The sequence below is a fragment of the Paludisphaera rhizosphaerae genome (assembly GCF_011065895.1).
Taxonomy (GTDB): domain Bacteria; phylum Planctomycetota; class Planctomycetia; order Isosphaerales; family Isosphaeraceae; genus Paludisphaera; species Paludisphaera rhizosphaerae.
The window spans coordinates 56,964-284,995 of the sequence record NZ_JAALCR010000002.1; the positions used below are offsets into that span (position 1 = coordinate 56,964).

Genomic DNA, 228,032 nt, shown 5'->3' on the forward strand with positions numbered 1-228,032 from the left:
CTGAGGCCGCTCTCCGTAACGTCCCAGCCTAGGCAGGTGCAATCGTTTCCCCTTGTCTCCTTGGGAAGCGGGCGGGGACGATCGGCGGCGATGGATTTTCGACGTGGCGGTCTGGCGTCCCGATTGGGTCGCGGACCGCTTTTTCGTTGATGGAGCGACGATGGCCGAATCTGCGCCCACCCCGATGATGCAGCAGTACCGGGAGATGAAGGCGCGCGATCCTGACGCCCTTCTGCTCTTCCGGATGGGCGACTTCTACGAGATGTTCGGCGACGACGCCGTTCGCGCCTCGGCCCTGCTCGGGATCGCAGTCACGACGCGGGACAAGGACAAGGGAGACCAGGCCATGCCCATGGCCGGTTTCCCCCACCAGGCGCTCGAAACGTACCTGGCCAAGATCGTCCAGGCGGGTCAGCGGGCCGCTGTCTGCGAGCAGGTTGAGGACGCCAAGCAGGCCAAGGGGTTGGTCCGTCGCGACATCGTCCGCGTCGTCACGCCGGGGACGCTCACGGACGAGGCCCTCCTCGACCCTCGGACGGCCAATTTCCTGGCGGCCGTGGTTGAATCCGGCTCGAAGATGGGCCTCGCCTGGGTGGAACTCTCGACCGGCCGATTCTCGCTCACGAGCCTCCTCCGCACCGAGCTGGCCGACGAACTGGCCCGGCTCAATCCGGCCGAGACGATCGCCTCGGAACTGGCCGTCGACACTCCCTGGCTCCGAGCGCTGAGGGCCCAGCCAAACCATCCGGTAACGATCCGGCCCTCGTGGGACTTCCAGGTCGAACAGGCTCGCAAAACGCTCTTCGACCAGTTTGGCGTGGCCACCGTCGAAGGCTTCGGAATCGACGACCGGAGCCCGGAGATCCAGGCCGCCGGCGCGTTGGTGGCCTATCTCCGCGATACTCAGAAATCGTCGCTCGGCCACATCGCCCGTCTGACTCCCTACCGCCGGGCCGACGTGCTGGCCCTCGACGAGACCACGCGCCGAAGCCTGGAATTGACCCGAACGCTTCGCGAGGGGAAACGTGAGGGATCACTCCTCCAGGTGATCGACCGCACGTCGACGCCGATGGGCGCGCGGCTCCTCTCCGAGTACATCACCTCGCCGTTGACCTCCCCTGCTCTGATCGATGAGCGGCTGTCGGCCGTGGATGAGCTGTTCCAGGACTCAGCGCTCCGCGGCGACCTCCGCCACGCGCTGGGCGAAGCGTACGACCTTGAGCGTCTTGCGGCCCGCGCTGCGACCGGTCGGGCCACTCCTCGGGATCTCGTCGCCCTGGCCCGGACGCTCGCTTTGCTTCCGAAGGTCAAGGCGAGGCTCTCGGCGCGGCGTTCGAAGCGGCTGACCGAGCTGGAGGCGGCCCTCGAACTTTGTCCCGAGGTCCGTTCGGCCATCGAATCGGCCCTCGTTGAGGATCCTCCGCTAGCGATCAAGGAAGGCGGATTGATCCGTCAGGGGTTTCATGAGGAGCTGGACCGCCTGCGGTCGGCGTCGAAGGACGGCAAGTCGTGGATCGTCCGGTATCAGTCCGAGCAGATCCGCCGAACGGGGATCCCCGGGCTGAAGGTCGGTTTTAACAACGTCTTCGGCTACTACATCGAGATCTCTCACGCCCAGTCCCAGCGCGGGGAGATCCCGTCCGAGTACATCCGGAAGCAGACCGTCAAGAACGCCGAGCGTTACTACACGCCCGAGTTGAAGGAATTCGAGAGCGAGGTCCGCAACGCCGACGAACGCGCCAACGCGCTGGAATATGAACTCTTCATCGCCCTCCGCGATCGAGTTTCCGCCGACGCCCCCCGGTTGATTCAAGCGGGTGCGGCTCTGGCCCAGGTGGACGTCCTGACTGCACTCGCGGAGCTGGCCGCGAGGCAGGGCTACTGCCGTCCTGAAGTCGTCGCGGAGCCCGTTTTCGAGGTCGAGGCCGGCCGTCACCCTGTCCTGGACGCGATCCTCCCCCGCGGCGAGTTCGTCCCAAACGACACGAGCCTGAGCCCCGAGGATGGGAACCTGCTTCTCATCACCGGCCCCAACATGGCTGGCAAGAGCACCTACATCCGCCAGGTGGCGTTGATGGCGATCCTGGCCCAGATCGGCTCCTTCGTGCCGGCGAAGCGGGCGCGGATCGGCGTGGTCGACCGGCTGTTCGCCCGGGTCGGCGCCACCGACGAGCTTTCGCGCGGGCAGAGCACGTTCATGGTCGAGATGACCGAGACGGCCAACATCCTGAACAATGCAACGCCTCAAAGCCTGGTCATTCTCGACGAGATCGGTCGCGGCACCAGCACCTTCGACGGCGTCTCGCTTGCGTGGGCGATCGCCGAGCACCTGCACGACGTCGTCGGCTGTCGGGCGCTCTTCGCCACGCACTATCACGAGCTTGTCGAACTGGAGAAGACCAAGTCGAGGCTTCGCAACGCCAACGTCGCCGTCGCCGAGAGCCAGGGGGAGATCGTCTTCCTCCACCGGATCGCCCCCGGCGGGGCCGACCAGAGCTACGGCATCCACGTCGCGAGGCTGGCCGGCGTTCCGACCCCGGTTCTCGATCGGGCCCGCGAGATCCTGGCGTTCCTGGAGAAGCAGCACGGTCCCGATCCCGGCCTGCCCGATGCGCCGGGGCCGATCAAGCGGAAGGTCAAGTCCGGACGCTCGCTGCAGGGGAGCCTGTTCTCCGCCTTGCCGGAGCCCCTGCTTGAAGAGCTTCGAAAGGTCGACCCTGCGGGGATCTCTTCCGAGGAGGCTCTGACCCTCGTGCGTCGCCTCCGCGAACTGGCGGGCTGATCATGAATCCCACCTCCCACGAATCCGGCGATCTCCCCGAGGCGAGGCAGTCCCTGGAGAACCGCAGCCTCGGTCGGCTTCGGCTGGACGCCGAACCGCTGGAGGTGCAGCTAGCTCGACATCGGGCGGCCTTCCACGTCCTTGCCGGGGTCACGACGGCGATCGCCGCGGCTTTCTTCGCTCTCTTCGCGGCCTTCGACCGCCCTGGCGTCGGTCTGGTGGTGGGGGCCCTGCTCTGGCTCCCGATTGTGGGAGTCTCCTGGCGAGATCACCGTCGACTCGCAAGAGCCGTCGAACACCAACTGCAAGAGCGGGCGAGGCTCGATCGGGACCAAAATCCTTGAACTGAGCGAGGATCGGCGCGTGATCGAGCAGACGCCGTCAACCGAGATCCGCCCCGAGTCGCATCGCCTCGAAGGCGTGGATCTGCTTCGCGGGCTGGTGATGGTGCTGATGGCCCTCGATCACACGCGGGACTACTTCCAGGACGGCTCAATCGACCCGACCAACCTCACGCAGACGACTCCCGCGCTGTTCATAACGCGGTGGATCACGCATCTCTGCGCGCCGACGTTCGCTCTGCTGGCCGGTGTGGGAGTACGGCTTGCGTCGGACCGGGGACGAGACCACTGGGCGATGTTCCGTTACCTGGTCACGCGAGGCCTATGGCTCATCCTTTTGGAGCAGACGGTCGTCAAGCTCGGCCTCTTCTTTCGGCCGAATCCCTCGCTCCTGTTGGGGCTGGTCTTTTGGTCGCTCGGCGGGTCGTTCGTGATCCTGGGAGTGCTTCTCGCGTTACGCGCTCCGGCGTGGTTCGACGGCCTGCTCGGGCTCGCGATCGTCGTCGGCCATAACGCCCTGGATGCGCTGTCGCCGGGCGTTGGCGGTGTCTTGCGTCCGGCGGTGAGCTTTCTGTTCCGACCAGGCGTCGTCGGCCTGCCAGGGGGAGTGACCCTGTTGGTGGGCTATCCCGTGCTTCCCTGGTTCGGCGTGGTGGCTCTCGGCTACTGGTTGGGCGGCACCTATCGAATGGGGGCGCGTTCCAGACGCCTGCTCATGACGACCCTCGGCCTGGCGTCGATTGCCTTGTTCGTCGTTCTGCGGGTGAGTCGCTCGTATGGCGATCCCTCGACCTGGCAATCGGGAGGCGATGCGATCACCTCTACCCTGTCATTTCTGAACTGCACGAAGTACCCGCCTTCCTTGCAGTTTCTCTTGATGACTCTCGGGCCAACCCTGCTGTTGCTCGCGGCCTTTGACGGTGGGATCGGCAGGGTAGGAGAGCCGTTGCTCACGTTCGGCCGGGTGCCGTTGTTCTTCTACCTGTCGCAGTGGTACGTCGCGCATGGACTGGCCCTGGCGGCGGCGTGGATTCAGGGGCAACCAACCGCCTGGCTTTTCGTGGAATCCCTCCCGGTCAAACCTCCTCTCGGCTGCGTCTACGGCCTGCCGGCGGTTTACGCCTGGTGGGGGCTGGTGGTCTTGTTGCTGTACGGCCCCTGCTTGTGGTTCGCCGCGTTCAAACGGCGGCATCGCGATTGGACGTGGCTCGGATACCTGTGACGAAGACCGGCGCACGGAAATACGAAGCCGGATGAGGGACGAAGCGCTTTCGACGCCTCGTGCTCTCATCCGGCTTTTGCTTTGGCGATCAAAACTCACCACCCGCGGGAAGCGCCGGCTCCGACGCAGTCCAGGGCTTCCTCATCCTCGTCCTCGCGGTCGAAGGGGAGACCTTCGGTCCACTCGTCGTCGGGAGCGGTCGCCTCCAACTCGGCGCGGAGCCGCTTACGGGCGGTGTGCAGCCGGCGCTTGATGGTGCCCAGGGGGACGTCCAACTCCTCGGCCATCTCGATCAGCGACAGGTCGCGGATGTAGAAGGCGACGAGGGTCTCGCGGTCCAGATCCTTGAGCCGGCCCAGCGCCTGCCACAGCCGCTCGGCGCGTTCGCGGGTGATCATTGCTTCGATCGGCTGCTCGGAGGGCTCGAAGGCCCCCTCCAGCACGACGGCCTCGACGGTGAACGGGGTCGGCCGACGGGTGACGTGGTTGATCGCCATCCGGACGGCGACCTGCCGCAGCCAGCCGGCGAACCGCTCGGGCTCGCGGAGCTGGCTGAGCCGCCGCATGACGTGCAGGAAGACTTCCTGCGTCAGCTCCAGCGCCTCGCCGACGTTTCCCAGCCGACGGAGGGCGATCGCCCGCACCGTGGGCTCGAACTGCTCGACCAGGCGGCCGAAAGCGTCGCGGTCTCCGGCCTGAGCCTTCCGGACCAGGGCCGCGACTTCGATCCACCCCTGAGTTTCTTCCTCTCGCGTCTCCAGCATGGCGACCACGGGACCCACCTTCCCCACTCCGGGGAGCTGCCGGCCTTCTCGCTCGTTCGACCCGATGTCCATGGGCCGAGTTGTCGAGCGAGCCTCCGGCGACGTCTCGAACCTGAAACGCTCGCGAGCGGACGCGGAACAGCCTGCGCGGGGGCCCCCGCACATCGCGGGGGGCGACCGTGGGCGTTCGGCGCGTCCGTAACGCGGCGACGCAAGGAAAAGCGCGTGCGCGGCGCGACCGGTTCGAGTCCGAGAAACCCGATTCGATCACATCCGCTTGAGTCGTGGCTCGTCAGGAGTCTTCAGCGGCCGCAGAGGTATGCAACGGGGAAGGCGCAGGCGAACGGGACCAAAGGCCCTTTCGGCGTTCATCCCCGCCGGCATGCTCCGGCGGCGAGCTTCAATTCAGGACGAACCGACTCGTCATAACCCGGCGGTCGCTGCTATGGCGGCAGCGGCGCTCGCCGACCGACTGCTTGCGGCCCCCGCCGCGCCGGCCTTCAGACCCGCGAAGGTTTTTCGCGATCCTAGGGTCGACGATCGGGACCAGGACGATCCGGAACCTGAGGACTGGCGAAGTCGCCAGCTTCTGGGTTGCTGGAGGGTCCTGAGGGACGCGTCGGCCGACGCGGCGGTATCACAGGCCCCGAAGGGCAAGGAATCCGCCGGCGCCGGGTCGGTAATTGGGGGCGCCGGATAGACGACCCGTACGGGTTCGCCTACGAAATGCACCCCCATGCGCTCACGCATGGCGTCTTGATGGGCGTGACGAATGCGCAGGGCCGTACCGTTGTTGACGCTCGTGTTAAGGACGAGCGACCGCGTCCCGAGATTCAGCCGGTTGGAAAGAGCCGACAGCGTCAGGTTGGTGCGGGTCAACATGGCATTACCCTCGCATCCGCCTTCAGGTGGGGCGGGTTCACGGGGCGAGGCGTCGTCGGGATCGTCGCGTTTCCGTTCCGGTCGATGAAACCGGAGACGGCGGTCGCGACGGCGTCGAGGCCCCGCGAGGAAGGGGGCGGTTCCTGGCCGCCCCCGAGAGCATTCACCGAGACGGGATCTTCTGACCTCCCGATTCTCGATCGGACCAGGCACACGCCCGGATTCCGTGGATTCGTTCAAGCGTCGTTGGGAATGGGCCGCGATCCGCGCACAAGCTGCACGGCGACTCTTGATGGAGAGTCCACGGCCGATTCAAGCCCGTAGACATCTTAACTCGGGAACAAGTTCGCGCGAAATCGAAAAAAAAGTCAGGCAAACCTGATCGACGGGGGAATGCAGGTTGGCGACGGCCTGAGAGGGTGCTGGATAATGGCGACGAGGCCACGCGTTACGACGAGACCGATGCCTGGGCCGTGGGGGAGGTGGGATGATCGGGATTGGATGGCGACGTGCGGGTCTAATCGTGGCCTGCTACGGAGCGGCTGCGTTCGCCTGGTTTCTTTTTTCCACCCGGCTCGGCCCCTCGCTCGTCGCATCGGGATACGACGCCGCCGAAGCGACGGCCTGGGGACGGCTGGTGACGTTCTACGCGAGCGGCCTCGCTCGCGACGCCACCCTCGCCAAGTGGGAGATGGTCCGACCGGCGGTCGTCGCCGCCCTGGCGATCCACGCCTTGCTTCTGTTCACCGTCATCCAGTGGACCCGAAACGCCGAGCCCTCGACGACGTCCCCTGAGGGATGGTGCGGTCGGGCGGCGACGATCGCCGTTCTCCTCGCGAGTTTCGTCCTACTGGTCCTGACGGCGCTCTTCGGCTCGATTCAAGACTACACCCTGTTTCGGGACATCTGGCGCGAGGTGCTTCGCGGCCACGACCCCTGGTTCATGGTTCCGGGAGGTCCTCGCGACGTTTATCCGCTCAACGCCTACGGCCCCTTCTTTAACGTCTTAGCGGTCCCCACGATCTGGCATCCGCTGGGGCCGAAGCTGCTCTTCGCGGCGGCCTACTGCTTCTTCGTCGCCCACCTCTTGCTCGTGGTCGGGAGGCGAACCCTGCCCTCCTGGGTGCGACTGGCGGCGGCCCTTTGGTTCTTCTCGCCCTATCCGGTGGTCGAACTCGCCCTGATGGGGCACTTCGACGTGCTGGTGGCTCTGCTCGCGATTGCGGCGATCGAGGCTCGCGCCCGCGACCGATGGCGGGCGAGCGCCGGCTGGCTGGCCTCGGCCGTGCTGTTGAAATACTACCCGGGAGTCCTCGCTCCCTTCCTGGCTCTGGACCGAGGGCGAGTCCGTTGGCGTTATCTCGCGGCGTCCGGCGGTCTTTCCCTGGCTGGGCTGGGGATCGCCTGGCTGATCTGGGGGAACTCGGTGGGTCGACCGCTCTGGCTGGCGGTCGAGCGCCAGTCGATGTTCCTCTCGATCTTCCGCTTCCTTCGCGGCCCGTATTCACCCGTCGGTCATGAGACGCTCGTCTTCACAACCGACGAGTACGCCACACCGCTGATGTTGTTCGCCCTTTACCAGGCCTGGCAGTGGTCGAGGCGCAACGAGGTCTCTCCCAGAGCCGCGTGCACCTTGGCGGCGGCGACGACTCTGGCTTTGTACAAGGTGGGCTTTCCCCAGTACTACATGCTTCTCTTCCTGGCGGCAGCCGACTGGTTCGTCCGCGAGTACGCGACGATTCGCCGCCGCCTTCCGCTCGCCGCGGCTTATCTGGGACTCTTCAGCTGGATCGGCTGGTTCGATCAGTTGATCGTCCGGCGCGATCCGGCTCCGCTCGATGATTGGGTCGGCGTTCCAACGTTCATCCTGATGGTCTCGTTGATCGCCGCGACGATCGTGGAGACTCGAAAGGCGGACTAGCGGTCGGGGTGGTCGCCTTCCGTGAGGACGACGGGGGTCATCGGGATCGTCGACGCGTGTTCGTCGGCCAGCTTCTGGAATTCGAGCTGGCAGCGGACGACCGGCGCGCCAGCCTTCGGTTTGACGCGGCGATAGGTTCCGTCCGCCTGAAGCTCGCGGGCCTTCACGTTGTCGGTCAGCGTGATGGCCAGGATCTCATCGACGATTCGAGCTTTCAGCGCGGGGGACTCGATCGGGAACATCAATTCGACCCGGCGTCGGAAGTTCCGGGGCATCCAGTCCGCCGACGAGAGGAAGACCTCGGGCTGTTCGGCGTTGGCGAAGTAGGTGATTCGCGAGTGTTCCAGGAATTTGTCGACGACGCTGCGAACCTTGATGTTCTCGGAGAACCCCGGAACGCCCGGCCGGAGACAGCAGATGCCCCTGACGATCAGGTCGATTTTCACGCCGGCCTGGGAAGCCTCGTAGAGCGAGGCGATGATCCGAGGGTCGACCAGCGAGTTCATCTTGGCGATGATCCGCGCGGGCACGCCGGCCCGGGCGTGATCGGCCTCGCGCCGGATCAGGACGGAGAGCCGATCGGCGAGATCCATCGGCGCGACGACCAGCCGCTTCCAGTTGTGGCCCTGTGAGTAACCTGTCAGCAAGTTGAAGAGCGCGCTGGCGTCTTCGCCGATCTCAGGTCGGCAGGTGAAGTAGCTGAGGTCGGTGTAGAGCCGGGCCGTCGTATGGTTGTAGTTGCCGGTCCCAAGGTGGATATAGCGTCGGATGCCGTCGTGCTCGCGGCGGACCACCAGCGCGGCCTTGCAGTGCGTTTTCAGTCCGACGATGCCGTAGACGACGTGGACGCCCGCCTTCTGGAGCATCCGGGCCTTGTCGATGTTGTTTTCCTCGTCGAGCCTCGCCTGGAGTTCGACGAGAGCCGTGACCTGCTTGCCGTTCTCCGCGGCGCGGGCGAGGGCGGTGATGATCGGGTTGGAGTCGGCCGTCCGATAGAGGGTCATCTTGATGGCCAGGACGTTGGGGTCCTCGCTGGCCTGCTCGATGAGCTGGACGACGGTGCCGAATGATTCGTAAGGGTGATGGACGAGGAAGTCCTGATCGCGGATCGCCCGGAAGACGCTGTGCCTTCCCGTGAAGGCCGGCGGCATCTTGGGCTCGTAGGGGGGCTCCCGAAGGTCGCGGAACCCTTCCAGCTTGTACAGGCCGTTGAGGACGGTGAGATCCACCGGCCCCGGCACCTTGTAAACGTCGCGCTCTTCAAGCTCCAGAGCCGAGCCGGCCAGGAGCTGAGCGAGGAATTCGTTGTCGGCCCGTTCGGAGATCTCCAGACGGACCGGGGCCCCCCACTTCCGCTGGCGCAGCGTTTCTTCGATCGTCGACAGAAGGCTGCTCTTGACCTCGTTCTCCTGGATCGAGAGGTCGCTGTTGCGGGTGGCCCGGAAGGCGACGCGCTCCACGGTCCGATAGCCGCCGAAGAGGGCGTCGAGCCGAGGGCCGATCACGTCCTCGAGGAGGACGAACCGCTTGCCGCCGTCGGGTTCGTCCGGGAGCGGGACGAGTCGGCTGATGACCGACGGTACCTGAAGCACGGCGTAGAGGTTTCTGCCGTGCTGGTTCAGAGGCTCGATCCGCAGGAGCAGGTTGAGGCTCTTGTTGTGGACGTGGGGGAACGGGTGGGCCGGGTCGATCGCCAGCGGCGTGAGGACGGGATAGACCTGGTTTTGGAAGTAGTCGTCCAGGAAGGCGTTCTGGGTGTCGGTCAACTCCTCAGGGGAGCAGATCCGAATGCCGTACCCTTCCAGCTCCGGGCGGACTTCATGGAGCCAGACGTCGTACAGCCGCGCCACGAAGTCATGAGCGCGTTTGGCGATTTCCTGCAGTTGGGCCTGCGGTCCCATGCCGTCCGGAGGCGGATCCTGGGGCTCAAGGCTCTCGTAAAGCTGGGCCTGGAGACCGGCGACGCGGACCTCGAAGAACTCGTCGAGGTTCGAGGAGCAGATGGCGAGGAACTTGACGCGGTCGAGCAGCGGGTTGGAGCGATCGCGGGCCTCTTCGAGGACGCGCTCGTTGAACTCCAGCCAGCTCAGCTCGCGGTTGATGAACAGGCTCGCGTCGACCACGACCGCCGGGGGGGCGGCCGGTGACGCCTTCTCTGCCTCTAAGGCGTTCTTCGTCTTTCCCACGCGATGCCCACCGTCGCTGTTGTCAAAAAAGCAGGAGCCCGACGGCCCCCGTCCGCGATCCGCGTTCTCAAGAGTCCAGCAGACCGCGCAGGATCCGCCGGTTCCGCGCGTCCAGCTCCTCACCGTCCTCAATTCCCTTGGGGGTTTCCAGGATCATCGGCAGACCCCGGAACCGCGGGTCGTTCAAGACGAAGCGGAAGGGCTCCAGGCCGATCATCCCCGCCCCGATGCCGGCGTGGCGGTCGACCCGGCTGGCGAGGCCCCGGACGCTGTCGTTGAGGTGCCAGACCCGGACCTGCCGCAGGCCCACAGTCCGGTCGAGCGCGTCGAGGGTGTCATCGTACATTCCCCGCCCGGCGAGGGAATAGCCCGCCGCGAAAATATGACAGGTGTCAACGCAAACGCCCAGGCGCGGCCGATCGGACGCAAGCTCAAGAATCGTTTGGAGATGCTCGAAACGGTGGCCCAGGCAGGTCCCCTGGCCCGCCGTCGTTTCCAGGTCGATGGTCACCGCGAGCCCCGCCGTCCGCTCGGCCACTCGATCGAGGGCCTGCGCGACTCGCTTCAGGCCGGCCTCCTCCCCGGATCCCACGTGAGCGCCTGGGTGCATGACGAGGTCGGCGATGCCGAGTCGGGCGCAGCGCTCAACCTCCACCACCATCGCGTCGATCGATTTCATCCAGAGCGCGTCATCGGGGCTCGCGAGGTTGATGAGATAGGAGGCGTGCGACACCGGATCGACGATTCCCGTCTCCTCCAGCGCGGTGCGAAAGGCGGTGACCTGCTCGTCGGTGATCGGCGGACCTTTCCACTGGTTGTTGTTTTTCGTGAATAGCTGGACTGTCTCGAATCCGACGGCGTGCGCGGCGCGGACCGCCCGGTCGTAACCCCCGGCGATCGACATGTGCGCTCCCAACTTGAGGGGGGCCGGGGACTTGGGGCTCGTCGACGAGTTTTTTCGGGGCATGGGGCGGGTCGATCCTCTTCGAGAAGCGGGAATTCCACGGCGATCTTGGCGGAAGCGTCCTTGCGAATCGACGCCGTGTGTCTCTACAATGCATCATCCTGCCGACCTGTCCAGGGCCAGGGACGAGGGTTCTTCTCATGGGATGGCTGATCGGGGCCGGCGTCCTTCCCCTCTGCATCATCGCCGCTTGGTGCATCCTGCACCGACCATTGCGGATGTTTTTCGAGGATTTGCACGTCGACCAGGCTCGGGAGTCGTTCCGACATCGTCGAGAGCATCTCGAGGCGGAGTTCGTCACCAGCCTGGCTCGATTCGATCGCGAGGAAGGCCTGCGCTGGGAGGACGCCCAGTGGCATGACGAGATCCTCTGGGCTCGCGACCGCCAGACCCGCCATTTCCTCGCTCTGGTCTGCGTCCATTTCGAGCCGGATCCTTTTGAGGAGCCGCAGATCCGTCGTCACGCCACGGCGGTCTTCGATTTTCACAAGGGCCGCTGGAGAGCGGAGGGGAAACGGCTCGATCAGGTCCGCCCCGACGAGGCCGTGGGCCGAAACCGCCGCTACGAGCCCGTTGCGGTGGTTCATCACCCGTCGCCGCGTCAGGTCGACTGAAGGCTGCGGCGGTTTCACCCCCTAGGGACCTCGCCTTGGCTCGGCGCGGCCGAGCGGATAGGCTCGACGGTTGAATTTGAGACGAGGCGTCTCTGCCGTCACCGGTTGAGCGTCGTCGTTTCAGCCATGTTCTCGCCAGGAAGACGGACCCGACCCATGCCCGACGAATCGAACGCCTCGATCACCCCCGGCACGGCTCCCAAGGCCGGCCCTGACGCCCCCGCCCCGCTCTCCCGGGAATCGCGCAACGCGGCCATCGACCAGGCGATGGAGCAAGCCATGGGGGCCGCGAAGCCCCACGCGGCGGAGGGCCCTCTCAAGCGGCAATGGGACGACGAGCTGGAGGCGGAACTGGAGGCCGCGCTCACCGGCTTCGACCCCCACACGTTCGACGTCGCCCCCGGGCGTCGGCCCCGCGAGCAAAGGCTGCCTGCCGACGGCCGCGACCGTGGCCAGGAAGGCCGTCAGGGCCCGCGCAAGGGGAAGGTGATCGGAGTCCGCGGCAAGAGCCTGTTCATCGACCTTGGCGGTAAGAGCGAAGGCGTCGTCCCGCTCGACCAGTTCGAGGGGGAGATTCCCGCCGCCGGCGCTGAGCTCGAGGTCGTCGTCGACCACTTCGACCGCTCCGAGGGGATCGTCCACCTGCGCCTCAAGGGGGCTGCGGTCGAGGCCGATTGGAGCAACCTCCGCGAGGGCGTGATCGTCGAGGCCCGTGTGACGAAGACCGTCAAGGGGGGCGTCGAGGTCGACGTCGACGGCATTCGCGGCTTCATGCCGATCAGCCAGATCGACCTCAACCGCGTCGAGGACGGCTCCGACTACGTCAACCAGAAGCTCAAGGCGATCGTCACCGAGGCCAACCCGCGCGAGAAGAACCTGGTGATCTCGCGCAAGGCCCTGCTTGAGCAGGAACGGGCCGAGCTTCGCGTCAAGACCTGGGCGACCCTGGAAGAAGGCCAGACCCGCGAGGGCGTGGTCCGCTCGGTCAAGCCCTTCGGCGCCTTCGTGGACGTCGGCGGCGTCGACGGCCTGCTGCCCATCGGCGAGATGAGCTGGATCCGCGTCGCCAAGGTCGAGGACCTCATCCGGCCCGGCGACAAGGTGCAGGTCAAAATCCTCCGGATCGACCGCGAGGCCCAGAAACTCACGTTCGGCCTCAAGCAGCTTCAGAAGAACCCGTGGGACGATGCTGAGCGCAACTATCCCCGGGGGACGATGGTGAAAGGGAAGGTCTCCAAGCTCATGGAGTTCGGCGCGTTCGTCGAACTGGAGCCGGGGGTCGATGGGCTGATCCACGTTTCCGAACTCTCCCCCACCCGGGTTCGTAGAATAGCTGACGTCGTGCAACCCGGTCAGGAGGTGGAGGTCCGCGTTCTCAAGGTGGACGCCGACGACCGTCGCATCAGCCTCTCGCTGTTGCCCCTGGCGAAGGATCAGGTTCCCGAAGAGGATGAAGAGGAAGACGCGACGCCTCCGCCGCCCAAACCCGAGCGTAAAGTTCCTCTGAAAGGCGGCCTCGGCGATCGAGACCCGTTGTTCCCGAAGCTGGGCTCGTGATTTGCAACGACGTTAGTTGAGCGTCGCCTCGGCCGCTTGAATCGAGGGCCGGCGCGACGTATCTCTAAGATGGCGGGGGCCTCTCTCCGGCCCTCCGCCCCATGCAGTGACTGTGAGGATTACGATGCATATTCACGTCATCACCGACAACCACATCCACGCCGGCGAGCATCTCGTCGCAGGCATCACCCAGGGGCTTCAGGACTCGTTCCAGCGGTTCGAGCACCAGCTCACCCGCCTGGACGTCCACCTGGCCGACGTCAACGGCCCGAAGGGTGCCGGCAACGATAAGCGTTGTCTCATCGAGGCCCGCCTCGCCGGCCACCAGCCGATCGTCGCCAGCCACCAGGCCGCCACGGTCGACGAGTCGGTCGACGGCGCGTCGGAAAAGCTCTTCCGCGCCATCGAGACGACCCTGGGACGCCTCCACCACGCCAAGGGGAATCAGACCTCGGCTGGCGGGGATCAGGTGATTTGACGTTTTTCCGCGACTGAGCTACCTCGAATGGACCGGTCGGCCGAAGCCCACGCGGCGCTCTGGTACCGCCGCTTCGGCCCGCCGGCCGAGGTCCTCTCGCTTGAGCAAGCTGATCGGCCGGCTCGCATCCCGGGACGCGTCCGCGTTCAGATGACGGCCGCGCCGATCAACCCTTCCGATCTCATCCCCATCACGGGCGCCTATCGCCATCGCGTTGAGCCGCCGCAGGTCGCCGGCTACGAAGGCGTGGGCGTGATCGTCGAGGCCGACGACACCCACTTGCTCGGTCGTCGGGCTCTTCCGCTTCGCGGAGAGGGCACCTGGCAGACTTCCGTCCAGGTCGTTCCCGAGCGGCTCATCCTCGTGCCCGACGACATTTCAGACGATGTCGCCGCGCGAGCCTACATCAATCCGCTCGCAGCCCTGCTGATGCTGGAGCGGTGGCCAGCGACCGATCGGCGGATTCTGCTGACGGGCGGCGGTTCGTCGTGTGCGCGACTGCTCGGCGCGTGGGCGCTCGCCGATGGCGCCCGCGAGGTGGTCGCCGTTCATCGCTCGCCCGGCCATTCTGCCGCACTCGCCGGCCTGGGCTTTCGCCCGATCGCGGAGGACGATCTCGCGTTGCCCGCGATTGCTCGTGGGTGCGACCTCGTCTTCGATGCCGTGGGAGGAAACGTCGCGGCCTCGATCCTCCCTTACATGGCGCGCGGCGACTTCGTCTCCTACGGCCTGCTTTCGGGCCAGCCGTTTGGGTGGCGAACCGACGGGGTGAGGATCCACCGGTTCCACCTTCGCGACGGCTTCGAGAGCATGGCGGACTCGGTCTGGCGCGGCTGGTTCGATCGGCTTTGGCCGCGACTTCGCGTCGCCCCCATGCCGGCTGTGCGCCGCTTTCCCATCGAAGAATGGCGAGCGGCGCTGGCGGCCTTCGACGAGCCTGGGAGGAGTTTCAAACCGTTGCTGGAGTTTGGATCAGAATAGGGCGGCCGTTTCGGGGGCACCGATCATCAGGTTGAAGTTCTGCACGGCCACGCCGGCAGCCCCCTTGATGAGGTTGTCCAGGCAGGAAAGGACGAGGATCCGACCTCGGACGACGCGAACCGTGATGTCGCAGAAGTTGGTGTAGGCCGAGTCCTTCGTCCCCGGCAGGTGGGTGACCACGCGGACGAAGGGGCTGTCGGCGTAGAACGAGCGGTAAAGCTCGATCAGGTCGTGCTCGACGGCCGTTCCCAACGGCCGGGCGTAGATCGTGGCGAAGATGCCGCGGTCCATGGGGATCAAATGAGGCGTGAAGAGCACCTCGACCGGGTCGCCGCCGCCGGCCGCCGTGGAGAGAATCTGGTCGATCTCCGGCGTGTGGCGGTGTCTGCCGACGCTGTAGGCCGAGACGCTCTCATTGCATTCGGGGAAGTGGAAGTTGAGCTTCGGCGACCGCCCGCCCCCCGAAACGCCGCTCTTGGCGTCGATGACGATGCTGTTTCGCTCGACGAGGTTTTTCGCGACCAGCGGCGCAAGGCCCAGAATGCTCGCCGAGGTGTAACAGCCGGGATTGGCGATCAGCGAGGCCGACGGAATCCGGCTGCGGAACAACTCGGGCAGGCCGTAGACGGCCGTTTCGAGACCCTCGGCGTCCGTGTGGGCGTGGCCGTACCAGTCCTCATAGACCTGGGCGTCGTTCAGTCGATAATCGGCGCTCAAATCGATCACGCGGACGCCGCGCTCGCGGAGCGACGGGACGATCGCCATGCTCGCCGTGTGCGGCAGGGCCAGAAAGGCGAACTTGGCCTTCTCGGCCACGCGATCGGCGTCGAACGGCTCGCAGGTCAGGTCGATTCGCCTGGCCAAGCTGGGGTGGAGCGCGTCGAGCCGCTCGTCCTGGCGCGAGGTGGCGACCGTCACCTTCGCCGACGGATGCTTCAGCAGGATCTGGATCAGTTCGCGGGCCGCGTATCCCGAGGCCCCGACCACCGCCACGCCGACAGGTTCCGCCACGTCTCGATCCCTTTCCCCGCGTTCCTGGTTCAGACCGTCGCCGGCCGAGCGCCCCGGCGCTCACGCCTCATTGCGTAGAGTATCGCCAAGGTCCAGGCCGTCCAGCAAGCTCCCGAGGCCCACAGCCCCTGTCGAACGTCGATCGCATCATACCGAAGTCGCAAAACGCGGCCGGATTCAGCGCCGGGGTTCCAGGTCACCCCGATCCAGGCGCCGCCCCCCTTCCCGACCCGGAAGACCGGCAGGATGTTCGCGATATCCTCCGATCCGTTCGGCGAGACGAGCGAAGCCCGCCACTGTGGATCGTAGAGAACCGAGAGCATCACAGTTCCCGGCGAGTCCACGTGGATCTCCCATTCCGTAGGCGAAGGAGCCTTCGCGGCGAGCGGCCGAGCGGTGTCGAGAACGCCCATGACGGTCCTCGGGTCGCCGTTGAACTCTTCGGGAAGGCTGTCTGTGGTGGACCACGCACGAGGCGCCTCGGCTGTCGTCAGAACCTGGAATGAATCCGCCCAGGGCAGCCGGTCGGGGTTCCAGTCGTCGCCAAAGAGCCAGCGGGCGAGGGCTGGATCGGCGATCGTCTCATACGGCTGAGGAGGACTGATCCCGCGAGCCTGCATCGCGGCGACTTCGATCGGATCAAGCACGCGGAGGCTTGCCCCCGTCGCACGTATCGCCAGGAGCGCGAGATCACGATTGAGGCCGGGATCGAGCGAGCCTCGCGCGACGTTCCCCAGCAGCGTCTGGGCCGGCAGGTCGAGCGTCCGATACGCCTGGACGGGGGCCTGCGCCGCGGCCATCCCCAGATTCCGCATCGGGTCGATCAGCCTCGTCCCCCGAGGCTCGCGGCCGAGCCGGGCCAGTACGGGGCTTTGCTCTGCCAGCGACCGCAATGGACCGACTTCGACGTAGCGATGGCTGCCCAGCAGGAGCAGATCGACGACCGTCAGCAGGACCAGGATTGCCGGAACGTGGGGTCGCAGCCGCGGCAGAGTCGCCGCGACGAGGACGGCCGACAGGATCGCCAGTGACGCCCACAGCTCGTCGCGGTAGATCTCGAACCGGCGCTGTTCGAACGATCGAACGTCCCGCGGGGTGTTCGACCGCCGAAAGCCCGCTCGCTCCAGGACCGCTGGAATCTGGGGATCGGCCGTCGGCCGTCGCGCCAGGGCTGCGACGCTCCGGAAGTCGGGGTCGCCTTCCCAGGGGCGGAGCGCGAACGCTCGCTCGAACAGGCCTGCGGCGGCTCGGCCCGCCGAGGGGGCTGTCGTCATCAGGCCCAACTCGATGAGTCCCAGAACTATCCCGATCCCGATCAAGGCCCCAGCCGACCCCAGAAGCAACCCGGAGATGGGCCGAGCCCACGTCCGCCAGCGGTCGACGCCGATGCCGGCCAGGATCGCCAGGGATAGGGACATCGGCAGCCCCCATCGTGCAGGGGCGCGGAAGAACGAGAAGCCGGGGAGCCGAATCAGCCAGCCGAAGCCCGGGACGTATGGTCCCAGGCTCAGGATCAGCGTGACGATCGCCACCACGGCGAGGCAGCGCACGGCTGCCTCACGTCGCCACTCGCGCCGGACCGTCATCAGGGCCAGGAACAGCGGGGCGATCCCGACGTACGCCAGATACTCCTCGGGAGACGTATGGAACGGGTCCCAAACGAGAGGTCGCCAGAGCGGCGAGCCGTGAAAGAGCCTGGGCGCGACCAGGCTGATCAGGTGAAAGGGCGTCGCCGCGAAGCCGGAGAGATACTCGTAATCCCGGCGATCCGCGGCCATCCCCGCCAGTCGGGCCGTCGGCCAGACCTGGGCGGCGGCCATCGGCAGCACGACCGCCAGGGCAAGCATCACCAACCCGATGCATCGGATCGACCGGGTTTCGAGCAGCCTCCAGGCGGCCATCATGCCGACCGTCGCCTGCGTCATGAAGGCGATCTGGAAGTGGCCGGGGAGGACCTGGATCGCCAGTACGGCGGAGAGTAACAGGGCGTCGCGAAAGTGCGATCGTTCCGACGTCTTCCCTCCTGGAGGGGGAAGACAGACCGCGAAGCGGTCAGATGAGAGGGACGATCGGCGTGGGGGATCTGAAGACGAATCGGACGCAGCGCCTCCTGGATCTCCCCCCCTCATCCGGCCCTTCGGGCCACCTTCCCCCTCAAGGGGGGAAGGCCGTTGATCGTGTCGCCGGGCTGCCCCGTTGAGGATCAACCACGCCAACCCCCAGGCCCAGGGCGTCCAGGATCCGGTCGTGTACCCCCAGGGATGCGGCATGTGGATGACGAAGAACCCCGAGGCCGCGTATACGAAGCCCGCCAGACCTGCACCCAATCGACCAGCCCCAAACACGCGGGCCGCCCAGCAGGCCCCCAGGCCGGCCCAGAGCGTGTGTAACACCAGGCTGAGGACGTAGGCCCTCTCGACGCTCAGCAACCCGTACAGAACGACGTGCGGCGGGTAGAAGGCTCCGATCTGGCTCTCTCCGACTCCGGGGAAGCCGTAGCCCCATAGGTCGTTCCAAACGGGGAGCCGGCGCTCGGCCAGGGCCGAGGAGAGGGTGGCCATCAGGCCCAGGAAGAACTGGGTCGCGTCGCCGCCGACGGGCATCGCGGTTCCCAGACTGAACGGCGTCAGCCAGATGAGAAGGGCGAGGATCACAAACCCGACGCTCCACGCCGGCAGACTGCCGCCAGGCGGCGTGGAGTCGTCACGTAGCGTCGTCGCGGCCTGTTGCACCCGTCCTCGCCCTTTTCTGGAGGTAACTTTTGCAATTGTCCGGGCGATCTTACAGAAATCCGGCTTGACCGTCACGGACGCGGCCATGCAGAAGCCGTCTAGACTCCAGTTTTTCCTGCGAAATCTCAGAAGAAATCGAACTATCGCAACGTTCGCGACGTCTTGGCATGTGAGGTGCTTTAAGTCACACCATCGAGCCCGAGACGTTCTGGAGAATGTCGCGGGACGCAACCCGAATCCGATCAAACTCGTAAGAACCCAACACGGAGGATAAGTCATGCTGGTCCTGAGCAGGAAGTCGGGCGAGGCCATCCAGATCGGCTCGGACATCCGGATCGTGGTCGCGAAGATCGAGGGCCATCAGGTCCGCATCGGCATCGAGGCCCCGTCGAGCGTCTCCATCAAGCGTCAGGAGATCTGCTTCGAGCTGCCGAGCGAGCGCGAAGCCGAGCGGCTCATGCAGGCGGTCAGCGCTTGACGCCCGCCGGTCGGGCGCGCCCAAACTGGAGGGGATGACGGGCGTCGACACCCGACGCCGCATCGCCTTCGGCGCGGGTGGAAATCGATGCGGTTCTTGATCGCCCCGGACAAGTTCAAGGGGAGCCTGACGGCCTCCCAGGCCGTCGAGGCGATCGCCCGAGGCGTCCGCTCAGCAGACCCCTCGGCGGAGATTGTGAGCGTTCCCATGGCCGACGGCGGCGAAGGCGTCGTCGAGGCACTGGTGACGGCCACCCAAGGCGAATTTCGAGTGACCCGCGTCACGGGCCCGCTCGGCGAGCCGGTACAGGCCCGTTACGGACTTCTTGGCGACGGCCACACAGCCGTTGTGGAGATGGCCCAGGCGGCGGGGCTGGTGCTCGTCCCGAAAGAACGTCGCGACCCGGGCAAGACCACGACCCGGGGCGTGGGCGAATTGATCCGCGAGGCCGTCAAAACCGGGGCGCGTCGCATCATCGTCGGCATCGGCGGCAGCGCGACCAATGACGGCGGCGCGGGGATGGCTCAGGCGCTCGGCTACCGCCTGCTCGACGCCCAGGGCCGTGAGATCGGCCCCGGCAGTGGTGCGCTTGCGGACCTCGACCGCATCGAACCGGGCGACGGCGCGAAGGCCCTCGAAGGCATCGAAGTGGCCGTCGCCTGCGACGTGACGAATCCCCTCTGCGGCCCGAAGGGCGCCTCTGCGGTCTACGGCCCTCAGAAGGGCGCAACCCCGGAGATGGTCGCGCGTCTCGACGCCAACCTCGCACGTCTGGCCGAAGTCGTCGCGCGCGATCTGGGACCCAGGATCGCCGATCTCCCCGGCTCGGGCGCGGCCGGCGGGCTTGGCGGCGGACTGGTCGCCTTCGCGGGCGGGAAGCTTGGGCCGGGGATCGACCTCGTCGTCGAGGCCGTCGGGCTCAACGAGGCAATGCAACAAACGGATCTCTGCCTGACCGGCGAGGGCTCGCTCGACGCTCAGAGCGCCTTCGGCAAGACGGCGGTGGGCGTCGCGCGCGTGGCCAGGCGGCATGGCGTTCCCTGCTTCGCCCTGGTCGGCTCGATCGGCGAAGGGGCGGCGGAATGCCTGGACGCTGGGCTGACCGCCTACTTCCCGATCCTTCCCGGGCCGATGGATCTCGACGACGCGATGGCCCGTGCCTCGGAGTTGCTCGGGGCGGCGGCCGAGCAAGTGGCGCGCGGCTTCCTCGCCGGTGCGCGGGCAGCTTCCCGGAGGAGCGCCGGTTGTGAGTGACCAACCCCTCGGCGAGTTCGGTCTGATCGACTGGATCCGCTCGCGACGCTCTCCGCTCACCGCCGAGCAAGGCGTCGTCGCCGACATCGGCGACGACTGTGCAACGGTCCGTTTTCGCGATCCCTATACGGTCGTGACCACGGATATGTTGATGGACGGCCGCCACTTCATCCTCGACCGCGACGGACCGGAGGCGGCCGGTTACAAGGCGATGGGAGTGAACATCTCCGACGTCGCCGCGATGGCCGCGACTCCCCGCTTTGCGACGGTCGCCGTCGCGTTGCCGAGGCGTGACACCGTGGCGATCGCCCGAGGGTTGGACGCGGGGCTCCGTCGCATGGCCGACCGGTTCTCGGTCCACATCATCGGCGGCGACACCAACGCCTGGGACGGCCCGCTCGTCGTATGCGTCACCCTGTTGGGGGAGACCTCGCATCTGGAACCGGCGAGGCGGTCCGGGGCGAAGGTCGGCGACGTCGTCTTCGTCACGGGTCCGCTCGGTGGCAGCCTTTTCCGAGGGCGCCACCTGCGTCCCGAGCCGCGCGTGGACGAAGCTGGGGCCTTGCTCAAGGCGGGCCCGATCCACGCCATGATCGACCTGTCCGACGGCCTCTCCTCAGACCTTGGGCACATCCTTGAAGAGAGCGGAGGCCTGGGAGCGGTCCTTGACGAATCGGCCGTACCGATTCATGCCGACGCCGTCGACATGGCACACGAGGACGGCGCTCCGCCGCTTCTTCACGCGTTGAACGACGGCGAGGACTTCGAGCTTTGCTTCACCGTCCCTCCCGAAACGGCCGACCGTCTGTCGACGAGTCCGCCCCAGGGTTTGACGCTGCATCGCCTGGGCGTCATCACGCGCGAGCCTGGCGTCCGCCTCAGATCGGTCGACGGCCGTGTTTCGTCAGTCGAGCCCCGGGGCTTCGACCACTTCCGGGAGGCCGACGTCCGATGAACATTCGCAATGGCGACGACCACCTGGGGATCGACCTCAACGACGAGGCCGACACCGAAACGCTCGGCCGTGCTCTGGCCGACGTGGTGAGCCCAGGCGTGGTGATCGGCCTGGTGGGAAACCTGGGAGCCGGGAAAACGCGGCTCGTCCGGGCACTCGCCGAGGCGCTCGAGGTCGACCCCGACGCCATCGCCAGTCCGACCTTCGTCCTGATTCACGAGTACGAGGGGACGATGCCCGTCTACCACTTCGACGTCTACCGCCTCCCCTCCCCCGCCGCCTTCGAGGATCTCGGGCCGGCCGACTACTGGTCGGCCGGGGGGGTCTGTCTCGTCGAGTGGGCCGACCGCGTCCCCGACTCGCTCCCCCCCGACGCCTGGTGGATCACCCTTCAGGCCGTCGATCCAACCCGCAGAACCGTGCGAATCACCGCTCCTCCGAGCGTCAGGGAACGACTGGCCGCTCTTCTTGAAGCCGCTCCGCATTAGGCTGTCGTCACCGGAAGAATCGGCGGAATCAGTCCGGGAGCGCGTTCAGCATCCCCGATTCATCGCACAGAATGCGAGAATAGAAACCCTAGTTATCTGAGGCGCGGGAACTCTCCTCGGCGACGTCGTGGATTGCGATCGTCCGCGACGTGGAAGCTTCTCACGCCAGCCTTGCCGATTGCTGCGGAACGAAGGCTAGGATGAATGAAAAGCCCCTGCGAAGCTGTCGAACGAACCCAAGCTCGATTCGCGGAATCCGAAGTCTAAGTCATGTTAGAATATTTAATTGCGACGAACCGGGGCGGGCGTTGGGACTCGCAAACGAACCCGCTTGGGCGAGAGCCCCAGCATCGCCACAGAGATGCGGCTCTCGTTCGATCTGAACGCTTCTCACTCGCCACCACCAGAACCCACCAAAGGCCATTTCAGGATGACCGACTGGAAACGAGTGCCATCGCCACGCTGGCGTGGCGATGGCACCCAGATTCGTTTTCCGTCGGTGGTGTTGAGGGAGGAGTGGCCCGCTTCGGGATGCGAGTCGACCTCAGCCACCGGTCTGAGGCGTTTCCACAGCCTTCGCCGATCGCAGTGCCAGGCAAGCGAAGCCATGGCGCTCAGGCCCTCTCCGCTTTCCTTGCCGATCGGCGAGTCGTGGTCAAAAAGTGGACGAGCGAACCCAATCGGCGAAGGGGTGGATTCGGCTCTTACACTCAATTGTTAAAAGGCTTGCGGCGATCGGCCTGGATTAATGTCGCGGCGGAACGAACCCAATCGCCGGCTTCCTTTCGCGGAACCTGCGTCGAACGCGAATCTCGGCCGGAGTGCCTCTCGGGGAGCCCCTGCGATGTCGCTTGAGGCCGACCCCCTTCGGTATGACGTGGCCGTCCTCGGCGCGGGGGCCGCCGGCTTGATGGCCGCAGCGCGGGCCGCGGAGTGTGGGGCTCGCGTGGTTCTCCTGGAGAAGAACCGCAAACCCGGCGTGAAGATCCTGATGTCCGGCGGCACGCGTTGCAACGTGACCAACGTCGGCGGGCTGTACAACCGAGGCCGGATCACTGGTCCCGTCGACCCGGCGATCGACGTCGCCAAACGCGGCGACGTTCGGAGGATCCAGGCCGCCTTCAGCCCCGCGGCGGGCGCGTTCCTCGGTCCGGCCCTAAGAAAGTTCGACGTCGACCGGACCGTCGCCATGTTCGAGGAGGAGGGAGTCCCGCTGAAGGTCGAGGCTAACGGCAAGATCTTCCCGGCATCGGACAGGGCCGTCGACGTTCTGGCAGCGTTGATGAGGCGGTTGGAGCGCTCGGGGGCTGAGGTCCGATATCTCAGTCCCGTCCAGAGACTGGAGCGAGTCGATGACGGGTTCCGAATCGAGCCGCCAACTGGGGCGCTGATCGCGGGGCGGGTGATCCTGGCCATCGGCGGCCGATCGTATCCCGGTTGCGGCACGACGGGGGACGGCTACGCGATCGCCCAGGCGTTCGGACATACGATCGTTCCGCCGCGCCCGGCTCTCGTCCCTTTGAAAGTCGGAACCGCGTGGGCGACGGAGCTTCGCGGCATCAGCCTGCCGGACGTCGTGGTCTCGGTTCACGATTCGTCTGGGAGCAAGCTGCTGGAGCGTCGCGAGGCGATCCTCTTCACCCACGCCGGTTTGAGCGGGCCGGCGGTCATGGACGTGAGCCGGGAGGCGGCGGCCGACGCTGGCGATCGGCGCGAGCTTCGGATCGACTTCTTTCCCGACGTCGCCCGTGAGGAAATCGATCGACGCCTTCAGGCCGGGGCTCGGAAAGGAAAGTCGGCCGTCGCGTCGATCCTTTCGGCGGATCTCCCGCATCGGCTGGCGGAGTGCATCCTGGACGAGTGCGGGATCCCTCGGTCACGAACGGGGCCGGACCTTTCACGGGACGAGCGGCTACGGCTCGCCTCAGCGTTGAAGGGGCTGGCGATGCCCGTCGTCGGCACGTTGGGTTACGAGAAGGCCGAGGTGACGGCGGGGGGCGTCGAACTGGCGGAGGTCGACGGGAGGACGATGGAGAGTCGGATCGCGCCCGGGCTGTTCCTGGCGGGTGAGGTCCTCGACGTCGACGGCTGGATCGGGGGCTACAACTTCCAGGCCGCGTGGAGCACGGGCTGGCTGGCGGGGGAGTCGGCGGCGAAGGGCCTGACGTAAGGCTCAGGGTTGCAAGGCGCCCTTGGCGATGGCCCCCGGATTGCGCGAGACCTTGTCGGCGAACTCGCGGAACGAGACAAGCGCCAGGCGGAGTTGGGCCAGGGCCTGATTCGCGGAGACGGCCATCGTGTTGAGGTTCTCGTACAGGTCCCCCTGCGTCAGCAGTCGCTGGAGCGAGCCCGCCGTGTTCAGCCCTCCTTGCTTGTTGCGCAGGGCGTTCGAGAGCAACTCCATGTCGGAGGCGATCCGGTTGATTCGGCGGATCGTCTGGCCGAGGTCGGTCGTCGGCGTCCGATCAACGGCCGAGCCCAGGTCCTTCATCAAGGGGGAGGCGTCGGCGAGCGCGCCGTCGAGGCGTCCGGAGGCGGTTGAGAGCTTGGCGATCGCCGTTTTGAGCGCGTCCTGCGTCGGCGCGTCGAGGGTGCTGTTGAGGCTGTCGGAGACCTCCTGGATGTTCTTCAGCGTCTTCTTCACGCCGGCCTGGTTCTCGTCGATGAAGCTGCGGATGCCGACAGAGGCCGTCGACAGATCCTTGCCGGTGGTGCTCCAGGTGTCGAGGAACCCGTCAAGCTTGCCGGCGCTGGCCGAGAGCTTGGAGAGCCCGGCGGCGGCTTCCTGGATCGTTTTCAGGGTGTCGCCGGCGTTCTCGAAGACGCGGGTCGCGGCCTGGAGCGCCTTCGAGGGATCGGTGGCGACTTCGCCCTCGATGATCGGCGCGTCGGTGGGGGAAGAACTGGTCTCCAGCAGGCCTTCGCCTTCGCCGGGAAGGAGGTCGACCGTGACGTCGCCGATGAGCGAGCGCGTCAGCTTGGGGATCGATCCCTTGCGGATCTTGTACTGGCTTTCCAGAGCCAGGGTGACCAGGACGCCGTCGGGCTGGTTCGGTCGGTCGTCGAAGACGATGTCGACGACCTCGCCGACCCGAATGCCGCTCTTGCGGACGGCCACTCCCTGCTGCACGCCGGGGGCCTCCGAGTAGTGGACGCGGATGTATCCGCGTTCGCGGAGGAGTTGGGGAGATTCGCCGAACCAGACGACGAGCATGGTCAAGACGAGGCCCGCCACGATGACGAACATCCCGAGCCGAAACTGCATGACGCGTTCGTTCATGAGCAACCTCGAATCCTTCTCGGCGCCTCGGCTCTCAGCTCTCCGCTCGATTCTGGGCCGCCAATTCGCGGAGCCGCTCTCCGGCCTCGCCGCGAACGAACTGGCGGACGCGCGAGTCGGGGGCGTCCTCCAAACCCTGGGGAGGGCCGTCGTAGATCAACTGCGGCTCGCCCCGACCCAGCCGAGCGAGCGGAAAGAACATCACGACGCGGTCGGCGACCTTGGTCACCGTGCGCATCTCATGGGTGACGATGATCCCCGTCTTGTGGCCGCCCCCCTGGGTCTGGAGGATCAGCTCGTTGATGACGTCGGTCATGATCGGGTCCAGGCCCGTCGTCGGCTCGTCGTAGAGCATGACCTCGGGATCCAGGGCCAGCGCCCGGGCGAGGCCCACGCGCTTGCGCTGGCCGCCGGAAAGCTCGGCAGGCTTCTTGCGTTCGAGGCCCTGGGGAAGTCCGACGTCCTGCAGCCGCTCGGCCACGATCTTGGCGACCTCGTCCTCGCCGCAGACGGAGTGCTCGCGGAGGCCGAACGCGACGTTGTCGTAGACGCTGAGGCTGTCGAAGAGGGCCGCCATCTGGAAGAGGAAGCCGAAGCGGAGCCGAAGCTTGACCAGCTCTCCCGGAGTCATTGCGGCCACGTCGCGGCCCTCAAAGAGGATCCGACCGCTGGTGGGCTTGAGCAGCCCGATGATGAGCTTCAGAAGGACCGTCTTGCCGCAGCCGCTCTCGCCGATGACGCAGACCGTTTCGCCCCGGCGGATCGTCAGGTTCAGACCTCGCAGAACGCGCTGATGGCGGAACTGGATGGAGACGTCCTGGAATTCGATCAGGTCCATTCCCGGCTCGCTCATAGCAGTCCCGTACTTTGCGGCCAGATCGAACGGTAGGCGGTATTCCAGGCCAGGCCGAGGACGAAGTCCAGGAAGAGGATCGCCATGAACGAGAAGACGAAGGCCTCGGTCGCGGCCTTGCCCACTCCCTCGGCCCCAGCGCTGGAGTTGAAGCCGCGATGACAACTGATCAGCGCGATCGCCGCCCCGAAGAAGAAGCTCTTCAGGACGCCGCAGAGGATGTCCAGACCCTCGACGAAGGCTCGCGAATTCGCCCAGTAGGCGAACGAATCAACCCCCATGACCTGGGTGCAGATCGCCGCTCCTCCGATGACCCCCATGAAGTCGGCCATGAGCGTCAGCAGCGGGATCAGCAGGAGACAGGCCAGGAATCGGGGCGTCACCAGGTAGTAGATCGGGTCGGTCCCCAACGCTCGAAGAGCGTCGATCTGTTCGGTGACCCTCATGGTCCCCAACTCGGCGGACATCGACGATCCGACGCGGCCGGCGAGCATCGTCGCCGCGAGCACCGGCCCCAACTCCTTGACGAGGGAGCTGTTGATTACCGAGCCCATCTTCGTCGCGAGGCCCATCAGCTTGAACTGGTCGTAAGCCTGGACGGCCAGCACCATGCCGATGAAGGTGCCGGTGATCGCGACGACCGAGACGCTCTGAACACCCACGGCGTAGAAGATCGGCACCATCACCGACCATCGCGGACGACGCCGGGCGACCCAACTGAGAGTTTTGAACGAGAAGGAGGCGACGTCGCCGACCTCGGCGACCTTGTCGAAGACGTGTCGACCCAGGCGATGGACGGCCGTCTCCGGGCCTCCAACAGACTCCGCCTCGGGACCGAGAACCGCCACGGCCATCTCGCCACTCCATTATGCGACCGCGGCCCCATCCCGGCCCGGCGCAGGCAGCGACGAAAGACCGGCTACGGCCCGGCCATTCTCAACTTTCCCCCTCGCCTTGGCAAGCCCGACCGCCCTCGCCGTCATCGGCGGGTGCATGGTCAGGGCTTTGAGCCCGTTCCACGAAGGTCGGCGTTCAGCGGGCGACCCGGACGAAAACACATCCGTCGTGGATGCAGATGTCGGCTTCGATCCCCTCCAAACCCGGCAGAACGACTTCCATGTAGCTGAATTCCGAATCGCGATAGCGTCGAACGGTCCGCCCCTGCGGGCGCGAGTTTTTCAGCGGTTTCAGCTCCGCGAGACGCTCCATCAACTCCTGAACGGCCTCCGCCACACTGTTCAGGGGCGGGGCCTCGGCAAGGGCGGGCCGGGCGGCCGATGGCAGCCCGATCGTACGGGGAAGCGGCTGTGGCATGACGAAGTCCTCAAGAATTGACGCGATCGAGAGGTGGAGACGACGCCGGCGCTTAGGGCCGACAGGGGCGGAGACAGCCTGAGGCGACGACCGGATCGGTCTTCGCGCGAACGACTGAGGGTACTCCGACGCTGGTCTGGATTAATTGCGGTTGTCCAGGGTCGTGTGCATGCGATCGAGTCTGAGGGTTCCATCCCACAACGACACTTCCGACTAACCCCCCCTGCCATGGGGCGGCGACCCGGTCGTATCACTCAAATCAACGCGAGAATTCAAGCTTAGGATCGGGACTTAATATAACGCACGCCATCAAGGAGTGAAGCGCAAAATCCAGAATCCATCCAAATAATCTCGCATGGCTCGTCGTAAAGCCAGAAGACTCTGAACAGATGTGTCAAGCGAGCATGGAAGCGGGGGGGAGTCCAAGCTCATTAAGGCGATGGATGAGCATCCGCTCGATCGCTTCGGCGGTGCGGCGATAGGTGATTTGGTCGGAACCAATCGGATCGGGAACATCGTTCCCTTCCGGGTCCAGGAGTCGAGCGGATGGTTCAACGTCGGGGGCGGCGTCGAGAAGTGCGTCGAGGTGGTCGCCGGTCATGGCGAAGAGGTGATCGGCCTGGCGGACCAGCTCAAGGGTGGCGGGACGGCTGCGGTGGGCGTCGAGCGAGCCCCCCATCGTGCGGAGGACCTCCATGGCGTGCGATGCGGCTGGGGCGCCGTGCGACGCCGCCACGCCGGCGGAGACGACCAGGAATCCACGCTTCTCCAACTCGCCGATCGGACAGCCGAGGCGGCGGGAGAGGAGCACCTTGCAAATCGCCTCGGCCATGGGGCTTCGGCAGGTGTTTCCGGTGCAGATGAAGGCCAGGATGATCCCGGAGCGTTTTGTGAGCGTCCCCTCGTCGATGGCGCCTTCGCGGATCATCGTCCAGCGATCCTCGTCGATCCGGACCGCGGTGGCGACTCGGCCGAGCCGCGTCGGGCCTGAGTCGACCGCCATGTCGACGCCGCTCATGGTGCGCAGCGGTTCGGCGGTCGTGGCGGGAGTGAGATCGGCGTTGCGCACCAGGCTGAGCACCAGCGGAGCCGGGCAGAACTGGAGGATGTGTCGCATGAACAGGTCTTCTGGGCACCGTAACGCGACGTCTCCCTCCGGGGAGATCATGGCCTGGACGTCGGCCGGAAGGCGCGCAAACAGGCCCTCGGCGCCGGGACGACGGAAGACGAGCGCCAGCGGGCCGGGCCAGGACCGGCGAGCGAGTCGGGCGCCGACATCGGGCAGTCCTGGGATCCAGTCGGCGGCCTCGTCGGCGCCCTTGACCAGGATCGTCAGCGGCCGGGGTTCGGCGTCTCCCCTTTGGGCGCGAATCCGAGCGACGCCCTTCGGGTTGAGGGCGCTGGCGGCCAGGCAGTAAACCGTCTCAGTCGCAAGGCCGACGACGCCGCCTTGCGCCAGGCAGGCGACCGCCTGATGCACCGCGTCACGAGGGTCGTCGCATTGCGACAGGTCGAGCCAGAGGGGCGAAGATGGGCTGGCCGTCATGGCGTTCCCGAAGTCCGGCGACGTGGTCAGAGCAGAAGCGTCAGGCCGCTGACGCCGTGAATCGCGGCGTAGATCGAGCGGACCTGTTCGGCGTTCTGGACCGTGAGATGAAGGGTGACGGCGATGTGCCGACCTCCCTTCGTTCCTCGCACGGAGTAATCCAGATCCGACGCCGCGGGAAGGTGCTCGGAGACCGCCGCCACCACCCGATCGGCGAAGTCGCCCTCGGCCGAGCCGATCGCCTTGATGGTATACGTCCCGGGGAACGAATGGGTCGATTCGAGGAGGTCCACCGAGGGCCGATGGTCCGGGTGCTTGTCCATGGCTCTCCTCCTCCGCAAAGGCTGGCGACGTGTCCGCATCACCGCGTTCGTCCCAATCATACGCCCCAAACCACTCCTCCGAAAACCCGCCACGGCGATTTTCGGTTCGGAAGAATGCAAACGCCCGGCGCGACCGGCTTCAACGCAAACAGCCTCGGCACCGAGCGAAGGCTCGGGGCGAGGCTGTACGCGAATGTCTCGGGAGAGAGGGCGGCGGCAGTCCTAACTGCGACCGGCCGGCAGGAGCGAGGCGTCGTCCTAAAGGCGGCTGCTGCGGGGACTGGATACGCCGCCAGCTTATTTCTTGCGGTGCCGGATCCGGCTGCGCATCCGGCGCTTCTTGCGACCGACCTTCCGGCGACCTTTGCCTCGACGACGACTGGCCATGCGTTCTCCTTGGGTTCCAAGACCGACGCGGACGAAGGGGCCGGCGCGACGGCTGGTCCCTCGATGCAAAACCCTATTCTATACCGCAAGAAGCCTTTCGGCTCAAGCGCCCTTCCATTCGACTCGCGACAGATCGGCCAGAGCCAGCACCAGCGCCTGCGTTCCTTTGCGGGCCATTCCCTGAGCGGCGACGGCCCGATAAAGCTGCTCCGCCAGGGCCAGACCAGGGAGCGAGAGGTTCATCCGACGCGCCTCGCCCAGGGCGATCCCCATGTCCTTCAGGAAATGCTCGACGAAGAACCCCGGCTCGAAATCGCCGGCGACCATCCTGGGGGCGAGGTTGCTCAGGCTCCAGGAGCCAGCCGCCCCTCCCGAGACGCTTCGGAGCACCGTCTCGACGTCCAATCCCGCCTTGTGGGCGTAAAGCAAGGCTTCGCAAACGCCGACCATGTTTCCGGCGATCAAGGTCTGGTTAACCAGCTTGGTGTGCTGGCCCGAACCCGGCCCGCCTTGATAGACGATCGTCTTTCCCATGGCCTCGAAGAGGGGGCCAACCGATTCCGCGACCGACCTCTCGCCGCCGATCATGATCGACAGCCGACCCTCGCGGGCGCCGATGTCCCCGCCGGAGACCGGGGCGTCGAGCGAATAGACCCCCCTCTCCTTGGATCGATCGGCGATTTCGACGGCCAGGGCCGGCTCGCTCGTCGTCATGTCGACGAGGACCGAGCCGGCGGCGGCTGCCGAAAGCGCCCCCTGCTCGCCCAGGATCACCTCGCGCACGTCGCGGGGATACCCCACGATCGTGAAGATCACGTCGGACGCCTGGGCGACCTCGGCGGGCGAGTTCGCGGCCCTGGCGCCCCTGGCGACCAGCCCTTCGGTCTTCAAGCGTGTCCGGTTGAAGACGGTCGCCGAGTAGCCCGCGTCGATGAGCCGGCCGCACATGGACGAACCCATGACGCCTGTTCCGATCCAGCCGATTCGCGTCTTCCCCGGCTCAATGCTGATGTTCATCCGACGCCTCCGCGCGTGACCAGATACCTCGCGGCCTTGAGGCTCGCGAGCGCCGGCCGATACAATCTAGCTTTGCGACGGGACGATTATAGCCCGGCCCTGCCTCTGCGCCAGTCTGCGGCGGTCGGCCTCCCCCCGGCTCGTTCGATTCAAGGGACGACATGCGACCTTCTCTGATCCAGAGCTACCTCTCCGGCAAGTCGGCCGGCGACGTTTCCCCCGCTTTTCTCGCCTACCTCGCCAGTCTGGAGACCGTCGCCGGCGTGGCGCCCGACGTCGCCCGAGCGATCGTCCAGGAACTCGCCGACCAGCGTTCGAACATCAAGCTGATCGCCAGCGAGAACTACTCGTCGCTCGCCACCCAACTTGCGATGGGGAACCTTCTGACGGACAAGTACGCTGAGGGTATTCCGCACCACCGCTTCTACGCCGGCTGCGACAACGTCGACACCGTCGAAGATCTCGCCAATGTTCGGGCCCGTGAGCTGTTCGGCGCGGAACACGCCTACGCCCAGCCCCATAGCGGCGCCGACGCCAACATGGTCGCTTTCTGGGCGATCCTTCGCGCTCGCGTCGAACTACCGAAGATGGCCGAGGTGCTCGGCCTCGAAGACGCCTCGAAGCTCGTCCCCGCCGACTGGACGAAGATGCCGATCGAGCAGTGGAACAAGGTTCGCCACGCGCTTGGCAATCAGCGGTTGCTGGGGATGGATCTGGCCTCGGGCGGCCACCTGACGCACGGCTACCGGCTGAACGTCTCGGGCAAGATGTTCGAGTCCCACGGCTACGTCGTCGACCGCGAGACCTTCCTGCTCGACTACGACGCCATCGAACGACAGGCCGTCGAAGTCAAGCCGCTGATCTTGCTGGCCGGCTTCAGCGCCTATCCGAGGAACATCAACTACCGCCGGATGCGCGAGATCGCCGACAAGGTCGGAGCCGTGCTCATGGTCGACATGGCCCACTTCTCGGGCCTGGTCGCCGGTAAGGTCCTGACGGGGGACGAGAACCCGCTGGCTTTCGCCGACGTCGTCACGACAACCACCCACAAGACCCTGCGTGGGCCTCGCGGCGGGCTCGTCCTCTGCAAGAAGGAATTCGCCGAGCACGTCGACCGGGGATGCCCGCTCGTCCTGGGCGGTCCCCTGCCCCACGTCATGGCGGCCAAGGCCGTCGCCTTCACCGAGGCCCTCAAGCCCGAATATCGGGCCTACGCCGCCAAGATCGTCGAGAACTCGCGGGCTTTGGCCGAGGGCTTCAAGGCCGCCGGCCTGAACGTCATCTCGGGTGGTACGGACAACCACCTGATCGTGGTCGACGTGGCCTCGACTCTGGGCGTCACCGGTCGTCAGGCCGAGGACGCCGTCCGGCGCTGCGGGATCACCCTGAATCGCAACCCGATTCCCTTCGACCCCAACGGCCCCTGGTACACCAGCGGCCTCCGCTTCGGCACCCCCGCCGTGACCACGTTGGGCATGGGGACCGCCGAGATGAAGGAGATCGCCGAGGTCGTCAAGCTCGTCGTCACCAACATCGTTCCGGCTGAGGGCAAGTCGGGCGGCAAGGACAAGGCGAAGTATTCGCTCGACGCCAAGGTCGAGAAGGACGCGAGCGACCGGGTCGCCAAACTGCTCGGATCGTTCCCGGTCTATCCGGAGCTGGACCTGCCCTTCCTCAAGTCCCAGTTCGACGCGAGCTGATTTGATGCCGACCGGAGTTCCCGGCCCGATCATCGAACTTGCACCGACGACGCTTCGTGATCGGCTCGCTGCTGGCGAGCCGATCACGCTGCTGGACGTTCGTCAGCCCGATGAACGGACCTTTGCGTCCATCCCCGTCCCAGCCACGGCCGGCGACCTGTTCATCCCCATGCGAGAGGTCCCGGATCGCATCGATTCGATCCGGGAAGCCCTCGAACGCGGGCCGGTGGTCGCCTACTGCCATCACGGCGTACGGTCGATGAACGTCGCGCAGTGGCTCGCCGCCCAGGGACTTGAGGGAATCCTCAACCTGGGCGGCGGAATTGACGCCTGGTCGATCGCGGTCGACCAGGCCGTCCCTCGTTACTTCTGACTGGCGGTCACCGAGGCCCCTTCGGGCTTCGGCGCCTTCATCGGCTCCAGCGACTTGATCATCCGAAGCAACTCGCCGTCGGTGGTGAGGATGAGCCGCGTGTCTCCCTTGAAGGCTTCCTTGTAAGCGTCAAGGGTTCGGCTGAAGTTGTAGAACTCGCCGGCCTCGCTGATGGCCTTGGCGTAGTCGTCGATGACCTCGGCGTCGACCTTGCCCCGGATGACGTTCGCTTCCTGCTTTCCCTCGCCTTCGATCTTCTGGACCTCGGCGTTGGTCCGGTTGATGATCTCCTTCTTGCGCTGTTCTCCTTCGGCGATGGTCCTCGCGGCGATGGCCTCCATGAGCGAGATCGCCCGGTCGAAGGCCGCCTCACGGACCTGAGGAACGAACTCGATCCGGGAGATGCCGACGTCGACAAGCTCGATGCCGCGGCCCTTGGACTGGCCGTCGTTCGTTCCGTCGGCGGCGAGCGCTCGCTGGGCGGTCTTCTTGATCTGCTCCATGATTCGTAGACGCCCCAGGGCGACGGGTTCGCGGGCCTCGGGCGGGACCAGGAAATCAGGCACGTCGGGATCGGTAGGAGCGGCCGGCTGCTTGGCCGTGTCTTTGGGGCGAGTCTGAGCGTCGAGCGCCGCGGCGGCGACGACTTCCGGCGGCAGGCCGAGGGTGTAGGTCATTTTGCGGTCGGTGCTGCGGATGATCTCGGCCAGGTTGTGGGTCGTGATCGTGTCGCGGGCCGTGCTGCGGACGAACTCCTTGACGCGGGATTCGCCGTTCGGGAGCGTTCGGAGGGTTCGAACGAACTGCGCTGGGTCGGTGATCCGCCAGACGGCCCAGAGGGTGACCTCGATCTTCTTGCCGTCGGCTGTGGGGACGTCGACGAGCTTGGCCGATTCCGTCCCGTGCCAGATCTGGAGCGTCTTCGGCAGGCGGAGCACCTCCTGGATGAAGGGCGCCTTGAAGTAGAGCCCCGGCTTCGTGACGCTGGCGACGGGCTCGCCGAACTGGAGCAGCACGGCCAGCTCGCGCTCGCTGACGATGTAGCAGACGCTTCGGAAAACGGGGATGGCCAGAACGAGGGCCAGGCCGATCACGGCGACGAGTTTTTGGCGGGGAGTCACTTGGCCGCCTCCGGCTTCTGGTTCAGGTTGAGGATCGGCAGCGCTTTGTTCAGGTCGGCGTCGACGATCGTCTTGTCCTTCACGGATTCAAAGAGCGTCTGCATGGCCTCCAGGTAGAGCCGCTGACGGGTGACGTCCGGGGCTCGCTGGTACGCGTGGTATCTGGCCAGCAGGGCCTCGATTTCCCCCTGGGCTTCGGCCTTGGTACGGGAAGCGTAGCCTTCGGCCTCGCGGATGAGCTGGTCTCCGCTGGCGCGGGCCTCGGGGATGAGTTTGTTGCGCGTGGCCTCGGCCTCGTTCTCGAGTTTCTGCTTGAGCTGGATCGAGGCGTTGACGCGATCGAACGACGGCTTCACGCGGTCGGGCGGGATCACCTGCTGCATCTGGAGAGCCGTCACGGTGATGCCGCAGTCGTAAGCGTCCAGCATCCGCTGGGTGTCCTCGCGGGCCTGCGCGGCGATGTCTCCTCGCTTGGGACCGATCATCTCGTCGAACGAGTAGTCGCCGACGAGGCGGTTCATGACCGTCCGAGCGACGAAGGTGAGCAGGTCTCGGGCCGACTGATCGTCACCCTCGCCAGGGAACCGAAAGAGATAGCTCGACGGCTCGCTGACGCGCCATTGAACGGTCCACTCGACGGAGGCCGTGTTGAGGTCGCCGGTGAGCATCAGCGTCTCGTCGTCGTCGGGATCGGCCGGCTTTCGTGCAACGGATGAGGTCGAGATCATGTTCGACCAGCCCGCAGCCGGCTGAGGCGGCGGCCCGAACGGCAGCGAGAGCCCGTGCTCCTCAACGCTCACCTTCATGACCTGGTCGACGATCGGCAGCTTGAAGTGCAGCCCCGGCGGGGTCGTCGCCTTGTACGCGCCAAACCGCAAGACGACGGCCTGCTCGTGGGGTTCCACGGTGTAGCTGAAGTCCGAGATCAGGAACAACGCGATCAGAGCCCCCAGCAGCCAGGGGATGATCGGCAGATAGCGCCGCCAGGCGTCGGAGGGGGGCCCACCGCGCCGGCGTCGCATGGCTTCTTCGAAGGAGAAGGAATCCATGGAAAGACAACCTCTGTTTCGATTCTGGGCTTCATAGGGCGGTAAACCGCTGTCTGAAAGAGCAGTTCGTCGGAGAAGCGTCGTCCTTATCCAGGGCCAATCCGATTCCTCTCGATGCTCAACAGCGGATCGAGTGCGAAACGAGCCGGATTTGCGCGGCGTCGCTGCCACAGGCCGCATCGGGAAGACGCTTTCTTCCTAAATAGGATAAAGAATCCTTGAGATCGATCGTAACTTGGACTGGAATCCAGGAGGAACAAGCATTGATCCACCGAAGGACAGCGGACTTCTAACGGAAGGTTTGGGACTCGCTTCCGGGAGGGCCATCATGAACGCGATCGGCAGGCGGTTCCGTTGTTTCATGGCGTCTGGTCTCGCGATCATTCTGGGGGCGCTCGCTCCAACAGCACTCGGCGGCGATCTGCACGTGATCTTCGCGGCCGACAGGAAGGCTGAGAACGTCGGTGATGATCTCGACTGCATGGTGCTCAACTTCGTATGCGCCGCGAACCTGCCGAAGTCGCAGTGGAAACCGCATTTTCTCGACTACCGAAGACCCATGAGCGAATCCGATATTCTCACCGCGATTCGGAGCGTTCCGATAGGGCCAGACGACACGCTGATGTTCTACTACGTTGGCCACGGCGCATACGCCGATCCTGTGAATGGGACGTATCTCACTCCCTCGGGATCGTCGGGGCGGGTCCTCTTCGCGAGTCGGCTGGTCGAGGAAGTGAAGGCGCGCGGCCCTCGGTTAGCCGTCGTCGTGCTCGACTGCTGCAATCGAAAGAAGGCGCCGCCTGCGTACGCCGCACCGGCCCCGGCACTACCAGGAGAGCTTCAGCAACCAACCCCCCTGTTCGACGAATTGTTCTTCAAGAGGTCGGGGGTAATCCTGGCGCTGTCATCGTCGCCGGGGGAGTATGCGCTCGTCAAGCCGGCGGGCGACGTAGCCGATGACGGCGTTCCCCCCGGGCCGATCTTCACGAATTCCCTCGCCGATACGCTCTCGCGAAACGCTCAGACCCCGATGGAATGGTCGCAGATGTTAGGGCTGACTCAACAACAGGTCGATCAATACTTCAATGCGATGATGGGGGCTGGAAAGACGCTGCAGCTTCAAACCGGTGAGATCATTCGACAGGAGCGGCAGACGATCCAGCTTCGCTTCTACCGCTGAGCGAGCAGCGCTCGAGGAGGCGACGTGCGGCATACCGTATGGATCGGCGCTCTTGTGGGCTTAATCGCCGGCCTGCTCCTCTGGCTCGATTCCGCCACGCGTGAACAGGGGGCGGGAGCGACCAGGATCGATCGCTCTTCGCCTCGGCGCTCGACCTCGAGCGGGACCGGCGGCGTTCTCGGGGCGACCGAAGAGGACGATAAGAGCGCGATCCCACCCAAGACTCCTGCCGTCGATGAACCAAGGGCCGCAGCCGTCCGCTCGGTTTGGAAGGCTCGGTTGCTGCTCCACGATTACCGCGGAGCGCATGAGATCATCGAGAAGGGGGGCATGAAGGAGTCGTCCCGCGACGTCCAACTCGGTGATTTGGCCGATGGTCTCATCCCGGACTCGTGGATCGCGACCCCCAATTTCCCCCGCTCCCAGATCGTCCGTGACATCATGTCAACGACTCGGGGGACAGAGGACCTTTCCGATCGCTGGCGAGTGGCGAACGAAGTGATCGATGGCATGCCGCCCGGACCCAGGAAGGTCGGACTTCTCACACGACTGGAGCTGGCGACTCAGGTCGTCTCCACGGCGATCAGTGACGCCCGCAGCATTCCGGCGCTGCAAGAAGTCGATGCCGTTGGACGCCCCAAGACGAACCCCGCAGCCTCGGGCGTCGACCGAACGTCGGTCGCCCCATTCGAGACAGAAAAGGAGGCGGCCAGGCTGAGGAAGCGTATCGTGGAAGAGGTCGAGAAGGTCCACGACGACTCGTTCCTTACGGCCTGCTGGAACGAAATGTGGGCAAGTTGGAATTTCATTCGAACCTGCCTTCTCACCGCCGCCGGCGCTGGGCTCATGCAGTTGTTCAAGACCGCTTCCGAGTCCCTGGGAACGCGCGTGGGTCAAATCAGCCCTCTGGCGTTGAAGTCGCCCGAGCCGAAAACCGGCTCGGGCGACTCCAAACCTAAGGACTGAAAAACTCTGGGCGGCTGAATCACTCGGGGAGTGGCTTTCCCTTCGTCTCCGGGGCGAACGGCAAGACGAGCAGGCCCAGGAAGAACACGCCGCACATGGTGATGCCGGCGTATCGCATGGGTTCGGGATAGTCCTTGAACACGACGCTCGTCAGGTAACCGAGCGCGAACGGGCCGGAGGCGGCGACGAACCGACCGACGTTATAGCAGAACGAGATGCCGGTGCTTCTGAGCCGCGTGGGGAACAGCTCGGGGAAGTAGATCGCGTAGCCGCCGAAGAGGGCGAGTTGGCAGAAGCCCATGAGCGGGATCAGCACGAAGATGTGCCAGAAATCATTCATGAGCCAGAACGCCGAAGAGGTGGCCGCGGCCGCGGCGACGAAGGAAATGGCGAAGGCCGGTCGGCGGCCCAGTCGTTCGGCGAGGAAGGCGTATCCTTGAATGCCGAAGAAGGCCCCGGCGTTGAACATCAGCAACGTCATGCCGGCCCAGAACGTCAGCTTGCCGGTGATCTCTTGCGCGGTCAGTCCCTGCGCCTCATAGTGCTTGCGAAGCACCGTTCGGGTCAGGTCGTTGCTGAAGACGCCGATCCCCCAGAGGCCGACCACGCCGGCGAAGGCGAGCACCATCCCCACGATCGTGTTCCGCCGCCATCGCGGATCGCCGAACAATTCCGAGATCGACCCTAGCTTCTGGGTCGCTGGCGTACCGAGATCCTCGTCCGTCTCCTTGCGGACCGCGGCCTTCCAGCGCTCGGGCTCCTTGAGCCGGAGGAAGATGGGAATCGCCAGCAGCGAAGGAAGCAGGCCGACGAGGAACATCGCCCGCCAGGCGCTGCCGACCGCGCCCGATTCCTCAAGCTTTCCAAGCCCGATGCCGATCATCCCCGCCATCATATTGCCGACGGCGGAAAGAGCCTGGAGCCAGCCCAGTGCGTGCGGTCGAGCGCGATCCGACATGACCTCGGCCACGAGAGAGACGCCAACCGCGAACTGGCCCCCGACGCCGAGCCCTGTGAGAAAGCGGTAGAAGGAGAAGTCCCAGACCCCCCGGGAGATCGCACTCAACCCTGTGAATGCGGAGTACGTGAGGATCGTCAGCATCATTGTCTTCGCCCGGCCGAGCTTGTCGCCAAGGATGCCGAAGAAGATGCCGCCCGTGGCCCAGCCCAGCATGAAGATGCAGGTCGTCACGCCCGAATAGTAGTCGACGTCCGAGGCGCTGGCCGGCGTTTCACCGCCCAGCAGTTGCGTTACGGCGGGCTTCCGCGCCAGGTTGAACAATTGCTGGTCCATCGTGTCGAACAGCCAGCCGAGCGACGCCACCAGGAAGACGAACCACTGATAGGAAGACAACTCGCGCCACCAGGGGGCGCCGTCCGTGAGCGGAGTGGAGGAGGGCGTAACATCAGGCGAGGCATGCATAGGGCTGGCTCCGAGCGAAGCGGACGGGCGAATCAGAACCGACCCGCGAGCGCGACGGGACGGCGAAGGCGGAAGCGGGTCGGACGAGCTTCGTCGCGGAACCCGAAACACGATCAAACCATGAAGGAACGCCGAGGGCAACCGGTCGGCGTCTCCTGGGCGAAAGCCCCCTCGCACGACGCCATGACCACCGCTAAGATCGTTCGGCATGAAACGGATGATCGGAACGGCGCTAGGCGTCTCGGCGCTCCTCGTCGCGGGATTGCTCGCGGGTATCAAGACCGGCCGCCTCCCGCTGGGCGTTGCGGGCGAATGGGAGTGGTCTCGGATCACCGTCGCGCTCTCGCCGCTCTGGTTGCTGGTCTCAGCGGTCGGGGTGGCGGCATACGGCGGCTACGCCGCACTGGGATTCCGCGCGCTGGGCGTTCCCTCGCGTCGAGGTTGGCGTGAGACGGGCTGGGTGACCGGACTGACGGCGTCCGCGGTGCTGCTTCAGGTTCTCATTGCGACCGGAGCCCCGGAAGGGTACGACCTCACGCGCTGGGGGTTCGTCCACTGCACCAAGGGAGCGACGGGCTATTACGATATCGCCCGAGAACAGGCCGCGTCCGACCCCTGGAAGTTTCTGGCCGACTATCCGACCTGGATCGAATCGCAGGACGTCTTTCACATCGGCACCCATCCGCCTGGGTTGATCGCGACCCATGCTCTGCTTCTGAACCTGATGGGTCGCCACCCATCGGCGGCCGATTTCCTGTTGGCGACGGCTCCCCCGTCGGTCATCGCGGGATTTCAACAGGCAGCGATCGCCAGCGAACGGACCATCCCGCGCGCCGATCGCGCCGAGATGTATCTGATCAGCCTTTTGACGCTGCTGGCCGCGGCGGGGGCGGTCGCACCGCTTTATTTGATGGCTCGCGAGTCGCTGCCGCCTCAGCTCGCGTGGGCCTCGGCGGCTTTCTGGCCTCTCGCTCCTGCGTTGAACCTCTTTCAGCCGGGAGCCGATGCAGCCTACCCGTTCTTCTCGGCGGGTGCCCTGGCCGCGGCCGCATGGGCGGTGCGGATCAACGGGGCTCCAGGATTTCTGGGCTGGCTATCGATTCTCCTGGGGGTTGTCTCAGGTGCGGTGATGGCCTTCGGGATGATGTATACGCTCGCTTTTCTGCCCGTCGGGTTGATCGTCGCACTTGTCGTTCTGTCGAGACTCTCGACGCTCTGGCGACGGCGATTCGCGACGATCGCCTGGATCGGGGTCGGGTTTTTGACTTTCGTCGGGCTCGCATGGCTCATCACGAGCGCCGACCCAATCGTCGTGTGGCGCTGGAATCTCCACCACCACGCGCGGTTTTACGATTCCTACCCGAGGTCGTATCTCCCCTGGCTGCTCATCAATCCAGTCGAGCTGGCAATCGCTGCGGGGATTCCGACGGCCCTGTGGTGCTTGACGGGCGCCCTGGCCGATCACCGCTACGTCCCCCGCGCCGCCTGGTCGGCGATCGCCGTGGTGACGCTCGCCAATCTGACGGGGCGAAATATGGGGGAGGTGGCCCGGCTGTGGATGATCTTCCTGCCCCCGCTTCTCACGGCGGCCGGCCTGGGCTTGACCCGGCTGGGAGGGGGCTCACGGACCGTCTTCGCGACGATCCTCCTGCTTGGGATTCAGACGCTGGGCCTTCAGTGCCTGATCCAGGTCGTCTACCCGTTCTGACCGCGCCGAGGGTCAGAGGAAGACGCTGGTGACGCGGACCCCCAACTCATCGCCGATCAGAACGAGATCGCCTCGGGCGACGATCCGACCGTTCGAGGAGATCTCCACAGGTTCGCGGCTGTGGCGGTTCAGTTCCAGAACCTCGCCAGCTTTGAGGTCGGCGAGACGACTCAGAGGAACCGTCAGACGTCCCAGTTCAATCGTTAGCGTCACGGGGGCGTCGAGCGGATCGACGACGGGGACGGCAGCGCGAGGGGGCTCGACGCTCATCTCGACGTCTCCAGGTGGGGAGGGGATGTGTTCCAGCGATCCGACGACTCGGACGCGGCGGCCCGAGGTCGCGGGCTCGATCCGAACGGCGATGCGATAATTGGCCCCGACGCCTGCCGTCGTGAGCCAGAGATCTCCCTCGGGGGCCTCGGGAGTACCCGTCAACGGCGAGCCGGAAAGCGGTAGCACGCCCCCGACACGAAGACTGGCCAGACCTCGAGACATCAAGGACGAACCGGCGACGGCCCGCCATTCCGACGCTGTTTCTACCACGGCTGGAGTGATCGGACGCCGGGGTTTCGGCGCGGGTTCTGAATCGATCCAGTAGGATGACAGCGAGGACGGCAGCCAGAGCCTGACTGTACCAGCCACGCCTCCCACGTTCACGGCCCAGCGGATCGTGGTGATCTCGCCGAGCCCCTCGATCTCGAAGGCGCTTGGGCCGACGCGGTCGATCGAAACGTCGAAAGCGTCTTCCTCGGGGCGGCCGCCGAGATGGAAAGGGCTGGCGCCCGCAGCGGCGATCTCCTCGACCGACCGAACGACGAGATACGTCCAGACGCCCCACTCAACGGGAGTTGTCTGGAGTCGTGCTTCCTCGAACGGTCTGTCGAACCCCAGCAGGCGGTCGACGACCGCATGGACGATCGGCACTTCAACCCCGATCGCCAGTCTCGTGCGGAGCCTGGGCCATCGAAGTTGAGCCACAAGGCCAGGCCTTGCCAGTCCTGATCCACGGAATTCGACCTCTGGTCGATCGAAGGTCACGTTGAGACCGTCGTGGTCCAACCAGGCGAAGGCTGCCTGAACCGCTGAACTCTCCAACCAGGCCCCCGCGCGACGTTCCAGTTCCAGGCCTTTTCGCGAGAGGCGAGGAAGGCCCTCCCACACATCGACTGGCGGGGGAGAGTCAACGCTCATCCTCGCCTCCGTTCGCTCGCGAGGGACGTCGAGTTCTGATGCGGCCTTCAGCGGAGAGTCTGTCCCAGGCCGTTTTGAGGATGAGGGTTTCCAGGCGGACGACGGCCGGCGACCGTCGGGACGACGGAGACACGATTCCACGGGCCTGGCGGACGATGGGGTAAGGCAGCCGTTGGAGGGCCCATCGCATGACGAAGGGGTCGCATTCCGGCAGCAGTCGGAAGGCCGTCGCGAGACCTAGAAGGCCCTCGGTGCGGAAACGGGAGAGCCGCAGGGCAAGCGCTGATTCAACGTCCCGCGCAGCCCAGGCCCGGGTTTCCGAAGTAGACTCGCCCAACCGCTCGCGGATCCAGGCGGGACCTCCCACGCCTGCGAGGGATTTCTTGACCATCCCAACGGTTCGCCAGAGCCTGTAAGACTCGCGTGGAGACGTCCGCGTTAGCGCGGCCACGACGGGAGGGTGGTCGTCCCGGTCGGACCCGCCGACGAGGCGCTCGGTCCAAAGGGAGAGGACCCAGCGGAGGATTTCGGGGTGCGGATCTATCTCGGGCGTTCGCACATCCGAGGCTCGCAAGAGCTTCGCGACGGCCTCCGGGCCATGAGCGGCGACGACCGACCGAACGGCTGGCGACTCGTCCTGAAGCGCACGAATGAGCCAACTCGGGTGGATCGAGTGCACGTCGATCCGCGCTTCTTCGTGGTGCCGACGTCTCAGGCGGCTCATCGCCTGGGGATCTCTGAACGATCGGGCGACGTCCTCAGGGATCGTCACGCCCATCGTTTGACCAGCGTGAGCCGGCCCTCGCTTCGGTCGACGGAGGCTTCGTCGAAACAGCCGACCTCGGCAGCGAGCGTCTCCCCCGGAGCTTCGAACCAGTCGATCCCCCGGCAGTCGAGCACCAGGCGATCCGAGTCTAACTCATAATCCAGCGTGGGGGCCGGAGCCTGGGGATGGGCGGTCGACCAGGACTCGATGGCTGCCTCCGCCCGTTCGATCACCCCGTTGATGCGGCCCGCATCCGTCTGGCCGAGCGGAGTGCGACCCAAAATGAGGCTTCTCAGCCGCGCCAGTTTCCGTGCTGTATCGTCGGCCGCCGTGGCGTTGAATCGAGCAGAGCCTTCGATCCGGTCTCGTCCGGCCTGTTCGCGGAGTCCCTCGGCTCGCTTGAGGGCGTCGAAGATCTGGTCGGGCATATAAGGCTTAGGGACGAAGTCGTCGGCCCCGGCGTGAAAGCTGTCGAGCCGATTGCGTTCGGCGATTCGAGCGGAGACGACCACAACGGGTATGAGACAGGTTTCCTTGGCCGACTTCGCGGCCCGGCAAACCGAGAAACCGTCGACGTCCGGCAGCATCAAGTCGAGGAAGAGGACGTCAGGGGTCGCCTTCTCCAGGTGTTCCAGCGCCTCGCGGCCGTTGAACGCCGAGGCCGAACGGTAGCCGCGCAGCTTGATGAGCATTCCCAAGAGCTTGTTGGCTTCTGGTTCGTCTTCGACGATGAGAGCTGTGGGCATCGGGGTCTCATGGAACGAGGAGAGCGTCCGGGGCTCGGCCGGCGCGGGCTAAGTCGAGGACGACGCCTCTCCATCATCGTCTGAGGCGGGGATGGTCGTCGAGGGTGGTGAGGATTCGGACTCCACTTTCGCATGACGTGGAAGGTGGACGGTCATCAGGGTCCCGCCGGCTTCCAGCCTCTCGGCGGAGACGGAACCCCCGTGCATCTCGACGAACTGCCGAGCGATGCTCAGACCCAGACCCAAACCTCGCTTCTGAAAGCCAAACTCACCCGACGAGTGGCAACTTGGGTCGAGTTGGGTGAAGAACGGCTCGAACAGGTGGCGGAATGCTTCCGGATCGATGCCGACACCGTGGTCCTCGACCTCGATGACAGCCCCCTCCGGGCCGTCGAGTCGCGCTTTCAAGGCCACGTCGCCGCGATCAGGAGTGAATTTGATCGCGTTGGTCATCAGGTTCACAAGGGCCGCTGCGATCTTATCCGCGTCGATCTCAAAGTCGCCGAGCTGTGGGTCGATCTCCAGAGCAAGACGGATCCCTCGGGCGTGCATGAACGGACGAACCTGATCGACCACCCCCTGAATCACACTCGCCAATTCGACCGGCCGTCTTTGCAGCGTGCGGCGGAAATCCTCGGCGCGGAGGAGCGTCAGCATGCTCGTGACCAACCTGGACAACTGTCGCCCGCTGGCCGTGATCTGCCGCAGGATTTCAGCGTCCTCGTCAGACCGATTGCTCGACGACAGGCGGAGAAGCTCGGTCAGGCCCAGGACGAGCGTGATCGGCGTGTTGAACTCGTGGCTGGCGACTTCGATGAACGCCGTTTTCAACCGGTCGACGCGCGACAACTCCTCGTTGGCCTCAACGAGGCGGGCGTTGGCGTCGCGAAGCTCCGCAATCAGGGCCTTGCGTTCGGAAAGAAGGTCGTATTTCTCCGCGGCCTCGCGAATCACACCCTCCAGTTCGACGGCGTCCCAGGGCTTGAGGATGTACCGGAAGATGTGGCCTTCGTTTACGGCGTTGATCACCGCCTGGATGTCGGCGTACCCCGTAAAGAGCATTCGGATGGCGTCGGGTTGGAGCTTGCGGGCCTCCGCGAGAAGGACGTCGCCCGACATGCCGGGCATCCGCTGGTCGGAGAGGAGGATGTGGACCTCGTTCTCCTTCAAGAGGTCCAGCGCGGCGCGAGCGTTGGGTGCAGTCAGCACCTTGTAGGTGCGATGGAACTGGTGGCGCAGGCTCTCGAGCACGTCCACTTCATCGTCGACGATTAGAAGGGTGTGCCGCCGCTTCATCCCATTCGCTCCGACCGCCTCCAGAGGGGCTCTCTTGTCGTCTCGCTGTCGCCGTGCGTCTGGGGTCTCACGACGCCCGGGGGCCTGGACTCGAATCTGGGGTGTGCTCGGCTAATCGCTCCACCAACGATTCCAGGCAGGTCACCCGGCTCTTGAGGCCCTCGATCTCGTGCAGCAGGGTTTCGCGTTCGGAAGCGGCCTCAGCCAGCCGGTCGTACTCGTCGGCGGCCTGGCGGACGGCCTCCAGCAGTTCTTCGGGCTGCCAAGGCTTACGGATAAACTGGAAAACGTGCCCCTGGTTGATCGCCGCGATCACCGACTCCAGATCGGCGAAACCCGTGAAGAGCATCCGAACCGCCTGGGGGTAACGCGACTTCAGCCGCGTCAGCAGCTCCACCCCCGTGATCTGCGGCATCCTCTGGTCCGACATTACGATGTGGACCTCTTCCTCCTGCATCAACCGATAACCCTCCTCGGCGCTGTGCGCCTTGAGGACTCGGTATTCGCGACGGAGAAGATCGTGGACCGAATCGCAGACGTTCGGCTCGTCGTCGACGATCAGGAGGCAGTGCTTCGGTTTGGACATGGCCGCCTCATCCCCCGAATGGCCGGCCCGCGACGGCTCGCGGCGCTAGCTCGATTCACCCCAATGTAACATCTTCGGGGAGTCCCGAAACCCCCGCCGAAAGCGAACTTCGCTCAACGACGAAGGCCTGCCGGAGCCCCCTCCGACTGCGGCAAAAGAATTCGGAAGCAAGTGCCGCGCCCCGGCTCGCTCTCGACCTCGATTCGGCCGCCGTGGCCGGTGATGATTCCGTGGCTGATCGCCAGGCCCAGGCCGGTCCCCTCGCCCACCGGCTTGGTGGTGAAAAAGGGGTCGAAGAGACGACCTACGTCATCGGGGGCGATTCCCTCGCCGTTGTCGCGGACGCTGATCTCGACCCAGTCCCCGGTCGTCCTCGTCTCGATGTCGATCCGCCCCCCCTCCGACTTGCCGGCGGCCTCGACGGCCTGCAGGGCGTTGATGAGGAGGTTGAGGAGCACCTGAGAGATGTCCGAGGGCACGCAGTCGATGCACTCCGCCCCCAGGTTCTGAACGCCTACCTCGATTTTATCCTTCTTCAAGCGGCCGCGGGTCATCTCCAGGGCGCTCTCGATCAGTTCGGTCAAGGAGGCCCGCTCCCATTTCGGCCTTGAAGTCCGGGCCAACCCGCGCATTTTCTGGACGATATTGGCGACCCGGCGCACTCCCTCCATCGTCCGATCGAGCATCGGTTCAAGGTTCTGACGAATATAAGGCCAGTCGATCTCCTCCGACATCGCGGCGAGCTGTTCGACGGCCTCGGGGGATCGCTCGGCGGAGGTTGCGGTCGTCTCGGCGAGGATCAACATCTCCATCAGCCCTTTCACGTCGCGCCGTAGGACGGCCAGGTTGTTGGCGACGTAGGAGAGCGGGTTGTTGATCTCGTGGGCGACTCCGGCGCTCAGGAGGCCGATGGAGGCCAGCTTGTCGGTATGGGCGAGCATCGCCCGCATTCGCTGGCGTTCGGTCTGGTCTCGAATCGAGGCGACGTATTCGAGCCGGCCTCCAGACGACACCTGGCTGAACGAGATCTCGATTGGGAACTCAGTCCCGTCGTGGCGGCGGCCCGTCAACTCGACCGTCTTGTTGAGGATCTCGGCGGCGTCGAAGACGGCCGGCCCTGTTTCCTCGCCGCGTGCTCTTGCGGTCGAGGGAATCAGAATGTGCAAGGGCTCGCCCAGCACCTGGGGAGCCTCGTAGCCGAAGACCGCCTCGGCCGACGGGTTGAAAAGGAGGATCCGGCCGCCGCCGTCTGTGACGATGATCGCGTCGAGGCTTCCCTCGGTCAATCGGCGGTAGCGTTCCTCAGACTGGGTCAACTCTCGATTCTTCGCCTCGAGCGCCTGGGCCGACTTCATCTGAACCTCAGCGAATCGTCGGCGGGTCCGATCCAGGGCGATCCGGTCGGTGATGTCGCGGATGATCGCCAGGTAGGCGGGTTGTCCGTCGATCTCAATCGTTGATGTGATGATCTCGACGGGTATCGTCCGACCGGATTTGGCGCGGTAGGTGGTCTCCGAGGTGAGTTGTCCGTCCTCCTGGACTCGCTCCAGACGTTCTCGAAAGCCCCTGGCGAATTCAGCGTCGTCGATTCGGCCCAGGTCCATCCCCGTCAACTCGCCTCGGGCGTAGTCGAGCAACTCGGAGGCGGCTCGGTTGGCGTCGAGGATTCGGCCTGCGGCGTCGTGGACGAGGACGGCGTCGTGGATTCCTTCGAAGATCGTCCGCGCCCGTCGCTCAGAGGCCGCAAGAGCCTCCTGCGCCTGGATCCGTTCGCTGATCTCGGTGATGAAGGCGAAGAACCCGTCGACTCGGCCCTGATCGTCCCGGCGAGCGTCGATGAGCAGTTCCACCGGCACCAGCCGGCCGTCCTTGCGGTGATATCGTTTGACGATCGTCGTCCGCCGACCGCTCTCCAGGATCTCACGATGGGCATCGAGGGTTGCGTCGCGATGGTGGGGATCGGTCAGGTCCACCACAGACCTTCCGAGCAGCTCTTCGCGGGAGTAGCCCATGAGGTTGCAGAAGGCGTCGTTGACGTAGTCGAGCCGACGATCCATATCGATGGTCGCGAACGGCTGGGGGCCCTCCTGGAGCATCCGATGGTGCTGCCGCATCAACTGCTGCTCATCGTCGGCAGCGCGCGAGCCGGTTGACGCCGGCGCGCCTTCCACGGCCGGCCCGGGCTCTCGATCGCTGGCGTCGAAGCTGGAAGCCAATGCCGGCCTCTCAAACCCGGTTCTGATTCGCCCGTACTTCCCTCTACCGCAATAATATAGCTCAGCGGTGAGAATTCCACGCTGCGGCCGTCGCTGACAGACAAGGTGCGGCGTGGTATTCTGGCGTCCAGGTGCTCAGCCTGCGTCGCACGAGGTATCGTTCAACCGATCGAGTCGCCATAATAACCATGTCCGTCTTCACCCATCACGTATTCATTTGCGGAAACGTCCGCGGGCCCGGCCATGCTCGTGGTTGCTGCGATCCGGACGGCCGCCAGACGCTCAAGGATGCATTCAAGGCCGAGCTGAGGAAAGCCGGCCTGGGACCGTTGGCCCGAGCCAATCACGCCGGATGCCTTGACCAGTGCGAGCACGGCCCGGTGGTGGTGATTTACCCCCTGGGAGTCTGGTACGGCAACGTGACGATCGACGACGTTCCCAGGATCGTCTCCCGGACGATCCTCGGCGGCGAGATCATTCCGGAGCTTCAGATCTCCGACGAGTGTCTCAACAATCCCAAGTGTCCACATCGAGCCGGCGGTCGGCCGAAGGGGTGATTTAATGCAGGTGGCGACCACGATCCCCTCGGCGCGCCAACTCGTCGAGCAGGCTCGCGAGGACGGCCGACGGATCGGCCTCGTCCCAACGATGGGGGCTCTGCATCGGGGCCACGTCGCGCTGGTGGAGGAATGCCGGCGGCTGGCCGATTTCACGGCCGTCTCAATCTTCGTCAACCCCGCCCAATTCGGCCCGGGCGAGGACTACGATCGCTATCCTCGGATGCTGGAAGAGGACCTCCGAAAGTGCGAGGCCGCCGGCGTCGACCTGGTTTTCAAGCCCTCGGCCGAGGAGATGTACCCTCGCGGCGTCCCCAAAGCGACCTTCGTTGAGGTTCCCGGGCTCTCACACGTCCTGGAAGGGGAGATTCGGCCGACCCATTTTCGAGGTGTGGCGACCGTCGTCCTCGCTCTCTTCGAGATCATTCGACCAGACGTCGCCGTGTTCGGCCAGAAGGATTACCAGCAACAGGCCCTCATTCGGCGGATGGTCGAGGATCTTCACATGCCCGTGGAGGTCGTCTCCCACCAGACCGTCCGCGAGTCGGACGGTCTGGCGCTCAGCAGCCGCAACGCCTATCTGGACGCCGAGCAGCGCCGGGGATCTGTTGCGCTATACAAGGCGCTTGAGGCGGCGTGCAAGGCGGTCGCCGGCGGCGAGTCGGACGCCGACCGGGTTCGACAGATTCTGCGTTCCCCGATAGAATCCGAAGTGGGGGCGACCCTCGATTACGCCGAGGTCGTGGACGCCGAGACGCTGGAATCGCTCGAACGCATCGAGCCCGGTCGGGCCTCGGTGGCCTTGCTGGCCGCGCGGTTCGGCAAGACCCGCCTCATCGACAACGCCCGCCTGACGGAGTGAGACGACTACGTATGCAGCTCAAGGTGCTCAGGAGCAAGCTCCATCTCGCCACAATCACCCGGAGCGACCTGTATTACCACGGCAGCCTGACGATCGACCCCGATCTCATGGACTCCGTTGGTCTGCTGCCCTATGAGGCGATCCTCGTCTCGAACGTCGCCACGGGAGATCGGGCCGAGACCTACATCCTGCCCGGCGTGCGAGGCTCCGGGGCCATCGAGCTGAACGGAGCGATGGCCAGGCTCGGCGCCGTGGGGGATCGTGTCATCGTCATGGCGTTCGCCATGATCGAGGCGGCCGAGGCGGAGGCCCATCAGCCCCGGGTCGTCGCCCTCGACTCCAAGAACCGGATCACCCAGAGGATCGATTATCCGCCGCTGGGCGAGGCGTCCGACGCGCCCTTCCAGAACGGTAGGGAAGCCTGGGCCGAGATGATCTAACCGGTGCCCGCCGGGACGCGAGAGGAACGCCATGCGACAGGTTCTGTTCACGATCCCGTTCCTGGGACTGAAGGTCTACGGCTACGGGGCCATGCTCGTTCTGGCTTTCGCCTCGTCGACCTGGCTTGCCGTCCGTCGGGCGCGTCGCGAGAAACTTGATCCCGAACTCGTTCTGGACATGGCCTTCTGGCTGTTCGCGGGCGGCTTGATCGGCGCTCGTCTCTTCTACTGCGTCCAGTATTGGGGTCGCGGCATTGACAGCATCCTCGACGTCTTCCAGTTCTGGAAGGGGGGGATCGTCTATTACGGCGGCATCTTCGGCGGCGTATCGGCGTTCTTTCTCTACAACCGCGTCAACCCGTTCCCTGTCCGTCCTTACCTCGACGCGCTGGCCCCGTCGATCGCCGTCGGCACTCTCTTCGGCCGACTGGGATGCTTCCTCAACGGGTGTTGCTTCGGCGACGTCTGCCACACCGCGCTCGGCGTGCGTTTCCCTCAGCACACCGACCCCTGGAATTCTGAGGTCCGTCTGGGACTGATCCCCCCGGATGCGGTTTACTCTCTCCCGCTCCATCCGACTCAACTCTACTCGGCGCTTGACGCGCTCGTGCTCCTCATCGTCCTGACTGCGTACTATCCGCTCCGCCGTCGTGACGGCGAGGTGCTTGGCGTTCTCATGCTCGCCTATCCGATCACCCGATTCCTCATCGAATACCTTCGCAACGACGAAGGGATTTTCTTCGCCGGCCTGACGATCTCCCAAACGATCAGCGTCTGCCTGCTCGCCTCGGCGGCGCTGTACTGGTTCTGGCTCTCACGCCTGCCGAAGGGGCGATACGCGGATCTCCCGGTCGCGCACGAGACCGAGGCTTCCGCCCTGACCGCTGTCGGCTCCTGAAGCCTGCGGTCGCTTGCCATCGCTCGGCCTCCCTAGCAAGATGGATCGCCGCCAGTACTCGACGCCTCGACGTCGAGAGACTGTGCGGATGGGAGGCAAATGCGATGAGGAAGCGACTCGGTTTCGGTCTCTGGTTGGGTCTCGCAGTGTTTGCAGGGAGCGGTTCGCGGGCGGAAGAGCTCCCCATCGGGGTCGCTCGCGTCGACGTGACTCCCACCGGCCCGATCCGCTTGCACGGTTATCTGGCCCGGTCGACTGAGACGACGAGCATCTCACATCCGATCTTCGCCAAGGCCCTGGCCGTTGGTTCCGATGCTGACAAGCCGGTCGTGCTCGTGTCGGTCGACAGTCTGGGCGTGTCCGCGGAGATCGTCGACGAGGTCGCCGCGCGGTTGAAGAAGAAGGCCGGACTGAGCCGTGAGCGGCTGGCGTTGGGAGCCAGTCACACCCATTACGCCCCCCTCCTGACGGGCGTCGCGCCCAATATTTTCGGGAAGCCGATCCCCGCCGATCAGCAAGAGCGAATCGACGCTTATACCCGAGAGTTCACCGACAAGCTGGAAAGCGTCTGTCTCGCCGCATTGGCGGATCGCAGGCCGGCGACCCTCTCATGGGCGCAGGGGACTGTCGGATTCGCGGCGAACCGGCGAAATCCTCCTGGCGGGCCGGTGGATCACGCGCTCCCTGTGCTCAAGGTCACAGCGCCCGACGGTAAGGTCAGGGCCGTCGTCACCAACTACGCTTGCCACTGCACGACCATCAAGGCCGAGGACAACAAGGTCGACGGTGACTGGGCCGGCGCCGCCCAGCGCGGGATCGAGGCCGACAATCCCGGATGCATCGCCCTGACGGTCGTCGGATGCGGCGCCGACTCGAACCCCAAGCCCCGCGGAACTCAGGAGGACGCTGAGAACCACGGTCGCGCCCTTGCCGACGAGGTCGCCCGGCTCATGAAAGGGCCGTGGAAGCCTCTGACGGGGAAGGTGGAAGCGGCGATGGACCGATTCCCCCTTTCGTATGACACCCTGCCGAACCGAGCCGATCTTGAGAAACTGATCGCCGCTGGCGGGCCGCCAGGCTACAACGCCTCGAAACAACTCGCCCGCCTCGAGCGCGACGGCAAGCTCGCCGAGACGCTCCCCTACTCCGCCCAGGCCTGGCGGTTCGGCGACGGCCTGATGATGGTCTTCCTTCCGGGCGAGGTCGTCGTCGACTACGTGTTGCGGTTGAAGAAGGAGTTCGACTCGTCACGTCTCTGGGTCACGGCTTACGCCAACGACGCGCCTTGCTATATCCCCTCCGAACGCATCCTCAAGGAAGGCGGATACGAAGGGGGCGGGGCGATGGTCTACTACGATCGCCCGACGAGGTTCAAACCCGGCTTGGAGCAGGTCATCATCGACGGCGTCCGTCGCGTCGCCGGCCAGAATTTCGAGGCGCCCGCGAAGGCCGCACAGGCTGACGACGACCACATCCCAGCCCTTTCTCCTCAGGACTCGCTCGCGAAGATCCGCACGAAGCCAGGGCTGAAGGTTGAGCTTGTCGCGGCCGAGCCGCTGATCGAGAGCCCCGTGGCCGTCGACTTCGGTCCCGACGGTAAGCTCTGGGTCTGCGAGATGTTTGATTATCCGGCCGGCCTGGACGGCAAGTACAAGCCCGGCGGCCGCATCAAGGTCCTAGAAGACCGCGACCATGACGGCAAGTACGACACGGCGACCGTCTTCCTCGACGGCCTCCCCTTCCCCACCGGCGTCACCTCTTGGCGGAAGGGCGTGCTGATCTGCGCGGCTCCGCAGATCATCTACGCCGAGGACGCCGACGGCGACGGCAAGGCCGACGTGCGCAAAACCTTCTACGAAGGGTTCGCCACCGAGAATTACCAGGCTCGCGTCAACGGACTGGCCTACGCCTCGGACGGCTGGGTCTATGGCGCGAACGGCCTGATCGGCGGCAAGATCCACGGCCGGGCAGACGGCCGCGATGTCGAGATCGGCGGTCGGGACTTTCGTTTCAAGCCGGATCTCGGGGTGTTTGAACCTGCCTCGGGACTAACCCAGCAGGGTCGTGTTCACGACGACTGGGGGAACCAGTTCGGCGGCAGCAACAGCGTCCTCATCCAGCACTATCCGCTGCCCGATCACTATGTCCGGCGCAATCCACGGGCGTCGTCCCCTTCACCGGCCGTGACCCCCAAAGGGGACGCAGACCAGGCCAAGCTCTACCCCGACAGTCGAACGCTAACCCGCTTCAACGAGCCCCAGAACGCCAACCGGGTCACCAGCGCGTGCAGCCCCCTGGTTCATCGCGACCCCCTGCTGGGCGAGGAATACCTGGGCAACGCCTTTGTCTGCGAGCCTGTCCATAACCTCGTCCGACGCATGGTCCTGACGCCCCAGGGAGCGACCTTCGCGGGCCGCCGGGCTCCGGACGAGCAGGATCGCGAGTTTCTGGCGTCGACCGATTCCTGGTTCCGGCCAGTCCAGGTGCGGACCGGTCCCGACGGCGCACTGTGGGTCGTGGACATGTATCGATTCATCATCGAGCACCCGCGCTGGATCAGCCCCGACCGGCTGGCCAAACTGGACGTCCGCGCGGGGGCTGACAAGGGCCGGATCTACCGCGTCGTCCCCGAAAAGGGTTCGCTCCGACCCGTGGCCACGCTCGAAACGCTCGGCACGCCTGAGCTGGCCGCCGCCATCGAGACCCCCAACGGTACGGTGCGAGACACTGTCCAACGCCTGCTGGACCATCGTCAGGACCATTCCGCCAAATCCGTCCTGATGCGGATCGCCCGAGAGAGCAAGATCCCCGAGGCCCGCGCTCAGGCCGTCGCCGCCCTGGATGTGACGGGCGATCTGGATTCCGACGTTCTGGTCGCGGCCCTCGGGGACGAGAAGCCGATTGTTCGGCGTGAGGCGGTCCGAATCGCCGAGTCCCGGCTCGCGAAGGACTCAGCCGTCGGTCAGGCCGTTGTGCGTCTCGCGGACGACCCGGACGTTCGGGTCCGCTATCAGACGGCGCTGAGTCTCGGTGAGTGGCCTGCTTCCGAGGCAGGCCGAGCGCTGGCGGCGATTGCGGTCCGCGACGGCAGCGATACCTGGATTCGCGCCGCGGTGCTCACCTCGGCCACGCCGCACGCTCATATCGTGCTGGAGCGTCTGATCGCTGAGGCCGGTCCCGCCGGCCCGCCGTCGACGTTCGTCGGGCCGCTCATCGCCACGCTCGCTCGAAGTCGGGACCGTGAGGCTGTCGCGAAGGCTTTGGCCGTGGTCGCTTCCTCCTCTGAGCCGGAGCCCGCGCGGTGGCGACTGGCGGCCGCTGCCGAACTCCTGGACGCGGCGAAGGAGACGGCACTCGCCGCGGACCCTCGCGTCCTCCCCTTGATCGCTTCAGCTCGAAAGAAGGCGGCTGATGCCAAGGCGTCGCCGGCCGACCGCGTCGCCTCTCTACGTTTGTTGGGACGAAGCCCCGCCGATCGGGACTCGGATCGCGGTTTGGTCGCGGATCGACTCGACCCGGCCGAGCCGGCCGAAGTCCAGACTGCGGCCCTTCAGGCGCTGGCACGGCTGGCTGATGCGGCCTCCGACGATGCGATCATTGTGCGTTGGAATCGACTCGGCCCTGGCGCGAGGTCGGCCGCGATCGACGCCCTGGTGGCTCGGGACGCTTCCGCCGCCTCGCTTCTGACCGCCGTCGAGGCCGGTCGCATTCCTCCTTCACAGATCGGGGCCCAGCATCGGGAACGGCTCCTGAAGAGTGGACCCGAGTCGCTGCGTAAGCGCGCCGAGGCCGCGTTTGGGACTCTTGCGATTGGCCCTCGGGCCGACGTCCTCGCCCGCTACGAGTCGGTGAAATCGAATCCTGGCGACCCGATCCGCGGCAAGGGCGTTTTCCAACGCGCCTGCTCCGTCTGCCACAAGCTTGAAGGAGTCGGCGTCGAGGTGGGTCCGGATCTGGGGGCGCTGACGGACCTGTCCCCAGACGCGTTGCTGACGGCGATCCTCGACCCGAATCGCGAAATCGACGCCCGCTACGTCAGCTACAACGCCGCGCTGAAGGACGGTCGCACCATCTCGGGGCTGATTGCCAGCGAAACGGCCAGTTCCTTGACCTTGAAGCGTCAGGAGGGGGCGCTCGATGTGGTGCTCCGCGACGACATTGAAGAGATCGCCTCGTCCGGCCGATCGCTCATGCCGGAGGGTTTGGAGAACGACCTGAAGCCCGAGGAAATCGCCGATGTCATCGCCTACCTTGGCAAGGGGGCGTCCCGGCCGAAGGTTCAGGACGGAAATCGTCCTCTGATCGTCAAGGCGGGCCCTGGCGGCGTGATCCGCCTGACCGCGGCGACGGCCGAGATTTACGGTCCCAGCCTCGTCTTCGAGACCGAACACGCGAACCTCGGCTACTGGCATGCTCCCGCCGACCACGCGGCGTGGACGGTGGAAGTCGATCACGGCTCAATGTTCGACGTGACTCTCGAATGGGCCTGCGACGACGCCTCAGCCGGCAACGCCTACCTGCTGAACCTGGGGAGAAAGTCGTTCCGAGGCGTCGTCCCGACGACCGGCGGATGGGGGAGTTACCGCAAAGCCTCGGTCACGCACGAGGTTTTCCACAAGGCCGTCCATCGGGTCGAGATTCGACCCGATGGTCCGATTCATGGAGCGCTCGCAGACCTCCGCGCGATCATCCTGACTCCAGCCGAAGCCGGCGATTCCGGCCCCGAGACGCCGGCTGAGGTGGCGCAGGCGATTCTCGACCCCAAGACGACCGCGGCGGAGAAGCAAGCCCTCATCGACCGCAACTCCGAAAGGTCGGCCGCTCTCATCGCCGCAATGGCCGAAGGTTTGGACGCCGCCGATGAAGCGGAGGAGTATCGCCGCATCCCCTGGATCTGGCGCGTCGCCATCGCCGCGGGCAAGCGCGACGATGCCTCCGAGATGAAGAAGATCCTGGACGTCTCGCTTCCGACCGACGCTCCCGACGCCAAGCTCCACGACTGGCGCGCCGTGGTTCTGGGCGGCGGCCTCATTAACGGTGTGAGCATGACCGGCCCGATGCCCGGGGCACGTTTCGCGGAAGTTCTTCGCGACGAGCCTGCTCTCAAAGCCCGATGGGACCGCTCGATCGCTCTGGCCGCGAAGATGGCCGACGATGCGAAGGTTCGCACTGGAACCCGCTATGACGCCCTCCGGATGCTGGGCGTCGAACCCTGGGAGAAGCACGGCGAGCACCTGACGCGCTACCTCGCCGCCGGCATCGATCCTGAGTTGCACCAGGGGGCCGTCTGCGCGTTGGCGGACGTCCCGTCGACCAGGGTGGTCGCCCCCTTGCTGGATTGCCTCGGTCGTCTCACGCCGGGAAATCGTAAGTTTGCGATGCAGGCGCTCGTTCGCGACGCCGACCGTCGCGAGGCCCTCGTCGACGCCCTCGAAGCCGGGAAGGTCAAACCGGCGGATCTCAGTGAACAGGTTCGAGCGGTCCTCGTAACCCCGGAGAAGACGCGATCGGCCGACCGAGCCAAGCGTCTGCTGTCCCCCTCGACCGAAAAAGCCGATCCCGGCGCCGCGCTTCTCATACCCTTCGACGCCCTTGTCGCCCGGCTCCACGATCGAGGCCTGCGCATCCTCGACGCTCGTCCCAAGGCCGAATACGAGAAGGCGCACATCCCGGGCTCGGTCTGGGTGGACGTCAAGAAGGCTGAGGCCCTGGCGGCCGCTCCCGGTGGGTTGCAGGACGCAGGTCGGTGGACGGGTTGGATCGCCGATCTCGGGATCGATCCGATGGCCGAGATCGTCGTCTACGACGCGAAGCGTCAACTTGACGCCGCCCGCGTCTGGTGGCTGCTCAGTTATCTGGGCGTCGGGCGCGTGGCCCTCCTCGACGGCGGCTTTCCGCTCTGGGAACGGGAGGGACTGGCCGTCGATTCGGAGCCTGCCAAGGTCACAGCCTCGCCTTTCCCGATCTCCTTGCGCAAGGATCGCCTGGCGACTCGCGAGGACGTGTCGGACGTCCTGAAAGCGCAGTCCGCCCGAATCGTCGACGCCCGAAGCGAGGCTGAATACGTCGGCGATCGGGTGCTCTCGATGCGAGGGGGGCGGATCCCTGGCGCCTGTCCGGTCGAATGGGTTCGACTGGTCGACGCCGACGGCCGATTTCTCAACCCCGAGGCGCTTCGGGAACAGTTGCGAGCCGGCGGCGTCCAACCGGGCTCGCCGGTGGTCGCTCATTGCCAGGGAGGCGGCCGAGCCTCGGTCGACGCGTTCGTCCTTGAACGGTTGGGATACTCGACCCGAAACTACTACCTTGGTTGGTCCGACTGGGGAAACGCCGAGGACGTGCCGATCGAAACGGGGCCGTCGAAGAAGTGATCGCTCAAACTGTTCGTCGGGCGACCGCGAATAGCGACGTTCCAGTCGGCAGCCAGCCACGCAGGGCCAACGGCTGCTCCATCGTGTAGACCGCACTCAGGAGCAGCGAGCCCGGCCATGGAGGAAGCCGAAGGTAGCGAAGGTAGACTTCGGCGGGATCTTCACCGGGCCCCGCATCACGTCTCCCCAACCGTCGCCGGAGAATCGGGGTCATCCAGGAGCCCCACCAGAAGATCGATTCGATCGACAATCCCGAGGCGTCGAATGCGGAACGGAGCCCTTCCGGCAGGTAGCGCCGACGGTGCCCCTGGACGGAGTCGAATTCCGAGAACAGCGACGGCTGGGCCGGGACGCTGACCACGAGCAAACCGCCCGCCTTGACCAGACCTGAAAGGGTGGCGACGGCGGCCCGGTCGTCGTCGAGGTGCTCGATGACATCGAGCGCCAGGACCGCGTCGAACGTCTCGGGGGCCGAGGTTTCGGGCCAAGCTTGCGTGAGATCGGCCTCGACGAGCCGGCGGCCGGGGGTGTCGAGCCGACCCAGGATTTGGGGAGAGACGTCCAATCCGATCGCCTCGTAACCGGCCGTTTCGAGCGATTCGAGCGTCACACCCCAGCCGCAGCCGGCGTCGAGAACCCGATTCGGCGGGCGGATCCCATACCGCTTCAAGAGGGCGAGTGTTAGTCTTGCACGCGCGGTCCACCAGGGGTGACGCCTCACGGCGTCTCCCGTCCTCATGAGGATTTCTTCGCTCATGTGGTCGTCCGCGACTCCTCGCGACCAGGTGCGGATCATCGGAAGTCTCTGTTCCCTCGAGCGAGGCGGCGAGTTTCACGGACCGATTTCGCTCCGTCTCGATCCGAGCGGACAGCATACACAATCGTAGCATTAACCCGATCTGGAGTTTTCTCCTGGCGCGACGCGGGCCGGTCGGCCGAAAAAAATGAAATGCGAGGCGCGCGACTCCGCCCGACCGCGAATCCATGTTGCGATCTGTAAACCCGCTCGGATGGATGTGAGTAGGGGGTTGGACTTACGAAGGAATCCGTTAGAATATCGCTGGACCCTTCCCGGCCTTCTGCTTGCGGTCGTCGGAAGGGGGGTCATGTCAACAATCTCCGGTCGGCAGGCGTGTTGGATGGGGAACTCGAGACGACCCTTGAAGCCCTCAGCCGACCTCCTTCGGCAGAGTTCGATCGTCGAATGGGCGTTACGGCGCGCCATCCTTCGATGTGGGACATCACTGCGCCTCGGAAAGAAGTAGGACGCGACTCCGTCGCGGCGACTCTTCGCCCGCGGCTTCGGTGACGCTCGGTCCGGACGTGCAACGACCTCGGTACGTGGATGTCAGCTTCCCCACTCGTTGTTGACCGGGAAGGTCGGGACGGTTCTCCATGAAAGTGAAGCTCATCGTCGTTCGGGGAAAGCCGGAGGGTAAGGAGATCCCCCTCTCCGGCACGAAGTTCAAGATCGGGCGTGGCGAAACCTGCCACCTCCGGCCCAACAGCGAGCAGGTCAGTCGCGAGCACGCCGAGTTCAACATCAACAACGGCGTGGTCACAGTCGCCGACCTGGGGAGCCGCAACGGCACGTTGGTCAATGGCAAGGCGCTGACCGAGGGCCCTTGCGTTCTGAAAGACCGCGATCTGGTCCAAGTCGGTCCGTTGACGTTCGCCGTCTCGATCGAGCGGGTGCCCGGCGCTGCGGCCGCGACTCCCGCCGCCCCCAAGCCGGTCGAAGCTGCCGCCGCTCCAGTCCCGAAGGCCCCCGGCAAACCTGCCCGCTCTGCCCCCGAAGACGTGCTGAACGAGGATATCGACGCCTGGCTGGTAGGTGAACCAGGCGGAAGCAATCCCGAGGTTCCTACGACTGTCTACGGCGGTGAAACCCTCACAATCGCAGCTTTCAAGGACAATCCGGAAACGCCGGCCGCTCCGAAGCCCACTCCCGTCCCAAGTGCCAAGGTAGAAGACGACGAAGAGGAAGAGGAAGAAGAGGACGAGGACGAGGACGAGGACGAAGAAGAGGAAGAAGAGGACGAGGAACTCGAGGATACTCTGGAAGACGAGGAAGAGGACGAGGACGAAGAAGACGAAGAAGGTCAGCCCGCTGAGGAGTTCGTCGACGAGTCGAATCCCTTCTACGCTGCCAAAAAGGCTCAGCAGCAGGCGACCAAGGCTCCCCCGCCAGGGTCAGGCGGAGCCAACCAGCAGTTCAAGGACACGAGCGATGCAGCCGGCGAGATCCTTCGGAAGCTGATGGAGAAGCGTCGGGCGTCCAAGTAAGGTCGTTTCGCCCGCCTTAATTCGTCACGCCTGTGCCGGTGACCGTTCGATATGTCCAGTCCTGAGATCCTCGCGGAAGAATCGCCGTTCGAAGACGCTCATCGCGGGGTTTCCCGGCTGATCGAGCGTCTCGAAACGGTGGTTGTGGGTCAGCGTCCGCTCATTGAGAAGCTGATCGTCGCACTTCTTGCCGGGGGACACGTTCTTATTGAAGGCGTCCCCGGCCTCGCCAAGACGCGGATGGTTCGAGCGCTGGCCCAGGCGCTCGACCTCCCGTTCCGTCGAATCCAGTTCACGCCAGACTTACTTCCGGCCGACCTGACTGGAACTCAGATCTATCGCCCCTCGACCGGCTCGTTCGACGTCCGGCCGGGCCCAATCGTCACCAGCGTCCTACTCGCCGACGAGATCAACCGCGCTCCGGCCAAGGTCCAGAGCGCCCTGCTAGAGGCCATGCAAGAGGGTCAGGTCACCGTTGGGGACGAGACGATTATCTTGCCCGACACCTTCTGGGTGTTGGCGACTCAAAACCCGATCGAGCATGAAGGGACCTACCCCCTGCCGGAAGCGCAGCTCGACCGCTTTCTGCTGAAGGTGCTGGTCGGCTACCCCGGTCGTGATGCCGAAATGGCCATGCTCGACCTCCCCAACATCGCTGAAGCGCCGCACCCAGAATCCTGGGCGGACGACGAGCAGCCGCTCTTCAACCCGGACGAAGTGATTCGACTTCGCCGATTGACGGCCTCGATCCGCGTGGCCGACTCGATCAAGGAGTACATTGTCGACCTCGTCCGGGCGAGCCGTGATCCTGAGCCCTACGGTCTGGGGCTCGCGCCTTTCATCGATCTGGGAGCAAGCCCCCGGGCGACGATTTCACTCGTGCGCGCCGCAAGAGCCCACGCCCTGCTCTCTCAGCGGGATTACGTTACGCCCCATGACGTAAAATCTCTCGCGCGCGACGTCCTCCGCCATCGGATCGTGATCAGTTACGAGGCCGACGCCGAGGGGATGTCCGTCGACGAGATTCTCGGCAAGATCCTGGATCACATTCCCGTCCCCTGATCCCCGTCAGGTGTGGGGCCACCATTCCATGTAGCCCTCCCAGATCCGATCGAGCGCCGCGGCGGCTCGCGCGTGGAGCTTGATCTCGACGAGTTCGGACATCGCCGTGAAGTCGGGGTTGATCTCGACCGTCGTCTTACCCGCCGCCTGGGCGATTCGAAGGGGGGCGACGATGTAGTCGAAGAGGCTGCTCGTCCCGATGCTGAAGACGACGTCGAAGCCCGTCCACAACTCGGTTTCCAGCCGACCCAGCTTCTCGGGATCGAGAGACTCCTCGAAGAGGACGACGTCGGGACGGAGGACCGCATCGCAGATGGGGCAGAGCGGCAGGTCAGCGAGGCCCTGATAGTCCTCGACTCGTTCTCTGTAGTCGCATCGAGTGCACTTGATAACGTGGAGGTCGCCGTGGACGTCCAGGACGTTTCGCGAGCCCGCTGCGCTGTGGAGACCGTCCACGTTTTGAGTCAGGATCCAAACGGCGTCGAAGTAGCCGTCCATTTCGGCCAGCACCTTGTGGCCACGGTTCGGCTGGGCACCCCGACTGGCTCTCTCGATTTCCCGGAGATAGTTCCAGGTGAGTTCAGGACGGGCTCGGAACATCGGGCCTGACAGGATCTGCTCGATCGTCAAGCCGTGCGGCGTGGCGGTCTCCGACCGGTAAAGACCCCCAACTCCGCGGTAGGTCGGCAGGCCGGAATCGGCCGACATCCCGGCTCCGGTCACAGCGAGGATCCTGTTCGCTTTCCGAAGTCGCTGGACGACGTGGCGGATTCCTCGCGTATCGTCTTCGGAGAACTCGTCGGCGGGTCGTGGGGAGCGGGAGGGCTCCATGATCGGCCTCGATCGGATGCTAAGGCTGTGCGAACGGCGATCAAGTATGGCACGGAACCGCCCCCCTCCGCCAGACCACCCCTCCCGGCGACTCCGCCTTGACGAGAGGGACGGTCCGGCCTAGATTCCGGCGCCCGAAGGCGCAGCCTCGGGAGGCTCTCGATCTCGCGGGGAGACGGAATGACGCGGCACAGTCAAGAAAAGATCCAAGAGCCTGCCAGCCCGATCACGGTGCCATTCAACCGGCCGTTCATCGCCGGCAAGGAACTGTTTTACATCGCGCGCGCCGTGACTCAGGGGAACATCGCCGGCGACGGCGAGTTCACTCGCCTTTGCGCTCGCTGGATGGAAGAGCGATTCGAGATCCCCAACGTTCTGCTGACCCCCTCCTGCACGGCGGCCCTGGAAATGGCCGCCATGCTCTGCGACCTTGGGCCGGGGGACGAGGTGATCATGCCCTCGTTCACGTTCGTCTCGACCGCCAACGCAGTCGCCCGCCTGGGGGCTCGACCCGTATTCGTGGACGTTCGCGAGGACACGCTCAACCTGGACGAGACTCTCATCGAAGAGGCCGTGACCGAGCGGACGCGGGCGATCTTTCCGGTGCATTACGCCGGAGTCGCCTGCGACATGGACGCCGTGATGGAGATTGCTCGTCGTCGCGGTCTGAGGGTGGTCGAGGACGCTGCGCAGGGGGTCGACGCCTCGTACAAGGGACGAGCGTTAGGCTCGATCGGCGACCTTGGCGCTTACAGCTTCCACGAGACGAAGAATTTCATCTGCGGCGAGGGAGGCGCGCTCTGCGTCAACGATCCTGAACTGCTCATGAGGGCGGAGATCCTGCGCGACAAGGGGACGAACCGCCGCCAGTTCTTCCGAGGCCAGGTCGACAAGTATACCTGGGTCGACGTCGGCTCCAGCTACGTCCCCAGCGAGATCTGCTCGGCCTTCCTGTACGCGCAGTTGGAGATGGCCTCCGACATCGGAGCCTCGCGCCGAGAGAAATACGAAGAGTACGTGGCTCGGCTCGAACCCCTGGAACGAGAAGGCCGACTCCGCCTGCCGCGGACGCTGGAATCCTGCCGCAGTAATCACCATCTCTTCTACATCCTCTTGCCCGATGAGGCGACTCGCGACGCCCTTGCGGCCCATCTCCGGTCTCACGGCGTTCTTGCGGTATTCCACTACGTGCCGCTCCACACGTCGCCGATGGGTCGGTCGTTCGGCGGCCGCGATGGGGATCTGCCCGTGACCGAGGATGTCGCAAGGCGATTGCTGCGACTCCCTCTGTTTCACGAAATGACGTCTGATGAGCAGAACTACGTCGTCGAGCAGATCGAGGGGTACTTTCTTCGATGCAAGCGACGGCCCGCGGCCTGACCGCCGAATCTCTCGCCTGGGACACGGCCCACTTCGGCCTCTCGATCGCCCGCATCCAGATCGGTTGCGACGATTCGGGGCTGGGTCAGGCGTTGACCAGCGCGCGACGCGACGGCCTGGAACTGGTCTACGTCTTTACGCCTCCCGAATTCTCGATGCCAAACGATCTGTTGGCTCGATTCGATGGGCTCAAGGTCGATGAGCGGGTTGTGTTCTCGATCGACCTGGAGGTTCCGCACAGCGACGTGGCCAGCTCGGATTCCTTGCACCTCTCCGAGGCTCCTTGCAGGGAGCCCTCGCCGGCGTTGATCGAACTGGCGGTGGCCGCGGGAGAATACTCGCGGTTCGCCGTCGACCCTCGTATTCCCGAAGACCGGTTTCGTCGGTTGTATGAAGTCTGGATCGCTCGGAGCTGCCTCCGTGAAGCAGCGGACGTGGTGTTCGTCGCAGAGGAGCCAGTGACGAACCCTGAGCCGTTAGGGCTCATAACGGCGTCCGTTCGCGATGGGACCGGCGTGATTGGACTCGTCGCCGTCAGTCCCACAGCGCGAAGGCGCGGCGTTGGCCGGGCGATGATGAGTCGCGTTCAGGAGTGGCTGGCCGCCCGAGGCGTGAAGCGGTCGTCGGTCGTAACCCAGGAAGCGAACGGCCCCGCCTGCTCTCTTTATCGATCATGTGGTTACAGCCCGATCCAGCGGGAGACCATCTACCATTTCCGACCGTGCGGGTCATTGGCATGAGTACGAGCGAACGTTACTGCGGGAGTCGGCCATGATCGACGAGGCCGACGACCCCCGGCCCTGGGAGGTTCTGTCGTCACGCTACCTGAGCCGTAAACCCTGGCTCACACTTCGTGAAGATCGAGTCCGGCTGCCCAACGGGACCGTGATCGAGGACTACAACGTCCTGGAGTATCCCGACTGGATCAACGTCGTGGCGCTGACGACCGACCAGCGGATGGTCCTGATCCGGCAGTATCGCCATGGGAGTCGGGCGGTGCACTACGAGCTTCCGGCCGGCGTGTGCGACCCGAGCGATTCTGATCCTGAAACTACAGCTCGACGCGAGTTACTTGAGGAAACGGGTTACGGCGGCGGGTGTTGGTCTCCGCAGATCTCACTCTCGGCTAACCCGGGAACCCATGCCAATCTGACGCACTCTTTCCTGGCGGAAGGGGTGGTGCTGCAACAGGCTCCGACTCCCGAGTCGACGGAAGATCTCCGAGTCCATCTCGCGACTCTCGATGAGGTCCTCGCGATCGTCAAATCGGGCGGCGTGCTCCAGTCCTTGCATACGGCCGCCATTCTTTTCCACAAGATCCAGGAACGTCCCTAGGCTTTGAGGGATCGCGATGTCCATGGTCGACGTCTCCGTCGTGGTTCCCGTCTACAATTCCGAGAAGACCCTCCACGCGCTCGTCGAGCGACTGGTCGACGTCCTTGAAGCGGCCGGGACGACGCACGAATTCATATTCGTCGACGACGGCAGCGCCGACGGTTCCTGGCGCGTCCTTCAGGCGATACGATCCAAACGGCCCGATCGGGTCGTCATCGTTCAACTCATGCGGAATTACGGTCAGCACAATGCGCTCATGTGCGGATTTCGGAGGGCCCGAGGTGCGGTCGTCGTGACGATGGACGACGATCTGCAGAACCCGCCCGAAGAGATCCCGAAGCTGTTGAAGGCTCTGCGCGAACGAGACCTCGATCTCGTCTACGGCGGGTACGAATCGAAACGCCACAGCTCGTGGCGGAATGCCGGCTCGCTGATGGTGAACGTGTTCTACAGGGCCGTCTTCCGCAACGACGTCACGGTAACCTCGTTTCGAGCCATTCGGTGTCCACTGCTCGACGCCATCCTGGAATACGACCTGAATTACACGTTCGTCGACGGCCTGCTGGCGTGGAACACACGGCGGATCGGTCAGACTCCCGTCGTCCACGAGGCACGACGCGAGGGTCGCTCGGGATACAACGTCCGCAAGCTGTCGCTGCTGGCGCTCAACCTGTTCACGAACTTCTCCCTCATGCCGCTCCAGATCGTCTCGGCGTGCGGGTTGTTCGTCTCGACGGTCGGATTTCTGCTGGCGTTTTACTACCTGGCCTGCGCCCTGGCGTCCGAGATCGTTGTGCCTGGATACGCATCCACGATCATCGCGATCCTGATTATTGGGGGCACGCAGCTTCTGGGCTTGGGAATCATCGGCGAGTATCTCGGTCGGCTGCATCTCAACGTGAACCGAAAGCCGCAATATCGCGTTCGTGAGGAGTCGAGTCCGCGCCAGGAGATTGCCGCCAGCGGTGCACGGAACATCCGCCTGGACGAAGCTCATGGCCGGGAGCCGCGTTCACACTCCACAACGGGGGAGCGTTCGCATGTCGATTGAGACCGCCGCCGCGGCGGCAGAGGTCGTTCACCGGGACGACGAGTACGACAGCCGCGAATTCGCCATGCTCCGGCGGATGCAGGAACACCACTTCTGGTATCGCGGCCGTCATCGCTTCCTGCTCGACGCGGTGCGTCGGCACATCGAGACTCCCGCTCGGATCGTCGATCTGGGCGGCGGCTGCGGCGGGTGGGTTGATTACCTCGCCGGGCGATCGGGCTTTCCGATCGAGGAACTCGCACTCGCGGATTCGTCGCAGGTTGCGCTCGATCTAGCGGCAGACGCCCTTCCTCCCCAGGTCGCAAGGCTCCGCGTCGACCTGCTGAACCTCCCCTGGACGAATCGCTGGACGTCGGCCTTCCTTCTGGACGTCATCGAGCACATCCCCGACCATCACGAGGCGTTGCGACAGGTCTACCACGCGCTAAAGCCGGGCGGAACGCTCTTTATCACGGTGCCGGCGCTTCGCCAGTTCTGGAGCTGGAACGACGACTTCGCCCGTCATCAACGCCGGTATCACCGGCGGGAAATGATCGAACTCGGGATCGAGTGTGGATATGAAGTCGTCGACGTGCGGTACTTCATGTTCCTCCTGAGCCCGATTCTGCTGCTGAGCCGGGCGCTGACCGGGCGTAAGATCGACAAGGCGACGGAGGAAGAACGTCGCGAGTTGGCGACGAAGATGCACGCCGTCCCCGCGGCTCCAATCAACGAACTCCTGTCGGCGGCGTTTGGGCTGGAGACGCCGCTTGGACGGCTCGTCCGCTTCCCCTGGGGGACCTCGTTGCTGGCCGTCCTGCGGAAGCCTAAGGCCTGAGTCGACCGACGGTTCACCGCGTTAGCACGGCCGAACGTCCATCGTCGTACACGGTTTTCGGGTAGTTCTCTCGGATGTAGCGATCCAGATAAGCGTGCGCGACCTTGCCCCGGCGCGCCAGATCGTCGCTCGGCCAGGCGGAGCCGTTCGGCGGGCACTTGCTCGACGGAACAATGACGACCGCAGGAGGATCGGCCTGGATCGCGGCGAGATTCGCCGCTGCGTCCTCCGGCGCATCGAACACCCCCGCGTAATAGCCATGCAGCCGGCCGCTCATGGGTCGTTGCGCGATCGTGAGGAGCTGGGAGTCGAGCGGAAAGACGAGAACCGAGTCGTTCGGTGCAGTCTGCTCGCGAAGATACCTGGCGACGGCCGTCGCCGGGGCGTCGAACTCAAGCGGGCGTGCGAGGCCGGCCAGTCGCGCTCCGGGGGTAGGGCCGATCGGTACGAGGTCCCAGCGCGAGTACGGCGTCATCCCGTAAGCCGCGTAGGCCAGAACGCCCCCGGCGAGGAGCCCGCAGGTCGCGGCGCTTGCGCGGAGGCTAGGCCGATTCGTCGGATCGATCGCCGCGGTTCGAAGCATCCCCAGAAGTTCGAACGCCGCCACGATGACGGGTGGAATGACCTGAAGCAGGTGAGCCGGATCGCGGCGGTGCATCGCCTGGTGAACCACAGCCAGGCCGACGAGCGCCGAGGCGAGCAGGAACAGCGATTTTGGGGTTGCGCCTCGTCTCCACGAGCGGACCAATCCCACCAGTAAAGCGATGCCCAGAATCAGAGCGGCGGATGCGTAGCCCAACTGAATCGCGAACAAGGGGGCCATGGGCGCAGCCATCCCCCGAGAGACGACTAGCGCCCCATGCAACGAACTCGCCAGAAACTGCCAGGGTGCTGTTAACCCGCCGACGTAAGCCAGGTAAATCAGCCACCCGATCGGAAAGCATGCGGCGACTGAAAGGAATGTTGCGGAGGAGCGGACGAATTCGCGGCGATCGCGTCGAAGCTCGACGAAGGCGATCATCGCGCTGACCGCCGCCCCGGCGAACGTTCCCATGTCCAGCCGGAAGAGCCAGCCCAGTCCAACGATCGCACCGGAAGCCGCTAGCCAGCTTCGTTTTCGATCGTCTGCCGCATATAACCAGCCCTGGATCGACCAAAGCGTGGCCAGCGGGATCAACCACACGTACCACTTGTAGTAGCGTGCCATCAGCACGTAGCCGACGATCGCCGAGGCCACTCCAGCCCATCGAGACCATTCCCGCCTCGAGAGGGAGTAAAGCAGTGTGAAGCAGAGCGAATAGCCCCCGGCGCACAGCAGCGTTTCACCCCAGAGCGACCCGCTCAAACGAAGCCCGAGAGCGCTTGTGAGCATGGCCATCGGCCCGTAAACCGTGACGATGTCCAGCCCCGGAGTTTTCCCCAGCAACGCCTGGCCCCCGATCGCGAGTTGATACCCGTGGTCTCGGCTGGTCAGGTAGTAATCAACCCCCGGCGCTTTGAGCAGAATCAAGGCCAGGAACACGGTGAATATGGCGATCGTCGCGAAGGATTCCGCTAGACCTGAAGGCTGCGTGGCGCCGCCCTCCGAGGCGAGGCGAAGAAAACGGCGGTGGATCATCCGGCGAGGTTCGGAGAGTTGGACCTGACGATCGAGCATGACGGAGCCTCTGACCCGGACATGAGGAGCCTCGAACGACTTCGAGAGCCCTAGCCGGCGGCTTCTTACCTCAAGTCGGAGTGAGACGCAACGCCAAGGCCGTGCCATGGATGCTTGCCCGGCTCACGCGTGAGGACTACGATGATCGCCAAAACGATCTCAGTCCGATTGCCGAGGGCGAGGCGATGAATCGGTTGGCGGAACGGATCGGCTCTTCGTTCGACCCGGTTTCGGAAAACCCCGCGCGACGAGGCGTTCAGTGGGCGTTGGTCGTGGTGGTGGGGCTGCTCGGCGTTTTCGCCGCGCATCATCCAATGATCTTCTCCGGCTTCAGCCGGATTCAGACCGACCTGGGCGATTCAAGGCTTCTGAACTACCTGCTGGAGCACGGCTGGCTTTGGGTTAATCGAACGCCGGGCCACGATCGGTTTTGGGACGCCCCCTTCTTCCACCCGGTCAAGAACGTCATCGCGTACACCGACTCCATGTTCAGCTACGGCCCCTTTTACTGGCCGTTTCGCCTGGTCGGCTTCTCTCCTGAGGTCTCCTTCGGCCTCTTCCTGATCACCTCGACGGTCTTGAACTATGCTGCGGGAGTGCTCCTCTTTGGGCGAGGACTGGGTTTCGGCGCGCCGGCAACGGCGGCGGGAGCGGGTTTGATCGCTTTCGGCGCGCCACGAATGAATCAGCTAATGCACGCGCAGCTGGTCCCGTTCTTCTATCTACTGATCGCCCTGTACGCGCTCTGCCGAATCATCCGCGAGGGAACCGCAAGTGCGGCCGAACGCGCGTCGTGGTGGATTGTCTTTGCCCTGGGTGTCGCGGCGCAGTTCTACGGAGGCGTCTACCTCGGCTGGTTCTTTGGTGTGGCTCTCGCGCTTACGGCGGTAACCGCCCTGGTACTTCGAACGAGTCGTGACGAAGTCGTCTCGTTGATTCAACGCGACTGGTGGGCTGCTGTGCTGGCTGCAGCGGTTGGGATTCTCGTCCTGATTCCGTTTCTCGCTCACTATTTGCCGGCTGCTCGGGAGTTCGGCGGCACGTTCAACGATGTCCAGGCTTACGGGCATCCCACGAACTGGTCGTGGTGGAACGTCGGTCCGAACAACTGGTTCTGGGGTTGGATCGATCGGCGATGGCCGATCGGTCCCCATCCGTTCCCCTGGGAGTTGAACCTGGGAATCGGCTTCCTGACCACGGCAGCCTGCGGAGTGGGTCTCTATCTGAGCAAGAACTCACCGCTTGGACGGGTCGCTCTGGCAACGATGCTTCTGGTCTTGATCGCGATGACGTTGGTTCGGAACGATCGCGTCGTCTTGCTCGCTGGGGCAGCGGCCTGCTTCGCCTTCGGTTGCCTTTTCCGAGAACCGGATTGGACGGAGCGAGGTGCGGGGGCCTTTGCTTTGGCTGTGGCTGTGCTGCTAGCCTGTCCTCCATACAACGACGCGATCAGAACGCTGACGCTTGTCCTCATGGTCTTCTGCTGGGTGCGTCTCTGGGAGCGACGCTCACGGCCCGACGGTCTTCTGGCTCCGGGGGTAGGGCTGTTTCTGCTGACGTTGCATCTGTTGCCCTGGTCGACGATGTCGCTGATTGCGCCGGGAGCGGTCGCGGCTGGAGCCATCCTCTGCTACTTCCGGCCGAAACACCGAACGGAGATCGTCCTGGCGAGCGTCGGCCTGTTCTTGATCGCAGGCGCGTTGCTATCGCTCGAGAGTCGTCCGGAAGTTCTCTACCACGCCGCCCTGGGTGTGGCTTTCGGCTGGGTGTGTTCGACGACGCTCCCGCAGGTTCGTCTGAAGCCGTCGCAACTCGTGCCGATTCTCGCGGTCTCTTTCGCGCTTGTGATTCTGCTGTATGGCAAAACCTCCCTCTGGTACGCGCTCTCGCCCTACATCCCGGGCGCCAAAGCGATCCGCGTGCCAAGTCGCGTGGTTCTCATCCTCCTCGTTCCGGCAGCGTTCGGTCTCGCCTCGTTAGTCGAACGGCTGGATCGAAGTCTCTGGGGGATGGCGGCCTGGTGCCTTGCCCTGCTCTGCCTCGTCGAGCAGAGCGGCACCACCGACTGCTATTCCCTGGCCGAGAGTCGGGCCCGGATCGCGGTGATCTCGCAACAGATCGACCCGAGCATGGGGACCTTCTACTATCGACCAGAGTCCGAGGAGTCCGGCTTCGTCCAGTACAACCTCGACGCCATGTGGGCTTCGCTGAATACCGGCATTCCAACGATCAACGGAAACTCGGGGTGTTTCCCGAAAGATTGGTGGCCCTTCCCGCAGGCCGACGCTCCCAATAAGGCGACGACCGAAGCGGTCCTTCGCGCATGGTGCGAGAAATTCGGACTGGACCGTCGACGAGTGCAACGGATCGGTCGGCAAGCGGGACCGGACGAAAACGAGAAGCCCGTCAGCGATTCTGCTGAATGACGCGATCCTTGACGTCCCACGATCCGAGTTCCCCGCCCTGTCCAGCGTGGAGGACGTCGATTCGGAGAGGGGCGGCGGCTTTCGAGGGTTTCAAGACGACGACGTAAGAGGCTCCTCCCACCTCCCAGCGTTTGGCTCCGAGATCGACGATGAGCGCCGTGGACTCGTCGATCGCCACCCCCGCGGCTACTTCCGGATGGTCGCCCAGGACGCCGAGGAGCCGGTTGAGCCGGCTGCGTCGAAGCGCGTGCTGATCCACGACGACGCCGGGCAGGAATCCGAATCCGGTTCCAACGGAGGCCTTCTCGGTTCCGCCAGTAATCATCACGCGGGTCATCAACGCCGCGCCGGCCGAGGTCCCGCCGAGGACCCCCCCGCGAGCGAGGACCTTGCGGAAGGCGGCGTCGGTGGCGGTGCCGAGATAGGCGTCGGTCACACGCGACTGGTCGCCGCCGCTGAACCAAACGGCGTCCGCATCGTCGAGAGCGGCGACGAACTCGGGTTTATCGGCCTCGGCCCGCGATCGAGTGTGGAGGAGCTTGACGGAAGCGGCACCGTGCTTGCGCCAGGGCGCCAGGAACTCGTCCAGAGCCGGGCCGTCGGCGTCGGCGTCCTCGCTGGCCGTGGGGACGACGACGATCCGGGCCTTCGGACCGCCCGCCAGTTCGACGAACTTGCCGCGGACGGCGTCGGGCAGTCCGCCCCCGCCGCAAATCACGAGATGGCCGACGAGCTCTTCGCTCCGGCCTTCCGATCCACCGAGGATCGCTCCGAGCCCAAGAATGATCACCAGACTACGGACGAATACATCGTTCCTGGTCATGGGAAGTTCCGTGGGGTGGGCCGAGAAGAGGAGGAGCCCATCGGAAACGCCACGTCCCCGTGCGTCAGCTGATGCGACGGAAGGAGCGGCGGGCGAGAGAGATACGGTGAGAGGCGCCGCCGAGATTCGAACTCGGGGTGGAGGTTTTGCAGACCTCTGCCTTACCACTTGGCTACGGCGCCGACGTTGGAGGATCACGGCTCGGCCGGGTCGTCCTCGTCGAGAGGGCTCTAACTTACCCGAGCCCCCGACAAAGGGCAAGGACACTTACCTCCCCATTGGCTCAACTGTGGGGCGGTCAGCGGGGTGATGAGGATTTCCCAAGCTTCTTCAGTTCCTCCTCGAGGATGGCACGGTGGCTGGAGGTGTTTTTCGATGCATCGAGTTGGTCGCGCGCCGAGGTCAGAAGGCGTCGGAAGGGCTCGGCTCGATCGGGGCCTCCGGCCTGGGCCGCCGATGCGAGCCGGCGTGTGAGCCGGTCCGGAAAGTCGGAGCCCGGCGGCCAGGGACCCACAACGATCGGATACCAAAGATCCAGGGCCCTGGAGAAATCCTCCTTGCGAATGCTGTCGGAGATTCGATGCAAAACCGCCGACTCGATCGCACGCCAGACGAACGGCGACCGTGAACGAGCGGGCGATTGAAGGAGCTGTTTGAGGAGGCCTTCGTAATCACCCGTCGCAACAAACTGATCGATCAACAGGGCGTCGTATTTCACCCGGCGTTGGGGATCTAGTCGTTCGGGATCCATGATCGTAAGGAGGTCCAGGATTTCTCTCGTTCGGCTAGCGGGCTGAATCTCGCTCACTGGGAGCGTCATCGACACGAGTGCAACCTCGTAACACCAGTCGAGCGTCGCTCGCTGGTCGCGAGGATCAGGCCGGTCGCTCATCGCGAGCGGGCTCGCACCGGCGGGAGGCTCACTGGGAGCGACCCGTTGGGGGGCGTCCTTGTCGGACCACGTCTCGAGCCGATAGAGCGGATCCCCCAGATAGACCAATTTCCAGGGCTGCCCATAAGCCTCGTACGGGCCCTGTCGAAGGGCGGCGGAAAGCGGCATCTCAACGGACATCATCTGCGTCACGAGGTACGGAGATCGGAAGGCCGTCAGGAACGGCTCGTTCATGGAACCGAAATAGGAATAGGCGCCTCGTTCCAGAAAGCGCCCGGCGATGGTCGTCGGATCGTTGGGGTACGCGGCGGAGAAGCTGTGGATCAAGGAGATGACCGACGGGGGGCCGAATGGAACGTCCCCGGCGAGGCCCGGTCCTCCCGGAATCGAAAAGTCCCTTGGTGCGCCCGAGGAGTTCATAAGGATTAGCCCCCGAGCGTTCGGGGCAGCCGTGGCTTCATGCCAGGCGTTCAGGTCGGCGGCGTTTCCGGAGCGAGCGAGGACGGCGTCGGGGTCTGGGCGAACCAGTTGCAGGATCGATGTCGCGCCTGTGACATCGTATTCCGACCAGGGTGGACCGCCCGAATAGGTGTTCCAAAGGAGCGACGATCGTGGCTGGAGGAAAAGCGAGGCCATCGCTCGGTACACCGACGCTGGCGCGTCGCCGAGCAGTCGGCCGGCATAGGCCCAGCGGAGACGCAGGGAATCCGGGTCGACCGAGCCGCCGGGGAGATTCCGGCCAAGTAGGTCGTCCAGGGCCCGATCATCCTCACCGCTCGAGCCGTCCGCCGCTCGATAACGATATGGCCAGTCGCCTGCCAGGGTGAGGAAGTCCACCTGGTCGCCGAGTTTCCCGGATTGTGGTGCGATCGAGGCGACACGGGAATCGACCCGCCGCGCGAAGTCCAGAGCCTGCGCCAATGTGGGGACGTCGTCGAATCCGAGCGTCTTCGAGGGCTTCCCCGGGGCGGCCTCGATCGTCAGGGGGTCGAGACGAAGCAAGGGCTGAAATCGACCTGCGGCCAGCGCCGCAGCCCCACAAAGCGAGGCGCTCCCGGGATGACTCAGGACGACTCCTGGCGGCGTCGGCCCCAGATCGCGAGGGAGTGAGCCGGCCGGCGGCGGATCGGCCGATTCGTCCTCGGCCCCCATCCAGGACCGCCCGACGGCACGTTCCGCCACTCGCCACTCGTCCATCGGCCCCGATCGAGTCGATTCGGCCGACGCCTTGAATCGGACGATCCTCGACGGATGAAAGGCCCGGACGAAGGCCGGAGTCCATATCGGGTCGTCGAGGAGAATGGGGAAGAAGGTCGTTTGGTTCCAGACCTCCAGCGCCGAGAAGAAGCTCGGAACGTCGTCCACTAGAACGATCTGGTCGACGACGCTGCGTCTCGGTCCCCGCGCACTTCGCCAGTAGGCCCCGGCCTCCACAAGATCCTTCAACTGGGGAACGTCCAGTGACTCGATTGGTACGACAGAGACGGCGATCGACGGGTCAAGCTCAGAGCTCGTTGAAACGCCCTGCGCCGGCCCTCGGGAGCAGCCTGTGAATACACTCAAGACAATCGACACTAGCGCCGTATATGTGGTGCGTCGGATGCGCATCGGGCCTCGGGGTCGTCTCAAGGGATGTGCGGGGACGCCGTTCGGGTGGAGCCAGGGTTCTTCACCCGTTATAATGTACGACGTGGAGGGGGCTCAAATCCTCCTCGGGCCGTGCGATCGGGCCGACGAAGTATCGAACGAGGAGGCTGCAACCGAGCGCCTTCGCGCTGGCGATTTCCCGATCGACGAGCCGCACGCGGTTTCAGGACTCTCTTTCAGGAAGGAAGGCGTGCGCGATGAAGCGAGGAGGCATTCTCAATCCGGCGATCTGCTCACTGCTCGCCGAGCTGGGGCATACCGATGAGCTTCTGATCGTCGACGCCGCCTATCCGCTGCCCGGCGACGCCCACGTCATCGACCTGACCCTTACGCCTGGAATACCCCGTCTGCTGGACGTGCTTCGCGCCGTGGCTGAGGAATTGGTCATCGACGCGATCGCAGTCCCCTTTGAGATCAAGGACCATAGCCCCCGGCTGTTCCAGGAGATCCTCAAGTGCGTCGGCGAGGTCGACGTCGACGAGATCCCCTACCACGAGTTCAAGGAACAGTCGCTGGACGTCAAGGGGATCATCCGGACCGCCGAGTTCAGCCCCTACGCGAGCGTCCGAATCGTCGCCGGGAGCGCCTATTGAGCCGCGAGGGACTCAGCGAATGAGCCGCCGAGGCTGGATAGCCTCGACGGCTCGAACGCCGGTCATTGCGGGGTCAGCGAGTCCTTCCATTCAGTCCCGAGGTCGGCCAGCGCCTTCCCGGTCGATTCCTTGAAAAGATCTTCAGAATACTTCCCTTCGCGCATGGCCTTGTTCAGCTTGAGGACAAAGTCCTTGTCGTACTTGCGCGAAACGTAGTCGAGGAACCGAGCCGTCACCCGATAGCTCTGATCGTGACGGGCCGTGTTGACGTTCAGGCGGCCGATGTTGGCCGGCTCGTACAGAACGAAGCGGACGTAATCCGCGACGCCCTCGACCAACCAACCTGGGTTGCGCCGGCCTCGGTATCGCTGAACGACGTGAGTCGACTCGTGGATCATGGCTCCCACGTCGCCAGGGTGGTCCTTGAACCACTTGGCGGACCCGGTGATCCTGCTGCCGGAGGCATACGCGGGAACGTCGATCCCGTTCTTGATTGAGAGATGGACGACACGAGCCGGCGTGTAGCCGTCGCTCTTGAGGGCCTCGTTGATGAGGTCGTAAGACTTCTCGCATTCGCGGGCGGCCTTATCGGCCCAGGGCTTCAACTCAGGGTCGTCCACCTCGTCGACGACGAATTCGACGGGGAACGCGAACCGATGGACGGCGGGATCGGAGTCGACGGAGATCTCGGCGATCTGCAACGGCTCCTTGGCGTCCTTCGCAGGCACGAAGCGGACCGCCTTGAGCGACTTCTTGGGCTCGGCGTTTCCAGTCCCGTCATGGACGCCCGTCAAAGACTCGAACGCCTGGCCGTCCGTCGATCCTTCGAGCGTTCCGCCGTCAAGGCCGCGCCCCTTGATGGAGACGGATCGAACCAGGACCGGTTCGTCGAACGTCAGAGTGACGGAGTCGCCCTCCGCTGGAGGCTTGTCGGTCGTGTAGGTCGTCGCGTCGTCGCCGTCGAAGGCGTACTGTCGGATGTGGTCTCCGGATGTCGGGAGCAACGAGACGACGGTGGCCGCGATGGGCGATTTCTTAACAGGGGCGTCGGGTTCGGCGAGGATCAGGGAGAGGCCGAGGGCGATCGGGAGCATCGGCGTTCCTTCAACGGCAGGGATCGGGCGGTGGATTCCAGAATCTCAGGATAACCGGCGGCCTCCCTCCGCCGCGAGGTGACAGTTCGCAGGACGAACGGAGGCCCGTGCATGCCGAGGCGGAACCGAGTGGCTCCCGATGGAGTGATCCTCGCGGCGCCTGATCGCGGAACGTTCATGGGGAATCGGGGAAAGCTCCACGACGCCGAAGGCCGTATTTGTCGAGACTGGCGTGTCCAGCGATGGTTGATTTGCGATCTGGACTTCAACGAACGACGGCGCACGGTGATGGCTCCCGATCGCTACACCGAGCTCTTCTTCCTCGACGAAGCGACAGCCCTGGCCGCGGGCCACCGGCCCTGCTTCGAATGCCGCCGCCCCCGATTTCTGGCGTTTCAATCGGCCATGGAAGCGGGGCTCGGCGCTCCCTCCCTTGCCGCCAGCGACATCGACGATCGCTTGCACCGGGAGCGCCTCACGCCGGAGGGGGCGAAACGTACCTTCGTCGCCGATCTGGAACGGCTGCCGGATGGCGTCTTCGTTGCACTTCGGGGCCGGCCGCATCTGGTCTCCGGTGAGTCGATCTTCGCCTGGTCTTTCGGCGGCTACTCGGAGCCTCGACCGAGACCAGCCGGCCAGGTCGTCGTTCTGACACCTCCCTCAACCGTCGCCGCGCTCGCGGCGGGATATCGGCCAGTCCTCCACGCTTTGATCAAGGGGATGGACGAGGAATAAGGCGTCGGATCGCGTGCTCCGGCGCCGGTTGCCTCAACCGATCCGAGGCGGACTCGTCTCGAACCACAGACGCGCGATCGGTCGACGCCACGCGGGGACGTGACTGGAGAGTCGACGGATCGTCCGCCGCCAGGCGCGGAGGGCAAGTTTATGGTCGATTGGGTCCACCCTGTGTTTCTGAGCCAGTTGCTTGAGGGCTTTTCCGGCACGGGTGGCGGCTCGCGACCGATCCGAGGGCTCGGCTCTTTCGACGTTTGTAAGGAGTTGCGCCAGCCCCTGGACGTACGCGTGCAGGCCGTCGAAATCGGCGGTGATCTTCGGCTGGGCGAACTTCACGGTCGCGTCGAGGTCGCCTCGCACCGCCGCGTCGAGCGCCAGCCAGACCGAGTGCCAGGGCGAGCGACCGTCTTCCGGCAATTCGAGAGCCGCGCGGGCGATCGCATTCGCCTCGGCCTCGTTCCCGATCGACCTCTGGGAGAGCGCGAGGCTGATCAGCATCCAGGGGGTTACGCCTTCTCTGTCGCGCCAATCGCTGATCCACTTCACAACGGCGCGGGGACGGCCGGTCCGTCGCAGGGCGTAGCCAGTCATTGCCCAGGCCTCAAGGTTGTCGCGGATCGTGGCCCCGTGTCGACGGAGGCAAAGCCTGAGGGGGACGGCCTGCCGCAAGTTCCCCAGATGCCGGATGTGGGCCGTCAACGCCCTGATCGTCGCCTCGCCGCCGTTCGGGACGATCCGACGGAGGGCGCGACCGACTCGCAGAGCGCGCAAGAGGCCGCCCCGCCTGGCCCACGTTTCGCCGGCCCTGGGCGCTGCGTCAGGCTGAGCGAGCGCCGACTCATAGACCGCGTCCGCCGCGCGAGCCCACCCTGCCGCGACGATGGTCTCGTCGGCCGAAGTCCAGGGCCAGGTGGATTCGACGTCGGGGGCGATGAGGAGTCTTCTGAGTGCGTCGAGCGCGGCACCCTTTTCCTTCCTCACGGCGAGAAGCTGGATCTCCCTGGCCAACACGAACGCCAGAGCGTCCTGGTCCGGCCGCTGAAGCCTGGCGAGCGTCGCACCGGCTTCGTCCAACTCACGACTTTCGAGCTGAAGATCGAACAACTCCATCAGGGCGTAGTCGTACTCGGGGGCGAGGTCCACGGCGCGGGTGTAAGCTTGTTTCGCCCCAGCGCGATCGCCGCTGGCCAGGCGAGCCTGGCCGAGCAAGCCGAACACCCACGGGTCGTCAGGATAGAGTCGCGCCGAGTTCTCCGCGGCTTCTAGGTAGGCGTTGTTATCCTCGTCGTCGCGAGCCCATTCGGTGAGCCGACGCCATCCCCAGGCGTAGTCCGGATCTTCGTGGAGGAGGCTGCGCATGAGGGTTCGGGCCAGGGCGCGGTCGCCGCTCTTCGCAGCGACCCACGCGGCACGGCCGCGAAGGATCAACGGCGTGCGGTCTCCGAAGACGGCCGGGGCGCATGCGGCCTCGGCCTCGTCGAACCGGCCGGCGTCGGCAAGGATCTCCGCCTTTCGGTCATGGATCTCCAGGTCGCGCGGCGAGATGGCGGCCGCCTGTTCCAGCGCCTTCAGTCGTTCATCAAGGTCGTCGGCATCCGTCAACTCGGCTTCCAGGGCCTTCCACGCTCGAGCATCGCCGGGGCGAGCGGCGACGATCTCTCGCGCAAGCTTTAGGGCTGCGTCAGACTCGCCGCACTCGTTCGACCATTCGGCGTAGGAGCGCCAGGCCCAGCTGTAAGCCGGGTCGAGCCTCAGGGCGACTTCGAGTCGGCTGCGCGCGGATTCCTTCTCACCGAGGTGCCACAGTGCATCAGCCAGGTGGCCATTGACGATGGGGTCCATCGGCGAGGATCGGACGGCCCGCTCCAATACCGCACGCGATTCCTCATAGAGTCCCGATGCTTCCAGCGATTGAGCCAGCGAACAGGCCGCGCGTCCCCAGCCCGGGTTGATCGCCAGGGCCCGGTTCAAGGCTGCCCGTTCTCCCTCGACGTCATTCCGTGCGCGGAGCACCGTCGCCAGATCCAACTGGACTCTGGGGAGCAGTGGGAACCGATCGGCGGCGCGACGAGCGAGCGACTCGGCCTCTTCCAGTTCCGAGCGGGAGACGTGTTCGTCGATGACGGCCGACCAGGCGTGCCAGAGGTCGGGACGGGCTTCCCAGGCTTTGATCAGGACTTCGAGGAGTCCATCCGATCCCAACGTCCAGCGGGCGTGTCGCGCGAACGCGAGAAGTCCGTCGCCGTAGATGACCTGCCGCTTCAACTCCTCAGCGACGAACGCGAGCACCTCTCGACGCTCGGACTGCGTCTCGCTGGTCGATACGAGGCGGGTGATCGGGTGTTCGTTGTCCACGTCGCGCCGGACGGCTTCTCGATACGCTTCGCGCGCCTCGGCGAGCCGGCCGGCGTTTTCCAGGAGATAGCCACGGATGCCGGCCTCGAAGGTGGATTCGGGTTCCAGGGCGGTTGCTCGGGCCATCTCGGCGAAGGCCTCATCGTGACCACCCGCCCGACTGAGGAGCATCGCTAGCTCGCGCCGACCCCACGCCGAGGCCGGGTGGACGTCCAGCAGCCGACGGAGCGCAGGCTCCACGACCTCCGGTCCTTCCCCTCGGAGGAATTCCACCATTGTCTGGTGCATCGAGTAATTGTGGGGGGATCTTTCGCAGGCGGCCCTCAACTGGTCGAGCGCGGCCGCGCGGCCTTCCGTGTCGTCGAGCAGCGACGCCGCGGAACGTACTGCATCGACGGCGGACGGTTCGGACTCCAGGACCTCCCGCCAGAGCGTCAACGCCCCAGCCAGGTCGCCCCGGCCCGACGCGAGGGTTGCGGCTGCGCGAAGCCAATCGCCTCGGCGGCACCAGGTTCGCGCCTGCTCAAGGAGATCGGAAGCGTGGTCGAACCGACCGATCGTGGCGTTGGCTTCCGCGGCGAAAAGGAGCAACTCGCCGTCGTGGGGGCGCACTCTGAGCGCCGAATCAAGAACCTCCTGAGCCTCGGTCGCCCGATCGAGCGACATGAGAGCCGTGTGCAGCGTCCGCGCGGGCTGGGACGATTTCGCGGAGTGCCGGCGAACGCGATCGCGCATGAACTGGAGGGCTTCCTCCTCACGGCGAAGCATCCGGGCGGCGGAGAAGTACGTCCGCGCGAGCCATTCATCCTTATCGCTGAGACAGGCAGCGAGCCGGTGAAGCTCGACGGCTTCCTCGCGACGCCCAGCATTCCAGGCAATCCGGGCGAGGATCGACACCGCGGCGGCGTCCGTCGGCCTGGCGCGGAGAGCCAGTCTGGCTAGCCGCTCCGCATGCTCTTGCTCGCGAGCGTCGGCCAGCAACTCCTCGGCGTACTGGCGATGAAGGATGGGGTCAGCCTTGGGGGCTGCGCAGGCCTCCTGGTACAGGGCCAGACGGTCGTCGCGACGTCCAAACTCCCGCAGGCAAGAAAGCTGGAAGAGTCGCAAGTTAACGTCGTTCGGGAACTGACTCCGAAGCGAGACGAGCGCGCCGAGATTCGCCGAGGTGTCGGCGTCGTAGATCGCCACCACGCGGCGGGCCTGAAGCGTGAGACGATGGTCGGGAGCCTCTGAGGTCAACGCCTGTAGCTCGGACGCCGCCGCTTCGCGGTCGTGTCTCGCGAGAGCGACCTTGATTCGGTGCAGTCGGTCGTACAACTCTTCGTCGGGGAGCCTCAGATCCGCCAGCAACTCCGGGCGATCTGCGGGCGCAAGAGTCATTCCGCGCGGGCCGACGGACCGGTAACGCTCAAAAAACGGGGCGGCGAGCGCCTCGCCCTCGTGGGGGAGCGAGGGGTCGCGGATCAACAACGTGCCGCGGCGTGCGTCGTAGCCGATCGCCGCCTGAAGGTGGGCGCTGCCGGGCTCGACCGTAGTGAGCGTGAACGGGACGCCCCGGTCCAGCAGCGCGACGGCCGCATCCCAGGTCACGGTGAACTCGCGGGCGATCCAGCCGTGGTTCGCGGCCCACGACCGCTCGCGGTGGTCGGGGGTGCCGTCGTAGCAGATCGCTTCCGCCACTTCGAGATGGTCCGCCGGTCGTCCCCAGAAACGCGCGAGCGCTGAGAGCGTCGCCGGGGCGCAGGTTTCGTGGTGCTGCCGGACGAACGGGACGGCCAGCTTAACTCGACGAGCGTCCGCCTCGGCGGCCTCCATACGATCGGCGACCTCCTTGAAGAAACCCTCGCCGGCCTCGCGAGCGTACTTCACCGCGCCTGCCACATCTCCCAGTCGGTAGGCAGCGTCGGATCGTCTTGCAGCCAGCCACCGAGCCGTCATGGAGTCCATCATCGGCGAGAGCTCGACGTAGCGGTCGAGCGTTGCCATGGCGTCGGCGTTCAGGCCGGCCTCGACCTGCAGAGCGGCCAGTTGCGAGGCGATCACGCCCGAACACATCCGGCGGTCCGCCTCGGTGAGAAACTCGATCGCGTCCGCCTCGCGATCCAGCAATTGAAGCAGATGGCCGTAGGCCTGGACGGCCGGGCGGTACCAGGGCTGGACGGCCAGGGCTTCCTTCGCGGCGGCCAGAGCTTCCTCGTATCGATCTTCCATCTCCAGCAGGCTCGACCGCTCGACGAGCAGCCAGGCGCGACCAGGGGTCATCCGTTCGGCCGCTTCCAGACGACGCTCGGCACGCTCGAAGTCGCGCAGGCCGCCCAGGGCGGCGGCGTAGGTGGCTTCCCAGTCGGCGCGGATTTCGTCCGAGGCATCGTCGAAACCGCCGGTTCGATCAAGGAAGCGCAGCGTCGCCAGCGGCCCTCGACGACCGAGCATGGTTCGCGCCCGATAGTAACGGGCTTCTGGGTCGTGCGGGTCGTCTCGCCAGGCGCGAAGCGGCAACGCCAGCCCAAGGCGGACGGCCCCGAGCTGCCAGGCCAGTCGACCGGCCAGCACCTTGGCGGCCGCTCCAGGCCACCGCGTCATGGGGCCCAGGCGTTTCGCGATCTGGAAGGCCCCGAGGTAGTCACCGGCCTCGTAGAGTTCCCGGAGTCGGCTCAGCGCCTCGGGGGGCGTGGCGGCCGGCTTTGCCTTCTCTGACGTCGTCGTGCTCGTCATCGCTGAGGGTCTCGGGGACTTCCCTTGTGGGCTTCCTTCCGCACCGTCCATATCGGAGTATATGTCCGACACCGAATCTTGTAGTTGGGTTCTGATTTCCCCGGCGAATGTGACGATTAGGGACGGTCGACTCTGGCGTCGCCGGTTGGCAGCCGGCGTTCATTACACCGACGACCCCCGCTCTGTGTCTGAGAAAGTGGGTTGCGGAGATCTTTCCGGCGGAAACTTCCGAGTCGATTGGCGAGTCTGAAGATTGGGGGGTATATTGAACTGTGTCACCGACCTCCCATCCCAAGTGCGCCTAGGGCCGTCGCCCGAGCGCACGCGGACGATTCTCTGTAAGCGATTGGCGACAGGAGACGTGCGATGTCGACCGCGGGCAAAGTGCTCAGCGTATTGATTCTCCTGGCCAGTCTCGGCTGGATCTTCCTCGGCGCCGGCGTGGCTCAGTTGAACCGCGGCTGGAATGAGAAGCTGGCCAAGCTTGCGGACGAGCTTGAGAAGGCCGAAGTCGGACTGCTGAAAGCCCAGGCCGATCTGATCCTGGTCAAAGACCAGACCGCGAACTTCCAGAAGGGAATGGACGCGAAGGTCGCCGTGATCCGCGCTCGCATGGGAGACGTGGAGGCCGCCAACTCGCGGCTGAAGTCGATTCTGAACAACATGCAGGCGCAACTCGGCACGATGGAATCGACCGTCGCCCAGGCGCGGCATGATCTGGAGGTGCGGAAGCAGGAAAAGGAGACGGAATCCAACCTGCTCGCCGACAGTCGCACTGAGGTTCTCCGGCTTCGGGGCGTGGACGATGAACTCTCCAAGCGTCTTGCCGACCTCCGCGACACGTTCAAGAAGACTTTCGACTACAACGTGGGGAGCGTGGGCGGCTCGACCCACTGATCGGCCCAGATCGTCTGGACGGAGCCTTCTGAGTTTCGACCCTTATGATGCGACCAGCGGACGGGCCGATAGGAGCGCCCGGGCCGCCCGCGGTCGAAGCGACCGCCGGCGGCTGGGTCGGAGTGGTGGCGAATCCGGCCTCAGGCCTGGGGCTGAGTCGTCGCAAGGCCGATCGACTCATCGCCGCACTTCGCGAATTGGGGTTCGACGCCGAACCCGCCTGGACGCCCGCCGACCGCGCATCAATGGTCGCGCGGGCCAACGCCGATTCGTCCTGCCGTTGCCTGGTGGCGGTGGGAGGCGATGGCACAGTCTCGGCTCTCGTCAACGAGAGGCCGCTCGTCCCGATCACCATCCTCCCCACGGGGACCGAGAATCTCGCCGCTCGCCATTTCAGGCTAAAGGGCGATCCGGTGGGACTTGCTGGGACGATCGTGGAGGGGAAGGTCGTCCCTGTCGACGTCGGCCTGGCGAATGGGCGTCGATTCTTGCTGATGACCGGATTCGGGTTCGACGGCGACGTCGTCACTCGCCATCACGGGACGCGGACGGCCTCGGGGTACGTCCGCACCACCCACCGCGCCGCCTACGTCGAGCCCATCCTCCGAGCCAGCTTTTCTTACGCCTTCCCCAGGATCGCCGTTCGGATCGAGGATCCCGGCGCGGAGGAGACGCTGGTTGGGACCACGATCTTCGCCTTCAATCTCCCTCGATACGCCCTGAACCTTCCGTTCGCCCCGGCTGCACGTCAGGACGACGGGTTTCTGGACCTGGTCGTCTTCCGGGATCCCGGACCGTTCCAGGCCCTCTATTATCTTTGGCGGGTCGTGCGGGGGACGCATTTGCAGCTTTCCGGCGTGTATCATCGTCGAGTTCGGAAGATCACGCTTTCGTCGAGGGGGGTCGTCCCGGTTCAGATCGACGGCGACCCCGGGGGACGGCTCCTCCCGATCTCGCCGGCTTCCGGACGTCTTCACACGGTCGATCGGGACTCTCCCACGACCTGCGATCTCTGGTCGATCGAGGTTTTGCCAAAAGCGCTTAGCGTGATCGTTCACCCCTCGTGGACGCCTGCGTCCCGCCGGGCTGCCCTCGCCGGTGGCGGCCTCTTCGGTTAAGATTCCGCCAGACGGAACGCCACGCTATCGCAAGAGCAGGAGTCGAAACGTTGAACGTCCCCAACCCGGTGACGATCGGCCCGGTCCAGATCGGAAACGGACGTCCTCTCGCCCTCATCGCCGGCCCCTGCGTCATGGAGCCAGGCGACATGACGCGGCGGATCGCGGGGCGGCTCGTCGAGATCTGCGGCGAACTCAAGATCCCGCTGATCTTCAAGGCGTCGTTCGACAAGGCCAACCGTTCGTCGGGCTCCAGCTTCCGGGGGCCGGGGCTGGAAGGCGGCATGGAGATCTTTCGTAAGATCAAGGCGGAAACCGGACTTCCGGTGACGACCGACGTCCACGAGACGATTCAGGCCGCCCCCATCGCCGAGACCGTCGATCTGCTGCAGATCCCCGCGTTCCTGGCCCGCCAGACCGACCTTCTTGAAGCCGCCGCCGTCACTCGCAGGCCGGTGAACGTCAAGAAGGGGCAGTTCATGGCCCCTTGGGACATGAAGAACGTCGTGGACAAGCTCCAGGAGTTCGGAGCGGCCGGGACCCTGTTGACCGAGCGGGGCACGACCTTCGGATACGGTCGGCTGGTCAATGACATGCGGGCGATCCCCCAGATGCAGGCGACGGGCGCGCCTGTGGTCTTCGACGCAACTCACTCCGTTCAACTCCCCAGCGCCGGGGAGGGGGGAAAGACCAGCTCCGGCCAGCGCGAGATGATCCCGACTCTCGCCAGGGCGGCCGTCGCCGCCGGCTGCGACGCCCTTTTCCTGGAAGTTCATCCCGAGCCCGACAAGGCCCTCTCCGACGGCCCCAACTCGCTTCGTTTGGATGATCTCCCGGGCCTCCTGCGATCGCTGCTTCGGATTCGCGAAGCTCTCGCCGGCTGATTCGGGCGGAATCCGCCCCTTTCGACCGAACCAGGCGGAGCTTTCGACCGTATTTCTCCGGGGGAACCCCGGACAGGACTCGCGAACCCCGAGGCTCGGCGACACAATAGAGTGTATGGCCGAGGATCAAACCACATCCTCGGCCGCTGGACGTCCTCCTGCGAGGATCGTCCGTCGACGGCCCGCGACCGGCTCCAATCGATCATCCCCCCGGGGCGCGCGGCTCGAGCAATTCACCAGGAGCGACCGACTTGATGGGGTCCATTCGTTGCGCAGGCGCCGCCCGGGCCGCCCTGCTCGGCTTCACGTCCGTAGCCGTTTTGCTCGTCTCGGGTTGCAACTACACGCCTCCTCCGCGCACGGTCAAGCAGACCGGGACGTTCAGTCCCGGCGCGTCGGCGGTGAAGAACAAGCCGAAGACCAAGGCTCAGGGGGCGCAACGCCGGGAGGACGCCGAGCGCGCGGCCATCCTGGAAAGCTCGATCCAGCTCATCAAGACGGCCGCTCTTAAGCCGGGCGGCGACAACTTCCGGCTGGCGACTCAGAAGCTGACCCAGTATTTCGACGGAACCTCTCAGGTCGAGTACCTCATCAAGCCCGAGGTGCTTCGGTTCCTCGGCCGCCAGCTTCCCCGAAAGATGCTGGAAGAGATCCAGGCGACGGCTTGGTCCGAGGCTCGCGACGCGCGCCACATCGAAGACTGCATGATGTACAACGACGTCGCCACTCGAGTCGGCGGCACGGGGGACGATCTCGCTCGCGTCGGCCGCGTCTTCGATTGGGTCGTCGAGCAGATTCAATTGGTGCCCGCCGGCAGCATGGGGACGCCGCAGCTTCCCCAGGTTTATGCACGCCCCTACGACCTCCTCCTGCGCGGGATGGCGACCGAGGTTCAAGGCTACTGGGCTGAGCGCTCCTGGTTGTTCATGGCCCTCTGCCGACAGCTCGGCGTGGACGTTGGACTGTTGACCTACTCGCGTGGAAACACCGTCGAGCCGGTGATTCCCAAGACGGGAGACGCACTTCAGCCCCTGGGCCCGCCGAGGGAGGACCGTCCCCCCAATGTCTGGATTTGCGCCGCCCTGATCGACGGCGAGGCGTACCTCTTCGACGCGCGAGCCGGCGTACCCGTCCCCGGGCCCGGCGGCCGAGGCGTCGCCACGCTCCGCCAGGCGGTGAACGACCCTTCGATCCTGGAAGCGATGCAGCTTCCCAACCTCTCCCCTTATGACGTGAGCCGGGCGACGTTGCTCGCCAGCCCGACGAGAATCGGCGTAAAGCTCGACTCCAGCCGGGGATACTACACTCCGAAGATGCGGCTGCTTCAGAACGAGCTGGCGGGGACCAATAGGACCGTCCTCTACCACGATCCGGCCGTCCAGGAGGAGCACTTCGCCAAGGTGCTTGGCTCGGCGTTCGGCGGGGCCTCGTTCTGGACGCTCCCGCTTGAGGTCGAGACCCGCCTCTTCACGGACCCTCAGTTCGTCGCCGCGACTCAGCAATCGCTCCTCTTCTTCCGTGGCGAAATGCCCCTGCTCTACGCCCGAATCAAGCAGCTTCGGGGCGATCTGGCTGAGGCCGTCTCGGATTACGTCTCTTTCCGCTTCTCTGAGGGCGAGGTTTTCGTCACGAACAAGAACCAGGTGATTCCTTCCGCGATCCAGGAAGGCCTGGACGCTTACGCGACCTATTACCTGGCGCTGGCTCACCTGGAACGCAAGGATCTGCGGCAGGCCGAGTTGATGTTCACGAAGGTCCTTGAGATTCTCCCCGAGCCGACGCCCGAGGCGGCTCCTTACTTCATGTTCCGCTGGGGGGCGCACAGCAACCTCGCGCGGATCTACGAGTCTCAGGGGGATTCTCGACGGGCGATCGCCCACTACACGGCGATCGATCCCACGATGCAGTTCCACGGGAATCTGCTTCGGGCCCGTTCCCTTGTCTTGAAGGACCCGATGCAGGAGGTGCCGGAGCCGCTCCCCCCTGCTCCCAAGGAGTTCAGCCGGATCAACGCCTCCAAGCCTGAGGCCGCCCCGGCCGCCGCCGATCCGGCCGCCGCACCCGCCGCGCCGACTCCGTCGGAAACGCCGGCGACTACGCCGTCGAGTCCGACGGGAAATCCTGATGCGCCGCAAACTTCGACCGCACCGAAAGGATCGGGTGTGGTAGAATAACGGGGAGTCGCCGAGCCTCCCCGAATTCCATCGTCATTCGTCGCGTTGAGAGGCCCATGATTGACGACCTCTCCGAATCCGGTCCGTATTCGAATGGATCGTCACGACCGTCCGGGCGAGCCGTCAATGGGTCCTCGCCGGACGGCGGAGTTTCGCTGGCGTCTGGCGACGGGGATGATGCGGGTTGGGTCGTGGAGACGGTCGTCAGCCCGTTCCACTGCCTTTACCAGGACGCCCTGCACTTCCACACGCAGAGCCGCCTCGCCTATTCCGAGGCCGAAGCGTCTCGACTGGCCCGCGCTGCGTTCATGTTGTACATCGCTTCGGCGGAGGCTCTGGTCCGGCAGGCGGCCGTCGAGTTAGGCAGGCCCGAGCTACGGGGACTTCTCGCCGATCCAAGCCGTCCCCTTCCGCCTGCGGAAGCCTGGCGGCTTTTGCCGGCGATCGTCGCCGATCCCGGCGTGCCGACCCAGCCGTTCAACCCTGAATCCCCCCCCTGGCCGCAGTTCGCCGAACTGTTGATGCTGGAGACCTCGTGGGTTTATCCGGGGGCCGCCTCCACTCGTCGGGCCTACTATCACTCCTCGCGCCGCGACGGCGACTACGAGCCGATGGAGCCGCACAAGGTCCCGGCCTCGGTTCGTCGGATCGTCAAGACGGACTCGTTGAGCTTCCCTCGCACGGGTCTTCCTCGCGATCCCTACGCACTCCGACCCCGCCACCTTGATACCGCTCGAGGCGTGCTCGACGCCGCCATCGAGGCCCTGGATCGCCGGATGGGCGGCGCACTCTGCCAGAACAAACGCCACCGCGGCGAGCCCACCCGGATGATTTCGCCCTCGGGCGAGTCGGCCTGAGCGGCCGCTACCGGGTTCGCGCCCGCATCGTCAGCTACTATCCTTGATGCCCCGGGCTGGGAGGCCCGGGTCAAGGAGGAGTTGCATCGATGCGCGTTCTGATGGTGACCTCGTTCCCGATCCCCGGCGAGTACGACGGCACGGCGATGTTGCCGATCAAGATCCTCCGGGCTCTCAAGCCGCGCGGGGTCGACGTGGTCGTCGCCTACCTGCGGCTCCGGCCTCCAGCGGGGTTCTCAGCGACTCGGGAGGACTTCGAGGGGACGCCCGTCTACACGCTCCCTCCGTCGTCCTGGGTGGCTGGTCGAGGTCTTGAGCGGATCGCCCGCGAGCATCCGTTCGACGTGGTCCACGCTCAGCACTACGGCGGAGCCACCCGAGCCTACTTCGCCTGCCGCCGCAACCGCTGGCCGATGGTCTACGAGATCCACTCGCTCCTAGGGGAAGAAGTCGAACGCGATCGGCTCGGACGGGGGCCCGTCTTCCGGGCGTACCGTGCGTTGGAACGTCGCGTCGTCGCGCACGCCGCTCAGATCATCGCACTGGGCGAGCCCGTGAAGGACGTCGTCGTCCGCGAGAAAGGCGTCCCCGAGGACCGCGTGAGAGTCATCTACCCCGGAATCGATCTGGGTGAGTACGAACGCCCTGTCCCCGATGTCCCGATTCCAGGGATCGGACCTGATCACCGGGTGGTGATGTACATCGGCAGCATCGTGCATCCCAACCAGGGAGTGCCTGTCCTCGTTGATGCGCTGCCCCAGATCTTCGCCGCCCGCCCAGACGCGCGCTGCGTCCTCGTCGGCGGGCCGGCCTCCGCGGGGGACGAGTATCGGCGGAAGCTCGGCGAATATGGGGATCGACTGACCGTCATTACGGGGACGACGCCCGAACAGGTGGTCGCCCTGAGCCGTCGAGCCGACGTATTGATCCATCCTCGCCTGGCCTGTCGCGAGAACTACTCGGTCCAGAGCAAGCTGGCGGTCTATTTGGCGGCAGGTCGTCCGATCGTCGCGACCGATTTCGGCGACTACCAGCGCCTGCTGGGCGAGACCGGAGCAGGAGTGCTCACAGAGGTCTCTCCCGAGGGGATCGCCGGCGGCGTTTTGAAGGTGCTTGACGACCCAGTTCTCGCGTCGCGACTCGCCGAGGCGTGCCGGCCGGTGGCCGAGGAATACTTCGGAATGGACCGCAACGTCGACCGCTACCTGGAGGTCTATCGCCGAGCCATCGACCAGGGGCCTCGTTGATCGGTCGCCCTTGACAGAATCGACGGTCCTTGTAACATTAAGACTCGCGTGTCGGGACCAACCACACGCGTCTCGCCTCGCCACCTTAGCTCAGCTGGTAGAGCGCAGCTTTCGTAAAGCTGAAGTCCAGGGTTCGAGTCCCTGAGGTGGCTTTCCCTCCTCTTTTCGAGCGTTCCAGCTCGATCCATCAATCTCGCCCAGCAGGTCGTGCCGACTTTGGGGCGGCGAGCAGAAGCCCGTCTACGTTCGCGCCGAAACGCATCAGCGCGCAGAGACCGAATCAAGCGGTCAACGCACCGGTCGTTTTCTGCCACGTGGAGCCATCAGCCGTCGCGCCCTCTCGGACGCGACGGCCGTGAGTTCATCAGCCCAGGAAGCCCTTCGACTTCATCAATTCAATGATACGGTCGACGCTCGCGTCCACGCTGATCTGCTCGGTCTGGAGGACGAGGTCTGGCGACTTCGGCTCCTCGAAGGTCGCGGTCACGCCGGGCATCTGCGCGATCTTGCCTTCATCGGCCAGGCGGTAGGCGCCGCTCTGGTCGCGAGACCGAAGGACTTCCATCGGCGCTGTGCAGTAGACCTCCAGGACGCGGTCGCGTCCGATGAGGTCCTTGGCCTTTTCCCGGACCGACTCATGCGGAGCCACGAACGCCGCGATGGTGGTCAGACCCGCGTCATTCATGAGCTTGGCGACTTCGGCCGACCGCCGCAGGTTCTCGGATCGGTCGTCGGCGGTGAAGCCCAGGTCGCGGTTCAGGCCCTGTCGCATGTTCTGGCCGTACAGGACGGTCACGGCCTTCCCCTCGTCCCAAAGCCGGCGTTCCAGCTTGTAGGCGATTCGGCTCTTGCCGCTGCCGGTCAGGCCGACGAGCAACACCGTCGCTGGCTTCTGTGAGTATCGCTCCGCACGTTCGGCGGGCGCGACCAGGCTCTCACGGAACTTGAGGCGAACGGTCGATTCCGCTTCCCAGACGTCGCCCGGCGCACGTGTGCCGCCGGCTTCCAGAATCATCCCCGCGCCGACCGTGTTGTTCGTGAGCCGGTCGATCAGAATGAACGCGCCGGTCGAGGCGTTCGTGCGGTAAGGATCGCACGCGAGAGGCTGCGTCAGACTGAGCTGGACGTGGCCGACCTCATTCAGCCCAAGTCGTGGAATGGGCCGGTGTTCCAGCGTGTTGACGTCGACCCCGTAGCGGAACGAGGAGACCTCCGCCGCCACCTGTCGCGTGGTCTGTTTCAGCGTGTAAGTCCGGCCGGGCACCAGGGGCTGCTCGGCCATCCAGACGACCATCGCTTCGATTTCGTTGCTGACGTGCGGCGGACTGTCTGGATGAACCAGCATGTCGCCGCGGCTGACGTCGATCTCGTCGGTCAGCGTGACCGTCACGGCCTGGGGCGCGAAGGCTTCCTCCAGCTCGCCGTCGTAGGTGACGATCGACTTGACGCGGCTGCGCTTGCCCGAAGGCAAGACCATCACCTCGTCCCCCTTGTGGAGGATCCCGGACGCCACCGTGCCGGCGAAGCCGCGGAAGTCGAGGTTGGGGCGGATGACGTACTGCACGGGGAAGCGGAGGTCGGCCAGGTTGCGGTCGCTGGCGATGTGGACCGTCTCCAGGTGATCCAGGAGCGCCGGGCCGTGGTACCAGGGCATGGCGTCGCTCTTGGAGGCGACGTTGTCCCCCTTAAGAGCCGACATCGGGATGAAGCTGATGTCGCGCAGGCCGAGCTTGGCGACGAAGCCCGTGTACTCGTCCTTGATCCGCTCGAAGACCTCCTGGGAGAAACCGACGAGGTCCATCTTGTTGATGGCGACGACCACGTGGCGAATGCCCAGCAGCGACACGATGAACGAGTGCCTGCGCGTCTGGGTCATCACCCCGTGGCGGGCGTCGATGAGGATGATGGCCAGTTGGCACGTCGAGGCGCCGGTGGCCATGTTGCGGGTGTACTGCTCGTGGCCGGGGGTGTCGGCGATGATGAACTTGCGGCGGTCGGTCGAGAAGTACCGATACGCCACGTCGATCGTGATCCCCTGCTCTCGCTCGGCCTTCAGGCCATCGGTCAGGAGCGCGAGGTCGACCTCCCCTGCGCCAGTGGTGCCGACCTTCTCGCTGTCGCGTTTCACGGCGGCGAGTTGGTCCTCATAGATCATCTTCGTGTCGTGCAGCAGGCGGCCGATGAGCGTACTCTTGCCGTCGTCGACGCTGCCGCAGGTCAGGAAGCGGAGCAGCTCCTTCTTCTGATGGCGGGCGAGGTAGGAGTGGATGTCTTCCTGACTCAGATCAACCTGTTGCATCTCAGAAATAGCCCTCGCGCTTCTTCTGCTCCATCGACCCAGCCTCGTCGTGGTCGATCACTCGGCCTTGCCGCTCGGAGTTCTTGGCGAGCAGCATCTCCTCGATGATCTCGGGGAGGGTCGTCGCGTTGCTCTCGATGGCCCCGGTGAGGGGGTAGCAACCGAGAGTCCGGAAGCGGACGCGTTTGATCATCGGCTTCTCGCCGGGCCGCAGCGGCATCCGCTCGTCGTCCACCATGATAAGCGTGCCGTCGCGCTCGACGACCGGGCGGTCGTCGGCGAAATAGAGCGGCACGATGGGGATATTCTCCAGGTGGATGTACTGCCAGACGTCCAACTCGGTCCAGTTGCTCAGGGGGAAGGCTCGGATGCTCTCCCCCTTGTCCACCTTGCCGTTGTAGAGGTTCCACAACTCCGGCCGCTGGTTCTTGGGATCCCACTGGTGAAGGCGGTCGCGGAAGCTGTAAACGCGTTCCTTCGCCCGGCTCTTCTCCTCGTCGCGGCGTGCGCCGCCGAAGGCCGCGTCGAACTGGTAGTGGTTCAACGCCTGCTTCAACGCCGCCGTCTTCATGACGTCGGTGTGCTTCTTCGACCCGTGGTCGAACGGGTTGATGTTCTGGGCCTTCCCCTCGGGGTTGATCCAGACCTTCAGGTCGAGCCCCTGCTCGCGACAGTACTGGTCGCGAAACTCGATCATCGCCCGGAACTTCCAGGTCGTATCGACGTGCAGCAGTGGGAACGGGAGCCGGCCGGGGTAGAACGCCTTCTGCGCCAGCCGGAGCATGACGGCGGAGTCCTTGCCGATCGAATAGAGCATCACCGGCCGCTCGAACTCGGCGGCGACCTCGCGGATGATGTGGATGCTCTCCGCCTCAAGAACCTTCAAATGGGTCAGATTGTAACTGCTGCTGATCATTCGTCCTCCTGCTTGGCCTCGCTCCTATCGATCTTATAGATCCTCTTCTCGATCGACTAGGGCGACATCTTGAGCCGCTCGCGTAAACGCCGGTCTCTCGGACGCTTGCGGGGCTTGATCGGTCGGGCTAACGTGGGGCGGAACGTGCTGGCGATTTCCATTCTCTGACGGGGGTTGGCCATGAAGTTTGTCGTGTATCGCGATGGAACGGGCGAGTACCGCTGGAGGCTGATCGCCTCAAACGGTCAGATCGTGGCGAGCGGAGAGGGCTACAAGAACAAGGCTGACTGTCTCTCGACCATCGCTTCCATCCAGAAAAACGCGCCGTCCGCCCCCGTTGAAGTCGAGACCGAAAAACCCGCCTGAGACGCACTCAACTCGATGGTGGAGAATGCTCTAGGGGCGGAAAAATCGGGACGATCGTCGAGAACAGTCGGGCGTCTCGAACGTACTAGTAGTATGAACACCAACGATCGTCCGACCACGAAATCGCCCGTGGCCCTCGCTCGGGCGGCCCTCGACGTTGCGGGTGAGTCGCTGCCGGCGTACTCGTCCAAATATTCGCGCAAGGATTTCACGCAGCACCAGCTCTTCGCGATGCTGGCGGTGCGAAAGTCCTTGAAGCTTGACTACCGCGGCCTGGAAGTCCTTTTGCGGGACTGGGCCGAGCTGCGCGAGACCCTGGGTCTCCGCAAGGTTCCCGATCACTCCACGATCCAGAAGGCGGCCGCTCGCCTGATCGCGACCAAGGCACCGGTGCTTTCGTGGCTCCGCGGCCCTCGGTCCCCGCGCCCCCGACATGCCGCCTGAAAGGATGCAGGCGGTCAACCTAAACGCAGGGAGGCGAGGATCGACTCGGCGGCCCAGGCTCGGAGAGCCTCCGGGTCGCCGAGAACGTCCGGAGGGACCTCGAAGTAAGACTTGAGCGTCAAGCCCTCCCACGGCTGAAACGGGCCCATTCCCCGGGCCCGGAAGTCTCCCTCGGTCTGCTCATCCGCCTTCAAATAGAGCCTGCCGTTGCCGGCGAGCGCGAAAATACGGCCTCTCTGGTAGATCGCATATCCGCCGAACATCGCCCGCGAGGTGATCTCTCCCAACGGATCCAGCGCGGTGAGGACGGCCTCCAACCAGTCCGGGCGGTTCGGAGGCTTCTTTCGTTTAGTCATCGGCTCGAATGAACTCCGGCGAGGCGTCGGCCGAGCGCAAGAGGCAGGCGGTGGGCCTGCCGTAGCCGCCGCTCGTGTCGAGGCGAATGCGGACGGCGTCGACTTCGGGCTTTCGGACGCGGTCGTGGCCCGTCACCTGGATCTTGCCCGGGAACCGAAGAGGAGACTCGGAGAGCGACCGGTCGGCGCCAAGCCAGACGGGGTACTCGTCCAGCCAGAGCAACTCGGTGTCGGAGCCGATCGTGGGCTTCAAGAACTCTCGTTCCCACTCCCGGGCGCGGAGGGCGATCAACTGCTGTCGTGCGTCGGCGGTCAGTTCTGGCGAGAGGCCGCAGTGCAAGAAGAGGTGGCCCTCAGCCTCGACGACCCATCGAAGGTTCGTTAGAAATGCGGCGTGCTCGGGGGGAATCGTCTCGCGGAACTGGCGAACATCGTCCAGCCAGCCGGTGCCTCGGGGGCGAGCCGCTCGACCCAGGTAGGATTGAAACGTCGGATCGGCGTCGTAGGCGATCCGGTAGCGAACCGACCAGTAGAACGAGGGTTCGCTCCCGTCCAGGCCAGCGGCCCGGACGAGAGCCAGGTCGTGGTTCCCCATCACGGCCGAGCCCCCCGCGGGACGACGCAGCAATTCCATAACCAGGTCGATCGTCCCCCGTACATCCGGTCCCCGGTCGACGAAATCACCCAGAAACACCAGCGAGCAACTGGACCAGTCCGGGAGCCTTTCGAGCAACTCCACCAACCGCTCCAACTCGTCCCGCTGCCCGTGGAGATCTCCCACGGCGATGATCGGATACTCGACGTCGTCAGGCAGAATCATGTCGCGTCCGAACGAAGGTCCGCTGGTTGGATTCCCGAATTCAGCCCAAAGCGCTCAGGGCTAGATCCGGGCACGTACTTCGCCCGATTCGACGCGGCTTTCCACCACGTTCGCCGACTGGCCGGGCATGTCCAGACAACGTCCGTCGCGCAGGCGGAATCGCCAGCGGTGCAAGGGACAGACCACCGCCCCCTCTTCGATCCATCCCGACCCGAGCGATCCCCCGGCATGGGGGCAGCGATCGAAGAGGACCGCTACGGTCTCGCCCGAACGGACGACGGCCAGCCGCGCACCCGCGGCTTCGATCGCCACGCCTCGGCCGTCGGGGATTTCGTCGAACCGGCACAGGTAGGTCCATTCCGCCATTGCGATGAATCCTCGTCGCCGGCTACCTAGGACTTGCGTCCGAGGTCGCGCGGCCATTACATTCTAGCAGGCGTGGGGACGGACGTGCGTCGAGGACCGTGTAAGCCACGAAAGGCGGATGTGTGGAACGGGCGGCGGTCAAGATCCGAGGCTGTTTCCGTTGGCTCGTCTGGGGCGTCATCGCGTCGTCGACGGCCGGCTGCGGCGGGGCGGGTTCGTCGATCCCAGAACTGGTCTGGGGGATCCACGGCACGAAGCCGGGCTGGATCCACAAGCCTCGGGTCGCGGCCTTCGATCACGAGGACCATCTCTACGTCGCCGACCTCACCGACCGCATCCAGGTTTTCGACCGCGACGGCAAGTATCTCCGGGGCTGGCGGACGCCCGAGTTCAACGTCGACGGCCCCAGCGGATTGACCGTCGACCGTTACGGCCGGCTTCTCGTCGCCGACACCCACTTCTATCGCGTCCTTGTCTACGACCCGAGCGGTGAAATCCTGTTCCAGATCGGCGACGGCGTGCAGGGAACCACGCCCGGTCGGTTCGGCTACCCGACCGACGTGGTCATCGATAAGGCGGGGAACTTCTACGTCTCCGAGTACGGTGAGAACGACCGCATCCAGGTCTTCTCTCCCAAGGGGGAGTGGATCCGCCAGTGGGGAGGCCACGGCTATGAGCCCGGCCAGTTCCTCCGGCCTCGCGCGATGGCGATCGACGAGGACGAGCGGATCTACGTCGCCGATTCGTGCAACCATCGCATCCAGGTTTTCGACACCCAGGGGAAAGTGCTGAAGGTCTGGGGCGAGCGCGGGACGGGTCCCGGCCAGATGAGCTATCCGTACGACCTGTCCCTTGACTCCGATGGCTCGCTGTACGTCTGCGAGTACGGCAACAGCCGGGTGCAGAAGTTCTCCCGCGACGGCAAGCCGCTGGCGATCTGGGGAGGCGCCGGCCGCAAGCCGGGCGAGTTGTACAACCCCTGGGCGCTGGCCGTCGACTCTCGGGGGCTGGTTTCGGTCGTCGATTCGAACAATCATCGCGTTCAACGGTTCCGACTCTGAGGAGACGATGCGATGAAGACGGGCGTCTGGATTCGGTCGAAGGCGAGACCGCTCGGATACCTTCTGATTGGGATGTGCATGGTCGGTTCGCTTGCCTCGCTGTTCGTCCTCCTGGTTCGAGTGCCGGCTCTGGCCGTCTCCAGGATGGATGAACTCTACGGGACGCTCCTGGGAGCGGCCGTCGCCATGGCCTTCGTGATCGCGGCGCTGCTGATCAATCTCACGCTCATGGTCTACACCGCGACGAATGCGACGGTCCCGCAAGGCCCGCGAAGCTGACCCTTGAAACAACGTCGAGGTCGTCTGGGGAGGGCGTGGCGAGGATGCTGGGAAATCTCTCGATCAGCTTCGGTCAGCCCTGGTGGCTGATCCTGATCCCGCTGATCCTGGTCCCGCTGATTCTGATGGGCCGGGGCGGCCTGTCGGGGATGGGCAAGGGCCGCCGCGCGCTGGCGATCCTTCTGCGTTCGCTCATCGTCACGCTGATCGTGCTGGCGCTCGCCGAGTTGCAGTCGGTGCGGCGATCGGAACGATTGACGACGATGTTCCTGGTCGACGCCTCGCACAGCATCCCGCGCGAGCAGGAGAAGGCCGCCCTCGACTACGCCGCCGAGGCCTCGAAAAAACGACGCAAGGACGACCTCGTCGGCGTCGTCGTCTTCGGATCGTCACCGCGAGTCGAGGTCCCGCCCGCACCGAGTGAATTGAACCTGATGGGGATCGAATCCTCCATCGACGCCGAGAACACCGACCTCTCATCGGCCCTCAAGCTCGCGCTCGCCTCGTTCCCGGACGACACGGCCCGTCGCGTCGTGATCCTCTCCGACGGCAATGAGAATCGAGGCAAGCTGCTGGAGCAGGCCCTCGCGGCCAAGGGGCTGAACGTCCAGGTGGACGTCGTCCCGATCGACTACCATTACGACAAGGAGGTCCTCGTCGAGAAGGTGGCGATCCCGCCCGACGTGAAGAAGGGGGAGACGGTCAACATCAACGTGGTCGTCCGCGCCAGCGAGCCGACGCGCGGCAGCCTCCAGGTCTTCCAGAAAGGCGACGGCCACACCGCCACCGCGACCGGCGAGGACAAGCCGACCCCCGTGGAGCTGGAGCGCGGGCTCAACGTCTTCACCCTCAAGAAGGAAATCACCGAGCCGAACTTCTATACCTTCCAGGCCGAGTTCACCCCCGAGGCCGGCTCCGGCGACAAGCGGGCGATCAACAACGTGGCCGAGGGTTTCACCCACGCCCGGGGCAAGGCGCAGGTGCTCCTGATCGAGGGGACGGCCGGCGAGCACGTCGAGTTGGTGAAGGCGCTCCGCGAGAAGGAAATCGAGGTTAAAACCCTCGTCGCACCCCGAATCGACGGCTCGGGCGGGGTCGGCGGCGACGCCCTGCCGGTCGACGTGGCCCAACTCCAGCCCTACGACGCCGTGATCCTGGCCAACGTGCCGAAGGAGTCGTTCACCGAGTCGCAGCATCAGTTGCTCGCCTCCAACTGCCACGACCTCGGCGCGGGGCTGATCATGCTGGGCGGTCGCGACAGCTTCGGGGCGGGGGGCTGGATGAACACCCCCGTCGAGAAGGCCCTGCCCGTCGACATGCAGATCAAAGCTCTGAAGGTCCAGGGCCTGGGGGCGATGGTCCTGATCATGCACGCCAGTGAGATTCCCGAAGGGAACTACTGGCAGAAGGTCGTCGCCAAGGCGGCGATCAACGCCCTCTCGACGTACGACTACGCGGGGATGCTCCACTGGGAGGGCCAGGAGGCGTGGCTCTTCACGCTCCGGCCGATCGGGTCGGGCCGGCCGATCATGCTCCGCGCGATCGACCGGATGACGCCCGGCGACATGCCAGACTTCGATCCTTCGCTGGTCAAGGCGATGACCGGCCTGAACAGCATCAAGGACGCCATGACGAAACACATCGTCATCATCAGCGACGGCGACCCCACGCCGCCGACGCCCGGCGTCCTGAACCAACTCGCCAACAGCAAGATCACAGTCACGTCGGTCCTGACCGCCGCCCACGGCAACGACCCTGGGGCGACGTCGGTGATGCAGAACATCGCCCGTCGCACCAAGGGGCGGTTCTACAACGTCACCAACCCCAGGGCCCTCCCGCAGATCTACCAGAAAGAGGCGCGGACGATCTCCCGCCCCTTGATCTTCGAGCAGGAAACGCCGTGGCTGGTGAAGTTGCAAAGCCCGATCACTGAGCCCGTGATGGGCCTCACAGGCGACCTTCCGGCCATCTCCGGACTCGTCCTCACGAGTCTGAAGGAGAATGAGCTGGTCGAGGCCCCGATCCTCTCGCCCCTACCGACCGGGCAGGTCAACCCGGTACTGGCGCACTGGACCTACGGTCTGGGCCGCTCGGTGGCGTTCACCTCGGACGCAGGCCGGCGCTGGGCGAAGGCCTGGCCGGACTGGCAGAGCTACTCGGCCTTCTGGTCGCAGGTCGTCCGATGGGCGATGCGGCCCGCAGAGACGGGCAACCTGACGATGAGCGTCCGCCGCGAGGACGGCAAGCTCAAGGTCGTCGTCGACGCCCTGGACAAGGACGACAAGTTCCTCAACTTCCTCCAGATCCAGGGGAACGTCGTCGACCCCGACCTGAAGTCGGCGCCGATCACCCTGAGCCAGACCGCCCCGGGACGTTACGAGGCGACCGTCGACGCGGCCGATCGTCGTGGCAATTACTTCGTGAACCTCGGCTATCGCGGGCCGGACAAGACCCAGGGGGTCATCTCGAGCGGGGTCTCGGTCCCCTACTCCGATGAATATCGCGAGCTGCGTTCCAACCCGATCCCCCTCCAGACGGCCGCATCGTTGACCGATGGAATCGAGGTCGCCTGGAAGACCACGCCCGACGGCCGCATTGACCTGGCGCGAACGCTGGACGGCGTCGACCACTTTCGTCGCGATCCGGGGCTTAACATCCCCAAAGCCTTCCGCCCACTTTGGCCGGTCCTCCTCTGGTCGGCCGCCCTGCTCTTCCTGGGCGACGTGGCCGTCCGGCGGATCGCCGTCGACGTCGGCCGGATGCGGCGGAGGGCGTCCGACGCCTGGCGACGATTCCGTGGCGAGGAAGTCGAAACCAAGAGCGACTACCTCGACCAGCTCAAGTCCCGCAAGGCCGAGGTCGGCGAACAGCTCGACCGCGGCCGGTTCGCCTCCCGCTTCCAGGATGACGACGCCCCGCCCCCGACCGACGCCCCCGGCGCCGTTGCCCCAACGACGAGCGCCGGCTCCGACCGTCCCCGACCCGAACGCCCGACCGAACAGGCCGGTCCCGGCCTGGGGCCCGACGCACCTAAGGCCGAGGAAGGCGGATATACCAACCGCCTGCTCAAGGCCAAACGGAAGGTTTGGGAGGAGCGGGAGAAGGATGAGAAGGAGGACAAGAAGTGACCTTGTCTTCAACTCTGAGGAGCCGAAAGCCGCTAGCGTCCCCTCTCCCCCCGGGAGAGGGTGGCCCGAAGGGCCGGGTGAGGGTCGCCGCGCTTCGGATCGAGTGGTGTCCAGAACAGTCTTCCCGGGAAGACAGATCGCGCAGCGATCAGATGAGGGGGACGACCGGTCTGGGTCGCGCATCCCTCGCTTGGCTCTTGATCCAACGCCGATCCCCCCTCATCCGGCCGCGTTGCGGCCACCTTCCCCCGCGAGGGGGGAAGGCCGTTGTGGATCGGATATCAATCAAACCTTCCGCCGAAATCCCACGACCCTCACCCGCCGCTGCGCGGCTGCTCTCTCCCGGCGGGAGAGGGGACGACTCTCAACATCTCGGCAATCTCGAAAGGAACCACGCCGATGGCTGACGACGCGCCCGTGAAAGGGTCGGACATGGAGGCGCGGGCCGAGGAGTTCCGCAGCCGCTATAACCAGGTGAAGACCGAGATCTCCAAGGTGATCGTCGGCCATGACGAGATCGTCCACGGCGTCCTGACGTGCCTGTTCGTCGGCGGCCATGCGCTGCTGGAAGGCGTGCCGGGCCTGGGCAAGACGATGCTCGTCCGGACGCTGGCCGACGCGCTCTCGCTTGACTTCAACCGCATCCAGTTCACGCCCGACCTGATGCCGGCCGACGTCCTGGGCACGAACGTGATCGCCGAGACGCCCGACGGCCGCCGCGAGTTCCAGTTCCAGCGCGGGCCGATCTTCTCGCAGATCGTCCTGGCCGACGAGATCAACCGGGCGACGCCCAAGACGCAGTCGGCGCTGCTGGAGGCCATGCAGGAGCACTCAGTCACCGTCGGCGGGACGATGCACCGGCTCAAGGAGCCGTTCTTCGTCATGGCCACGCAGAACCCGATCGAGCAGGAAGGGACGTACCCCCTCCCCGAGGCCCAGCTCGACCGCTTCCTCTTCAAGCTCGTGGTCGGCTATTCGACCCGCGAGGAACTGGCGACGATCCTGGAACGCACCACCCGAGGGGAATTTCCCAAGGCCGCCAAGGTGTTGGACGGCGACGACCTGATCCGCTTCCAGAAGCTGGTCCGCGAGGTGATCATCGCGCCCCATGTCCAGGACTACGCAATCCGCCTGGCCCTGGCGACGCACCCGCAAGGACCGTTCGCGGCGGCGACGACGAACCAGTATGTGCGATGGGGGAGCAGCCCGCGCGGGGTTCAGACCCTCGTCCTGGCAGCCAAGGTGCGCGCCTTGCTCGACGGTCGGTACAATGTTTCTTTCGAGGACCTGCGGCGGGTTTATCTGCCGTCGCTCCGCCACCGCGTTCTGTTGAACTTCGAGGCCCAGGCCGAGGGGATCGACCCGGACGAGGTGCTGCTGAAGGTGCTGGATTCGGTCCCGGAAAAGGCCGAGACGCCAGCCGCCGTGGCTTGATTGAGGACTTGATGCGATTCCGACCGAGGCGGGAGCCCGCCATGCACGACGTCTATGATCCGCCCCCCGCACCCGAGATCGAATTCGAGGCCCCGCGCCGCGAGCGGCTGGACGTCTCCCACGGGGACGTCGCCTGCCTGGTCGGCCTCTGCTTCGCGCTCTTCGCGGCCTCGGCCCTGTTCTGGAGGTCGGAGCCGGTTGTGGCCATCATCGCCGCCGGGGCGGGTTCGTTGATCGTTCTCGAAAGCTGGCTCGCCGCGCTGACGGCGATCCACCGGCGGCCTCGGATGAGTCTGCAGGCCCGATGGATGGTCTTCCTCGCCGCGTTGGTCCCCTGGATCGTGGGTGTCTCCGCGGCCGTCGCATTCCTGCTGGCCTTGTTCTGGGCGACCGACCGGTATTTGCCGAGCTGAGACCAAACGGGAGCCCTCATGGCCGCCGAAACCGCCGCGCCGCTGCTCGATCCCGAGTTCATGCACAAGCTCGAACAGCTCGAGCTGGTCAGCCGCAAGGTGATCGTCGGCCGCATGAAGGGCGAGCGCAAGAGCAAGCGCAAGGGGACTTCCGTCGAGTTCGCCGAGCACCGCCAGTACACGGCTGGGGACGACCTCCGCCACATCGACTGGAACGCCTTCGCCCGGCTCGACCGTCTCTTCCTCAAGCTCTTCCTGGAAGAGGAAGACCTGCACGTCCACACGCTGGTGGATTCCAGCCTGTCGATGGGTTTCGGCGAGCCCAGCAAGCTTCACTACGCCAAGCAGGTGGCCGCGGCGCTCGCGTTCGTCGGCCTGGTGAACAACGATCGGATCATCCTGGAGGCTTTTGCCTCGCGGCTCCAGCCCGGCATGCCGAACGTCCGGGGCCGTTCCCAGATGTGGCGGATCATCCAGTACCTGGAACGTCTCCAGCCCTCCGGGGAAAGCAACCTCACATCCGCCGCCCGCGACTTCGCCCTCAAACAGGGCGGCAAAGGCGTGGTCGTCGTCATTTCGGACTTCCTCGACAAGCACGGTTATGAAGACGCCCTGCGGTATCTGCTGGCCCGCAAGATGGACGTCTTCGTGATTCACGTCCTGGCCAAGGAAGAGGTCGAGCCCGAGCTGACCGGCGACCTCCGCCTGGTTGACTGCGAGGACGACGAGGAGGCCGACGTCACCATCAGCGCCCCGCTGCTGAAACGGTACAAGGAGAACCTCGACGCCTTCGTCGGAGGGCTCCGCGAATACTGCACCCGGCGCGGGATCACCTACGTTTTCACCACGAACCAGTTTCCTTTCGACAAGCTCGTGCTCAACTACCTGCGCGAGCGTGGGCTCCTGAAATGAATCGCTTCTGGATCACCAGTCCGTACGTCTTCTTCACGATCGGCGGCTTGCTCGTCGCCTACGTCCTCTACATGATGATCGCGCGCCGCAAGGGAGAACGCCCGGGCCACGCCGGGCGCGAGCCGGAACTGTAAAGTCGAGCCTGGGGAGGCCGTCGGATGCCCGGGAATTTCTTCAGCCGACTGGGCTCGATCCACTTCAGCACGCCGTTGGGCTGGCCCATGTGGGCAGCGCTCGCGGCGGTGCCGACGGGGATCCTCGCGCTCTACTTCCTCAAACTCCGGCGACGTTCCGTGGCGGTCTCCAGCACGCTGCTCTGGCGGAAGAGCCTGGAGGACCTCCACGTCAACAGCCTGTTCCAGCGACTCCGGAAGAACCTGCTGCTGTTCCTGCAACTGCTGGTCGCGGCTCTGGCAATGCTCGCGCTGGCGGGTCCGCAGATGAAGGGGGCCGGCGGCGAGGGGCGGCGGTTCGTCCTGGTGGTCGACGCCTCCGCGAGTATGTCCGCCGTCGATGAATCCGGCGGGCCGAGCCGGCTGGATAAGGCGAAGGAAGAGTCCCGAAAGGTCGTCGGCGAAATGCAGGGAGACGACCTGGCGATGGTCGTCTCGTTCTCGGATTCGGCCAGGGTCGTCTCAAACTACACGAGGGATAAGAGCCTCCTGCTCCGGCGGATCGACGGAATCACGCCGACCCAGGGGACGACTTCGCTTCGCGAGGCTCTGCAGGTGGCCGCCGGGTTGGCGAACCCGTCCAAGCAGGTCGGCGAAGGCGTCGTCGCCACCTCGGCTCTGATCACGCCCAAGATGTTCATCTACACCGACGGCGGCTTCCCGGACGTCGAAGGCTTCAGCCTCGGCAACCTGGAACCCGAGGTCGTCGTGATCGGCCCGCCGCCTCCTCCCTACATTCCGCCCGTTGAGAACACGCCTCCGGCGCGGCCCGAGACCGCTGCCGACCCATCGGACAATCTCGCGATTCTCGCCCTCCAGTCGCGCCGGGTCGAGGAGAAGGCCGATTTGCACCAGGTCTTCGGTCGAGTGAAGAACTACCGAGACGAGAAGGCGACGACCGAGGCCCAACTCATCCGCAAGCGGCTCGACCAGCCGAATTCCGAGGGGGCGATGGTCGACGCCGTCTCCCTGGAGATCCCGCCGCAGAGCGAGCAAGCCTTCCAGTTCGACGTCCCCGAGTCGGGCGTCGCCTCGTTCGAGGTCCGGCTGACGACCAAGGACGCCCTGCCGCTGGACGACCATGCGTTCGTGGTCGTCGGCGACGCCCGCAAGGCCCGCGTGCTGGTCGTCTCGGCCGAGGATCGCTACCTCCTGGACGCCTTCAACACGCCGACGATCACCGAGAAGGCCGACGTGGCGATCGTCTCCCCCGACGAGGCCAAGGGCGAAGCCGTCTCGCGCGACGTCCGGAGCGGCCGTTACGACCTGGTGATCTACGACGGCTGGCGGCCCGAGCAGCCCCCCGAGGCCAACGCCCTGTATTTCGGCGTCTTTCCCCCCGGACCTGGGTACGAATCGGCCCGGGACGTCGAGCACCCGGCGATCCTCGACTGGAACGTCAGCCACCCGATGATGCAGTACGTTCGCGACCTCTCGCTCGTGTACGTCGCCAAGGCCCGCGTGATCGACACGCTTCCGCAGGCGGCCGTCACGCTCATCGAGGGCGAATCCGGGGCCCTGGCGTTCACGGTCCCTCGAGGCGGCTTTCTGGACGCCGTGACGACGTTCCCGCTCCTGGATGGCACGACCCCGAACACGACCTGGTTCCGCTACATCAGTTTCCCGCTCTTCCTGTACAACGCGGTGCAGACGCTCGGCGGATCGCGCTCGGGCGAGGAGGTGGCCGTCGCTCGCCCCGGTCAGCCGGTCGTCGTCCGCGCTGAGACGACCGAGAAATCCATCATGGTTGCCCCGCCCGACGGCGCAGCCCCCCAGAAAATCGATCGCAACGCCCAGGGCGCGTTCGTCGACGACGACGTGACGAACACCGGACTGTATGAGGCCCGCTGGACGGGGGGCGTCTCGCCGTTCGCCGTCAACCTGTTCGACCCGCGCGAGAGCGACCTCGCCACTCGCGGGCTCGTCCCGGCCGGAACGCCGGAGAGTCGAGCGGAGTCGTACAAGATCAAGATCGGCTACAACCCCATCGAGGGGACCCGCATCGTCCCCGACGTCCAGCGCGACTGGTGGAAGCTTCTGGCGCTGGCGGCTCTCGGCGTGCTCGTCGTCGAGTGGTACATCTACAATCGCCGCGTCTACGTTTGACGGCGTTTGGGCTTACGATCAGGTCGCCGCAGGAGTATGACCGTCGGCGGCCGGCTCCGTCGAGTTCCGGCCCTCGGCTGAATTGTTGTTGTTATTGTTATTTGTCTGGATGTGCAGGGCCTGCTCGACGGCCTCCATCAGCCGGTCGGACCGGAAAGGCTTGTAAAGGACCGTCTGCAAACCCTCCTGCCGGGCTTTGACGATCGAGTGGGTCGGATCGTAGCCGAAGCCGGTCATCAGGATGACGGGGGTGTCGGGGCGGACTTCCCGAAGCCGCTTGAAGATGGCGTAGCCGTCCATGTCGGGGAGGCGGATGTCGGCGAGGGTCGCGGAGTACGACTCCTGACGGGCCAGGGCGACGGCCTCCCGAGCGTCGCGGGCGGTCTCGACGACGGCGCCCTGCATGCCGAGGAGTTGGTGGGCCGAGCGCCTGATCGACTCGTCGGCGTCGACCACCAGCAGCCGGGCGCCGGCCAGGCGGGCGGCGGGTTGGACGGCGGGCCTTCCCGCCGCCGGCGCGGGGGCGAGGGTCGTCCCCATCTTCTGGATGATCTCGCGGATCTCGCGGGCTCGGTAGAGGAGGTGTCGCAGCCGCGCGATGACGTCCTCGTCGTGGCCGGCGTAGCGGTCCAGGACGGTGACGGCGTCGGTGATGACATCGTCGAGCGGCAGGGCGACCTCCCGGCTGATCGCCTGGACAGAGGCGTTCGCGGTGCTCGCCTTTTCGGCCTGGAGCAACTCCAGCGTATTGAGCGCGGAGGCGACGTTCCGGCCGTAGATTTCCAGAAACTGGCGGTCGCGGTCGTCGAAGGCGTCGGGCTGGCCGCTCTCGACGTTCAGGGTGCCGATGACGTTGCCGTGATAAACGAGCGGGACGGTCAACGAGCTTCGGGCGTTTTCAGCGCCCTCCAGATAGTACGGGTCCTTGGTCGTGTCCGGACAGAGGTAGCTCTGGCCGGTGGCCGCCACGAGGCCGGTCACTCCCTGCCCTTCCTTGGCCGCCGAAAGTTCCCGAGTCGCGGCCAGCGGAGTCATCCCCTCGGTCAGCAGCGGCACGAGCCGGCCGCTGGCGCGGTCGAGCAGGCGGATCTCGATGTAATCGAGCCCCATCAGGTCCTTCATGTGCCGCGCGATGTTGAACTTCAGGAGGTCCGTCCGCTCCTCGACTCCCATCGAGGAGAGTTCCTCGGGGGTGAGGTCGGCCAGTTCGTCGCCGGCCTGAGCGATGGCGTTGACCTTCAACTGTTGCTGGGTCTCGTCGGTGATCTCGCGGGTCAGGGCGATCAGGTGGGTGAGGATCTGTTTCGCGTCGAAAACGGGGGTGACGGTCACCCGCAGGTAGCGGTTGTTCCGGATCTTGACGACCGTGCTCGAAGGCTGACGCGAGGCGACTGAGGTCGTGAACGGGCAGGGCTCCGGTCCGAGGATGTCCGCCTCGACCAGCACCTGGTAAAACCGTTCGCCCACCACGTGCGACGCATCCATGGTGAACGAGAGGAACTCCGGGTTCGCCCAGATGATCCGCAGGTCCGGGTCGACCACCGCCACACCATCGGCGATGGCGTCCAGGATCTCCTCGGCCTGAATGATCATCCCGACCCAACGCGCCGCGGCGAGCTGCGAGGCGTCGACGTAAACGCCGGCGAAGCGGCCGTCGCGAAGCAACGCCAGCGCCTTGGAGATCGAACGGACGGAGACGACGTCGACGTCGTCCCCCAGCTTGTCGAGGATGGCCTCGCCGTGCGACGCTTCCCGTTCGATGACTAGTACGCGAGGCTTCTCGGCCACGTGGTCAACCCAGTGCTTCTAGGCTCGTCGGGCTGTAGCGTCGATGAGATCGGTTCGATCGACCGGGAAGGGGAGAAGGCGTCCCTGCAGGCGATCTTAGGTCATCCTAATGCCGCATCCCCCAACGGGCAAGCATCCGCTAGACTGGGGGGGACCTTTGGAATTTGGTGGATGATTTTCGGATTCAGAAGGGCCGCCGCAACGGCCTTCCCCCCTCGCGGTGGGAGGTGGCCGTTCAGGAGTTGTCAGTCGTCAGTTTCCAGAGAGGATCGTGAGTCCTCACGCCTGAGAACTGAGAACTGGCAACCGAGAACTCCTTGGCGCTCGTCCCCTCGAGGGGGGAAGACCGTCCCAGCCCACGATTCGGCCAAATTCCAGGAGCGCATCCCTAGATTGGCACGACGACGACCGTCGACCGAGGAAGGAACCACTCCATGCGCCTCACCCAACGCCTGACCGCCCGCCAGGGGGCTTTGCTCGTCATCGACGTCCAGGAGAAGCTTGTCTCCGCGGTTCACGACGGCCCGAAGGTCGTTTCGGCGGCCGTCCGTCTGATCAAGGGAGCGAGGCTGCTGGGCGTCCCCGTCCAGGCGACCGAACAGTACCCGAAGGGCCTCGGCCCGACCGTCACGCCGATCGCCGAACTCCTCCCCGAACGGCCCAGCAAACTGTCGTTCGCCTGCTGCTCCGTCCCGCAGGTTCTGGAACAGCTCTACGGCCGCCAGGTGCGGCACGTGACCCTGACCGGCCTGGAGGCCCACGTCTGCGTGGCTCAGACCGCGCTCGACCTTCTCGACCTGGGCTTCCGCGTCCAGGTCCCCGCCGACGCCGTCGCCTCGCGGAACCCCTTCGACCGCGACGTCGCCCTCCGCCGCCTGGAAGCCGCCGGCGCGACCATTTCCACCACCGAAGCCGTCCTCTTCGAATGGTGCGAGACCGCCGACCGCCCCGAATTCAAGGCGATCAGCGGTCTCGTCAAGGAACCGATCTAAGAGGCGATCATTTCGCCTTCTCCAGGTCTTCGATCGTCAATTCGACGTCCTTGAAGTGGTTCTTGGCCCAGCCTATGAGCCGCTGGATCGCTTCGGTGTGGGCCTTGCACTCCTTGTATTTCTGAGTGCGATACTTGATCGACTCGTACTCTTGCTCTTTAACGAGTCGGCGGGATTTCGCCTGCTGATACCGGAGGAGTGCGGCCTCTCGATCGGGAACCTTCCGGGAGTTTTGAAGTATTCGGGACATCCTGTCTTGATCCACCGCGGGTGGTTCCAGATCCTGCGTCTGGAGGCCCACTTTCTTTGCGAATTCGACGGCCTCCTTCACGGCCTGCGTCGCCTTGTCGAGTTCGTACCTCGACTCTGCCATCTGCTCGAATGCAGCTGGGTCGCCCTTCTGGGCCAAATCCTCTTCCTTACGGGCCTCGACTTCCATATCCCTCAGCCGAGCCACCAGAAGCCGGACAGGAGAGACGAGCACGTCGAGTTCAGTCCTGCTAACGACTTTTGAGTCGACGAGCTTCTGCGTGTATTGGTATCGCTGATAGACGTTGATTAATTCGGCTTCAATCTCCCTCAGGCCCTTGGGATCGAACGATTTCGGAGCGGCGTCGGTACGATCCCCGGCTGTTGGCGCAGTTGGCGCGGCGGTCGGTTTCCCCATCATTACGCCGATCAACCGATCCAGCTTCTGCTCAACCTCCGACAGGCGAGTCTCGACGCTCCTCAACGCCGACTCCGTGCTCTGAGCTTCGGGCTGAGCCTGAGGTTTGGTCGGTTCTTCCGGTTTCGCCGGTTCATTTGAAGGGCCGACCGTGAGTGCCAGGGCGCCGGCGGTCAGGCCGGTGGAGAGGAACGCGAATCCCAGCAGCTTCCAGGATGTGGTGGACATCGTCGAGAGTACTCCTTCGGCCAGCGCGGCGGCCGGCCAGGTTGTCGACGAAGGGGAGGCCCGCCAGATCCAGCCCAGGCTCGCGGCGAGTCCCGCGAACCGGCCTGCGGCGGAGGCCGTCGCCGCTACGAGCGACGACGGGACGACGGCCGCCGCGAGGTCGAGCCGCGCGGCGGTCAGGCATGCCGAGGCGTCGAGCCCTCGACGCGTCAGACGCTCGTGCAGGATCGACCGGGCCTTGGCCATCCGGCTGCGGACCGTGCCGACCGGCCAACCCAACTCCGCCGCCGCCTGGTCATGCGTCCTGCCTCGCAGGTAGCAGAGGACCAGTGGAGCCCGGTACTTCTCAGGCAGTCGAGCAAGCTCGCCGTCGAGGACTTCCAGCGAGTCGTCGGCGGGTTTCTCCTGCACAGCCGGCGCGACCTGGACGCCATCCCGGTCCCCCTCGCGGGAGCGCCGTTTCAGGACGTCCGACCGGGCGCGGAACGCCACGCGATGGGCCACGCTGTGAAGCCAGCCCGCCAGCGTCTCGGCCTCGCAGAGTCCGGCCCCCTTACGAACGAGGACGAGGAAGGTTGCCTGGAAGGCGTCTTCCACGTCCGCCGGATCGCGCAAGTACCGACGGCAGAGCGACAGCACCAGGGGGCCGTGACGGTCCACGATGGCCTCGAAGGCCGATTCGTCGCGACCCTCCAGGAACCGCCGGAGAAGCGGACCGTCGCCGCCCGCCGGGTCGACCCCGTCGCGAAGCAGGCGTTCCACGTCCCGACCGGCCCGACTCCCCGATCGCAGCATGCCTTCGTCCCTCCCCTTCCCCGAGGTTAATGCATCGGGCGGGCTGACCAATCTGGGTTTCTTCTGAGGTTCCTCCGGATTCTCCCAATCGTTCTCGCCATCTGGGGCCATAGTCTACCTGGGAGCATCGCCCTGGAGGCTCCCGGTCGAGGCGTCGGGGAGTCTTGCCTGGAGAGACGAACAGCGATGCATTTCCGTTCGACAGCCCTGGATCAACGCGAGTGGCCGGCCAGTCCACGCTTGCCCGGACATGCGTGGGTATCGAAGCTGCCTCGGATCGAGATTTCGCGTGCGTCGCGTGTGCGAAAACGAGCAATCGAACCCATTGCCGCTGAAGGTCGATCAGTCGTAAATCGTTTATTCGTAAAGTACTTGGGGCGTTCATGGTCGCCGACTCAGCCGACGATCGGACCCAAACGGACCCACGGGATGCGACACGCGGATCTTGGGTGGATCCACTTCAGCGAACCAGTCCCTCGCAAGAGCGACCAGATAACCCCGGTCGAGCATTTGGCGGAAAGCGATGAGTCGGAGGATTACCGAATGTCGACGATCGAAGCCAGGGATTCGGCACCCGGGTGTCGAACTCAACGCCATATGATGATTCATGTTGCGTTGATATTGGCTTTGATGCGCAGCCAACGAACGGACCCAATTCAAAGCCAACGTCGATCCAGGGGGATTCGGTACTTTCCTGCTTGCGGAAAGAACGGCCTGCGCCTAGACTACCTGAGATACGACGTTCGTCGGAGCAGCGTACGGCAAGGGGATCGGAACCACGTCCAGGCGATGGGGGACGGGCTATGGTCGGCTTGAAGGAACTGGAGAAGCCGGTCGGGCGGGTTTACCGGCGGCTGCGCGTCCAGCGCTTCCTGGGGGCGACGGTCTGGTCGTGGGCCGGCGCGTTTCTGGTCGCCGCGGCCGCGATCGGCGCGTTCAAGGCCATGAATCGGCCGCTCCCCTGCCCTGATTGGGTTCCCTTCGCCGCGGCGGCCTTGACGGGTGTGCTGATCGCCCTGTTCGTCGCGGTCCTGACAGGCCCAAGCCGGCTCGACGCCGCGACGGCTCTCGATCGAGTGTTCCATCTCCACGAGCGAGTCAGCACCGCCCTGACGCTTCCCGACGATCTCCGCGGCAGCCCCGCCGGCCAGGCCCTTGTGGCCGACGCGATCAAACGCGTGGAGGCGCTCGACGTGGCCTCCGCGTTCGGATTCAGTGTTCCGCGACGGGCCTGGATCCCCATCGTGCCGGCGTTGATCGGCTTCGGCCTGCTCTTCGTCCCCGGCTGGGAGACGTCGGGAACCGCCCGCGCGGCGTCGACGACCAAGCCTCTGGACGCGAAGATCGTCGCCAAGCAGACTGAGGCCCTGGCCAAGAAAGTGGCCGCCCAGCGCGAGGCGATCGACAAGGACAAGTTCCCCGAAGCCCAGAACCTCCTGGCCGAGATTGAGAAGAAGTCGACCGAGCTGGCCAAAGCCCCGCCGGAGCAGAAGGACAAGCTTCTCGTCGAGATGAACAAGCTGAGCGACGCTCTCAAGGATCGCCAGAAGCAACTCGGCTCGCCCGAGCAAATCGCCAAGCAACTCCAGCAGCTCAAGGACATGGGCGAGAAGGGCCCGGCGGATCAACTGGCCAAGGACCTGGCGAAGGGGGATTTCGCCAAGGCCATGGAAGAGATCAAGCAGCTTCAGGAGAAGCTCAAGAACGACAAACTCACCCAGGCCGAGAAGAAGCAGCTTGAGAAGCAGCTAGGGGATGTCGCCAAAAAGCTCTCCGACATCGCCAACATGGCCGAGCGAAAGAAGCAGCTCGACGAGGCCCGCAAGAACGGCGGCCTGACGCAGGAGCAGTACGACCGTGAGATGCAGAAGCTCCAGCAGCAGGCTGAGAACATGCAGAAGCTTCAGCAGCTTGCCGAGAAGGTCGCCCAGTGCCAGCAGGCCATGAAGAACGGCGACTCGCAGAAGGCCGCTGAGGCCATGAGCCAGGCCCAGCAGCAGGTCGCCGACATGGCCAAGAACATGGAAGAGATGCAGGCCCTCGACGACGCGCTGGCCGAGGTGATGGACGCCAAGAACGGGATGACCGAGGGCCTCAACCAACTCGGCGAAGGCATGGGAATGGGCGACGGTTTCTCGAACCGTCGCAGCAATGGCAACAACGGCTCCGGGCGAGGCCGCGGCGCTGGCGACCGTCCCGAAGCCGCCGACGACACCTCGACCTACAAAACCAAGACCGCCCAGCAGATCCAGAAGGGGAAGGCGATCTTCCAGGGCTTCGGCGAGCCCGGCAAGGCCGTGAAGGGCGAGGCCCGCATCGACATCCAGGCGGAGCTTGAAGCCGGCTCCGGAGGCGCAGCGGACGCCCTCTCCAACCAGCGGATCCCCAAGAGCGTCGAGAAGCACGTGAAGTCGTACTACGACCAGCTCAACAAGGGCCGGTGATCGCGACCTCCGAACCTCGGGGTCACAGCCCGTCGCTGTTGCGGCCCCGAGGCTTCTGAATGTCGAGGATCATCTTGCCCCGGCGGAAGATCGAGACCGTCCCCGTCGACTGGGAGACGCAGACCGAGAGAGCGTCGGTCGTGACCGTGATCGCCGCTCCGGCCTCATGACGCGTTCCCAGCCCCTGAGGCAGCGCCTCCTCCAGCTTGCCTCGCGGAGCCAGATATCGGGCGGCGCAGAGGACGACCCCATCACCCCGGACGATGTAGGCCCCGTCGATCGCGGAGAACTCCTTGATCGTCTCCTCCAACCGGTGGTCGAGGATGTTCCGCTCCTCTTCGGGATAACCGTGAAACGGGTTGAACACCAGCTGATGGCTTTGCGCGAGCACCCGTTCACAGTCCCCCACCACGAACAGGGCGCCGACAGGTCGCCCCTCGCGACCCTCAACCCCCAACTCGCTGGCGACGTTGAGAATCCGCTCGAAGACGGCCGGCCCCACGTCCGGCGGCAGGGGTTCGGCGGCGCCTGCGGTGAAGAGCTCGATCTCGGTCCCCATATCCAGGACCATGATCGTGTCCAGCGAGCCGGAGCGGTCCATGCCTGTGAGGCAGAGGATGCGGTCCCCCGCGTGGATCAGGTCCTCGGCGGCGGCGACGAGCGTGGCGACCTTCACCTGCCCCGCGCGGGTCATGGCGATGTCGGGGAGCTGGACGACCCGGCAGATCTCCTTGAACTCCTCGGGAGGCACGAAGTCGCATCGGCGCGAGACCAGGATGATCCGGAAGTTGACGTCGTCGATGAGAGCCTTCAGATCCGCGTCTTCCTCGACGACGTCGGCGTGCAGAAGCACGACGCGCGCGCCGACTTCACGGGCGATCGCGTGGGCGTGTCGGACCATGCTGCGCGTCAGCATCTTCATAGCGAGGTGTCGAATCGGATCCGGGTCGAAAGGGTCAGGGGCGATGGGTCGTGGGAGCGGCGAACTCAACGGCGAGGCCGAGGACGCCGAGGTCGTCGAATTCGCGGGGGTCGTCGGCGGTCCCTGTCTGTTCGATACGAAGGACGTGCTCCCCTGGTCGAACCGCGTCAGCCGGAATTGGGACGCGAATACGCAGGACGGTTTCATTGGGGGTGTTGACGAATCGGTTGATGTAGTCGATCCGGCGGCCGTCGATCACGACGTAGGTCTTCAACTCGCCCCGTTGGATGAACTCGGAGAACTGCAAACCGGTCGCCTCGCCCACGACGCCCAGCACGTCGAGCACGACGAACGCGGGGCCGGCGGCGTCGGGAGGAGCATCGAACGTCCGCTCCAGCGCGCCCCCTTCAGGCAAGGGCGGGTCGAAGAAAGGCGCCGAGCTCGCGACCTCGTTCCCCAGATGGTGCGAGCACGGGTCGATCACCAGTCGAAGGCCGGGCTCCCGAACGATCAATCGGACGAGTCGGTCGCGGGGGATCGTCAGCGTTCCTGCGAACGGAGTGCTCAGAACCAGGGCCGAGTCGGTGAGGGACTCGACGGCGCCCTCAGCGAAGTCAGACTGCCGAGCGACCCCCAGAACCAGATCGTCGGTCGCCCGCCATTCCACTCGCGCCAGAGCCCCCGCAATCTGGGCTCCCGTTGCGGGGTCGCGACGGAAGTAGACCCCTGCGAGATCCTTCCAAGACAGGACGACCGAGCGTTCGTCGACCACCATCTCCACCCGATCGCGATCGCCCCGAACGACCGAGCCGAAAAGCTGGTCGCCGACGACGAGGCGCGCTTCGTCCTGACTGGGGTCGAGTTCCAGGCTCGAGGGAACGGCGGCGAACCGCGCGACCTGGATCGCGCCGAGGTATCCCCCGAGGTTGGCGTCCTCGGCCGGATCTCCGGCTGCGGCGATGCGGATCGACTCGAGCGGGCCGGTTGGCCCGCGGCCGTGGGCCAGATCCTTGCCGTCGACGGAGACCTCGGTCCGGTCACCGACGAATCGGATCGTCAGTCGTCGCCAGTCGCCGTTTCGGGCGAGGCGTTGCACGGCCAGCCCTGGGCCTTCCGGGGTTTCAACGGCCAGGCTGTCCTCGGCCCAACCGAGGAGGATTCGGAGCGGGGCGGTTCCTCCGGGGCCGCGGTAGTTCAGGGTCAGGCTCCAGCTCTTCCCCGGGCGCACGACGCCGTCGTCTCGGAACGTCAGGTCGACTCGGCCGGCCTCGATCGCCTCGTCGAATCGGTGCTCGATCGACGTCCCCCCCGGGGGAAGCAAGAGGGCCGATTCCCCGTCCTCGACCACGGCGCGCGGCTGACCGACGACGCCCCAGACGTTCGCGTCCAGGGCGTCGAAACCATCGGCCAGGATCCTGGCCTCTCCCAGGCGTTGAACAATCGACTGGATACCCGGTCGACGGAGAATCACGGCCTCGGACTGCCAGGGGACGGCCAGCGTGACGGAATCCGGCGAGATCGCCCGGAGAGTTCCGGAAATCCGCCCATCCTCGCCCAGCATCGCCTGGAAGGCCGGCGGAACCATCACGGCGCGAGGACCCTCAGCCGTGAATTCGACCACGCCGCCGGGTGCGATCGCCTGGACATGAGGCGCTGCGCCGGCTTCGCCAGCGGCCTGGAAACGGAAGCCCGTCGATCGTTCGAAGAGCAGGCGGCCCGTGAGACCGGGACCGCCCTGACGGACCAGTCGATCGGGGGACGGCTCTTCGGCCCTCGCGAATAAGGACGAGCCGACGACGGTCCCGAGGGCCGCCAGGGCGACGACGAGGGACCGAGAGGAAACGCGACCGACATGGGCGTTCGAGGTGGCTCTCATGTCATGATTGTAAAGGGCCGCTCGCGAGGCGGGCAAGCGCGAGGACGGCGCCCCGTCGCCTCTTCGGGCGGGCGCAGGTAGGCTGTCGGTCTCGATTCCCTCCTCGCCGCCGCCCCATCCCACCAGGAGTCTCGCCATGCCCCAGCCCCAGACCGGTGGACGGCCCATCACGCCGACCCTTTCGTACATCTTGCTGGCCCTCGCCTGCGCCGCGCCCGGCCTGGTGAGGGAAGCCCGCGCCGGAGCGACCATGGAAGAAGCGAAGAAGAGCTATCGGATCATCGTTTTCGGAGCCCACCCCGACGACTGCGAGCTGACCACCGGCGGGACGGCCTCGCGGTGGGTCGATGCGGGTCACGCCGTGAAGTTCGTGAGCCTGACCAACGGCGATATCGGCCATCATGAGATCTCCGGCGGCCCTCTCGCCCGTCGTCGCCGCGAGGAGTCCGTCAGAGCCGCCAAGATCCTGGGGGTCGAGTCGCAGACTCTCGACAACCACGACGGCGAGTTGATGCCCACGCTCGAAAACCGCAAGGCTGTCGCCCGAGCCATTCGTGAGTGGAAGGCCGACGTCGTCATCGCGCCGAGGCCCAACGACTACCACCCCGACCACCGCTATACGGGGATTCTCGTCCAGGATACGGCCTACATGGTGGCGGTCCCCAACTTCTGCCCGGACACCCCGGCCCTCCGGACGAACCCCGTCTTCCTCTACGTCGCTGACCGCTTCCAGCAGCCGAATCCGTTCCGCCCCGACGTCGTCGTCTCCATCGACCCCGTTCTCGACAGGAAGGTCGCCGCGCTGGCCGAGATGGACTCTCAATTCTTCGAGTGGCTCCCCTGGATTGACGGCTATCTCGACCAGGTCCCCAAGGACCCCGCGACCCGTAAGACCTGGTTCCGGGAGCAGGTCCTCAAGCGTTATGGCGCCTCCGCCGACCGCTTCCGTGAGAAGCTCGTGGACCTCCTCGGCCCCGAGCGCGGCCGAGCCGTCCTCGCCGCCGAAGCATTCCAGGTCTGTGAGTACGGCCGACAACCGGATCGAGCGGACTTGCTGAAGATCTTTCCGTTCTTCGGCGACGCGGCGAAGTAAGTCGGGGCCGCTGTCAGAGGCTCGGATTCGAGAATTCCCGCAGCGGCAGCGTCACCGGCACCTGGTGGCGCGAGCTGCGGGCGACGGCCTCGGTGAACTGCATGTACCGGGCGCCGGTGGCGAAGTCCGTGTGGGTCACCGGGCGCTCGCCTCGAATCGCCGCGATGAAATCAGCCTCGACGTTCCAGTCGCCGCGCATGGAGTCGGGGATCGGCAGGAGCTTGGGGACCTGTTCGCCTCGGCGGAGGCCACGGATCTCATTCTTCAGCAGGTCGTAATAGATCGACCCTTCCGATCCGTGGAGGGCCACGCTCATCGTCCGCGGTCCCCACGTCACGGCGCTCAGTCGGTAGACGCCGACCGAGTCGTCTTCGTGGGTCGTGAGAACCTGGACGGTGTCTGGAGTGCCGACGGGCTTGGTCTTGTTGGTTTCGGGATCGAACCGCTCGGGAATCAGCTTCGAGGCGTAGGAGAGCACGCGATTCGCTGGTAGGACCCAGCGGAGTACCGTTTCATACAGGATGCCCAACGTGAGCATGTTGAAGCCCGAATATCGGGTCTTCTGCCGCCAGCCCATGGGCGTCGCGGGATCAGCCAGCTCGTCCGTTAGGCCGTCGACGTGGACCTCGCGTAACTGGCCGAGGAATCCCTTCTTGAGCAGCGAGCGGATGAACTCCTCGCCGGCGAGCCCGTAGGGACTGGGGACGACCATCGCGGTTTGGCCGGGGCACTCGCGAGCCTTATCGAGCATCCGTTGAGCTTCGCGGGCGTTCATCGCCATCCGGGCCTGCGTCAGCACGTGTTTGCCGGCGTCGAGCGCGGCCAGCGTGACGGGGCAATGCAGATAGGGCCAGGTGCCGATCAGAACTGCGTCGATCGTCGGGTCCTGGATGACGTCTTCCCAACTGCCGTAGGTCTTGGGGATCTTGAGTTCGCGTGCGGCGCGCGCTGAGGAGTCGCGCCGGCGATTGCAGACGCCGGCCAACTCAACGCCCGGGATCGCCTGAAACCCCGGAGCGTGACGGGTGCGGACGATCGCCCCCGCGCCGATCACGCCGATACGAATCGTCCCCCTCGGCATGCGCCCGTCCTACGGCTGATCACGTCCCGTCGAAAACCCCCGGGCGGTCAAATTCGTCCGCCCGGAGATTGTATCGGCCAGGTCAAAGAGCGATCGGCAGATTCAGCTTCCTTCGGACGGCCACGAACTGCCCGGCGTGGAGGATCGGATGCGTTCCCGCCAGGTGGATAAGCTGTCCGACCGTCGGGGCGAAGGGTGGGAGCTTGCCGCCGGCGGCTTCCTCCTTGTCGAGTTCCTCGTCGGGGAGCGAATTGAGCAGGCCGAGCGTCGCCTCGCGCTGGGTCTTCCAGAGCCCCAGGTACTCCTCGGGCGAGAGGAACTTGGAGGCGTCGTCGTTCGAGGTGTGCTCGCGATCGTGGTTCGCTTCAAAGCCTTCCGGCAACGCCGGCGACGAGCCGGGACGGATCATCTCCATCATGCGCCGCTCGCCGGAGATCAGGTGTCCGAGCTGCCAGGCGATATGGTTCATCCCTGGCACAGGGCGGATCAACAGGTCCGACTTCGACAGACCTTCGAGGTAGGTCTGCATGATCCTCTCGGAGCCGGCGAACGCCTTGCGGATCAGGTCCTTGGCCGTCATGTTCGTTCCATCCTACGGGAGAGAGGGTGACTTCAGGGATTGGCCGCCGCTTTGGGCTCGGGAGCGGGGGCGAGCGTGAAATCGGCGATGAAGAGCTGGCTGTTGCGGTCAGTGCCGCGAGCGTTTGACGTCCACATCATCTTCGAGCCGTCTGGACTGAAGACCGGGAGGCCGTCGAAGCCGTCGTGATACGTCAGCCGTTCTTCGGCCTTCGTATCGACGTTCATCAGGTAGACCTCGTAGTTCGAGTGGCCGTGGCGGCTGGTCGAGTAGATGATGTGCCTGGAGTCCTTGTACCAGAACGGCCCCCAGTTGACCGAGTCCTCATTCGTCAGGGCTCGTTCGTCGGTCCCCTCCGCGTTATTGACGTAGAGCTGGAGCATGTCGTTCTCCTTGCGGTCGCTGCGGTAGACGATCCGCTTGCCGTCGGGCGAGAAGAACGGGCCTCCGTCATAGCCCTTGGAGTTCGTGATTCGCCGAGGATTCTTGCCGTCAACGTCCATCACGTAGATCTCGGCGTCGCCGTCGCGGAACGACGTGAAGACGATCTGTTTGCCGTCAGGCGAGAAGCTTCCCTCCGCATCATAGCCCTGGGCATCGGTGAGGCGCGTCAGCCCCTTGCCGTCGAGATCGGCGCGAAAGACGTCCATCCCTTCGGGAAAGCTCCAGCGGTATCGGCTTCCGGTTCGGCTGTAAGCGGTCCGGGGCCCCGAGGGCGACGGGTTCAGGTGGGTCGACCCGAAGATGATCGACCGGCCGTCGGGAGAGAAGAAGGCGCAGGTGCAGGCGCCCTCTCCCGTGCTGACCATCCTCGGGCGGGCGTTCGCGGCGAGGTCGGCCACGTAGATCTGGTACTCGTACTGGTTCGATTTGGGCTCCAGGAAGACGGCCTCAGGGAGGTTCGGAACGGCCTGGAAGACGATCTGCTTCCCGTCTGGGCTGAAGTAACCCTCGCCGGCTCGGAAGAAACCGAAAGTCACCTGCCGAACGTTGGTCAGGTGCTTCGATTCCAGCTTGGCGACTTCCTCGGCGGAAAGCGGTCGCCCGCTTGATCCGCCGGTTTGAGCGGTCAAGGCGGCGGTCAGCAAAAGGGCGGACGTCAGGGTGGGCGACATCGGCTCGGGCCTCCTATGCTTCCTTCGGGGTCCTGGATCGCCTAGTATAGAGCCCGAGATATGGTATCGCCATGAGGCACGAGGCGCCGCCGAAGTGAAGATCTACACGAAGACGGGCGATGAAGGGACCACCGGCATCCTGGGAAGCAAGCGGCTCCGCAAGGACGACGCCAGGATCGAGGCCTACGGAACGGTCGACGAACTGAATGCGGCCATCGGCGTGGCGCGAGCCCACGCGCTGGAGGCGACGGAGGACGAACTCGCCGCCCGGATCCAGGACGACCTGTTCACACTGGGCGCAGCACTGGCTGACCCGAATCCGGAAGGCCCGTTCCACAATCAGATCAACGACGAGCACATCGCCGCCCTGGAGAAGGCCATCGACGACCGCGTGGCTGAACTCGCTCCCATGCGGAGCTTCATCCTCCCCGGCGGCGCACCGGCCGCAGCCCAACTCCATCTGACGCGGACCGTCTGCCGACGGGCCGAGCGCCTGGTGGTTCATCTCGCGAACCTGGCCGACGAACACGTCCCCTCGCCGGTCCTGATCTATCTCAACCGCCTGAGCGATCTCCTTTTCGTCATGGCGAGGACCGTCAACCACCACGCCGGCGTTCCCGACGTTCCGTGGATTTCGAAGAAGTGAGGATCGATCGACGATCCATGACCACGGGCTGATCCTCTGGGGATTCCCGTGGTCGCCTTTCGGGGGGCGTCGGTAGACTCGATGGTTTCGAGTCGCCCTCGTTCCGTATCACCCTGAAGGGTCCACAAGGATCGTCTCATGAGAAACACTGGCCGTCGTTTATCCTGGCTCGCCTACGCGGCGGCCGCTCTTCTGACCGGCCCGCTGCACGCTGGTGCGGCGGAGACCACCGGAATCTGGAAGCTCATCGTCCTGGCCGTCGGCGCGGACGAACTCGCGATCGTCGATCTGCACCGTAAGGACGGTCAGGCCGAGGGCGTGCTCGTGAGCGGCCGGGAACGGCTTCTCGACAAGGCCCGCGTGGAAAACGTCAAGCTTGAAGACGGACGGACCTCGTTCAAGCTGACAGGCGGGCTCGCCATGACGTTCGACGGAGCGCTCGCGACCGACGGTCCGAACGCAGGGAAGGTCTTTGGCACGGTCGACCTCGGCAACTCCATCTTCCCCGCGCGTCTGGAAAAGACGACCGAGGAGAAACTCGGCCCGGCTCAGAGCGGGGCGATGAACCAGGACTATTTCGCGGCTCGAAGCGACCGTGACCCGAAGTCCTCGATCGACAAGCTCAAGAAGCTGATCGAGAAGAACGACCATTCCCCCGTCTGCTACGCGTTCTATGAAGGGATTCTGCAGAAGGCTCAGGCGGCCGAGATCCCCGTCGCCGAGGTCGAGGCCTTGCTGGCCGACTGGCGGCGCGAGGCGGCTCCCTACGGACCCGTTTGGACCACCGAGGTTGCGAAGAAGGCCCTGACCGCTCTCGCGGACCAGAAGGTATACGCTGAGACCGCGCTCACCTTGGGCAAGGAGATCGAGGCGGGCATGCCGGCCGACGCTCCCGCGGAGTCGCGGGTCGAGGTTCTGAAGTTGCTCGCCTCCGCCGCGAAGAACAGCGGCAAGCCTGATCTCGCCGCCGACGCCGAGAGCCGCGCCGCGAAGTACGACGCCCAAATCGACGAGGAGTACCACACGAAGGTCCCCCCGTTCAAGCCGACCCCCTATGCGGGCAAGGTCGGCGGCAAGCCCGTCGTCTTTGAACTGTTCACCGGCGCTCAGTGCCCCCCTTGCGTCGCCGCCGACGTCGCTTACGACGGCCTGCTGAAGACCTACAAGCCGACCGAGTTCATCGGACTTCAGTATCACCTTCACATCCCCGGCCCGGATCCGATGACCACGAAGGAGACGCTCGACCGCGCCAAGTACTATGCGGAGGACTTGAGGGGAACTCCTTCCACGTTCATCAACGGCCGCTCCGAAGCCGGCGGCGGCGGGTCGATGGCCATGTCGGAAGGGAAGTATTCGCAGTATCGCGAAATCGTCGACAAGCTGCTCGAAGAGAAGCCGGCGGCGGAGATCGTGCTTGACGCCAAGCGGAAGGGCGATGAGATCGCGATCGTCGCTCAGGCCAAAACGGATGCGAAAGGCCAGAACTCCTCCATCAAGCTGCGTCTGGCTCTGACCGAGGAGTCGATCCGTTACGTCGGCGGTAACAAGCTGCGGTTCCACCACCACGTCGTCCGCGCCCTGCCCGGCGGCGTCGAAGGGACCGCGATCGCCGACAACGCCGGCAAGCTTGAGATCAAGTTCGACCTCGCCGAACTGCGAAAGAAGACCCAGGAATACCTCACCGAGTTCGCCGAGACGCGACCCTTCTTCGCCGCGCCACCCGCGCTCGATTACAAGAATCTCTCAGTCGTGGCCTTCGTCCAGGACGACCACGACAAGTCCATCCTGGGTGCGGCGTCGGTCCCCGTCACCGAAGCCACTCCCTGATTGACGTCCCAGCCGGACGAGCCCGTCATCGGGCTCGTCCGGCTTTTTTTTGTCCCATCGCGTAATGATCGTTGATGAGACTCGTATGCGAATTAGCCCTAGACGACGAACTGCATCCATGCTATGATTGATTGCATGCGGGGCAAACTGATCTCGATGAGGCTCTGCGATTCGATTAAGTTGTGCCCCCGCGATCGGTCACAAACGCTGATTCGCGTCTTATGGTAGGAAAAGACAGAGTCTTAGTCGGACTGGCCCATGCATTAAGGAGGGCAGGACGTGGCGGGCGGAAGTGGGCGAGAACGTCGAGTGCATCGGTCGTACAAGCCGGCCGTCGAGGGGATCGAGGCGCGCCGCCTGCTATCTGGCGCCACCCTCGCCGCGACGTTGTCGGTCCCGACGACAGATCACCAGACTCTCCTCGACTCCGCATCATCGCCTTCCATTTACCCAGACTCTCCGGTCTCCTCCGGTAACGCCTGGGACGCAGCCCTCCTCGACGCCCGGCTCGATGATTTTTTCTCCAGCCTCGGCACCGCGACCGAGGAACCCCAGGTCGTCTCGACGCTCGACCAGGAGGCGATGGCCTCGGGTCTTAACCAGCTCGACCGATATCTGACCTCGTCATGGAAGCGTGCAGGGGTATCCCCCCAGTCGTACGAGGACTCCTCGCAGGCGGTGTACATCACCCTCCTCCAGCAGCTTGGTCGGAGCCGGTTCGACGCCATGTTGAGCGACGTCGGCCGTTGGGGGATCAAGGAGGTCTTCAGCAAGGAGACCGACGAGGGCCAGGACTTCTTCCGCGCCGTGGACATGGTCAAGAAGCGAGTTCAGCGGGAGCGGACGTATCAGCCGCTCGACGACGCCGCTTTCGCCGCGGCCGATCTGGAAACCCAGTCCCGACTCGACGCTCTTCGCGAGGTCATGGACCGGACGCTCACTCCCCGCGAGGCCAGCCTCATCCAGGAATCCCTGAAAGGGCTGACCCCCTCCGAGATCGCCCTCCAGTGGGGCGTCGCCCCCAAGACGGTCAGCAACGAGAAGACTCGCGTGCTCAACAAGCTTCGCGACGTCCTTCAGGGCCAGTTGGCGGACTGACCGCCGCGCTTCGTCCTGTCTCGACATGCTAGTCGGAAAATCCTGGGACGAGCCGTCAAGGCGAATTCGCCTGGCTCCTCGTGATTTGCGCGCGTAAGCTGTTTCTTGAGCGAGACGGCCCCTTCGCGCCCTAAAGTCGAGGAAGCCTGATGCGGTCCGCGATTCCATCCTGCGTTCTCGCGCTTCTGGCTGCGTGTTCATTCGCGGCAGGCCAGGAAGGATCGTCGAAGCCCCCAGCCGATGCCGGGAAGAAGCTCGCGCCCGTCGCGCCCCCCTCCGATCGCCGGAAGGTCAAGGTCGACGAGAATCCCCGGGTCATGACGCCCGAGGAGATCGAGGCCCGCAAGAAAAGCCCATTCCTCCGGCCGCCTGGTGCTCAGGATGACGAGCACTACGAACCCGAGGATCTTCGCGACCTGCCGCCGTGGAGTCACGCGAGTTTCTTCGGGATTTCAGCACGCGGACGGTTCATCGTCTATGTGCTGGACCAATCAGGCAGCATGATCGACGACGACCGGATGGTTCGAGCCACCAGCGAGCTACGGCGGAGCGTGAACGCGCTGCACAGCCCCCAGAAGTTCGAGGTCATCTTCTACAACGACCTCGCAACCACGATGCCCGGCGGGCCGACGCCCCGCGAGGCCGATCAGCGCACGAAGGAGCAGCTTCGGAACTGGCTCCATCTGATTGACCCTGACGGCGGCACCAGTCCGAAACGGGCCGTGCTCCAGGCACTGGGGATGCGGCCTGACGCCGTCTTCTTGCTCTCGGACGGCGATTTCCCGGAAGGAACCGTCGAGTCGATCGCCGCCGCCAACGGCCGCAAGGTGCCCATCCACTGCGTGGACCTGGCCGGCGGCCTGGCTGGCGACGCCCTCCAGAGGATCGCCCGTGAGAGTGGCGGACGATACGCCTCGCGCCCCGGGAGCCTGCACGACGTCGGCTCGGGGCGCTGAGGACGCACCGCGAATCTCACTGAGTCGCCGAGACCGAGCCCATCGGGCTTCCTCGGATCGTCATCCCCTCGGGCAAAGGCCGGGCGGCCACGCTGAACCCGCGATCGTTCAATTCGTCGCGGAGTTGGCGGTAGAGCGCGAAGCTGTCCGGATAGACCCACATCGTCACGACGGCCCGTCCGGGACTCAGCCGGTTGAGGGCCCGCGAGTATTCCGAGATCGGGTTGCGGGTTGATTCATAGGTCTCTCCGCGGGACTCAGAGGTCGGGACGACTTCCCAACCCCGCAGGTCGAAGCGAATGCTGTGACGCTCAATCAACTCCTCGATCCCCGACTGGGCCCGCCCGAGAACGTAGCTCAATTTGAACGAACCGACGGGACCGACCTGAGACGCCAGGATCCCCGTCCGCTCCGCCATCCTCAATCGAACCTGGGCATCAGACTTGGCCAGTTCCAGGAGACGTTCCAGATCGATGAAGCTGATCCGATTCCGGTGCAGCTCGAAGTGGAACTCCTCGGCGCGGGCCGGTCGGGCGACGGGGTTCTTGCTCAGGATCGAGGTCGCTTTCGGGAGCGGCAGGTTCCGAAGGTTGGCGACCTCGTTCGCCAGGTGGTCGCGCTCGGCCTTAAGGACTCCCCCCTTGGCCGAGACCCGGGCGATCTGCGTCGACGGATCACGAACGCGAAAGGCCAGCTTGCGCGCTCGGGCCGCGTCGAGCGCCGCCTGATTCGCGGAGGCTGCCAGCATCTGCTTCGCCTCGGCGGCTCGCGACTCCGCCAGGGCCCGATCTCGCGCGGCGGCGTCGCGCTCGGCTTCGGCCTTGGCGATCGCCTCGCGGTCCAGCGTCGGAGCGGGCGGAGGAGCAGCGGGCTCGGGCTCGGGTTCCTCCTCGATCTCGATCACTTCGGGGACCGGGGCCGGAGAGGTCGCGGCGATGGCTGGAGCAGGCGAGGGAACGGGCGTATGGTCGGGCTCAGCGGGCCGAGGGCGGTTCACGAGGAAGGACAGGAGCAGCAGCCCGGCGAGGACGCTCGTGACCGTCAGCGCGTCTCGAAATCTGGAGGTCATCACCACACCCCCTGCTCGAGGAACCGAGGATTCTGAGCCCCGGCGACCTGGAGCGACATCGGCCAGTTCAGCCCCGAGAAAAGGATCTGCCGACGAGCTTCCCAGAAGTTCTGGGCGCCGTCCTCCTCCACCAGGAACTTGACCCGAGGCCTGGGACGGATGCCCGGATCGACCTCCGCTCGCTTTCGAGCCACGGCCTCCAGGTTGCGAACGAACAGATCCTCGTCGCGGCGAGTCCTCAACGCCTGGTTGGTAATCCGGTAGCCGCCGGGCTGAATCGTGAGGCCGTCCGTCCCGCAGGCGACGACGATCTCGAACGGGATCTCCACAGCCGTCTCCGGCTTCTCCTCGTCATTAGGGATCAGCGGCTTCATCTCAGGATCCGCGGAAGCCGAAGCTCCCGGCGCTCCCCCAGAACCGGCTCGACCGGATTCGGAATCGGCGCCGATCATTAGACCCGGAGAAGGTTGCGAATTCGACGAGCCGAGCCCGATCGGCGAGCCCATTCCCGAGCCGAGGCCGGCGAGGCGCGGCATCGAAGTAACGCTCCGCGGGGGATTTCCCGAGGCGTTCGCCGGAGGCGTCATTCCACCGGCAGCGTTGCTTCGAGCCGATGAGCCACGGGCTCCTTCACTGTTTTCCCCCGTCGCAGGTTGGGCGCTTCCTGCGGGCGGCCCGTTCGACGCTCCCCCGCCCCACATCAGCCCACCCATGGACTGAGGCGATTCCGTACCGGAGCCGCCTGCCGGCGCGGGCTGGAGGTTATCGTCGAACGCCCCTGTCGTGGACTTCGGAGCTTCCAGTTGGTTTCCACTGCCCGATCGTCGTGCGAGCCCTTGCCCGGCCGTCGTGCCTGGACGCCTGGTTGACTCGCCAGCACCGGCGTTGGCAGGGCGACCTCCGTCAGCCCCACGTGCGATCCCACTCGGCGGAATTCCGGCTCCTTGCAGTCCGCCGGCGTCGCCTCTCCGCTGCAGGTTGAGGATCTCGTCGGCTAGTGTGCCGGGCTCATCGCCGTTCTCGGCAGGCCCTCGTTCCGAGGGGTTACGGCCCGTCCCATAGGGACCTCGCAGCCAATCGTCGCCCCCGATCGCACCAACGCCTCCACTGCCCGCCGGGCGGGAGCCGCTGCCTCCTCGAGTCGTTCCGCCGGCACCCATCGGGCCGCCTGGTGGGCCTTCCTGCTGGCCCTCGGCTCCCTGACGGCCGACCGCGCCGAGGCCTGGCCGGGAGGTCGGCCAGACGAAGTCGCCCGGCGATTCGGTTCCGGCATTCGATCCATTTCCGCCGGAAACGGGTTTGCCCCCTCGTCCTGCGTTGAAGGCCTGGGCGATCGTCCGTGCGTCGTCGTTCCCGGGCCAGGAGAGGCCTTCGCCAGAGCCTGGCTTGGCCGTCCCTCCTGACGTCCTTGATCCTGTCGAGCCAGCGGGCGAGCCCGCGAGACCCGACGAAGGGACGGAGATCGACGGCGAGCCGTCCCAGGTGGCGAGGTCGTCGTAATTCGGGACGTGAATATCGAGATTCTGCTCGACCAACTCGTAGCCGAAGGCGATTCCCAGCGGTTCCAGACGAGATCGGATCTCATAATAGGCGCGGACGCCGTCGGGCCGGACGAGGAAGACGAAATAGGGAACCACGGGCGAGCCGTCCGGGCTTCCCGCCGTTTTGACCTTCAGCAGCTCTCGAGCGATCGCCACGACGACCGGGCTCGATCGCGGGGTCATGATCCCGGCGAGGTCCGTCATGTTGAACGTGGGGCCATTCGGCTTGATCGTCACGGCCCCGGACGTGCACTCGATGACGATCGGCCGCTTCCAGGTTCCGTTCTCGCCCTGGTAGGGAAGAACGGCGTAACTCCCCTCCCCCGGCGCCTTGGCGATCGCCGCTTTGAGGGCGTCGCGCTCCTGGACCAAAACGTCGCGCTGGGCGGCGAAGGCGTCGACTTCGCGATCCAGCCTGTTCGACTTCTGCTCAAGCTGAGCGATCTGCGTCTTGACGAGCATCTCGCGTCGTCGCCAGCCTTCCGATTCGGCGGTCGCCTTCTTTCGGGCTGCCTCCAGGCTGGCGGCTTCGCGGTCCAACCGTTGAGCCTCCGCGCGTTCGCGGGCGGTCGCCTCGGAGATCTGTGCCAGAGCCTTCGGCGTTGGATCTTCGGGGACCGGTTGCGGAGGGGACGGAGCGACGGTCGGCCGAGGCTTCTTGACGACCTTCGGCGGAGGTTGGGGGATTGGGGCGGGCTCGGCAGCCGGACTCGCATTGACGACCTCGATCGTCTGCGGTTTCCTGGCGTCCAGGAGCGACTGTCTGTGGATCGAGACGACCAGGTGCAGCGCTCCACCCAGGCTCGCCACAATCAGGGCGAGCATGGCGAGTTCCGCCTGGATCCTTCGCTTGCCGATCGCCACCGCCCCACCTCCGCGTCCTTGCGCTCTGAGCGCATGGTCCGGATCCAGCGCCTTTTTGCGGCGTAGCTACTAGATCGGATCGGCGGGGCTTGAGCCTTGAATCGGTGAAGCGGACTTGATCAGTCGGCCGCCGCCAGGATCGCTCTAAGTCGATCCTCGGAAAGCGGTACAGGATTCCCCTTCATGCTGCTGGCACGCTGAGCGCCCGCGATGACGGCGTCCTGATCGGCCTGTGAAGCGTTCAAACGCAGCGGGGCGATCGCGAGTCTCGCGCAGAGGTCGCGAACCCAGGCGACTCCGTCGTGAACCTCGGCGTTCGGATCGCCGGTCAGCATCGTCGCGACTTCGCGATAACGTCGCATGGTCTGGTCGCCATCGCCCCGGATCTGCAATTCGGCGATGTTCGCCTCCATCACGAACGGAAGCAGCCGAGCGCAGATGGCCCCGTGATGGAGCCCGAACATTCCACCCAGAACCCCGGCAAAACCGTGAACGGCGCCGAGCTTTGCGTTTGCCAAGGCGAGACCTCCCAGCAACGAGGCGACCGCCATGTCCTCCCGCGCTTCCCGGTTCGAGCCGTCTCGAAAGGCGGCTTCCAGTGAACGGGCCGCGCGGGTGATGCCCTCGCGACAAAGACCATCGGTCATCGGGTTGGCAGCCAGGCTCACGAAGGGCTCGATGAGTTGCGTCAGAGCGTCCATACCCGTGTAAGCGGTGACCTCGGGCGGGACGGTGAGAGTCAGCGCCGGGTCGACAAGAGCCACGCGCGGGAGCATGTCCGGGCTTCGCAGGCTGACCTTCACGCGATGCTCGGGAACGTCGAGGACCGCGTTGCGCGTGACCTCTGAGCCGGTTCCCGCGGTGGTAGGGATGGCGATGAAAGGGAGCGGGGACGCGGTCAGAGGTCGACCTGCTCCCACGACCTCAAGATGATCGAGCAGGCTGCCGTACTGAGTCGCCATTGCCGCGGCGGCCTTGCCCGCATCGATCACGCTTCCGCCGCCGATGGCGACCACCACGTTGCAGTCCTCGGCGCGGGCCATGGCGGTCGCCGCCTCCACCGTCTGGAAGCGGGGTTCGCCTTCGACGCGGAACGCGAGGCTGGCGATGTCGAGATCGGCGAGCCGCGCGCTGAGAACCTCGCCGTATCTCCCCTCTCGTCCGAGAACGAGCAAGGCCTTCGAGCCGAGTTCCTTGATCATCCTCGGGAGTTGCTCGAAGGCTTCCCAGCCGAAGACAATGCGGCCCGCGGTGGCGAACTCGAAGTTCATGATGCGTCGTCGATCGGGTGGATCAGCTCGAATTTCGCCGATGATCGCTGGCCGGACTGCATCGCGGCAGCCTTCTCCGCCCAGGCGGCGTAGTGAGTCGTCTCCTTGTGAGCCGCGAAGCCTTCCGGCGTGCGGTAGATCTCATAGAGCGAGAACTTCGTCGGGTCGTCATTCTGCTGCAGGACGTCGAAGCGAAGGCAGCCCGGCTCCTGAAGGCTGCCGCGCGAATTCTCGACGCAAGCGGCGCGGAAGGCCTCGACGCATTCCGGCTTGACCTGGATGTTGGCGATCACCACGAACATGAACGGACCTCCCGGGGGCTCTCGACGATCAAGGCGACATCTTAGGCTGCGGCCGTCGATCGCTTCAAGCAGAGCACGCTGCAAGTGGGCCGAGATTTGACCTAGACTGGAGTCGGACATCCTCCTCCAGCCCCCGAACCGACATGCCCGCACCCCTCCTGCTCACGGCCGCGGCCCTTGCGTTCCTCGCCGAGCCGACGTCGCTGGCCCCCATTTCCGCCCGATCCTTCCACGTCGCTCCCGATCAGCCGGCGAGGCTCGACTGGAAGCCCATCGGCGATGGCGAGCCGAGCCTGGAATACCTCGTCCGGGACTACACCGGCGCGGAGGAGGCTCGTGGGAAGGCTGCGGTGGTCGATGGCGTCATTCGGGTCGAGCGATCGTTCCGACAGGGCTATCACGAGGTCGAATTCCCCGCGACCTCCCAGCGATTCGGTGTACTCGCTTTGCCCAAGGCCGAGGGAGATCCGGATCCCTTCTTCGCCATGGACGCAGCCATGTCGTGGCTCGTTCGCGACGATCAGACCCGCGACGAGTTGATCGCCTTCGCAAGGGGCGTCGGCCTGAGCATGATTCGCGAACGGATGACCTGGAACGCAATCCAGCCGGCCCCCGACCGCTGGGACTGGGAGGCCGGCTCTCGCTTTGAGCGGCTTCAGCATTCCTATCACGCCGCCGGCATCCCGTTCTGGAGATGGGCCATGATGCTCCCCGATGGGCTGGGCGAGTCGGCAAATACTCGAAGGATCTCGTCGCCACGGCGGACGCCTGGCGCACGATCGGCCAACGCTGGAGCCGTTACTGGGGAGGCGTGGAGATCTGGAACGAGCCCGATATCAGCTTCGGCGGTGACATGCCCGGCGATCAGTACGCCTCCTACGCCAAGGCCGTCGCCTACGGTCTGCGTCGTGCTGAAACGCCGGCGCCGATCGTCGGCGGCGTGACCGCCCGTTTCGCGCCGACGTTCCTCGACGACTGCGCATCGGGCGATCTGATTCGACGAATCGACGCGTTCAGCTTCCACGACTACGGACCCGCGATGGCGTTCGAGGATCTCATCGCCCAGTATCGCGAATGGCTTCGGACTTCAGGGGTGGCCGACCTCCCGCTCTGGGTGACGGAATGCGGCTGGCCCTGGAATCGTGGTCCGGAGCGGCCTCCCGTCGACCAGGATCGCGCCAGCGCGGCGCAGATCGCGATGAAGGCCGTTGAGGCCCGTGCTTGCGGCGTCGAGCGATTCTTCACGTTCGTCTATCCCTTCTATGAGGAGAACGCCAAGAACTTCAGCGTAATGGACCGCCGCGCGACGCCGCTGCGCTCCATGACGGCCTATGCCCAGACGATGAGGGCGCTCAAGGGGCTCCGCTACGTAGGGGATCTCCATTGCGACGACTCGCGAATCGCCCGCGCTCGGGTCTTCGGCGACGAGCTTCGCGCGGTCGTAGTTCTTCACTCAGCGACGCCTGAGGCCGAATTCCGCAAGCGTGGACCGATCCAGCTCGGGGCGATTCCTCGTCGTGTCGAGGGAGCGGACGGCCGTGAGCATGCGGTTCGAGACGGACGATTCGAGATGGCCGATGGGTTAGCCTTCGTCTGGTTCGACGCTGCTGCGCTAAAAGGGCTCGTGGATAGCAACACTCGCGCAGGAGGTCTGCATCCCGGCCCTCGATCGTCTAGAGTCGCTCAAGCCGAGCCGATCGTGCTCCGGCTTCGGTTCGATCCGGCGCACGTCACGCCGAGCTCAAGCGGTTACCACGTCAAGTCGCCCTCGCGGACGCTGCCGGTGGTCGTTGATGCGATGAACCTTGGGGACTCTGCAGAGTCTCTCGACCTCACGTTGACCGTCGGGTCGAAACCGATCGACGGCGTCCGAAAGGCCTCGGTCGGTCCGCGGTCGCAGGCGGAGTCGCGCTGGGAAGTGCCGCTCGCTGGCCGCTTCGCGGATTTTGAGCCCCTGCAGCTCCAGGTCGCGGCCAGGGGGAGCGGCAGTGTGCGCGATCGTTTGGCGTTCACCCTCCTGGGCGAGCCGAGCTTTGAGGAGGCTGTCGCGCATCTCAAGACGAGAGAACGTCTGCCGATCGACGATCTGACGCGATGGTCTCCCAACGTCGGCGCAGGCGGCGAGATGAGGATGGAAGTCGCGGAGGGGTCAGGTTGGCGGCTGGTCACCCGTCATCGACCGAACACCGACCGCTGGGTTTATCCCTTCTTCCGTCTTCCCCCGTCGGTCGACCTCTCCGATGCGAAGGGCCTGCTCGTCCGCGCCCGCTGCAAATCGAACGCCCAGGTTCGCGTCTTCCTCTGGGAGGGAGAATCCGGCGTGGGTTATATCAACGGCTCGAGCCTGATCCCGGCGGACGATCGCTGGCACGCAGCTCGCGTCGACTTTCGAGCACTCGAACGCAGCCACGCCAACGCGATCGACCCAAACGGGAAGCTTGATCTGAAGGACGTGCGCAAGATCAGCATCGGCGTGAACGATCAGGTCGACGCGAATGAGTTGGAAATCGGCGACGTCTTCGTCGTTCGGTGAGGGGTTCAGGACCGAGCGGCGTGAACCCGTCCGAGCAACGAGACGAGTGCGTCCTTGCCGACCGGTTTGACCAGATGGTCGGAGAAATCCAGCTCGGACCAGTCCGCATCATCGGGCGCGTACCCCGTGACGGCGATCAGCGAGGCCCGTTCCAGGCCCGCATCGCGGAGGCTTCGCGCAACGGCGTAACCGTCGATATCCGGGAGCGAGAGGTCCAGCAAGACCACGTCCGGGTCGAAACCCGTGGCCGTTTGGATCGCCGAACGACCGTCGTAGGCCACGGCTACTTCGTACCCGTGCATCCGAAGCAGCATGGCCGTGGTGTCGGCGGTGTCGCGATTGTCCTCGACGATGAGGATTCGGGCGACGCCGGTGGGAGCAATGCTGTCCATGGACGAAACTCCAGCCCATTCGCAGACGACGCGGGTGGCTTCTGCATCCCGAGCTTGAATCAATGCAAATTCGGATCCATTGCCTCGCATCGACCTATCCGCGCTGCACCGCGCGTCGATTCTACGCAACATGCGAGCAAGGCAATGACGTCACGCAATCAGTGGTCAGGCTTCTTCGCGTTTGGCTGCGATTTGTGGGTCTCTCGCTTCGAGTTCGATTCGTCGAACGTATCGGGATCTGTGGTCTCCCGCAAGAACGATCGCTCGATGCTCGCCGATTGTTCATCTAGCCATGGGTGTCAGTGATGGGTCGCTTCACAGCGATTGAACGGTTCTCGGGGAATGAACTCTGGGAGAGGACGAATACACTCCCGACCCGGAGGACCGCCGATGAAGTTCCGCGGACCGACGGCGAGCGAGACACGATTTGGGAGGATGCCATGAAACCCATCTTCGTCCAGGTTAGGAACGGTGAGAAGGACGTCCGCTGGCTGCCTTTGTTCGGCTTCGCCGTTCTGTTGATCGTCGCAGGAGCGGCGATCTGTGAGGCGCTTGCGTATGTCGTAACTGGCGACGTCGTTGTTGCCGCCGCGATTCTCGGGGCGATCGTCGGGCTCTTCCTGGCAGTCCGCCAGATCATCGCGACGATCGCCTATCAGCCGATCGTTCTTCCTGAGAGCGAGGACGTCGAGCACGACGTCCTCGCTTCCTGACGACGCGGCGATCAGTCGCCCGACGCTTTGACGGTAGCCCGGCGAGTATCCGGAGCGCCGTGGAGCTTGCCACCGGGGACGTCGACGACGATGGAGTTGGCGTCCCCCTGGCGGTCGGCGAGTCTCCACTTGTGGCCCAGATCCGTCAGGGCTTTGAGTGTCGCCTCCGGCCAGTTGCGGCCCTCGAGCGTCAGCACGTCGGGAAACCACTGGTGATGGGTTCGATGCTGGTCGACCGCAGCCTGAGCGTCGAGACCGAATTCCAGGACGCCCAGCACCACCCAGAGCGTGGTGTTGGGAATGGTCCGCCCGCCGGGAGAGCCGGTGACCAGGTGAACCTTGCCCTCTTTCAGAACGATCGTCGGGCACTGGGAGCTTAGCATCCGTTTGCCGGGGGCGATCTGGTTGGGATAAGTCCCGATCGCTCCAGCGTCGTCGGTACGACCAGGGCGGAGGTTGAAGTCGCCCATCTCGTTGTTCAGGATGAACCCCGCCCCCTTCACAACGGCCTTTGCGCCGTAGCTCTCCTCCAGGGTGTACGTCATCGCGACGGCTCCGCCCTCTCCGTCGACCACAGAGAAATGCGTGGTGTGGTTGGGCTCGGTGGCGATGATCGGAAAGGGCGCGAGATGCGCGCTGGGGGTGGCGTGCGAGTCGTCGATTGTCCGCGCCAACTCGTCGGCGACGGCCTTGGAAGTTAGCTCTGCGACGGAGACGTCAACGTAGTCGGGGTCGGCGATCTTCGTCGCCCGGGTGAAGTAGGCGCGTCGCATCGCCTCGGTCACGCGGTGGAGCGTTCGGGGCGATTGCGGGCCGTCAGCGCGGAGGTCGTAGCGCTCGAGGATGTTGAGCATTTGGCAGAGGACGATCCCACCGGACGCCGCAGGACCCATGCCGTAAACGTCATAGCCGCGGAACGTCGTATGGACCGGCGGCCGCTCCTTGGCTCGGTAGTCGGCCAGATCCTTCTTCGAGATCCAACCGCCGCGCTCGGTCATGTACGCAGCGATCAGGTCGGCCGTCCGTCCACTGTAGAACTCGTCCGGTCCCTCGGCGGCGATCCGTTCGAGCGTCGCGGCGAGGTCGCCCTGGATGAGTCGGTCGCCGCCATGCCAGGGTTGGCCGTCGGGCTTGCCGAAAGCGGCGATCGATTCAGGGAAGTCGACCATGCGATTCTGAAAAGCCGGCCGACCGGGAACGCTGGCCGGTGCATCCGGGTTGTGGGGGCGGAGCTGCCCGTTGAGCGCACGAGCCAGTTCGTCGGAAATCTCGAATCCCTCACGAGCCAGCTTCACGGACGGCGCGACGAGGTCGCGCCAGGGGAGCCGGCCCCATTTCGCGTGCGCTTCGCCCAGTCCACGAACCGTACCAGGGACCCCAGCCGCCCAGGCTCCAGCGCGGTGTCGAGGAAGGAGTTTGCCCTCGGCGTCGAGATACATCCGAGGCTTGCCCGCGCCCGGCGCTGTCTCGCGGAAGTCGAGCGTGACAATCTGCTTGGACTTAGGGAGGTAGGCGACGATGAAGCCGCCGCCGCCGATGTTTCCGGCTTCGGGAAGGGTCACAGCCATCGCGAACGCCGTGGCCACGGCCGCGTCGATCGCGTTGCCGCCCGCCCGCAGGACGTCCCGGCCGACGTCCGCCGCATTCGACTCCTGCGCCGACACGACGTATTTGCTGAACGTCCCGCCCTGTCCCAGGGCGCAGGTCGGCAGGACCGTCGCCAGGATCAGGCACAACGCCGCGCGCGCGGCTCCACTTCGACTCGTCACGCAATCTGACATCGGCTCGTCCGTCTCGACCTTTTGGGTGTGATGCGTCGTCGCCCACGCGATCGGGTCGGGCTGATCGAGCGGGGTCTCTCTGGGGGATGTCGGCTTACTGACTACGCTGAGCGAACCGGACCGCCGACCATAATCCTGACCTCATCAGAAGCGGCAGCAGCAGTTCGGAGTCAAGCGGTGTGGGCTAAGGGAGCAATCCACGTCAGCCTAACAGTCTTTGTTGACAACGTCACTCGCTCGATCGGCTTCCGCTCGGCATGACCGTTTCGGCCATCTCGAATGAGATGGTACCACCTTTGGGAAAGATCTGGACATCCCTGGCTCGTGACTCGTATCCATCGTCGAAGACAATCAAGAATGGAAACGCGCTGATTCGATCCTCTATCTGATCGAGGAGGCTGAACGTCTGGTTGTTGACGATCTCCTCGTATTCCTCGAACAACCGACGCAGCGATTCGGGCATCTGATCCACATGGACCGTTCCGGAGTAGCACCCTTTCGTGTATTCGACGTCAGCCGTCGCGATCGGATTTCGATCCCCGTTAAGGATCGTAACGACTCGATGCGGCATCATGGCTCCTCCATTACAGTGTCGACGAATGCCCGGGACAGACGGTCAAGCTTGCCATCGACGAATCCAGCGGCTCCGTCGGGATGAGTGATCCGAAAGTGATTCGGCAACCTCCGCGTTGGATCGGGCATGACATCGAAGCCAGCATATCGGATAGCATCCTCCGTCGTCGAACCCACGACTCTCGCGGATTCGAGGAGCTTTCTGGCACCCGGGAATGCCGCTTTCATCTGCTCCGCGGCCTCCGCGGGCGAGCCTCCCTTGAGAACGGAGATCCCAGGAGGCTCCAGCGTAGCCTCGGCTGGCTTCAGTCGTAGATTTTCGATGCTCCCCCCACCGATCCTGTGGATATCGCCGACCGCTCTCTTCGGTTCGACCACGGCTATCGGACAGACGGCTGTTTTCTGGGGGCGGCTCTCCTCAACCAGGCCGTTCTCCACCAGGACACCCCACCCGCAACAAAGGAGGAATGCGATTCCTCCAGCTCGAAATTATACCGTTGGACGGACCGTCGCCGAAGCGGCGATCCGTGACATTCGGAATCACCGAATCACCCAGGAGGACACCCGGCCCCATCCGTGAAGAGGCCGGGCGTGAGGCGGCAATCGTGCGGCAAAGACTACGGGTTGTCGCACGAACCTCTTTTGGTCATCAGGGACAGTGACACCGTCACTTCGACGCGGTCGCGCCGAAGTCGCCGTCGGCGTTTCGGTAGAACGTGTGGATGTGGTTGGCGTTGTTCTGCTCGTCGTTGAAGTCGATGAAGACGGTCGGTCCCTGGAGCCGGAAGGCGTGGGGCTTGGACGGATCCGTCGGGCCGAACCATGCGAAATGACCCTCGCCGTGGCCCGCCTTCAGCTTCTCCACCAGGTCGGCCGAGACCTCGTCCGGAAAGAGGTGGACGTAGGCTTCCAGGGCGGAGATCAGCAGCTTCTTCTGGTCGCCGTTCAGCTTCTGGACGTCAATGCCGTCGGAACCCGAGGCGAGCGGTTTGGCCGCGGCGGGCGACGCCGGAATTTTGGGGGCGACGTCGGAGAGGATGGCGGCCTTTTTCTGATCCGAATCAAGCGACGCCAGGAGCGCGTAGATCGGGTCCTGGATATCGGCCAGGTTCCGCAGCCCCTTGTTCGGTCCGTCCGCCACCGTCGCTGGATTCGCGCCGAACATGAAGGGGGTTGCCGAGACGATTTTGTTCCCCTTGAGCGTGTAGTTCAGCGAGAGGTGGTGTCCTTCCCAGCGCCATCCCCAGGAATCGCCGCCGGGGGTCCCGAAGACGCTGATGTAGTACAGCTCCGGGTCGCGGACGGGCCCCGTCCCCTTCTCCTCGATCCGGATGAGCTCCTCGTAGCTCATCGTGGTCGCCGCCGTAACGTAGCCCTTGTCGGAAAGGCCGGTGTTCAACAAGGCGAACGCGAGAGCGCGCTGGTAGGAGGTCAACTCCTTCAGCGGCAGGCCCTTGCGAGCCCTAGGAATCCAGTGCCAGTTGAGCCGCTCGGCGTCGTCGAAGGCGAAGGTCGCCTTGGCTCGCTGGGCGTCGTCGAGCGAGCCCAGGAATCGGCGGGCCGTTTCGGCCATCAGGTCGCCGGCCGAAGCGGCTCGGGTCTGAGCCGGGAACATGGAAGAGACGAGCAGGATCGTTGCGAGGGCGGTCAGGGGCCGCTTCATCGAGGGGGTCTCCTTGGCAGCGTCCGGTCGGGGCGGGAGTCGCACAAATCTTAAACAACCAGACGTAGCCGACCGGAAGCGGTCCGCCAAGGGGGGAACGCCGGAAAGCGTCGAGATGCGAGAGGTGAGGATCTCTGTTTGAGGTTGACCGATTCCGGCGCAATCCCTAAATTCTCGGCCGATTCGTCCTGGGACTTGAGACGATCTCGCAAATCAACCTAGGGAATGGGGAGACGCAACACGATGATCGCAAAGGATGGCGGTCGCACCGCCCAGGCTTGGGCTGCGGGCTTGACTCTCCTGGGGATCGCGACGGCCCCGCTGGCCCTCGCCCAGCAGGCCCCTCGCGGCCAGGCTCCCGCCGGCAAGGCGGCTACGGGCCAGCCGGCAAAAGCCGCCGTCGTCGCCAACGGACCGACGGCCGTCGAACAGAAGATTCCTGTCGACCCGAACTCCGCCATCGCCGTCGTCAACGGCCAGGAGATCAGCCGGAACCAACTCGCCGACGAATGCGTCGCGCGGAAGGGGAAGGAAATCCTGGAGACGCTCATCAACCGAGCGCTCATCGAGCAGGCGTTGAAGTCTCAGAACAAGAGCGTCACCGCCGCAGAGATCGACAAGGAGATCGACAGCGTGGCCGCTCGCTTCGGCATCGGCCGCGAAGCCTGGCTCCGGACGCTCGACAAGGAGCGCGGCATTAGCCCGTTCCAGTACGCTCGCGACATCATCTACCCCGCCCTGGCGATGCGTAAGCTCTGCGAGAACCGCGTCCAGGTCACGGATGAAGACCTCAAGCAGGCGCTTGAGTCCCAGTACGGCGACAAGATCCGCTGCCGGATGATCATGGTCGACACGCTCCCCAAGGCCCAGGACATCTGGGAGGCGCTTCGCAAGAACCCCGCCGGGTTCGAGAAGATGGCGCAGGAGCAGTCGATGGACCTGGCGACGCGCTCGCTCGGCGGCCTCCTCGGCGAGCCGATCACCCGCCACGCCCAGCCGACGAACGTCTCCGAGGCGGCTTTCTCCCAGCTCGTCGACGGCGACCCCGCCGACAAGGATCCCAGCCACAAGCCGAAGAACGGCGACTTCACCGGCCCTATCCAGGCCAGCGAAGGAGCGTGGATCATCCTCCGTCGCGAGGGGATCATCCCGTCCACCCCGAACATCACGCTGAAGGATGAGAACGTCCGCAAGAAGATCCACGAATTCGTCTATGAGCTGAAGCTCAAGGAGGCGATGGGCTTGGTCTTCGAGGAGATCGTCAAGAAGGCCGCCATCGAGAACCACCTCGTCGGCTCGGTGAAGCTGGCCAACGAGGAGAACCAGCCGGACTTCCGCGTCGACGACAAGGTGAAGCTGATGAGCAACCCCCAGTCGTCCACGCCTGAGCCCCAGGCGAATCAGGCCGCCGCGCCGGCCGCCGGAGCGGCTCGCAAGCTGCCGACTCCCGCCGCCGTCAGCCCCGAGACCGCCGCCGAGTTCGACAAGACCAAGGCCGTGTCCCGGCCTCAGTCGCCGACTGCTCCGTCGCCGGTCACGCCCTCGCCCGGCGCGCCTCACTGACCGCTCGCGACGGTCCGCCATCGCAAAGGGCCCTTGCCGACGGCGTCGCCGACGGCAAGGGCCGCGTCGTCACTGGACTTCCCCGGTCGCTTTTGAGACGGTGAATCAAGCGAATGACGAGGTCCAATCCTTTTCCGATCGTCCCGTCCCATCCGTCGGTCCGAATCGGCGTCTACCTGGCGCTATCGGCGATCGCTGGTTGTGGGACGGTGAAGACCACGAACACGTCCCGAACCGGCACCGAGCAACTCCTGCTCACCGACGCCTGGGACGCCGCCCTCTGCCGAATCGACTTTCGGCCTCTAACGGGCGTCCCCTGCTTCCTGGACACGGCCAACGTCACGGCCGTCGATCAGGGGTGGGTCGTCTCCAGTCTGAAGCAGGCGATGCTGCAGCAGGGCGTCCTGCTCCGTCCCAAGGCGGAGCAGGCCCAGTGGGTCGTCGAGGCCCGCGTCGGAGCTTACGGAACCGACCAGTACGACCTGCTCGTCGGCATCCCTCAGACGACGATCCCGGCGGTCGTGGCCGGCGTCGGCGGTACGATCCCGGAGATGTCGCTCGCCAAGCGAACCGACCAGCATGGCGTCGTGAAGCTGGCTCTGTTCGCCTATGATCGCGCCAGCGGCCACCTCGTCTGGACCTCGGGCACATCCCAGTCCAAATCGAACGCCAAGGACGTGTACGTCGGTGGCGTCGGCCCGATCCAGAGCGGGACGATTCGCAAGAGCACCGAGTTCAGCGGGATGAAGCTCCCCGTCCCCCAGGATCTGACCGGAGGGCTCGTCGGCCGCGCCGCGCCCGATACGGAGGGCCCGGCGGGCGAGGCTGCCCCCGCCCCCCTGCCCCCGTCGGCCACGACGAGCGACATCGAGTCGTTCTCGCCATGAGGTCGAAATCGTCGGTGATCACTCACTCAACCGACAGCTTCTCGACCTTCCACTCGCCTCCCTCCGACGAACCGACGATGACGTCGATCGTCGCGGGGATTGCCTTGCCTTTGACCTTGGCCGAGCCGTGGAAGCGGCATTCGGCCATGACGTGTCCTTCACGCTCGATCCTGCGGACCTCAGTGAACTCGGTCGGTCCCTTGAGCGCCGGGTGGGTTTTGATGTAGTCCCTCAGGTTTTCCAGACCCATGAGGGACTTGAACTCTGTCGAGGTTTCCTGCCAGGCCGATTCCAGCTTGCCGGCCTGGATTGCCTCCAGGAATTGCGAAGCGGCCTGCTGCGAGGCGTCCTTCGGCGGTTCGGGACCCGCTCCGCAGCCGGCCGAGGCCAGCGCGAGCATGGCCGCCGCAGCGATGGCGGACAGCGGACTCGGCCGTTGGGTCGTCGTCATGCTTCCTCCGAATCAGTACGAATCGGCGGAGATGGTTTCGCCGCCGGCCCTCGTACCCAGGCTCCGCCAAACCTGGCTGCTGATCGAATTCTTGACGTTCCGGACCGAGCCGTCCAGCATCAGGGTGTTGACCGCGCCTGGGTGAAAGCTGCGCGAAGTGACGGCCGCATACGTGGGCAGGGTGATCGATTCGCCGTCGCGCATTGATGTGTAATCCACGTCGTACGGCTGGCCGTTGACCGTCATCTGGACGGGATAGTTCGGCGTGATCGTCGTCGTGAAGCCGACCTCGTGGACGTCGCCTTCGACCCATTCCGTGTGGCCGTTCGAGTCGTACGTCCCGGTGATGAGGGGCGTCAGTGCGCCGACGTTGACGGGAGGCGCGACGCCGAGCGTCCCGGGGTTCTTACCGTCCCAGTAGTTGGGCTGGTACGCCTTGACCTCAGACATCGCCACAGTGTTGCTCAGGCCGTCGGTCATTGCGGCGGGGGTGAAAGCGCGATTGGGGATGAACGGGCCGTCGCCCGCCTGGTCCGAAGCCGGGTCGTAGACGAACCAGGTGCCGTGGTTGAAGCCGTAATTGCACGGGTAGTAGGTCAGCGTGGGAGTGATCCGGGGGCGGTCGTTGATTTCACTCGGACACATGTACGCCGCGACCCGAGTGGCGGCGAGCGTTGCATTGACGGTGAACTCGAACTCCGCGTTCCAGTTCACGGCGTTGTAGAGGTTGCCTTGCTCAAGGTGCGGGAGGATTCGAACGAGTCCCGACCAGGGCTGGAAGGTCCGATTGCGGGGCAGAACGGTCACCGGCGGGAAGGTGTCGTTGGTCGACATGTAGTTGTGCAGCGCCAGGCCGATCTGCTTCATGTTGTTGACGCATTGGGCCCGTCGAGCGGCCTCACGCGCGGCCTGCACGGCCGGCAGCAGCAGGGCGATCAGCACGGCGATGATCGCGATCACCACCAACAACTCGATCAGCGTGAAAGCCGTCCGGGGCCGGCCGGGCGCGGGCAAACGTCGTCGCAACATGTTTTCGACCTCCGAGCGATCGCGAACGAGTCCCCGAACCTCATCGGAGACCATCTCGCTCGAAGCTACCCTCCGCGAGGTCCGGGCGGGGGGGCTGTTCGGTTAGTTCTTTCTAACGGAGGCTGCGGCGACGGTGGTCGCGACGGGAAGAACGACCTGGAAGGTACTTCCCTCCCCGGGCGTACTTTCGGTTTCGACCGACCCGCCATGGCGTTCGACGACCGCCCGGACGATGCTCAGCCCCAGGCCGGTGCCGCCGGTTCGGCGGCTGCGTGAGGCGTCGACGCGATAGAACCGATCGAAGACCCGCGGCAGCGAGTCCGCGGGAATACCGACTCCTGTGTCGCTCACCTCGAACACGGCCCGGCTGTCGTCGTTGTGGCCGCGGATGGTCACCGCGCCGCCGGCCGGCGTGTATTTCAGGGCATTCTCAATGAGGTTGTCGAAGACCTGTCGGAGCAGGTCGGAATCTCCGGCGACGATCGCCTCGGGCAACTCCTCCATCCTCAACGAGACTCCGAGATCCGCGGCCGTTTGCGACGCCTTGTCGACGGCCTCGCGAACGATCTCGTCGAGCCGGAACGAGCGCCGGGGGAGTTCAACTCCGGCATCGTCGCCGGAGAGGAGCAGTAGTCGTTCGGCCAGTCGCGAGAGGCGCTCGGCTTCTTCAACGACGCTGCGCAGCGCCTCGCGGTAGTCTTCCGGAGATCGAGGTAGGATCAGGGCGACCTCGGCCTCCGCGCGAAGCGAGGCCAGCGGAGTTTTCAGCTCGTGGGCGGCGTCGGCCGTGAAGCGGCGGGCGGCGACGAATGCCTGGTCGATCCGGTCGAGCATGTCGTTCAGAGTCGTCGCCAGTCGACCAAGCTCGTCGCCCTCGTGGGCGACCTCAATTCGTTCTCCGAGATTTGCGGCGGAGATCCGCTGAGCGGCCGCCGTCATCCTTCCCACTGGCGCGAGCGCCCGTCCGGCCAGCCAGTATCCTCCGAGGGTCGAAAGCACCAGTCCTGCCGGAAGAATCGTCCATAAGACGCCTCTCAGGGCGATGAGATCCCGTTCATAGGATCGGAGCGGAGTGGCGATCTGCACGATCCTCCCATGCGTTGATCCTGTGACCACTCGGCTCTCGCCGATGTGGTCAATTCGCGCGTCCGAGTGATTCAAGGCCCCTTCGGCGGCTCCGAGCTGCGGGGGAGGAAGCGTCTGTCCGGCCAGTCCTGGGCTCTCAACCTCGATCCTGCCGCCCTGATCCAGGATCCGGAGGAGGTAGACCTCGTGAAAGGCCGCCGGCGATCCTTCCAGGATCTCGGTCGGCTTCCCGTGGACCAGTCGCTCAGCCGCCTCCTGGAACTCGAAGTCGAGCATGCCGTCGATCCGCCGCAGGAGGGCCTGCGCCAGCAGCATGTAGAGGGCCAGGCCGAGGCCGGCGATCGTCGCCATGACGAGGGCGGCGTTCCAGGCGGTGAGGCGGACGCGGAGGCTCGCCCGGGGCATGGTTGGGTTCAGCCTTTCAGCAGATAGCCGACGCCGCGGACAGTCTGGATGGCGTCCGATGCGCCCACTTTCTCGAGCTTCTTCCGAAGGTAATTGACGAAGACGTCGATGACGTTCGTCTGGACGGCGGCCGGGTCGCGCCAGACGTCGTTGGCAAGCTGAGCCCGGCTGACGACCTGGTCGACTCTGCGAATCAGGTATTCGAGCAGTTCGCACTCGCGGATGGTCAGGTCGACCTCTCGGGCGTCGCAGATCAAACGGCGATGGACGCGATCGAGGTCGATCCGACCCGCCCGCAGAAGGGACGCCTCGCCAGACGTCCTCCGCCGCAGGCACGACCTCAGCCGCGCCAGCAATTCCGACCACGCGAACGGTTTGGCCAGATAGTCGTCCGCGCCGAGGTCCAGCCCTCGCACGCGATCCTCGACGCTCCCTCGCGCAGACAGGACGAGAATCGGATTCGGAAAACCGCCGGCGCGAAGTTCGGTCAGGACTTCAACTCCGTCGCGCCCGGGGAGCATCAGGTCCAGAATCAGGCAGTCGAAGGGCTCCTCACGAGCGAAGGCCAGGCCGAGGTCGCCGTCCTCGACGGCCGTAACGTCGTAGCCCTCGTCGGACAGCCCCCGTTGAAGGGCGCGACGGAGCTTGTCTTCGTCCTCGACGATCAGGATACGCGGCATGACGACCTCGAAGGTCCAACCTGGGTTCGCAACCCGGCGACAGACCATCATATCCGGCCGGCCTCATGCCTTCAGCCCCGGCGCGAGTCTGGACAATCCCCGGGCGCATGCCGCATAGTGGGGCTCTGACCGGCTCGCCCGCCTTTTCTCCACGATCCTGGAGCACCCGCGACATGGCTGCGTCCGCGCCTGTGGACATCCGCAACTGGATCCGCGACATCCCCGACTTTCCCAAGCCCGGCATCCTCTTCAAGGACATTACGCCGCTGCTGGGAAACGCGGACGCATTCAAGACGTCGATCGATCTCCTCGCCGAGGAGTTCCAGGGGAAGGGCATCGACGTGATCGCCGCCGCCGAGGCTCGCGGCTTCATCTTCGGGGCCCCGCTCGCCGTCCAGATGGGGGCCGGCTTCGTTCCCATCCGTAAGCCGGGCAAGCTGCCTTACGCCACGATCGCCCAGGAGTACGCGCTCGAATACGGCAGCGACCGCCTTGAGGTTCACTCGGACGCCCTTGGGCCGGGTCGCCGGGTCCTCCTCATTGACGACGTCCTGGCCACGGGAGGCACCATGTGCGCCTGTCGCGACCTGGTGAAATCGACGGGGGCCGAACTGGTCGCCTGTGCGTTCGTGATCGAACTTTCTTTCCTCGGCGGGCGTCCGAAGCTGGAACCGTGCGAGGTCTTCAGCCTCGTCACCTACTGACGACGAATTTCGCTCCTCCTCTTCAGGGAACGACCGTGGATCAGCGCTGGATCGCCGACCGTATGTCCCGCATCGACGCCTCGGGAATCCGCAAGGCGTTTGAACTGGCGAAGGCCATGAAGAATCCGATCGACCTGTCGATCGGCATGCCTTACTTCGACGTCGACGACGCGATCAAGGACGCCGCCTCCAAGGCGATCCACGACGGCCGGAACCAGTACTCCGTGACGATGGGGCTACCCGAGCTGCGGGAGGCGATCCGCGGCTCGATCGCTCACTTCGGCCATGCGGACCGCGAGGTCATGGTGACGTCCGGGACCGCCGGCGCCCTGATGCTGGCGATCTGTGCGACGGTGAACCCTGGGGACGAGATCATCGTTTTCGACCCTTACTTCGTCATGTACCAGCACCAGACGACGCTGGCCGGCGGCGTCACGGTGGTCGTCGACACCTACCCCGACTTCCGTATCCACCTGGACAAGGTCGCCGCTGCGATCACTCCGCGGACGAAGGCGGTCATCGTCAACAGCCCGAACAATCCTTCAGGCGTGGTCGCCACGCCAGATGAGTTGAAGGCGCTCGCCTTGCTCTGCAAGGACCGCGGCATCCTTCTGATCAGCGACGAGGTCTACAACTGCCTTTGCTATGACGGCGAATACCGCTCGCCGGCCGAATGGAACGACGAGGTCCTCGTCGTCGATGGCTTCAGCAAGACCCTGGGCATGACCGGCTGGCGGCTTGGCTTCGCGCACGGTCCAACTCAGATCATCCAGGAGATGGCCAAGCTTCAGCAGTTCACCTTCGTCTGCGCGCCGACCCCGTTACAGCAAGGCGTCGCAAGCGTCCTCTCCAAGGGGAAGCTCGACATGCACGAGCAGATCGAGACCTACCAGCGCAAACGCGACATGATCGTTGAAGCCCTTGACGGCCTCTACGAGTTGGCCCGTCCCCTGGGGGCCTTCTACGCCTTCCCCAAGGCCCCGTGGGGAACGGCCTCCGAGTTTTGCGCGGAGGCGATTCGCCGCGAGTTGTTGGTGATCCCCGGGAACGTCTTCAGCCGACGGGACACCCACTTCCGCATCTCGTACGCAACGTCCGACGAGACGCTGAAGCGGGGCCTCGACGTGCTTCGCGGCCTGGCGAAAAAGGCCTGAGCCAAACGCTCAGGCGCTTTCCTTCTTCCGCTCGGACTTCGAGTGCGGGACCGGGGTGGATTCGAAGAGGTTCCGCTCCTTGCGGACCACCTCGGGGGTGACCACGTACTTCCCCTTGTCCTTCGAGACGCGGTCGGGAAGCTCGTACATCACGTCGAGCATAATCTCCTCGACGATCGACCGCAGACCGCGGGCGCCGGTGTCCTTGGCCTTGGCCATCTTGGCGACCTCGGCAAGGGCCTCGTCGGTGAACTCGACGTCGGCGCCTTCCATCTCGAAGAACCGCTTGTACTGGCGGACCAGCGCGTTGCGGGGCTCGGTCATGATCTTGACGAGAGTGCTCTCGTCGAGCGGCATGAGCGGGCAGAGCACGGGAAGTCGACCGATGAACTCGGGGATCATGCCGAATTCGAGCAGGTCGTCGGAGGTCGCACGCGAGAGGAGATCGCCGAGGTCGGTGTGCTGCTCGGTCTGGGTCTGACTTCCAAAGCCGATCGTCTTGCGGCCGACCCGCTTGGCGATGATGTTCTCCAGGCCGACGAAGGTCCCGCCGCAGATGAACAGGATGTTGCTGGTGTCCATCTGGATGTACTGCTGCTCAGGGTGCTTGCGGCCCCCCTGCGGCGGCACATTGGCGACCGTCCCTTCGAGCATCTTCAAGAGAGCCTGCTGGACGCCCTCGCCCGAGACGTCGCGGGTGATCGAGACGTTGTGGGTCGTCTTGCCGATCTTGTCGATCTCGTCGATGTAGATGATGCCCCGCTGAGCGGCTTCGAGGTCGAAGTCGGCGGCGTGCAGCAGCTTCAGCAGGATGTTCTCGACGTCCTCGCCGACGTAGCCGGCCTCGGTGAGCGTGGTCGCGTCGCCGATGGCGAAGGGGACGTTGAGAATCCGGGCGAGCGTCCGGGCCAGCAGCGTCTTGCCGCAACCGGTGGGGCCGATCAGCAGGATGTTCGACTTGTCGAGCTCGACTTCCTGCTCCGGATCCTCGCCGTGCACCAACCGCTTGTAATGGTTGTGCAGGGCGACCGACAGGACCTTCTTGGCTCGATCCTGGCCGATCACATAGGCGTCGAGCTGGGTCTTGATCTCGCGAGGCGTGGGGATGTCGGTGAAGAGAGTCTTGGGCACGCCGCGACGTCGACGCTCTTGGTCGAGGATCGACTGGCACAGTTCGATGCACTCGCCGCAGATGTAGACGTCGCCGGGGCCTTCGACGAGCGGGCCGACGTCGCGATAGCTCTTCCGGCAGAAGGAACAGAAAGCGTTCTTCTTGGTGCTTCCCGCCGAGCCGGAGGATAGCCCCCCGCCGCCGGAACGCTTGCCACCGCTTCCGGAGCCCCCACCCGTGACGTCCTTACCTGACGGCATACCAAGCCCTTTCATCCCGCCAAGGGATCAAGCCGTTCTTTCCCGATCTTGCGAGGGACCGAAGGACGTGATCGAGCGGGAGAACGCCCGCCGATTCCGAGGCCCCGTGACGCCTTCCGCAAGTCCTGGAATAGAAAAGGGAGAACCTCACCGACGCAATCGAGCAGCCTACCGAATGAAGCCCGGGCGACGAGGGCGGCTCCTGCGAATCCTCGGTGGAGAAGCGTCGTCGGGCCGGGGTCCCTTCAAAATAGGACTCCGACGCAATCGCGGTCGCTCCCTCCTTGGTACGGACCGCCCCGACCAATCTCATTCTAGAGCACCCTTTTCGATCAAGCAAGTCCGCTCGTGACTCCCCGCTTAATCGCGATCCATCCATGCAGATCGTACCGATTGAGCGGCGTCTCGAAGAGTTTTTACGAAGGCTCGACGCCCCACGCCGAAGGAGCGGCCGCCACGGCGGCGATCAGTCGCCGGCTCGCGGCGCTGAAGGTCAACGCGTGCAGACTGTCGGCCTTCACCCAGGATACCTCCGACATTCCCGGCCCAGGAGCCACCTCCGACTTCCCCTTTGCTCGACGACCGGCGAAGGCGTCCAGCCTCACCCTGTAACGCGTTACTCCGTAGTTAAGCGACTTAACGAGATCGCCGACTTGAACTCGAACCCCCGTCAAGCGTTCGACCCCATCGGCCAACTCGACTGGCATGCCGAACGAACGGCTTGCCGGGTCAGGGCCCTCGCGGTGGATCGTCGGAAACTCCCAGAACCCGGCCCAGAGTCCAGGACCCGCCCGTCGGACCACGAGAACGCGCGGACCATCCGCGACCACGGCGCAGGCTTCGACGACGGCCGTTGGCGGTGCCTTCGCCGTCGCCTTTGGCAACTGCTCCTGGATGCCGAGTCGCCGACCCTCGCAGAGTTGGGATACGGGACAGAACATGCAGCGCGGAGAGCGGGGCGTGCATATCAGGGCCCCCAACTCCATCATTGCCTGGTTAAACTCCCCCGCTCCGCTAGGAGGAACGAGTCTGGCCGCGGCATCCCAGAGCCGTTCCTGCGAGGCGGCCGTCCCAACGTCCTCGTTCCAGGCGAGCAGACGTGCCAGAACGCGACGCGAGTTCGCCTCGACGATCGGCTCGGGGCGGTCGAACGCCTGTGAGAGGATCGCCCCCGCCATGTAACGACCGACGCCGGGCAGGGCGCGGACGGCCGTAGGGTCGTCGGGAATCCGGCCGCCGTGGAGTTCCACGACGGCTTTCGCCGCGGCATGAAGCTGGCGAGCCCGCCGGTAGTAGCCAAGGCCCTCCCAGGCCTTCAGCACTCGTTCCTCATCGGCCCTGGCCAGAGCCTGAACGTCGGGGAACTCTCGGAGGAAACGTTGGAAAAAGGGGACCACGGCGGCCACCGTCGTCTGCACCAACATCATTTCCGAGACGAGGATCCGGTAGGGGTCTCGGTCCGCTCGCCAGGGGAGATCGCGCTTCTCTTCCTCGAACCAGGCTAGCAACCGACTACGAACCGAAGCCAGCCAACCTGCGTCACCATCCGGACCCATCCAACCCCACCCTTTCCCAGCCGTGGGCCCAAAAAAATCTCCGACGGCTTCGACAGTAATTGGGCTCCGGGAACCATTGTTAGGTGAGTGAACAAAGAAAGTAAGTCGCCCAGGCGGAGAAGAGAACTCACTCCGAGAAAAATTTTCCCCGCCTCCTTTGACTTATTAGGCCGTCCGAGTAGATTTGCGTGTCCGGGAATAAATCGCCAAAGATATCCCTTTATCGCAGGCGATCGGCCCGCATGTCGGATTCGTTGTCGAATCGATCGGTCCTCAGTCTCATCATTCGCCCGCCTAAGGATGGACCTTATGAACGCCACGATTCTCTCGATTCGCCCGGGTCGCGATCGCTTGGTCCAGAACATGGAGAATGGCTCGCTTCTCGACCATGTTCGAGGTTTGAGCAACTTCGACCTTGCCGACAGACTGGTTCACGTTTGGTGTCGCAATGAACGTCGGTTGGGGAAGCTGGATGTGCTCGCCGAGGACATCGCCTCGATCCGGCGGCGGCTGGCGACGCCGGGCGCCTCGCGGGGACTCGCCGAGGCAAAGCTCCAGCAACTGATCGACACACGCGAGGAATGCCTGGCTGAGGCTCACTCCGACGAACGTCTGGCAGCGGCTCTCGTGCAGGAATGGCGGTCCAGGCATCTGGATCCTCCCGCGCTGCGACTCGCCGCAGGCGGCTGATACGTTGGCCGGCCCCGATCCCGCCATCCCTCATTTGGATGTCCCGCATGCGGGATTCCAGCGGGAGGGGATTCTCGAGTGAACCGACTGCTGGTGTCCTGGTTAGAGCGAGGCGGATGACCATGAACGCAACAACGCTCCCCTGCCCCCCGTCGGCCGACCATCGCCGATCGGCCCCTGCCTTCTCAGGTCGATCGAACCCCTGGAAGACGTCGAACGCGACGGAGAAAGGGCGATCAGCCCCAGCCTACCCGGACAAGTGCCGGCCCAGGTCGACTCGGCCGCCGCTGAGTCAATCGCAGCGAGATCTCGCGGAGCGTTACGTCCCGCTGGCTCGGTCGCAGGCGAAGAAGTTCGCGAAGTCCTGCCCTTGGGCCTACGACGATTTCCGGGCTTCGGCCAGTCTGGCTCTTGTCGAGGCGGCCCAGACGTTCGACCCCGATCGGGGCATCGACTTCGCCACCTACGCCCGCCACAGGATTCACGGCGCTCTGGTGGACGCCCAACGCGAGCTTTTCTCCGACGGCTGGCGTGGGGCCAAGGAACTTCGTCCTCGGTTCCGCCCGCTGGATTCTGACGAGAACCGCGGAACGTTCATCGGCCAACACGCAGAGGAGCCTGTCGGGGCGAGCCTGGAAGCCCGTGACGACGTCGACCACTGGCTGCGCAAACTCCCTCCCCGCCATGCCGAAGCCTTTCGCCACATTTATCTGGACGGCAAGACGCAGGAGGAGACGGCCGACCTGGTGGGATGCTCAAAGGCAGGGATGTGCCGCTTGCACCGCGAACTCCTCGATCGAATCCGGGATCTTGAGGGCGGTCGCCCACCGTTGCTCATGGCCGTCTGAGGAGCAAAGCAGGCCGGGCCCGGCTCCCGCGAGCGAATCGCGAGGGCCGGGCCCGGTTTGTTTTCGAAGATCGAGCTGCGATTCGATCGATCAGGCGGCGCGGTCGCTGAAGAGCGACGGGTAGGCCCGCTCGTGGAGGAACTGCTGCATCGTTCCGACGACGAGCCGCTGTTCGGACTCGGTCAGTTCGGGATAGATGGGCAGGGCGATCGTCTCGCGGGCGGCGGCTTCCGTTTGGGGGAAGTCGCCGTGCTTGTGGCCGAGCGAGGCGAAGCAGGGCTGCAGGTGGAGCGGGATCGGGTAGTAGATCTCGGTCCCGATCTTCCGGTCGCTCATCCGCTGCCGCATTTCATCGCGGATCGTCGCGGGGACGCGGACCACGAACTGGTTGTAGACGTGGTAATTGCCGGGCCGCTCGATCGGGAGACCGACCATCTCCTCAAGGCCGTGAGCTGCGAAGAGGCTGCGGTAACGGTCGGCGACCTCGCGACGGGCGGTGGTCCACTCGTCGAGGTGACGGAGCTTCACGCGAAGCACGGCAGCCTGCAGGGCGTCGAGCCGCGAGTTCAGGCCGACTTCATGGTGGTGGTACTTCGGCTCCATGCCGTGGACCCGAAGGCGGGCGATCCGACGGGCGAGGACCGGGTCGTCGGTCGCAACCATGCCGCCGTCGCCGAAGCCGCCGAGGTTCTTCGACGGATAGAAGCTGAAGGCGGCGACCGTTCCCAGCGTCCCGGTGCGACGACCCTCGTAGGCCGCACCGATCGCCTGGGCGGCGTCTTCCAGCACCATCAGGTTGTGGCGTTCGGCGATCTCGCGGATCGGGTTCATATCCGCCGCCTGGCCGTACAGGTGGACGGGGATGATCGCCTTGGTCCGGGGTGTGATCGCGGCTTCGATCTTGGCCGGATCGATGTTGAACGTGTCGGGCTCGATGTCGACGAAGACGGGCCGGGCGCCGGTGCGCCAGATCGAGCCGCCGGTGGCGAAGAAGGTGTATGGGCTGGTGATCACCTCGTCCCCAGCGCCGAGGTCGATGGCCATCAAGGGGAGCAGAAGAGCGTCCGTCCCCGAGGCGCAGCCAACGGCGTGGGCCGCGCCGCAGTATTCGGCGATCTCCGATTCGAGGCTGCTGACCTCGGGGCCCATGACGAAGCCCTGAGTTTCGAGGACCTCGCGGACGACCGGCTCGATCTCATCGCGGATCGTGCGGTACTGGGCGCGCAGATTGAGCGCGGGAACCCCGGTCGGTTCGTACGGTACAGCCATGGTTCGTCACTCCTTCGACGCCTGTAGCAGTCGCGACCTAAAGGGCGCGCGCGAGCGAAATGCTCTCGAGGTGGCGTCTCCCTCCTTGGAGTAGATCGGCGGAGGATTTCTATCTCTTCGGTGAAAACACGTCAAGGTGAGCCGGTGCAGTCTTCCGGATCAGACGGACCGGCCTCTCCGGCCCGATCCTTGCATTCTGCCATTAGCTCGTGGACGCGAGCCTCGACGAGTCGGTCCAGCAGGGGATGCGGTCCGAGCGGCGGGCCGAGCACGAAGTCGACTCCGGGGTGCTCGGCCGCGAGATCCTCCCGCGCTGCGGAGAGGTCCCTCATGATATGGATGCCCGCAGCCAGAAAATACGGAATCATGAGCACGCGCTTCGCCCCCTTCGCCACGCAGCAGGCGCCGCCGGCCGGGATGTCTGGCTCAGCGAGTTCGAGAAAGGACGCCACGACGATTGGGTATGGGCCGGAGGTGGAGAGCCTCTCCGCCAGCTCGCGAAGGTCCGCGTTGGCTGGTTCCAGACGGCTGCCGTGGGCGATCAGGAGGACGGCCGTCTCGTCATGACGCATCAATGGGGTATCCTCGGACGGGTGGCGAGAGTCGACATCTATTGTAGCAGAGGGGCGGCGATGAGCTGGGTCCACTACGCCTTGCTGTCGGCCTTCTTCGCGGGCCTGACGGCGGTCCTCGCGAAGATCGGCGTTTCGGAAGTTCCCTCAAACCTGGCGACCCTGATCCGGACGCTGGTGGTCGTCGCGTTCGCCTCGGCGATCGTCGCGGCCTCTGGAGACGCGCGAGCCGTCCGCACACTGAGCGCACGCGACTGGCTGGCGTTGGTGTTTTCAGGCCTGGCGACCGGCGCATCGTGGCTCTGCTATTTCGCCGCCCTGAAGAGCGGCCCGATCTCCGGAGTGGCTCCGATCGACAAGCTCAGCTTCGTTGTGGCGATGACGCTGGGGGTCGTCGTCCTCAAGGAGCCGATCCGACCTTTGACGATCGTCGCAGCGATCTTGATTGTGGCGGGAGTCGCATTGACCCTTCCTTCGGTGCAGGACTCGCTGAAACGATTGTTCACCTAGTTCGGGTTGCATCGATTCTCACGCGGGCGACTCGACTCAGGGGAGCTTTCTAGCTCAAGGCGTTCGTGACTCTCGCCGATGCGAGAGATGCGGCGAAGTTTCGCCCTCATTGATGCTCACCTTGATCCGCACCGAGGTCCGTCTTGCCCGGCATCCCCGGAGCCTGTTCGCTCATCTCTGGCTCGCCGATTGGCCGGGGCATTTTCGCCCTCGCGCTGGCGTTCGTCTGCGGCTGCAGGACGATGGACGTCGGCCCGGTGGTGACGACGAAGATGACCGCGCCTGCCGCCACGGCAGAGTCACGCTTCGACTGTGCCTGTCGCGAACGGCGCGAGGGCGCGAGGCTGGAGCGCCGGGGGATCGACGCCGCCGTCGACCGGTATTACGAGGCCACTCTGCAAGCCGCGTCACTGCTGAGCTCGGAACTCTCCGCGACGGGGGGCGACTCCGAGAGCGTCGTCCGCACGCGAGGCCTGTACAACGGCTGCCTCGCCGACTGCTTACGCGCAGGGCAGAAATTCGGAAGGCTCGATCCCCGATCCACGCTTCTGGTCAACACGTCGCAAGGAACGCGGAGCATCCCCGTACGACATGTGGGATTCGTCTGGAAGCCCGACGATTTCGTCCGACTGGTCGACGCCGATTCGGTGCCGGCTAACCCGAACGCTCGCGCCTGCCATCACTCACCGGGCCTCGGCGCGAGTGTCTCCTTCCAACGTCCCAACCCACGGAGGGAGGCTCAGGACGACTATCTGCCCCGGATCGCCACGTTCAACGCCACGGCCGTTCTTCGACCCGAGACGGGCTCGCCGGACGGGGCCGTCCTGGAACTGTACGACCCTCTTCGCGTGAAGACGGTCGCGTTTGGATCGTCGCCTGCCGTGCCGCTCGGGGCCGACTACGGATTGGCGGCGGGACTGGCTTATGAAATCCAGGAATCGCGCGGGCCGTACGCACTGGCGGGGTTCGCTATGCCGGAGCGGATGCTCTCGCAGGCGGACCTCCGGATGCTGGAGCCCTATCAGCCGGGGAAAAAGCCATTCGTTCTGGTCCACGGCCTGCTTGCCGACCCGTTCATCTTCACCGATATGATCGTCGCTCTGGAGAAGACGCCGAGATTCCTGGATGAATATCAGATCTGGGTCTTTCGGTATCCCACTGGCGTGACGTTCGTTCGGACTGCGGCGATTCTTCGCAAGTCGATCGAGGATCTTCCTCGCACCGTCGATCCCGCCGGGTCCGACCGGGCGCTCTCCGACTGGACGATCCTGGGGTATAGCATGGGCGGGTTGCTGACTCGACTTCAGACCTGCTGGAGCGACGACGCCCTGTGGAACTCGATGGCGACTCGTCCGCTGGATTCCCTTTCCATGTCAGACGAGGCGCGACGAACGGCCCGAGATCTCTTCTACTTCGAGCCCTCGCCGCGTATCCGTCGGGTGATCTACCTGGCGACGCCCCACGACGGCGCCTCCCCGGCGATCGCCTCGGCGAGTTGGCTCACGACGCGGATCGTCCAGCGCCCGGCCGATACCCGCCGGCTGATTCAGGAAGTGGAAGCCGCCAACCCGGGCGCGCTCCGTCCTGGACTGCGCGACCTCCCCAGCAGCGTCGACGCGCTGGCGGCGTACAGCCCTCTTTTGCCGGTGGTCCGTCGACTCCGCTCCGATCCCAACGTGACGTTCCACACCATCGCGGGCACCGGCTTTCACCCGGCCGACGACGGCCACGGCGACGGCGTCGTCCCGCTGACGAGCGCGCATTTCGACGAAGCCGCGACCGAGCATCACGTCCGCGCCTTTCACAACACGATCTACTACAACTCGGACACGATTGACGAAGTGCGCCGGATCCTGGGCCTCACATCGCCGGCCTTCGCCTCAGGGCCGTGATCGGACGGACGCCAATTCCGAGAGCAAGGCGTCAACGGAAGCTGGCTTGATCATGTGTCGGTCGAACCCCTCCGCCAGCGCCCGCCGACGGTCGTGTTCGCTGCCGTAGCCGGTCAGGGCGATCAGGAAGAGGCTGGGGCCTTCGGCAAGCTCCCGCAAGCGTCCGGCGAGGGTGTAGCCGTCCATGCCGGGCAGGCCGATGTCGAGGATGGCCGCGTCGGGCTGGAATCGTGCGGCCACGTCCAAACCGGACGGTCCGTCGAACGCCGTTTCGACTTCGTGCCCAGCGGACTCCAGGAGCTTCGCCAGGGAACAGGCGGCGTCGGTGTTATCGTCCACCACGAGGATGCGCCGCTTGACTCCCCTTCCCTCGCCCGTCGGCGGGGGTTGGGACTGACGGACGGCCCGAGCCTGCGCGAGGGGGAGTTGAACCGTCATCGTGCTCCCCTGGCCGGGGCCGTCGCTCGTCGCGGTCAGATCGCCGCCGTGAAGTCGGACGAGGGAGCGGGCGATCGTGAGGCCGACTCCCAGCCCCCCCTGGGAGCGGTCGATCGAGGTCTCGGCCTGCGCGAAAGGATCAAACACACGGGCGAGCACCTCGGGCGTCATCCCCACGCCCTGGTCGTGCACCTGAACGACCGACTGGTCGCCGTCGGCGACGGCGGAGACCGTGATCGTCCTCCCCTCCTCGCTGTATTTCGCGGCGTTCGCCACCAGGTTCACGAGCACCTGTTCAATCCGCGCTGGATCGGCGACGACCGTCAGCGGTTCATCGGGAAGGTGGATCTCGATTCGATGTCGTCGGGCGTCGACCGACGGTCGGGCGGTTTCAACGGAGCGCTCCACGACCGCGCGCAAATCGATCTCCTCGCGTCGGAGGGTGATTTTCCCCCTTCGGATGCGCGAGACGTCGAGCAGGTCGTCCAGGAGTCGTGAGAGTTGACGCGTCTGCCGGTCGACGACATCGCCGCACCAGCGGAGGTCGGGGTCGTCCGGGGCTTTCATGCAGAGGATCTGGGCCGCGTTCGAAGCCGCCGAGATCGGGCTGCGCAGCTCGTGAGCCAGCATCGCGAGGAATTCGTCCTTGCGACGGTCGGCGTCGCGGAGATCTTCCAGGAGTTGCTCGCGTTCGCGTTCGGCCCGTCGTTGTTCGGTGATATCAAGGAAGACGGCCACGCAGCCGCGCGTCGCTCCCTGTTCGTCGAACAGCGGTTCGACGCTCTCGCGAAGGTGAATTTCCCGGCCGTCGTCGAAGATGACGTCGACTTCGACATTCCTCAGGCCGATGCCCGTCCGCGCGGACGTTTGCATCGGCAGCTCCTCGGGCGTCAACTCGCGACCGTCCTGAAACGGCTTGAAATTGGTCGGCCGTTCCGAATCAGGCGCTGAAAGCGAGACGTTCTCACCCACGGGCGTTCTGAGCATGGCTGAAAGCGTCGGATTCGCTCGAATCGAGCGACATTGCGGGTCCTCGGCGATTCCCACGCCGATGGGCAGCACATCGAGGACCGTCTGAAGTTCAGCGGCCTGGCGAACCAGCGAGCGGTTCAGGCGGAGGATTTCCTCCTCGGCTCGTTTTCGTTCGGTGATGTCCTCGGCGACGTAAAAGAAGCGGTCTCGGCCGCCAGCCCCTGGGCCCATGTGGGTGACGACCACGCCCTGCCAGCGGCGCCCGTTTTCGTCCTCCTGATGGTCCTCGAAGTGGACCGGCCGGCCCAACCTCTGGCTGGCCCGATAGGCGGAGATCCAGGCCTTCATAGTCGCGGGGGGGACGCCCAGATCCTTGCCGTCCCAGAGTCCGTCCGTGGCCCCGGCCGCCAGTCCGAACGACCGGCACGTCGCGGGATTGTCGAAGACGTGCAGAACGTCGTCGTCGGACTCGGTCAACTCGACGACGCCCATCGGCAACGGAACGCTGTGGAGGATCTGCCGGAAGAGCGCCGCGTGTCGCGACCGGACCTCCATCGGCCCTCGCGGAGGGGTCACGTCCTGCCAGACCGACTGCACGGCCGCGAGTCCTCCCGAGCGAATACGTCGGGAATGAACGGCGATCTGGCGGAGGTCTCCCGACTTCGTCCTTTGAACGCCCTCGAACCGCCCTCGGCCGTTCGTAAGTACCGCCGACAGCCGGCGACGAATCGCCTCCGGATCGGTCTCGACGTAGACGTCCCCCAGGGTCAGCGATCCGAACTCGGCGCGGGTGTAGCCCAGGGATTCGCAGGCGGCGTCGTTGAAGTCCAGAAACCGTTCCGTCTTCGGGTCGATCACCACGACGCCGATCGGAGACTGCGCCAGCAGGGCCCGATACTGAGACGTCTCGTCGGCGGGCGACGGCCCAGCGATGGGGTGGATCAAGGACGTCCGCCGGGCCGGGCCGCCGGAATCGACGCCGCTCGACTCGATTTCAACCATCGTCCACTTGCCGTCGGCGCGAAACAGCCGCTTTCGCATTCGGTACGAAGCCTGCGTTCCGTCGCGCAGGCGAAGGATCTGGGCTCGTTCCGCCTCGGCGTCTTCGGGATGCGTGAAGTCCTCCACGGCCCTGCCGATCAGGTCGTGCCGGGATCGCCCCAGAATCTCGCAGAGCCGCGCGTTGACGTCGATCCAGCGGCCGTCGGCGTCGACCAGGTCGAGTCCGACGAGCCGGCTGTTCCATAAAGGCGTCTGACGAACGTCCCCCTCGGCGGCGATCTGCGGCGCGGAAGATTGCATCATGCCCTCGACAGGAAACCCGGAGACGCGTTCCGGAGCCTCTCCGGGTTTGTCTCGTTCATCGTCTGACGTTGACGCGAACACTCAGCGACGAGCCGTCGTCGCGACCGTCGTGGTCGCGGCGGCGTCGAAAGGCCTCGGTGGTTCGCGGACGATGCTGTAGTCGTGAACCAGCAGCCCGGAGCGGCCGACGAAGAAATCGAGATCGTCGGTCACTTCCAGATTAAACACCTCAGCGGTCGGACCGGGCTCGACGGCGACGACGACGCGCGTCGCTCCGACCGCTCGCACGGTATCGCCGACCTTCAGATCGCGAGCCATCGTCCAGCCGATTCCCGGCTTCCAGAAACGGTGAATCCCCGTCGCTCCGATCGTTTCACCGTCGAAATTGAGCTTGAGAGTCGCCGTCGGCGGGTTGCGATGGATGGCGACGACGGTCTTGTAGGAGATCGCGCCAGTCTCCACATTTTGAGACAGCACCAGGTCTCCCACCGCGACCTCCTCAATCGCGCTCAGGCCGGTCAGCGTGCGGACGGGCGTTCCTGCGACGAAGCAGGAGTGGTGGGCTCTCACGGTATACGGCGATTGGATCTCCTGGATCTGCTGGTACGTCGGCTTCGACTCAGAACTCGGCGACTCGTAGGCATAGCCGAGATGGTCGTTCCACCAGCCTTTCCAGGCATCCTGGTCCTCGCCGAGGTCCTTTCCCGTTACAGGTCTGGCGACGGCCAGAGCCCGATCGTTGACGGCGCGGATCTGGGAGTTCATCGATTCGATGGTCGCCACGTCGTTGCGAATGGACTGCTGAGCTTCCCGGATGCGGTTCTGCTCGTCCTCGAGCACTCTCGCGATCTCGCGGTCGCGGCGGACGGCCTCGAGATAGAAACCCGCGGGTAACGTCACGTTCCGAGACGCAGCGGCTGCTGCTCCACTCAGCAAAGGCGAAGCGGGAGTTCCAACGACCGCCGTCGGCGAGGCGACCCGCAGCCAGTCCTGGGCGATGGCCGGGAGCGGCAATTCGGTCTGAAGCGGCATTCCGTCGGCAAAGATCCTTCGAGGAATCTGCGCGGGATCGGTCGCCCATATCCGGTATTTCTTGTCGATGTTGTACCGCTCGCCTTCCACCAACAGGGCGCCCTGATCGCCTCCCAGCCCCACAGGTTTGGCGGTATATCGGAAAGGTTTGTGGATCAACTCCAGAACCGGATCAAGGAAGTCTCCGGGGTCGCGACGCATCAACATCCCGATGGAAAGACCGCGCACCTCCGCGAATGGGCTGAACACCGCAAGCTCTGCCAGCGCGAGCGACGCGGATCGGCCGTCGATTCGTGCGAACGATTCGGCCGCTCGGCTCTGAAGGCGGGGATCGTCGCGAACGAAGGCGTTCCAGATCGGCGTCACGGCGAAGGGGTCCGTGATCGCGTCGAGCTTCTCCTGGGCCTTGAGCCGCGTTTTCTCGTCCTTACCGGTGTAGTCGCTGCGTGCCTTGTCCAGGACGGGCTTCCAGCGGAGATCGGCGAGTCGCTGGGCTTCGGCTCGGGTCTTCTCGGCGACGGCTTCCTCGGGGAGCATCCACCGACCACCCGTTTTGCGATAACCAAGCTTCTTCCGGAGCGACTCTCGGTTCGGATCGAGCCGGAGGACGGCTTTGTAATGCGCGAGGGCTTGCTCCGGAAGCCCGTGTTGCTCGCACCAGCGAGCCAACTCACGCTGAGGTTCCGCCCGGTCGGCGGTCGCGGCTCGCTTCGCCAGATACTGCTTCATCGTCTCCTGGGCGATCGGGTCGTTGTCCAGCGTGGCGCGGGCCTCTTCCGGCCGCACCCAGCGGCCGTCGTGGCTGACCATCCCGAGAAGCCCGCGCGCTGCCGCGTTGTCGGGCGCGATCAGGACGGCTCGGGTGAGATGTTTGAGACGCTCGGCCGCCATGCCGCGACTCTCGCACCAGAGCGCCAACGCGACCTGGCCGTCGGCGTCGCGCCCGGCTTCCGCCGCGATGGTTTGGTACTCCCTCAGATCCTCGTCCGTCGGTCGCGAGGTCGGGGATTGCTGCAGGGTTATCGACGCGGAAAGGAAGAGCGCGACGATCATCTTCACCCCCGTCAGTGAGCTGCGATGTGAACGGTTCGTTCCGCGGGGTCTGTCGAAATCATCTTAGGCGTGACGCAACCCAATTCGAAGAGAAATGACGAAGATCCTCGTAAGTCTTAGGAGTCCATGGGTACGTGACGCACGCGGGCGTGCAGCATGGACTTACGCGACGAGGGGCAGTCCGCTTGACCGTTCCACCGTCGAAACACTAAGATTCTGTTTGATTTATGGTCCGATCGAGGAGTCCCTCTCGCGGGGACCGCGAGCCAGGGCGAGAGGTGAGCAGGATGAAGAACGAACCGACCCCCCATCACAATCCCGTCGCGCCGGCCGCCCCGGTGAAACACCAGTACGAGCACGCCACGCCGACGGTGATCCACGACCCCGAAGAGGACATGATGCTCCTCGCCCGGTGGGTCCATCGGGCGATGAAGGACCCGGCGCGGTTCTGGGGATGGGTTCTCGGCATCTGCGCAGCGGTTCTCGGGCTCGTGGTGGTCGCCAACCTTCTCACGTCGGGCGGCTCCTCCACATCGAACCTGTGGACGGACGTCGAAGCGGCTCGGAGCGCGGACGACCTCACCCAGATCGCCACGAACAACCCTCGGTCGCCGGTCGCCCCCTGGGCGCTGCTCCAGGCGGCTTCGAGACTCTATGAGTCCGGGATCAACGACCTCCCCGGCAATACCGACCCTGCGCTTCAAAGCCTGAAGAAGGCGATTGACCTCTTCGACCAGATTGGTCGAACCGAGCCCAAGACGTCTCCGGTGGCCCTGGCCGCGGCGTTCGGCAAGGCCCGCGCTCTGGAGGCTCGCAACGAGCTTCCCAAGGCCGTCGACCAGTACAAGCTCGTCGCCGACACCTGGCCGGATTCGCCCGAAGCCGCCGAGGCCAAGAAGCTGGCCGCCTCCCTTCAGAAGCCCGAGGCAGCGACGTTCTACAAGGATCTCTACGCTTTCAAGAAGCCGGTCGTCGCGCTGCCCCCGCTGGGGTCGCAGTCTCTGGATTTCCCGGTCAATCCCGCACCGGCTAATTCGATCCTGCCGACGGTTCCGCTGATCCCTCCGCCGACCTCATCGCCTTCGCCGGCCGCTGAGACCGCTCCTGCTGCGGCCACGCCGGCGGCTGACGCCCCCAAGACGGAGACTGCCCCGGCTGCGACGCCGGCCGAGGCTCCGAAGACCGACGCCCCCAAGCCCTGAGGTCGGGACCCTTCGCTCCCAGACGACCCGACCATGCACCCGAGTCACCCGGTCCCCACGATGTCGGAGACCCCGCTTTCCGAGACGCCCCAGGAGTTCGAGGTCAAGCCGCGGACCGATGGTCGGCGGCTTGACGCCTATCTGGCGAGTCGGTTCATCGACTACTCCCGAAGCGTCCTGCAGAAAGTCATCGAGGCCGGCGCGGTTGAGGTGAACGGGCGGGTCGTGCGGGCTTCTTACAAGATCCGGGCCGGTGATAAGGTCCGGATCTCGCTGCCGCCGCTGCACGACTCGACCCCCGTGGCCGAAGACATCCCCATTGAGGTCGTCTACGAGGACGAACACCTGACGGTCGTGAACAAGCCGGCCGACATGGTGACGCACCCCTCGCGGGGCAACTGGCGCGGGACTCTCGTCAACGCGATCCAGTTCCATTACGACCAGCTTTCCACCGTCGGCGGTGAGGAGCGGCCGGGGATCGTCCACCGCCTCGACCGTGACACCACGGGCCTGCTGGTGGTCGTGAAGACGGATCTGGCTCATCGCCGGTTGGGGCTTCAGTTCGAGCATCGCCAGGTCCACAAGGAATACATGGCGATCGTGTACGGCGTCCCCCAGCGCGACAGCGACTACATCGAGAAGCCGATCGGCTTCCACCCGATCGTTCGCGAGAGGATGGCTGTACGCGAGATCTCCGACGGCGGCCGCGACGCCGTCACGTTCTATGAGGTCGTCGAGCGATTCCAGGGTTTCGCCCTGGTGCGCTGCAAGCCTCGAACGGGTAGGACTCACCAGATCCGCGTCCACCTGGCCAGCATCGGCCACCCGATCATCGCCGACAAGCCGTACTCCGGTCGCGATCGAGTGACGCTCGCCGATCTGGAGGTCGAAGGCGCAGTCGCCGACGATCCTGCTTCGCTCCTGATCGAGCGGCAGGCCCTCCACGCCCAGGCCCTCCGCTTCTCCCACCCCATCACCGAGGCTCCCGTCGAACTGTTCGCCCCTCTCCCACCGGACATGTCGAAGACCCTGGAAGCCCTTCGTTCCCACCGCCCCGAGATCTCCGCTTCGAAGCGGTCCCGTTGACCGGCCGATCGCCGATTCAAGCTCGGTGTTTTGTCGTATCATCCATATAGAAGCGCCGCGTAAGAGCCGCCGTGGTTCGTGGGGCTTCGCACTCGCATTCAAGAGCTCAACGGCCTGCTTGCGGCGTGAAATCGGTCCAAACAAAGCCAATTGAGCGAGTCGTTCATCGGTCGCAACATGCTGCGGAATAGTGATTTGTGAAGTCTGATCTGTCGATCGGGTTCGGCGAGCGAACCCAATCTAACCCGAGCCCGGACATCGCGTGAAAAGGGCCGGATGTGAGGATTGAGAGGGAGGGTTGCCGACGCGAGGGGCGACGGAGTTGAGTCGTCGGTGATTCGCGACGTCCGCCCGGATAGACTGGAGCCGCCATCGAGGTTCGACCGCGCGAGACTGCAACCGACGGGAGTCGACGCCATGCCTGGGCCGTTGTCCGGATTGATCCCCGCCCCTTACACCCCGTTCGGCCCCGATGGCCGGCTCGCCCCGGAGGTGATCGACCTCCAGGCAAGCCTCCTCAAGGAGTCGGATATCCGAGCGGTCTTCGTCGGCGGGACGACCGGCGAATGGTCGTCGCTGAGCACGGCCGAGAGAATGGCGCTCGCCGAGCGCTGGTGCAAGACCGACGGTGGGTTGTTCCAGGTGGCCGTGCACGTCGGCGGCAACAATCAGGCGGAGTGCGTCGAACTGGCTCGCCACGCCCGCGAGGTCGGTGCGACGGCTGTTGCGGCCCTGGCGCCGAGCTACTTCAAACCGGCGACGATCGGCGACCTCGTCGAGTTCTGCGTCCCCATCGCCGCCGCGGCCGGTACTCTGCCCTTCTATTTCTACGACATCCCCGGCATGACCAATGTCAGGCTGCCGATGTCCGAGTTTCTCAAGGCCGCCAAGCCCCGCATTCCCAACCTGGTTGGGCTCAAGTTCTCAAACACCGATCTCGTTGAGATGTCCGAGTGCCTTCAGCTCGACGGCGGCGCGTTCGATCTCCTCTTCGGCGCGGATGAGTGCTATCTCGCCGGTCTGGCGATGGGAGTTCGGGGAGCGGTCGGCAGCAGCTTTAACTTCGCCGCCCCCCTGTATCGTCGAATCGAGTCGGCCTTCGCTCGCGGCGACTACGAGACGGCCCGTCGTGAACAAGCTCAGTCGATCACACTGATCAAGACGCTCGCCGGCTTCGGCTACCTCGGCGCGTCCAAGGCGGTCATTGGGATGCTGGGCGTCGAGTGTGGGCCGGTGCGGTCGCCGCTGCGCCATCCGTCTCGCGAGGAGAGGCTGGAGATCTGGGAGCGCCTCTCCCGGCTCGACGTTTTTCCCCGGCCGCTCAAAAAGCCGGAATGAGTATCACTCGTCGAGGAGCATGATCTCGACCTTCCGAAACTCCACGGGATGCGACTCGGCCTGGAGCGAGATCCATCCGCCGTCCAGGTCGCGTTCCCCGTTCTTTAGAATCCGTGCTGCGTCGGGATCGTTGAGGTCGAGCTGAGGCTTCTCATACTCCATGACGAGCTGGCCGTTGACGTAGTTCTTGATCGGGCCGAATCCATGGCACTCCATCTCGACGGTCACCCACTGATCGCCCCGGAAGGTGTCGGACGTCGAGTTGGTGCAATGCTGGGTGATAAGCTTGCCGCCCATCGTGAAAACGGTGCCGGGCGAGCAGACGTTCGCCGTCGGGCGTTTGCCGCGCTCGGCGCCTCCGAGGAACTGGACCTCCAGCGAAACGGGGAATTCCTGGTCCTTCCGCATGGTCGTCGGATCCTGCCCGTAGAGCATCGCCCCGCTGTTGCGGACGGCCCAGCCGGGCCCGTTAGGACACTGGTCGCCGACGAACCGATATTCGACCCGCAGCCGATACTTCGAGAACGGCTGATGAAAGAAGAGGTGGCCGAACTCGCCGTTGAACTTGTCCCACTTGTCGTACTTCACCTTCAGCAATCCGTCCTCGACGCGGAAGGTGTCGCGATAGTTCTCGCCCAGGGGACTCTTCGTGAACTTGGGGATCCAGCCCTCCAGGTCCTTGCCGTTGAACAGGCTGATCCAGCGTCCGGTCTCCTTGGGGGCGTTCGATTGAGCGTTTGATCGCGGAGAGGCGACGAGACCACCGGCGAGCATCATGAAGAGAGCGGCGAGTCTGGGCCGAAGCGGGGACATGGGGCGAATCTCCGGTTCCGAGAATGAAGCGAGGCTGTTCCGACGCGCCCATCATCACCCTTACTCCGGGTCGCGTCCAGGGCTCGTCAGTTTGCCGACGACCGCTCGGAAGCGATGACTTGTGGACGGATCGATGGTCCGGTGATAATCAGGCACTCATAACCAAGCATAGGGTCATGTAATCCTGGGAAACGGGCGATGTCCATGACCCCTCCGCCGGAAGATCGCGACGACTCGGATGTGACGCCGACCCTACCGGACGGCGTGCCGTACCACGTCCTGGACAATCTGGATGAACACGAAGTCGCCGAGATGCGAGCCGCCTTTGAGCGGCTCGAGGCGGAGCCGAACCGCACCTCGGATGGAACGCCCACGCGCCTGGAAGCACTTGGGCCGTTTCGCGATCTCGTGGAGATCGGGCGTGGAGGGATGGGCCGAGTCTATCGGACGCTCGACCCGGCGACCGGCGAGGACGTCGCGGTCAAGGTCACGGCCCCCGCGCTCAAGCACGACCTCAGCGTGCGTCGTCGCTTCCTTCGCGAGGCCAGGGCCGCTCAGATCCTCCAACACCCGGGAATCGTCCCGTGCCGGGGTTGGGGGGAAGACGACGGCGGATGCTACATCGTCAGCGACCTCTGCGACGGTCCCAATCTGGAAACCTGGCTGAAGGCGAGGAAAGGCTCGGTGCCGGCGCGCGAGGCCGCTCGGATCGTCCGCGTTCTGGCCGAGGCGATCGCGCACGCCCACTCGCAGGGGGTCCTGCACCGCGACCTCAAGCCATCGAATGTTCTCCTGCCTGGGGCGACGGTGAACTCCGACGCTGAGGACCTCTCTCCTCGGCTCACCGACTTCGGACTGGCTCGAGCCATCGATCAGGACGCCCCGGCCGGCGACACGCCCACCGCGACGGGACTGATTCTCGGTTCCCCCCCCTACATGGCTCCGGAGCAAGCAGCCGGTGGAGGCCATGAAGTCGATCGGCGGACGGACGTCTACGGCCTTGGGGCCATGCTCTACGCTGTGCTGACGGGTCGGCCTCCATTCCGTGGCGAGACCCCCCGAGAAACCATAAAGATGGTCATCAACGATGACCCCATCCCCGTGAGAGTCCTTCGCCCAGGCGTCCCCAAAGCCCTGGAGACGATCGCGCTGACGTGTCTGGAGAAGCAGAAGGATAATCGATATCGGACGGCCGAAGACCTGTGCGAAGATCTCGATGCGTTCCTCGAAAATCGACTGATCAAGGCGCCGGGGATCAGCCGCGCCGAGAGGTTTCGCCGATGGTCGCGACGTCGACCCAAGGCGACCACCGCGCTGGTCGCTGGAGTAGCGGCCCTGGCGGTTCTCATCGCGGCGATCGCGGCGTGGACCTACGAACTGACGAATCACGTCAAAGAGCTTCGTCGCCAGCGCGACGTGATCGCACGTCTGGGATACGATGCGACGATCCAATCGGCCGGACGCGATCTTGAGGACGGCCGCCTCGGGGTCGCTCAGTCCAAACTCGCCGAGCTCGTCCCCGGCCCGGGAATGCCCGACTTCCGTGAGTTCGCCTGGAGCTTACTTTGGAATTCGGCCTGCCGCGAAGCCAGAATGCTGTCGGATCAACTACTCTCACTTGTTCAGCCATCGATTAGCCCCAGCGGCCGCTTCCTTGCGACGGGGAGCGACAACTCGACGCTCAAGGTCTATGACCTGGATCAAGATCGGGTCCTCTGGTCGGTCGATACGCCGAATCGAGTCCTCGCGCTCCGCCCCACATTCTCGCCCGACGATCAGTTGATGGCCGTCTGTTTCTCGGCGCCCGAGGGAGAAGCGTCGTCGCGGAGTTTCTGCGTCGAGGTGCGAAACCTCCGCACGGGCGAGGTCGTCGCGACCCGTGCCCCGTTCCTTCCAGGAAAGCCGATTTGGCAAATCAGTTTGCTCGACGACGGGCGATTGATCACGACGATCCTCGACGTTGATGAATCCCGTCCGGGGACGGTCGACGTCCTCATCTGGTCGATTCGCAATCGCCTTCTCGAAGATCACGGGGCGTTGCGACTTGTCGGCTGCCGAGCCATTTCCCCCGATGGTCGACGGTTCGCGGCGGAGAAGGACGAGGGCTTCCTGGCTGTCTACGACCTGGATCGTGAATGGCTCCCCGGGCATGAGCGGATTCCCGTTGAGGACGTCTGTCGCGTGGTCTTTGATGAGCAGGCGAGACGCATGGCGGTCGGCTTTGAGAGGGCCGGCGAGGTTCGGGTCGTCGATACGGAGACCGGCCTACTCCTCATGCGGGCCGCAGGGTTTTCGACCATGATCGATCAAATCGCCTTCCACCCTTCCGCCAACGCTCTGCTGGTCCACGAGAAGAACCAGGAGGTTCGCCTGGTCGAGCCGTCTCGGGGAGTCGACCTCCAGGTCTTCGGCCCGACCAACTCGCCGGGCGTCGGCACGATCCGAATGCTTTTCTCCCAGGATGGCTCGGTCTTTTTCGTCCATCGCTCAGAGTACATGGCAGCCGACCATCTTGAGGTCCACTCGTCCGCGGACGGCGTCAAATTTGGGGAGTCGCCCGGGCGGGTCAAGGCGCAGATGGGGGATTGGTTCCTCCGAAGCGGAGGGAGGCAGGAGTTGGTCTATGGACTGGGAAGACGCGTCTGGAGTTGGGACTGGCGCGCATCGATCACGTCGCATGGCGATCAGGCTGTCACAGCCCACCGCGACGAGGGATGGGCGATCGACTACAGCCCAAACGGTCAGTTTATCGCGACGGGGGCGGACGACGACGGCGATCCCGTAACGATCAAGATTTGGGAAGCCCTATCGAAGAAGGAGGTCCGTTCCTGGAGAGAAGCCAACGGCACGGCCGCGGATCTGGCGTTCTCGCCAGATGGGAAGCTGATCGCCACTGTCCACCTGTCCAGGGACAGAGCCGTGCGGGTGCGTGAGACAGCTGGAGGCGATCCGTTCGTCTTCGAGATGCCAGAGGAGCAGTGGGCTCGGTCTGTGGAATTCGACCCGACAGGCGAGTTGCTCCTAGCCGGTGGAGACAAGGGCGACCTGATGGCCTGGAATGTCCGCTCGCGCAAGTTGGTCTGGTCGAACCGTCTCTCCAGTCCCAGGGCGCTCGCGCTGAAGCAACTCCGGATTCACGACCTTGAGGTCGACGCAGGGCGTGCCAGGTTGGCTTCCGCTTCCGACGACGGCTCTGTACGACTTCATGAACTGGCTACCGGTGAGGTGGTCGCCCACTACCAGGCGCCGGCCGCGGTCTACTCCCTCGCCTTGAGCCCCGACGGTCGCGTGCTGGCCGCCGCCGACCGCGAGGGGGCGATTCACATACTCGACGCCGACACCTGCCGGCTTAAGCGAATTCTATACGGCGACGAAAGTGACCTTCGGGCGATCGCCTTCAGTCCGGACAGCCGCACGCTGGCGGCTGGCGGACTCGATCGGGTTGTTCACCTTTGGGATCCGGAGACCTCGCAGGAGCTCTTAAGCCTGCGCGGCCCGCAGGCTCAGATCAACGGTCTCGCTTTCAGCCCGGACGGCGAAACGCTCGCCGCCATCGACCATTCGGGGATGCTTTGGTTCTGGAGAGGGTCGCGTCGTGCTCCGTGAGCGGCTCGACTTCAGCGCGGTCTGATGACCAGATCGTCGAACATCCCCTTGTCATCGAACGAGCCGAGCCCGACTTTCCCCACGCCGAACCGCTTGTCGTGGGCCGTCATGATCGGTTTCTTCAAATCGTCGAAGTAGAACTCGATGAGTCCCGATTCGGGCTCTCTCACCAGGCGGACGTCGTGCCAGCCGTCGCCCCACTTGATCCCCTTGGTCCGCTGCTCGGCGATCGAGACGCGGGGCTCGCCGTTGACGATGAACACGCTGTGGGCATGTTCGTCGGCCGCATTGGCGATGTGGACGTAATAGAAGTGGGAGGGGTCGACGTGGCCGAACATGAGGCACATCGAGCGATGGTCGTAGTCGGGGACCGTCGATCGCACCTTGACCCTCAGGTCGAACGCGCCGAACTCCTTCCCCTCGATCAGAGCGATGTTGAACGGAGACCGGACCTTGGGCTCGTACTTGCTTTCCGCGAAGAGTTCCAGGACGCGGTCGCCGTCGGGCGTTTTCGCGATCCGCCATGCGGCTGGGTCCGTGAAATTCCATCCCGTGGGTTGATCGCGCTCGAAGTCGTCTCGGAAAAGCGCTGCGGACGGGAGGTCGTCGGCCGAGACGGGGAACGACGAAAATAGCAGGGCCGCCGTCGCCGCGGCGGTCGCGAGGATGTGGATCGGTCGCACGGTCGAGCCTCCGTATGCGGTTGGTCACGCGGCATAACGAATCGGATTAGAGCCGATCCGGCTCGCTGATCAAGCCCCTGGATACGGATACGCCGGTTCCCCCGACTTGACGCGGCTCTTCCCTCGGTCGAAGATCGTTCGGGCGGTGAGGTTGGCGGCGGTTGTTTGCGGAGGTTTCGCGTGGCGGTTGAGCGGTCGAGATTCGTCGACATCCTGGTTCTGCTGGACTTTCTGGGCCTCACGGCCCTCGCCGCAGTGATCGGCTCCCGGGCGACCATCCCCCACCTGGCGGTCTGGTACGCGAAGCTTCGAAAGCCCCCCTGGACTCCTCCGAACAGCGTCTTCGGACCCGTCTGGACGGTCCTCTACATCCTCATGGCGGTCGCCGCCTGGCGAATCTGGCGACGGTCCGACGCGCTGGCCCAGCCTCGTAAGGATGCTCTGGCCTGCTGGGTGTTTCAACTCGCGCTCAACGTGGGCTGGTCGTGGTTGTTCTTCGGGTTCCACAACCCCGCGCTGGCGTTCATCGCGATCATCTCGTTGTGGCTGATGATCATCGCCACGGTGATCTCGTTCGCACGCGTCGACCGTCCGGCCGCCGGGATGATGGCCCCGTATCTCCTCTGGGTGATGTTCGCCATGATCCTGAATGGTGCGATCGTGCGGCTGAACCTCTGAACGGGCGTCGGATTCGGTCGAACTCCGGGCCGAGATCGGATAGTATAAACTGAAGGCAAGCGCCGACCCGACCGCCGCGTTCCGACGGGAGAACCGAACAATGCCCCCGATCACCCTCAATCGCCGCCGATTCCTCGGCTGCTCGGCCGCCAGCCTTGCCCTGGCCCCGGGAGCCTCGGCGCAGGGTTCGCCGGCCGGCGACGCGGCTTCCCCGTTGCGGGTAGGCCTGATCGGCGTGGGCAATCGCGGGACGACGCTCCTCCGAACGCTCCTGGAGATTCCGGGCGTCACGATTCCGGCCGTCTCCGACCCCGAACCGCGCCATCGCGCCCGAGGCGAAGGGATCGTCGAGAAGGCCACCGGACGTCGTCCCGAATCCTTCCCAGACCCTCGCCGCCTCCTGGAACGGAACGACGTCGACGCTGTCGTGGTCGCCGTTCCCTGCGACCTCCACGAGCGAATCTCGGTCGAGGCGCTCCGCGCTGGCAAGCATCTGTACGCCGAAAAGCCGATGGCCATCACCGTCGAAGGGTGCGACCGGTTGATCGCCGAATCCGCTCGGACGCCGGAACTCGCCTTGCACGTCGGCTTCCAGCGGCGGTCGAATCCAAGGTTTCGCGAGGGCGTCGGTCTGATCCGCTCGGGAACACTCGGCCATCTCATTGAGGCTCGGGCGTCCTGGACGAGCAGCAACGGTCCGTTGACGGGTCACGACGGTTGGCTCGGAAGCCGACGGCGTTCGGGAGACTTCATGGTTGAGCAGGCCGTCCACATCTGGGACGTGCTCAACTGGATTCACGGCGGGCCGCCAGCCACGGCCGTGGGCTGGGGTCGGCGAGGGCTCTTCGCTCGCGAGCATCCCACCCGCGACGTAACCGACCACTACGGGGTCGAACTAGCCTGGGCCGACGGTTTCCGCGCCTCGTTCGTGCAGAGCTACGTCGCGCCTCCGGACGACGAATTCACCGGCTCGCATCTCCGCGTGCTGGGCGTTGAAGGGGGCTTCGACTTCGGCTCCGGCACGCTGACGTTCCGCGATCGCGAGCGCCCCCGGCGGTCGATCGAGCCTGGCAATCGCAACGACACCCGTCTGGCCGTCGAGGCGTTCGTGGCTGCCTCTCGGGCAGGTACATCGACCACCCCACCCGTCTCGCTCCAAGAGGCTCGGGACGCCACGCTGACCGGCCTGCTTGTCCGTAAGGCCGTCGATGAAGGGCGTCTCGTCACACTCGGCGAAGTCTCCGAGACGTCGTCCTCGGTCTGAGCGTTCAGCCGACCAGTTCGAGCACTCGTCGGACGAAGGCCGAGGCGTGATCCACGGCTTCCGCCGGCGTGAGCTTGAGCCGCTGGGCTGACTCGAACCGCCGCAGGTGTTCGCCGTCGAACTCGCCGGTTCGGACGTAGAGGGTCTCGCACGCCAGCATCAGGCAGCGCAGGCCCATCTCGCGATATCCTCGGGCGTACACCAGTGCGCGAAGCCCGCAGAACATCGCCTCGTAGCTGAGGAAGACCGCGTCCGCCGGATCGCCCTGACCCGTCCGCTGGATGTTCGATGCGGCTTCGAGCCGGTCGCCCGCCTTGGCGAGCATCTCGCCCACGCGGTTGGCGGCGGAGGCGTCCTCGACGAGATATCGGCTCTCAATGCAGCGCTGAAATGTGTTGATGATGGCCATTGCCGCAGGGTCTCAGTCGGTATCGGAAGAAGGGTGCCAGGCGACGGGCTTCGTCGGCCTTGGGGCTGCGAGGGCGGCCGGAGCGTCCAGCTTTCGGGCCGTGAGCATCGGCTGTGCGACCGATCGGAGGAGTTCGACGGCAGGTCCAGGAACGATCCCGAGCACCGTGACGATCACCGCCGAGAGCCCGATCGGTAGCGCGATCGCCGGCCCCGCGGCTTTCAAGGGATGATCGGCGGGCTCGCGGAAGTACATCGCCCGCAGCACGCGGACATAGTAGAAAGCGGAGACAACGGAGTTGAACAGGCCCAACGCAACGAGCCAAGTCAGGGCGATCCGCGTCTCGGCCGGCCCTTGCCGCAGGGCCTCCATGAAAATGTAGAGCTTGCCGAAAAAGCCGCCGAACGGCGGGACGCCGATCAGCGAGAACATCAGGACCACAATGCCGAGAGCCAGGAGCGGCGACCGGCGCCCCAGACCGTCGAGGTCGGCGATGGCATCGCCCCCTCGATCGCGGGCCGTCCATGCGGCTGCGGTGAACGCGCCAAGGTTCGCGAAGGCGTAGACGACCAGATAGTAGAGCACCGCTCCAGCCGCCGCAGGACCGGAAGTCGAAACGCTGGCCGCTGCCAGGCCGACGAGCATGTAGCCCGCATGAGCGATCGACGAATAGGCCAGCATCCGCTTGAGGTTCGTCTGCCCCAGCGCCGCGAAGTTTCCGTAGGTCATCGTCGCCGCGGCAATGAGCGCCACGACGCCGATCCAGCCGGGCCCCAGGACGGTCATCGACGGATGCGACCACGCGCCGAGCCCATGCAAGAAGACCTTCAACATCGCCACGAAGGCAGCGATCTTCGAGCCAGTCGCGATCCAGGCGGCGACCGGAGCGGGCGCTCCTTCGTAAACGTCGGGAGCCCATTGGTGGAAGGGCACTGCGGCGACCTTGAAGCCGAACCCCGCGAGCATCAGCAACAACGCCGCACCGCCGGCCAGGTTCCCCGTCATCCCCCGACCTCCGCCCGCGAGCACTCGACCGATCGCGTCGAAGTAAGTTGATCCGGTCAGGCCGTAGACGAGGCTCAGACCGTAGAGGAACAGGGCGGAAGAAACCGCACCGTAGATGAAATACTTGAGGCCCGCCTCGGGTGAACGCGGCTTCGATTTCTCGAAGGCCGTCGCGAGATAGAGACAGATCGTCATCGTCTCCAGGGCGATGAACAGCGTCGCCAATTCCTCCGAGGCGGCCAGGAGCATCATGCCGACCGTCGCCCACAGCAGGAGGGCGAAATACTCGCCGATCTCCTCGGTGAAGGAGTAGGCGCAAGAGATCCAGACGACCATCGCCAGCGTCGATAGCAGCAGGAGATTCAGAACGTCGGTCGACAGGCCGCGCGCGAGTGTGCCCAGAAAGATCAGCCCGTCCGTTCGCGCGAGGTACGAGCCGAGCGAAGAGCCGAACGCACCTTCCAGCCTCGACGGATCGGACTGGGCCGTCGCGTCGATCCAGAGGAGGAGCAGCGTCGTCGCCAGGGCGAGTCCGACGCCGGCCATGGTCAGTCGTCCCACAGCCAGTCGACGCGACTCACCGTCGAGACGTCGATACCAGGCAAGGTCTCCCATGACCACGACGAGGCCCCAGAGCGCCAGAACGACGGCAGGGGCCACGCAGAGAAAATCTCGGTAGTCGAACGGGGGAACAGTCAGGGGCATCGGTCGCACATCCAGAAGGGCAGGCTCAGCCCGAGAGCGAGTCGTATCGATCGACGTCCACGGCGTGTCGTCGGCGGTAGCAAAGGAGGATCAGCCCGATCCCCACGGCGACCTCAGCCGCAGCGACCGCGATCACCAGGAGGGCCAGGATCACTCCCGGGAGCGGCCCGGAGTCGGGGGCGTGAGTTCCGTACCTCCAAAATGCGACGAGGTTGATGTTCGCGGCGTTCAACATGATCTCGATGGCCATCAGCACAGCGATCGCGTTACGCCGAACGAGGACGCCGATCAGCCCAATCGCGAAGGACGCCGCTGCGAAGTCCAGGAACCAGCTTAGAGGGATGTCGTTCGTCATGTCGTCGTTCCGATTCGTCAGGACGGGGACGATCCCACCGGTTCCGCAACGTTCACCGACCGTGATTCAGTCTCGGTCGCCGCTGATCCGGGCGCCTCGTCGCGGTGTGCGAGCGCGACGGCTCCGACTAGCGCGGCGGTGAGTAGCAGGCCGGCCAGTTCGAAGGCCATCGCGTAGCGGGTCACGAACTCCACTCCGACCACCCGTGCCATGTCGTCGACAGCCTGTCGCCGCTCGACGGCGCTCGCTGCCTCGTCTGCGCTGGGGGCGATCGAGGGGCGGGAGGTCATCCGCGACCAGGGGCTCGTCCCTGACGGGGAGACGGCGTTGTTGATGCCGAAGAACAGGACGGCGAAGAGACAGAACCCGGCCGCCAGAGCCGGCGTGCGCCAGGGGCCTGACAGGCTGCCCCCTTCATCGCCGCGAGTATTCCGCGTGAGCATGATCCCGAACATCAAAAGGATCGCCACGGCCCCGATGTAAACAAGCACTTGCACGGCTGCGAGGAACTCGGCGTCCAGCAGCACGAACAGGCAGGCGACGCAGAAGAAGAAGCCGACGAGATGCAGGGCCGCGTGGACGAGGTTGCGCGACAGAACCGTGCCGAGCGCGGCCAGCAGGCCGAGAGTCGCAATCACCAGGAAGACGAGCTGGAGCACGACGATCCTCTCCCCTTCCACTCAACGCACCGCGCCGGCGTCGACTGGGGCGACCGTCGGCCAGTCGGCGTCGATGGGGACGGCGGCGGCGAGTTTTCGGTTCACCCAGAAGACCAGCTTCACGGCTGCGACCGCCAGAGGCCCCGTGATGATCAGTCCCCAGGCCCAGGCCGGCAGGCTCGGCCCTCGACCTCGCAAGACGACCTCGTACCAGACTGCCGCGAACAGGACGTTGAGCACGCAGAGCGGAACCAGATACTTCCACGCGAAGTTCATCAGCCGGTCGATCCGCATCCGGGGGAGCGTCGCCCGAACCCAGAACATTGCGAAGATGAACAGTAGCACCTTCAGCAGGAAGACCGCCAGCAGGATCGCGTCGACGAAGAGGTACGACAGGATCGAGCCGTTGATCAGGTTTACGGGGAACGACGAGAACGGCAACGGAGTCCCGCCCCCCAGGAACAGCACCGTGGCCACGCAGCTCACCGAGAAGACGCTCAGGTATTCGGCCAGGAAGAAGAGGCCGAACCTCATGCCTGAATACTCGGTGTGATAGCCGGCGATGATCTCGGACTCGGCCTCGGGAATGTCGAAGGGCGTGCGGTTCACTTCGGCCACGCCAGCGATCAGGAAGATCATGAACGCCAAAAACCCCGGAGGATTGAGGGCGTTCCAGCCGTAGTTCACCTGATGCTCGAAGATCGTGACCAGGCTCAAACTGCCCGCCCAGAGGACGACGGGGATCGTCGACAGCACCTGGGGGATCTCGTAAGAAACCAGTTGGGCCACGGCGCGCATCGCACCCAGCAACGAGAACTTGTTGCGGCTCGACCAACCGGCCAAGAAGATCCCCAGCGGACTCAGGCTGGAAACGGCGACGAGGTACACGAGGGCCGACGGCGGATCGATGGGAACCAGTCCGACTGCAAAGGGCACGACGGCCAGCGTCAGAAAGGCTGAGACCAGGACCATCACCGGTGCGAGGAGGTGGACGACGCCGTCAGCCGACCGAGGGACGATGCTTTCCTTGGCGATCAGCTTGATCGCGTCGGCGATCGGCTGCAACAGTCCCAGTGGGCCGACGCGGTTGGGGCCGATTCGGTCCTGAAACCGGGCGGCGACCTTGCGCTCCAGCCAGACCATGTAAGCGACGATCCCAGGGAAGATCCCGGCGAAGCCGACGAGCAGCCATAGGGCCCAGACGACCGCAGTGCTCCAGGTCAGGTCGACGTGATGCGACTGGGCGTACAAGACCGACACGTCCGCAACCCCTTTCGCCACCGTCGTCGCAGCCCTCGACGGCTCAACTCCACTTCAGAACGCCCTTCGCCCATGCGTAGGCCAGGCCGACGAATAGCAGGGCAAGGAAGATCGTCATCTCGACGAGTGCATACGCCCCCAGCGCTCCATATGCAGCCGCCCAGGGATAGAGGAAGACCGTTTCGACGTCAAAGACGACGAACATGATGGCGTAGATATAGTACTGGATACGGAAACGCACCCAGGTCTCGCCTTGGGTACGGACGCCGCATTCATACACGTCCGACTTCGTGTGCGACCGCTTGCGTGGAGCAGCCAGGGCGACGATCACCAGTGGAGCCAGCGCGAAGCCGACGGCCACCAGCAACAGCAACCCAACGAAGACGTAATTGGCGGCGACCATCGCTCAGCCGGCCGCAGGGGCCAGGACGTCGACCTCGGTGTTTTCGTCCAGGGCCACAACGGTGATCTCACCATCGGCCCGACGGATCTGAAGGGTCGACTGATGGATGGCCGAGGCCTTTCCGCCCATCTCGATCCCGCCCACGGGCCGTCGACCTTCGCGCTCGACGACACCCTCAAACTGCGTCTTCCAGCGGCGATGCCCGACGCGGACGAACTGGACGACGCGGACCTGGGTCCCCGGAGTGTATTTGGGCGTGCGGGTAGGGATCATAAAAAGCCGGTCGTTCCGAGGGCGGCTCGCGCCGCGGTGGATGAGGAGAGATTCCCCGGCCGACCACTGCGACGTCGGCGGGACGGGGATGTCTTTCGACCACCCCGACCCCTGATCTTAAGGAACACAGTCCACCTGGGCAAGGGTTGTCCCCGGTCGTTCACCGTCGTTTCGTCTTGTATCCAATCTTTTGCAACGCTTTGTCGGCGGCGTCACGGTGATCGCCCTGGAGTTCGATGTTGCCGTCCTTGAGGGTTCCGCCTGAACCGCATGCGTTCTTCAGTCGAGTCGCCAGATCGGCCAGGTCGTTTCCTTCAGGGTCGAGGCCAGAAACGACGGTGACGACCTTCCCCTTGGGACGCTTCTCGACGGCTAGACGCGCAGTTTGAGTTTCGGGCGGGATTCTGACCGGCTCCGTCTTCCTGGGTGGGCAGGTGCATTCGGCTTCAGGCTGTCCGCAATCGTCGCAGACGGGAGGACGGTCCCAGGGGGTGCCGGCGAAAAGACGGGTCACGGCGAGGTCCCTCACACGATCGGGAAGGTGTATCGGGGCTGGATCGCCACCGAAAGATTGGCGCGCTTGGCGTAGAGGAACTTCAGGTGATGATCGAGGTGCCCTACGTAGGTGGCCACGAGGTCGGCCAGCGTTTTGCGTCCAGTCTCCGAATGGATTCCGGAGCGGGCGAAGTCTTCGTCGGAGCAGGCTCGTAGGATCCGTTCTGTCCAGCGACGGTTGGCGGCGAAGAGAGCGACAGCCAGGTCGAGCGGGGCGTCCTGCATCTGGAGCCGATCGTTCCAGGCGTTCTCGTCGTAGGCCAGCAGCGAGGGGTTCGGCTCGGCGATCACTCGTTTCATTCGGTCGCTGGCCACCACGTCGCTGTCCGCCAGATGGGCGACGAGCTCGGCGATGCTCCACGCCCCCGGCCCCGGCTTGGCGCGGGCCTGCTCGTCGGTCAGGCCGTGGACGGCGTATTCCAGGGTGGCCGGGCCCAGGGCGTAACGGTCTATGAGTTCTGTGGCCTTGCTCATGGCGTTAGTCCTGATCGGAGGAGTCGTCTCCGGTTTCCGGCGAGCGTCGCCAGATGGAGAGTTGGGGATGGTTGTATTCCACGAACCAGATTTCCTCTTCCACGCCCAGTTCCATGGCGAACCTGCGTGCGACGAGGTGATTGACCACCTCGAGAGAGACCGCCAGGAAGTCGGTCCGGTCGTCTTCGGCCGAGTCGTCCGGATTATGGAAGATGAACCGGATGACGATCACCCGCTCATCAATCGGACCCTGGTTGGACAGGTATCGCCCGTCCATCTCGTAGATTGAATAGCCCCGGCTCGCCTTGCAGAGGTTCTTGATCCAGCGCTCTTCGTCGAAGTCCTCCTGCTTGCGGCGGCGGGCGATCGATTGCTTGACGAACGGGATCCTGCGGATGGCGCGCTCGTCGAACAGGTCTTCGAGGACTTCCTGGATCTTGCCGAAATAGCCGAGCTTCTTCGGCAGGATGACTTCATACATCCGGGCGGGCTTTGGCCCACTGAAGCGATAGTTGGCCATGCCCTACCCTCGCGTCTCGTGCGGCGGTCGTTGCGGGGATCAACCGTCGACGGCGATTGGTCCGCCATCGGGTAAGACGACTCTCAACGGGCAAGGTTCGCAACGCGGCGCCGAGGGTTTGCAGAACCGTCGACCCACATCGGCGAAATCCGACGACATCCGCGCAAGGTCGGCCGGATCGCCCTCGGCAGCGGAGATCAACGCTTGAGCCGCATCGTCGTATTCCGCCGTCACATCGATCCAGCCGTGTCGGACCAGGATGCGATAGGTTGCTCGATCGACGGGGTACGAGGCCTGACCGAAGACGTGCAACGCGATCCCGTCGGCCGTGGCTCGGCCGACTCCGTTGATCGCCGCCAGCTCGTCTCGCGGAAACGGCGGTTGAGTCTCGCCGGGACCTGGCTCGTGCTCCAGGTCCTCGCGGTGGGAGGCGTACCAGCCCGCAAGCCGTTGAAGCAGCCGAACAAGCCTGGGGTCGGCCTCGACGCGAGCGTCACGAAGGACGTCGGCGACCTCCGCAAGAGGCGCGGCGGCCAGTTCGGCCGGATCAAGCAGGCCGGCCTCGTCGAGCGCAGAGGCCGCTGGATCGCCTCGGCCACCGAAAACGGCCAGGTCGATCAGCGCCTGAAACCGAGACGCCCCCTTGGGGAAGTCGATGGGCCGGCCTCGAAGGACCGGCAGCACATCACGCAAGGGGGGCATTGGGAACCTCCGCGAAAGTCGCGGGAGGGGAGAGCCGGCGCCGACCAGACCGGCTCCGGTCGATTCAGGACTTCTTGGCCTTCTCGACGGCCGCCTTGTAGGCGCGGGCCAGCTTGCTCTTGCGACGGGCGGCGGTGTTCTTGTGCAGAACGCCCCGAGCGCCGGCCTTGTCGATCTTCGCGACGGCGGCGCGGAACTGGGTTTCGGCGGCCTCGAAGTTCTTTTCGGCGGCCGTTTCCAGCGCCTTCCGCGAAGAGGTCTTCACGATCTTCTTGGCGATCCGGTTGTGGAGCCGCTTCTTGATGCTCTGGCGCAGCCGCTTGGCGGCTGATTTGGTCGTGGGCATGGGTGCGTCGATCTTCCCGCGTGGATGACGAAACGTAACAAAGCCCGCCCGCGCCGGGCCCGGCGCGATTGCGGGCGTCCTGTTGAGGTCGGCCTACTTGAGGAGAAACTTTACCATGAACCGGTGCTTCAGTTCAAGTTCTTGAGTCGCTGAGCGACGTCGCGATAGGTGTAGTCGTTGGCGGCGACCTCGTTGTAGTGCTCTTCGGCCGCCTCCATGTTGCCGAGCGTCTCATTGACGCGGCCAAGCTGGTAGTGGATGGCGTTGAACTTGGTGGTGTCGCCGGGCTCGATGAGCTTTAAGGCTTCCTGATAGGTCCGCTCTGCAAGCTTGCCACGACCGTCGGCCTCGAAGCTGAGGCCGGCCTGCAACATGGCGTCCACCTTGAGGTTCGGGCTCCCCTTGGCGATCTGGAACTCGCCGATCGCCTCGGCGTATTTGCCGTCGCGGGCCAGGGCCAGGCCGAGCTGGTAGTGGAGGTTGTGGTCCTCGGGGCTGATGGCCACTCGGCGTCGGAATTCCTTGATCTCGTAGTCCAGGAGCATCCTGTGGAGTTGCTCCAGCTTGGACTTCGACGTGACGTCGGTCGGATCGTCGTCGACGCGTTTGGTGAGGGCTTCAATCGCCCGCTTCAGCCGGGTCATCTGAACCTCGGCGTAGTTCTGAAGCAGGATCGGATCCTTGGCGACGGCCTTCAGGCCGGCGGCCAGGATCTTCTCGGCGTGCTCGAACTGACTCCGCTTTCGGAAGATGTCGGCCAGCTCGATGTACGGCCAGACCTGTTTGGGATCCTTCTGGATCTCCTTGTGGAGGCGTTCCTCGGGCGTCATCTTCTCGAGCTTCATCTGCTCGAGCTTGGCGGCAATGTCCTCGGCTGTTTCCTTGGGCTTCTCGCCGGCCTTCTCGATGGCGTCCTCGTAGTTGGCCTTCTTCATGGTCTGGCTGGCGAAGAGGCCCTTGATCTTCCGTTCGGACTCATCGTTGTAGGGATCGATCCGCTTGACGGCTTCCCAGGCGGAGATCGCCTTCGGCCAGGCTTCGCAGAGTTCATGAACGTGGGCGGCGTGACGGTAGTATTCCACGTCCTTTCCGACCTCGTTCTGCACCGACTCCAGATACCACTGGGCGAGCGGGAACAGGTCCATCATCTCGGCCGCTTCGGCCGCTTCACGAGCGGCGGTCACATCCCAGGGGTTGTTGGTGAAGGCTTCCTCGCAAACCTCCAGGCAGACGGCGTAGTTCTGCTTCCCCCTCGCCGAGCGGGCTTTCATATGGATGGGCTTGTTCGTCATGGCGACGAGTCGACCCACCTTGGAAGGCTCGTTATTGAACCTCCGCCGCTGAATCCCCCGAAGCGCCTGCCTGAACTGGAGGCTGTCCGGGACCAACTTGCAGGCCCGCTTGTACATGTCGATCGCATAGTCGAAATTGGACTTCTGCGAGGCATCGTTGCCGAACTCGAAGAAAGTGCGAGCTTTCGAGAGATCCTGGGGATCCTGCTCCGCTGGCATCGGGCGTGCTCCTCACCAAGCCGGGGCGTGCGTCGGCCGGAGTTCTTGAACCGGGAGAGTTTTCTGTATTCTACAAGATTGCCGACCGCCCCACCACATACCAGATAGGCGGCATGCGACCTCCAACAGATCCGAGAAAGCCCATGGACATTCTCAGGAACGCTGGCCTGTCCGATTTGATCGCGGGCGACCGCCTGGAAACCCTCGCGGACGGCTTCGAATTCACCGAAGGCCCGCTCTGGCTTCCCGACGGCTCGATCCTATTTCAGGACATCAAGGCTGAGAAGACCTACCGCGTCGACGCCGACCGAAAGGTCACGGCCGTCCGCGAACGGACGGAGGCGGCCAATGGCCAGACCTTCGCCGCCGACGGCGGCATCGTCTTCTGCGAGCAGAACGGCCGTCGATTGTCATGGATGTCGCCCCGGACGTTCGAGCGGGTCGTTCTAGCCGAGCAATGGGAGGGGAAGCGGCTCAACAGCCCCAACGACGTCGTCTGCCGGAGCGACGGCTCGGTCTATTTCACCGACCCACCCTACGGAGTGAAGCCCGAGAATCGGGAGATCGACTTCCAGGGAGTCTTCCGATGGACCCCGACTGAAGGCCCCGTGAAGGTGCTGGAGGGCTTCGAGAAGCCCAATGGCCTGGCCTTCTCTCCCGATGAGTCCATCCTCTACGTTTGCGACACGGGACGATACCACGTAAGGGCCTTCCAGGTTCGTCCTGACGGCACTCTGGAACACGGTGCGGGCCGAGTATTCGCGGATCTCGACCCCGGGCAGCCGGGAGGGCCGGATGGGATCAAGGTCGATCATTCCGGGCGAGTTTACGTGGCCGTTGCTTTGGGCGTCTGGGTCTTCGAGCCCGATGGGCGACTGCTGGGAATTCTGCCGACGCCCAAGAGGCCTTCCAACCTCAACTGGTGCGACGCCGACTCTCGCGGACTGGTCATCACGGCCGTCGACGCGGTCCATTACGTTCGGTTCAAGGAGCCTGGCCAGGCGCCGACCTTTCTGCCGAAGGCTTGAGTTCCAGCAATCGAGAGATGCCCTGTTAATACAGCCCATTGTGGAATACAATGGTCGTCGCGACGTTCCGCGTCCCCTTTGCGGAACGAGGCGACCCGAGCCGGCCATCCCCGCGAGTCGCCTCTCCCCGCCCGTCCAGGCTCGTCAGGCTAATCACGACCCGCGCCACGAATGGCCGCGCGGGCCGTCGTAGGAGATCCGCGTGGCTAAAGAAGAACCGATCCGGACCGAAGGGCGCATCGTGGAGGCCCTCCCCAATACACAGTTCATGGTCGAGCTGGAAAACGGCCATAAGGTGCTCGCGCACATCGCGGGAAAGATGCGGAAGAATTTCATCCGAATCGTCCCCGGCGACCGCGTGACCGTCGAGATCTCGCCGTACGACATCGACAAGGGTCGAATCGTCTACCGCGAGCGCTGAGGCTATCCCCCGCCCGCATCGTCCCGCCCCGAATCAGGGCCGCTCAACGCTCCCGCCACCAGAGGCGCGGCCCGATCCCCAACTTCGCCGCCGTCGGCTCGACATCCCGCCGGAACCGAGAGGCGTCGACCGGGTAGCCCGCCGACGGCCTCAGGCCCGGGACGAGCCGGGTCCAGTAGGCGTTGAAGACGTCCATCCAGCATTCGCGGATCGTCTTCGCCGCGATCGAGGCCAGGGCGACGAGCGCATCGTCGGCGTCGGCCCGAGGAGTCAGCCGAAGGCTGAGGGAGCGACCAGGCGAGCGGATCATGTACTCGCTCAGCGCGGGGCCTTCCTCGCCGCGGTCGATCCACGTCTCGGGGAACGCTGAAGCCAGCGGCTCCAGGTAGTAGTGCCGACCCCCGTGCTTGTCGCCTCGGACGTGAATGGGCCGGCCGTCAGCGGCCAGGTCCCAGACTTTCCCAAGCAGCCTTGCGAAAGCCTCGAAGTGGACGGCTGCCTTGGATGGAAGTCGTTCCAGGCCTGCGTTGAAGCGCTCGGGACCGACGACCTCGACGTACACCTCGGCGATCTGCCAGGCCTTCGAGGGAGGGGCGAACGGTCGCGCGGCGAGCCTGACTCGAAGCCCCTCGATCAGGTCAGGCTTCGGCCAGGGGGGCGGCGGCTCCTCGGCATGCCGCCAGCGGTCAAGCTCGACGCTCGATGCATCGAGAGCGGAGTCGCTGATAAGAGCGGCGGTCGAATCGGGCAGCGGCCGGCCGGCGGCGTCGAGCAGGGCGAGGCACGTTGAATAGAGGGCTGTGCGGCCCTTCGCACCCTTGAGGATCGCCTTGGAGTCGTCGACAGCGAAGCGATCGGCCGGCCCCCTCGCGCGGCGAACGGAGAGGGCCAGGTCTTCCCAGAGGGTCGTCGGCGGGTCGAGGTCCGGCGGGCAGGATGCGGACGTCCCGCACGATTCGACGACGACGGCGGCCATGACGAGGGGGCCAAGGTTCGGTCCGTAGCCCGCCTCGTCGATTCCGACCCATCGCATGGCGGCCGTCTCGCGGGGATGACTCAGGCGGCCGAGGCGTCGGCCGTCGGGGCGTCTTCCTCGGCGTCGGTGTCGGCCCAGATCGCGGCCGGGGCCTTGCCAAGGACTTCAGCGGCCAGCGAGGCGTAATCCTCAGCGCCTCGGCTGGACGGCCCGTACTGGAAGATGGACTGGCCGAAGCTTGGGCATTCCGCCAGCCGGATGTTGCGCCTGATGCGCGTCCGGTAGAGCTTGGCTTCGGCCCAGGGGGAAGCCCCCTTCTTCTTGGCGGAGAAGAAGGCCTGCAGATCCTCGACGACCTCGCCGCCGTGACGGGTGCCGGCGTCGTACAGGCAGAGGACCACGCCGCCGACCTTCAGGTCGCGGTTGACCCGCTTGGAGACGAGGTTCACCGTTTCCAGCAGCTTCGAGAGCCCGTGGAGAGCCAGGAAGTGAGCCTGGAGCGGGATGAGGACCTCGTTGGCCGCGCACAGGGCGTTGAGCGTGAGGACGCTGAGCGACGGGGGGCAGTCCATCAGGACGAAGTCGTACTGCTCTTCATCGGCGGCGAGCTGGTCGCGGAGAATAACCTCGCGGCCGACAGTGCCCAGCAGTTCCAGCTCGGCGCCGGCCAGGTCGATATGGCTGCCCACGATCGAGAGGTTCGGCGCGACCTGGCGTCGGACCTCTTCGATGCTGAGACCCTGGGTCAGGATCTCGTAGAGCGAAGGCCCCGAACGGCCCGGCAGCAGGCCGAGGTGGAGGGTTGCGTGGGCCTGGGGGTCGAGGTCGATCACCAGGACCTTGTGGCCTTCCAGGGCCAGCGCGGCGGCGAGATTGACGGTCGACGTCGTCTTGCCGACCCCGCCCTTCTGGTTGAGCACCGCGATCCGCCGCATCGTAACTCCTTCCGTGGACGTATCCTGGCCGAGCCGGCACGGCCGTCCTCGGCCTTGCCTCCCTGCCGTCGGCTGCCGGCGAGCCCGAGGTCGGCAGTCCATCCTCTTCGCATCCCTGCTCTAAGCTGAATCGGCGAGTCAGCCGCCCGCCTTGAGCCGGCCCCGGTTCTTCTTCTTTTCAAGCTTCGGCTGAAGCTCGGCGAGGAAGGCGTCGCGGGATTCGTCGGCCTCCCGTCGAAGGCGTTCCAGCAGTTCGCCGGCCGCCTTGCGGAAGGCGTCGTCGAGTCCCGCCTCGGCCAGCATCGCCTCGACTTCGTCGACGGCCACCACGGCGTCCTGATGGGCTCCCAGGACGTCCTGGGTCGTCCGCGCCAGCTCGATCAACCGCTTCGCCTGCTTCTCCACGCTCGATCCGAGCGTCGGGGCGATCAACTCCGTCGTGTATCGGGCTCGCTTGGCTCGTTTGCGGAGGTCGTGGAAAGCCTGGTCGGGACTGTCCGATCGCAGTTCTTCCGAGTCCTTACGAAGCCGCTTCCAGGCCCCGGCGACCAGGGGGGGCAGGACCTTCCGACAGGGCTTCGACGCCTTAGGAGCGAGCGGCGGATTGTCGAGCGCTCCTCGAATCGCGGTGAGGAGCGCCTCGAACCGCTCCCCCTTGAGCGTCCGCTTCATGGCTCGTGCGGCGCGGGTGTGGCGATCGGCCAGCCGATCGAAGAGGGGTTTGAGGGCCAGGCGGTCTTCCTCGGACTCGCCCTTCTCCAGCCTCTCCCGCAGGACGTCCAGGTCGCGGACCTCGCCGACGGCCGCGCCCAGCCATTGCAGCTCGGCGATCAGTCGCCCCCCCTGCTCCCCCTCGAGCAGCTTCCCGAAGGCTTGCAGCTCGCTGCGAAGGCGTCGACAAGACGTCCGCAACCGATGCACTCCCTCCGGACTGCCTGCCCGTGCAGCAGCTTCGGCGGCTTCGATGCGCTGAACGGCTGTCCTCAAAGCGGCGAGGACCGCCCTGGAAGCCGCATCGTCCGGCTCCGTCGACCTGGCATCATCGACCCCCGCGGGCTGGATCGGATCGGGGATGGGCTGGGAACTCATGAGAAAACCAACAGGCTGGATAATCCGCGACGACTGCCGCTTCCCCAACGATACGGCCGCGATGGATCTGGCACAAGGCAGCGACCTGAGACCGACGGACTGCTCGTCGACCTCATGCCGCCCACGGATCCCCGCCCAGAGTCCATCCCGTCGAGGAAGTCCTCGTGTCGATCCTCCCTGTCCAGATCCAACCCAGGATCGGGTTCGATTGGCTTCGGTCGAGGCCAAAATCAAGCAAATCCACGATTCGTAACCTGCTTGTCGGATTCAACTTATCGCTTCAAATGTGCGTGCTTTCGGCGGGTTCGTTTGGCAACTTTGCTCGATGCGAGCAGAGCCGTTTTCCCGCCGCTCACAACCAACGACCGGATTGTCAAGGATCGCTCTCTATCCAATAGCATGGTCCCAGATCGAATTAGTGGGGCGACGAATCGCAAGAGGAGCCCCGAGAGCCGACGCTACAACCGGCCCCTCGATTCGGGCTTTCGAGCGCCGACCGATCAGGTAGAACGAGTGGCCCGGGCGGCCAGCCCGGGCTTCGCAAGCCTGGGATCGAAGTCGTCCGGTCGGGCCGCCCGGACTACCGGTGACGAGCCTCCTTGCCAGTCCGCAACCCAGGAGCATCCGCTCTATGGTCGCCGCCGGCCGAGGGCCACAGTCCCCATGCTCCTTCGTCGTCGGGAGGAATCCAAAACGTCGGCGCACGAAAGCAGCTACCGGCTCATCCTTCAGACGAGGGCTTACCGGAGCGGATGAAGTCCGCGATTGACGCGCCGGGCGTTTACCTGGCCAAGCGCGAGAGGCTCCAGGGCCAGCAGCTTGACCAGTTGGGTGGTGGAACAATCCAGCCGCAGGGCGGCCTCCCTGGCGTCGTCGTCGCACGTCGCGAGGACGTCCAGCGCCTCGGCGAGGAGGGCGGGGAAGTCGTCGTGTTCGGGGCTGACGACGATCCGGCCGCCTCGGAGGCGGGAGGTCCAAAGGGGGCTCGGGGAGGGTTCAGCGGGAGTCCGGATTTCGATGGCCAACCGGACGCGGAGTCGGAAGAGGGCCTGCTGGCGGTTCTGGCCCTGGCTGCGGCGTTCGGCGGCCTCGGCCGAGATGCCCGTGGGGCGATGCGTCAGGATGACGGCCGTCTCGACCTTGTTGCGGTTCTGACCGCCGGGGCCGGAGCGTCGGGTGGCCCGGAACTCGCACTCGGCGGCCAGCTTGTCGGGATCGAGCGCGGCGGGGTGGCCGCTCATGCCGGGGCGACCTGATCGAGCAAGGCGGCCAGGTCGAAGACCGTCGCCACGCCGGTCGTCCCAAGCTGGTGCACGACGACCGACGACGCCACGACCGCCAATTCCACGGCCTCGCGCAACGAGGCTCCCGCCGCCAGCGCCGCGGTCAGGTTGGCCGTGACCGAATCCCCTGCCCCGACGACGTCGATCGCCCCTCGCAGAGGGAGCGTCGGGACGTGGACGGCTTCGCCGTTCGGGTCGGCGGCGAGGATTCCGCGTTCGGAGAGCGTCACGAAAACCGGCCGGCCCGAACCTTTCGCCAGTTCGACGGCGGCCTGCCTGATTTCGTCGATCTCGGCGGCCGGCGGTCGTTCGAGCATCGCGGCCAGCTCGGCGGCGTTCATCTTGAGGGCGACGCTGGGCCAGCCCTTCAGGCCGCGTCGCGAATCGGCCAGGAAGAGGAGGTTCGGACGTTGTGCCGTCAGTTCGTCGATCGCCCCGAGGAGCTTACGCGTCACGACCCCCGTCTCGGCGGCGTCGACCTGCTCCAGGACGATGATCGCGTCGCAGGTTTCGGCTACGTCACGCAGGCTTTCGATCAGCCGCTTCTCCAGCACTTCGGGTGTGGGCGTCCAGTTCTTGGAGTCGAGTCGGTTCAACTCCACCGGGGGCTCGCCCGGACGCACGACGAGCGGCTTGCAGTAGGTGAAGGTGCGGCGGTCGCGAGCAGTCAGGAAGTGCTCGGTCGAAACTCCGGGGGCGGCTCGAAGCCCGCGCTCAAGTTCGTACCCTTCGCCGTCGTCGCCCCGGAAGCCGACCACCTCCACCCGGCCGACGCCCAGCGCCACGAGGTTGTTCAGCACCGTCCCCGCCCCTCCCGGCTGCGCCCGAACGGCGACGACGTTATGGACTGGCAGGCCGGTCTCGATGGACGTCTCGGCGCGGTCGGGGTCGATCTCCAGGTAGCGATCGAGGCAGAAATCGCCTACGACCGCGATTCGCAGATCTTTGTAACGGGAGACGATCTCCCGGAAGCGTTCCGGCGTCATGAAACCACCTGGCGATACAGGTTCTGGAGGAAGGCGGCGTTGTCGCACTGGAGGTAGTGCATCTCGCCCCCCATCCGGGCGTAGCTCTTGCAGAACCTCAGATAGTAGGCGGGATTCGACTTCGGAGGTTCCCCCGTCGACCAGTCCCAGCCGCCGCCGTCCTGGACGTCGACGACGTAGATCGCGTGGTGGTCGACGATCGGTCGATCGTCCTGGATCCGAAGGTTGTTGACGTTGCTCAGGCTTTTCTCAAAGACCTGAGGCCCCATGATCGCCGAGCCGACCGACAGGACGACGCCGTGGTCGAGCGTCTCCACCGAACCGCAGAAGTGTCGGAAGTCCGCAGCCGCCGCCCGGCCGATCACAGCGCCGTCGAACATCGGATGATTGGCGATGATGTCGTAGCCGATCCCCGGATGCACGGTCATCGGGATCTTGTGCTGGAAGGCTTGCGCCAGGATCGACGCGTGCTTCCAGCGATGCTCGACAGTAATCCTTCCCGACGGCAGGTCGTGATCGAGGATCGCCCCGAGGGCGTCGGCCCGAGCGGCGGCGAAAGGATGGGTCGGCTCGTCGCGGAGGGACTGTTCCAGCTCAGCGGCCGTCGGGAGTGTCACGCCGTCCTCGGCGATGAATCGACCGAGCCCCGCACCGTAGCCCTCGCCACGAAGGCCGGCGGCGATGAGGGCGAGGTGGATGTTCCGGCCGGTCTCGTCCCACGAGCCGAACTTGCCGAGCGGGACGTTCTCGCGGACGCTCTCGGTCGAACGGCCGAGCCAGGCGTACTCCCAGTCGTGGATCGTCCCCGCGCCGTTCGTGGCGAGGTGGGTGATCCATTCCCGCTCCATCATCCGGCCGAGGATCGCCGCCGCCCCGTTGCGGAGGAGGTGCGCCCCGTAGATCAGCATCACTCCCCCGCCCTTTTCGCGGGCGCGTCGGATTCGCCGGGCGCATTCGGCGATCCGATCGGCGACGACCGGCGGGACCGGCTTCGGCGGGGCGTCGGGATCGAGGACGACGTCCTCGACGTTCGTCAGGCTCCGGCGTTCTTCCAGGGGGAAGACGCGGAGGCGGGAGAGGTCGAGCGGCGGCGTGTTCATGATCCCAGGATCAACTCCAGCAGCGGGGCCTCGTCGCGATAGTCGGGGATGACGACGTCGGCGCCGACGCCCGTCAGGCGTTCGAGCTTCCAGGCGTCCATGCGCCCGGAGCCGTTGTCCGCCTCGTCGCTGGCCACAGCCACGGCCAGGCCGCCGACTTCCTTGGTGTTCTGGATCTCGACGTAGCCGTCGCCGAAGGAAAGAAGCTCCGCGCCATGGATGTCGTTCTCGCGGAGGATCCGCTCGATGACCATCTTCTTGGAGAACGTCTTGTAGTCGTCCTGGGCCCCGTAGATGTGAGGGCCGAAGTAACGCGCGACGTCCAGTAGTTCGGCCTCGCGACGAACGAAAGGCTCGTCGGTGCCGCTGGCCAGGTAAAGAGTCAGGCCGCGACGCGTGAGGTTCTCAAGCAACTCGCGGGCTCCGTGGACGAGCAGGTCGTCGGGGCGGATCGTCCCGTGCTTGAGGCCGTCGAGCCGGTGGGAGATCCGTTCGTCGAGCCGGTTGAGGTACTCGTGCTTGTACCAGAGCGGGTCGTGGGGATGCCCTCCCCGTTCCTTGATGCGTTCGGCGAGCTGGATCATCTGGTAGATGGTCTGCTTGCCGTTGAGGTGCATGATGTCCTCGAACGCCATGCGACGGCGGTCCTCCTCGGACTCGCCCTCGAGCGGAGGGAGCATCTCAACGAACATGGGGACCATGACGTCCGGCCAGCCCTGGCGGACCAGCGAGAGCGTGCCGTCGAAGTCGAAGAGGACGCGGCTGGTCCCTGGTCGAGGGGCGAACGACGGCTGCAGGATCACGTCGCCCGCGAAGGACGGGGCTGGGGTCGTCACGCCGGCTCCTTTGTCTGTTCCATGAACGCGTAGCAGATCATGTGGAGGATGGTCATCTGGACGTCCTCGACGCGACCGTAATGAGTGTCGGCCACGACGATCGCCTGCTCCGCAAGGGTGGCGATCCCGCCACGCTTCGCGCCCACCAGGGCGATGGTCCGCAGGTCGTTGTCGCGGGCCCACTCCATCGCGCGGACGAGGTTCGGGGAACTGCCGCTCACGCTGCTGGCGATGAGGACGTCGCCGGGCCGGGCGTAGTTTTCGAGCGGTCGGAGGAAGACGTCGTCGAACTTGTAGTCGTTGCCGATGGCCGTCAGCCAGGCGACGTTGTCGGCCAGGGTGAGGATCCGGAATCGCCGGCCGAGGGCGTCGCTGGCCCCTTTGCCCAGGTCGGTGGCGAAATGAGAGGCGCTGGCGGCGTTGCCGCCGTTGCCGATCGCGAAGATCTGGCGGTCTTCCTCCCAGGCTCGTTTCACGGTGGCAACGGCCTGCTCCACGTCGGGGAGCGAGATCGAATCCAGCGCGCGGTGCTGGGCTTCGACGTAACGCGACAGCCAGGATTGCATGAGGGCCTCGCTACAGGGGGATCTCGGGGCGGCTCGAACAACCCGATCATAGTGCGTCGCCGATGTGCGAGCGAGACCCCGGCGGGCGTCGCAGCCTTGCCCGACCTGGACGGCGCCGTTACCTTGATTACTCTTCGCAAGGTCGCAAGAGCGGCCCGAGTCCCCCGCCCCGAGTATCCGTCGTGAACCCTCCTCCAGACAGTCCGGTCGGATGGCGCAAGCCGGCGATCCGTGCGGTCAAGGCGGCAATCGCCGTCCTGATCTTCTGGGGAGTCGGTCGACACGTCGTTCGAACCTGGAACGACCTCGGAAACAGTGGAACGACTCTCGAGATCCACCCCGTCTGGTTAATTGCGTCCGGCCTGATTTACATCATCGGACTGACGTTCTGTGGAGCCTTCTACGGCGACGTCCTGCGTTCCAGCCCCTCGCCGATCTCGCGGTTCGCCGCTCAGAGGGCGTATCTCATCAGCCACCTGGGAAAGTACGTCCCGGGCAAGGCGGTGGTCGTGGTGATGCGTGCTGCGCTCTCGACTCCTTATGGAGCCCGGGCGTCGACCTCGGCCGTGGCGACGTTTTATGAAACGCTCGTCATGATGGCCTCGGGGGCATTGATCGCCGCGGTGGTCTTCGCGATGGGGGGCGATTCACCGGTGCTGACGCTGGATCGAACGATCCTGGGGGTTCGCGAGATCCGGGCGTTCGTCCTGTTCGCCCTGCTCGCGGCGGGCTTGGCGGCGGCGTTCCTCGTTGTCGTCGCACCGCCGGTCTTCCATCGCGTGGCCGGGACCCTGCTTCGAAAGGTTCCCGGCGTGAGCGCCGATGCGATGCCCACGCTCTCCTGGGGATTGCTGGGGCTGGGGCTCATTCGGACGGCCGGCTCCTGGGTCTTGCTGGGACTGAGTCAGTTCGCGGCGGCTCGCGGCCTGGCCGGCCAGGTTGATCCATCCGTGATTCCGGTCGTGACGGCGAGCGTCGCGTTGGCGACTGTGGCCGGATTTGTCGTAGCCGTCGCTCCGGGCGGGCTGGGCGTTCGCGAGAGCGTTTTGATGTATGCTCTGGGGCCAGCACTTGGGACGCGACTGGCCGTCGCCGCCGCCCTCGCGCTGCGATTGTCATGGGTGGCCGCGGAACTTCTAGCCGCCGCGGTCCTCGTCCCGATGGGTAAGAAGTCCGCCGCGCCGGAACGGGTGCGGACGGCAGAGGCGATCCAGGAAAACATCCCGATGACGGAAGCCCCATGATCAGCGTCGTGATTCCGGTCTACAACGAAGAGCAGAGCCTCGCCATCCTTCACGGCGAGTTGGACGCCGTTTTCTCCCGACTTGGAGAGGACGTCGAGTTCCTCTTCGTGGACGACGGCAGCCGCGACGGCTCGTGGCGGGCGGTTTCGGAACTGGCCCAGAAGGATTCCAGGGTTCGGGGGATTCGTTTCCGGCGGAACTTCGGCAAGGCTTCCGCCCTGACGGCGGGATTCCAGGCGGCGACGGGCGATCGCGTCTTCACGCTCGACGCCGACTTGCAGGACGACCCGGCGGAGATCCCTCGCTTCCTGGAGCGTATCGACTCAGGGCTCGACGTGGTGAGCGGTTGGAAACGGACTCGTCACGACCCCTGGCACAAGGTTTATCCCAGCCGGGTCTTCAATGCGCTGGTGAGCAACCTCACCGGCTGCGTCCTGCACGACCACAACTGCGGCTTCAAGGCGTATCGGAACGAGGTCCTCCGCGAGGTCGGCATTTACGGCGAGCTGCACCGGTTCGTACCCGCATTGGCCTTCGCCAAGGGTTTCCGCGTCGGCGAGATCGAGGTGAATCATCGCCGTCGCGAGCATGGCAAGTCCAAGTATGGATTCACGCGGTTCCTCAAGGGCTTTCTCGACCTTCTGACGGTCGTCTTCCTGACGAGGTTCCGTCAACGCCCGCTCCACGTCATCGGCGCTTCGGGGATGATCCTCTCGACGCTCGGGACGCTCGGGATGCTCTACATGGCCTACGTCTGGTTGATCAACCACTGGGCGACCGACCCCCACCCGATCGGCTCCCGGCCGTTTCTGTTTTACTCCATGGCCCTCATGCTGGTGGGCGCCCAGCTTTTCAGTCTGGGCTTTCTTGCCGAACTGGTGACCTCTTACGGAATCCGGGCGCAGGACACGTACTCCATCGCCGAGAAGATTCGCCCTGAGGGCGTCACGAACCAGTCCCGCGACGGCGTGGGATCTCCTTCTCAACCGCAAGCCTGAGCAGCGCGATCATGAGCACCCTCGAGACTTACGAGACCCCCGTCGAGCCCGTTCCTGTTCGAACGGAGCCCCGTCGCCTGCTGGCTGGGTTGTTGATCGCCACGGCCGTCGGGCTGGCGTTCGGCTCGCTCCTGCGGCAGCCGACCATGATGGGCGCCAACGACATCTCGCGGTGGTGCACCGTCTGGAGCCTGCTCGAACGCGGGACGTACGTCATCGACGAATGCCCCTGGCACGCGGACACCCAGGACAAGGTGCAACTTCCGGCGAAGCCCGAGCAGATCGGCCCCGACGGGCAGCCGGTGAAGCATTACTACTCCAGCAAGCCGGCCCTCCTGCCGACGCTAATCGCGGGGGTCCTCTACCCCGCGCGAAAGCTGATCGGCGTGCCGCTCGACAAGGTGACTCTGGAAAAGCGGGAACCACGGTGGTCGCAGATCCCTGACCCCGACAACCCGGGCAAGGTCAAGGGAGTCCTCACGACCCCCGACCAGCCGGTGAAGTGGCCGGTCTACATCTTCTACTTCAAGCCGATCTTGATCCTGCTGAACATCATCCCCTTCTGGGGATTCCTCGTTCTCCTCGGGAGGATGCTCGACCGGTACGCGCGGACGGACTGGTCCTGGTTCTATACGCTCTTCGCGGCGGCGTTCGCCACTTATCTGCTCCCCTACTCGCAGACGCTCAACAACCATACCGTCGCGGCGTTCTCGGCCTTCTTCACGCTCTACCACTTCGTGAGGATCTGGGACGAAGGAGCGACCGAGAACTGGCGATTCGCGCTCGTCGGCTTCCTGGCCGCCTTCACGGCGACCAACGAATTGCCCGCCGCCGCCTTCGCAACCCTGGCCGCACTGGCGCTGCTGCGGCGATTCTTCTGGAAGACGCTCACCTGGGGGATCCCCTTCGCGTTGATCCCTCTCGTCGCCATGTTCGCCTGCCAGTACGCGGCGATGGGTCAGTTCAAGCTCCCCTACGAAGAGTTCGGCCATGACGCCTACCTGTTCGAGGGGAGTCTGTGGAAGACGCCTCTGGAGCTGGACGCCCTGAACGTCCCCTGGATGGACCCAGAAGAAGCCGCGCGACGGGGGATCGCCAAGGAGTCGTATGCCAAGTACTTCTTCCACTTGACCTTCGGCCATCATGGCTTCTGGTCCTCTTCCCCCATCTTCCTGATCGCGGCGATCGGGCTCTTCTCGTTGCTTCGCGGCAGAAAGCCGATGGGGGCGGTCGCCTGGATCACGCTGGCTCTGACTGTGATCCTCCTGGCGTTCTACACGTGGAATCCGAAGGCCCGCAACTACGGGGGCTCGGCGCAGGGGCTCAGGTGGCTCTTCTGGTTGATCCCGTTCTGGATCCTGATGCTCCCCGCCGGGCTAGACGCTGTGGCGGACCGCCCCTGGCTTCGCCGTGCGGCGGTGCTGGCCCTGTTCGTCTCGGTGATGTCCGTGGGATACGCCATGCGGGGGCCGTGGAGCAACCCCTGGTTCCAGGACATGATCGAGCACCTGGGGCTCTACCACCTGCCTCGGTGATGCGACGGGATCAGGCTCGGCGAGTCACGGCCGCGACCTCGTCGCGACGGCCTGCGTCAACGGCCCGCGCAGGGAGGGTGACGATGAATCGGGCCCCCTCGCCGACCTTGCTCTCGACTTCGATCGACCCCTGATGCAGGCTGGCGACGGCCTGACAGATGGAGAGGCCCAGGCCTGTGGAACTCCCCGTCCGCGGCCGGGCTGAGTCGATTCTGTAGAACCTCTTGAAGATGTTGGGTAGATGCTCCGGCGCGATCCCGATGCCGTCGTCTTCCACGAAGAGTCTTGCCTTATCCTGGCCGCAATCGAGGCCGACGTGGATCTGCCCCCCAGCGGGCGTGTACTTCACGGCGTTGTCGATCAGGTTCAGGAGCAGACGACGAAGCTGGTCGACGTCTCCGTAAACCACACAGGGAGCGACGGGCTCTTCAAGGGTCAGCGACAGGTCGGCTTCGGAGGCGACGGCCAGCATCTGGGACGTGACGTCGACGAGGAGGTGGTCGAGACGAACGTCCTCGAACGAGGGTTTGATCGAGGCGTCCTCGCGGCTGAGGTGCAACAGGTGTTCGGTCATCCGCGTCAGATGAGCGATCTCCTCGAGCATGCTCTCAAGCGTCCGACGATACTCGGCAGGATCACGGTCCGACATGAGCGTGACCTCGGCCTCGCTCCGGAGTGCAGCGAGGGGCGTACGCAGCTCATGGGCGGCGTCGGCGGTGAACCGTCGGATTTCACCGAACGAGCGCTCCAGGCGGGCGATCATTCCGTTGAGGGTCCGGGCGAGACGTCCCAACTCGTCGTCCGGGTTGGGGGTGTCCAGTCGCCGGTCGAGGCGAGTCGCGGTGATCTGGTCCGCCTCGGCGGTCAGTTTTTCGACCGGCGAGAGGGCCTTCCAGGCCAGGAGATACCCGCATCCGAGGGCGGCGAGTAGCAGGACCGGCCCGGTGGAGAGGAAGACGTCGCGGAGCTGGCCAAGGTGCTTCTCATTGGTCTCAGTGGTCAAGGCCACCTGAACCAGCAGCGAGGCGTAGGGAGTGACGATCGCCTTGCTAAGCATCCGGCAGGGACCCACTCCGATGACCTGGACGTCTTCGTGGACGCTTTCCCCGTGGGAGAGCGGCGGCACGGCCGGCGGAGGGAGGCCTGAGTCCTCGATCCGGGCGGATCGAAGCCAGGCCTGGTCGCCGTTCTCCGTAACCTGCATCTCGAAATCGGGATGGATGTCGAACTGCCATTCCAGCCGCTCGCGGAGGACCTCCGGGTTCTCGGCCCGGTTGATTTGGTCCTCGATCACGGCGAGTTGGGCGTCGAGGTTGTGGTCGGTCCTCGACTGGAAGAGGCGGATCATCAGCAGGTCAACCGACGTCGCGAAGATCGTCAGCACGGCGGCGAGAACCGCCCCGTACCAGAGGGTCAGGCGCCATCGGATGCTCAAGCGATTCATTCCACATCCTTCAGGACGTAGCCGACGCCTCGGACCGTGTGGATGAGCGTGGGACGATCGGACTTCTCGATCTTCTTGCGCAGCAGGGTGATATACACGTCGATGGTGTTCGTCAGCGTCCCGGTCCCTTCCTTCCAGACCTCGCGAGCGATCATCTCACGGGTGACCGGCGTGTTCTTGTTCTTCAGGAGGAACTCCAGGAGTTCGAACTCCCGGCGCGTCAGGTCGATCTCAACTCCCCCGCGAACGACCGAGCGCTCGACGAGATTCATCTCCAGATCATCCGCCTGGAAGCAGAGTTCCCGGCTGACCACATCGCGGCGGATCAGAGCCCGAAGCCGCGCGAGAAGTTCCAGGAACGCGAACGGCTTGACGAGATAATCGTCCGCGCCCGAGTCGAGCCCGGCGACCCGGGATTCAACCTCGTCGCGGGCCGTCAGGATGAGGACCGGCTTGTTGAACCCCTCGGCGCGGAGGCCCTTAAGGACGTCCATGCCGTCGCGCTTGGGGATCATCAGGTCGAGGATCATCGCGTCGATGAGGTTCGTGGTGGCCTGCTCGTAGGCGGCGTTGCCGTCGGCGGCCGTGAGAACTTCGTAGCCTTCCTCGCGTAGGCCCCGCTCCAGGCTCTGGAGCAGCTTGGACTGATCCTCGACGACAAGCACCCGCGGCATAACGTCACCTCGATGATTCCGATGCCACTAACCGAAGCAACTCAGACTGCACCGTCGAGTCAACCCGGAGCAAAGCCATTGGACGACTTGCGCCGACCCGTGAGTCCAGCCTACCCCATTTCGATCCTTAGGGGGCGCGCTTCGGAGAAGATTAAAAAAATCACGACGCCTTACACCCACTCACACCACCGAGGTTTCAACACTTCGGATTTGGTCGAGTTTGCTGGATGTACGGACGATAACGGATCTGAGGCGTCAACGGACGGCGCCCTGGATCATCTACGTCCGTCGACGGCCGAGGGTTCTCGCGTTTCATGGCCGACCGAATCCGGATCTACGGAACGAGAGGCTGGCTCCTCGCGGCGTTGGCGGCGTCGACCGTCATGGCAGCGCCGGGATGCCTGGGACCTCGCGCCCTCCGTTCGACTCGGATGAAATATAACGAGGCGGTTCGAACGACCAACGACGAACAACTCCTGATGAACATCGTTCGACTACGATACGCCGACTCGCCGGTGTTCATCGACCTCCCCAGCATTACCAGCCAGTTTGAAATGGCGGGGATGGCCCACTTCCTGGGAGGACGGGGAAACCAGTTTCCGGGCTTCGCGAATCTGGGAAGCGGAGAGTTTACTGCCCGAGACAGCCCGACTCTCAGCTATCGCCCGCGCGAGGGGAAGGACGTCTCGCGGATCCTGCTGACGCCGCTCTCCGCGGAACTCTTCAGCGTGGTCAATGCAGGAGCCAACTTCGAGCAATTGATGCTCACGACCATCGACGACATCAACGACGTCCCGAATGCTCCCCAGGCCGCGCTCATGGTCCCCAAAGTCCCGGATTACAACGAGGAGTTTCTCCGCGGAATTCGTCTGCTCGCAGGACTTTACGAGCGAGGAGGCGTGGAACTGCGAGTCGGAAGCGAGGAAGAGGACGTCAGCGCTTCCGACCCGATCGCCACGAACTCGCTCGGCGGCCAGGACCTGCTCAACGCCGCCAAGGAGGGTTATGTCTACCGTCAGAAGGGGGAGGGTGAGTACGCCCTGCTGAAGCGCGACAAGGGGTTGGTCCTGAAGATCCGACCAGGTTTCGTCAACTCGCCCGAGATGCATGAGGTTGAGCGGATTTTTCGCCTTCGACCGGGACTGGCCGGATACCGCGTCCGCTCCGACCTGGCGGAGAACGCCCTTGAGGCTACCAAACCGATCGACGAGGGGGCGGATACGATCTACCTCCACATGCGGTCGATTCTCCAGATCCTCCTGTTTCTCTCGAAGGGCGTCTGCGTGCCTGAAGCGCACGTGCTGGACCATGTCGCCCCCAGCACCGAAACCCCTGACGGCGGCGTCTACAACTGGACGCGCGTCACGGCGGGCAACTTCTTCGTCCACTCTTCCAAGCACCGCCCAAAAGATCCTGAGGTCGCCGTCCAGTATCGGGGGTACTGGTTCTACATCCCCAGCGACGATGTCAACAGCCGGTCGATCTTGGCCATCATCGAGATCCTCGTGTCGCTCGAAGATTCGGAGTCTCGGGTGATCGGCGGTCCGCTGCTGACGATCCCTGTCGGCGGCTGACGAGGTGACCGAGGGCTGCGAGATCGTCTCACCGAAGCGATAACCCTGGAGGCGGGTCTCAGCCCCGAAGGGCCCGGCCGATCTGGTAGTGGCAGAGGGCGATGGCGCAGGCGTCGGCGACGTCGTGGGGCTCGGGGACCTCGGCCAGTCCTAGCTCCGTCTGAATGGCGCGCTGCATCTGATCCTTGGGAGCGCGGCCGGAGCCGGTGAGAGTCTTCTTCACGCGGGCGGCGGCATAGCCGAAGACGGGGATCCCCTTGGTGGCGGCTGCCAGCATGATGACGCCCCGGGCGTGACCCATCAGGATCGCGGTGCGGGGGAATTTGGCGTGACTGTGGACCTTCTCCAGAGCGAGCGCGCCGGGAGGATAGGCCGCCAGCAACTCGAGGACGTTCTGATAGAGGTGCTCAAGTCGCTGGCCGAGCGCTCGATCCGACGAGCCGGGTCGGATCACGCCAGCCTCGACGACGATCGGACCTCGGGGGCCGGGGTCGACCACCGCGTAGCCGGTCACGTTCAGGCCGGGGTCGATGCCGACCACCCGACCCCAGACCGGGGCGGGGCCGTCGCCGCCGACCTTGGGCTCCCCCTCGGATTCGATCGAACGGGCCGTCATTGGGTCGACTCCTTCGACCGGCTCAAGATCAGCGTCGTGCCGATCCCCCGGTCTCTCAATGCTTGGGTTCGACTCGCCAGCGGGTCCCTTCGGGCCCGTCTTCCAGTACGACGCCCAGTCCCGTCAGACGGTTGCGGACCTCGTCCGCGAGCGCGTACTGCTTCTCCTTGCGGAGGCGGGCTCGAAGCTCGATCAGGAGGTTCATCAGGTCTCCCGTCAGGGCGTCGCCGCCGGCCGTCGCCTTATCGGGGAGCTTATGGAAGAGGCCCAGGATGTTGGTCATCTCCTTGAGGACCGTCATCCCGGCTCGGTAATCGGCCAACTCTTGCTTCGACGAGTTCGCCGAGAGTCCAGCGGCCAACCGGTTGAGAACGCGGACGACCTCGAACATCTCGCCGACAGCGCCGCCGGTGTTGAAGTCGTCGTCCATCGCGTCGAGGAAGCCCTGGCGATGTTCGGCGACCTCCTTCAGGGCGTCGCTCACTCCCGGGTCCCAGTCGTGTCGCTTCGTCGGAGCCGAGAGGGCATCGAACCGCTCGCCCGTCAGTTCTTCGAAGCGGTCGAATGCGTGGTGGAACGTCTGAAGGCTGCGGGCGATCTCCGAGAGCCGCGTCGGGCCGTAGTCGATCGGCCGGCGATAGTGGCTGGAAAGGAGCAAGAGCCGGATCGCGTCCGGCTGGTACTCAGCCAGCAGGTCGCCCATCAGGACGATCGTGCCTGGGTCGGACTTGCTGATCTTCTTGCCTTCTCGCGTGAGCAGGCCGTTATGCATCCAGTACGAGGCGAACGGCACGCCCGTGAACGATTCCGATTGCACCAACTCGTTCTCGTGGTGCGGAAAGACCAGGTCGAGCCCGCCGCCGTGGATGTCGAAATGCTGGCCCAGAATCTTGAGGCTCATGGCCGAGCACTCAATATGCCACCCTGGCCGTCCAGGTCCCCACGGGCTCTCCCACGAAGGTTCGCCGGGCTTGGACGACTTCCAGAGGGCGAAATCGCTGGCGTTTCGCTTGAGGCTCGACGGCTCGATCCTCGCACCGGCCTGGAGTTCCTCCGGGTCGCGGTGGCTGAGCTTGCCGTAGGTGGAAGCCTTCGTAACGTCGAAGTAGACGTCGCCCCCCGATTCGTAGGCGAATCCCTTGTCGATCAACCCCTGGTTGATCGCGATGATGTCGTCGATGTGCTCGGTCGCCCGGGGCATGTGGTCGATGCCCGTGACGTTCAGGGCCTTCAGGCAGTCGAGGTAGTCGGCCGTCACCTGCTCGGCCAGGGCCTTGACCGTCGTCCCGTCCTTCTGGGCCTGGACGATCAGCTTGTCGTCCACGTCCGTGATGTTCACGACCCAGGAGACGTCGTAGCCCAGGTAGGTCAGGTACCGCTTGACCGTATCGAAGATCACAGGACCGACCATGTGGCCGATGTGGCTGTTCGAATAAACGGTCGGCCCGCAGACGTACATGCCGACCTTGCCGGGCACGACGGTCTGGAAGGGCTCCTTGGTCTGGCTCAGGGTGTTATAGACTCGCAGCGCCATGAGATCAGCGTTCTCTCGGGGGAGGATGAAGGCTTTTGGCTTTCAGCGGCGGGGCTCAAGCAAAACTACGGCGTGACAACAGATCGCCTCGGCCCGGCCGACGGGGCCGACGTGCTCTCCGGTCTTCGCCTTCACGTTCACGGCCGACTCCGGCAGGCCCAAAAACCTGGCGAGGTTAGCCCGGATCGTCGCCTTGTGCGGGCCGAGCTTCGGGGCCTGGGCGTGAACGATCACGTCCACGTTCACGGGCTTCCAGCCGTTGGCGGCGACGAGGTCGACGACCTCTGCGAGCAGGCGGGTGCTGTCCAGGTCGCGCCACTTGGGGTCGGTGTCTGGATAGTGTTCGCCGATGTCCCCCAGCGCCGCTGCGCCCAGGAGGGCGTCCGCCAGGGCGTGGCAGACGACGTCGGCGTCGGAATGGCCGGCAAGCCCCAGTGGGTGCTCAATTCGAAGACCACCCAGTATCAAAGGCCGACCTTCAACTAATCGATGAGTATCATGGCCGATTCCGACGCGCACGGCTCGACAGTCCTATCCTGGTCCATCCCTGTGGTTGGGGTCGACGGGGCCCGCCGCCCATGCGCATCGACCTGCGCAGCCGATGGTACCCGCTCCGCCGGCCCGTGACCACCCCTGGGCCACCCACCCGGTTTTCATTCCCATTTTGCAAAGGGCCTTTTACCTTTTGGGAAGGGAAGGTGGCGCCTCTGTACTGACGATCATATTTCGGCCGTGTCCCTTGATCGACTTGAGAAATTTTTTGGTTCTTGCCAGCTAACGGTTTACGTGCTGAGGACGCGGCCCCTTTGTGGACGGCGGCATTGTTGCTGCTTATGGTTCAATCGTTATCGGCGACCAGGGCTGTGGGCCCGAGACGCTGACCTGGAGAGGGTCGGCGAGGGTCCGGCAAAGGACGCTAACTCAATCGCAAGACGCTACAGCCATCGAGCACGGAGGTTTGCCATGCTGGTTCTCAGCCGCAAGGTCAACGAGAAGATCGTCATCGACGGCGGAATCGTGATCACGGTGGTCAAGGTCGAGGGCGGCCAGGTCCGCCTCGGCATCGAGGCCCCGAGCGACGTGAAGGTTTACCGCGAAGAGCTTCTGGCCAAGCAGGCTGCTGGTCGCGCTGAGCACGGCGTCCTCGTCGGTGCTTGAATCGCGCTCGAATCGCTCTGATCCCGCTTGAAGGATTGGAGAAATCCGCGAGGACGGTCGAATCCGAAGCTAGCCAGAGGCCATGACCTTCGGTATACTTTCGGTTTCCCGCCGGTTCGTGCGATTCGCGACGATCGAGGTGAGGGGGGCCCGAGCAAGCCTCGGCGGCCCAGTCGACTCGGCCTGAGTGCTGCGTCGAAGTCCCGGTCGCGAACGCAGGGCGGTGGCTGGCATACACGTTTCCTCGGGGCCGCCGGTTCGGAGGGCGATACCGGTCCGATCCATCAGAAGGGAAAGAGGGTAGATCAACGTGGTGAAGCTACGGGTTCGTGCAGGGGAGTCGATCCAGGAAGCGGTCCGACGGTTCCGGAAGCTCTGCGAGCGCAGCGGACTCCGCAAGGAGATGCGGCGCAAGGCGTACTATGAGAAGCCCAGCGAGCGGCGCCGTCGTGAGGAGCTGAAGCGGCTCCGCAAGGCCCGCCAGCACCAGGGCTCCCGGGTCTGATCGATCGGATCCCGCCACGAATCAGAAATCTCGACGCCCGGCGACCGCGAAGGAGGATTAGCCTTCGCGGTCGCCGGGCGTCGTTCCTTTTTCGAAAGCGTCTTACGAACCGACGGGCGTGGGGGTCGGTGCGTTGTAATAACTCATGAACGTCGGGACGGAGACCCCCGCCGACGGCAGGGAACGCCAGCTAGACGTTCCTGGACGAGTCGGGACCATGTACGCCCAGTGGCCGACCTGTGATCCGCTATCGCCGGTGAACATCTGGTTTTCCATCGTCCAGACGCCGTGCTTGCGGTTCATCACGCCATAACCGGTGATTGTGCCCGTCGAGGACGTAAACGTCAGGAGCAGTCGACCCTGGGGCGTCACTGAGCCGACGAGCGCTGAACTTGTCGGCGATCCCTGGCCGATCTGAGTGACGGTCTCCCCCCAGAAGTAACCGCTCCGATAGCCGGAGATATGGTAGACCGTCTGATCGGGGACCATCGCCACCGCCCCCGTACTCGGCTCGTACACGACGGCGTCAAGGTTCGGCGTCGGGACGTACCAGTACGTGTTCGCCAGCCACGACCAGCGATCGGCTGTCGGTCGAGTCGGCTGGGTTTGACGAACGAGAGCCGCCGCTTCCGCTCGTGCGTGAAACGGCCCCGCCCTGAAACTCGACAGAAGCTTGCGACTCTCGAGTAGTTCCACGGCGAGCAGCGCACGTCGCTGCCCATTTCGATGAGATTCACCCGGCATCTTGATCCTCGTCGAAGGGGTCTGGGTGAAGCACGCGGCCGGTCGGTGCGACCAGCCGCGTCCGTGCCGACACGCCTTTCAACGAAAACCTAAGCGACGAGGTTCGATCGGGCGACGACCGGGTCCTACTTAGACTCGGATCTCCACGGCGTCTTCCGAAAGTCCGGAGAAACGCTTGCGGATCGGTTCGACCTCGGCCTCGATGAACTCGTCGACCTGGGCGGACGAACGACCCGTGAACCGTGAGGGTTCCATGACGTCGTCGAAATCGAGCTTCGGGAAAGCCGGGTCGTTCTTGAGACGATCGATCAGGTCGTTGGAATCGCCTCCGGCCTTGAGCCGAGCCGCGGCGTCCATCGAGTGGATGCGAATCCGCTCGTGAAGAGCCTGTCTGTCTCCGCCGGCCTGTACGGCGGCCATCAGGAGGTTTTCCGTCGCCATGAACGGAAGCTGTTCAGCGAGGTGTTTGGCGATCACCGGCGGATGGACGACGAGTCCCGGGATCACATTGTTGTAGAGAGCGAGGAGCGCGTCGACCCCCAGGAACGCCTGCGGGAGGATCAGGCGACGGATCGCGCTGTCGTCCAGGGTCCGCTCCAGCCACTGCGTCGCAGCCGTGTCGGCAATGCCTGGGACCTGGCTCATGACGTATCGGGCCAGCGAGCACATCCGCTCGGCCCGCATCGGGTTTCGCTTGTAGGCCATCGCCGACGAGCCGATCTGTTCGGACTCGAACGGCTCCTCGACCTCGCGCTCGTGAGCCAACAGCCGTAGGTCCATGCCGAAGCGGTGAGCGGATTCGGCGATCGACGCCAGTGAGGCCACGGTCAGCGAGTCGACCTTGCGTGAGTACGTCTGGCCGGACACCGGATAGGTGTGGTCGAAGCCAAAGGCGGCCGCGACGCGGGCGTCGAGCTGTCGGACCTTCTCATGGTCGCCGTTGAAGAGCGCCAGGAAGCTCGCCTGCGTGCCCGTGGTCCCCTTCACGCCCAGGAAGCGGAGGTCGGCCAGCCGGCGCTCGACCTCGCCGAGATCCATGATCAACTCATAGCACCAGAGCGTCGCCCGCTTGCCGACCGTCACTAGCTGAGCGGGCTGGAAGTGGGTGTAGCCGAGACACGGGAGATCCTTCCACTTCGCCGCGAATTCCCCCAGCGAAGTGATCGCCCTCACGAGACCGTCGCGCACAAGGGCGAGGGCGTCGCGGGTGAGGATCAGGTCTGTGTTGTCCGTGACGTAGCAGCTCGTCGCCCCCAGGTGGATGATGGCCCGGGCCTCGGGAGCGGCGTCTCCGAAGGCGTGGACGTGGGCCATCACGTCGTGGCGGAATCGACGCTCGTAGGCCTCGGCGGCGGGGAAGTCGATCTCCTCCACCTTCGCCCGCATCGCATGGATCTGCGAGTGCTCAATCCGGAGCCCCAGATCGCGCTCGGCCTCCGCGAGAGCCACCCAGAGCCGCCGCCAGGTTGAGAACTTCGTCTGCGGGGACCAGAGCCGTGCCATTTTTCGGCCGGCGTAACGCTCGATCAGCGGATTATCGTAGGTCTGATAGTCTTTCATGCGTCGATCTGTCGCGGGAGTGGAGCAGAGTGGGGTTAGATGCCGGCCAGCGCGTGAGCGCGGCCGACGCGGGCGATGGCTCGGTAGAAGGCGGCCGTCCGCATCGAGATTTTCTTGCGTTCGGCGAGGTCATAGATGTCATGGAAGGCGTCGGTGAGCTTCTTCTCCTCTTCGCGCTGGACCTGCTCGAGCGGCCAGCGGAAGTTCTGGAGATTCTGGACCCACTCGAAGTAGCTGACGATGACGCCGCCGGCGTTCGCGAGAATGTCGGGGATCACCGGGATGCCCCGGGCGTTGAAGACCTCGTCGGCCTCGGGCCAGGTGGGACCGTTGGCTGCCTCGACGATCAGCTTGGCGCGGACGGCCTCGGCTCCGGCCTTGTCGAACACCCCGCCGAGCGCAGCGGGGACGAGCACGTCCACATCCGATTTCAGGAGATCCTCGGCGGGCATCGGCTGGGCGCCCTCGAAGCCGACGACCTTGCGAACGGACGAGACGTGTCGCGCGAGCGCCTCAACATCGATCCCTTCAGGATTCCGAAGGGCGCCGTAGGCGTCGGAGACGGCGACGACCTTCGCCCCCTCTTTGGCGAGAAACTTCGCCGTGAAGCTGCCGACGTTGCCGAATCCCTGAATCGCGACCGTTGAACCTCCGACCGAGCGCCCCATGCGGCTCAACATCTCGCGAGTGACGATCGCCACGCCGTAACCGGTCGCGGCCTCTCGGCCGGCCGAACCATGCAACTCCACCGGCTTACCAGTCACCACGGCCGGAGTGAAGCCGGCGTACTTGCCGTATTCGTTCATGATCCAGGCCATCACCTGGGCGTCGGTCCCCATATCGGGCGCGGGGATATCCTTCACCGGGCCGACGATGTCGTGAATCTTCTCCGTGAACTTGCGCGTCAGGCGTTCGATCTCAGCCTTCGACAGCTTGGTCGGATCGCAGTTGATCCCCCCCTTCGCTCCGCCGAAAGGGATGTCGACGAGGGCCGTTTTCCAGGTCATCAGGCTCGCCAGCGACCGCGCCTCGTCCTCGTCGACCTTGGGATGGTAGCGGAGCCCTCCCTTGAACGGTCCCCGAGAATTGTCGTGTTGCACTCGGTAGCCGATGAAATTGCCGATCTGGCCCGAATCCATCTCGATGACGACCTCGACCCGGACCTCGCGGTCGGGCGTGATCAAGAGCGTCCGAATGTTGTCGGACAGGTCGAGGAGCTTGGCGGCCTGGTCGAAATAGTGGCTCGTGGCCTCGAACGCTTGCATCGCGACGCCGTTCCCGGGATAACGGAGCAGAGAGGGCGGGACGGACGCACGAGCCGCCCCGTGCGATCCTAACGGACCGCCCCACCCACCCGCAACCACAATGGCGGACTCGCCCCAACCCTCGGGGCGCCCTATTCGCCGCGACCGAACGACTGGCCCGACCCGTCGGAAGGATGCTCGATGACCCCGTGGAAGCTCGCCGAGATCACGTATGGCCAGGTCAAGGCCGCACCAGCCTTCGACGTCGCCGTCCTCCCTCTGGGCGCCACCGAGCCCCACAACCTCCATCTGCCCTACGGGACCGATACCTTTCAGGTCGAGGTGATTGCCGAGAAAGCCTGTGAACTCGCCACGGCGCAAGGGGCCAGGGTCCTCCAGCTCCCCGTAATTCCATACGGGACGGAGACCAACCAGATGGAATTTCCCCTAGCGATGAATTTGAATCCGTCAACTCTTGCGCAGGTTGTCGGCGATCTCGTCGCCTCGTTGGCCAAGCATGGCGTTCACAAGCTCCTCCTCCTGAACGGACACGGCGGCAACGACCTGAAATGGGTTCTCCGCGAGCTGCACGGGTCGACGCCCGTTCATTTGTTCCTGTGCCATTGGTTTCGGGTCGGCCTGGATCGAAGCCCCGAGATCTTCGTCAAGAAGGAAGACCATGCCGGTGAGATGGAGACCAGCATGGGCCTGGCGTTCTTCCCCGAGCTTGTCGATTTGAACGCCGCCGACGAGGGGGCCGTTCGGCCGACGCGGTTCGAGGCCGTCGCCAACGGCTGGGTGGAACTGACTCGTCCCTGGCATCTCCTAACCACGAATTCGGGCTCCGGCGATCCCCGCGCCGCCACCGCCGCCAAGGGCGAGGCTTACGCGAAGCTCGTGACCGAACGGATCGCCGGCTTCCTGGTCGATCTGGCCGCCTCGCCGCTCGACGCCGAGTTTCCTTTCCGACCCACGTCCTGAGGGAATCGGTGCGAGGCGCGGAGGGGCCTGGAACGCTGAGGATCTCATTTCAGGAGGTCGGATTATGACGAGGTTTTACGCTTGCGCCGGGCTCCTGGTTCTCGCTCTCTTCTCCGGCTGCGGGAAGACTCTCGAAGGCCTTGGGAAGCCTCTCGATGTCAAGGAATACACCCTTAAAGGAGAGGTGCGCGAGGTCGACGAGAACAACAGGACGCTCGTCATCCGACACGAGGACATTCCGGGGTTCATGGTCGCCATGACCATGCCCTTCCGCATGCCGGAAGGGACCGACTTCACGGAGTTTCAGCCTGGCGACCACGTGGAGGGGAAGCTTCGAGTCAAGTCCAAGGCGGGAAACGTCGTCGACTACGAGGTTGTCGGAATGTCGGTCGTCAAGCCGGCGGTCAAGACGCTGGATTTGCAGGATTTGACGAAAGGAACGCCGAAGGTCGTCGCGCAGACGACGCGGCTCCAGCCTGGCGACGTGGTCCCCGACTTCACGATGCTCGACCAGGATGGCACGACGCGGAAGTTGTCCGACCTGCGGGGATCGGTCGTCGTCCTGACGTTCATTTATACGAGATGCCCGCTGCCGGAGTTCTGCCCGGCGATGGATCGAAAGTTCGCCGATCTGGCGCGGGCCGTCTCGGCGACCGCCAGCCGAGCATCTCATGTCCGCCTCGTCTCGCTCTCCTTCGACCCCGACAATGACACCCCCGAAGTCTTGCGCAAACATGCGGCGATCCGAGGCGCGGTTCCCCCCGTCTGGACGTACGCCTCAGCCACTCACGACGATCTGGCCCGGATCGCCCCTCTCTTCGGCCTGATGTTCGGCCCCGTCAAATCGGAAATCGTCCACAACCTCTGTACGGCCGTTATTGGCCCTGATGGGAAGCTCGTGCGCCTGGACGTGGGCACGCGCGACAACGCCTGGACCACCGCCGACATGCTGAAGACCGTCGCTGGCGCGCTTCCAGACGGCTCATCCCCTTCGAAAGCCGATTGACGGCCCTCCCCTCCCCTCCTATCCCCACTCCTACCCTCGAATCGAGGGACCAAGCCGGCGGTTGGAGCCGCGACCGAGACGCGCCAACAAATGGACGAATCTGCGCGATAAAAGTTTGCGAATTGTCGTTGACAAGAAATCAACGAACTATAAGATGTCCACAAGCACCCACGTCGAGATACGTTCGCGCAAGGTCGTGAGCGACTCGTAGTATGTGCTCTTGGTCCGGCTTCTCACCACGGTCGTCTTGCGTGGGCGCCGGCCCCGCGACGACCGCCGTCGTCGATCGCCTCTGGGGCGTCGTCGCCTCAAGGTTGATTCGTCTCGGTCGCCTCCGCGGTTGCACCCTTCGAGTCACTCCCCGCTGTCGGAGGTCGAATTCATGGCAGTTGCTAAAGCCGTCCCGAAAGCGTCCGCTTCCAAGTCAACCACGTCCAAGGCGGCTGCGCCGAAGGCGTCCACGCCCAAGGCGGCTGCCCCGAAGGCGTCCGCCCCCAAGGCGGTCGGCGCTCGGGCCAAGTCGGTCAAGGCCGTGGACCATCGTTTCCAGCAGGCCAAACGAGCCTCGATCCTGCTCAAGCACGTCAGCGATCCCACCCGTCTCCAGGTGATCCTGATCCTCGCGGAGGGCGAGCGTCACGTCGGCGCCCTTTGCTCGCAACTCAGCCAGAGCCAGCCGGCGGTGAGCCACCACCTGGCCCTGCTTCGTCACGGCAACATCATCGCTCCCCGCCGTCAGGGCAAGAACAACTTCTACAGCCTGACCGAGACCGGCGCTGAACTCGCGCGAGTGGTCAAGAACCTCATCGCTTGACGGCGATCGTTTCTGAAAAAGCAACAGGGCCGGACTCGCTCAAGGCGAGCCCGGCCCTGTTGCTTTTGATCGCGCGATTCGATCAGGGAACGAGCCGACGACCCACAACCGTGTTCAGGTTGAGCATGCTTCGGCGATGTCGCACGGCCGTGTCCAGATAAGCCTTCACGTTGTCATTGTAGGCCCGTTGCGCCTCAAGGTACGAGACGACGGTGGTATTCGGTTCGCCGCTCTGGAACAGGGCGAAGCGGTCGTTCTTGGTTTGCTCCGAGGACGGAATCACCTCGGTTCGGATTTTCTGGACGATGTTGCGGGTGACGGCGTATTCGCGGGCCGCCTGGACGACTTCATTCTGAACCCGTCGTTCGATGTTCGCCAACTCGATCTTGGATTGCTCGATGTTGATCCGCGACCGCTCGATGTTCCCCTGATTGCGGTTGTAGACGGGCATCGGCACCGTCAACCCAAGGGCCCAGGAGTGTGCGCTCTTGGTGCCGAACGGCGAGTTGTCCTGGAACGTGTACGGCTGGTAGAGGACGTAGGCGTCTTGATATCGGTTCGCCACGGCCATCTTGAATCCGGCCTCTGCCGCGTGCACACCCATGCGGAACGAAACGACGTCCGGCCGGCAGGTGAGGGCCATATGGACCAACTCATCGACAGACGGCGGCGGTTCGGTACGATCCTCGATCGAGCCTGCAAACTCCAGCCCCTCGGCTTGATCCGGGGGGATGTTCAACATGACCCCGAGCGTCCGTTTGGCTCGGCGGAGGTTTTCGTCGGAGTCGATTAAGCCGACCTGGGCGATCTCTTGCTGGGAGCGCACCTGGCTGACGTCAGCCCGGGTCGCGAGATCCTTCTCATAAAGAAGTTGGGTCGCCCTGATAAGTCGATCGAATCCCTCGACGCTTGCCTTGGCGTATCGAGCGATCTGCTGGGCGGAGAGAACGTCTACATAGGCGGTGTACAGATTGTTGATCTCGATCCGGACGGCGTCCTGATACTGCGCCTCGACGACGTTCACGACTCTCGCAGCGTATTCGGTGCGGGCTCTCCGCTTGTGCGAAAAATCGACGGGGTGGGAGATGTTCACATCGTACTGGACGGGACCGCCGGTTCGTTGATTAGAATAGGGCTGATACGGGATGAGCTGACTGTCGGCGAATAAAATGGGATTCGACCGGAGGCTGGCTGTCAGGACGTCGGCGCGAGCCTGGGGGATTTCCAGCGACTTCGATCGCAGATCCAGGTTCTCAGCCAACAGTCGGTTGATCGCCTCGTCGAGTCCCATTGCGCCGGGGAGCGGCGCTGCCTCCTCTTCGTCTGGGAGAGCGAGAGAGCCGTAAAGTTGGGCTCTCGGGACCGGCAGGGCTTCGGGAGCGCCGATGGCCCTCGGTCGAGGCGTCGGGCCGGCGTCGGGAGCACTGATCGAGGCCGGCACGCGCGGGATGGCCGTGCCACCGCCGGCACCCATCAGGGGTTGATCGCGGCCTGGTTGGACGCCGAACGGCCCCTGATCCGTTCCAGGAGCCGTCCCGAGACGCGACTCCTGAGAACCCGGGGTCGCCCCTCCCAATGCTTGCGGTAGCATCTGCTCGACTTCGCCCACCACGCCTTGGGACCACGCCCGCTCGCTGGTCGCGGCATGGGTCGCTACGAACAGAACGGCGACTGCGCAGATTCTCCAGCCGTTTCGGGTCGTCACGCTCATCCTCCTCCGATTGATCCGAGCGCCAGGGCGCCGTCCTATCCGCCCGACCCGCGTCCTCGGGACTCCTCGTCACCTGGCTTATCGTCCCCAGTCCGATCGATGATTGAAGCGATCTTCCCCAGTTAGCCGAGTTAACCGGGATTTAATCTGGTGACGGTGGACCGCGCAGTCTTCGCAGTCTTTGCAACCGTAGCAATCCAGTCGGGAGGGGCTTTGGGAGCAAGCACTATCCTGGACCTGTCCCAGAGGTTAGGTTATCGAGGGAGTCGCATCAGGAGGATTCGTCTAACAAGCGAGGCCGTCGATGAGCCGGAACGAACGACGAACTGAGCCGGATCAACTGAGGCTCGATCGCCGCGACTTCCTTCGTTTGGGTGGAGTTGGCCTGGGCGCATGGGAGCTTCTTGGCTCCAGAGCCACGACGCTCGCGGCCCCGAATTCAAGCGATCGTTCCGTGATTCTTCTGATGCTGGTCGGCGGGCCGAGCCAGCTTGAGACATGGGACCCCAAGCCTGACGCCCCGCTGGAGGTGCGCGGACCGTTCGACTCGATCGCGACCTCGATCCCTGGTGTTCGAATCAGCGAGCATCTGCCGCGCCTCGCGTCTCGGATGGATAAGATCGCTTTGATTCGCTCGATGAATCACGACGAAGCCCCGATCCATGAGACCGGTCTGCAACTCCTTCAGACCGGTCGGGTCAGCCGCGAGGACGATCAGGCCCATTTCGGCGCCGCTGCCGCGAAGCTTCTGGGCGGAGTTCCCGGTTTCGTAGTCACCCCCGGTCCCATTCGGAACACGGGCGTGCAACTGCCAAAAGGCCAGACGGCAGGTGATCTGGGCGTCGAGTTCGGACCGAAATTCCTGGACCCTGATCGACTCGACATCCTGGCCGCTGACTCAGCGCTCGATCTCTCCCGCGAGCCGGAGGAGGTTCGCGAGTCCTACGGTGCGACTCCGTTCGGTCGCCGATGCCTGGCGGCGAGGCGGATGGTCGAGGCCGGTGTCCGGGTGGTCACCGTCAACATGTACGATACCGTCTTTGACGCCGTTTCATGGGACTGCCACGGCACCCGGCCGTTCAGCACTTTCGAAGACTATCGCCAGGTCGTCTTGCCGACGTTCGATCGGGCGTTTTCTGGACTTCTCGACGACCTGGAGGCCCGCGGCCTGCTTTCGACGACACTGGTCGCCGCGGTCGGGGAATTCGGACGGACGCCGAGGATCAACACGTCGGGCGGTCGAGACCACTGGCCGGGCGTCTGGAGCGCGGCCATGGCCGGCGGCGGCGTTCGAGGAGGTCAGGTCGTCGGCGCCAGCGACGGTCGCGCGTCCGCGCCGGTCGACCGGCCGGTTTCGCCCCTCGAATGGTTGGCGACCGTTCACCAAGTGCTGGGTCTTCAAACGTCTTCGATCGGCGACGTGGTTCCCGCCGCCGCGATCCATGAGCTATTCTCTTGAGGAATCGTCGGCGATTGACGAATCGAGGAGCGAGCCGAAGAGTGTTCGTGGAGGACGTTCCGGATGAGCATCGTTTTCTTCTGCTCGGAGTGCGGCTCCCGCTTCGAGGTCAGCGACCAGGCGGCGGGTAAGCTGGGCCGTTGCAAGAAGTGCGGGCAGAAGATCACCGTCCCCCTGCCGAAGCCGGTCGCCGTCGCGGCAGGATCTGCGGGAGACGAGGAAGGCGGCGGTCCCGCATGGCTGGAGCACATGTCCAGTCAGGTCGCGCTCGCCCCGTTGACGATCGACCGAATGCCGGGCGTTCGCAAACGCGATGTGAAGGCGCCGCCCATCGATGACGACCTGGGCGACTCGAAGCCCTACAACGTGGTCGAAGACTACAGCATCCCGGCCCTGAAGGCGGCTCACGATGCGGCCGGACCGGCCGGTCGGGCGACCATCATGTGGCGTCATAGCTGGCGGTCGATCGCCAAGCTGCTCCGCAACATCAACGAATTCGCCTATCTGCTGTCGATTCCCTTCATCATGCTTCTGCTGATCGGAGCCACGATGCACAACCGCAGCCTGGCTCTGCTTGGGGCCGAGGCCGTGGTGCTTTTGAACATCGGCCGCCTGATTACGGGTCTCGCCAATCTCGTGGCCGTTCCCTTTCGCGAGGGGCCTGGCACGGGATTGATGTTCCTGATCCCGCCGTTCACGATCAAGTATATGATGGATCACTGGAACCAGATGAGACGGCCCACCAAGCGCGTGGTAACCCCCCTGTTGACGATCGCCGCGGTCCTTCTGGCATTCGCCTTGCTGCCGTCGCTTTCCGCCAAATCGGCGGACAAGGATGCAGCCAAGCCGAAGTTTTTCACCTTGGACCGCTGAACCTCCCGCCGCAACCGATCGAGCCAGAGCCCATGAGTACGGACCAGCAAAGCTCGCCCGCTCCCGAGGCGGGGGACGTGATCGACTTGATTCCGACGGAAGCCTTTCCCAGGCCGTTCGAGGACGAGCGCCCGACCAAGCGCGTCGACAATCCCGCGCCGATCGGCGAAGCGTCTCAGGGAAGCCTGGCGGCGGAGACCCACGACCTTCGTCGTCGCAGGCTCGCGGCGGCCGCCCTGTTCATGGCCGGCGCAACGACGGCCCTACTGACCTGGAGCCTCTTCAGCGGGACGCTCTACCTGCATCGGGGCGTCGCCCTGATCAAGGTCGCCCGCGTGATCGTCTCGGTCGGCACTGCGGCTCTCCTGTACAGTCGCAAGCCGCTCTCAGCGTCCACGGTGAAGGGGATTGAGTACGGGCTCTTCGGCCTGATGATCCTCCTTCTGGGGCTGGCCGAGTATCTGGTGAGCATCGAGTACCTCCGTCAGGGGGACGCACTCGCCATGGCCACCTACATGAAGAACGGCGTCATCGGCGCGATCATGCTGATGGTCCTGTACGGAGCGCTGATACCCAACGACGCGGCCTCCGCGGCGAGGGTGATCCTGACGATGGCGGTGGTCCCCGTCATCGCCTTCACGCTGTTGATGGAATACGAGCACCCCGATCTGGTCCGCGAACTTGAGACGATGCGCTCGCCCGAGCACGCGGGGTCGAACGTTGTGGCCTTGCTCTGCGGCGCCGCGCTGGCGATCTATGCAGCCCACATCCTCAACGGCCTCCGCAAGGATCTGCACGACGCCCGCAAGTTCGGCCAGTACCAACTCGGTCGCAAGATCGGCGTCGGCGGCATGGGCGAGGTCTACATGGCAGAGCACCAGATGCTCAAACGCCCGGCTGCGCTCAAGCTGATCAAGGGCGAAGACGGGGCCGACCCCCTCGCCGTCGCCCGCTTCGAGCGCGAGGTCAAGTCGGCGGCCCGGTTGTCGCACCCGAACACGATCGCCATCTATGACTACGGGCGGACCGAGGACGGAACCTTTTACTATGTGATGGAATACCTGCCCGGCATGACGCTTCAAGACCTTGTGAAGCAGCACGGACCGGTCCCTTCGGGACGGCTGATCTATCTTCTGCGCCAGGTTTGCGGCGGCCTTGCCGAGGCGCACTCGATGGGGATCATTCACCGGGATCTCAAGCCCGCCAACATCTTTGTCGCTCTACGAGGCGGAGAGGCCGACGTGGCGAAGATCCTCGATTTCGGCCTGGTGAAGCTAACCGACCCCAGCGCCCCCGAACTGACAACCGATCACAGCGTCAGCGGCACCCCCGCCTTCATGGCCCCGGAACAGGCCACCGGCGACGCCCCTGTCGACGGTCGTACCGACGTCTACGCTCTGGGAGCGATCGCCTACTACGCACTGACCGGAAAAACCCCGTTCCATGGCTCGACGTCGATGGCGATCATGATTTCGCAGGTTCGCGACCCGGTCGTGCCGCCGTCGAAGCTGCTGGACGGAGTTCCCGAGGATCTGGAAGACGTGATCCTCAAGTGCCTCGCCAAGGATCCGAACGAACGCTACCCGAACGCGAAAGCAATGGCCCGAGCCCTGGCCGCTTGCTCCTCGGCCGCCGACTGGAACGAGGAAAAGGCCGAGGCGTGGTGGCAGGCCCAGGTCCAACCCGTCACCGCCCCGACCGTTTAAAGCTAGATTCCGTCGCTCACTTCGCCGCCTGGACGCCGGCCGACTTGAAACCGGGGGCTGCGAAAAAGGTCTGACCCGGTTTACCGTCCTCAACGTTCCAGGTGCGGACCTCGCCGTCCCACGAGCCGGAGGCGACGGTCTTGCCGTCGGGCGAAACGGCGACGGCGTAGATCCAGTCCTTGTGGCCGTCGAGAGTCCGCAGCGCCTTGCCGTCGGCGAAGTTGAAGAGGCGGACCTTGTCGTCGCCGCCGGCGGCGACGAGGGTTTTGCCGTCGGGAGTGAAGCTCATCGCGAAGACCGGCCCGCCGAAGCCGGAGATCTTGCGGACCTCCTTGGCCTCGCCGTCGATCGTCCAGACCCGCGCGAGGGAGTCCCCTCCTCCCGAGACGACGGACTTGCCGTCCGCCGCGAAGAGGACTGCGTAGACCGGCTGGGCGTGGCCGGGGAACGTCACCAGCGACTCCTTCTTCTCGACGTCGAAGACCTTGCTGGTCTTGTCGCGGCTGGCCGTGGCCAGGAGCTTGCCGTCGGGGCTGAAGGCGATGTCGAGAATCCAATCAGCATGGTCCTCGACCTGGAAGACGAGGTCTCCCTTGGCTGTATCGTAGACGCGCAGGATGCGATCGGCCCCGGCGGTCGCCACGCGAGAGCCATCGGGCGAGAAGGCCACGGCGAAGACGGCGTCTTGAGCCTCGGCAAGATCGCGAACGAGCTTCGGAGGCGAGCCCGCTTCCACAGCCCATAGCTTGGCGAGACCGTATAGCCCTGGGTCGCCGCCCGCGGTGGCCATCCATTTGCCGTCACGGCTGAAGGCGATGTCGTAGACGCGCTCGGGCATTCCCTTGAGCCGGCCGTCGAGTCCTCCATCGGCTGTCTTCCAGGCCGTGACCTCGTGGTATCCCGAGGCCTCGACCTTAGAGCCGTCCGGAGAGAAGGAGAGCGCCGTGATCGGCACGGCGACGGGATAGGACTCCGGGGGCTCGACCTTTCGCGACTTGCGAAGGAGGAATGTCCAGTCCTCGTCGGCCGAGGCGCCGTCGTACTTCGCTCCCTCGGTCACCCAACGCTCGATCAGGGCGATATCAGCGGCCGAGAGCGGATCCTGTTTGTAGGGCATGCGGGGCTCGCCCTCGGGGCGAATCAACTCGATCAGGTAGCTCTCGTCGGGCTTGCCGGGCTCCAGATTGGCGTCCTCGCCGACCTTGCCTCCCTTCGCGAGCTTGGCGAAGGTGGTCATCACATATTTGCCTTCGGGCTTCCGAGCGTTGTGGCAGGCGATGCAATTCCGAACCATGATCGGCGCCACGTCCGCCATGAAGCTCACCGGCTTGGGCGTGGCGGGGGGCTCCTCGGCGATCGCAGAGGCGACGACCACGAACAGCATCGAGACGAAGATGCTTCGCGAACGAGGGAACGAAGGCATGCGCGAACTCCCGGAGAGGCGATGGTTCACTTCGGCGGCTGCGGCGCGACGACCTTCACGGTCAACGGCGACGGTGGGAATGCGTAGTCTTTCTTATCGATCTGGAAAGCGGCCAGAACCTTGGCGGCAGCGTCCGCTGGTTTGGCCCCGGCCTCGGCGACGAGCTTGACGATGAAATCCGTCGCCTCCGGCGCGACCGTCGCCGGTTCCGCCTTGATCCCCGCCGGGAGGCCGTCGACCTTCACCACGACGGGGTCCCTGAACGACCCTTTGCGGACGACCTTCCCCTTGAGTTCAACCGTAGCGCCAGCAGGGGCCTCGACGACGGGTTTCTCCAGGTTGAGTTCGACGGGGCGAACGACGTTCAACGCAACAACGGGAGCGGCGATCGTCCGCTCGCCTGGGGCGAACTTTCCCTTGGACTGAAAGCCAAGCGTGCTCAGGCCAAGCGGAGCCTCCGCCGCGACGACTACTGAGATCGTCGCTTGATCGGCCTTTTCCGGAACCTTCACGGCAGCGACCGTCATCCCCGCGGGGAGCGGGAGGGCGGTGACGTCCATCGCGGCATCAGCGCCGGTGGTCCGGGCGATCTTCACTGGGATCGTCGCCGGTTGGCCGTGGACGGCCTCGATGGGGCCGGCCGGCGCATCGATCGTGACGAGGCTGGGCGCGGCGGGGGCCGTCGCCAGGGCGTCGAGTTCCAGGACGTTCGTCGCCAGGTATTCCTGCTGGGCGAAAATCTCGCGGCGGGTCGCCGCTCGTCGCATCGGCCCGCTCGGCCCCTGAGCCTCGCCCACGATCTTGAGATCGGCCACGGCGAACGAGGCGTCGGGCGCGGCCGAGAGTGAAAGCTTCCCACTCACCTGCCCGGCCGCCACGTTTCCCGGCCGGAAGGTCAATCCGGCGGGCGGGTCGAGAACGGTCAGCGTAACCGGGCCGCTGAACCCTTCCTGGCGACTCAGAGTGACGCTGACAACCGCTGATCCCCCGCGCGGGACGTTGACGTCCGAGGCGTCGAGCACCAGGTCGAACGAGGGAAGTGCCGGCTCGACGACGATCCTGTAGGGGAAGCCGACACCGCCGCGTTTCTCCAGGTCCCGCAGGACCAGCGTCAACTCGTGAACGTCGGGAGGAACGGTCGCCGTGACCTGCGGGTCGAGATCGACGATCTTGGCCTGAGCGCCGTTACGCATCGGCCCGGGCGTGGTCTGGTCGTCGACCGTGGCCACGACGCCGCCGTCCGGCTTGAGCACCTGCAGAACTGCGTCCAGCGACGAGCCAAGCCGCAATGCGTCGACGTGAATCTTGAGCTTCGCCCCCGGCGACGTCGCGACGATGAAACGGTCCTCGTCCCCCGGCGTATCGATCCGACCGTTGAGAACCACCGGGGCCGCGACGCGGATCGGGGCTGCGTCCGGGGAGACCGGTTCGCGGAGTTCCGGAAGGTCGGAGACGGTCAGAGATCGGAGCGACTCGACATCGAGGCCGTCGACCGTGAGTCGGGGCCAGTGCGAGAATGTGTGAGCAAGCGGAGCAAGTCGAGCAACCGCCGGGTGAAGCTCGGGGAAGGTCCCGCCTCGAAGTTCAAGGCCCACCGTTTCCCCGTTGCGGCCGCCCAGGGGAAACACCTCCTCGGCAACCGGAACCTCGCCGATCACCAGCCGATAGACCGGTCGGCCGCCCCCGGCGTATCGCGAGTCGGAAATCTCGACGATGTAGTCCCCGTCCTCGGGCAGTTCGGCTATGAGACGGGCGTCGGTAAGGAGGCCCGGGGTGTCGTCGGCCGCCGCGACGAATCGACGGGTCGGGGTCGCCTGCGAAAGACGTATCGAAGGGTCCACGCCTGACCCGATCCGCGCGCACTGGCCGTCGACGACGATCCGCTTCCCCTTCTTCCCAGCGAAGCGATAGAAATCGACGTCATTCCCGGCGACACGGCCCTCGACGACGGCCGGGGTGGCCGCGATCGCCTGGGCGTTCTCAAAGCGGTTGTTCTCCTCGACCTCGGCGACCTGAGGGAGCTGGCCGACCGAGAAGAGCAAGGGATTGGAGATCCCGTCGTCGGTCTGCACGCGAATCGGGTAAGAGCCGACGGCGACTGTGGCCGGGGCCGACAGGCGGAAGGCCCAGGCCTCGGGCTTGCTCCGTTCCGGAGGCAGCGGTTCCACCTGGAACGCAAAGGGAGCAACCAGCCGAGGGTTGGGACCCAGATTCGCCCCTGAGAGCGTGACCTCAACGGCTTCGCCGCGTTTGATACCCAGCGGGGCTGCGTCCGTGAGTTTCGGCGGATCGGCGGCCCTAACGGCGGTCGAGGCGGCGAGAACGACCATCGCCGCAAGCCCCAAGCGACCTGGTCGCATCATGGTTCCAGCTCCGTGCAGTGGTTGCTTCTCGCCCGTTACGGCCGGCGAGGTGGGACGCCGCGGTGGGAGCCGTCGTCGTGGAGAAGTCTCCAACGTCGGTTTAACCTCGCACGCCGGAGGCTGTTTGTCAATGATCGCGCAAGAGGTCCTGGGAGGTATCGCACGCGCTCAAGGGGGGTCGTAACCGCCGGGGCTCCAGGGGTGGCATCGACTGAGACGCCGGACGCCTCTGGTGAAGCCGACGATGAGCCCATACTTGCGCAGGGACTCAATCATGTAGTTGCTGCAACTGGGGTGGAAGCGGCAGACGTTTCCGAACAGGGGGCTGAGCGTCTTCTGGTAGACGCGGATGAGGCCGACGAGCAGGGCTACTAGAGGACGAGAGAGGCTCATGGCGAGGGCTTCGGCTCGCGCCTTGGCGCGCGGAGGCGGCGGGCGGCGTCGCGAGCAAGAGTCGCCAATGAGGAGCGGACCGCCTCAAATTCGGCCTGTGGAGCACGGGGAAGGACGACGAGGTCCACGCCGGGCGGCAGATCGGCTTTCGACAGCCGGAAAGCTTCGCGGATCAGTCGCTTGATCCGGTTTCGCGCCGAGGCCTTTCGCACCCGCTTGCGCGAGACCGAGATGCCGAGCCGGGCGTGCTCCAGACCGTTCTCCACGCCGTAGACGATCAGGACGGCGTCGGAGACCGAGCGCTTGCGGTCGAACGCCCGACGGAAGTCGGCGGGGTCCTTGATGCGTTCGTGGGGGCGGAAAGTCTGGTCGGGAGTCGTCACTCGGGGCTTCCCTGATTCGATTCGGCTTCAGACGGAGAATGGTCGGTGAGTGCGCCGCCTCGGACGGTACCGAGTCGGGCGCGGATCAGGTCGGCTCGCCGCCGAAGATGCCAGACGCCGAGGACCGCGATCGCGACGACCGAAGCGAGCACCACCCACAACAAGCCGCCGACCGCCCGTTTCAGACGGCCGCGGGCCTCCGGATGTTCGTGGAGGATTCGGGCAAGCCGGGACTCAGGAGGTCGATCGGGAGTCATGCTCGGCCTGCAGAGGGATTAAGAAGGTCGGTCGCGGGCGTCCAGGATGTCGCGAAGATCATCGGCCATTCGCGACAGATGGTCGTGCAGATGAGTCATTCGGTCGCGGAGTCGAAGGATGACCTCCACCCCGGCCAGATTCACGCCAAGGTCGCGCTGGTAGCTGACGATCGACCAGATTCGGCGCACCTGAGAGGGTTCATAGCCCTGGACCTCGCCCGAACGCACGCAGTGCACGAGGCCCAGTTCTTCATAACGGATCAGAACCTGCGGTGAGATCGACAGGCCCTGGGCGACGGTTTCGCGAGGGATGATCGGTTCGTTCATGGCCGGCTCGCAATCCTGGGCTGAGGAGCGCTCATTCCCTGAGGGCGACGGTCACCACAACCCGGCCCGCGGGCTCTGTTTGTTGAGGTCGGCGAATTGCTCGATGAGACGCTTGCTCTCGTCGTCCACGCCTTTTGGGACGACGATTTTCACGACGACGAACAGGTCGCCGTCCGGCTTGCCGGCGGAGCCTGGCACGCCCTGCCCCTTGAGCCGAAGCTTCTGGCCGCTCGAGGTTCCGGCGGGGATCGGCACCGGCTTCATGCCGTCGAGCGTGGGAACGTCGACCTTGGCGCCCAGGACGGCCTCGGCGACGGTCAGAGGCACCTCGACGAGGAGATTGCGATCCTCGCGCTTGAAGTACGAATGCGGCTCGACGGAGACGATGATCGTCATGTCGCCGGCCGGAGCCCCCTTGGGGCCTGGCTCGCCCTGTCCCTTGAGGCGGAGCTTCGCCCCCTCGTCGACGCCGGGCGGGATCTTGACGGTAAGTGTCTCGCTCTTGCCGTCGCTGCGTTGAACCTGGATCGAGGTCTGACCGCCGCGAACGGCCGTGAGGAACGGGATCGTCAGGTGGGCCTCGACGTCGCGGCCGGCCTGAGGACGGGCTGCCTTTCCCCCTGCCCCGGCGCGCATCCGGCCGAAGAGGTCTTCAAACAACCCTCCTCCACCGCCGCCTCCGCCCCCCTGGGCGTAGGAGCCGATGAGGTCGCTGAAGTCGAACGTCTCTTCGCCCTGTCCGCCGAACCGCGAAGCCCATTCCGAAGCGCCCGCGCGAGGGCCGGCGCCCATGCCTTCAAAGCCGGCGGCGCCGTAGCGGTCGTACATCGCCCGTTTTTCCTGGTCGGAAAGGACGTCGTACGCTTGCTGGACTTCCTTGAAGCTCTTCTCGGCGGACTTGTCCCCCGGGTTTACGTCCGGGTGATACTTCCGGGCCAGCTTGCGGTAGGACTTCTTGATGGCGTCGGGATTCGCATCCCGCGGCACATCGAGGACCTCGTAGTAATCACGATCAGGCATAACGGCTTACGATCCACTTGGCCCTGATGATCGACCCGCTCCATTCTAGTTCGCCGCGGCGGTGATTCCAAGCGAAGCCGCGTCAACTCAGGTTGCGCGGGCCGAACGCCGACGGGAGGAGCTTGTCGAGGGTCGTCCTGATTTCGTCCGGACCGTCGCAGCGGCAGACGACCTCGCAGCTCGGGCCGAACTCGTTGAGCACCTGGCGGCAGGCGCCGCAGGGTGCTGTCGGCGTCGTCGTCGGCGTGTAAATCAGCACGGCGCGGATCTCGGGACGTTCGCCCGAACCGACCAGACGAAACACAGCGTTCCGTTCGGCGCAGATCGTGAGACCGTACGAGGCGTTCTCGACGTTGCAGCCCGCGACGATCGCGCCGGACTCAGTGAGGACGGCCGCTCCGACGCGGAACTTGCTGTAAGGGCAATAGGCTCTGGCGGCCGCTTCCTTCGCAGCCGCCAGCAGCCGGTCGATCTCGTCGTCGGAGATCATTGTGGAGCCTCGTCAGTGACTGGCGGTCGCGGTTGCTTCCGCTTCGGCCGCGACGCCCACTCGGTGGCAGAAGTCGCCGAACCCCTCGCCGTCCAGCCGTTCCACCTTGAAGCGGGCGAAGATCGGGGCGAGTTCCGTGACGATCTGGTCGTGGGGAACGTAATCCTTGTATTCGACGTTCAGCCGGTCGCCCGTCGTCCGGCCGCCGAGGAAGACGGTGTACGTGCCGGGACCGGGAAGACCGTCGGGGCCGAGCTTCGCCGACCGGCCGACGAGGCCGATGTCCGCGTTGTAGGGCCTGGCACAGCCGTTCGGGCAGCCCGTCATGCGGACCGTGAAGCGCTCGTCCTCAAGACCCTGGCGAGACAGTTCAGCCTCGATCATGTCGATGACGGAGGGGAGCGCCCGCTCGGCGTCAGTCACGGCCAGGCCGCAGGTGGGGAGCGCCGGGCAGGCCATGGACCAGCGACGGACCGTGGAGACGCGCTGGACGTCGGCAATGCCGTATTCTTCAAGCCAGGCGTTGATCTCGTTCTTCCAGGCGGGCTCCAGATCCATCAGCAGAACCTTCTGCTGGCAGGTGAGCCGGCCGGGAGTGCCGTACTTCTCGAAGAAGGCCTTCAGGCCGCTGGCCAGCCGAAGGTTCCCTTCATCCTTGATTCGGCCATTCTGAACGGGGATGCCCAGGAAGAGCTTGCCGTCGCCCTGTTCGTGCCAGCCCATGTGATCGTCGACGTCGGTGACGTGGACGTCGCGGGGGTCCTCAAGCTTCCGGCCCAGGTATTCCTCAACCTTGGCTCGGAATGCGGGCATACCCCAGTCGGCGACAAGGTACTTGATTCGGGCCCGCTTACGATCGGTGCGGTCGCCGAAGTCTCGGAAAACGCGGACGACGGCCTCGCCGACCTCGCGGACGTCCTTCCGAGGGATGTAGCCCATCTCCAGGGCGAGGAACGGGAAGGTCTTCGATGCGCTGGGGGAAGTCCCCAGGCCGCCCCCGACGAGCACGTTGTAGCCGACGATCTTTTCGCCTTCGACGACGGCCAGGAAGCCCAGGTCGTTGGCGTAGACGTCGGTGCAATTGTCGTCAGGGAAAGCGAAGGCCGTCTTGAACTTACGAGGGAGGTACGTCTTGCCCAGAATCGGCTCGACGGCGTCGTCTCCGGGCTGCTTGACGAGCGGCGATCCAGCCGGGGGCAGGCTCTCGATCTTCTCGCCGTCCATCCAGATGTCCCAGTACGTGGTCGCCCGAGGCGCCACGTGAGACGCCCAGAGCTGGGCGTCCTCGTTGATCTGCTCGTGCTTGCGATCCTTGATCGGCGCGGGGCAAGCCAGGACGTTCCGCTCGACGTCGCCGCAGGCCGCGAGCGTGCAGAGGAGATTCTCGTTGAGGTGGCGGATCACCACCGCGATGTCCTGCTTCAGGACGCCGTGGAACTGAAACTCCTGCCGGGTCGTGATTCGGAGCGAGCCGTTCCCGACGAGCCGGCGGATCTCGTCGCAGACGAGATACTGGTGGGCCGTCATCCGACCGCCGACCATCCGGACCCGGATCATCACCGAGTAGGCGTATTCCTTCTTTTCCCGCTTCAGCCGCGGCCTTTGATCCCGGTCGTCCTGCATGTACGAGCCGTGGAACTTGAGGATCTGGCCGGCGTCGTCGGAGAACGACGGCTGATCGTTGTGGATCTCTTCGGCCAGAATCTGCTTGAGGTATCCGCTCGCCGCCTTCAGCCCCTCATTCTTGGAGAGTTTGGGCTTCTGGCTTCCTCCGTTCGCCTCGGACATGATCACACCCCTTCGAAGAGCTTCGCTTGAATCTTCACCATTATAGCGAACATGGTCGTGTTTCAAATGGACGCGCGAGATCCCGTGAGGACTGAGGATCTGTCATCGCGTCGAGATCACTTGGGCGTCTCGGCGGCCGGGGGCGTCGCCGGCGGGTTCTCGACCGGCTTCGTCGTGGGGGCCGGGGTGGGAGCGGGAGCGCTGGCCGCGGCATTGGCTGCTTCCATGCGCTTCTGCTGGGCCTGAGCCTCGATCATTCGGCTGAGGCCCTGGAGGATCATTTCGGTGTTGTCATCGACGGTGGCGTCGGGGGGGGCCTGGAAAGCGAAGTCCGCGTCGCTCAGGGACGGATCGAACTTCACGTCGGAGTAGACGAGGACCAGGTCGCTCGGCTCCGGTTTCTCCTGCTTGTCCGAGGCGCTCTTCGTGGTGATCCGCTTGCCGTCGAGCGTGGTGGTCCGTTTGTCGATGAGCATCGTCTCCGGACGACCTTGCAGCTCAAGCTTGTAGGGCCAGCCGTTTTCCTTGTCGAAGGTCAGGGTCGCCAGGCTGGGAACGTAGGACGGGAGCAGGCCGACCTGCGGCACGGGACGACCTTCGGGGACGGCGAGCCCCGCGCGATCACGCCAGGCGCCCCTGGCGATCCATACTGGACGTCCGTCGAGATCCCCTTCCTCAATCTGGTCGAAGCGGACCGCGCTGCGAACGCCCGAGAGCAGCATTTCGGGGCCCGTAAAGCCGAGGCTGGAAAGGATCTGCTCCCGGACCTGCTTGTCGACCTCCGGCGCCTGAAGCCGTTCGAGGACTGGCTTGACGCTCAACTTGCTGTACGACGGGGAGTCGAGAAGCTTCTGGAAGTTCCAGAGGACGTCGCCGTTGGAAACTTGCAGGATCGTCCCGGTCGACCCAGGCAGGCCGGCGACGTCGAGCCGGAGTAAGACCCGCGACCCCGGCGCCTTGAGATATCGTCCCTTCACCTGGAACGACTGGCCCATCATCTTCACACTCTGGGCGAGCGTGGCCGAGACCGTCTTGACGGCGGCGACCTTGGGGATCGCCGCATCGATCAGTTTCTCGGCCTCCGTCGGCGGCTCCTCGGCGGGAGCGGCCGGCTTCGCGCCGAGGGCGCCCGCGGGGGGGGCCTGCGCCGGCTGGCTCGGGGCCGGAGTTTGGGCGAAAGTCGAGCCGGTCGCCAGGGCGGTGACGAGAGCCGCGGCGAGCGTGATCCGGGAGGCGTTCCGGTGGATGCGCATGGTCGAGCTTTGGGTCGTTACTTAAGGTACGGGACGGATTCCCGATCATAGCCCCGGGCCTGGCGAGGACGCAAGGTGGCGAGGACGCAAGGCCCGCCCAGGATCAGGGGATCTCCGCGGCCGGCAGCGGCGAGGGAATCTCGATCGGCCTCGAAAGGACGGATCCGGTGGCCTTGGCCGCTTCCAACCGTTTCCGCTGAACCTCCTGATCGATCAGAGCGTTCACTCGGGCGAGAACCTCATCGGTCTCATCCTTGATTTCGGCTTCCGGCGGAGAGGGGAGCGGGAAATCGGCGTCGGTGAGGGTTGGGTCGAATTTAACGTCGGTGTAAACCAGCACGAACTCGCTGGGCTGCTGTTTCTCGATGCTGCTCTTGGAGCCGATGCGCTGACCGTCGAGACCCACGGCGCGGGTGTCGAAATTGCCAATGTCGGGGTTGCCGTGGAGTTCAAGCTTATGAGGCCAGCCGGTCGCTTGATCGAGAGTGAGTGTGGCGTGACTTGGGATGTAAGGGGGCAATCGGCCGACCTGCGGACCGGGACGACCAGGAGCAGGAGCCGGAACGCCGCCGCGGTCGCGCCAGCCTCCCTGAACGACCCAGACGGGACGGCCGTTGAACTCGCCCTCTTCCTTATGGTCGAAGCGCACCGTCTTGCGAATGTTGGTCAAAAGGGCTTCAGGCCCGGCTACGCCCAGACTGTAGAGGATCTGTTCCCGGCCGGCTCGATCGAGCTCCGGGGACTGGAGTCTTTGCAGGACGGGATTGAGGCTGATCTTGCGGTACGACTGAACGTCGAGCAGCTTCTGGTAGTTCCAGAGGACGGCCCCGTCGCATACCTGGAGCATCCGCCCTTGCGCGCCGGGTAGGCCGACGACGTCGAGATCGAGGTAGATCCGCGAGCCGGTCCCTTTAAGGTAGCGGCCCTTCACCTGGAACTTCTGACCCAGCATCTTCACGTCCTGGGTCAGCGCGGCGGAAACGGTCTTGACGGCGGCCACCTTTTTGATCGCGTCATCGATCAATCGCTCGGCCTCGGTGGGCGGCGCTTCGGCGGGGGAGGCCGTCGGGTCGGCGGGGGTGGCTGGGGGAGCCGCCGCAGGCGCTTGGGCCGCACCACTTTGCGACGGTCGGCCTGGGGCCTGGGCGTGAGCCGCGACGGTGCTCAGGGCGACGACGAAGGGCGTCGCCAGCGCGATCCGGCGTCCGTTCCGGTTGATGCGCATGATCGGGGTCTACGCTATTTCTCAAGGGTAGGGAATAGATGCCCGATCATATCCCTGGGCGTCTGGAGACGCAAGTCCGGCGGACGGACCGTGGAGAGCCGCGGCAAATGCGGCTCTTCGCCGGGGATGGCCGCGGCTGAGTCATCCGTACTGAAGCTTTGCTTCGGAGCGGGATGAACTGGTCGCCGAGGATGTCAGGACGACACACATTCTCCCCGATCGGGAGATCGGAATCGAGCGGCCCTGGGCCGACCGGCTTCGATCGTGGGAGCTGGAGAGGATTTCCATGCAAACCATCGGAGTGCTGCTGCTGGCGGCGGCCGCCACCGGCGACGGTTTCGGCTACGACCACGCCGGGGTCGGCCTGAAGAAATGGCTGCGCCCGCACGTCGTGGCCAGCTCGCATACGCCGCCCCCGGGCGGCCCGCAATACACGGCCGCCACCATGGGCGGTCCCGGAGCCGGCGCCGACGCCGCTTCCGGCCGGCGCTTCGTCAACACGAAGAGCCAGGTCTACTTCCTTGACCCGGACCGGATGAACATCTCCTGGCAGACGGGGAGCGCCCCGACCGGCGAGCGGACCTACGGCGGCGTGCCGCTGGTCGTCCCGGGCCGGTACAACTTCAACCAGGGATACATCTACCGACTGAAGCTGTCGGCCATTCCGGGCCGTCCGAACGTCGCCCTGTATCCCACGATCGAGGTCGCTCCGACCACCCCCGCCACCGACGCGTACCTGGCGCATAACGCGATCCCGGTCCAGTTCACGGCCGAGGATTTCGACCAGGTCGTCGACGGCGGAAACTTCGTGACCAAGGTCATCTACCTCCCGGACCCCAAGTACCAGGAAGTGGCGGTCTCGGGCGTGGAGACGCTGGTCTCGACCCGGCTTGAGCCGGGCGTCGACCCGATCATCGAGGCCGACAAGCGGGGCACGATCCTGCTGATCGTCCGCCTCGGCGCCATCGATCTGGAGAGCAACAACGCGGCTGTCGGCGGCGTCCCCGTCGGGCCGGTCGTCGGCGCCCCGATCGAGCCCGCTCCGGTCACCGCTCCTGGCGTTGCGGCCCCCGCCGGCATCGTTCCGCCGGTGACCGATCTTCCTCCGGGTTCACTGCCCGCCGGCGTGACCGCCCCGCCGGCCGCCGAGGCCGTCCCGGTCGATCCCGCCCCGGCTCCGGCTCCCGCCGCGGTCCCGGTTCCCGCCGCCGAGATTCCGGCTCCGGCTCCGGGTCTGGCCCCGCAGCCCTGACCCACGGGCCGACGATCTGAGCGGCCCGATCCCGACAGGCCCCGGCGCGAGCGTCCCGACGACGTCTCCCGCCGGGGCCTTCGACGACCCGGCCCTCCCTTCGCACGCCATTCCTATATTTCCCCACGAGCAAGGATCGAGGCCGATGAGCCGACACGAAAGACCACTCGACCACCGGTGGATCAGAGGTGGAATCGTCGCCGTCGCCCTGGGCCTCGCGTCGGCCTCGCGGGGGACCGACGCCGTCGCCCAGGATCTCGCGCCGGCGCCCACGCCCGAGGCGGCCGCGACCGCCCCCGCTCAACCCGCGCCGACGCCGGCCGAACTCGCGCCGGTGCCGTCGCCGACGACCGCCCCCGTGGGCGTCGTGACTCCTGAGGGACGCGGCTTGCCTGTCAGCCCGCTCCCTGACCCGAACATTCAGCCCGTGCGTTTCAGCGGCCCCGAAGGCCTCGCCGTCGAGGTTCTCTCTCCCCAGCCGAGCCCCGCGAGCATCGGCGACAACGGCGGGTTCCTGACCACCGGCCTCCAGCGCAAGGTGGGTTACCGCCTGCGGCTGTCGAACATTCCTAACCGTCCCGAGGCCGAGCTGTTCCCGGTCGTCGAGGTCGTCGGTCACATGCACCGACCCGCTGAGATCGACCCCGGCAAGTACCCGATCCGCATCGTCTTCACGGAAGAAGAGCTGTGGGACGTCGTCGATCACGGCCGGCTGATCACCAAGGTCATTTACCTTGAGGATCCTGACCAGGCCCTGCCCCTCAAGCTGCCGAAGGACAAGATCCCCGTCGTCGAGGTGAACCCGGCGGAAGATCCTGTTCGGGTGGCCGCGGCACTTGGCCGTGTCATCGCGATCGTCAGGCTCGGCGGCCGCAGGCCGACCATCGAGGAACTCAACGCGGGGGACGCCGGAGACCTTGGGCTGGACCGGATCCTGGCCGTCTCGGGCGGCCGTTGCCCCTACTCCTGTGGCAATAATCCCTGCCAGCTTCCCAGCGGACCGGCGTGCCCGCCGCTGGAGCCAGGTCAGCGCCCCGTCCTGCCCCGCGACGAATACCTCTGCGACGGCGGCGACCGCGGCGCGAAGGCCGGCGCCGGCCCGGGTGGTGCGATTCGCGGCGTAGACCCGCGCGACGCCGTCGTCCGCTTCGATGTGGGCCTCGACGCGTACGCCGACCCGAAGATCCTCCCGACCAATCGCGTCTGCATTTACGCTCCAAGGTTCGCCGAGATCCGTGTCAGCACCGGCACGATCGAGAACGTCGAGATCCATGGGCTGAACCTGAACACGCTCACCCAGCGAGCAGCCCAGGCCCAGAAGACGGACGACATCCGTCGGCTCGTTCAGAACCAGGCCGCCGAACTCGCTCGCGACCAGCGCCGCGTGCAGGCCGCTCGGAGCAAGTCTTATGCGGGTGAGAGCTCCGAGGTTCGAGGCGCGATGGGCTATGTCGACGTCCAGCATCCCAAGATCGGCTCGCAGTCGCAGTCGGCGCAAATCGAGAAGCTCCGCCAGGCTCCGGTGATCGCTCGCGAGAAGGTGAAGGTGATCGGCATCAAAACGGCCGAGGCTCCGATCGTCGCCGAGCTGGTCCAGGGGACGTCCGAGGCGATCCGCAGTCAGCCCCCTCTGGAGATGACGGGGATCGAGACGCCTCCCAATCGGCCGGGCCTGGCCGTGGTGAAGCGCGTCGACGTGACCGAGGCGGAACCCGGCGACACGGTGACCTATGCCATCGCCTACCGCAACATGGGGAACACCCCCATTCGGTCGGTCAGCATCATCGACAGCCTTCTGCCGCGGTTGGAATACGTGGCCGGCTCTGCCAAGGGTCCGAAGGGCTCGGCCTTCACCGTGGGCGAGAACACGGCGGGCTCGACCGAACTCCGGTGGGACCTGAAAGAGACCATCCCACCGGGTGCCTCCGGATACGTTTCGTTCCAGGCCATCGTCCGCTGACGTCAGCCCGGCCGGCGGTTATCATGCGACCGATTTGAGCCCGGACGTCGGCATCGACGTCCGGGCCGTTCTCGTCTTGGGAGTCGGGCATGGGATTCAACCCCTGGGAGATCGCCCTCCTGCTCTTCGCGACGATCGGGCCGTTGAAGGTCACGATCATCGCCGCTTCACTGACGGCCGGCGCGAAGCCGGAATTCGTCCGCCGCGTCGCCCTGCGGTCGGTCGTGACGGCGTCGATCGTCTGCGTGGTGTTCGCCCTCTTCGGCGAGGCGATCCTCCGGACGTTCAAGGTGTCGATCCCGGCCTTCCAGATCGGCGGCGGGTTGATCGTCCTGCTGTTCGCGATCGACACGGCCGTGTCCAAACGGCGAGCGGATCCGCTCCCGAGCGAGGGGGCCGATCCGTCCTCCCTGCAGTCGCTCGAAATCGCGACCTGTCCGCTGGCCGTTCCGCTGATGGCGTCAGTTTCGGGGCTGGTGGCCATCGTCTCGACTCTCGCCCAACGCGACGACCTCAAGGCCGTCCTCTTCCTGACGTTCGTCATCGCCGTCATCATGGCGGTCAACTACGCATGCCTCTGTTCGTGCCAGTGGATCTCTCGGATCCTGGGCTCCACGGTGATCGAGGTCGTCAGCAAGCTCATGGGCGTGCTTCTGGCCGCCCTGGCCGTTGAACTCATCGTCGCTGGACTCGTCGGCTTCGGAGTCATGGCGGCGCCGTCGGCCAAGCCGGATAGCAGGCCGCCTGAGGCTCCAGCCCCCCACGCACGCTGATTAACCGATTGAAGTCGATCGTTTGCGGCAAATGTTCCGATAAGGGAGATGGGAGCGGCCATCGCCCTATCTGTTCGGCCGCGCGCGCAGGCTGAGTTGGCACACGGCTGCGAAACGCCCCCCCGATCCGAGGACGTCGAATGCTCCGCCGACCGCGACACGAGGCCGATCCACGTCGCGCCCCGTCGCGAAGACGGCTCGCGGCTGGCCTCCTCGGGTTGGTCATGTCGGCGTCGGCTGCTTCGCAGGCTGCGCAGGAGCCGGCCCCGAACAACGTCGCGGCGACCGTCGACCGCCTGGCGAAACGGCTGGAGGATCTGGAGAAGCGGAATTCGCAACTCGCCGAGCAGAACCAGTCGCTCACGAAGCGGGTCGATGAGTTGAACCGGCGATTGGAGCAGGTCGCGCCTGACGACGAGACTTCGACTCCAACAGCGAGCCCCATCCCGCCGCCGACTCTTCCGTCTCCCTCCCTTCCCGGTCTGGATGATGAGCTTGACGCCGATGCCGGGGTAGGCGACCCTCCCCCAAGACCGACGGACGTTTCTCGTCTCTTCGCCGAATCATCGACCCGGCGGTACCAGGTGGGCGAGCACGACGACGATGCGGGGAACTACATCCTCGTCCACCCGAATGACGCCCAACGCATGCCGTTCGAACTTCGGTTCGACATCTTCACCCAGGCGCGATACACGAACTTCGCACGCGGCCGTGACTTCTGGGTCGACGCCGAAGGTGATCGAGAGCCGATCAACAGCTTTGCTTCCTTCGAGGTGGCTCGTAATTTCCTGGTCTTCTCGGGCTTCGGCATCGACCCGAAACTCCAGTACACAGCGATCATCTTCTCGTCGACCTCGATCAACGACACCGTCTATCTGGGCTGGATCAACTACCGATTCAGCCGGGCCTTCGACCTCAGATTCGGCAACTGGCTGCTTCCCGGAACCCGTGAGTGGTACGAGTCGTTCCGCTGGACGCTCGGCTCGGACCGACTCATGGCGACCACCTTCTTCCGGCCCAACATCAGCCCGGGCGTCTGGATTCAGGGCGAACCGATCGACGGCCTCAACTATGTGGCGATGGTCGCGAACTCGTTGAGCCGCTTTACTCAGGGGGTCGCCAATCGCGTGGGCTCGTCGTTGGCGTTCGGCGGCACCGTCTGGTGGGAGCCCACCCACGATTACGGCGTTGGTGTGTCTGACGTGGAATACCACGATGAGCGGAGCTTCCGCTTCGGGACGAGCGTCGATATCGCCCATGAATCGAACCAGGGCTTCACGCTGGCCTCGATTCGAAACCCCGAAGACACCCTGATCCGCCTTTCCGACGGCACCCCACTCTTCCGGCCCGGCGTGCTCGCTCCCGGCGTGGAACTCGAATCGACGAACCTCCAACTCTGGACGATCGACGCGGCGATGAAGTGCCGCGGTCTCGGAATCTCGGGCGAGTACTTCTTCCGCTGGCTGGACGGCTTTCAGACGGTCGGCGGCAGGTCGCCGTATTCCTCGCTGTTCGATACGGGGGGGCTGCTGCAGGCCGGCTACTTCCTGCAACCTCACAAGCTCGAAGCCTTCGCGCGGACATCTTTCGTGACGGGTCACTTCGGCGGCGGCTACGAGTACGGCGGCGGTCTGAACTGGTATCCCCGTGGAGTGCGAAGCTGGCGAACGACTTTCGAGATCCTTCGGATCAACGGATCGCCGGCCCAGAACTTCATCACCGGATATCGTGCCGGGGAGACGGGGACCCTCTTTCAGCTTCAGTGGCTGACCGACTTCTGAGTCTCCCGGTCAGATCTCGACGGCCGAATAGAGCGGCTCGATCGGCTCCCCGGCGCAGAGGAGAAGGGGACGGCCGAGGCGGTCGCGAAGCTCCGCGCCTGGATCCACGCCCAGGGCTCGATAAACGGTCGCGGCGAGGTCCGGCGGGCCGAAGGTCCGTGTCACGGCGTAAGCCCCCATCTTGTCGGACTTGCCGATCACCTGCCCGCCGACGACTCCTCCGCCGGCGAAGACGGCCGGAAACACCTTCGGCCAGTGGTCGCGTCCGGGGACGGCGCCGGGGGTCAACTCGGAGATCCTCGGCGTGCGGCCGAACTCGCCGAGCATGATGACCAGCGTCTCATCCAGCAGGCCCCGAGCCTTGAGGTCGTCGAGCAGCGTCGAAACCGCGCGGTCAAGGGCGGGGAGCAATTCGTCCTTGAGCCGGGGGAAGTTGCCGACGTGCGTGTCCCAAGTCTGCACGATCCCCATCGTCGCCTGCACGACGGGTACGCCGATCTCGACCAGCCTCCGCGCCGTCAGCAGCGATCGCCCGAAGATGTGGCGGCCGTAACGCTCAAGGAGGCCCGGGTCTTCACGGTCGAGGTCGAGAGCCCCGCCGACCTTGCTGTTGCAGAGCATGGCGAGCGCCGCGTCCTGCTGATCGGCGAAGGAATCGCCGGGGAGTGTCGGCGTCGTCTGGGTCAAAAGGTGGCGGCGCCGATGGAGCCGATCGGCGTCCAGCCCCGTGGGGAGAGTCAGGCTGTCGTCGCGGGCCTCGGGCTTGTTCGGGTCGAGGCGGAGCTGCCATGGGTCGTGCTTCGGGCCGAGGAAGCCGGCGTCCTGGCCGGGCCACGTCAGCGGGCCCTCGATCAGCTTGAGCGGCAGGGCGACGCCGTTCGGCACGCCTTCGCGACGGCCTCGAAGGTGGTCGACGACCGAGGCGTAGCAGGGGAAGTCGTCGCGCGAAGCGACGCGGTCAAGGTCGCTCGCCCCGCGCGGGAACGACGGCTTGCCGGTCAGGACGTGGTGAACGGCGACGAGATGATTCCCCTCCGGATGCGACATCGACCGCACGACGGCCAGGTCCTGCGAACGTGCGGCGAGCCGAGGCAGATGCTCACAGAAGAAGACGCCGGGCGTCGCCGTCTGGATCGGCTGGAACTCGCCTCGGATCGCGTCGGGCGCCTCGGGTTTCATGTCGAACGAGTCATGTTGACCGAGCCCGCCGCTGAGCAGGATCACGATCACTGACCGCGCCCGGCCCACGGACGTTTTCGGGGTCGAGACCTCTCGAGCCGCCAGCAGGCCGGGGAGCGACATGCCCAGAAGTCCGGAGCCCGCCTGTACGAACCCCCTTCGAGTGAGTCGCAGCCCCAGGGGTTCGGCCGAGTCGTGTCGCTTCATCGCCGCCCTCGCCGTGAATCGCCGTAAGACCAGGAACTGGCCTTCTCCACTCCAACGCTGGAAAGTTTAACAATTGCTGGCCGCCAGGCCAAGGGCGAGGAGACGAGTCCGCCGCACCGATGGTTTGCGCTGAATTTCCGGCCGGTTTCCACGACACGACGACTTCCGGTGAGTCCTTCTCGCCATGAAACGTCGAATCATTGTTGAATATCCGTCGCTTTCGGGGTAAGGTTCGAGACGGTCGCGAAGGCGGCTTTGGATGCGAATTCACCAACCAACGACAAGGGGATGCGCCCGATGATCCGCGTTCTGGGCGGACCGAAACGGCTCTGCGACGGACTGACCCGCCGCGATCTCCTTCAGGTGGGGGCCGCGGGCCTGTTGGGCTCGGCGATGTCCGGCCCGACGCCGGCGGTGGGCTCGACCTCGGGGCTGCCTGGGTTCGGTCGGGCGAAGTCCTGCATCATGCTCTTTCTCTACGGGTCGCACAGCCAGATTGAGACCTTCGACCCCAAACCCGACGCTCCCAGCCAGATCCGGGGCGAGTTCGGATCCATCCCGACCAGCGTTCCCGGCCTTCGGATCTGCGAAGGGCTGCCGAATCTGGCCGGGGTAATGGACAAGGTCTCGGTGATCCGGTCGGTTTCTCATCCGTTCCCGGTCCACGGCGTCGCCTACGCCACGACGGGGAACCCGGCGGTCCCGCTGGCTATGGAGTTGAGCCCGCGCGACCCGGCCCACTGGCCGTTCATCGGCTCGGTCGTCGACTACGTGGACGGCCGCAACGCCCAGGGGGGCGACCGTCCGGAAGTGCCGCGAAACCTCCAGCTTCCGTTCGCGTTCTCCAGCCAGCGCATCGGCGAGGTCGCCCGCGCGGGTCCGTACGGAGGATTCCTCGGCCAGGCCTACGACCCGATCTGCACCCAGTTCATCGGCCAGGGGACGACCCGAGCGCAAAAGACGCTGGCCAAGCTGGCCTGGGACGATCTCGAACCGTATCGCGGAGTCACGCCTGAAAGCCGATTCCAACTCGACGGCGTCGCCGCCAAGGCCGGTCCCGCGGTGACGATCGACCGTCTCGACCGCCGGCGATCGTTGCTCGAACAGATCGAAGACGCTCGCCGGACCTTCTCCCCCGGCCTGGAAGTCGACCGCCATCGTGACACGGCCTACCGCCTGCTGCAGTCGAAGAGCTTCCGAGAGGCGTTCGACCTGGACCAGGAGACTTCGGACACGCGGGCCATGTACGGCATGACCCTCTTCGGCCAGGCGACCCTCACGGCGCGTCGGCTCGTCGAGGCGGGCGGCCGATTCGTCACCGTCTTCTGGGATGAGTACGGCCTGGCGGGGACCGGTTGGGACACCCACTGGGACCACTTCCCCCGGATGCGAGACGAGCTTCTCCCCGGCCTGGACCGGACTCTCTCCGGCCTGATCCTGGACCTGGACCGCCGGGGGACCCTCGACGAGACGCTCGTGGTCCTGTTGAGCGAGCACGGCCGCACCCCGCAGATCGGCAACGTGCAGGGGGGCGGTCGCGACCACTGGTCTCGTTGCTACTCGGTCGTCCTGGCTGGCGGCGGGATCGCGAGAGGGAACGTGGTTGGCAAGTCCGACAAGATCGGCGGCGACGTCGTCGATCGGCGGGTTTCCCCCAAGGATGTCCTCGCCACGATCTACCACCTGATGGGCATCGACCCGGCCACGACCCTCCACGACCGCCTGAACCGCCCCATGAGCCTCGTCCCCGACGCTGAGGTCATCTCCGAAATCCTGGCCTGAGAGCATCCCACTCCGCCAAACCCATGCTGGCCGCTCACAGCGGTGGGTTCGTTTGCTGCCTTCGACCTCATTCCGGAGCACCCGTCGACACGCGTTCCACGGCTTCAGGGAGCCGTCGGCACGAGGTTCACGGGGGCCCGGAATTTGGCTTCGATCGCGCATTTCTGAGACCGTTCCTCGCTCCAGACCGCCATCATTGGCAGGACGCCGTTTCTGGGTTGAGCGATCAAGTTGGGTGCCATGGCCACGCTCGTGTGGCCATGAACCGCTGCTGGCGACCGCGTGGCCGTCGCCCATCTCATGGCCACACGAGCGTGGCCATGGCACACGGATTTGTCTTCCTTCAGTGGTGGAAAGGAAGGAACGTCTCCCCGAGAGGTTGATCACATCGCGCGGTTGGGTTCGTTTGGCAGGATTGAACCCGATTCGACAACGCCACCGATGCGCGGCTCGCAGCATCAGGAAGCGGCCGCCGTGCGATTTGCGGCCCTCGGGAATTCGGGTTCGTTTGGTCATTTTCGCCGCCTCGTTTCCGCGCCCCGTTCCGGAGGTCGCCGGCTTCTTGATCGAGTCCATCGGTCCGATTAGAGTGCCCGACGGTCGCTGTTCAGAAGCCTGCTCAGATAGAGCGTACGACCAGAACGCTCTCTCGAATCGCCGAACCGGACGAACCGCGACCTTCCCACCCGATTTCGCCCCGCCCCTCGGTCGAGGACGCCCGCCATGCCTCTCCAGTTGCGAGCCTTCATTCTCTCGGCAGCCCTTGCGCTCGCCGGCTCCGTCGTGGCGAATGGCGAGGAGCCTCGCTGGGACGTCATGGCCGATACCTGGGTCGCGACCGACGGCCTGGGCCGGAAGACTCCCGGTTTCGAGGAAGTTGGGCCGCCCCGGCCGGACAAGACGGTCGGGATCTTCTACTTCCTCTGGAGCGAGGGACAGAACCCCGTCTTCGACCTCTCGAAGATCCTGGCGGGGAATCCCGAGGAACCGAGATTCGGCCCGCCGGGCGCGTTCCACCACTGGGGAGAGCCGCTGTTCGGCTACTACCGCGACGACGACGCCTACGTGATTCGCAAGCACGTGCAGATGCTCTCGGACGCAGGCGTCGACGTCTGGTTCTTCGACGTGACTAACGCCCTGACGTATGACTCGGTCCGGGACGCGATCATCAAGGTCCTGGACGAGGTCAAGGCCTCAGGCCAGCGCACGCCCCGCATCGCCTTCCTGGCCAACTCCGTCCACGTGAAGACGGTCGAGCATCTCTATCAGACCTTCTACAAGCCCGGCAAATCGCGCGAGCACTGGTTCCTCTGGGACGGCAAGCCGTTGATCCTAACGCCGACGGATCAGCTCAGCGACGAAATCAAGGGCTTCTTCACGGTCCGGCATTCCTGGGCCTGGACGAAGGGCCAGAAATGGTTCGGCGACGGCCGCGACCGCTGGCCCTGGCTCGACCACACGCCGCAGGCCCCAGGTTGGCACGAGTCTCCCGACAAGCCCGAGCAGATCGTCGTCGCCACGGCCGAGCACCCGATCAGCAACATCGGCCGCAGCTTCCATGACGGCCGCGAGCCGGCCCCCGCTGAGCAGAATTCCGGAGTCGGCCTGTATTTCACCGAGCAGTGGAAGCGAGCCCGCGAGGTCGATCCGCCCTTCGTGTTCGTCACCGGCTGGAATGAGTGGGTCGCCCAGCGCTTCATCGATCCGAAGGGGAACATGGCTAT

Annotated in this window: 197 protein-coding genes and 2 tRNA genes (2 of these 199 cut by a window edge); 95 read left to right on the plus strand and 104 right to left on the minus strand. The window is 65.1% G+C overall.

All coding sequences use genetic code 11. The features are described from left to right. From G5C50_RS02840 to G5C50_RS02855, 4 genes are all read left to right on the plus strand, one after another. On the plus strand, window positions 1-4 hold the end of the coding sequence (locus G5C50_RS02840; protein ID WP_165064645.1) for an STAS domain-containing protein. Its footprint begins 356 nt before the window's first position; 4 of the gene's 360 nt are visible here — the last part of the coding sequence; the start codon falls outside the window, past its left edge; it ends in the stop codon at window positions 2-4. A gap of 156 nt (window positions 5-160) precedes the next feature. After that, complete coding sequence (gene mutS, locus G5C50_RS02845; protein ID WP_165064648.1) at window positions 161-2,782, plus strand: DNA mismatch repair protein MutS; 2,622 nt, start codon at window positions 161-163, stop codon at window positions 2,780-2,782. Between the two features lie 2 nt (window positions 2,783-2,784). Continuing rightward, complete coding sequence (locus G5C50_RS02850; RefSeq protein ID WP_165064651.1) at window positions 2,785-3,126, plus strand: hypothetical protein; 342 nt, start codon at window positions 2,785-2,787, stop codon at window positions 3,124-3,126. A 19-nt stretch (window positions 3,127-3,145) separates the two neighbouring features. Then, window positions 3,146-4,345, plus strand: a complete 1,200-nt coding sequence (locus tag G5C50_RS02855) for a DUF1624 domain-containing protein (RefSeq protein ID WP_165064654.1) — start codon at window positions 3,146-3,148, stop codon at window positions 4,343-4,345. Window positions 4,346-4,440: 95 nt separating this feature from the next. Here G5C50_RS02855 and G5C50_RS02860 read toward each other — a convergent pair whose 3' ends face one another. Then, window positions 4,441-5,181: an RNA polymerase sigma factor gene (locus tag G5C50_RS02860; RefSeq protein WP_240906932.1), complete on the minus strand. Its 741-nt coding sequence runs from the start codon at window positions 5,179-5,181 to the stop codon at window positions 4,441-4,443. A 1,297-nt stretch (window positions 5,182-6,478) separates the two neighbouring features. On the opposite strand from G5C50_RS02860, the gene G5C50_RS02865 reads away from it, so the two are divergent. After that, window positions 6,479-7,912 carry a glycosyltransferase 87 family protein gene (locus G5C50_RS02865; protein ID WP_165064657.1) on the plus strand — a complete coding sequence of 478 codons (1,434 nt, stop codon included), beginning with the start codon at window positions 6,479-6,481 and terminating at the stop codon, window positions 7,910-7,912. On the opposite strand, the gene ppk1 is transcribed toward G5C50_RS02865, so the two are convergent. Both ppk1 and G5C50_RS02875 read right to left on the minus strand, forming a co-directional pair. Then, window positions 7,909-10,098 carry a polyphosphate kinase 1 gene (ppk1, locus tag G5C50_RS02870; RefSeq protein WP_206107564.1) on the minus strand — a complete coding sequence of 730 codons (2,190 nt, stop codon included), beginning with the start codon at window positions 10,096-10,098 and terminating at the stop codon, window positions 7,909-7,911. The genes G5C50_RS02865 and ppk1 overlap by 4 nt on opposite strands. A 67-nt stretch (window positions 10,099-10,165) precedes the next feature. Then, complete coding sequence (locus G5C50_RS02875) at window positions 10,166-11,065, minus strand: deoxyribonuclease IV (protein WP_255487476.1); 900 nt, start codon at window positions 11,063-11,065, stop codon at window positions 10,166-10,168. 137 nt (window positions 11,066-11,202) lie between these two features. On the opposite strand from G5C50_RS02875, the gene G5C50_RS02880 reads away from it, so the two are divergent. The 4 genes from G5C50_RS02880 (at window position 11,203) to G5C50_RS02895 (ending at window position 14,692) form a co-directional block, all read left to right on the plus strand. Next, on the plus strand, window positions 11,203-11,676 hold the full coding sequence (locus tag G5C50_RS02880) for a hypothetical protein (RefSeq protein ID WP_165064663.1): 474 nt from the start codon (window positions 11,203-11,205) through the stop codon (window positions 11,674-11,676). A gap of 156 nt (window positions 11,677-11,832) precedes the next feature. Then, window positions 11,833-13,233 (plus strand): 30S ribosomal protein S1, encoded by a 1,401-nt coding sequence (locus G5C50_RS02885; protein ID WP_165064667.1) that lies wholly within the window; start codon window positions 11,833-11,835, stop codon window positions 13,231-13,233. Between the two features lie 124 nt (window positions 13,234-13,357). Further along, entirely contained in the window at window positions 13,358-13,711 is a 354-nt protein-coding gene (locus G5C50_RS02890; RefSeq protein ID WP_165064670.1) for an HPF/RaiA family ribosome-associated protein, read from the plus strand. A gap of 27 nt (window positions 13,712-13,738) precedes the next feature. After that, window positions 13,739-14,692 (plus strand): zinc-dependent alcohol dehydrogenase family protein, encoded by a 954-nt coding sequence (locus tag G5C50_RS02895; RefSeq protein ID WP_165064673.1) that lies wholly within the window; start codon window positions 13,739-13,741, stop codon window positions 14,690-14,692. Here G5C50_RS02895 and argC read toward each other — a convergent pair. Then, window positions 14,684-15,703 carry an N-acetyl-gamma-glutamyl-phosphate reductase gene (gene argC, locus G5C50_RS02900; RefSeq protein ID WP_165064676.1) on the minus strand — a complete coding sequence of 340 codons (1,020 nt, stop codon included), beginning with the start codon at window positions 15,701-15,703 and terminating at the stop codon, window positions 14,684-14,686. The two genes, G5C50_RS02895 and argC, sit on opposite strands and share 9 nt — an antisense overlap. Window positions 15,704-15,732: 29 nt before the next feature. Further along, window positions 15,733-18,435, minus strand: coding sequence for a hypothetical protein (locus tag G5C50_RS02905; RefSeq protein ID WP_165064679.1), 2,703 nt, complete (start codon window positions 18,433-18,435; stop codon window positions 15,733-15,735). Between the two features lie 277 nt (window positions 18,436-18,712). On the opposite strand from G5C50_RS02905, the gene csrA (G5C50_RS02910) reads away from it, so the two are divergent. From csrA (G5C50_RS02910) to G5C50_RS02930, 5 genes are all read left to right on the plus strand, one after another. Then, a complete protein-coding gene (gene csrA, locus G5C50_RS02910; protein ID WP_165064682.1) occupies window positions 18,713-18,913 on the plus strand; it encodes a carbon storage regulator CsrA in 201 nt (66 codons plus the stop codon). 87 nt (window positions 18,914-19,000) lie between these two features. After that, window positions 19,001-20,167: a glycerate kinase family protein gene (locus G5C50_RS02915; protein ID WP_165064685.1), complete on the plus strand. Its 1,167-nt coding sequence runs from the start codon at window positions 19,001-19,003 to the stop codon at window positions 20,165-20,167. Continuing rightward, the gene (gene thiL, locus G5C50_RS02920) at window positions 20,160-21,122 is read left to right on the plus strand and encodes a thiamine-phosphate kinase (protein ID WP_165064688.1); all 963 of its coding nucleotides are present in this window, start codon (window positions 20,160-20,162) and stop codon (window positions 21,120-21,122) included. The genes G5C50_RS02915 and thiL overlap by 8 nt, the downstream gene beginning before the upstream one ends. Further along, window positions 21,119-21,610, plus strand: a complete 492-nt coding sequence (gene tsaE, locus G5C50_RS02925) for a tRNA (adenosine(37)-N6)-threonylcarbamoyltransferase complex ATPase subunit type 1 TsaE (protein ID WP_165064691.1) — start codon at window positions 21,119-21,121, stop codon at window positions 21,608-21,610. Before thiL ends, tsaE begins: the two co-directional genes overlap by 4 nt. 844 nt (window positions 21,611-22,454) lie before the next feature. Continuing rightward, window positions 22,455-23,780 (plus strand): BaiN/RdsA family NAD(P)/FAD-dependent oxidoreductase, encoded by a 1,326-nt coding sequence (locus G5C50_RS02930; protein ID WP_165064694.1) that lies wholly within the window; start codon window positions 22,455-22,457, stop codon window positions 23,778-23,780. A 3-nt stretch (window positions 23,781-23,783) separates the two neighbouring features. Here G5C50_RS02930 and G5C50_RS02935 read toward each other — a convergent pair whose 3' ends face one another. From G5C50_RS02935 to G5C50_RS02965, 7 genes are all read right to left on the minus strand, one after another. Beyond that, window positions 23,784-24,890 (minus strand): MlaD family protein, encoded by a 1,107-nt coding sequence (locus G5C50_RS02935; RefSeq protein ID WP_165064697.1) that lies wholly within the window; start codon window positions 24,888-24,890, stop codon window positions 23,784-23,786. Between the two features lie 34 nt (window positions 24,891-24,924). Then, entirely contained in the window at window positions 24,925-25,728 is an 804-nt protein-coding gene (locus G5C50_RS02940) for an ABC transporter ATP-binding protein (RefSeq protein ID WP_240906933.1), read from the minus strand. An 11-nt stretch (window positions 25,729-25,739) separates the two neighbouring features. Beyond that, entirely contained in the window at window positions 25,740-26,591 is an 852-nt protein-coding gene (locus tag G5C50_RS02945; RefSeq protein WP_407673483.1) for an MlaE family ABC transporter permease, read from the minus strand. A 184-nt stretch (window positions 26,592-26,775) separates the two neighbouring features. Further along, window positions 26,776-27,057 carry a hypothetical protein gene (locus tag G5C50_RS02950; protein WP_165064706.1) on the minus strand — a complete coding sequence of 94 codons (282 nt, stop codon included), beginning with the start codon at window positions 27,055-27,057 and terminating at the stop codon, window positions 26,776-26,778. A 394-nt stretch (window positions 27,058-27,451) separates the two neighbouring features. Beyond that, a complete protein-coding gene (locus G5C50_RS02955) occupies window positions 27,452-28,603 on the minus strand; it encodes a Sua5/YciO/YrdC/YwlC family protein (RefSeq protein WP_165064709.1) in 1,152 nt (383 codons plus the stop codon). Between the two features lie 26 nt (window positions 28,604-28,629). Further along, window positions 28,630-28,926 (minus strand): YbeD family protein, encoded by a 297-nt coding sequence (locus tag G5C50_RS02960; protein ID WP_165064712.1) that lies wholly within the window; start codon window positions 28,924-28,926, stop codon window positions 28,630-28,632. 489 nt (window positions 28,927-29,415) lie between these two features. Then, complete coding sequence (locus tag G5C50_RS02965; protein ID WP_165064715.1) at window positions 29,416-30,330, minus strand: NAD(P)-dependent oxidoreductase; 915 nt, start codon at window positions 30,328-30,330, stop codon at window positions 29,416-29,418. A 161-nt stretch (window positions 30,331-30,491) separates the two neighbouring features. Between G5C50_RS02965 and G5C50_RS02970 the strand changes: the two genes are divergently transcribed. Next, window positions 30,492-32,030: a glycine hydroxymethyltransferase gene (locus G5C50_RS02970; RefSeq protein ID WP_165064718.1), complete on the plus strand. Its 1,539-nt coding sequence runs from the start codon at window positions 30,492-30,494 to the stop codon at window positions 32,028-32,030. 4 nt (window positions 32,031-32,034) lie between these two features. Further along, the gene (locus G5C50_RS02975) at window positions 32,035-32,403 is read left to right on the plus strand and encodes a rhodanese-like domain-containing protein (protein WP_165064721.1); all 369 of its coding nucleotides are present in this window, start codon (window positions 32,035-32,037) and stop codon (window positions 32,401-32,403) included. Here the strand turns inward: G5C50_RS02975 and hflC are convergent. Both hflC and hflK read right to left on the minus strand, forming a co-directional pair. Continuing rightward, on the minus strand, window positions 32,394-33,524 hold the full coding sequence (hflC, locus tag G5C50_RS02980) for a protease modulator HflC (RefSeq protein ID WP_165064724.1): 1,131 nt from the start codon (window positions 33,522-33,524) through the stop codon (window positions 32,394-32,396). The two genes, G5C50_RS02975 and hflC, sit on opposite strands and share 10 nt — an antisense overlap. After that, window positions 33,521-34,546 carry an FtsH protease activity modulator HflK gene (hflK, locus tag G5C50_RS02985; RefSeq protein WP_165064727.1) on the minus strand — a complete coding sequence of 342 codons (1,026 nt, stop codon included), beginning with the start codon at window positions 34,544-34,546 and terminating at the stop codon, window positions 33,521-33,523. The genes hflC and hflK overlap by 4 nt, the downstream gene beginning before the upstream one ends. A gap of 355 nt (window positions 34,547-34,901) precedes the next feature. Between hflK and G5C50_RS02990 the strand changes: the two genes are divergently transcribed. Together G5C50_RS02990 and G5C50_RS02995 are read left to right on the plus strand one after the other, a co-directional pair. Continuing rightward, entirely contained in the window at window positions 34,902-35,753 is an 852-nt protein-coding gene (locus G5C50_RS02990; protein ID WP_165064729.1) for a caspase family protein, read from the plus strand. Between the two features lie 24 nt (window positions 35,754-35,777). After that, the gene (locus tag G5C50_RS02995; RefSeq protein WP_165064732.1) at window positions 35,778-36,719 is read left to right on the plus strand and encodes a hypothetical protein; all 942 of its coding nucleotides are present in this window, start codon (window positions 35,778-35,780) and stop codon (window positions 36,717-36,719) included. 19 nt (window positions 36,720-36,738) lie between these two features. On the opposite strand, the gene G5C50_RS03000 is transcribed toward G5C50_RS02995, so the two are convergent. Then, a complete protein-coding gene (locus tag G5C50_RS03000; RefSeq protein ID WP_165064735.1) occupies window positions 36,739-38,142 on the minus strand; it encodes an MFS transporter in 1,404 nt (467 codons plus the stop codon). Window positions 38,143-38,350: 208 nt separating this feature from the next. Between G5C50_RS03000 and G5C50_RS03005 the strand changes: the two genes are divergently transcribed. Then, window positions 38,351-39,850 (plus strand): hypothetical protein, encoded by a 1,500-nt coding sequence (locus tag G5C50_RS03005; RefSeq protein ID WP_165064738.1) that lies wholly within the window; start codon window positions 38,351-38,353, stop codon window positions 39,848-39,850. Window positions 39,851-39,862: 12 nt separating this feature from the next. Here G5C50_RS03005 and G5C50_RS03010 read toward each other — a convergent pair whose 3' ends face one another. The 6 genes from G5C50_RS03010 to G5C50_RS03035 all read right to left on the minus strand — a co-directional run bounded on the left by G5C50_RS03010 (window position 39,863) and on the right by G5C50_RS03035 (window position 46,651). After that, complete coding sequence (locus G5C50_RS03010; protein WP_165064740.1) at window positions 39,863-41,041, minus strand: FliM/FliN family flagellar motor switch protein; 1,179 nt, start codon at window positions 41,039-41,041, stop codon at window positions 39,863-39,865. Then, the gene (locus G5C50_RS03015) at window positions 41,031-41,765 is read right to left on the minus strand and encodes a hypothetical protein (protein ID WP_165064744.1); all 735 of its coding nucleotides are present in this window, start codon (window positions 41,763-41,765) and stop codon (window positions 41,031-41,033) included. The genes G5C50_RS03010 and G5C50_RS03015 overlap by 11 nt, the downstream gene beginning before the upstream one ends. A 44-nt stretch (window positions 41,766-41,809) precedes the next feature. Continuing rightward, a complete protein-coding gene (locus G5C50_RS03020; RefSeq protein WP_165064747.1) occupies window positions 41,810-42,553 on the minus strand; it encodes a response regulator transcription factor in 744 nt (247 codons plus the stop codon). Between the two features lie 48 nt (window positions 42,554-42,601). Then, window positions 42,602-43,849 (minus strand): hybrid sensor histidine kinase/response regulator, encoded by a 1,248-nt coding sequence (locus G5C50_RS03025; RefSeq protein WP_165064750.1) that lies wholly within the window; start codon window positions 43,847-43,849, stop codon window positions 42,602-42,604. A 67-nt stretch (window positions 43,850-43,916) separates the two neighbouring features. Next, complete coding sequence (locus G5C50_RS03030) at window positions 43,917-44,435, minus strand: response regulator (RefSeq protein WP_165064753.1); 519 nt, start codon at window positions 44,433-44,435, stop codon at window positions 43,917-43,919. 113 nt (window positions 44,436-44,548) lie between these two features. Beyond that, window positions 44,549-46,651, minus strand: coding sequence for a PAS domain-containing sensor histidine kinase (locus G5C50_RS03035; RefSeq protein WP_165064756.1), 2,103 nt, complete (start codon window positions 46,649-46,651; stop codon window positions 44,549-44,551). Between the two features lie 188 nt (window positions 46,652-46,839). Between G5C50_RS03035 and G5C50_RS03040 the strand changes: the two genes are divergently transcribed. From G5C50_RS03040 to G5C50_RS03060, 5 genes are all read left to right on the plus strand, one after another. After that, window positions 46,840-47,208, plus strand: coding sequence for a (2Fe-2S) ferredoxin domain-containing protein (locus G5C50_RS03040; RefSeq protein ID WP_165064759.1), 369 nt, complete (start codon window positions 46,840-46,842; stop codon window positions 47,206-47,208). 4 nt (window positions 47,209-47,212) lie between these two features. Then, the gene (panC, locus tag G5C50_RS03045; RefSeq protein ID WP_165064763.1) at window positions 47,213-48,070 is read left to right on the plus strand and encodes a pantoate--beta-alanine ligase; all 858 of its coding nucleotides are present in this window, start codon (window positions 47,213-47,215) and stop codon (window positions 48,068-48,070) included. A gap of 11 nt (window positions 48,071-48,081) precedes the next feature. After that, window positions 48,082-48,510 carry an aspartate 1-decarboxylase gene (gene panD, locus G5C50_RS03050; RefSeq protein WP_165064766.1) on the plus strand — a complete coding sequence of 143 codons (429 nt, stop codon included), beginning with the start codon at window positions 48,082-48,084 and terminating at the stop codon, window positions 48,508-48,510. 31 nt (window positions 48,511-48,541) lie between these two features. Beyond that, entirely contained in the window at window positions 48,542-49,408 is an 867-nt protein-coding gene (gene lgt, locus G5C50_RS03055; protein ID WP_165064769.1) for a prolipoprotein diacylglyceryl transferase, read from the plus strand. A 104-nt stretch (window positions 49,409-49,512) separates the two neighbouring features. After that, window positions 49,513-55,779, plus strand: coding sequence for a neutral/alkaline non-lysosomal ceramidase N-terminal domain-containing protein (locus G5C50_RS03060; protein WP_165064772.1), 6,267 nt, complete (start codon window positions 49,513-49,515; stop codon window positions 55,777-55,779). A 4-nt stretch (window positions 55,780-55,783) separates the two neighbouring features. Here G5C50_RS03060 and G5C50_RS03065 read toward each other — a convergent pair whose 3' ends face one another. After that, window positions 55,784-56,536 carry a class I SAM-dependent methyltransferase gene (locus tag G5C50_RS03065; RefSeq protein WP_165064775.1) on the minus strand — a complete coding sequence of 251 codons (753 nt, stop codon included), beginning with the start codon at window positions 56,534-56,536 and terminating at the stop codon, window positions 55,784-55,786. Window positions 56,537-57,174: 638 nt separating this feature from the next. Here G5C50_RS03065 and G5C50_RS32205 point away from each other — a divergent pair. Together G5C50_RS32205 and G5C50_RS03075 are read left to right on the plus strand one after the other, a co-directional pair. Then, on the plus strand, window positions 57,175-58,065 hold the full coding sequence (locus G5C50_RS32205; protein WP_206107565.1) for an FHA domain-containing protein: 891 nt from the start codon (window positions 57,175-57,177) through the stop codon (window positions 58,063-58,065). A gap of 51 nt (window positions 58,066-58,116) precedes the next feature. Then, window positions 58,117-59,127, plus strand: a complete 1,011-nt coding sequence (locus G5C50_RS03075) for an AAA family ATPase (protein ID WP_165064778.1) — start codon at window positions 58,117-58,119, stop codon at window positions 59,125-59,127. Between the two features lie 6 nt (window positions 59,128-59,133). On the opposite strand, the gene G5C50_RS03080 is transcribed toward G5C50_RS03075, so the two are convergent. Then, window positions 59,134-59,958 carry an NAD-dependent protein deacylase gene (locus G5C50_RS03080; RefSeq protein WP_165064781.1) on the minus strand — a complete coding sequence of 275 codons (825 nt, stop codon included), beginning with the start codon at window positions 59,956-59,958 and terminating at the stop codon, window positions 59,134-59,136. A gap of 180 nt (window positions 59,959-60,138) precedes the next feature. Here G5C50_RS03080 and rffA point away from each other — a divergent pair, with 180 nt between their 5' ends. Genes rffA through G5C50_RS03105 form a run of 5 tightly spaced genes read left to right on the plus strand, consistent with a single transcriptional unit; the run spans window position 60,139 to window position 64,541 of the window. Further along, window positions 60,139-61,338, plus strand: a complete 1,200-nt coding sequence (gene rffA, locus G5C50_RS03085; protein WP_165064784.1) for a dTDP-4-amino-4,6-dideoxygalactose transaminase — start codon at window positions 60,139-60,141, stop codon at window positions 61,336-61,338. Continuing rightward, window positions 61,314-62,078, plus strand: a complete 765-nt coding sequence (locus G5C50_RS03090; RefSeq protein WP_165064787.1) for a GNAT family N-acetyltransferase — start codon at window positions 61,314-61,316, stop codon at window positions 62,076-62,078. The genes rffA and G5C50_RS03090 overlap by 25 nt, the downstream gene beginning before the upstream one ends. Window positions 62,079-62,109: 31 nt before the next feature. Beyond that, window positions 62,110-62,673, plus strand: coding sequence for an NUDIX hydrolase (locus G5C50_RS03095; RefSeq protein ID WP_165064790.1), 564 nt, complete (start codon window positions 62,110-62,112; stop codon window positions 62,671-62,673). Between the two features lie 16 nt (window positions 62,674-62,689). Then, window positions 62,690-63,724, plus strand: coding sequence for a glycosyltransferase family 2 protein (locus G5C50_RS03100; protein ID WP_206107566.1), 1,035 nt, complete (start codon window positions 62,690-62,692; stop codon window positions 63,722-63,724). Further along, on the plus strand, window positions 63,714-64,541 hold the full coding sequence (locus G5C50_RS03105; protein WP_165064796.1) for a class I SAM-dependent methyltransferase: 828 nt from the start codon (window positions 63,714-63,716) through the stop codon (window positions 64,539-64,541). The genes G5C50_RS03100 and G5C50_RS03105 overlap by 11 nt, the downstream gene beginning before the upstream one ends. 13 nt (window positions 64,542-64,554) lie before the next feature. Here the strand turns inward: G5C50_RS03105 and G5C50_RS03110 are convergent, their stop codons facing one another. Beyond that, window positions 64,555-66,198, minus strand: coding sequence for a hypothetical protein (locus G5C50_RS03110; RefSeq protein WP_165064799.1), 1,644 nt, complete (start codon window positions 66,196-66,198; stop codon window positions 64,555-64,557). Window positions 66,199-66,383: 185 nt separating this feature from the next. Between G5C50_RS03110 and G5C50_RS03115 the strand changes: the two genes are divergently transcribed. Continuing rightward, window positions 66,384-68,624: a hypothetical protein gene (locus tag G5C50_RS03115; RefSeq protein ID WP_165064802.1), complete on the plus strand. Its 2,241-nt coding sequence runs from the start codon at window positions 66,384-66,386 to the stop codon at window positions 68,622-68,624. On the opposite strand, the gene G5C50_RS03120 is transcribed toward G5C50_RS03115, so the two are convergent. From G5C50_RS03120 to G5C50_RS03130, 3 genes are all read right to left on the minus strand, one after another. Continuing rightward, window positions 68,605-69,447, minus strand: coding sequence for a cyanophycinase (locus G5C50_RS03120; RefSeq protein WP_165064805.1), 843 nt, complete (start codon window positions 69,445-69,447; stop codon window positions 68,605-68,607). The two genes, G5C50_RS03115 and G5C50_RS03120, sit on opposite strands and share 20 nt — an antisense overlap. A gap of 111 nt (window positions 69,448-69,558) precedes the next feature. Continuing rightward, window positions 69,559-69,629: transfer RNA gene (locus tag G5C50_RS03125), tRNA-Cys, on the minus strand. A gap of 116 nt (window positions 69,630-69,745) precedes the next feature. Continuing rightward, entirely contained in the window at window positions 69,746-71,785 is a 2,040-nt protein-coding gene (locus tag G5C50_RS03130; protein ID WP_165064808.1) for a hypothetical protein, read from the minus strand. A gap of 398 nt (window positions 71,786-72,183) precedes the next feature. On the opposite strand from G5C50_RS03130, the gene rbsD reads away from it, so the two are divergent. Beyond that, window positions 72,184-72,579, plus strand: a complete 396-nt coding sequence (gene rbsD / locus G5C50_RS03135) for a D-ribose pyranase (RefSeq protein ID WP_165064811.1) — start codon at window positions 72,184-72,186, stop codon at window positions 72,577-72,579. 62 nt (window positions 72,580-72,641) lie between these two features. Here the strand turns inward: rbsD and G5C50_RS03140 are convergent, their stop codons facing one another. Then, window positions 72,642-73,673: a basic secretory protein-like protein gene (locus G5C50_RS03140; RefSeq protein ID WP_165064814.1), complete on the minus strand. Its 1,032-nt coding sequence runs from the start codon at window positions 73,671-73,673 to the stop codon at window positions 72,642-72,644. 111 nt (window positions 73,674-73,784) lie between these two features. Between G5C50_RS03140 and G5C50_RS03145 the strand changes: the two genes are divergently transcribed. Beyond that, window positions 73,785-74,408, plus strand: coding sequence for a hypothetical protein (locus G5C50_RS03145; protein ID WP_165064817.1), 624 nt, complete (start codon window positions 73,785-73,787; stop codon window positions 74,406-74,408). 33 nt (window positions 74,409-74,441) lie between these two features. On the opposite strand, the gene G5C50_RS03150 is transcribed toward G5C50_RS03145, so the two are convergent. After that, window positions 74,442-79,478, minus strand: coding sequence for a tetratricopeptide repeat protein (locus G5C50_RS03150; RefSeq protein ID WP_165064820.1), 5,037 nt, complete (start codon window positions 79,476-79,478; stop codon window positions 74,442-74,444). Between the two features lie 366 nt (window positions 79,479-79,844). On the opposite strand from G5C50_RS03150, the gene G5C50_RS03155 reads away from it, so the two are divergent. The 7 genes from G5C50_RS03155 to G5C50_RS03185 all read left to right on the plus strand — a co-directional run bounded on the left by G5C50_RS03155 (window position 79,845) and on the right by G5C50_RS03185 (window position 86,807). Beyond that, window positions 79,845-80,375 (plus strand): hypothetical protein, encoded by a 531-nt coding sequence (locus G5C50_RS03155; protein ID WP_165064824.1) that lies wholly within the window; start codon window positions 79,845-79,847, stop codon window positions 80,373-80,375. Window positions 80,376-80,422: 47 nt separating this feature from the next. Further along, window positions 80,423-81,493: a diacylglycerol/lipid kinase family protein gene (locus G5C50_RS03160; protein WP_240906934.1), complete on the plus strand. Its 1,071-nt coding sequence runs from the start codon at window positions 80,423-80,425 to the stop codon at window positions 81,491-81,493. Window positions 81,494-81,543: 50 nt separating this feature from the next. Beyond that, window positions 81,544-82,377: a 3-deoxy-8-phosphooctulonate synthase gene (gene kdsA, locus G5C50_RS03165; RefSeq protein WP_165064830.1), complete on the plus strand. Its 834-nt coding sequence runs from the start codon at window positions 81,544-81,546 to the stop codon at window positions 82,375-82,377. Window positions 82,378-82,631: 254 nt separating this feature from the next. After that, entirely contained in the window at window positions 82,632-84,551 is a 1,920-nt protein-coding gene (locus G5C50_RS03170; protein ID WP_165064833.1) for a tetratricopeptide repeat protein, read from the plus strand. Between the two features lie 191 nt (window positions 84,552-84,742). Further along, window positions 84,743-85,408 carry a hypothetical protein gene (locus tag G5C50_RS03175; protein ID WP_240906935.1) on the plus strand — a complete coding sequence of 222 codons (666 nt, stop codon included), beginning with the start codon at window positions 84,743-84,745 and terminating at the stop codon, window positions 85,406-85,408. A gap of 89 nt (window positions 85,409-85,497) precedes the next feature. After that, window positions 85,498-86,655, plus strand: coding sequence for a glycosyltransferase family 4 protein (locus G5C50_RS03180; protein ID WP_165064839.1), 1,158 nt, complete (start codon window positions 85,498-85,500; stop codon window positions 86,653-86,655). 79 nt (window positions 86,656-86,734) lie between these two features. Then, window positions 86,735-86,807: transfer RNA gene (locus G5C50_RS03185), tRNA-Thr, on the plus strand. A gap of 212 nt (window positions 86,808-87,019) precedes the next feature. Here G5C50_RS03185 and cysN read toward each other — a convergent pair. Together cysN and cysD are read right to left on the minus strand one after the other, a co-directional pair. Beyond that, window positions 87,020-88,954, minus strand: coding sequence for a sulfate adenylyltransferase subunit CysN (gene cysN / locus G5C50_RS03190; RefSeq protein WP_165064841.1), 1,935 nt, complete (start codon window positions 88,952-88,954; stop codon window positions 87,020-87,022). 1 nt (window position 88,955) lies between these two features. Continuing rightward, complete coding sequence (gene cysD / locus G5C50_RS03195) at window positions 88,956-89,870, minus strand: sulfate adenylyltransferase subunit CysD (RefSeq protein WP_165064843.1); 915 nt, start codon at window positions 89,868-89,870, stop codon at window positions 88,956-88,958. A 180-nt stretch (window positions 89,871-90,050) separates the two neighbouring features. Between cysD and G5C50_RS03200 the strand changes: the two genes are divergently transcribed. Further along, window positions 90,051-90,236, plus strand: a complete 186-nt coding sequence (locus tag G5C50_RS03200) for a YegP family protein (RefSeq protein WP_206107567.1) — start codon at window positions 90,051-90,053, stop codon at window positions 90,234-90,236. Window positions 90,237-90,365: 129 nt separating this feature from the next. After that, on the plus strand, window positions 90,366-90,680 hold the full coding sequence (locus G5C50_RS03205) for a hypothetical protein (protein WP_165064849.1): 315 nt from the start codon (window positions 90,366-90,368) through the stop codon (window positions 90,678-90,680). Window positions 90,681-90,694: 14 nt separating this feature from the next. Here the strand turns inward: G5C50_RS03205 and G5C50_RS03210 are convergent, their stop codons facing one another. From G5C50_RS03210 to G5C50_RS03220, 3 genes are read right to left on the minus strand one after another with little or no spacing between them, the layout of a single operon-like run. After that, window positions 90,695-91,036 carry a TfoX/Sxy family protein gene (locus tag G5C50_RS03210; protein ID WP_165064852.1) on the minus strand — a complete coding sequence of 114 codons (342 nt, stop codon included), beginning with the start codon at window positions 91,034-91,036 and terminating at the stop codon, window positions 90,695-90,697. Further along, complete coding sequence (locus tag G5C50_RS03215) at window positions 91,029-91,856, minus strand: metallophosphoesterase (RefSeq protein WP_165064855.1); 828 nt, start codon at window positions 91,854-91,856, stop codon at window positions 91,029-91,031. Before G5C50_RS03215 ends, G5C50_RS03210 begins: the two co-directional genes overlap by 8 nt. Window positions 91,857-91,916: 60 nt before the next feature. Next, window positions 91,917-92,222 carry a Rieske (2Fe-2S) protein gene (locus G5C50_RS03220; protein ID WP_165064858.1) on the minus strand — a complete coding sequence of 102 codons (306 nt, stop codon included), beginning with the start codon at window positions 92,220-92,222 and terminating at the stop codon, window positions 91,917-91,919. A gap of 122 nt (window positions 92,223-92,344) precedes the next feature. Here G5C50_RS03220 and G5C50_RS03225 point away from each other — a divergent pair, with 122 nt between their 5' ends. From G5C50_RS03225 to G5C50_RS03260, 8 genes are all read left to right on the plus strand, one after another. Next, on the plus strand, window positions 92,345-93,283 hold the full coding sequence (locus tag G5C50_RS03225) for an NHL repeat-containing protein (RefSeq protein WP_240906936.1): 939 nt from the start codon (window positions 92,345-92,347) through the stop codon (window positions 93,281-93,283). A 12-nt stretch (window positions 93,284-93,295) separates the two neighbouring features. After that, window positions 93,296-93,562, plus strand: coding sequence for a hypothetical protein (locus G5C50_RS03230; RefSeq protein WP_165064862.1), 267 nt, complete (start codon window positions 93,296-93,298; stop codon window positions 93,560-93,562). Between the two features lie 44 nt (window positions 93,563-93,606). Then, window positions 93,607-96,690 (plus strand): VWA domain-containing protein, encoded by a 3,084-nt coding sequence (locus G5C50_RS03235; RefSeq protein WP_165064865.1) that lies wholly within the window; start codon window positions 93,607-93,609, stop codon window positions 96,688-96,690. Window positions 96,691-97,089: 399 nt separating this feature from the next. Further along, window positions 97,090-98,124, plus strand: coding sequence for an AAA family ATPase (locus G5C50_RS03240; RefSeq protein WP_206107568.1), 1,035 nt, complete (start codon window positions 97,090-97,092; stop codon window positions 98,122-98,124). 41 nt (window positions 98,125-98,165) lie between these two features. After that, on the plus strand, window positions 98,166-98,537 hold the full coding sequence (locus tag G5C50_RS03245) for a hypothetical protein (RefSeq protein ID WP_165064868.1): 372 nt from the start codon (window positions 98,166-98,168) through the stop codon (window positions 98,535-98,537). An 18-nt stretch (window positions 98,538-98,555) separates the two neighbouring features. After that, window positions 98,556-99,449: a DUF58 domain-containing protein gene (locus tag G5C50_RS03250; RefSeq protein ID WP_165064871.1), complete on the plus strand. Its 894-nt coding sequence runs from the start codon at window positions 98,556-98,558 to the stop codon at window positions 99,447-99,449. After that, window positions 99,446-99,583, plus strand: a complete 138-nt coding sequence (locus tag G5C50_RS03255; protein WP_165064874.1) for a hypothetical protein — start codon at window positions 99,446-99,448, stop codon at window positions 99,581-99,583. Before G5C50_RS03250 ends, G5C50_RS03255 begins: the two co-directional genes overlap by 4 nt. 24 nt (window positions 99,584-99,607) lie before the next feature. Beyond that, window positions 99,608-101,728 (plus strand): vWA domain-containing protein, encoded by a 2,121-nt coding sequence (locus G5C50_RS03260; RefSeq protein WP_165064877.1) that lies wholly within the window; start codon window positions 99,608-99,610, stop codon window positions 101,726-101,728. A gap of 18 nt (window positions 101,729-101,746) precedes the next feature. Here the strand turns inward: G5C50_RS03260 and G5C50_RS03265 are convergent, their stop codons facing one another. Continuing rightward, on the minus strand, window positions 101,747-103,516 hold the full coding sequence (locus G5C50_RS03265) for a response regulator (protein WP_165064880.1): 1,770 nt from the start codon (window positions 103,514-103,516) through the stop codon (window positions 101,747-101,749). A 434-nt stretch (window positions 103,517-103,950) separates the two neighbouring features. Between G5C50_RS03265 and G5C50_RS03270 the strand changes: the two genes are divergently transcribed. Beyond that, window positions 103,951-104,508: a hydrolase gene (locus tag G5C50_RS03270; RefSeq protein ID WP_165064882.1), complete on the plus strand. Its 558-nt coding sequence runs from the start codon at window positions 103,951-103,953 to the stop codon at window positions 104,506-104,508. A gap of 7 nt (window positions 104,509-104,515) precedes the next feature. Here the strand turns inward: G5C50_RS03270 and G5C50_RS03275 are convergent, their stop codons facing one another. After that, on the minus strand, window positions 104,516-106,198 hold the full coding sequence (locus G5C50_RS03275) for an RNA polymerase sigma factor (protein WP_165064885.1): 1,683 nt from the start codon (window positions 106,196-106,198) through the stop codon (window positions 104,516-104,518). 803 nt (window positions 106,199-107,001) lie between these two features. Between G5C50_RS03275 and G5C50_RS03280 the strand changes: the two genes are divergently transcribed. Then, a complete protein-coding gene (locus tag G5C50_RS03280) occupies window positions 107,002-108,642 on the plus strand; it encodes a hypothetical protein (RefSeq protein ID WP_240906937.1) in 1,641 nt (546 codons plus the stop codon). A gap of 22 nt (window positions 108,643-108,664) precedes the next feature. On the opposite strand, the gene G5C50_RS03285 is transcribed toward G5C50_RS03280, so the two are convergent. After that, complete coding sequence (locus G5C50_RS03285) at window positions 108,665-109,564, minus strand: DNA integrity scanning protein DisA nucleotide-binding domain protein (RefSeq protein ID WP_165064888.1); 900 nt, start codon at window positions 109,562-109,564, stop codon at window positions 108,665-108,667. Between the two features lie 34 nt (window positions 109,565-109,598). Continuing rightward, window positions 109,599-111,440, minus strand: a complete 1,842-nt coding sequence (locus G5C50_RS03290) for a hypothetical protein (RefSeq protein WP_165064891.1) — start codon at window positions 111,438-111,440, stop codon at window positions 109,599-109,601. A gap of 136 nt (window positions 111,441-111,576) precedes the next feature. Here G5C50_RS03290 and G5C50_RS03295 point away from each other — a divergent pair, with 136 nt between their 5' ends. Further along, window positions 111,577-112,533 (plus strand): PIG-L deacetylase family protein, encoded by a 957-nt coding sequence (locus G5C50_RS03295; protein ID WP_240906938.1) that lies wholly within the window; start codon window positions 111,577-111,579, stop codon window positions 112,531-112,533. A 13-nt stretch (window positions 112,534-112,546) separates the two neighbouring features. On the opposite strand, the gene G5C50_RS03300 is transcribed toward G5C50_RS03295, so the two are convergent. The 3 genes from G5C50_RS03300 to G5C50_RS03310 form a co-directional block, all read right to left on the minus strand. Then, a complete protein-coding gene (locus G5C50_RS03300) occupies window positions 112,547-113,614 on the minus strand; it encodes a Gfo/Idh/MocA family protein (protein ID WP_165064894.1) in 1,068 nt (355 codons plus the stop codon). 82 nt (window positions 113,615-113,696) lie between these two features. Next, window positions 113,697-114,194, minus strand: a complete 498-nt coding sequence (locus tag G5C50_RS03305) for a DinB family protein (RefSeq protein ID WP_165064897.1) — start codon at window positions 114,192-114,194, stop codon at window positions 113,697-113,699. A gap of 32 nt (window positions 114,195-114,226) precedes the next feature. After that, window positions 114,227-115,309, minus strand: a complete 1,083-nt coding sequence (locus tag G5C50_RS03310) for a TolB family protein (RefSeq protein ID WP_165064900.1) — start codon at window positions 115,307-115,309, stop codon at window positions 114,227-114,229. Between the two features lie 94 nt (window positions 115,310-115,403). Here G5C50_RS03310 and G5C50_RS03315 point away from each other — a divergent pair, with 94 nt between their 5' ends. The 4 genes from G5C50_RS03315 to G5C50_RS03330 all read left to right on the plus strand — a co-directional run bounded on the left by G5C50_RS03315 (window position 115,404) and on the right by G5C50_RS03330 (window position 119,836). Next, window positions 115,404-115,955, plus strand: coding sequence for a cob(I)yrinic acid a,c-diamide adenosyltransferase (locus tag G5C50_RS03315; protein WP_165064903.1), 552 nt, complete (start codon window positions 115,404-115,406; stop codon window positions 115,953-115,955). Window positions 115,956-116,093: 138 nt separating this feature from the next. Beyond that, entirely contained in the window at window positions 116,094-117,782 is a 1,689-nt protein-coding gene (locus G5C50_RS03320; RefSeq protein WP_165064906.1) for a hypothetical protein, read from the plus strand. Window positions 117,783-118,091: 309 nt separating this feature from the next. Next, window positions 118,092-118,880: a LuxR C-terminal-related transcriptional regulator gene (locus tag G5C50_RS03325; protein WP_240906939.1), complete on the plus strand. Its 789-nt coding sequence runs from the start codon at window positions 118,092-118,094 to the stop codon at window positions 118,878-118,880. Window positions 118,881-119,029: 149 nt separating this feature from the next. Then, window positions 119,030-119,836 (plus strand): vWA domain-containing protein, encoded by an 807-nt coding sequence (locus tag G5C50_RS03330; protein ID WP_165064912.1) that lies wholly within the window; start codon window positions 119,030-119,032, stop codon window positions 119,834-119,836. 16 nt (window positions 119,837-119,852) lie between these two features. Here G5C50_RS03330 and G5C50_RS03335 read toward each other — a convergent pair whose 3' ends face one another. The 4 genes from G5C50_RS03335 to G5C50_RS03350 all read right to left on the minus strand — a co-directional run bounded on the left by G5C50_RS03335 (window position 119,853) and on the right by G5C50_RS03350 (window position 124,883). After that, window positions 119,853-120,905, minus strand: a complete 1,053-nt coding sequence (locus tag G5C50_RS03335) for a hypothetical protein (protein WP_165064915.1) — start codon at window positions 120,903-120,905, stop codon at window positions 119,853-119,855. Further along, complete coding sequence (locus G5C50_RS03340) at window positions 120,905-123,310, minus strand: hypothetical protein (protein WP_165064918.1); 2,406 nt, start codon at window positions 123,308-123,310, stop codon at window positions 120,905-120,907. The genes G5C50_RS03335 and G5C50_RS03340 overlap by 1 nt, the downstream gene beginning before the upstream one ends. A 119-nt stretch (window positions 123,311-123,429) precedes the next feature. Continuing rightward, window positions 123,430-124,581 carry an iron-containing alcohol dehydrogenase gene (locus G5C50_RS03345; RefSeq protein WP_165064921.1) on the minus strand — a complete coding sequence of 384 codons (1,152 nt, stop codon included), beginning with the start codon at window positions 124,579-124,581 and terminating at the stop codon, window positions 123,430-123,432. After that, the gene (locus G5C50_RS03350; protein WP_165064924.1) at window positions 124,578-124,883 is read right to left on the minus strand and encodes a putative quinol monooxygenase; all 306 of its coding nucleotides are present in this window, start codon (window positions 124,881-124,883) and stop codon (window positions 124,578-124,580) included. The genes G5C50_RS03345 and G5C50_RS03350 overlap by 4 nt, the downstream gene beginning before the upstream one ends. Window positions 124,884-125,026: 143 nt before the next feature. Here G5C50_RS03350 and G5C50_RS03355 point away from each other — a divergent pair, with 143 nt between their 5' ends. Together G5C50_RS03355 and G5C50_RS03360 are read left to right on the plus strand one after the other, a co-directional pair. Next, window positions 125,027-125,827: a hypothetical protein gene (locus tag G5C50_RS03355; RefSeq protein WP_165064927.1), complete on the plus strand. Its 801-nt coding sequence runs from the start codon at window positions 125,027-125,029 to the stop codon at window positions 125,825-125,827. Beyond that, entirely contained in the window at window positions 125,737-127,416 is a 1,680-nt protein-coding gene (locus tag G5C50_RS03360; protein ID WP_165064930.1) for a glycosyl hydrolase, read from the plus strand. Before G5C50_RS03355 ends, G5C50_RS03360 begins: the two co-directional genes overlap by 91 nt. Window positions 127,417-127,421: 5 nt before the next feature. Here G5C50_RS03360 and G5C50_RS03365 read toward each other — a convergent pair whose 3' ends face one another. Further along, a complete protein-coding gene (locus tag G5C50_RS03365; RefSeq protein ID WP_165064932.1) occupies window positions 127,422-127,808 on the minus strand; it encodes a response regulator in 387 nt (128 codons plus the stop codon). A gap of 440 nt (window positions 127,809-128,248) precedes the next feature. Between G5C50_RS03365 and G5C50_RS03370 the strand changes: the two genes are divergently transcribed. Then, window positions 128,249-128,521: a hypothetical protein gene (locus G5C50_RS03370; RefSeq protein ID WP_165064935.1), complete on the plus strand. Its 273-nt coding sequence runs from the start codon at window positions 128,249-128,251 to the stop codon at window positions 128,519-128,521. Window positions 128,522-128,532: 11 nt separating this feature from the next. Here G5C50_RS03370 and ggt read toward each other — a convergent pair whose 3' ends face one another. The 4 genes from ggt to G5C50_RS03390 all read right to left on the minus strand — a co-directional run bounded on the left by ggt (window position 128,533) and on the right by G5C50_RS03390 (window position 132,538). Next, window positions 128,533-130,290: a gamma-glutamyltransferase gene (gene ggt, locus G5C50_RS03375; protein WP_240906940.1), complete on the minus strand. Its 1,758-nt coding sequence runs from the start codon at window positions 130,288-130,290 to the stop codon at window positions 128,533-128,535. 241 nt (window positions 130,291-130,531) lie between these two features. Continuing rightward, window positions 130,532-130,774 (minus strand): hypothetical protein, encoded by a 243-nt coding sequence (locus tag G5C50_RS03380; RefSeq protein WP_206107569.1) that lies wholly within the window; start codon window positions 130,772-130,774, stop codon window positions 130,532-130,534. Window positions 130,775-130,872: 98 nt separating this feature from the next. Continuing rightward, on the minus strand, window positions 130,873-131,313 hold the full coding sequence (locus G5C50_RS03385; RefSeq protein ID WP_165064944.1) for a hypothetical protein: 441 nt from the start codon (window positions 131,311-131,313) through the stop codon (window positions 130,873-130,875). Window positions 131,314-131,542: 229 nt separating this feature from the next. Beyond that, the gene (locus tag G5C50_RS03390) at window positions 131,543-132,538 is read right to left on the minus strand and encodes a DUF3500 domain-containing protein (protein ID WP_165064947.1); all 996 of its coding nucleotides are present in this window, start codon (window positions 132,536-132,538) and stop codon (window positions 131,543-131,545) included. Between the two features lie 243 nt (window positions 132,539-132,781). On the opposite strand from G5C50_RS03390, the gene G5C50_RS03395 reads away from it, so the two are divergent. Then, window positions 132,782-134,101, plus strand: a complete 1,320-nt coding sequence (locus G5C50_RS03395) for a peptidylprolyl isomerase (protein ID WP_165064951.1) — start codon at window positions 132,782-132,784, stop codon at window positions 134,099-134,101. 113 nt (window positions 134,102-134,214) lie between these two features. Then, a complete protein-coding gene (locus tag G5C50_RS03400; protein WP_240906941.1) occupies window positions 134,215-134,988 on the plus strand; it encodes a DUF6655 family protein in 774 nt (257 codons plus the stop codon). Between the two features lie 22 nt (window positions 134,989-135,010). Here the strand turns inward: G5C50_RS03400 and G5C50_RS03405 are convergent, their stop codons facing one another. The 4 genes from G5C50_RS03405 to G5C50_RS03420 form a co-directional block, all read right to left on the minus strand. Next, window positions 135,011-135,439: a hypothetical protein gene (locus G5C50_RS03405; RefSeq protein ID WP_165064954.1), complete on the minus strand. Its 429-nt coding sequence runs from the start codon at window positions 135,437-135,439 to the stop codon at window positions 135,011-135,013. 12 nt (window positions 135,440-135,451) lie between these two features. After that, window positions 135,452-136,468: a DUF1559 domain-containing protein gene (locus G5C50_RS03410; protein ID WP_165064957.1), complete on the minus strand. Its 1,017-nt coding sequence runs from the start codon at window positions 136,466-136,468 to the stop codon at window positions 135,452-135,454. 102 nt (window positions 136,469-136,570) lie between these two features. Continuing rightward, a complete protein-coding gene (locus G5C50_RS03415; protein WP_165064960.1) occupies window positions 136,571-137,959 on the minus strand; it encodes a heavy metal sensor histidine kinase in 1,389 nt (462 codons plus the stop codon). 8 nt (window positions 137,960-137,967) lie between these two features. Then, window positions 137,968-138,639 carry a response regulator transcription factor gene (locus G5C50_RS03420; protein ID WP_165064963.1) on the minus strand — a complete coding sequence of 224 codons (672 nt, stop codon included), beginning with the start codon at window positions 138,637-138,639 and terminating at the stop codon, window positions 137,968-137,970. A 173-nt stretch (window positions 138,640-138,812) separates the two neighbouring features. Here G5C50_RS03420 and G5C50_RS03425 point away from each other — a divergent pair, with 173 nt between their 5' ends. Beyond that, the gene (locus G5C50_RS03425; RefSeq protein ID WP_165064966.1) at window positions 138,813-139,343 is read left to right on the plus strand and encodes an adenine phosphoribosyltransferase; all 531 of its coding nucleotides are present in this window, start codon (window positions 138,813-138,815) and stop codon (window positions 139,341-139,343) included. A gap of 35 nt (window positions 139,344-139,378) precedes the next feature. After that, window positions 139,379-140,497 (plus strand): pyridoxal phosphate-dependent aminotransferase, encoded by a 1,119-nt coding sequence (locus tag G5C50_RS03430; protein WP_165064969.1) that lies wholly within the window; start codon window positions 139,379-139,381, stop codon window positions 140,495-140,497. 9 nt (window positions 140,498-140,506) lie between these two features. Here G5C50_RS03430 and clpX read toward each other — a convergent pair whose 3' ends face one another. Then, the gene (gene clpX / locus G5C50_RS03435) at window positions 140,507-141,868 is read right to left on the minus strand and encodes an ATP-dependent Clp protease ATP-binding subunit ClpX (RefSeq protein ID WP_165064972.1); all 1,362 of its coding nucleotides are present in this window, start codon (window positions 141,866-141,868) and stop codon (window positions 140,507-140,509) included. Between the two features lie 416 nt (window positions 141,869-142,284). Then, window positions 142,285-143,424, minus strand: coding sequence for an A/G-specific adenine glycosylase (mutY, locus tag G5C50_RS03440; RefSeq protein WP_165064974.1), 1,140 nt, complete (start codon window positions 143,422-143,424; stop codon window positions 142,285-142,287). Between the two features lie 309 nt (window positions 143,425-143,733). Between mutY and G5C50_RS03445 the strand changes: the two genes are divergently transcribed. Both G5C50_RS03445 and G5C50_RS03450 read left to right on the plus strand, forming a co-directional pair. Beyond that, the gene (locus tag G5C50_RS03445) at window positions 143,734-144,114 is read left to right on the plus strand and encodes a hypothetical protein (RefSeq protein WP_165064977.1); all 381 of its coding nucleotides are present in this window, start codon (window positions 143,734-143,736) and stop codon (window positions 144,112-144,114) included. 122 nt (window positions 144,115-144,236) lie between these two features. After that, entirely contained in the window at window positions 144,237-144,962 is a 726-nt protein-coding gene (locus tag G5C50_RS03450; protein ID WP_165064980.1) for a sigma-70 family RNA polymerase sigma factor, read from the plus strand. Window positions 144,963-145,052: 90 nt separating this feature from the next. On the opposite strand, the gene G5C50_RS03455 is transcribed toward G5C50_RS03450, so the two are convergent. Together G5C50_RS03455 and G5C50_RS03460 are read right to left on the minus strand one after the other, a co-directional pair. After that, window positions 145,053-146,231: a DegT/DnrJ/EryC1/StrS family aminotransferase gene (locus G5C50_RS03455; RefSeq protein WP_165064983.1), complete on the minus strand. Its 1,179-nt coding sequence runs from the start codon at window positions 146,229-146,231 to the stop codon at window positions 145,053-145,055. A gap of 131 nt (window positions 146,232-146,362) precedes the next feature. Continuing rightward, window positions 146,363-146,803: a sirohydrochlorin chelatase gene (locus G5C50_RS03460; protein WP_165064986.1), complete on the minus strand. Its 441-nt coding sequence runs from the start codon at window positions 146,801-146,803 to the stop codon at window positions 146,363-146,365. A gap of 60 nt (window positions 146,804-146,863) precedes the next feature. On the opposite strand from G5C50_RS03460, the gene G5C50_RS03465 reads away from it, so the two are divergent. Together G5C50_RS03465 and G5C50_RS03470 are read left to right on the plus strand one after the other, a co-directional pair. Then, window positions 146,864-147,313 carry an EamA family transporter gene (locus G5C50_RS03465; protein ID WP_165064988.1) on the plus strand — a complete coding sequence of 150 codons (450 nt, stop codon included), beginning with the start codon at window positions 146,864-146,866 and terminating at the stop codon, window positions 147,311-147,313. 143 nt (window positions 147,314-147,456) lie between these two features. Further along, window positions 147,457-149,205: an esterase/lipase family protein gene (locus tag G5C50_RS03470; protein WP_165064991.1), complete on the plus strand. Its 1,749-nt coding sequence runs from the start codon at window positions 147,457-147,459 to the stop codon at window positions 149,203-149,205. Here G5C50_RS03470 and G5C50_RS03475 read toward each other — a convergent pair. Both G5C50_RS03475 and G5C50_RS03480 read right to left on the minus strand, forming a co-directional pair. Next, entirely contained in the window at window positions 149,194-151,917 is a 2,724-nt protein-coding gene (locus tag G5C50_RS03475) for a hybrid sensor histidine kinase/response regulator (protein WP_165064994.1), read from the minus strand. The two genes, G5C50_RS03470 and G5C50_RS03475, sit on opposite strands and share 12 nt — an antisense overlap. 84 nt (window positions 151,918-152,001) lie before the next feature. Beyond that, window positions 152,002-154,005, minus strand: a complete 2,004-nt coding sequence (locus tag G5C50_RS03480; protein WP_165064997.1) for a polymorphic toxin-type HINT domain-containing protein — start codon at window positions 154,003-154,005, stop codon at window positions 152,002-152,004. Window positions 154,006-154,292: 287 nt separating this feature from the next. Between G5C50_RS03480 and G5C50_RS03485 the strand changes: the two genes are divergently transcribed. The 3 genes from G5C50_RS03485 (at window position 154,293) to G5C50_RS03495 (ending at window position 157,631) form a co-directional block, all read left to right on the plus strand. Continuing rightward, window positions 154,293-155,207 (plus strand): tetratricopeptide repeat protein, encoded by a 915-nt coding sequence (locus tag G5C50_RS03485; RefSeq protein WP_165064999.1) that lies wholly within the window; start codon window positions 154,293-154,295, stop codon window positions 155,205-155,207. A gap of 33 nt (window positions 155,208-155,240) precedes the next feature. After that, the gene (locus G5C50_RS03490; protein ID WP_240906942.1) at window positions 155,241-156,293 is read left to right on the plus strand and encodes an RluA family pseudouridine synthase; all 1,053 of its coding nucleotides are present in this window, start codon (window positions 155,241-155,243) and stop codon (window positions 156,291-156,293) included. A gap of 417 nt (window positions 156,294-156,710) precedes the next feature. Continuing rightward, entirely contained in the window at window positions 156,711-157,631 is a 921-nt protein-coding gene (locus G5C50_RS03495; RefSeq protein ID WP_165065002.1) for a dihydrodipicolinate synthase family protein, read from the plus strand. A 3-nt stretch (window positions 157,632-157,634) separates the two neighbouring features. On the opposite strand, the gene G5C50_RS03500 is transcribed toward G5C50_RS03495, so the two are convergent. Further along, window positions 157,635-158,444: a 3-keto-disaccharide hydrolase gene (locus G5C50_RS03500; protein WP_165065005.1), complete on the minus strand. Its 810-nt coding sequence runs from the start codon at window positions 158,442-158,444 to the stop codon at window positions 157,635-157,637. A gap of 198 nt (window positions 158,445-158,642) precedes the next feature. On the opposite strand from G5C50_RS03500, the gene G5C50_RS03505 reads away from it, so the two are divergent. Then, window positions 158,643-162,050: a WD40 repeat domain-containing serine/threonine protein kinase gene (locus G5C50_RS03505; protein WP_165065008.1), complete on the plus strand. Its 3,408-nt coding sequence runs from the start codon at window positions 158,643-158,645 to the stop codon at window positions 162,048-162,050. Window positions 162,051-162,061: 11 nt separating this feature from the next. Here the strand turns inward: G5C50_RS03505 and G5C50_RS03510 are convergent, their stop codons facing one another. Next, complete coding sequence (locus G5C50_RS03510) at window positions 162,062-162,733, minus strand: hypothetical protein (RefSeq protein WP_165065011.1); 672 nt, start codon at window positions 162,731-162,733, stop codon at window positions 162,062-162,064. A 180-nt stretch (window positions 162,734-162,913) separates the two neighbouring features. Here G5C50_RS03510 and G5C50_RS03515 point away from each other — a divergent pair, with 180 nt between their 5' ends. Both G5C50_RS03515 and G5C50_RS03520 read left to right on the plus strand, forming a co-directional pair. Next, window positions 162,914-163,411 carry a TspO/MBR family protein gene (locus G5C50_RS03515; RefSeq protein WP_206107570.1) on the plus strand — a complete coding sequence of 166 codons (498 nt, stop codon included), beginning with the start codon at window positions 162,914-162,916 and terminating at the stop codon, window positions 163,409-163,411. Window positions 163,412-163,511: 100 nt separating this feature from the next. Next, window positions 163,512-164,675, plus strand: coding sequence for a Gfo/Idh/MocA family protein (locus G5C50_RS03520; protein WP_165065017.1), 1,164 nt, complete (start codon window positions 163,512-163,514; stop codon window positions 164,673-164,675). 4 nt (window positions 164,676-164,679) lie between these two features. Here G5C50_RS03520 and G5C50_RS03525 read toward each other — a convergent pair whose 3' ends face one another. The 13 genes from G5C50_RS03525 to G5C50_RS03585 all read right to left on the minus strand — a co-directional run bounded on the left by G5C50_RS03525 (window position 164,680) and on the right by G5C50_RS03585 (window position 173,852). Further along, complete coding sequence (locus G5C50_RS03525; protein WP_165065020.1) at window positions 164,680-165,084, minus strand: hypothetical protein; 405 nt, start codon at window positions 165,082-165,084, stop codon at window positions 164,680-164,682. 12 nt (window positions 165,085-165,096) lie between these two features. Then, a complete protein-coding gene (locus G5C50_RS03530) occupies window positions 165,097-166,794 on the minus strand; it encodes an NADH-quinone oxidoreductase subunit N (RefSeq protein WP_165065023.1) in 1,698 nt (565 codons plus the stop codon). A gap of 25 nt (window positions 166,795-166,819) precedes the next feature. Further along, window positions 166,820-167,149, minus strand: a complete 330-nt coding sequence (gene nuoK / locus G5C50_RS03535; RefSeq protein ID WP_165065026.1) for an NADH-quinone oxidoreductase subunit NuoK — start codon at window positions 167,147-167,149, stop codon at window positions 166,820-166,822. A 17-nt stretch (window positions 167,150-167,166) separates the two neighbouring features. Then, window positions 167,167-167,808 (minus strand): NADH-quinone oxidoreductase subunit J family protein, encoded by a 642-nt coding sequence (locus G5C50_RS03540; RefSeq protein ID WP_165065029.1) that lies wholly within the window; start codon window positions 167,806-167,808, stop codon window positions 167,167-167,169. A gap of 21 nt (window positions 167,809-167,829) precedes the next feature. Continuing rightward, window positions 167,830-169,068 (minus strand): NADH-quinone oxidoreductase subunit NuoH, encoded by a 1,239-nt coding sequence (gene nuoH / locus G5C50_RS03545; RefSeq protein WP_240906943.1) that lies wholly within the window; start codon window positions 169,066-169,068, stop codon window positions 167,830-167,832. Window positions 169,069-169,111: 43 nt separating this feature from the next. Continuing rightward, a complete protein-coding gene (locus G5C50_RS03550) occupies window positions 169,112-169,471 on the minus strand; it encodes an NADH-quinone oxidoreductase subunit A (RefSeq protein WP_165065035.1) in 360 nt (119 codons plus the stop codon). A gap of 3 nt (window positions 169,472-169,474) precedes the next feature. After that, complete coding sequence (locus tag G5C50_RS03555) at window positions 169,475-169,744, minus strand: hypothetical protein (protein ID WP_165065038.1); 270 nt, start codon at window positions 169,742-169,744, stop codon at window positions 169,475-169,477. A gap of 160 nt (window positions 169,745-169,904) precedes the next feature. Next, window positions 169,905-170,258: a translation initiation factor gene (locus tag G5C50_RS03560; RefSeq protein ID WP_165065041.1), complete on the minus strand. Its 354-nt coding sequence runs from the start codon at window positions 170,256-170,258 to the stop codon at window positions 169,905-169,907. A gap of 11 nt (window positions 170,259-170,269) precedes the next feature. Continuing rightward, window positions 170,270-170,773: a DinB family protein gene (locus tag G5C50_RS03565; protein ID WP_165065044.1), complete on the minus strand. Its 504-nt coding sequence runs from the start codon at window positions 170,771-170,773 to the stop codon at window positions 170,270-170,272. Between the two features lie 4 nt (window positions 170,774-170,777). Then, entirely contained in the window at window positions 170,778-171,293 is a 516-nt protein-coding gene (locus tag G5C50_RS03570) for a hypothetical protein (RefSeq protein ID WP_165065047.1), read from the minus strand. Window positions 171,294-171,332: 39 nt separating this feature from the next. Next, window positions 171,333-171,995 carry an endonuclease III gene (locus tag G5C50_RS03575; protein WP_165065050.1) on the minus strand — a complete coding sequence of 221 codons (663 nt, stop codon included), beginning with the start codon at window positions 171,993-171,995 and terminating at the stop codon, window positions 171,333-171,335. A 64-nt stretch (window positions 171,996-172,059) separates the two neighbouring features. Further along, window positions 172,060-172,341, minus strand: a complete 282-nt coding sequence (rpsT, locus tag G5C50_RS03580) for a 30S ribosomal protein S20 (RefSeq protein ID WP_165065053.1) — start codon at window positions 172,339-172,341, stop codon at window positions 172,060-172,062. A gap of 128 nt (window positions 172,342-172,469) precedes the next feature. After that, complete coding sequence (locus G5C50_RS03585; protein ID WP_165065056.1) at window positions 172,470-173,852, minus strand: tetratricopeptide repeat protein; 1,383 nt, start codon at window positions 173,850-173,852, stop codon at window positions 172,470-172,472. 143 nt (window positions 173,853-173,995) lie between these two features. On the opposite strand from G5C50_RS03585, the gene G5C50_RS03590 reads away from it, so the two are divergent. Together G5C50_RS03590 and infA are read left to right on the plus strand one after the other, a co-directional pair. Further along, window positions 173,996-174,880, plus strand: a complete 885-nt coding sequence (locus G5C50_RS03590; protein ID WP_165065059.1) for an SMP-30/gluconolactonase/LRE family protein — start codon at window positions 173,996-173,998, stop codon at window positions 174,878-174,880. Window positions 174,881-175,082: 202 nt separating this feature from the next. Beyond that, entirely contained in the window at window positions 175,083-175,301 is a 219-nt protein-coding gene (gene infA, locus G5C50_RS03595; protein ID WP_165065062.1) for a translation initiation factor IF-1, read from the plus strand. A gap of 43 nt (window positions 175,302-175,344) precedes the next feature. On the opposite strand, the gene G5C50_RS03600 is transcribed toward infA, so the two are convergent. The 8 genes from G5C50_RS03600 to G5C50_RS03635 all read right to left on the minus strand — a co-directional run bounded on the left by G5C50_RS03600 (window position 175,345) and on the right by G5C50_RS03635 (window position 183,072). Continuing rightward, complete coding sequence (locus G5C50_RS03600) at window positions 175,345-176,334, minus strand: hypothetical protein (RefSeq protein ID WP_165065065.1); 990 nt, start codon at window positions 176,332-176,334, stop codon at window positions 175,345-175,347. A 23-nt stretch (window positions 176,335-176,357) separates the two neighbouring features. Continuing rightward, the gene (locus G5C50_RS03605) at window positions 176,358-177,212 is read right to left on the minus strand and encodes a ParA family protein (protein WP_165065068.1); all 855 of its coding nucleotides are present in this window, start codon (window positions 177,210-177,212) and stop codon (window positions 176,358-176,360) included. A 138-nt stretch (window positions 177,213-177,350) separates the two neighbouring features. Next, entirely contained in the window at window positions 177,351-178,301 is a 951-nt protein-coding gene (locus G5C50_RS03610; protein ID WP_165065071.1) for a CHAD domain-containing protein, read from the minus strand. Between the two features lie 740 nt (window positions 178,302-179,041). After that, window positions 179,042-179,542: a peptide chain release factor family protein gene (locus tag G5C50_RS03615; RefSeq protein ID WP_165065074.1), complete on the minus strand. Its 501-nt coding sequence runs from the start codon at window positions 179,540-179,542 to the stop codon at window positions 179,042-179,044. Beyond that, a complete protein-coding gene (locus G5C50_RS03620) occupies window positions 179,539-180,570 on the minus strand; it encodes a bifunctional heptose 7-phosphate kinase/heptose 1-phosphate adenyltransferase (protein ID WP_165065077.1) in 1,032 nt (343 codons plus the stop codon). Before G5C50_RS03620 ends, G5C50_RS03615 begins: the two co-directional genes overlap by 4 nt. After that, window positions 180,567-181,670, minus strand: a complete 1,104-nt coding sequence (locus tag G5C50_RS03625; protein ID WP_165065080.1) for a hypothetical protein — start codon at window positions 181,668-181,670, stop codon at window positions 180,567-180,569. Before G5C50_RS03625 ends, G5C50_RS03620 begins: the two co-directional genes overlap by 4 nt. Beyond that, window positions 181,667-182,506, minus strand: a complete 840-nt coding sequence (locus G5C50_RS03630) for an HAD family hydrolase (protein WP_165065083.1) — start codon at window positions 182,504-182,506, stop codon at window positions 181,667-181,669. The genes G5C50_RS03625 and G5C50_RS03630 overlap by 4 nt, the downstream gene beginning before the upstream one ends. Then, the gene (locus G5C50_RS03635; RefSeq protein ID WP_165065087.1) at window positions 182,503-183,072 is read right to left on the minus strand and encodes a D-sedoheptulose-7-phosphate isomerase; all 570 of its coding nucleotides are present in this window, start codon (window positions 183,070-183,072) and stop codon (window positions 182,503-182,505) included. Before G5C50_RS03635 ends, G5C50_RS03630 begins: the two co-directional genes overlap by 4 nt. Before the next feature lie 182 nt (window positions 183,073-183,254). Here G5C50_RS03635 and G5C50_RS03640 point away from each other — a divergent pair, with 182 nt between their 5' ends. From G5C50_RS03640 to G5C50_RS03650, 3 genes are read left to right on the plus strand one after another with little or no spacing between them, the layout of a single operon-like run. Beyond that, window positions 183,255-184,316: a lysylphosphatidylglycerol synthase domain-containing protein gene (locus tag G5C50_RS03640; RefSeq protein ID WP_165065090.1), complete on the plus strand. Its 1,062-nt coding sequence runs from the start codon at window positions 183,255-183,257 to the stop codon at window positions 184,314-184,316. Next, a complete protein-coding gene (locus G5C50_RS03645) occupies window positions 184,313-185,314 on the plus strand; it encodes a glycosyltransferase family 2 protein (protein ID WP_165065093.1) in 1,002 nt (333 codons plus the stop codon). Before G5C50_RS03640 ends, G5C50_RS03645 begins: the two co-directional genes overlap by 4 nt. An 11-nt stretch (window positions 185,315-185,325) precedes the next feature. Further along, window positions 185,326-186,849, plus strand: coding sequence for a hypothetical protein (locus G5C50_RS03650; RefSeq protein WP_165065096.1), 1,524 nt, complete (start codon window positions 185,326-185,328; stop codon window positions 186,847-186,849). Between the two features lie 10 nt (window positions 186,850-186,859). Here G5C50_RS03650 and G5C50_RS03655 read toward each other — a convergent pair whose 3' ends face one another. Both G5C50_RS03655 and G5C50_RS03660 read right to left on the minus strand, forming a co-directional pair. Next, window positions 186,860-188,293, minus strand: a complete 1,434-nt coding sequence (locus tag G5C50_RS03655) for a HAMP domain-containing sensor histidine kinase (protein WP_407673479.1) — start codon at window positions 188,291-188,293, stop codon at window positions 186,860-186,862. Then, complete coding sequence (locus tag G5C50_RS03660; RefSeq protein ID WP_165065102.1) at window positions 188,290-188,967, minus strand: response regulator transcription factor; 678 nt, start codon at window positions 188,965-188,967, stop codon at window positions 188,290-188,292. Before G5C50_RS03660 ends, G5C50_RS03655 begins: the two co-directional genes overlap by 4 nt. A 314-nt stretch (window positions 188,968-189,281) precedes the next feature. Here G5C50_RS03660 and G5C50_RS03665 point away from each other — a divergent pair, with 314 nt between their 5' ends. Beyond that, the gene (locus tag G5C50_RS03665) at window positions 189,282-190,541 is read left to right on the plus strand and encodes a hypothetical protein (RefSeq protein ID WP_240906944.1); all 1,260 of its coding nucleotides are present in this window, start codon (window positions 189,282-189,284) and stop codon (window positions 190,539-190,541) included. 58 nt (window positions 190,542-190,599) lie between these two features. Here G5C50_RS03665 and ruvC read toward each other — a convergent pair whose 3' ends face one another. Genes ruvC through ispF form a run of 3 tightly spaced genes read right to left on the minus strand, consistent with a single transcriptional unit; the run spans window position 190,600 to window position 193,210 of the window. Next, entirely contained in the window at window positions 190,600-191,157 is a 558-nt protein-coding gene (gene ruvC, locus G5C50_RS03670) for a crossover junction endodeoxyribonuclease RuvC (protein WP_165065105.1), read from the minus strand. A gap of 55 nt (window positions 191,158-191,212) precedes the next feature. After that, on the minus strand, window positions 191,213-192,691 hold the full coding sequence (gene cysS, locus G5C50_RS03675) for a cysteine--tRNA ligase (protein WP_165065108.1): 1,479 nt from the start codon (window positions 192,689-192,691) through the stop codon (window positions 191,213-191,215). A gap of 42 nt (window positions 192,692-192,733) precedes the next feature. Next, entirely contained in the window at window positions 192,734-193,210 is a 477-nt protein-coding gene (gene ispF / locus G5C50_RS03680) for a 2-C-methyl-D-erythritol 2,4-cyclodiphosphate synthase (RefSeq protein ID WP_165065111.1), read from the minus strand. A gap of 444 nt (window positions 193,211-193,654) precedes the next feature. Between ispF and csrA (G5C50_RS03685) the strand changes: the two genes are divergently transcribed. Further along, window positions 193,655-193,849, plus strand: coding sequence for a carbon storage regulator CsrA (gene csrA, locus G5C50_RS03685; protein ID WP_165065114.1), 195 nt, complete (start codon window positions 193,655-193,657; stop codon window positions 193,847-193,849). Between the two features lie 310 nt (window positions 193,850-194,159). Next, window positions 194,160-194,354: a 30S ribosomal protein S21 gene (gene rpsU / locus G5C50_RS03690; RefSeq protein ID WP_240906946.1), complete on the plus strand. Its 195-nt coding sequence runs from the start codon at window positions 194,160-194,162 to the stop codon at window positions 194,352-194,354. A 102-nt stretch (window positions 194,355-194,456) separates the two neighbouring features. On the opposite strand, the gene G5C50_RS03695 is transcribed toward rpsU, so the two are convergent. The 3 genes from G5C50_RS03695 to G5C50_RS03705 form a co-directional block, all read right to left on the minus strand. Further along, the gene (locus G5C50_RS03695) at window positions 194,457-195,098 is read right to left on the minus strand and encodes a hypothetical protein (RefSeq protein ID WP_165065117.1); all 642 of its coding nucleotides are present in this window, start codon (window positions 195,096-195,098) and stop codon (window positions 194,457-194,459) included. A 129-nt stretch (window positions 195,099-195,227) separates the two neighbouring features. Further along, complete coding sequence (gene purB / locus G5C50_RS03700; protein WP_165065120.1) at window positions 195,228-196,658, minus strand: adenylosuccinate lyase; 1,431 nt, start codon at window positions 196,656-196,658, stop codon at window positions 195,228-195,230. A 35-nt stretch (window positions 196,659-196,693) separates the two neighbouring features. After that, a complete protein-coding gene (locus G5C50_RS03705; RefSeq protein WP_165065123.1) occupies window positions 196,694-197,923 on the minus strand; it encodes a Glu/Leu/Phe/Val family dehydrogenase in 1,230 nt (409 codons plus the stop codon). Window positions 197,924-198,103: 180 nt separating this feature from the next. On the opposite strand from G5C50_RS03705, the gene G5C50_RS03710 reads away from it, so the two are divergent. The 3 genes from G5C50_RS03710 (at window position 198,104) to G5C50_RS03720 (ending at window position 200,703) form a co-directional block, all read left to right on the plus strand. Next, window positions 198,104-198,883 (plus strand): creatininase family protein, encoded by a 780-nt coding sequence (locus G5C50_RS03710; protein ID WP_165065126.1) that lies wholly within the window; start codon window positions 198,104-198,106, stop codon window positions 198,881-198,883. A gap of 64 nt (window positions 198,884-198,947) precedes the next feature. Then, on the plus strand, window positions 198,948-199,889 hold the full coding sequence (locus G5C50_RS03715) for an SCO family protein (RefSeq protein WP_165065128.1): 942 nt from the start codon (window positions 198,948-198,950) through the stop codon (window positions 199,887-199,889). Window positions 199,890-200,271: 382 nt separating this feature from the next. Then, window positions 200,272-200,703 carry an ArsR/SmtB family transcription factor gene (locus G5C50_RS03720; RefSeq protein WP_165065131.1) on the plus strand — a complete coding sequence of 144 codons (432 nt, stop codon included), beginning with the start codon at window positions 200,272-200,274 and terminating at the stop codon, window positions 200,701-200,703. Window positions 200,704-200,785: 82 nt separating this feature from the next. Here G5C50_RS03720 and G5C50_RS03725 read toward each other — a convergent pair whose 3' ends face one another. Beyond that, a complete protein-coding gene (locus G5C50_RS03725; RefSeq protein WP_165065134.1) occupies window positions 200,786-202,408 on the minus strand; it encodes a TolC family protein in 1,623 nt (540 codons plus the stop codon). A gap of 460 nt (window positions 202,409-202,868) precedes the next feature. Here G5C50_RS03725 and G5C50_RS03730 point away from each other — a divergent pair, with 460 nt between their 5' ends. The 3 genes from G5C50_RS03730 to G5C50_RS03740 all read left to right on the plus strand — a co-directional run bounded on the left by G5C50_RS03730 (window position 202,869) and on the right by G5C50_RS03740 (window position 206,452). After that, window positions 202,869-203,873 (plus strand): DUF1501 domain-containing protein, encoded by a 1,005-nt coding sequence (locus G5C50_RS03730; RefSeq protein WP_240906947.1) that lies wholly within the window; start codon window positions 202,869-202,871, stop codon window positions 203,871-203,873. Window positions 203,874-203,936: 63 nt separating this feature from the next. Next, window positions 203,937-204,746 (plus strand): zinc ribbon domain-containing protein, encoded by an 810-nt coding sequence (locus G5C50_RS03735; RefSeq protein WP_165065140.1) that lies wholly within the window; start codon window positions 203,937-203,939, stop codon window positions 204,744-204,746. Window positions 204,747-204,778: 32 nt separating this feature from the next. Next, a complete protein-coding gene (locus G5C50_RS03740; protein WP_165065143.1) occupies window positions 204,779-206,452 on the plus strand; it encodes a serine/threonine-protein kinase in 1,674 nt (557 codons plus the stop codon). A gap of 16 nt (window positions 206,453-206,468) precedes the next feature. Here G5C50_RS03740 and G5C50_RS03745 read toward each other — a convergent pair whose 3' ends face one another. From G5C50_RS03745 to G5C50_RS03790, 11 genes are all read right to left on the minus strand, one after another. Beyond that, the gene (locus tag G5C50_RS03745; protein ID WP_165065146.1) at window positions 206,469-207,875 is read right to left on the minus strand and encodes a c-type cytochrome domain-containing protein; all 1,407 of its coding nucleotides are present in this window, start codon (window positions 207,873-207,875) and stop codon (window positions 206,469-206,471) included. A 26-nt stretch (window positions 207,876-207,901) separates the two neighbouring features. Beyond that, window positions 207,902-210,235 carry a hypothetical protein gene (locus G5C50_RS03750; RefSeq protein ID WP_240906948.1) on the minus strand — a complete coding sequence of 778 codons (2,334 nt, stop codon included), beginning with the start codon at window positions 210,233-210,235 and terminating at the stop codon, window positions 207,902-207,904. 171 nt (window positions 210,236-210,406) lie between these two features. After that, window positions 210,407-210,631: a membrane protein insertion efficiency factor YidD gene (gene yidD, locus G5C50_RS03755; RefSeq protein WP_165065152.1), complete on the minus strand. Its 225-nt coding sequence runs from the start codon at window positions 210,629-210,631 to the stop codon at window positions 210,407-210,409. Then, on the minus strand, window positions 210,628-211,014 hold the full coding sequence (gene rnpA, locus G5C50_RS03760; RefSeq protein WP_240906949.1) for a ribonuclease P protein component: 387 nt from the start codon (window positions 211,012-211,014) through the stop codon (window positions 210,628-210,630). Before rnpA ends, yidD begins: the two co-directional genes overlap by 4 nt. Continuing rightward, on the minus strand, window positions 211,011-211,271 hold the full coding sequence (locus tag G5C50_RS32210; protein WP_206107571.1) for a hypothetical protein: 261 nt from the start codon (window positions 211,269-211,271) through the stop codon (window positions 211,011-211,013). Before G5C50_RS32210 ends, rnpA begins: the two co-directional genes overlap by 4 nt. A gap of 18 nt (window positions 211,272-211,289) precedes the next feature. Next, entirely contained in the window at window positions 211,290-211,598 is a 309-nt protein-coding gene (locus tag G5C50_RS03765) for a chaperone modulator CbpM (RefSeq protein ID WP_165065155.1), read from the minus strand. Between the two features lie 51 nt (window positions 211,599-211,649). Further along, entirely contained in the window at window positions 211,650-212,618 is a 969-nt protein-coding gene (locus G5C50_RS03770) for a DnaJ C-terminal domain-containing protein (RefSeq protein WP_165065158.1), read from the minus strand. 82 nt (window positions 212,619-212,700) lie between these two features. After that, window positions 212,701-213,108, minus strand: a complete 408-nt coding sequence (locus G5C50_RS03775) for a cytidine deaminase (RefSeq protein ID WP_165065161.1) — start codon at window positions 213,106-213,108, stop codon at window positions 212,701-212,703. Between the two features lie 12 nt (window positions 213,109-213,120). Continuing rightward, window positions 213,121-214,896 carry an NADPH-dependent assimilatory sulfite reductase hemoprotein subunit gene (locus tag G5C50_RS03780; RefSeq protein WP_165065164.1) on the minus strand — a complete coding sequence of 592 codons (1,776 nt, stop codon included), beginning with the start codon at window positions 214,894-214,896 and terminating at the stop codon, window positions 213,121-213,123. 116 nt (window positions 214,897-215,012) lie between these two features. Further along, window positions 215,013-216,149: a LolA family protein gene (locus tag G5C50_RS03785; protein WP_165065167.1), complete on the minus strand. Its 1,137-nt coding sequence runs from the start codon at window positions 216,147-216,149 to the stop codon at window positions 215,013-215,015. 103 nt (window positions 216,150-216,252) lie between these two features. Next, window positions 216,253-217,374 carry a LolA family protein gene (locus G5C50_RS03790; protein WP_165065170.1) on the minus strand — a complete coding sequence of 374 codons (1,122 nt, stop codon included), beginning with the start codon at window positions 217,372-217,374 and terminating at the stop codon, window positions 216,253-216,255. Between the two features lie 286 nt (window positions 217,375-217,660). Here G5C50_RS03790 and G5C50_RS03795 point away from each other — a divergent pair, with 286 nt between their 5' ends. From G5C50_RS03795 to G5C50_RS03810, 4 genes are all read left to right on the plus strand, one after another. Next, window positions 217,661-218,626, plus strand: coding sequence for a hypothetical protein (locus tag G5C50_RS03795; RefSeq protein ID WP_165065173.1), 966 nt, complete (start codon window positions 217,661-217,663; stop codon window positions 218,624-218,626). A gap of 145 nt (window positions 218,627-218,771) precedes the next feature. Then, entirely contained in the window at window positions 218,772-220,586 is a 1,815-nt protein-coding gene (locus tag G5C50_RS03800) for a DUF11 domain-containing protein (protein ID WP_165065175.1), read from the plus strand. An 89-nt stretch (window positions 220,587-220,675) separates the two neighbouring features. Beyond that, window positions 220,676-221,359, plus strand: coding sequence for a MarC family protein (locus tag G5C50_RS03805; RefSeq protein WP_165065178.1), 684 nt, complete (start codon window positions 220,676-220,678; stop codon window positions 221,357-221,359). Window positions 221,360-221,499: 140 nt separating this feature from the next. Then, window positions 221,500-223,140, plus strand: coding sequence for a bZIP transcription factor (locus G5C50_RS03810; protein WP_165065181.1), 1,641 nt, complete (start codon window positions 221,500-221,502; stop codon window positions 223,138-223,140). A 9-nt stretch (window positions 223,141-223,149) separates the two neighbouring features. On the opposite strand, the gene G5C50_RS03815 is transcribed toward G5C50_RS03810, so the two are convergent. Continuing rightward, complete coding sequence (locus G5C50_RS03815; protein ID WP_165065184.1) at window positions 223,150-224,526, minus strand: DUF1501 domain-containing protein; 1,377 nt, start codon at window positions 224,524-224,526, stop codon at window positions 223,150-223,152. Window positions 224,527-224,823: 297 nt separating this feature from the next. On the opposite strand from G5C50_RS03815, the gene G5C50_RS03820 reads away from it, so the two are divergent. Then, window positions 224,824-226,308 (plus strand): DUF1501 domain-containing protein, encoded by a 1,485-nt coding sequence (locus tag G5C50_RS03820; RefSeq protein ID WP_165065187.1) that lies wholly within the window; start codon window positions 224,824-224,826, stop codon window positions 226,306-226,308. Between the two features lie 723 nt (window positions 226,309-227,031). Then, on the plus strand, window positions 227,032-228,032 hold the 5' portion of the coding sequence (locus G5C50_RS03825; RefSeq protein ID WP_165065190.1) for a glycoside hydrolase family 71/99 protein. Its footprint extends 754 nt past the window's final position; the window shows 1,001 of its 1,755 coding nt (coding positions 1-1,001); its start codon is at window positions 227,032-227,034; its stop codon lies beyond the right edge, outside the window.

What these genes read in the sequence shown, in the direction of transcription:
- mutS (WP_165064648.1), top strand. Translation starts at nt 161, where the DNA reads ATGGCCGAATCTGCGCCCACCCCGATGATGCAGCAGTACCGGGAGATG.
- G5C50_RS02850 (WP_165064651.1), top strand. Translation starts at nt 2,785, where the DNA reads ATGAATCCCACCTCCCACGAATCCGGCGATCTCCCCGAGGCGAGGCAG.
- G5C50_RS02860 (WP_240906932.1), bottom strand. Translation starts at nt 5,181, where the DNA reads ATGGACATCGGGTCGAACGAGCGAGAAGGCCGGCAGCTCCCCGGAGTG.
- G5C50_RS02865 (WP_165064657.1), top strand. Translation starts at nt 6,479, where the DNA reads ATGATCGGGATTGGATGGCGACGTGCGGGTCTAATCGTGGCCTGCTAC.
- G5C50_RS02875 (WP_255487476.1), bottom strand. Translation starts at nt 11,065, where the DNA reads ATGCCCCGAAAAAACTCGTCGACGAGCCCCAAGTCCCCGGCCCCCCTC.
- G5C50_RS02880 (WP_165064663.1), top strand. Translation starts at nt 11,203, where the DNA reads ATGGGATGGCTGATCGGGGCCGGCGTCCTTCCCCTCTGCATCATCGCC.
- G5C50_RS02885 (WP_165064667.1), top strand. Translation starts at nt 11,833, where the DNA reads ATGCCCGACGAATCGAACGCCTCGATCACCCCCGGCACGGCTCCCAAG.
- G5C50_RS02890 (WP_165064670.1), top strand. Translation starts at nt 13,358, where the DNA reads ATGCATATTCACGTCATCACCGACAACCACATCCACGCCGGCGAGCAT.
- G5C50_RS02895 (WP_165064673.1), top strand. Translation starts at nt 13,739, where the DNA reads ATGGACCGGTCGGCCGAAGCCCACGCGGCGCTCTGGTACCGCCGCTTC.
- csrA (WP_165064682.1), top strand. Translation starts at nt 18,713, where the DNA reads ATGCTGGTCCTGAGCAGGAAGTCGGGCGAGGCCATCCAGATCGGCTCG.
- G5C50_RS02915 (WP_165064685.1), top strand. Translation starts at nt 19,001, where the DNA reads ATGCGGTTCTTGATCGCCCCGGACAAGTTCAAGGGGAGCCTGACGGCC.
- tsaE (WP_165064691.1), top strand. Translation starts at nt 21,119, where the DNA reads ATGAACATTCGCAATGGCGACGACCACCTGGGGATCGACCTCAACGAC.
- G5C50_RS02930 (WP_165064694.1), top strand. Translation starts at nt 22,455, where the DNA reads ATGTCGCTTGAGGCCGACCCCCTTCGGTATGACGTGGCCGTCCTCGGC.
- G5C50_RS02935 (WP_165064697.1), bottom strand. Translation starts at nt 24,890, where the DNA reads ATGAACGAACGCGTCATGCAGTTTCGGCTCGGGATGTTCGTCATCGTG.
- G5C50_RS02940 (WP_240906933.1), bottom strand. Translation starts at nt 25,728, where the DNA reads ATGGACCTGATCGAATTCCAGGACGTCTCCATCCAGTTCCGCCATCAG.
- G5C50_RS02950 (WP_165064706.1), bottom strand. Translation starts at nt 27,057, where the DNA reads ATGCCACAGCCGCTTCCCCGTACGATCGGGCTGCCATCGGCCGCCCGG.
- G5C50_RS02955 (WP_165064709.1), bottom strand. Translation starts at nt 28,603, where the DNA reads ATGACGGCCAGCCCATCTTCGCCCCTCTGGCTCGACCTGTCGCAATGC.
- G5C50_RS02960 (WP_165064712.1), bottom strand. Translation starts at nt 28,926, where the DNA reads ATGGACAAGCACCCGGACCATCGGCCCTCGGTGGACCTCCTCGAATCG.
- G5C50_RS02965 (WP_165064715.1), bottom strand. Translation starts at nt 30,330, where the DNA reads ATGAACATCAGCATTGAGCCGGGGAAGACGCGAATCGGCTGGATCGGA.
- G5C50_RS02970 (WP_165064718.1), top strand. Translation starts at nt 30,492, where the DNA reads ATGCGACCTTCTCTGATCCAGAGCTACCTCTCCGGCAAGTCGGCCGGC.
- G5C50_RS02975 (WP_165064721.1), top strand. Translation starts at nt 32,035, where the DNA reads ATGCCGACCGGAGTTCCCGGCCCGATCATCGAACTTGCACCGACGACG.
- hflK (WP_165064727.1), bottom strand. Translation starts at nt 34,546, where the DNA reads ATGCGACGCCGGCGCGGTGGGCCCCCCTCCGACGCCTGGCGGCGCTAT.
- G5C50_RS02990 (WP_165064729.1), top strand. Translation starts at nt 34,902, where the DNA reads ATGAACGCGATCGGCAGGCGGTTCCGTTGTTTCATGGCGTCTGGTCTC.
- G5C50_RS03000 (WP_165064735.1), bottom strand. Translation starts at nt 38,142, where the DNA reads ATGCATGCCTCGCCTGATGTTACGCCCTCCTCCACTCCGCTCACGGAC.
- G5C50_RS03005 (WP_165064738.1), top strand. Translation starts at nt 38,351, where the DNA reads ATGAAACGGATGATCGGAACGGCGCTAGGCGTCTCGGCGCTCCTCGTC.
- G5C50_RS03010 (WP_165064740.1), bottom strand. Translation starts at nt 41,041, where the DNA reads ATGAGCGTTGACTCTCCCCCGCCAGTCGATGTGTGGGAGGGCCTTCCT.
- G5C50_RS03015 (WP_165064744.1), bottom strand. Translation starts at nt 41,765, where the DNA reads ATGAGCCGCCTGAGACGTCGGCACCACGAAGAAGCGCGGATCGACGTG.
- G5C50_RS03020 (WP_165064747.1), bottom strand. Translation starts at nt 42,553, where the DNA reads ATGCCCACAGCTCTCATCGTCGAAGACGAACCAGAAGCCAACAAGCTC.
- G5C50_RS03025 (WP_165064750.1), bottom strand. Translation starts at nt 43,849, where the DNA reads ATGAAGCGGCGGCACACCCTTCTAATCGTCGACGATGAAGTGGACGTG.
- G5C50_RS03030 (WP_165064753.1), bottom strand. Translation starts at nt 44,435, where the DNA reads ATGTCCAAACCGAAGCACTGCCTCCTGATCGTCGACGACGAGCCGAAC.
- G5C50_RS03040 (WP_165064759.1), top strand. Translation starts at nt 46,840, where the DNA reads ATGTCCGTCTTCACCCATCACGTATTCATTTGCGGAAACGTCCGCGGG.
- panC (WP_165064763.1), top strand. Translation starts at nt 47,213, where the DNA reads ATGCAGGTGGCGACCACGATCCCCTCGGCGCGCCAACTCGTCGAGCAG.
- panD (WP_165064766.1), top strand. Translation starts at nt 48,082, where the DNA reads ATGCAGCTCAAGGTGCTCAGGAGCAAGCTCCATCTCGCCACAATCACC.
- lgt (WP_165064769.1), top strand. Translation starts at nt 48,542, where the DNA reads ATGCGACAGGTTCTGTTCACGATCCCGTTCCTGGGACTGAAGGTCTAC.
- G5C50_RS03060 (WP_165064772.1), top strand. Translation starts at nt 49,513, where the DNA reads ATGAGGAAGCGACTCGGTTTCGGTCTCTGGTTGGGTCTCGCAGTGTTT.
- G5C50_RS03065 (WP_165064775.1), bottom strand. Translation starts at nt 56,536, where the DNA reads ATGAGCGAAGAAATCCTCATGAGGACGGGAGACGCCGTGAGGCGTCAC.
- G5C50_RS32205 (WP_206107565.1), top strand. Translation starts at nt 57,175, where the DNA reads ATGAAAGTGAAGCTCATCGTCGTTCGGGGAAAGCCGGAGGGTAAGGAG.
- G5C50_RS03075 (WP_165064778.1), top strand. Translation starts at nt 58,117, where the DNA reads ATGTCCAGTCCTGAGATCCTCGCGGAAGAATCGCCGTTCGAAGACGCT.
- G5C50_RS03080 (WP_165064781.1), bottom strand. Translation starts at nt 59,958, where the DNA reads ATGGAGCCCTCCCGCTCCCCACGACCCGCCGACGAGTTCTCCGAAGAC.
- rffA (WP_165064784.1), top strand. Translation starts at nt 60,139, where the DNA reads ATGACGCGGCACAGTCAAGAAAAGATCCAAGAGCCTGCCAGCCCGATC.
- G5C50_RS03090 (WP_165064787.1), top strand. Translation starts at nt 61,314, where the DNA reads ATGCAAGCGACGGCCCGCGGCCTGACCGCCGAATCTCTCGCCTGGGAC.
- G5C50_RS03095 (WP_165064790.1), top strand. Translation starts at nt 62,110, where the DNA reads ATGATCGACGAGGCCGACGACCCCCGGCCCTGGGAGGTTCTGTCGTCA.
- G5C50_RS03100 (WP_206107566.1), top strand. Translation starts at nt 62,690, where the DNA reads ATGTCCATGGTCGACGTCTCCGTCGTGGTTCCCGTCTACAATTCCGAG.
- G5C50_RS03105 (WP_165064796.1), top strand. Translation starts at nt 63,714, where the DNA reads ATGTCGATTGAGACCGCCGCCGCGGCGGCAGAGGTCGTTCACCGGGAC.
- G5C50_RS03110 (WP_165064799.1), bottom strand. Translation starts at nt 66,198, where the DNA reads ATGCTCGATCGTCAGGTCCAACTCTCCGAACCTCGCCGGATGATCCAC.
- G5C50_RS03115 (WP_165064802.1), top strand. Translation starts at nt 66,384, where the DNA reads ATGAATCGGTTGGCGGAACGGATCGGCTCTTCGTTCGACCCGGTTTCG.
- G5C50_RS03120 (WP_165064805.1), bottom strand. Translation starts at nt 69,447, where the DNA reads ATGACCAGGAACGATGTATTCGTCCGTAGTCTGGTGATCATTCTTGGG.
- rbsD (WP_165064811.1), top strand. Translation starts at nt 72,184, where the DNA reads ATGAAGCGAGGAGGCATTCTCAATCCGGCGATCTGCTCACTGCTCGCC.
- G5C50_RS03140 (WP_165064814.1), bottom strand. Translation starts at nt 73,673, where the DNA reads ATGCTCCCGATCGCCCTCGGCCTCTCCCTGATCCTCGCCGAACCCGAC.
- G5C50_RS03145 (WP_165064817.1), top strand. Translation starts at nt 73,785, where the DNA reads ATGCCGAGGCGGAACCGAGTGGCTCCCGATGGAGTGATCCTCGCGGCG.
- G5C50_RS03150 (WP_165064820.1), bottom strand. Translation starts at nt 79,478, where the DNA reads ATGACGAGCACGACGACGTCAGAGAAGGCAAAGCCGGCCGCCACGCCC.
- G5C50_RS03155 (WP_165064824.1), top strand. Translation starts at nt 79,845, where the DNA reads ATGTCGACCGCGGGCAAAGTGCTCAGCGTATTGATTCTCCTGGCCAGT.
- G5C50_RS03160 (WP_240906934.1), top strand. Translation starts at nt 80,423, where the DNA reads ATGCGACCAGCGGACGGGCCGATAGGAGCGCCCGGGCCGCCCGCGGTC.
- G5C50_RS03170 (WP_165064833.1), top strand. Translation starts at nt 82,632, where the DNA reads ATGGGGTCCATTCGTTGCGCAGGCGCCGCCCGGGCCGCCCTGCTCGGC.
- G5C50_RS03180 (WP_165064839.1), top strand. Translation starts at nt 85,498, where the DNA reads ATGCGCGTTCTGATGGTGACCTCGTTCCCGATCCCCGGCGAGTACGAC.
- cysN (WP_165064841.1), bottom strand. Translation starts at nt 88,954, where the DNA reads ATGCAACAGGTTGATCTGAGTCAGGAAGACATCCACTCCTACCTCGCC.
- cysD (WP_165064843.1), bottom strand. Translation starts at nt 89,870, where the DNA reads ATGATCAGCAGCAGTTACAATCTGACCCATTTGAAGGTTCTTGAGGCG.
- G5C50_RS03200 (WP_206107567.1), top strand. Translation starts at nt 90,051, where the DNA reads ATGAAGTTTGTCGTGTATCGCGATGGAACGGGCGAGTACCGCTGGAGG.
- G5C50_RS03210 (WP_165064852.1), bottom strand. Translation starts at nt 91,036, where the DNA reads ATGACTAAACGAAAGAAGCCTCCGAACCGCCCGGACTGGTTGGAGGCC.
- G5C50_RS03215 (WP_165064855.1), bottom strand. Translation starts at nt 91,856, where the DNA reads ATGATTCTGCCTGACGACGTCGAGTATCCGATCATCGCCGTGGGAGAT.
- G5C50_RS03220 (WP_165064858.1), bottom strand. Translation starts at nt 92,222, where the DNA reads ATGGCGGAATGGACCTACCTGTGCCGGTTCGACGAAATCCCCGACGGC.
- G5C50_RS03230 (WP_165064862.1), top strand. Translation starts at nt 93,296, where the DNA reads ATGAAGACGGGCGTCTGGATTCGGTCGAAGGCGAGACCGCTCGGATAC.
- G5C50_RS03235 (WP_165064865.1), top strand. Translation starts at nt 93,607, where the DNA reads ATGCTGGGAAATCTCTCGATCAGCTTCGGTCAGCCCTGGTGGCTGATC.
- G5C50_RS03240 (WP_206107568.1), top strand. Translation starts at nt 97,090, where the DNA reads ATGGCTGACGACGCGCCCGTGAAAGGGTCGGACATGGAGGCGCGGGCC.
- G5C50_RS03245 (WP_165064868.1), top strand. Translation starts at nt 98,166, where the DNA reads ATGCACGACGTCTATGATCCGCCCCCCGCACCCGAGATCGAATTCGAG.
- G5C50_RS03250 (WP_165064871.1), top strand. Translation starts at nt 98,556, where the DNA reads ATGGCCGCCGAAACCGCCGCGCCGCTGCTCGATCCCGAGTTCATGCAC.
- G5C50_RS03255 (WP_165064874.1), top strand. Translation starts at nt 99,446, where the DNA reads ATGAATCGCTTCTGGATCACCAGTCCGTACGTCTTCTTCACGATCGGC.
- G5C50_RS03260 (WP_165064877.1), top strand. Translation starts at nt 99,608, where the DNA reads ATGCCCGGGAATTTCTTCAGCCGACTGGGCTCGATCCACTTCAGCACG.
- G5C50_RS03270 (WP_165064882.1), top strand. Translation starts at nt 103,951, where the DNA reads ATGCGCCTCACCCAACGCCTGACCGCCCGCCAGGGGGCTTTGCTCGTC.
- G5C50_RS03275 (WP_165064885.1), bottom strand. Translation starts at nt 106,198, where the DNA reads ATGCTGCGATCGGGGAGTCGGGCCGGTCGGGACGTGGAACGCCTGCTT.
- G5C50_RS03280 (WP_240906937.1), top strand. Translation starts at nt 107,002, where the DNA reads ATGGTCGGCTTGAAGGAACTGGAGAAGCCGGTCGGGCGGGTTTACCGG.
- G5C50_RS03285 (WP_165064888.1), bottom strand. Translation starts at nt 109,564, where the DNA reads ATGAAGATGCTGACGCGCAGCATGGTCCGACACGCCCACGCGATCGCC.
- G5C50_RS03290 (WP_165064891.1), bottom strand. Translation starts at nt 111,440, where the DNA reads ATGAGAGCCACCTCGAACGCCCATGTCGGTCGCGTTTCCTCTCGGTCC.
- G5C50_RS03295 (WP_240906938.1), top strand. Translation starts at nt 111,577, where the DNA reads ATGCCCCAGCCCCAGACCGGTGGACGGCCCATCACGCCGACCCTTTCG.
- G5C50_RS03300 (WP_165064894.1), bottom strand. Translation starts at nt 113,614, where the DNA reads ATGCCGAGGGGGACGATTCGTATCGGCGTGATCGGCGCGGGGGCGATC.
- G5C50_RS03305 (WP_165064897.1), bottom strand. Translation starts at nt 114,194, where the DNA reads ATGACGGCCAAGGACCTGATCCGCAAGGCGTTCGCCGGCTCCGAGAGG.
- G5C50_RS03310 (WP_165064900.1), bottom strand. Translation starts at nt 115,309, where the DNA reads ATGTCGCCCACCCTGACGTCCGCCCTTTTGCTGACCGCCGCCTTGACC.
- G5C50_RS03320 (WP_165064906.1), top strand. Translation starts at nt 116,094, where the DNA reads ATGAGAAACACTGGCCGTCGTTTATCCTGGCTCGCCTACGCGGCGGCC.
- G5C50_RS03330 (WP_165064912.1), top strand. Translation starts at nt 119,030, where the DNA reads ATGCGGTCCGCGATTCCATCCTGCGTTCTCGCGCTTCTGGCTGCGTGT.
- G5C50_RS03335 (WP_165064915.1), bottom strand. Translation starts at nt 120,905, where the DNA reads ATGACCTCCAGATTTCGAGACGCGCTGACGGTCACGAGCGTCCTCGCC.
- G5C50_RS03345 (WP_165064921.1), bottom strand. Translation starts at nt 124,581, where the DNA reads ATGAACTTCGAGTTCGCCACCGCGGGCCGCATTGTCTTCGGCTGGGAA.
- G5C50_RS03350 (WP_165064924.1), bottom strand. Translation starts at nt 124,883, where the DNA reads ATGTTCGTGGTGATCGCCAACATCCAGGTCAAGCCGGAATGCGTCGAG.
- G5C50_RS03355 (WP_165064927.1), top strand. Translation starts at nt 125,027, where the DNA reads ATGCCCGCACCCCTCCTGCTCACGGCCGCGGCCCTTGCGTTCCTCGCC.
- G5C50_RS03360 (WP_165064930.1), top strand. Translation starts at nt 125,737, where the DNA reads ATGCCCGGCGATCAGTACGCCTCCTACGCCAAGGCCGTCGCCTACGGT.
- G5C50_RS03365 (WP_165064932.1), bottom strand. Translation starts at nt 127,808, where the DNA reads ATGGACAGCATTGCTCCCACCGGCGTCGCCCGAATCCTCATCGTCGAG.
- G5C50_RS03370 (WP_165064935.1), top strand. Translation starts at nt 128,249, where the DNA reads ATGAAACCCATCTTCGTCCAGGTTAGGAACGGTGAGAAGGACGTCCGC.
- G5C50_RS03390 (WP_165064947.1), bottom strand. Translation starts at nt 132,538, where the DNA reads ATGAAGCGGCCCCTGACCGCCCTCGCAACGATCCTGCTCGTCTCTTCC.
- G5C50_RS03395 (WP_165064951.1), top strand. Translation starts at nt 132,782, where the DNA reads ATGATCGCAAAGGATGGCGGTCGCACCGCCCAGGCTTGGGCTGCGGGC.
- G5C50_RS03400 (WP_240906941.1), top strand. Translation starts at nt 134,215, where the DNA reads ATGACGAGGTCCAATCCTTTTCCGATCGTCCCGTCCCATCCGTCGGTC.
- G5C50_RS03405 (WP_165064954.1), bottom strand. Translation starts at nt 135,439, where the DNA reads ATGACGACGACCCAACGGCCGAGTCCGCTGTCCGCCATCGCTGCGGCG.
- G5C50_RS03410 (WP_165064957.1), bottom strand. Translation starts at nt 136,468, where the DNA reads ATGTTGCGACGACGTTTGCCCGCGCCCGGCCGGCCCCGGACGGCTTTC.
- G5C50_RS03415 (WP_165064960.1), bottom strand. Translation starts at nt 137,959, where the DNA reads ATGCCCCGGGCGAGCCTCCGCGTCCGCCTCACCGCCTGGAACGCCGCC.
- G5C50_RS03420 (WP_165064963.1), bottom strand. Translation starts at nt 138,639, where the DNA reads ATGCCGCGTATCCTGATCGTCGAGGACGAAGACAAGCTCCGTCGCGCC.
- G5C50_RS03425 (WP_165064966.1), top strand. Translation starts at nt 138,813, where the DNA reads ATGGCTGCGTCCGCGCCTGTGGACATCCGCAACTGGATCCGCGACATC.
- clpX (WP_165064972.1), bottom strand. Translation starts at nt 141,868, where the DNA reads ATGCCGTCAGGTAAGGACGTCACGGGTGGGGGCTCCGGAAGCGGTGGC.
- mutY (WP_165064974.1), bottom strand. Translation starts at nt 143,424, where the DNA reads ATGGGTCCGGATGGTGACGCAGGTTGGCTGGCTTCGGTTCGTAGTCGG.
- G5C50_RS03445 (WP_165064977.1), top strand. Translation starts at nt 143,734, where the DNA reads ATGAACGCCACGATTCTCTCGATTCGCCCGGGTCGCGATCGCTTGGTC.
- G5C50_RS03450 (WP_165064980.1), top strand. Translation starts at nt 144,237, where the DNA reads ATGAACGCAACAACGCTCCCCTGCCCCCCGTCGGCCGACCATCGCCGA.
- G5C50_RS03455 (WP_165064983.1), bottom strand. Translation starts at nt 146,231, where the DNA reads ATGGCTGTACCGTACGAACCGACCGGGGTTCCCGCGCTCAATCTGCGC.
- G5C50_RS03460 (WP_165064986.1), bottom strand. Translation starts at nt 146,803, where the DNA reads ATGCGTCATGACGAGACGGCCGTCCTCCTGATCGCCCACGGCAGCCGT.
- G5C50_RS03465 (WP_165064988.1), top strand. Translation starts at nt 146,864, where the DNA reads ATGAGCTGGGTCCACTACGCCTTGCTGTCGGCCTTCTTCGCGGGCCTG.
- G5C50_RS03475 (WP_165064994.1), bottom strand. Translation starts at nt 151,917, where the DNA reads ATGCAATCTTCCGCGCCGCAGATCGCCGCCGAGGGGGACGTTCGTCAG.
- G5C50_RS03480 (WP_165064997.1), bottom strand. Translation starts at nt 154,005, where the DNA reads ATGATCGTCGCGCTCTTCCTTTCCGCGTCGATAACCCTGCAGCAATCC.
- G5C50_RS03485 (WP_165064999.1), top strand. Translation starts at nt 154,293, where the DNA reads ATGAAGAACGAACCGACCCCCCATCACAATCCCGTCGCGCCGGCCGCC.
- G5C50_RS03490 (WP_240906942.1), top strand. Translation starts at nt 155,241, where the DNA reads ATGCACCCGAGTCACCCGGTCCCCACGATGTCGGAGACCCCGCTTTCC.
- G5C50_RS03495 (WP_165065002.1), top strand. Translation starts at nt 156,711, where the DNA reads ATGCCTGGGCCGTTGTCCGGATTGATCCCCGCCCCTTACACCCCGTTC.
- G5C50_RS03500 (WP_165065005.1), bottom strand. Translation starts at nt 158,444, where the DNA reads ATGTCCCCGCTTCGGCCCAGACTCGCCGCTCTCTTCATGATGCTCGCC.
- G5C50_RS03505 (WP_165065008.1), top strand. Translation starts at nt 158,643, where the DNA reads ATGTCCATGACCCCTCCGCCGGAAGATCGCGACGACTCGGATGTGACG.
- G5C50_RS03520 (WP_165065017.1), top strand. Translation starts at nt 163,512, where the DNA reads ATGCCCCCGATCACCCTCAATCGCCGCCGATTCCTCGGCTGCTCGGCC.
- G5C50_RS03525 (WP_165065020.1), bottom strand. Translation starts at nt 165,084, where the DNA reads ATGGCCATCATCAACACATTTCAGCGCTGCATTGAGAGCCGATATCTC.
- G5C50_RS03530 (WP_165065023.1), bottom strand. Translation starts at nt 166,794, where the DNA reads ATGCCCCTGACTGTTCCCCCGTTCGACTACCGAGATTTTCTCTGCGTG.
- nuoK (WP_165065026.1), bottom strand. Translation starts at nt 167,149, where the DNA reads ATGACGAACGACATCCCTCTAAGCTGGTTCCTGGACTTCGCAGCGGCG.
- G5C50_RS03550 (WP_165065035.1), bottom strand. Translation starts at nt 169,471, where the DNA reads ATGGTCGCCGCCAATTACGTCTTCGTTGGGTTGCTGTTGCTGGTGGCC.
- G5C50_RS03555 (WP_165065038.1), bottom strand. Translation starts at nt 169,744, where the DNA reads ATGATCCCTACCCGCACGCCCAAATACACTCCGGGGACCCAGGTCCGC.
- G5C50_RS03565 (WP_165065044.1), bottom strand. Translation starts at nt 170,773, where the DNA reads ATGAGCAAGGCCACAGAACTCATAGACCGTTACGCCCTGGGCCCGGCC.
- G5C50_RS03570 (WP_165065047.1), bottom strand. Translation starts at nt 171,293, where the DNA reads ATGGCCAACTATCGCTTCAGTGGGCCAAAGCCCGCCCGGATGTATGAA.
- G5C50_RS03575 (WP_165065050.1), bottom strand. Translation starts at nt 171,995, where the DNA reads ATGCCCCCCTTGCGTGATGTGCTGCCGGTCCTTCGAGGCCGGCCCATC.
- rpsT (WP_165065053.1), bottom strand. Translation starts at nt 172,341, where the DNA reads ATGCCCACGACCAAATCAGCCGCCAAGCGGCTGCGCCAGAGCATCAAG.
- G5C50_RS03585 (WP_165065056.1), bottom strand. Translation starts at nt 173,852, where the DNA reads ATGCCAGCGGAGCAGGATCCCCAGGATCTCTCGAAAGCTCGCACTTTC.
- G5C50_RS03590 (WP_165065059.1), top strand. Translation starts at nt 173,996, where the DNA reads ATGGACATTCTCAGGAACGCTGGCCTGTCCGATTTGATCGCGGGCGAC.
- G5C50_RS03600 (WP_165065065.1), bottom strand. Translation starts at nt 176,334, where the DNA reads ATGCGATGGGTCGGAATCGACGAGGCGGGCTACGGACCGAACCTTGGC.
- G5C50_RS03605 (WP_165065068.1), bottom strand. Translation starts at nt 177,212, where the DNA reads ATGCGGCGGATCGCGGTGCTCAACCAGAAGGGCGGGGTCGGCAAGACG.
- G5C50_RS03610 (WP_165065071.1), bottom strand. Translation starts at nt 178,301, where the DNA reads ATGAGTTCCCAGCCCATCCCCGATCCGATCCAGCCCGCGGGGGTCGAT.
- G5C50_RS03615 (WP_165065074.1), bottom strand. Translation starts at nt 179,542, where the DNA reads ATGAGCGGCCACCCCGCCGCGCTCGATCCCGACAAGCTGGCCGCCGAG.
- G5C50_RS03620 (WP_165065077.1), bottom strand. Translation starts at nt 180,570, where the DNA reads ATGACGCCGGAACGCTTCCGGGAGATCGTCTCCCGTTACAAAGATCTG.
- G5C50_RS03625 (WP_165065080.1), bottom strand. Translation starts at nt 181,670, where the DNA reads ATGAACACGCCGCCGCTCGACCTCTCCCGCCTCCGCGTCTTCCCCCTG.
- G5C50_RS03635 (WP_165065087.1), bottom strand. Translation starts at nt 183,072, where the DNA reads ATGCAATCCTGGCTGTCGCGTTACGTCGAAGCCCAGCACCGCGCGCTG.
- G5C50_RS03645 (WP_165065093.1), top strand. Translation starts at nt 184,313, where the DNA reads ATGATCAGCGTCGTGATTCCGGTCTACAACGAAGAGCAGAGCCTCGCC.
- G5C50_RS03650 (WP_165065096.1), top strand. Translation starts at nt 185,326, where the DNA reads ATGAGCACCCTCGAGACTTACGAGACCCCCGTCGAGCCCGTTCCTGTT.
- G5C50_RS03655 (WP_407673479.1), bottom strand. Translation starts at nt 188,293, where the DNA reads ATGAATCGCTTGAGCATCCGATGGCGCCTGACCCTCTGGTACGGGGCG.
- G5C50_RS03660 (WP_165065102.1), bottom strand. Translation starts at nt 188,967, where the DNA reads ATGCCGCGGGTGCTTGTCGTCGAGGATCAGTCCAAGCTGCTCCAGAGC.
- G5C50_RS03665 (WP_240906944.1), top strand. Translation starts at nt 189,282, where the DNA reads ATGGCCGACCGAATCCGGATCTACGGAACGAGAGGCTGGCTCCTCGCG.
- ruvC (WP_165065105.1), bottom strand. Translation starts at nt 191,157, where the DNA reads ATGACGGCCCGTTCGATCGAATCCGAGGGGGAGCCCAAGGTCGGCGGC.
- cysS (WP_165065108.1), bottom strand. Translation starts at nt 192,691, where the DNA reads ATGGCGCTGCGAGTCTATAACACCCTGAGCCAGACCAAGGAGCCCTTC.
- csrA (WP_165065114.1), top strand. Translation starts at nt 193,655, where the DNA reads ATGCTGGTTCTCAGCCGCAAGGTCAACGAGAAGATCGTCATCGACGGC.
- G5C50_RS03695 (WP_165065117.1), bottom strand. Translation starts at nt 195,098, where the DNA reads ATGCCGGGTGAATCTCATCGAAATGGGCAGCGACGTGCGCTGCTCGCC.
- purB (WP_165065120.1), bottom strand. Translation starts at nt 196,658, where the DNA reads ATGAAAGACTATCAGACCTACGATAATCCGCTGATCGAGCGTTACGCC.
- G5C50_RS03705 (WP_165065123.1), bottom strand. Translation starts at nt 197,923, where the DNA reads ATGCAAGCGTTCGAGGCCACGAGCCACTATTTCGACCAGGCCGCCAAG.
- G5C50_RS03710 (WP_165065126.1), top strand. Translation starts at nt 198,104, where the DNA reads ATGACCCCGTGGAAGCTCGCCGAGATCACGTATGGCCAGGTCAAGGCC.
- G5C50_RS03715 (WP_165065128.1), top strand. Translation starts at nt 198,948, where the DNA reads ATGACGAGGTTTTACGCTTGCGCCGGGCTCCTGGTTCTCGCTCTCTTC.
- G5C50_RS03720 (WP_165065131.1), top strand. Translation starts at nt 200,272, where the DNA reads ATGGCAGTTGCTAAAGCCGTCCCGAAAGCGTCCGCTTCCAAGTCAACC.
- G5C50_RS03735 (WP_165065140.1), top strand. Translation starts at nt 203,937, where the DNA reads ATGAGCATCGTTTTCTTCTGCTCGGAGTGCGGCTCCCGCTTCGAGGTC.
- G5C50_RS03740 (WP_165065143.1), top strand. Translation starts at nt 204,779, where the DNA reads ATGAGTACGGACCAGCAAAGCTCGCCCGCTCCCGAGGCGGGGGACGTG.
- G5C50_RS03745 (WP_165065146.1), bottom strand. Translation starts at nt 207,875, where the DNA reads ATGCCTTCGTTCCCTCGTTCGCGAAGCATCTTCGTCTCGATGCTGTTC.
- G5C50_RS03750 (WP_240906948.1), bottom strand. Translation starts at nt 210,235, where the DNA reads ATGCGACCAGGTCGCTTGGGGCTTGCGGCGATGGTCGTTCTCGCCGCC.
- yidD (WP_165065152.1), bottom strand. Translation starts at nt 210,631, where the DNA reads ATGAGCCTCTCTCGTCCTCTAGTAGCCCTGCTCGTCGGCCTCATCCGC.
- G5C50_RS32210 (WP_206107571.1), bottom strand. Translation starts at nt 211,271, where the DNA reads ATGACTCCCGATCGACCTCCTGAGTCCCGGCTTGCCCGAATCCTCCAC.
- G5C50_RS03765 (WP_165065155.1), bottom strand. Translation starts at nt 211,598, where the DNA reads ATGAACGAACCGATCATCCCTCGCGAAACCGTCGCCCAGGGCCTGTCG.
- G5C50_RS03770 (WP_165065158.1), bottom strand. Translation starts at nt 212,618, where the DNA reads ATGCCTGATCGTGATTACTACGAGGTCCTCGATGTGCCGCGGGATGCG.
- G5C50_RS03775 (WP_165065161.1), bottom strand. Translation starts at nt 213,108, where the DNA reads ATGATCTCCGACGACGAGATCGACCGGCTGCTGGCGGCTGCGAAGGAA.
- G5C50_RS03780 (WP_165065164.1), bottom strand. Translation starts at nt 214,896, where the DNA reads ATGTCCGAGGCGAACGGAGGAAGCCAGAAGCCCAAACTCTCCAAGAAT.
- G5C50_RS03785 (WP_165065167.1), bottom strand. Translation starts at nt 216,149, where the DNA reads ATGCGCATCCACCGGAACGCCTCCCGGATCACGCTCGCCGCGGCTCTC.
- G5C50_RS03790 (WP_165065170.1), bottom strand. Translation starts at nt 217,374, where the DNA reads ATGCGCATCAACCGGAACGGACGCCGGATCGCGCTGGCGACGCCCTTC.
- G5C50_RS03795 (WP_165065173.1), top strand. Translation starts at nt 217,661, where the DNA reads ATGCAAACCATCGGAGTGCTGCTGCTGGCGGCGGCCGCCACCGGCGAC.
- G5C50_RS03800 (WP_165065175.1), top strand. Translation starts at nt 218,772, where the DNA reads ATGAGCCGACACGAAAGACCACTCGACCACCGGTGGATCAGAGGTGGA.
- G5C50_RS03805 (WP_165065178.1), top strand. Translation starts at nt 220,676, where the DNA reads ATGGGATTCAACCCCTGGGAGATCGCCCTCCTGCTCTTCGCGACGATC.
- G5C50_RS03810 (WP_165065181.1), top strand. Translation starts at nt 221,500, where the DNA reads ATGCTCCGCCGACCGCGACACGAGGCCGATCCACGTCGCGCCCCGTCG.
- G5C50_RS03815 (WP_165065184.1), bottom strand. Translation starts at nt 224,526, where the DNA reads ATGAAGCGACACGACTCGGCCGAACCCCTGGGGCTGCGACTCACTCGA.
- G5C50_RS03820 (WP_165065187.1), top strand. Translation starts at nt 224,824, where the DNA reads ATGATCCGCGTTCTGGGCGGACCGAAACGGCTCTGCGACGGACTGACC.